This window comes from Mesorhizobium sp. RCAM 06353 (assembly GCF_059683585.1).
In genome coordinates, this window is sequence record NZ_JCASIY010000002.1 from 288,358 (window position 1) to 519,043 (window position 230,686).

Sequence of the window (230,686 nt, forward strand, 5' to 3'; positions counted from 1 at the left end):
ATCCGCGCACTGAATATCGATACGACCGGTCCGATCCTCGGCAAGGTAGGCGTCCGCCGTGCTCTAAGCCTCGCCCTCGATCGCAAGGCTATCGTCCAGGCCCTCTGGCAGGACAGGCTGCCCATTCCCAATGGCTACCAACTCCCCAGCTTCGGCGAAGCCTATATCGAGGACTTCCGAGCCTTGGTGTACGACCCCGACCTGGCGCGGAAGCTCCTCGCAAGAAGCGGCTACAATGGCGAGACAATCACCTACCGACTGCTCAACAACTATTATCCCAACCAAGTTGCCGGCGCGCAGATAATGGTCGAAATGTGGCGAGCAGTCGGCATTAATGTCGAAATCCAGATGATGGAGAACTTCGCCCAGATCGAGAGCAAGCCGATCAACGCAATCTTCGACGATTCAAACACCGCTACCTTCCCGGACCCGCTCGGCCACGCTTGGCGCGTCTTCGGATCATCTGGGGGGAACGTCAAAGAGGGTATCTGGAGCAACGAAGAATATTTCGGACTTGGCGAAAAGCTGAAGGAAACCGCCGATACACAGGCGCGCCGGTCGATCATCCGCCGGATGCTCGAGATCGTCGACCGGGAAGATCCGCCTTGCGTGATCCTCCACCGTTCCGGTCAGTTCTATGGCAAGCGCAAAGATATCGCCTGGGTTCCGGGTCAGACACTCGACCTGAACTTCGGTCCTTTCAACGCCGCCTATACGCAGAACTGATGACCACGCCAGCAGGGACGGCGATGGCAAATCTCGTCGGCACCGCACCAGCATCCGCGTTCCTGGCGACGTCGTCGTCGCAACCATTGCTCATGGTCGAAGGCCTGACCGTCGACTTCAGCGGCGTTCGGGTAATTCGGGGGATCGACCTCACGATCACACGGGGCGAGTCACTCGGTATTGTAGGCGAGTCAGGTAGCGGCAAGTCCGTCACCTGGCTTGCCGCCCTCGGGCTGCTGCCGTGCACGGCCACCGTGTTGGGAAGCGTCCGTCTGGACGGGGAAGAATTGCTGGGCGCAGCAGCCTCGCGGCTCGACCAGATCAGGGGCGGGCGAGTGGCGATGATCTTTCAGGATCCGTCCAGCGCGCTCAATCCTGTCATCCGGATTGGGAGACAGGTTGGCGAAGTTCTCGCGCGACATCAGGGGGTGTCGGGATCGAGCATTCGGGCGGAAACGAAACGTCTTTTGGACCTCGTGGGCCTGCCGGACGCGGGGCGTCGGCTCGACGCCTATCCGCACGAATTGTCCGGCGGGCAAAATCAACGAGTCATGATCGCCATGGCGCTCGCCGGAAAACCGGACGTCCTGGTTGCCGACGAGCCGACAACCGCACTCGACGCCACGATCCAGGCCCAGATACTAGACCTCCTGACCACCATTCGGCGCGAGACGGGCATGGCCCTTGTTCTCATCAGCCACGATCTCGGTGTCGTTTCCGAGACCTGCGAACGCATCATGGTCATGTATGGCGGCCGCGTCGTCGAGACGGCGCCGTCAGGCCTAATCTTTGCAAACCCGCTGCATCCCTATACGCAAGGTCTCCTTGCGGCTGTACCGCCTTTCGACGGCGCGTTGCATCGGCTCATTCCAATCGAAGGACAGGTGCCGGAGCCGGCAAACATGCCTCCGGGATGCCCGTTTGCGCCCCGTTGTGCGCAACGTATGGCGGTTTGTGAAGAAACCATCCCGCCACTCGCGCAAACCGAAGCCGGCCATTTCTCCGCCTGCGTTGCAGGGGCCGCCACAGAGGCCCAGCAATCCCTGAACGTCATCAAAAGCGTGCTGGCATGACTGAAAACATTCTTGAACTGCACGGCATTTCCCGAAGCTATTCGACGCGGCAGGGTCTCCTCGCAAGAAAGGTGCCTATCCATGCTGTCGATGAAGTGTCGCTGTCGCTGCAACAGGGGCAAACACTGGCGCTCGTTGGCGAATCCGGTTCGGGGAAATCAACCACAGGACGGATCGCGCTCGGCCTTGAACGGCCGAACAGCGGACATGTGCTCTTCCATGGGGCGGAACTGCCGGTTGTCGACACACCAGCGTGGCGCCGCATGCGCACGCAAATGCAAATGATCTACCAGGATCCCCTCGCCGCGCTGGACCGCCGGCTGTCCATCCTCGATCAGGTCCGCGAACCTCTCGACATTCACGACATCGGATCTGCATCCGAGCGGAAAGACAAGGCGCTGGCGATGCTCGACGTGGTTGGCATGAATGCCAGTCATGCCTCAAGCCTGCCGCATCAGCTGTCGGGTGGGCAGCGTCAGCGGGCTGTTCTTGCCCGGGCGCTGATCATGCAGCCGGCGTTGCTGGTCTGCGACGAGCCGGTCTCGGCTCTGGACGTATCGATCCAGGCCCAGGTGGTGAACCTTCTGATGGACCTCCAAAAGGACCTGCGTCTCAGTGTTCTCTTCATCAGTCACGATTTGAAAGTGGTTCGCCAGGTCAGTCAGCGTATTGCTGTGATGTATCTCGGCCGTATCGTCGAATATGGCGAGACAAATCTTGTGCTCTCGAACCCTACTCACCCTTACACCAAGGCTCTGGTATCGGCAGTCCCTGTTGCAGGCCGGCGCACGCGTGAGCGCATCATCCTCAAAGGCGAACCACCCAATCCTGCGGCCCGTCCGAGCGGCTGCGCGTTCCACCCTCGCTGTCCCGCTGTGCGGCCGGAGTGCATGAGCCTCTCCCCCACATCCTCAACGCTGCCGGACGGACGCTCCGTCGCCTGTCATGCCGTCGATGTCGCCCAACCGACCAAGGAGGTTGGAATCTGATGCTTCGGTTCGCTGCTATCCGTATCCTCCGTGCCGTTCTGACAATCGCACTGGTGGTCACATTTGCCTTCATCGTGCTCAGGCTTTCCGGAGATCCAGCCCGCAGTATCATGGGCGACGATGCCTCGCCCGAGGCGATGGCCGCCTTTCGGCGGGAGTGGGGTCTCGATCAGCCGCTCTGGATGCAATATCTCCACTACTTCGCAGCGATTTTTCAGGGCGAGTTCGGCCGCTCGATGCGTGGAGGCGGGCCCGCACTCGACCTTGTCCTGGGACGCATCCCGGCAACGCTCATGCTGACGCTGCCTGCGCTGCTCATGAAATTGGCGATCGGCATTCCAGCGGGTATCTATGCCGCTTTGCACCGGGACAGCGCCATCGACCGCGCCGTTATGGTCACGGCGGTCGCCGGCTACACCGTGCCAAGCTTTGTCCTCGGACTCGTCCTGGTTCAAGTCCTGTCAATCGGGTTTGCCTGGCTGCCGACCGGCGGCACGGGCAGTCTACTGCATCTCATCCTGCCGATTATCACTCTCGGCGTTGGCGGCGCCGCCGTACTCGCCCGCTTCGTGCGAAGCGCGATGCTGGAAGTGCTGGGGCAACCCTACATCCGCACTGCCAGTGCCAAGGGAATCCCTTGGGCTGCGGTTGTACGTGGTCACGCGCTACCGAACGCCGCGATTCCCACCGTTACCATTGTCGGCTTCATGGTCGGCAATCTGATCGCTGGTTCGGTTGTGGTCGAGAGCGTGTTCTCTTGGCCGGGGGTCGGTAATCTGCTGGTAGTGTCGGTGACAGCCCGCGATCTGGCGGTCGTGCAATGCATTCTCCTGCTGGTCGCCGCCACAATGGTGCTTTCCAATCTCATCGTGGACTTCCTCTACGGCTTCCTCGATCCGCGCCTGGCCGAAGCCAACTCGACCGGAGGACACTGAGACATGAACATGATGGAAAACGTGACCGAAACAGCATCTGGCACGCGGAAGAACACCAAACACCGTCGGATCCCATTCTCCGTGATCGCCAGCGTACTCTGGATTGTTCTTATCGTCGCCGTAGCGCTGCTCGCCGATGAAATCACCCCTTACCAGTACACTGCACTTGATCTACCCAACCGGCTGGCCTCGCCATTCCACCCGCAGCATCTGCTCGGAACGGACGAACTGGGACGCGATATTCTGTCGCGATTGATCGTGTCCGTTCGTATCTCGGTTCTGGTCGCGCTGGGGGCGACGCTGATTTCGGCTTGCTTTGGCACGACAATGGGTTTTGCTGCGGCCCACTTTCGTGGTCGCGTCGAGCAATTCATCCTGATGCTAGCCGACTTCCAGGCGGCCATGCCTTTCCTCATTCTTTCGCTCTCGGTGCTTGCGTTTTTCGGGAACGCTTTGCCGTTGTTCATTGGACTGATGGGGCTTTACGGCTGGGAGCGCTATGCCCGTATCTCTCGCGGGCTTGCGATCGCCGCCAGTGCGCAAGGCTACGCTGGCGCCGTCCGTCAATTGGGTGCGAGCCCGATGCAGGTATATCTGCGGCACATCCTCCCGAATATCTCATCGACGCTCATTGTTTCCATGACGCTGACCTTCCCGGAGGTCATCCTCATGGAAAGCAGCCTGTCCTTTCTGGGCCTTGGCGTTCAGCCCCCGATGACGAGCCTCGGAAACATGCTCGGCTATGGCCGGGAGTATATGACACGTGCGCCATGGATCATGTTTGCGCCAGCTGCGCTGATCGTTACGACGACGCTCTCCATCAGCCTGTTGGGCGACTGGCTGCGCGACCGGTTGGACAAGAGACTGCAGTAACGTGGGAAGGCAGCGAAGGCTGCGGCCCGCCAGGGGCAAGAGGATCCAACAGATTGCAGGGTTTCACGAATGAAAACGATTGTTATTGGAGCGGGGGCGATCGGTTGCTCCGTTGCTTATCACTTGGCCAAAGAGGACGACCGCATATGAGTTGCCCTGATATGTCCGCGGTCTCGGAGCGTTCATGCTAATCGGCGCCGACGCTTCCGACCCATGCTGGTCTTTGTCGCGTGACCTCGCGATATGCGACTGCTAGCGAAATGGCGTCTTTGTCAAACGTGAACTGTGAGATACACGGTATGCGCTTCCTCATCGTCAGCTTCGACGGCCTGCGTCCTGACCTGGTCGAACCCGACCTGACACCGAACCTCTGCCGTCTACAGGCCCATGGCATCACCCTGTCGAACCATCGCACGGTCTATCCAAGCGAAACCCGTTCGGCCTTTCCTAGCTTCGTGACCGGTTCGACCACGAGCCGGCACGGCATGGTTGGGAACCAATATGTCGACCGTTCAGTCACTCCGTCCCGCTACATCGACACTGCAGACGCGGTTCTCCTGCGCAAGCTTGACCTGGAAAGCGGTGGGCGGCTGATGTCCACACAGACACTAGGGGAAGTCCTCGCTTCGGCCGGTCGGAGTCTTGCCGTCTTGGCCACCAACTCGCCCGGCACGACGCGCTTTTTCCACCACAAGGCGGAGGATTTCGGGCAGGTTCGGCTCTCGGGGCATTTCCGCGAGGCCTGCACGCCGGACGATCTGCTGGCTGAAGCCGAAGAGCTTGTCGGGCCGTTGCCGCCGAAACCGACCAGCACTGAGCCTGACAAGGCCGGCCAAGACTGGATCACTTCAGCATTTCTCGATGTCATCTGGCCGAAATACCGGCCGGACGTCACGGTCCTCTCCTACGGCGAGCCAGACATCACCTCGCACTTGCATGGCACAGCCGCTGAGGCGACTCGCGCCATCATCGCGCATTGCGACCGGCAGTTTGGCCGGGTGCTCGACTGGTGGGAAGCGGAGGGACGTGCTGAAGGCGTACAGATCATCGCGATCTCCGACCACGGACACATTACGGGTCATACCCAGGTTTCGGTCGTCGAGTGCCTGCGTGATGCGGGCTACCGACCGGGTACCGCACCCACACCGGATGTCGATGTCGTGGTGGTGCCCGGGCAAGTCGGCGCGCTCTACCTCGCTGAGCCAAGCGACGAACGGATCGCCCGGATCGTGGCAACGATCACCGGCGAGCCGTGGTGCGGGCCGGTCTTTACCCGCGCTAAGAATGATATCGAGGGCATCGCCCTCGGCAGTCTCGGCAGCCACCTTGTTTTCATCGATCATGTCCGCGCTCCAGACGTGTCCTTTTCGTTCCGCGCGAATGACAGTGTCGATCCATTCGGCCTTGTCGGCGGAACGTTCTACGAAAACAACCGCTGTCTAAGCGTCCATGGTGGCTTGCATCCGAAGGAGTTGACTGCTCTCGGAATTGTCGCCGGTTCAGCTTTCCCGGCCCAACGTTCCGTCTCCACAATCCCTTCCGGTATCTGCGATTTTGCACCGACCATTCTGCATCTACTTGGAATAGTGCAGCCGGAAAGGATGACCGGCCGCGTTCTGACCGAAGTTGTGGGGCCAGGACAGAAGGCCGCCCCCGAAAGTCGCAGTGAAGCTTTTGATGCGGGGCTTGGCCGTTTCAAGCAGGTTCTTCGGCGTGTCCGGGTCAGAGCCTCGACCTACATCGAGAGCGGAACTGCAGAAGGGTAGGGCCGCATGTCGGCGCAGAGGCAACCTTCGACGAAGGAAAAGGCGACCATGAACGTGATGCGCCGATGCTTGTTGCGCCTTCCCGACGCGTTGGCACGCACGACTTCACTCTCAAGTCACGCTGCGGTCTGAACAGGATCCCAGAGAGGTTATCAAACTACATGTCTAACCTGCTTAACAAGTTCGCTTGAATCCGCCATTCGAAGCTGACAGTTGGAATTCGATCGCAAGTAACGGTGGGTGCACCCTCCCCAGCCATCTTAACTGCTCGCGGTGCAAGTTTTAATTTTGATGCTGCTCCCGCAAGCAAATGCGTCAGATGCCACCCATGTAGAGGTATTTCAGTCCCTCGGGAAGATCAAGGAACAAACATGGCGTGTTTGAAGTCGAGGTCGACGCTTGCAGGAGTTGCAGAAAGATTGGGAGAGGCATCCATGGCTGGTTCCCCGGGGGCGTCGGCGGCGAAGTCGATTCTCGAAGCTGCGTGCTCAGGTCGCCCGGCGCCATCGCGATCTCGATCCGGATGCTCGGGTTCGTTTAAGAATAGAAGAGTCAATTCTGACCTCCTCCACCACAAATTTGATCGATTGCCTATTCGACAGGCCGCGACGCGACGGCCAGACCTCCACTCGCATGCCATGTTCCAGTTCGTCCTGGACGCATGCGCGCTGAGGCAATAGGCAGGTTCCGGACCAATCCACTCCACCCAGATAACGTCGAAAACAGGCTTCTCTTTGAGGTCGCTAAGACAGATTGAGATGGAAAGGAGATTCTGCTTGCCAGTCCCTTGTTCCTGCAACAATCGATCCAGCTCAAGAAGTGTCAATTTCTTTCTCGGTCACCGTCGTGAACGCCGGCGGTCGCGACCGACCATGTGAGCGGCCAAAAGCCGATCCCGAGCTTCTCCCCGGGGCCACACCTGGGACACGCTGGATTTTCCATTGGTTTGCCATTTTTCTTTCTCCGTTTCGTACCGACACTATGTTTCGGCGACCTCCTGAAGGCGCTCTACAAGAAACCTGTTTTCGTCGAACGTCCGCGCAGCAATGCGCAGGTACCGAGTTCCCTTGCTGAGCGTTTTGGCCCCACTGTGGCGAATCAGGACTCGATGGTGCGCAAGGAGCTTTTCCGCGAGCGCGGCGCCATCTGGCCAATCATCCGGAAGGCGGCAGAAGACGAAGTTTGCATCGGGCCGAAGTACATGCATATCAGGGATCTTCGCGAGTTCTGAATAGAGCTGGTCGCGATCCCGGCGCACCTGAGTCCAGCTTTCCTCTGCTTCGCGCTGGTAGCTCGGCAGAGCGTGGAGGAAAAACTCTCCTAAAGTATTTACATTCCAAGCCGGCAAATTTCTTCGCACGGACGATGTCAGCTTGTGATCGCTTGCGAGCATGTAGCCGAGACGTAGCCCGCAAACGCCGAATATCTTCCCAAGACTTTTGAATATCACCAGGTTTGGATATTCGTGGATTGTGCCCTCGATACTTCCGGAAGCACCCTCGGGGGTGAATTCGACGAACGATTCATCGACGATTAGTCGAATATTTCGCGCCAAGAGTATTTTTGTGAGGTGGAGAAGCTCCTGCCGTAACACTCCCCTAGAGGTTGGATTGTTCGGCGAAATGACCACGACCGCATCGGCGTTATGCGCTATCGCATGCCAGGCGAACTTCTCGACATCGAGCTCGAAATCCGGAGCAGGTAAAGGAAACCGCGCCAGCCGTTCGGGCAACACCACCTGCTCGTATGGATTGAAGGACGGTGTCGGAACGGCTAAGCGCCAGTTTAGCGCTTGGATGCTCGCATGGATCAGTTCCGCAACGCCATTGCCAACAGCGAGGTTCTGCGGATTTTGGGAAATCAAGCTGCCCAACTGCTCAGCAAGATGTGCCTGCGGTGACGGATAGCAACTGATGAGCTCGGGAAGCCGCTCGCCAAGCGCGGTATAGAAACTGTGGGGTGGAAAGTATAGATTTACCAGCAGAACATGATCGGTGACACCATAGCGCCAATATCCGCCGGGAAATCATGAACGAGTGAACGACTAAGCGGCTCGCTAGGCAACGGTGTAGGTTTCATGATCTAGGCCCCCATATCTATCAACGTTTGGTTCGGTTCAGATTGACCGAACCGTCCATGCATGAGTGTAATAGAGTGTGATGACCTCCACATGTCCAAGTAGGTGGCTGCCATCATCGCCTCGGAATGCGGCATGGCAATCGAAAAGCACTCGCCGAATCCGCCCGGTTCAGTGAGCACCATCTCGATTTGGCCAAACAATTTGTAGATGTTGTTTTGAACCCGTTGGAGGCCCGGGGGGCGCCTCTCAATCTCCGCTTCGATTTTTTTCATCAAGAAGTCGTCATTGGGGTCGTTGAGATCCCAGATCGCCGTGAAGTAGCCGCCGGGACGGAGTGTACGCTTAAACTCCTTGAGGGCGCGATGATGGTCTGTTCAATGGAATGCGGTTCCCATGCAGACCCAGTCAACAGATGCGTCCGGGAGTCCGGTTTCCTCCGCTGAACCCACCGTCCATTCGAACCGTTCGACGGCCGGTCCGAACGCGGGTCGAGCGCCGTTGCGGTAAGACACCGCCTGTTCCGATTTGCATGAGTACCGCAGCCGGAATGACGGCGCCGGACAGGAGGTCAGAAAATCCATCCAGACTCTTCCCCATATTGGCCGTCTCTGCCGACCGGTTTTTCGTTCGCTTCGCCACTACTCCGTCGAAATGGTCTGCTAAGATCGCGCAGATCCCTGCCCCGATGGCAAGCTCCGGTTTGCCCGATTGCGCAAAATAGAGCGCGGTTCCTGATGCCAGGAGGCCAAGCATCGTGATCTGGTTTGCGCGGTCTGAGAGATAGATGATCATTGGAAGCCCTCCGATCCTATCTCGACGCGATTTGATGCCGGGAAAGGGTATCCGCATAAGGTGAGAATATGTTCTCTGCAGTTCTTAGATCGGCCTCGCTGTCTATCTCGTACCATCGCAGCTCATCGCAGCGGGCAGCCGCAAGCCGGAGGCCGCGGCTTTCGATGAGATGAGCAAGAAGCTCCTCCATGTAAGCCTCGATCGCACCGGAACCGATGAGATCATCAAGGGCAGGCACGATTATCGTGCGGAGCGTGGCGTCGGAGAAGCGAATGAGATTCATTGTCTTGAAGAGAGCCGGGCCGCCGGAAAGTAGGTCCGCAGCTGTTTGTTTGAGCCGAACCTCGGAAATAAATCCGCCTTCGGACAAGATTACTGCAGAGCCCTCCATCGACGGATTGAAAGGCGCTACTGCGGCTGAATTCGCCGCGTCATCTATCGTCAAGCGCCGAAGCGCGTCCCCCTCAAAGAAGACGTCGCCTTCGAGCAGATAGGTGTCCCCGGCCAAAAGCGCATCGCGCGCCAGCCATAGCGAGTAGGCGCTGCCCGTCCGGTCGAAGACCGTCGACTCGACATAATTGATATTGAGCCCACCGAAGCGTCGGCCGCAGGAATATTGGATCGCGTCTTTGAGATAGCCGACGACGATCGTCACCTCCCGCACGCCGACTGCCTCGAGGTTCTGCAAGGCGTTGTGAAGGATCGGCGTGCCATTGACTTCGACCAGCGGCTTCGGCCGCAGATCGGTGAGCGGACGCAGGCGCGAGCCAAACCCGGCGGCAAGAATCACCGCCTTTCTCGGAGCAATTGCCCTCATGGGTTTAAGCCCCCCTATTTTGGTTGTTGCGACGGTTCCTTCGGTTCCAGGCGTTAAGGACGCCGACCACACGCTCTAGGCCCGCCTCGAGTTGCCCCTGCGGAATGCCATAGGAGAGCCTGAGCCCCATGGGATCGCCGAAGGCAGTGCCTGACACGCCGGCCACGCCGGCCTGCGCGAGCAGCGCGGCCACGATGTCGTCGGCTGTCCTGGCGTCATCATTGGCGAGCGTCGGCCGCAACAGGCCGGACAGATCGAGATAGAAATAGAACCCGCCCTGTGCTTCAGGCATCGGCACGCGCTGCAGCCCGGATAGGGCGGAAAGCCCAACCTGCCGCGCCGCCGTCAATTGACCCTTGAGCCGGGCTTCAAAGGCGCCATCTCCCTGATGGAGGTGGTGCAGCACGGCGTGCTGGGCAACGACATTCGGGTTCGATGTCGTGTGCGACTGCAGCGCCTTGGCAGCCGAGATCAGTTCCTTCGGCGCAGCGAGATACCCGATGCGCCAGCCGGTGAGGGCCAGGCTTTTGGAGAAGGCATTGACGATCACCGTCCGGGCCCGGACCTCCGGGACGAGCGACACGACCGGATGATGCCGATGGCCATCATGGGTGAAGGGGTAGTAACATTCATCGAAGATGATCCAGAGGTCCCGATCCATCGCCAACTGGGCGATGCCTGCAAGGGTCTCCGCGTCGTAGACGGCGCCGCTGGGGTTGGCGGGCGTGTTGACGACGATGGCCCGGGTCAGCGGCGTGATGACGCGTTGGATGTCGTCGATCCGTGGAACGTAGCCGTTTCCTCGCGTGTCGATATGGACTGGGGTGCCGCCGGCGATCTGGACCTGCGCTGGGAATGTCGTCCAGTAGGGTGCGGGAATGATGACCTGGTCGCCGGGACTGATCAGCGTCATCGCCACGTTGAAAAGAGCCTGCTTGGCGCCGTTCGTCACGGCGATCTCGTCGGCCCGCCAGAGCTGCCCCGTCTCGACCGATACCTTCCGTGCCAGCGCCTCGCGCAACTCCGTCAAGCCGATCGTGTCAGTGTAGCGGTTCAGGCCTTGTCGGATCGCCTCGATCGCTCCGTCCCGGATCGTTGGTGCCAGATCGCTCCAGATCTCGCCGGCCGTGAGATCAACAATCTCCATCCCAGCATCGGCGGCAGCCTTCGCCGCGGCGCGGGCGGCCGCGGTCCCCGACGATTTGAACAAGTTTGTCCGTGACGCCAACATGCGCGTTTCCATCTTTTTCGGCAAAGCCGCTTACCGCGCCTGTCCCTGGCCGTCCGCTGCCCGCGGAAGGTATTTCTCTTCTGCCGCTGAGAGCTCGCCGTAGTTCATCAATTCGAACAGCTCGTCGAGCGTCGCCACCTCATCTTCGATACCGGCAATGCTTTCTTCCTGAATGATGCGGTCGCACACGTGACGCATTGCCGAGATTGCGGCGCGCATGTTGTGGTTGGCCCAGATCACGGTTGAAATGCCTGCGGCGCGATATTCGGCGACCGGTGTGCAGTAGTATTTCGTTGGCACGATCACGACGGGGAGGCGGTTCCGCCAGAGTCGAGCAAATGCCAAGATCTCGCTGGGATCGGATTTGCGCGAATGGATGAGAATCGCATCGGCGCCGGCTTCCGCATAGGCGTGCGCTCGTGCAAGCGCCTCGTGCTGACCGTATCCGGCGATCAGCGCCTCGATTCGAGCGACGAGAACGAATTCCGGATCCGGAACCTGGTCCTTGACGGCCTTCAGGCGACCGCAGAACTCGCCGACCTCCACCAGCGGATGGCGGTCGCCGACGAAGGAGTTCATCTTCGGGAACGCGGTGTCTTCGAGGCAAATGCCGCTTGCGCCGTGCTGCCGCAGCTTGCGAGCGACCAGACGGGCATTGTTGAAATTGCCGAATCCGCTGTCTCCGTCGACGAGGATTGGAATTTCCGCTGCGTCCGCCATCCGTTCCACGACCTCGACAACCTGGGTCCAAGAGGCCTCGTTCGCATCGCGGTAGCCGAGGCTGGAGGAGATCGAGAGGCCGGACGCCCAAAGCGCCTTGAAACCGGCCCGCTGCGCGATCGCCGCGGAGAGCGCGTCATGGGCTTCCATAAGGAATGACGGTCGGTCACGGATGCAAATGAGGTCACGAAGCGTAGATATACCTTCGCTTGCGCCCGGATTCCGCAGGCGGCGTTTTTCCGATAGTATACGCCCCCGGCGCGGATCTGACATGCTGCTTTCCTTCCTTCGTTCCATAATCCCGATAACCACGACATGAAATCGGTCAGCAGCGCCTGCCGCCTTACTAGGAGGAAGCCTCAAAAGTCATGCCAACTGCGCAGGAAAAGCCTCAGAAAAGTGTTCTCGATATTTATCAATGACTTGAATGATGGGTGCGAGCAGGACAAGCCGAACATCCGTGTCGCTCACTCGACAAACCCGGCAATAGTGTCGGTTGCCCACCGTCTTCCCAGGAATGGCGGACAGAATTCCCCCGCAGGAAGCGGAATTCACGCGTCATTTGACTGCTATCCGCGCCGTCCGATGGCCGACGATGTCGTGGCTTCTTCTAAATTCGCTGTGATCAGTCAGGTTGCAGAGACTGCATCCGCATCGGCTGTTCTCGGGCGCCGGTTACGTTCTGATATTACCCGCGTCGGATTCGCTTCTGCTCGGAAGGAGTCTGGCGTTGCGCGACCGCATGCATATAGAGGGCGTAGCGTTGGTTTGTTGAGTTTACCGCTAAACGCTAAACGAAGGGGTGGAGGCTCCCGCTCCCCGCGGTGCAAAGTCGGCACCGTTTGGATGGACACACATTCGGGGGTATGGGGATCCAAGAGCAGCCATGGCCTGGGGCTACGTTGGTTTCTCTGCCCGAGGCAAGGCATGCGTCTTCCTACTGTCGATCTTGGGTACGGTCTTGTGGATCGTCGTCGCGTTTGCCGTTGACAGCTACTCGTTTCCAATGGGAACCTGGCGGCTGACCGCAACTTCGGTCAACAACCTGAGCATCCCGCTCATTCTCGCTCCGCCGATCATCTATTACCTGACCAGAAAACTTAGGGAACGGGCAATCGCCCGCTACGAGCGACGTCAGGGTGTCGGTCGAGGAAACGACGAGCAGCATGTCTGAACAGGCGGGCCTTCACGGCCCTGGTCCACCGCTACCTTGACCGGATTGAAAGCCAGAAAACAGGACAGAGGGAGCGTTGCCAATCTTCGATGTCGATCACTTAAAGGCGATCAACGACGAAGCCCTCAAACTGATCGCGGCCTGCCTATTCCTTAAGCCAGACGTGATGGCTCGGACGTTCACACACACATTCGTGGCTTAAGGAGGCGATCGTCCGCCGTCTGGTTCAAGTCGTCTATCGCCGGCAGCCAAGTTGGCATTTCCCTCGCATCCTGGATCATACTTTCGCGTTCCGGCGTTTGGCTCTTCATGACGGGACATACGGCGGGCCATCTGGCACGCTGCGTGGCGCACCTGGCCGATCAGTTTGCAAAATGCAACGTCGAAAACGCTGCCGCCATGATCAGGGAGATCCGTGCGCACGAAGCGGAGCGCCGTGCCGACGCCTATCTACGCTACGCCGAGGCGGTGGCGGAGATGGCCCCAAGGAGCATGCAAACGAAAGCCCGCTGAATGGGCCAATCAGAGCGTCACGCGCATCCACCTCCGGGACGAACATTCTCTGGCAGCCCACGCCCCGCGGCACACCGACACGTAGGCGCGGTCTACTCGGCGTAATGCCGCCCGCTTTCCATGAAACTGATGTTCCGAACGCTGCACGAGGACTGGAATTCTGTCCGCGTGGCGGGAAAGGTGCTCGTCGAGAAGTTCAAGTGCGATCCGAACCTCCATGTTGATCAGGGCATGGACAAGCGCGAATACGTTGGGCCCGTCCAAAAGGAGGAATTCGCGGTTTCTTGCTTGCGGACCGGACATCCCGCGTGCGGTCGATAAAGCGACGCACGGCGTGGATCATTCGGGCATTTTGCGTCAGCCCGGCCACACGATCGTAGATACGCTCCATGTACATGGTGAACGCGCCGTCGAACTCTTCATCGCCGATCTTGACCTTCGTTCCGTTGCTGAAGCTGAAAGCGAACGGCGCGGGCAGCCCCACGAGACTGAACCCTTACGCGTTCGTTACTACCCCGTGCTTCATGATTACAAAGGCCAGTTCGAAATCGTCGAGCAACTATCACGCTTTGTCATAGCTCGATCAATCGTCCTGCATCCAGGCTTGAGGGTCCTGCGCCAGGATTTGCAGATCGATCCCCCGGAAAAGCTCCGGCAGGCGTTCGATTTTGCGCTCCAGGACTGCACGCGCGACGCTAGTGGCAGATTTCTCGTTGCCAACATTGAGCGCCCACATCAGCTCGCTCACCTGCGGTCGACATCCCCGAGATAGAGATGTCTAGCAAATCGTGTACCACGTAGCGGATCTGTTCGAGAAAATAGCGCGTGATGAGCACCGCGGTTTCGTTGGCGTTCAACGCAATGCGCTTCGAAGAGGGATCGGGCGTCCGCGATCTGGATGTGTTGCAACTTTTAATTACAAGCGTTGTAGCAAGGCACCTTCGATCATTTTCGGAGGGTTGCGATGTTCAACGGCCGTCAGTTCGACCAATCAGTGATCCTGCTGTGCGTCCGCTGGAACCTGGCCTACCATCTGAGCCTGCGCGATCTTGAGGAGATGATGGCCGAGCGGGGCGTTGCGGTCGATCACACGACCATCAACCGCTGGACCGTTCGTTTCTCGCCCTTGTTGCTGGAGCGCTTCAACCGGCGCAAGCGCGCCGTCACCGGCAGGTGGCATGTCGGCGACACCTACATCAAGGTCCGCGGCCAGCGGATATATCTCTATCGCGCTATCGACAGTGTCGGCGACACCGTCGAATTCTATTTCAGCGAACGGCGTGACTTGCCGGCGGCCGAGCGCTTCTTCAGAAAATCGCTGGACCGTCATGGCCGGTCCGCTCGCGTCGTTATCGACAGGAAGCGATCGCCTTCCGGTTGGTCTGGCTTAGGTCACAGCATCCGACTATGTCGGACATGCGACGCAGCTGCGTTCGAGCTATCGTATTGTTGCGAAATGATTTCTCCTTTGGCACGGCATATGCTTGGTCATTCGCAGATGAGAGCGGTGACTTCTCCTTGTCCACTCCAAACAGAAGACGCCGGACGAAGTCGAGAGCTTCGTGCGCGCCTGGAGCGGAAATGTGCCGATCATGATCGTGCCCACGACCTATCCGGAGATGAACGAGGAACGCGATTGCCAGGAGGCGCACATGCTCGCGCATAGGACAGCTTTATTCAAAGGGTCGGGAACTGCAGCGACCCGCGCGGCGGCGACAGAAGCAGCCGATGCAGGCATTGAAATCGTCGATCTAACTGCCGGCGAAATCTGGTCCGATCCCGCGCCAACGATCCGTGACGGGGCAATCGACGCCATCAGCAAGGGCGCAAACCGGTATACCGACACAGTTGGCATTGTGGAATTACGTGAGGCGTTGGCCAAAAAGGTTGCAGTTGAGACCGGCCTGGCGTGGTCTGCCAACGAGATCACGGTCACGACCGGTGCCAAACAGGCTCTCTTCAACGCCGCCATGGTGCTGTTCAATCCGGGCGACGAGGTCATCATCCCGGCGCCCTACTGGACAACATTTCCCGCCCAAGTGCGGATCGCTGGCGGTACTCCTGTTCACGTCGATACTCGGTCCAATGGCTACGCGCTGCGCATCGAGGACATTGAATCAGCGCTCACCGCGCACAGCCGTGCGATTGTGATCAATACGCCAAATAATCCTACCGGCACCGTTTACAACGCCAATATTCTGCGCGGGATCGGGCAGCTTGCGATAGAACATGACCTCTGGATCATTTTCGATGAATGCTACGCAGATTTCGTCCATGCCGACGTGCACCATCATCCGATCGTCTCGGTGCTTCCGGAAGTGCGATCCCGGACGCTGATCGTCAACGCTTTCAGCAAGTCGCTTGCTCTGACGGGTTGGAGGATCGGTTACCTTGCGGGTCCGGAATACGTTATCAGTGCCGTGAAAGCGCTCCAGTCGCATACGACATCGAACCCGAACGTGATCGCCCAGCACGCCGCGCTTTTCCATCTCCAAAACACCGACGGCAGCTATGAACACCAGCTTCGGTCACAGCTCACCTCTTCCCGGCAGGTGGGGCTGAGAGCACTTTCGAATCTTTCGAGGATTCCAGCGCCGACGGCCATGGGTGGATTCTATTTCTATCTCGACCTCAAAAGCCTTCTGGCTCCGGAACCTTGGAACCTGGTGATTGGCGACCGCGACGCGGACAAGCTGGTTCGGGAACTGATCGCTAGGGCCGGAGTCGCGGCGGTGTCCGGCACGGCGTTCGGCGACCCGTTCGGTATTCGCCTCTCTTACGGCGTTCCGCCGGACAAGCTCGAGATGGGCCTTAGCCGGCTCGTCAAATTCCTCAACGCCTGGGACTACGGGGAGACGCGTCAGCGTCAATAGGAAGAAGGGAAATGCTATGACAACGAATTCTCCGACGAGAGCTTCATATTGGCTGCAGGCTTCGGCTCTCGCCTTCGACCGCTCACCGACCTTTGGCCGAAACGCTGGTCGAGGTAAATGGAACACCTATCCTTCACAACGCTCTGCACAACCTTGAGACCGTTGGCGTCGAGGATGTTACCATCGTCGTCGGCTATCGTAGGGACGCCATCCAGTATTCGTGCGGCAGTCGGTTCGGGAACATCGACATCAACTATGTCGAGTCTCCGGTCTTCGACAAGACCCGCAGCGCATACTCGCTTTAGCTGCTCGCCACGCCTTGTCGGCAAGCGATACCTATCTGCTCGAAGGCGATTGTTCTTTGAGCTCGACGCCCTTCGCAACCTGACGCTGTGCGTGCGGGGAATGTCGCCGCGGATGCTCCATTTGAACGATCGATGGAAGGTTCTGGGGTCGTTCTTAATGACAATGGCTACATTGCCGTGGTCCGGATGAAGCAGACCGCGGCAGATCTCAACGACGCGTCGCAACCGCTCTTCAAGATGATGAATCTCATCCGTTTCTCCGGCGAAGACCTGCGACAGACCATCGTTCCGTATCTCGACGGTCTCATCGGCTGCGAAGGCGTAGCCTCCTATACCGAAGAGCTGCTGTCGCAGCTTATCGAGCGCAAGGGCCTCCAGATCGCCGCCGCCAGACGCGATGAAGTCAGGTGGTATGAGATCGACACCAAGGCCGACCTGCGCATCGCAGAGGCGATGTTCATCACCGCCCGCGAAATTTGCTAGCCGTTCGAGCCTGGAGACCGATTATGCTTCGCTACCTCGTCGACCCTGCCAATGCGATAACCACAGTCAGTTTGCTGTGCTCATCGGTCTCCTTGTACCTCGCGCTCAATGGCCAGATTGAGATAGCGGTCGCGGTCGCTTTGTGGGCCGTTCTTGCGGATCATTTGGATGGGGTGGTGGCCAGACGCACATTGAATCGCCATCCGGATGTGGCGAAAATGGGTAAGAGTCTCGACGGGTTCGGCGATATAATTTATGGCGCGATCCTTCCTGCCGTGCTGATCCTGCAGTTGAACGAGGTCTCGCTGCTCTCTCTATTTATCGCGTCTGCACTTATTCTGGCTGGTGCGATCCGGTTAAGCTACTTCGCAAACTTCGGAAAATCCGAGGACGGCTGCTTTGCAGGGGTACCGCTGTCTTATGACATTCCCTTGCTGGCGGCACTCGTCCTAGTTCAGCCTTTCATGGCTCTGGAAATATTCGTTCCCGTCATGAATGTCGTTTTCGTCCTTCTTAGCATTGCCCACGTTGCTTCAATTCGTGTGCCTTCACCCAACCGGGCGATGTATCTGGCGATCACGGTCTTCGCGATCTGCGCTTCGGCGGTCCTGCTTCAGCGGGGAGTATCGTAATGCGGTCGCACCCTCACCATCGGGCTATGCATCGACCTTCGGCTTCCACGCCGACCACACGGCAGGGAACATCTACCGATCTCTTGGAGTAGAGCCACTCATCAACTGTGCGGGCGTGCGTACGAATTACGGGGCAAGCAATCCAGCTCCAGCGGTAATCTCGGCGATGAATGCCGCTGTGCTGGCATTCGTCGACCTTGATGCATTATCCGAGGCTATCGGAAAAAGGCTTGGTGAATTGACCGGCGCGGAATGGGGGGCTGGTCACAGTTGGGACCGCGGCGAGCACTCGCCACTGCGGCCTGTGTCGCGGGGAACAACCCAGAGAGACTGGTAATTTCGCTGGGTCAGGCGGCGCGTAGGAGTGGCGGTTTGGGGTTGAACAGGGGAGGCACGTTCGGTTCTGGCTGTCGGAACGGTGCCCGCAATCGACCGCGAAGCTCACCGTTCAGATCTGCCGTCCAGACCTGCATGAGCATGTGAGCGCCGTGAAGCGACCAGCGCATCTGCTGTTTCCTGACCATCCGCTTGCCGACCAGTAAATTCACTGCCGACTCGGCGAGGCTGCTGGCGACCCGAAGCCGGGCTCGGTAGCGCTCTCCGTAATGGGGCGGCAAGGCGGCAGGTGATGCCGGAAGTCGAGCACTGGTCGCGCAAAGGATTGAACAACCCCGCTGAGAATTCCCATGTGCCGTTGCGAAAACGGGAGCGAACGATGCAGGGCTTCCGATCAGCGGAAACCCTTCAGCGCTTCGTCTCGATCTTCTCCGCCCTGCGCTACCTCTTCGTTCCACCTAGCTCAAGACATTCCGCGTTTCAGATCCATCTTCACCGTCTGAACGCAATGGCGGAGTGGAAGGCCGTGACTGCGCTCTGCTGACAGCAGCGCACACCGCTTCAGCGCGTTCATACGCAGACAACGTGACAGCGTCAGCCGGTGTCCGGCTACTCCCCCCGATTATCCCCGATTTAAATCAAATCCGTCTGTGGATATTGACGATTGCGCGACCCTCACCTCGTAGACGGCTAATGCGGGCGGCTACTGAGAGGGTCATATATGACAAGCGATTTTTCCGCCGCCCGAGTGCATTTAGATCGAGCGTATCACTACCTTCGTGGCGATGACCCGATGAGCCAGAGGGGACGCGAAGCCTTGGACCTGTTAATTGAGGCGGTTGCCGCCGAAGAGTTCAAGCTGCCACGCCAAAACGCGGAGGTGCTAATGTTTCCGACTGGGCGCCGCCTCTGAGGCGAGCTCCATGGCCTCCACTCTGAACCATGGTGAGCAAATCCTCCCAGAACGCAAAGAAGCCCGCCCCGGCAGGGAGTCCCAAGCGCGCGTCCACGAAACAGCGCCGGCAGGTGAAATTCAGCAGAATGTCCATCCTGGCGCAACGTCATGTTCCCCGAACTGAGAAATTGACCGATGCCGTAAAAAAACTCGATTGCGATCCCTGTCTGCCTGTCTGGAGGCGTAACGGCGGTCGGTTGAATGGCGCGTGTATCTTGGCTCATTGACGAGAATTCTACGGATTGGCCTCCATCATGTTGGTGCCGGCACCGTTGGCGTGGTCAGCCGCACCAGGCGTCGCAGGCGTGATGGCGGCCATAAGGAACTCGTCACAAGCTCCGCTCAGGCCGCGTAATGTCCTGCGTTCGAAGCGGAGCGCGGTCTTCAGGTGTAAGAAGAGCATCTCGACTTTTTGCGTTCGTTGCGCGACCGTCCGAACATGGGCGTATCCGCTTTGACGGGCGTCTCGCGTGCCTCCTCGTGGACGCAGCGCAGCACATCGCGCACCGGCGTCTTTGGATAGCACCGGCGCTTGAGTTCACACCTCTGGCAGCCTCGTTTGCTGGCCCGGGATCCGGTTTCCAACGCTGACACTGCGTGTGCGCGGGACCGCGAAGTTGCGACGATACTGCCTTGCCGGCGGGAAAGATGAACTTGTTCTGGACCGCATCGAAGATGAAGTCCGCGCGGCTGAAGGTTACGTCATCACGCTGGCTCTTGTCCCACACCGGAATGTGCGGCGCGATGTTCTGACCGACGAGCCATCCGAGGAACTTGCCGGTGCCCTATCCGCGCGCTCTTCGCCGAAAAAGCACACTGGGCGAACTGCCGTTCTGGCCCTTCCCCGCCGGCCACACCAGGCAGGCGCCGCAGGCGGAGATGTTTGAGCCGGTGGGGACGAGCGACTGGCAAGAAAGATGCAGAAAGAGTTTTCTCCTCCGTAAAGGGGGGCCGCGCTTCCGCGCCGGTTCCAAAATCTTTTGCTCTTCGATCCGTCCCCTCTTCCGTCTTGACTAGTGCCATCCGACTGCCTATCTGACCGCCATGTTAGCACTCGCCTCTGGTGAGTGCTAACACTCTCTCCGGCAACGGAGCACCGTTCAACATCCGAACCAGGGACTCCAAAAATGGCAAAGTCGAATTTCCGCCCGCTTCATGACCGCGTGGTCGTTCGCCGGGTCGAATCCGAAGCGAAGACCGCCGGCGGGATCATCATCCCGGATACCGCCAAGGAAAAGCCGCAGGAAGGCGAGATCATCGCCGTTGGTTCCGGCGCCCGCGACGAAGCCGGCAAGCTGGTCCCGCTGGACGTCAAGGCGGGCGACCGTATCCTGTTCGGCAAGTGGTCGGGCACCGAAGTCAAGCTCAATGGCGAAGACCTTCTGATCATGAAGGAATCCGACATCATGGGCATCATCGGCTGACACGCCGCCGCCTTTCATCCGCACCATCCAATCTGAATTCGGGCGAAATGCCCAGGAGTAAAAATGGCCAAAGACGTAAAATTCTCCCGTGATGCCCGCGAGCGCATGCTTCACGGCATCAACATCCTCGCCGACGCGGTGAAGGTCACGCTCGGTCCCAAGGGCCGTAACGTCGTTATCGACAAGTCGTTCGGCGCCCCGCGCATCACCAAGGACGGCGTCACCGTCGCCAAGGAAATCGAGCTTGAAGACAAGTTCGAAAACATGGGCGCGCAGATGGTCCGCGAAGTTGCTTCGAAGACCAACGACATCGCCGGCGACGGCACCACGACCGCGACCGTTCTGGCGCAGTCGATCGTCCAGGAAGGCCACAAGGCGGTTGCCGCCGGCATGAACCCGATGGACCTGAAGCGCGGCATCGATCTGGCCGTGACCGAAGTCGTCGCTCACCTCGTCAAGAACGCCAAGAAGATCAAGACCTCGGAAGAAGTTGCCCAGGTCGGCACGATCGCCGGCAATGGCGACGCTTCGGTCGGCTCGATGATCGCGGAAGCGATGCAGAAGGTCGGCAATGAAGGCGTCATCACCGTCGAGGAAGCCAAGACCGCCGAGACCGAACTCGAAGTCGTCGAAGGCATGCAGTTCGACCGCGGCTATCTCTCGCCCTACTTCGTCACCAACGCCGACAAGATGGTTGCGGATCTGGAAGACGCTTACATTCTCCTCCACGAGAAGAAGCTCTCCAACCTGCAGGCCATGCTGCCGATCCTCGAGGCTGTCGTGCAGACCTCGAAGCCGCTGGTCATCATCTCGGAAGACGTCGAAGGCGAGGCTCTGGCCACGCTCGTCGTCAACAAGCTGCGTGGCGGCCTGAAGATCGCCGCCGTCAAGGCGCCGGGCTTCGGTGATCGCCGCAAGGCCATGCTGGAAGACATCGCCATCCTCACCGGTGGCCAGGTCATCTCGGAAGACCTCGGCATCAAGCTCGAGAACGTCGGCCTCAACATGCTCGGCCGCGCCAAGAAGGTGTCGATCTCCAAGGAGAACACCACCATCGTCGACGGCGCCGGCAAGAAGGCCGAGATCCAGGGCCGCGTTGCCCAGATCAAGCAGCAGATCGAGGAGACCACCTCGGACTACGACAAGGAGAAGCTGCAGGAACGTCTGGCGAAGCTGGCCGGCGGCGTTGCCGTGATCCGCGTCGGCGGTGCGACCGAGATCGAAGTCAAGGAAAAGAAGGACCGCGTCGATGACGCCCTCAACGCGACCCGTGCGGCCGTCGAAGAAGGCATCGTTCCCGGCGGCGGCGTCGCCCTGCTGCGCGCTTCGCTGAGCATCAAGGCAACCGGCGCTAACTCCGACCAGACCGCCGGCATCAACATCGTGCGTCGTGCTCTGCAGGCTCCGGCCCGCCAGATCGCTGCCAACGCCGGTGCGGAAGCTTCGATCGTTGCCGGCAAGATCCTCGACAACAAGGATGCAACCTTCGGCTACAACGCCCAGACCGGCGAATATGGCGACATGATCGCCATGGGCATCGTCGACCCAATGAAGGTTGTGCGCACCGCTCTCCAGGACGCGGCCTCGGTCGCCGGCCTGCTGGTCACCACCGAAGCCATGATCGCGGAGGCTCCCAAGAAGGAGTCGGCTGGCGGCGGCATGCCGGGTGGTATGCCCGGCGGTGGCATGGGCGGCATGGGCGGTATGGATTTCTAATCCAGCCATTGCCTCGCATTCACGGAAAGGGCGGCAGCAGTGCCGCCCTTTTTCTTTGGGCGAACCTTTTTGCCCACAGGGGCCGGCGTCCTCTAGAATGCGGAGGGGCAGGCCCGATCACGGGCATCATATGGCGGCACTTTCATGGCGGACACCAATGACTGAATTCATTCTGTTCGCCATAGGCGGCTTTCTTGCCCAAGCGGTGGACGGCGCGCTCGGCATGGCCTACGGCGCGGTCTCGTCGACGGTGCGGCTTTCGTTCGGCGTTCCGCCACCACGCTATCACGCCTGATCTGCGAGCATGGCGATCAGCCACAATTACAAGCCCATGCTCGACGAGACGGGATCACTTCTCCCCGATATCTCGTGCTCAATGCGCTCGGGGCGGCGGACGGCATGTCGGTCGGCATCATCGCGTGCATGCTGGCGCTGGAATCGAGCGCGGTGATACCTCTGGTCGGATGGAACAGGCTTGCCAGCTCGGCTCCGCGACGAACGCCAGGTGCAGTTCACCTTTGCGTCGCCGGCCGGGCGCTGCTTACCCAGTGCAACTCGGCTTGGCGACACGCTGATCGAGCTCTCGCGAATGAGCCTTGCTGAGATCAAAGCCTCACCCGGCAGATCCTGGTGTTGCGCGACGCGTGCCGGTCACAACTCCTTTGCGTGCTCTTTTACTGCCAAATCGATCGCCTGGTTCAGAGGCACCGCCTTGGAGAACAGGAAGCCCTGAGCGGTTCTGCAGCCAAGCTTGAGCAGAGTTTGCCGATCCGCCTCTGTTTCGACGCCCTCGGACATGACGTCGATCCCGAGCGTCCTGCCAAGATCGATGACCGTTTTGACAAGCAGCCGGTCCTCTCGGGACTTGGCCAAGCCGCGAATGAAGCCTTGGTCTATTTTCACCTTGCGTATCCGGCTGTCCTTGAGCGATGCCAAGGTGGAAAAGCCGGTGCCGAAGTCATCGAGCGCGATGGAAATGCCGGCATGTGAAAGCCGTCCGAGCTTTTCATCCACCCTGTCCGGGTCCACCGGGGATTCTTCAGTAATCTCGATTTCGAACATCGTTGCAGGGAGATCTTTTGCCGCCAGACCATCCAGAACCATGTCGTCGATATCGCCGGCTTCTAGTTCGCGCGGTGATACATTCATCGCCACACGAAGATCACGACAGTCAGCTTTCACCATGCCGTCGATAAGTGCACAACAGTCAGCGAAGACCGTTTGGGTCAGCAGCTGAAGCATTCCGGTTTGGCGTGCGGCTGTGACGATTTCGGGTGGAGAGATAGAACCATGAATCGGATGGGACCACCTTAGCAAGGCTTCAAAACCGACCACGGCCTCGGTGTCGAGTTTCACGATGGGCTGGAACCAGGGTGCCAAGCTTCTCGTCTTTATCGCTGAATGAAGGTCGCGTTCGATGGACTGGCGGCGTTGCAGTTCCCTGTCGAGGTCGGCATCGAACAGGCAAAACTCGTTCCTGCCACGACGCTTGGCTGTGTAAAGGGCGATATCCGCCCGCAACAACATTTCTGTCAGTCCCGGGCTCTCCGCCAAGTATATTCCTATCGATGCCCCGACCCGGACGGACGCGACCTCAGGATAGGGTCGGGCAATTTTGGCTATGATATTGGAGGCGAGATCACTGGCAGAAAGCGAATCCCCCAGTGAGGGAAAAAACAGCACGAATTCATCGCCGCCGATTCGGGCGAGCGTTGAACCTTCCGGCACTTCCTGCTCTATCCGGCGGGCGATCCTGACAAGCAGATCATCACCGGTCCTGTGACCGTACGTATCGTTGACGGATTTGAACCCGTCTAGATCAATCAGCATTGCAACGAAGGGGCCGTCTGCAGTCTCGAACCGACCGATAGCGTGTTCGAGGCCACGCCTGTTGAGAAGGGCCGTCAGGTGGTCCTGCCTGGAATTGGCCTCCATTTCGGCCGCAAGCCGCTCGGCCTCATGCCTTAGGCGGCTCGCTTCGCGGAAGCGCGCTTGTCCAACAAACGCGGCTCGAACCAGGCCGCCCAGGAAGAGCAGAACGGCGAAAGAAAGAACGTACCCTTCAAAGTTGCCTTTCGCCAGCAAGCACCCCGCTGTGATGAGGAGCGGGGGTGTGATGAAGTTGGTCGCTGCCGCGGCATATGAACTGCCGTATGTAACAGCACCAGCTGAGATGCCTGCCAGAATAATCAGATGCAGCGCTGCGTGAGGTGTCGTGTATCCAACCGTAAGGACGGCTAGGAACGACCAGGCAAACCCTGCCAGAAGAGCAAGGATGCCAAACCAGCGAAGCCGCGGCGAAATCCCTGTCAGATCGTCCTGGCGTCCCGTTTGCTTTAGCTGATAACGGGCGAGTGCAAGGCGGCCGACATTTATCGCATTGATGACCAGGAACCAGATCGCGGCGCCAGAGCCACCGCCAGAAAGGGCCTGCACCGTCAAAATAAGGCTTGAGAGGACGGTGCTGATCGGCATTGACACGAAGAGACCAGCCCTCAGGTCAGCAAGCTGATCCTGACGGATTTTGGCCTCCAGCGTGTCTTCTTTCTTCAGGTCCATGGACGGGCTAGCTAGCTTCCCAGGTTTCTTCGCAGCGCAAGCCTATGCAAGCCCACTGAAGGACGGGTTAACTAATAGCGTGGTAACTGGTGCGGCGGCTCGTATGCCTCATCTTAACATTGCCGGCTGATCATTGAGGTCTTGCCCGCGCCGCGCGTGATCCGCATCATTCCGAGCATTCGCAACGACACATGGACGCAGCATTGCTAACGGCAGGAGTCGAGACTGTCTGTGATTTCATCGCCTAAGCATGGCCGAAATGCCATGGCGGACAAAGGGAAGATTTTGCGCAAGGCGAAGCCCCGCGTGTCTTGCAAGCCGAGCCGCCGGGTGCTCGCCTGAGTAGAGTCCGACGAGGATGTTCGTAGCATGATAGAGCGGTGCCGCCGACCGGCGCAGGCAGCTTTCGTATCTGTGGAGCATGTCGGGATCGGCAATGTCGCGCCGGTCGCGACATGCTGTCAGGATTCTATGGGCGAGTTGCTTCTGGCCACTGAGGGCGATGTTAAAGCCATGCGCGGTCACCGGGTGCATGCCAATGGCGGCGTCGCCGATGAGTGCGGCGCTCGGTGCCCAGAACTTATGCGCCCACGTCGTGACCAGCGGATAGCTATGGCGGGTGCTTGCCAAGGTCATTTCTCCGAGGCGCCCTCGACATCGGTTCGTCAATTCCATCAGGAACAAATCGTCGTCTAGAGCAAGCAGTCTATCGGCCTCGTTTAACGGCAAAGTGAGTAGCAGCGACGACACGCCTTCCATGAGCGGCAACATCGCTATCGTCTGATGGTGATCGAACCATTCGACTGCGATCTGCTGATGGACGCGCTCGTGCCTTACCCGGCAAATCAGCATGGCCTTGCCGAGCCGATTGATATCGGCGCCGATGCCGAGCAGGTCGCGCGTGGCGGAAAAACGCGAGTCCGCTGCAACGAGAAGCCGAGCGGTCAATTGCCTGCCATCGGAGAGCGTTATGACTGCTCCTTTGTGGCTGTTTGTTGCACCGACGACCGAGTGGCCGCATATCAGCCGGGCATGATCCTGCAACCGGATGATCTTGAACAGGGCATCGCGGATGCGACAATTTGGGACCAGAAACCCGAGTGGTTCCCCAGATCCCCTGGGAGGATCGAAACACAGCGCGAAAGGGCTCGATCCGTTGAGCACGCGCGCGCCTTGCAGTGGTGATTTGTGCGAAGCGGGGATGGCATCCCAGGCGCCGACCCCGCGAAGGATTCTAATCGAGGCGTAGGTCAGCGCGATCTCGCGACCGTCGAAAGCTGGACTCGCCAGCCGTTCCAAGGACTGCTGTTCAACAACTGCCACCTTCAGATCGCTCTGCCCCAGCGACGCGGCGAAGGAAAGACCGACCGGCCCGCCTCCGACGATAACGATGTCGAAACTCTCGTCGGAGCCGGCCATCAGGGTGCCGCCATCGCGTCGGCTATCTGCGTGAGATGCCGGTGGAGTTGAGCCGCAAACTGTGGACGGATTGCGCGGGGTTCCAGTGCCCGCCGCGTCGCCTCAAGCCACTGTGCATGAACGTCCGCATAAATCGGCAACGAAGGATGCAGTCCTATCAAACACGGACGCAGCTGATCGCACCAGTCTTTGGGTCCGCCCAGCCAGCGCCATGCCCCCCTGTTGGCAGGGCCGGTCTCAATCCGGTCGTGGCACTCGAAAACCAGGGCACGGATCGCTGGGCCGCGCCCGAGATGAGGGAAAATGCTATCCGAGACGTTTCTTGGCTGCATCTTGTCGGCATTCTTGAGTTGATAAGAGGGCTATCCATGCGGCGACAGCGCCGAATTCAGCTTTCCAGCAGCCACACTTGCATCGAGCCTTTCGCCCGATTGTTCCAAAGAAAGTATGGCAGGGCGATTAGCCTGCAGTCGGAAACGACGGGCGGCGCATTCCTGTACAGGCTGTCTCCCCAGCCTTGGTCTACGACGCGCTTCGCGGGGGCGGTGAGCGTGACCACGCCATCGAAGAGGTCGCCCCGCCCCTCCGTTTCGATCCAGGCGTCTCGCGGCAATTTAAGCTGCTGCACTCGCCCCCCCGGGATTGTCTACGTGTTCGACGCAATAGACCAACGGTCCGCGCTTGAGCGCCACCCGGCCGATGTCCTGACTGACCTTGGGATGAGCATAGATGCGCTCGGGAGGCATCGGCAGCTCGAGGGTGATCGTGTCTCCGGCATTCCATAGCCGCGAGATCGAAAGATAGCCGTTGCTGGTGCATGCCTCCACGTCGATGGGATGTCCCTCGACCGAGGCTTCGGTTTCGTGCGCCCATCCGGGAATGCGAAGCTTCACGGCGAACTCGGCCGGGGCGTCAGGGCTGACCTCGATCCTGATCGAGCCGAACCATGGATAGGCGCTGGTTTCCCGCAGGAACACATTTCCCGTAGCAAGCCGGATGTTCGTCGAAATGCCGCCATAGAGATGGAAGGCGATTGCGTCTTCGCTGGCCGACACGAAATAGCCTCCGACCGAAGCGATGAGACGCGACGAATTCATCGTGCAGCATGGGCATGTGTGCCAGGCCCATCGGCTGTGTCGCCCATCGCTGTCCAGCGGATTGGAGTAAAAATAGTGCTCGCCATCGCGCGACAGGCCGGTCAGCGCGCCGTTGAACAACGCCTGTTCCATTACGTCGGCATAGCGGCCGTCGAGATCGAGATGCAGCATCCGATGCGCCCAGAAGATCAGCGCTACCGAGGCGCAGGTCTCCGCATAGGCCGTATCGTTCGGCAGGTCGTGGTCTTCAGTAAAGCCTTCATTCGCGGCAGCCGAACCCAAGCCGGAGGTGATGTAGATCTTCGAGGTCATGACATCGGCCCAGAGCACCTCGCATGCTTTCTTGAGGCCGTCGTCGTTCAGTTCCGCCGCGAGGTCGGCCATTGCGGAAAACATGTACATCGCCCGAACGGCATGGCCGACCACCTTGGTCTGCTCGCGCACTGGCCTGTGCGATTGGTTGTACTCATACCTCTTCGCCCAGAACTCACTAGGGTTCTCCCCGCGCGCGACCGCTTCCTGATCGAAGTAGTGCGGCTGGCGGCCGCGCTCGTTGATGAAATAGGCCGCGAGTTCGAGATGCTTTCTCGCTCCCGTCAAGCGATAGAGCTTAACGAGGGCAAGCTCGATCTCCTGATGGCCGCAATAGCCGTGCTTCTGGCCGGGGTTCGGACCGAACGTCTTGCGCACATGGTCGACATAGCGCTCAAGGATGTCAAGGAGCCGGCGCCGGCCCGTCGCGAGGAAGTAGGCGATGCCGCCCTCGAGCAGATGTCCCAGATTGTAGAGTTCGTGATAGTCGCGCAGGTTGGTCCAGCGCTTGTCCGGCTCGCGCTGCAGGTGCCAGCAGTTCAGATAACCGTCGGCAGCCTGTGCATTTTCGAGATCGTCGACGATCTTTTCGATCCTGGCCTCGATGTCGGCGTCGGGCCTGTGTGACAGCGCATAGGATGCCGCCTCGATCCACTTGCCGGCGTCGGAATCCCAGAACACCTGCACGAAATTGTGCTGATTGGGCGCGGAGCTCAGCGGCGGCGGGTTCGGCAGTGTCAGGGACTGCAGGATACCGTGCTTGCCAAGCTGGACGTGCTGGGTGGGGACGGTCCGCGTCAGCACAGTCTCAAGCCGCTCGCGCCAGAATTGCCCCTCCAGCGCGACATCGACGAACTGAACCGGCTCGAACTCGTTCATTGGAACGCATCCGTTCCTGCAATGAAGTGCATTGGCGTGCTCACGGCTTCGACGATGCCCGCACGACCAGTGAACACGGCCGACGCCTGACGCACGCGCTCGGCGATCATCTCCAGCACGCTGTCACCAGCGTCGCGTCCGAGCGCGTTCAGGTTCTCATCGAGGCTGGCCAGCCGCGGCCGCGTCGCAAGCACCATCAAGTCCCAGTTGTTAAATCCGACGATGGCCACGTCGACAGGTGCTGCCAGGCCAATCTCGCGCAGCGTGTCGCACGCGCCGCCGGCGATCTGATCGTTGCCGCAGAAGATCGCGTTCGGCGTTTGCGGTCCCGAGAACAATCTGGCCGCCGTGTCGCGCCCCAACGCCTCGGCTGACTTTTGGCTTTGGCCGTTCTTCGTGTCGGTCTTGATCCAGACCGGTCGCCGAGGTGTTGGGCGGCGCGATCCATTGAAGGAACCGACCACTATCATGAAAAGATCCAAAAACCGCCAAAACGCTGATGGTGACGACTAAACTGTCCGTTAGACATGCGTTCTCCCTTGAAAGGCTAGCCGACGAAGCCACGCCGATGAGGAGATAACCTTGATCTGGATCAGCCAGACACGACAAATCCGGGCGACGCAGTCCTTCGAGCGACAGGGCTTTTCACAAATCTACGTCAAGCGCGGCTTAGCTAAGCTAGCTGTGGAGCCTCAGCACTTTGTACCCGAACAAGCCGTCTCGGCTGACGACCGGCATCCGCTCAGTCGTCGGCACAGCGATCTGGGTCAGCGTTCCGGCTTGTCGTCCCGGTCGATGAGGATGCGCTCGGCAGCCCCGTGAAGATCCTCATATTGACCACTCCTCAAGGCCCACAGAAAGCCGGACAGCCCCAGCGCGCCAAGGAACAGAGCTGCTGGTATGAGGTAGACGAGCGTCGTCATGACGGCTGCACCGATGCGCGAATGCCCGAACGCGTTGCCGAGGGAGCCCCCGTCACCTCGGCGAGCACAAAACCCTGCAGGCGCAACGCATTTCCGATGACAAGTAGCGATGAAGCAGACATCGCGATTGCCGCGATCAGCGGCGTGACGTGCCCCAGAATGGCGATTGGCACAGCAATGGTGTTGTAGACGATCGCGATGGCGATGTTCTGACGGATCAGCCGGCCGGCCTTCCGTGAGACGTCCAGGGCAAGGGGTACGGCCAAAAGGCTTTCGCGCAGGAACACGAAGTCCGCGGCGTTGCGGCCAATATCGGCAGCGGTGGCCGGCGCGATCGAGACATGTGCTGCCCCCAGCGCAGGCGTGTCGTTCAGGCCGTCGCCAACCATTAGAACCTTGTGGCCAGCTCTCGCCAGGGTCTCGATGCGTTCGACCTTGCCGGATGGCAGCAGGCACGGAACGAAGTCGCCGACACCCAGCATTTTTGCAACTTCACCGCAGGCGCCTGCGGTATCGCCCGACAGCATCTCCATGGACACCCGGGCATCGTTCAACTGCACGATGGCTGCCCTTGCGTCGGCACGCAGTGCGTCCTCGAAAACGAAGGACGCGACAATGATCCCGTCTTTCGTCAGGACCGTTCCGCCATAGCCATGCTTTCCTTCGCCGCCGGTCCGGGCCTTCCATCCAGCCCATCCGCGTCGGCCCAGCCGCCAGATGCTCCCAGCGACAGTGGCTTCGATCCCGAATCCTGGATGCTCGCTGACAGCATCGAATTTGTCCTGCCCGCCGGAAGCGGCAAAGCCGGCTATGGCCTTTGAAAATGGGTGACGCGAGTGCGCGGCCATGTCTGCCGCCATTGCCAGCATGGCCGGATCGATCGAGGCCGCATTGACGAGACGGGGCTGACCGAGCGTAAGTGTTCCGGTCTTGTCGAACACAGCCGTGTCGATCGTTGCCAGGCGCTCCATGGCCGAGCCGTCCTTGACCATGATGCCGTTCTCGAACAGGCGCCGCGCGGCGACCACCTGCACGATCGGCACGGCGAGGCCGAGCGCACACGGGCATGTGATGATGAGGACGGCGATGGCGATCGTCATCGCCCTGTGCCAGTCGCCAGTCGCCGCCATCCAGCCCGCGAACGTTACGAAGGCGGCAAGGTGAACCACTGGCGCATAAAGCGCTGAAACGCGGTCGGCAATCCGGCGATAATGCGCGCGACCGCCCTCGGCGGCTTCCATCAGCCGAACCATTTCTTCCAGGAAGGAATCTTTTGCGGCGGCTGTCGCCTGGACGGTCAGCGGGCCGGTGAGATTGAGAATGCCGGCCTGTACCGCCTCCCCTGACGCCACGGTTCTGGGAGTGCTCTCACCGGAAACCAGCGAACAGTCGAGATCCGAAGATCCCCGAATGATCTTGCCGTCGACGGGAATCCTTTCGCCGGCAGCGATCAGCAGCTGCATGCCAGGTTCGATCTCGCCAACCGGCAGATAGTCGCGCGCGCCATCGCCGTGCAGCACCATGGCGCCACGCGCCGCCAGCTGCGACAGGCCTTTCACGGCGGTTCGGGCTCGTTCTCGCATCACGTGGTCGAGCGTGCGGCCGATCAACAGGAAGAACAGCAAGGATACCGACGCGTCGAAATAGGCGTGGTCGCCATGGTTGATGGTCTCGTAAAGGCTCATGGCATAGGCGAGCGACACCCCGACCGCGATGGGCACATCCATGTTCATGCGGCCGTGGCGTAGCGCATTCCACCCCGAACGGAAGAAGATGCCGCCGGCGAAGGCAAGTGCGGGAATGGCGATTAGTGCCGAGACCCAGTGGAACAGATCGCGGGTCGCGCCTTCGGCGCCCGACCAGACCGACACCGAAAGCAGCATGATGTTGCCGGCCGCAAAGCCGGCAACCGCGACGGCGCGGATCAGCTCCGACAGCGTCTTGTCCTTGCCGTAAGCCTCGGGTTCGAACAGGCGTGCGTCATAGCCCAGCCGTCCAAGTGTGGCGACGAATGGCGGAACCTCGTCGCCGCGCCACCGGACCGAAACCCGTTTCGTCGACAGGTTGACGCGGGCGCCCTCGACCCGGTCCAGCTTTCCAAGCGCCGTTTCGATCGCCCGGATGCAGGCTGCACAATGAACCGCCGGTACTGAAAGATCGGTCTGATACAGGTCGCCGCCCAGCGAACGGCTCGCCAGTTTGACTTCTTGGCTCGACGGCAAAACGGATGCGGCGCCAGCGACATCCAGCGCCATTTCGGCGCCCGGTGCACAGCAGCTCATTGCAACGCACCTTGGGAAATGATGATACGGTGAACTTCCCGATAGGGCTCCGCGAGACCGGCGTCGGCATCGACTTCGACGATCCAGACGCCGTCCTTGGGCGTGTGGTACGCAGCAAATTCCTGATCCGTTGCGAGAGTTAAAATGATGGACTTGTCCTCGGCCTCATAGGCAGGATGACGGAACAGGACGCTGACGCCGTGCAACGGGACCAGCTTGCCGGCGGCGTCGCTGAGGCTGTAACGGACTTCGCCCGCCGCGATCGTCAGTTTGCCAGTCCAGCCGAGCGCGGCCTGCGCGCGCCCTTCCTCGGCCCTCCTGTTGAATTGCTGGCTGGCCACATAGGTGTTTTCGACGACGAGGCCGGTCCAACTCGTGTTGGCGAGTGTCGCCATGGTCAGATTGACGCCGATGACCACAGCGAAAAAGGCGAGAATGGTGACCAACATATGCCCGCCGGTGAATTCGCGGGATTTCTGCGGATTGGCGCTCATCTGACGATCTCCGGTGCGTTGAAAGTGGCCGTGTATTCGTCCGACTCGAAGCTCGCCTTGTCTTCGACCCGGAATTTGAATGTTTGCGCTTGGCCCTTGATCTGTTCCGCCGGCTGGCGAACGAAAACCTTCAGCATCTTCAGCCGGTCGGGTTCGACCGGAATGGCAAAGGAGCGATCCGCAGGCAGGTCGTCGATCCCGACGACGCTCATCTCGGCCTCCGGCAGGCCCTGCATGGTGACGACGATCGTCCTGGGCTCGGGGATCATGTTGAGCAGCTTGACGGTGTAGCCATTGCGGATCGAACCGTCGGACAACACGACGAACTGCGGATTGCGGTCGTGCAGAACGTTGACCTCGAGCCGGTCGCGCGTCAGAAGCGAATAGAACAGGGTGAGACCGACCGCCGACCACGCACCTATGTAGACGGACGTGCGCGGCCTGAAGATCTTCCGAATGTGGAAATGGGCCAACCTGTCGGCGAAAGCGCCGTCGGCAGTGCGCACCAGCGAAGGCTTCACCGTGCTGGAGCCGCCCCCGGTCGCCACCGCCATGTTGGCGTTGTAGTCGGACAGCGTCGCATAGGAGATCAGCCCGCGCTCCTTGCCGAGCTTGGCCATGACGCTGTCGCAGGCGTCGATACAGAGCGCGCAAGTGATGCATTCGAGCTGCTGGCCGTCGCGAATGTCGATCCCCATCGGGCAGACCGCGACACAGGTGTTGCAATCGACGCAGTCTCCGACCAGCTGCCCAGCGGCCTGAACCTTCTTGGCGTGACGCGAACGAGGTTCGCCGCGCCAATCATTGTAGGTCACCGTGAGAGAATTCTCGTCGAGCATGGCCGCCTGAATGCGCGGCCACGGGCACATATAGGTGCAGACCTGCTCGCGCATCAGTCCACCGAATGTGTAGGTAGTCGCCGTCAGCACGGCGATGGTGATGTAGCCGACGGGTGCGGCGGTGCCGGTGAAGACTTCGCCGATCAGCTTTGGCGCGTCGGCGAAATAGTAGATCCAGGCCCCCCCGGTCGCCGTCCCTATGACCAGCCATATGGCGTGTTTCGATACGCGCAGCACAAGCTTGCGCGCTGTCCAGGGTCCGGCGTCGAGTTTCATGCGCGCGTTGCGATCTCCTTCGATCGCGCGCTCGACGACCAGAAACAGGTCGACCCATACGGTCTGCGGGCAGGTATAGCCGCACCAGGCCCGACCAACTGTGGAGGTGACCAGGAAAAGGCCAATGCCGGCCATGACCAGCAGGCCAGCCACGTAGTAGAATTCCTGCGGCCAGATTTCGATGAAGAAAAAGTAGAAGCGGCGGTTGGCAAGATCGACCAGCACGGCCTGATCAGGCGCGAACGGCCCTCGATCCCACCGCAGCCAGGGCGACAAGTAGTAAATGCCCAGCGTGATTGCCATCACCAACCACTTGAAGCGGCGAAAGCTGCCTGAAGCGCGCTTCGGGAATACCTTCTTGTGCGGGGCATAAAGCGGCTGACGGGCCTTGGCGGAGTTGACCGATTCGGCTTCGAGCCGTTCAATTTGCGTGTTTTCAAGCACGAGAAGCTCCAGTCACCGGCGACGATTTCGCGGCGGAAGCCCGACCGATCGGTTCTGGCTGATGGCCACGTTGAGCACGCTTTGCCGCATGGCGAATTGCACCGCGTTGATGCAAGTCATTCGCCGGATGCCGGAATGGTGTCGAGGCCCGGCGCAAGCCGGCCCCGTCGCTTGGCGGGGAGGGCCGAGAATAGGCTTCCGTTCCTATTCTCCGCCGCCAAGCGAATGGACATAGACTGCGAGTTCTTTGACCTTGGTCTCGCCGAGACGCCCGATCCAGGCCGGCATGACGCCGTGCTTCGGCGCGTGGACCTGCGCAGCAATAGCCGTCTCGCCCGGTCCATAGAGCCAGATCGCGTCGGTCAGGTCGGGCGCGCCGAGTTCCCTGTTGCCCTTTGCTGTGTCGCCATGACAGGCGACGCAATTTTCCGCGAAAACCTTGGCGCCGGGCTCGATCAGACTTGCGTCCCGGACCAGGCCGGACAGGCTGGCAACGTAGGCGCTGACCTGTGCGATCTGGTCCGCCGTGATGATGTCGCCAAAAGCCGGCATTTCCGACAGGCGCGTATCCGGGTCTGACGCGAAGCGGATGCCGTGGGTGATCGTCTGCTGGATCTGCTCAGCGCTGCCGCCCCACAGCCAATCGTCGTCGTTGAGGTTTGGAAAACCTTTGGAGCCTTGCGCGCCGGAGCCATGGCACTGCACGCAATTGACCCTGAATGCCGCACCGCCGGCAGCGACGGCGAACTCGCGCAATGCGTCGTCGGCAGCAATCTCCGAGGCGGTTTTCGATTCCACCGCTGCGACATATTTGGCCTTGGCGGCTTCGGCGGCCGCCAGTTCATTCTTGACGTGGTTGCGGCTCGAATAGCCGAGCACACCTCTGGTCGCGGAAGTAAGCATTGGCCATGCGGGATAGGCGATGGTGTAGCCGATCGCCCAGACAATGGTGATGTAAAATGTCGTGACCCACCAGCGCGGAAGTGGGTTGTTGAGCTCCCGGATGCCATCCCACTCATGGCCGGTCGTTGAGATGCCCGAGACCTCGTCGATGTGCTCGCTGCTCATGGTCAATCGTCCTTGAGAGGAATGCGAGCGGCTTCGTCAGCTTGCCGGCGGCCGCCAGGGCGAAGCGCGAAGGCAACGCATCCGACAAAGAACAGCGCCATGGCGAGCAGGCCCCAGCTGTCGGCGAATTCCCGCATCAAATTGTAGCCCACGATCACACTCCTCAGCGGTAGCCGGCGGCCTCGTCGTAGTTCTTGAAATCCACCAATGTGCCAAGCATCTGCAGATAGGCGACGAGGGCATCCATTTCGGTGACCTGATGCGGATTGCTGTCGAAGTCGCCGACCTTGGCTTTTGGATAGCGCGTCTCGAGGCCCGAACTATCGGCGTTCGGGTCGGCCTGTGCCATCAGATCGGCGTTGGCGTGCGCGATCATGTCGTCGGTGTAGGGGACGCCGACGCGCGCGTTGGCAACCAGATGGGTCGAGAAGTCCTTCACGTCGATCGGCGCGTCTTTGAGGAACGCGTAGCTCGGCATGATCGATTCCGGCACGACCGAGCGCGGATCGGCAAGATGCTGTACGTGCCATTCGTTGGAGTAGCGGTCGCCAACCCGGGCGAGGTCCGGTCCGGTGCGTTTCGATCCCCACTGGAAAGGGTGATCGTACATCGACTCGGCCGCCAGACTGTAGTGCCCATAGCGCTCGACCTCGTCGCGGAACGGTCTGATCATCTGGCTGTGGCAGAGGTAGCAGCCCTCGCGCACATAGATATTTCGTCCAGCAAGTTCGAGCGGCGAATAGGGCCGCATGCCTTCGACCTTCTCGATCGTATTGTCGAGATAGAAGAGCGGCGCGATCTCGACGATGCCGCCGACCGTCACCACCAGAAGGGAGCCAACGAGAAGAAGCGTGGCGTTCTTCTCGATGATGGCGTGTTTGTCCATCAAGCCCATTTTCTGGCTCCTGATCGCGCACGCTGGAGGGCGGGGATGGAGCCCGGCATCGGATCCTCCTCGCGTTGGTAGCCAAAGATGGTCATGGCGATGTTCCAGGCCATGATAAGGGCGCCGGACAGATACATCGCGCCGCCGATGGCACGCATGATGTAGTAGGGATGCATGGCGGCGACGGTTTCGGCGAAGGAGTAGATCAGGAAGCCCTGCTCGTCATATTCGCGCCACATCAGGCCTTGCATGACGCCGGAGACCCACATCACCGCCGCATAAAGGACGATTCCGAGCGTCGCCAGCCAGAAGTGCCAGTTGACCAGCCGCAGTGAATAGAGCCGCTCGCGGTTCCACAGCTTCGGCACCATGAAATAGATCGCGCCGAACGAGATCATGCCAACCCAGCCAAGCGCGCCGGAGTGGACGTGCCCGATCGTCCAGTCGGTATAGTGCGACAGCGAGTTGACCGTCTTGATCGCCATCATCGGGCCTTCGAAGGTCGACATGCCATAGAAGGCGATGGCCATCACCATCATGCGGATGATCGGATCCGTGCGCAGCTTGTCCCAGGCGCCGGACAGCGTCATCAGGCCGTTGATCATGCCGCCCCAGGAGGGCATCCAGAGCATGATCGAAAACACCATGCCAAGCGTCTGCGCCCAGTCGGGCAGAGCGGTGTAATGCAGGTGATGCGGACCAGCCCAGATATAGAGGAAGATCAGCGCCCAGAAGTGGATGATCGACAGGCGGTAGGAATAAACGGGGCGGTTCGCCTGCTTGGGCACGAAATAATACATCATGCCGAGAAAGCCGGCGGTCAGAAAGAAGCCGACGGCATTGTGGCCGTACCACCACTGCGTCAGGGCGTCCTGTACGCCGGAGAAGGCGGAATAGCTTTTTGAGCCAACGAACGAGACGGGCATCGACAGATTGTTGATCACATGCAGCATCGCGATGGTCACGATGAACGACAGATAGAACCAGTTGGCGACGTAGATATGCGGTTCCTTGCGCTTCAGGATCGTGCCGAGGAATAGGATGAGATAGGCGACCCAGACGATGGTCAGCCACAGGTCCACATACCATTCGGGTTCGGCATACTCGCGGCTCTCGGTGATTCCGAGCAGGTAGCCTGTCGCAGCCATGACGATGAAAAGCTGGTAACCCCAGAACACGAACCAGGCGAGATCGCCGCCAAACAGCCGGGCGCGGCAGGTGCGCTGCACGACATACAGGGATGTGCAAAGCAGTGCATTGCCCCCGAAAGCAAAAACGACGCCCGACGTATGCAGCGGCCGCAAGCGACCGAAATTGAACCAGGGTTCGATGTTGAGATCCGGATAGGCGAGCTGCAGCGCGATGACCACACCGACCAGCATGCCAACGACCCCCCAGATCACCGTTGCGACGGCCCCGTAGCGTATCGGCCCATCCATGTAATCGGCGGGGTGGATCGGAACTGCTGGCTTGAACTCCGTGTTGCGCAACAGGATCGCAGTGAAGCCAGCCACGGCGAAGAACAAAACCCACATATGCTGGCGAAAAGGTTCGTCTACGCCGAAGCCGGCAGCCACCAGGGCCGCAAAAGCAAACAGGCTTAGAAGGACGATCTCAGTGCCGAATTTCATCGCAAGTACCGACTCCAATTCCGGCGGACCCAACTCCGCAGTGCATTGATTGCGCAGCCGCCGCCTGCTCGCCCTGATCCATGTCAGATCGCAGGATTTTGCTTCGGGCAGCATCGAGTTCGGTGCGATCAGAAGGTGGCGATTGAACGAGGAAACGCAGCACGGGCCGCCCCGCTCATGGACAAGTCCGGCGTCTGCGGGCCGGCCGGCGTGGAGGCGATTCCGTGTGATGTGATGAAGCGCGCGCACAGGGAAAACTGCAGCTCTGCAATGCTTAGGAAAATATCGCTGATGCGCTGCCCAGCGTCGATCGCCTGAAGTGCCTCGGCACGGCCAACGCAATCCTCCCATTTTTGCGCAAGCGTTCATCAATATGAAGAAACGATCGTCTTTCCCGCCTACGAGGCCGCTGTCGTTGGCGGCGATGCCAGCCTCGCTTCTACCCGGCGGTTGCGCGCCGAACACGTCGAAGACGAGTGCTTTGCTGGTGAGGTGACTGAATTCTGCTAGCGATCGGCCATGGCGAGACGGTGGAGAATGCGGAAGCCGTCGGTTTCATTCTGCGCGGCTTTCTTCGAAGGCTTGCGGCGACACACATCCCTTTCGAACGCGAACAAATCCTGCTGCGGGTCGGAGTAGGCGACGGCCCCGCGCGCTTAGGTCTCATCTAAAGGGCGGTTGCGCCTCGGCCACCGCAGCGCTGCTCCAGCCGGCTGACGCTGTCCACCGTGACATGGCGATTGTTCTCGATCCGGATCACGCCGTCCATTCTCAGTCTGGTCAGCTGGCGGCTCACAGTCTCGTTTGTAAGTCCAAGGAAATCAGAGATGTCGGCACGCGTCAGCGGCAGATCGAAGCACGCCGACCTGGCCGCCGGGCCAACACTGGAATCGATATTCCGGGCGATCATGAGGAGAAAGCTCGCCACCTTCTCCGGTGCGGTCTTGCGCCCCAGAGTCACCATCCATTCGCGTGCCTCGTCGAGTTCGTTCAGCGTCTGCTTGAGCAGGCGATGCTCAAGTTCCGGTGATTCCTTCATCATCCGTTCGATGGCCGCCCTCGGAAACGAGCACAGCGAGACAGCGGTTGCCGCTTCCGCATTGATCGCGCTTTTCACCTTGAAGGGCCGTCCCAGAAAATCCGGTGCGAACTGGAGGCCGACGATTTGCTGGCGGCCGTCCGAAAGGCTCTTCGTCAGCTTCACCACGCCTGAAAGCACGTTTGAATAGCTGTCGACGGCCTCGGCGTCGCCGATCAGTTCGACCCCCGGCTCGATCTTGTGCCGCGACGAAGTCTTGGCGAGCCGCGCCAAATCGTCTGGATCGAGCGCACCGCAGACGCCGCGGTGCCGTACTTCGCAAGGTAGGCAAAGAACGGGAATGCCGGAACTATGAATATCTTGCCGTACTGTCATTCCATCGCTCTACCGATCCCAAGTGCCAGCAGGATAGCAATCGACGGTAGAAAAATCGTTGCGGCAGTTTGTCCGTGCTGGAGGTTGACCGAAATCAGGGCTTTGGCTGTTCGACGCGTCCAGAGTTCCGGCGACTCAAACACGGTGGACCAAGACATGCGACCGGAATTAACTGCCAGATTTGGCGAGAACGTCCCCCGCTACACCAGTTACCCGACCGCGCCGCATTTCCATCCGGGCGTCGATGCGGCGGTCCAGAAAGGCTGGTTGGAGGCCCTCGAAGGCGGTGACGAGATATCGCTTTACCTGCATATTCCCTATTGTGACAGGCTCTGTTGGTTCTGTGCGTGCCATACCAAGCAGACGCGCCACTATGAGCCGGTGACCGCTTATCTGCGCTCGCTACGCGCGGAGATCGCGACGGTTGCCGCCCTTACCAGCGGGAAGGTCTTCGTCCGCGCAATCCACTTCGGCGGCGGCTCGCCGACAATGCTGAAGCCTGAGGATATGGTGGCTCTAGGCGCGTTCATGCGGGACAGCTTTGATTTTGTTCCGAATACGAAAATCAGCATCGAGATCGATCCGAACGATATGGACGAGGCACGCCTTGATGCACTTGCCGAAATCGGCATGACGCGGGCGAGCCTCGGCGTGCAGGATTTCGATCCGAAAGTGCAAAAGGCGATCAACCGCGAACAAAGCTTTTTGCAGACCAAGGCAGTCGTCGACGGAGTTCGTTCCCGCGGCGTCGAGTCCGTCAATCTGGATCTGCTCTACGGCCTGCCGCATCAAACCAGCGAGAGCCTGTGTTCCACCGTCGCGCAAGCGCTCACCCTGGAGCCGGACAGGATGGCGCTGTTCGGCTACGCTCACGTGCCCTGGTTCAAGAAACATCAGACGATGATCGACGAGGCATGGCTCCCCGGTCCCACGGAGCGGTTCGCGCAATCGCAACTCGCCGCGCGGGCGATTTTGGACAAGGGATATGAAGCAATAGGCCTCGACCATTTCGCCAAGCCGGGCGATGCGCTGGCGGTGGCGGCCTGCACAGGGGCCCTGCATCGCAACTTCCAAGGCTACACAGAGGATCGCTGCGAGACGCTGATCGGTGTCGGTCCTTCGTCCATCAGCCGGTTTCGCCAGGGCTACCTGCAGAACAATCCTTCGACCGCTGAGTACGGACGTATGGTCGCCAATGGCGGGCTGGCCGCCGTCCGCGGCATCGCCTTTTCCGACGACGATCGCGTCCGTGGCTGGATCATCGAGCGGCTGATGTGCGATTTCGCCTTCTCGGCGATCCACCTGGTGGAGAGCTTCGGGGAAGCCGGCCAAAAGCTCCTTTTTCAGGCCGGCTCAATCGCTCTTCAGGATCCTGCTCGACTGCTTGAACTCCAAGGCGACAGTTTCGTCGTGCTGGCGGAAAGTCGTCCCTTCGTGAGGAGCATTGCGGCGAAGTTCGACAAATATTTTGAAAGTGGAACGGCCAGGCACTCGGTGGCAGTCTGAGCACCGCAGAGGACCGGTCACGGTTTTCAGTCGATCGTGAACCGATGCGCTACGTTTTGACCATTCATCGGCTACCGTCGCATTGCGGACCAGATACGAAGGTCTTGGGCCATAGGCGTCCGGTCGTGCCTTCCGGCGTCGTCCACCCCACGGCCCGTGCGAGGAGCCGGATCGGGGCATTCTCGGCGCTTCGGTGGATTCCGACGGCTCGCGCTATGGGCTGATCCAGATTCCCGCCGGAGGAAGCAACACACCATTCCACGGCAATCTTGACCTCTACCAAACCCGCTTGACGATCGCCGACGGCCGCGAAGTGTTCGCCAAGGCCGTGGAGATGATGACTGCCTGCTCGCAGGACGCGCTCGCCGCGGCCGGGATGCGGTCGCGGGATATCGATCGGTTCGTTCCGCACCAGGCTAACGCCCGAATTTTCGATGCCGTCGGGAGGAACCTCGGCATTGCCGATCACGCGATCGTCAAGACGATCGCCGAATACGGCAACTCTTCCGCCGCGACGATCCCTCTCTCGCTGTCGCTGGCCCACCAGACGGAGCCGTTTCGGCAGGGCGAGAAAATTCTTCTGGCGGCAGCAGGCGCGGGTCTGAGCGGCGGTGCACTCGTCGTTGGAATCTAGCGGCGGCAACCGGCTGCGTAGAGTTGACCTTGTATGATGGGAAGGGCGCAGGCATTCGAGCGTAGACAGCGAGAATCGCTAAGCTTAGAGAACCCCAGGGTCGGGTGGTCCGAGACATAAGATATGGGAGGCGTCAATGGTCAGCCTAAGCCGGGCTCAGCTCTATGATTTGGTCTGGGCCAAGCCGATGACACAGATCGCCCGTGAACTCGGAGTTCGCGATCAGCATATCGCGCGGGCTTGCGATGCCTACAACATTGCACGGCCGCGAAACGGTCACTGGCAAAAGATCGAGCACGGCAAAGCAGTCCAAACGAAAGGGCTTAGCACCGACAGGTTCGGGGCAGATGAGATTGTCGTCATCGGCCAAGCTCCCGGTGAACACCTGCCGGAGTCAAAGCTGCTGGGGGTACCCCACGCAGATCAACTTGGCGGATCGACAGACGCACGCTCAAGCTGATGTGCCAACTTAAGGCTCAGCTCCAGCCTCTTCGCCGTCAATTGAGGGCAGGCTTATGATGACAGGTAACAAGCGACTGATGAAGGCGAGCGATATCCCCGCCTTCGTTGTGACGCTGATGAAGGCTGGCTGCGATATCTGTGCTGTCGGCGATACTCGCTATGTGCTTGGCGACGTCGAAGAAACGCTGGCGGCGCACGATGAGCTGGAGTGCATAGGCGAAGCGTTTGAAGACCGCGATTCTTTGATACGAGAGATCGTTGCCTGCCTGCTTTCCATCGGTCGGTACCTCGATCCCGGTTCGCCGCCGACGCATTGGTCCGAAAACGAAAAATGGCACAGTAGGGAACACGGGGTTGGGTTCATCCTCGGGACAAAACCGCGCCTGCCCCGCCAACGCGCGGACCGATCGACAACAGCGGTGACGGCGCTTTCCGGCTTGTCCCAACATGGCGAATTGGTCATGCAGCCAGTGAGCCGGCCGTGTTAACTTCGCCGTGTTGCCGGGATCGAGTCAGAGATGCCGGAATGCGGCCGATTACCAGGCAAGTTCCGCTGCGTCTCACGGCGGCGCGGCCCACCGAACGGTTCCCGGGGTCATGTAGACACCGCGCCACGCGTCGCGCCGGTGGCGCGCAGGTATAGTCCTCGGGCTGGCCGGCATGGAGGCGCATATCCGCCCCGGTCGGGTCGATGTCGCTCATCCAGTCGACGACCACCTCAGCCGCGTCGTCCGCAAGCAAAAATGTCAGGTTCATCACGACCGGCCATCTGGGCACGTGGAGGTTTTTCCAAGCAATCAGGCGCTTACTGTGCGCTGAGCGCGCTGGCACGGCTTTTGCACTCTTGATGGTGACTGCACGCAATGGGGCAAGACGAGCAATGCTCTCTCCCCTGAACCCGTGTGCCGTCTCTCTGAGCGGGAACAAGCTCGCGCAGAAAGCAAGCTTTGGAGAGCAACATTGGTGGCATTACAGATCGAGTCCCCGGCTCCTTCGATTAAAGTCGAGAACTGGCTGCGTGGCGAGCCCCTCACGAGCTTTCAGCCCGGCAAAGTGTACATCGTCGAATTTTGGGCAACGTGGTGCGGACCATGTGTGGACGGGATGCCCCATCTGATGCAGCTGCAGGAGAAATACAGGGAGAGCGGAGTTGAGATCGTCGGAGTCGCGGCTTCTGAAGACGCTCCAACGGCCGATGAGGCCCGAAGCAAGTTGGACGCTTGGTTGACTGAAAAGTTCTCGAATCTGAACTATCGGATCGCGTTCGACTCCACGGGCGAAATGGACAAGCTTTGGATGGAGCCCAGCTTTTCTGTCGCGATTCCGACCATGTTCGTGGTCGATCGAGACGGCCACATCGCCTTTATCGGTCATCCGATGGAACTCGATGAGGTCTTGCCGAAGGTGCTTAACGGCAGCTGGCGCGCCAGCGATCAAGCAAAATCGGCCGATACGGACCGGATCGCGGAAGGCGAAACCATAGCGCGCGAACAAGCGCTGAAGAAGCCGATCAATGATAGATTTTGGGCGGCGGTGGAGAAACAGGAGTGGAAGACGGCGCTCTCGGCGATCGAAGAGGGCATCGCCTTGTTGCCGGACAAGCTCGGTTTCCGCCGGTCTCATGTGAATCTGTTGCTTCACAAAATGCGCGACATGCAGGCCGGCTTGCCCGTCATGCGCCAATTCGTTCGCGACGCGATTAACAGAAACTCCGAGAATTGGATGATTGCGGCGCTAGACGAACTCTTCTTTCCGAACTTTGACTATTCGCACTTTCCGTCTGCTGAACGCTTGGCGATGGGAAAACAGCTGTCCGAACACATTCTGGCACTGAATCCCCCAGAAAGCGACCAATGTAAGCTCCTGCCTTATCCGGTGGCGATCGTGTCCCAGGGAGTGGTGTAGCTGACGGCTTGGTCGCCGCGCTCTCCGGCATAGGGCCGGGATGATCAGCGTGCCACGGCTGGCAGGCTGGTGAGAGGATCATCGCTCATTTGGCTGATGGTTTCCAGCGTCATGTAGCGCGCCCGCTGCACGGCCCATTCGTCATTCTGTTCGAGCAGGAGCGCGCCGACGAGGCGGACGATGGCGTCATCGTTGGGGAAGATGCCGACGACCTCGGTGCGCCGCTTGATCTCGCCGTTGAGGCGCTCGATCGGGTTGGTGCTATGCAGCTTGGCGCGGTGCTCTCTGGGGAAGGTCATGTAGGCCAGCACGTCGGGCTCGGCGTCGTCCATGATTGTCGCCAGCTTTGGCACCTTCGGCCGGATCTGGTCGGCGACGGCACGCCATTGCGTGCTTGCGGCTTCTGGCGTCTCCTGGGCAAACGCGGTGGCGATGAAGGCGGAGACGACACGGCGCCCGCTCTTGCCGGCATGGGCCAGCACGTTCCTCATGAAGTGGACGCGGCAGCGTTGCCATGTCGCGCACAGCACCTTGGTGACGGCCGCCCTGATGCCTTCATGGGCATCGGAGACGACGAGCTTGACGCCGCGCAGGCCGCGGCGGGTCAGCTTGCGCAGGAACTCCGTCCAGATCGGCTCGGCCTCAGACGTGCCGACCTCCATGCCCAGCACCTCGCGCCGGCCGTCCGCGTTGACGCCGACGGCGATGATGACGGCGACCGAGACGATGCGGCCGCCGCGGCGCACCTTCAGGTAGGTGGCGTCGATCCACAGGTATGGCCAGTCGCCCTCGATGGGTCTTTCAAGGAACGCTTTGACCTTGCCGTCGATCTCTTCGCACAGCCGGCTGACCTGGCTCTTGGAGATGCCGCTCATGCCCATGGCCTTGACCAGGTCGTCGACCGAGCGGGTCGAGATACCCTGGACGTAGGCCTCCTGGATGACGGCGGTCAGCGCCTTCTCGGCCATGCGCCGCGGTTCGAGGAAACCGGGGAAGTAGGAGCCCTTCCTCAGCTTCGGGATGCGCAGCTCGACGGTGCCGGCGCGCGTCTCCCAGTCGCGATCGCGATAGCCGTTGCGCTGAGCCGTCCGCAGCGGGTTCTTCTCGCCATAGCCGGCGCCGGTGGCGGCGCCCACCTCCAGCTCCATCAGCCGCTCGGCGGCAAAGCCGATCATCTCGCGCAAGATATCGGCGTCGGGGGTCTTCTCCACGAGCGTGCGCAGGTTCATCATGTCGTCGGTCATCGGTGGTTCCTTCGAATCAGGTTGGTGTCAGCAACCCGACCTTACCGGGGAACATCGATGACCGCCGCAAAGCCGCTCGCTCGCTACGGCGCTGTTGAGGGCGCGCTCGCGAGCGGCTTCGCTACCGCCGAGCTACACCACGTCCGGGGACGCGACCCCGGTGGCAGCTCTGTACTATCACGAGAGCGGCAACAAAGATCGGGCGATCGATCTGATCGAGCTGGCACTGAAGTCGCTGGACGGTCCGGAGCTTATCCGGGACGGAGATAAACAGCGCAAAATATCGCATTTGCTGCAGTTCCTGGCCAACTTCAAGGGTGAGAAGGTTTGTTACGGCGCTCTATGTGCGGCTCCAAACAATGGCCGGTTCGACAGGTGGTATACCGTTTGCGGCTGACCGTCAGGTTTATGTGAGGGACAGAATTGGCCGGGCGGACAGCTTTTTGATGCGAACGGTGCAAACCCGCGCCCGGCTTGCGAAATCGCCTGGCCCGATCTTTTGGGCCTATGTCAGAGGGACGGCGGCCCGCTACGATACGCGCCTTCGGCTAGGCAGGCTATGAGCTGAGCTACGTGTTTGTCCGCTTCGAACCGATCGCCAGTCTGGAGCAAGTGCCTCTCGACACCTCCACCACACTGAGGCTTCATGCCGGTAGCGAATGCGATCTTGGCGGCATGGCCATCAACGCACAAGGGATGGCTTGGCTGGCGGCATGCCTTTGGCGATGTGGTGCCGCGCCCACGCATGCCTTCGCCGGCGGTCCAACGGGGAAGGCCTGTCGCACAATCGATACAGGACTTCAATCCCGAACACCGGCGCCATCCTCAACAACTCCATAGATGAGGTGTCGGTCTCACAGCTTGGCAGCTTGGTCCAGGCAATTCCGGCCGCCGTCATCCCAATGAGGTGACCTCGACCAGAGCCTCGGCCTTGAATGGCATGATGGAGGTGTATGGGATGGCGGCAACGTCATTTTCGTCAATCCGAACGGGCTTTCTTGCGACCGCTGCGGCTTTATCAACACGCCAAGGGCCACGCTGTCGACAGGCGGCGCGAGCTTGGCGCCGACGGCGTCCACGTCAACCGATCCTTCTGACAATGGGGACTTGTACGATCACCCAGGGGGCGAAAGCCCATGACGATCATCGTCGCGCCGGCCGCGATCTGAAGCACGCGACCGGCGCGCTCCGTGCCTATCCCTTTGGCGAGGCTTTCGGTGAAAGACGCCGATGGCGGGACGGGAAGACCAAGGCCGGCTGAATAGATCCCGAGATGCGCCATCGCGTTCGGCCAGGTTGAGGAAAGCGCGCTAACTGCGGGACTGCCACGCTACCGATAGAACGGCGTGGTCCGCCGACTACCGCGTTGCCGGCCACGTAACAGATTTGGCCCGGCGCGAGAGGCAGCACGCATGGCCAGAGAACGCGCATTGCACCGGCCGCCACCACTTTCAAAATGCCGAAGTTGGTGATCCGGCAGGGTTATAACGCTTAGTTTTTTCCCGCTCTTTGGCGATTAAGCGTTTCAGCGTGGGAATCTCGGGCACCTTTGCAATCACTTCGTCGCCGAGCACCAACGCCGGCGTGCCGGTGATGTACAGCTTGGTGGCGAGCGCGCGATTGCGCTCGAGGGCGTTTGGGATGGCCGGATCATCCATGTCCCGCTTGAGCTGCTCAACATCGAGGCCCACCTGTCGTGCGATAGTCAGGATGGAGAATTCGCTGAGCCGGCCGCGAGCTGCCATAAGGGCGTGATGGAACGGCTCATATTTTCCCTGTTTGCGGGAGGCGAGCGCCGCCACTGCGGCGAATTTTGAGCCCGTTCCCTTGCCCGGATACTCTTTGTAGACAACCTTCAGATTGGGATCGTCCTTGAGGGCTTGCTGGATGATAAGGTCTGCCGTCCAGCAGTGCGGGCAGTTGTAGTCCAAAAACACCACCAGAGGGACGTCGCCATTCGGGTTGCCAGCAGTTGGCGCAGCGGGGTCGTTGAGGAGTGCGTCGCGCTGCTCCGGAATGAGCTTCCGCCAATCCGCGGCAAGCCGACGATGGTCTTCGAGCTGGCGCAGGTAGTCTGTGGCAACTGGATGATATCGCGCCGCCAGCCCAGAAAGAAGCAGGGCTAGGACTAAAAGAGCGACAAGGCTGGCTCTTAGTTCAGGCATGGCTCAGGCTCCAATCAACAGTGAACGGACGGGCAGCAACGGCTGGCTTTGACGTGAAGGGGCCATCGCTTTATTGTCTTGCCCCGCTGTTCCCGGACTACGGGAGGTTAAGGGTGCTCGTGCTATCCGAAGGGGTGCAAGCTGGCGGTTGCGGTATGACGGCTGCGCCCAATCAGCCGAACCATCCGTGAGCGGGGCTGTGTGCGCGCGAACCGCCCAGCCGTATCGCCGTTCGCCGAGCGGCTTCAGGCGGCCGAGTGCGATGGCTGAGCGTGACTGCAGCACAAACCTGCACGTAAAGCTGCGGATAAGAGGGCTTGCGAGGCGCGGGACTCGCGCTGCGGTTTGCGGGATCACAATATTCAACATACTTGTCTCCTGACCGGATCGAGGTGGGTTCCTTCCCTCCCGGGCATCTCCCGTCGCTGCGCTCCGGTCGAACGTTGCACCACCAGGGTCGTCGCAAACTCCGTGCCAATTGCGACAGCGCCGAGAAACGAGCAGGTTTCCGGAATTGATAAGGGCCTCTCGCGCCGTGCTTGTGCGGATTCCAGCACTCGCTGCTGGCGAATCCGTGCACACGCAACTTAACCTACGGCGGAAGCAGCCGCGTTGCAGGAACGGGGGCGGAATCCCCGCCGCCCTGCCCAGTCCGCTCATTCAGCGGTTGGCGGCGCAAACTGCGACTGGACCTTGGCCCACTGATCGGCCGTGCGGAAGCCGCCGTGATTGGAGTAGCATTCGACCGGGAATTTCATCCAGCGCGGCAGTCAGGTCTCGAGTTTCTGGCGACCGTTCTCGCCCGACAGGAAGTCGCGGACGACGGTCTTCTGCGTCTAGACCTTCTCGGCGAAATTGCTGTCCGCGCGACCGCTCGACTGCAACGTTGGCCAGCATGCGTCGGCAAGTTCCTTGTCGCGCAGGAGATCGAAGAAGGCATCGTCCGGCTGCCACAATGCGCCCATGCCGACATTCAGATGGTTACCGACCGCCTGGACCACGGCGCATCCGGCCTCCAGCGTCTCGCCATGACGATGGTGAGCGCGCGCACCACATCGTCGTCGGAGAGCTCCAAAGGCGGGCGAAGATAGGCGCCGAGTCATAGTCCCGCCATTGCCGCCGACCTCGCGCCCTCCTTATCCGGCGCCCCCGAACAAGGCCAAACCTCGCGCCGTTTTTCGACTCGAGCTCCCGGGTCAAGTTTGAACGTCTCGTTCACGACGATCTGGCGTGCGGCGACTTTAACGGCGTGAGGCCTAGCATCGGATGCGTTAGACGACGTCATGCGGCGTGTCGCACGCGCGCTCATGGTCTTGGCCCTTCGGGACCGTGCCGATGGCCATGCCTTCTGGCGGCGCGAAGCGCGTGATCCCGTGTCCAAAGGCTGACAGCGGCAGACAAAATGTCAGGTTCACTACAACCGACATCTGGGCACTGTGGAGGTTTTCAAGGCAAATGGCGCTTACTGGGCGCTGAGGTGTTGGCACGGCCTTTGCAAATTGAGATTCGGCACCACTGAGTGAAGGCTGACTGCATGCAGACGAACAAGACGAGCGATGCTCTCCTTTCCTTGAACCTTCTGCCCCGTCTCTAAGGGGGAAACAAGCTCGCGCATAAAGCGCGCAACCTTTGGCAATAGCTTTGGAGAGCAACATGGTATTGCGGATGGAGTCCCCGGCTCCTTCGATCAAAGTGGAGGACTGGCTGCGTGGCGAGCCCCTCACGAACTTCCAGCCCGGCAAAGTGTACATTGTCGAATTTTGGGCAACGTGGTGCGGACCATGTGTGGCGGCGATGCCCCATCTGGTGCAGCTGCAGGAGAAATACAAAGACAGCGGACTTGAGGTCGTCGGAGTCGCGGCTTCTGAAGACGCTCCAACGGCCGTTGAGGCCCGAACCAAGTTGGACGCGTGGTTGACCGAAAAGTGCTCGAATCTGAACTATCGGATCGCGTTCGACTCCACGGGCGAAATGGACAAGCTTTGGATGGAGCCCAGCTTTTCTGTCGCGATTCCGACCATGTTCGTGGTCGACCGAGACGGCCACATCGCCTTTATCGGTCATCCGATGGAACTCGATGAGGTCTTGCCGAAGGTGCTTAACGGCAGCTGGCGCGCCAGCGCTTAAGCGAAAGCCGCCGACACGGAGCGGATCGCCAGAAACGAACCCATAACGCGCAAACAAAGCGTTGAAGAAGGCGATCGATGATGAATTTTTGGACGGCGGTGAAGACAGAGGATTGGAAGACGGCGCTCTCGGAAATCAAGAGCGCGTCGCCTTGTTGCCGGACAACGAAGCAAAGCTCCGAAGGTTTGGACCGGAAGGAAATCAAAGCAGAATTGCGCTCTCTCTGCCAGAAAGTAGGAAGAGAATGAGCCCGGAAGCATGCGCTATTGGTTAGGTTGGCGTAGTAATTTGTTGCACGATTTTGTGTCGTCTGTTGATTGATATCTAGACGACAGAAGAAAGAGAAAGAACAAATAAATATGAGCGGGGCAGGTAAAAATAAACGAGGTTTATCTGGCGCTTCAAATGCGCAGAATATTGCATTCCGCTATGGTGGTCGCCCTTCAAATTTGAGCTTGGCGATTGGGCACACAACTCATCCGCGTCTGGGTGGCTCGCTGTTCCTTAACGCTATGATCCTGGGGCGAATGCTGCCAGGATTTAATCCAAGCGAACGTATGTTGAACGCTGCGGACGCTTGTATTGAGGTGTGCCCCGTTCTTGGTGCGCCTTTCCTGTGAAAAAAGCGGAGAAACCGCATCCTTCTGCCGGTCCTTGGTCGCCAGCGTCAGATGGCGCACGCTCTCGGCGTCAATCTCGTCGCGGCGGTAGGCATTGTGGCACAGTGCGGCCTGCCTTGAGCAGCCGGGCTCACAAGCGGGATCCGCTTGGGGTCGCCAGCAGTGACCTCCATGGGCATGCGCGAGGGGGAAATGGTGCAGATTGCCGCTTTCATTGACCTGGTCTGCCGCCAGCTCGATGACACAAATGTTCGTGCCAGAGTGCGCAGAGACGTTGCCGACCTCTGCGCTGCGTTCGAGGTTCCCGGATTTGAGCTCGACGTTGCGCAGCTTCTTGGCGTGCAAGGACGGCCTTGCCCACGCGTAGCCCTCCCCCTTCATCAGCAGATGCCAGACTCACGACGGCGAGCTTGCGCGCGGTCGCGACGGCGGCGACGTGCTGGCCGCGGCGGGCCCGCACCCGCAGGAAGAAGGCACGGAGTGGCCCCGGCGCGCGTGGTGCCGCCCAAGCCGCTTCGACGAGCATGCCGCGGGCCGCTATCAGGTCGTGCGGCAACATGTCCGCATCCCTGCTTGGTAATGCGTCCATGATAGGCAGGCCCGGGTCCTGATTGCCTGACGCTCGGATTCAGCCCGAGATAAGGTTGACGCGGGCACGCTGGCCAGCTTGTACGCGGCCAGCTACCTGCCGGAGATCTGGACACCAGATGCGGCCACCGAGCGAATGCGCAGGCTGGTCGCGCGGCAGGAAAGAAGGCGAAATAGCGGCGGCGCGAGAAACGCGCCGGACCTCACTCCGTGCTTGTGCGGATTTCAGCACGCGCCGCTGGCGCGTGACCTTATCGAGAGAAGGGCTGAGTGTCGGGGATTGGAGGTCACTCTGAGCGTTACACCGCAGTCTGGCAGCGGCCAAACGATTGCCGCTGCGACCCCGTATAGTCCGGCGCGCCACAAATGACGGAAGTCGACCGGCCGCGTTGCGACAATAGTTGCGCTCCTGGCGCGCGAACGCTGGGCTGCCGCCGCACCGCTCGGATCAGCTGCGCCGGATGCGAGCCGTCGACGCCAGCTCTGCGGATTTCGAAAAGAAACAACGGGTCGATCCCTCAAGCGACCGTCGGCTGACTTGAGTCCAAGTGCGGTGCCACGTTAGACCGCGATCTCGAAGGTCAATTGCTTGACCGCGTCAGCCAAGCGGGCGTCCAATATCGTGGATGGAGTTCGCGGCGGATCGTTCGAAAGCGGTTGCGTCTAACCACGCTGCCCCAGTGCCGCGCTCAAGCCTGAACAGGCTGGCATTATGTGTTTCATCTTTCCTCGCCCTTGGCTGATTGGAGTGGGTCAGCTCACGAAGGTCATAAGTTCCGGGTCGGATGGGAAATCGGTCAGGCAAGGCTGAACACGCCCGAAAATACCGGGAGCTTATGACGCTTGATCAGGGCGTGGAAACGAGCGTGAGCGTCAAGCAGTTCGTCCAGATCGAAACAGAAGGAGATAGCCAGTTGCTTTGTCACGAACGGAGTGAACACAGTTGGCGCGGGCACGACGGAAAGCTCGGCAAGAGCTTTTAGTCCAGCGATCGTGCTGTCGGATGGTTCTATTCCGGTCAGGAGGCAACTGCCGGCACGGAAGGGACCGAAAACGTCGACCGCATCAGCGAAAATAGGCAAATAGTCGCTGAAGACATACGTGCCTTTAAAGCCGCGGATGTATTTTCGTCGCACCTCGGCGCCGACTATCTCGACACCAGTATTAAACCGTGTGACGCCTGCTTCCCGAAGTTGAGTAAGATATTCTATCCGTCGTACTCGGTCGTTCCTGACGCTCGGAGGAACCACCTGGGATAAATAAATGTCGTGTGCGTAGCCTGCGTCACGCAGTCGTCGTGCGAGTGCCGCGTGCCGTTCGAGTTCTTGTGCTTCGTCCTTGATGCTCCCTGTGCAGAGCCAGACAATGTCATACAGACTGTTGAAGTTAGGACCGTTACGCTCAATATAGGAGAGGCACTGTTGGAAGTTGGATTGGTAGTCTGTGCTACCCCCGCCGCGTATGGCCATTACCTCCCATTCGTTCTCCTTAAAGCAATAATCACAAGAATAGCAGCAATAAACATGATGATCAAAAACGAAGCTGCGAGCGCCATTTTTGCGTGTTATGCCGAAATTGTACATACCGGTCGGCGCTCTGTCTGGATCAATAAATTGACGGCAGGGTACGTGCTCGGTCACACCATTGATTGTCGCGATCAACGCCTCGCCGTCGAACATGAAGGGCGAATCGGAGTTCACTCTCGCGGTGATTTTCTTTCGGAATACTCCGTTGGACAATTCAATCTCGATGCGGGGGATCACTTGCCCCAAGATCGGTAACCGGATTTCTGTCGTGAGAAGCTGGACTCCATCGCGTAGTACGCCGAGGCGCATAACCTCCTCAATGCGAAGGTTATGCCTGTTTTCCAGCGCAATGCCAAATCGGGTCAATCGCTTGCTTTGAACACTCATGGTCCTCTCCCAATCCATCTTATCGACCAAAGACGCGCGGCACCGCCCTCCCCTGAAAAATGGATCGGCAGATCCCTGAGTTCGATAATCAACGAGGACAAAACAGTTGCTTTGCGGAGCTTTCCCTGGGGTCGGGAACCGGTGCTTCGGTCGATCGGCTAAATCTCGCCCATTCGCGCAGGACGCCGCAAGAACTGTGCCAACTGCAGGAGGCGCCGGGATCGCGATACGAGATACTGTTTAATGGTAGCGTCGCGCCAACCTTTGAGTGGGCGCAGGGGTTGTCGGTCATGGACCTGCATGCGGTGATGGACATGGAGTTCTTGCGCCAGCTTGCCAACGGTCTTGTGATTTGTGCCGTAGCGTTGGCCCGCGTCCTCAGGCCGTCTTGACCATGATGTATTGCTCGATGGATCACCTCTGTCGTCGTGATGCTCCCATGCACAATCTGGCCCATCGCGCATCCCTGAATTCGGACCACAAGGATGCCCCATCAAAGTCGGATCAAACGCGGCTGGCCACGCTCTTGGTGCCGGTACCATAAGTCCGCAAGTACCCCGACAACGCCGTCAATGGGGGCCGACCCTGCTAACCGAAGATCCGCAGACGCAGTTCCAGTGCGAAAGACGCAGGCTAGACGGCCCTCTTGTTGCCCCACAGCAGAACGTGCAGCTGCGGCAGCACGCGGGCGTCGAACCACCTGTCGCCGGTTACCTTTTCAACCAGCCACTCCATGCGTTTCATTATTCCGTCCAGATCGACAGACGCGTCTTCGTTGCCAGGACGGGGCGGCGTGTGATTGCCGGGTTGCAGGTAAACCGGAAGGCGCGGAAATCGCTCGGCGGCGCCTTTCGCGTAGGCGTAGTCGCTCTCGTCGAAAACAACGAGCTTGAGCACGATCTGCGGCTTCTCCTGCGCCGCATCGACGCACGCCTCGAGAGTGGCCCAATCGGTCCTCATTTCGCTTGAAGGCGGCTTAGGGCTGAGGACCAGCACGTCGAGGTCGGCAAACCAGTCCCTGACCACCGAACCTTGGGTCTCGAGCGCAAAACGGTAACCTTCACCATGGCCTCGCTCGATGAGCGTACGAAACGGCTGAATGGCCGGATTTCCGCCTGATAGCGACACCATTACTGGCCGGCCGCCGGAAAGCGTAACGACGGTTTGCCATACCGCGTCGATTGGCATCATCTCCCATTCATGGCGGTATTGATTGTCCACCGCATGGAGACTGTCGCACCAGGAACAGCGATAGTCACACCCGCCTGTTCTGATGAAGACCGTCGGCAAACCGATGAGCACGCCCTCGCCTTGGATCGTCGGCCCGAAAATCTCGCTCACGCGGATTGCGGGATGCGTATCGGTCATGGCCGGTATTCCGCCCAGGTTTTCGGCGTTTCGCTCACCCGCACGGCCGAGGTTTCGGGCAGGAGTGCCTTGCACCATAGATAAAAATGTCTGGCCAGGGATTCCGCGGTGACTCGCTCATGTCCGAGCACGTCGTTGAGATGTCGGTGATCGAAGCTCTCGTCGATATAGCGTTTGAATGGCGCCAAATCGTGATAGTCGCGCACGAAACCGTTGTCGTTCAGTCCATTCGCTGAAAGCTCCACTTCGACGATGTAGTTATGCCCGTGCAGGCGCGCGCATTGGTGATCGGGCGGCAACGAGGTGAGCTGATGCGAGGCCGAGAAGTGGAATTCCTTGGTGATGCGAAACATTATGCGATCCTCCTTCGCAGCGCATCGAGCCAGAAGTCGGAGTCCTCGTAGTCGGTGGGGTCCAGGTGCCCAGAGAGATGAAACGCCTCGCGCCGCTCGACGCAGGTCCCGCACCTCCCGCAGTGACGCTCGGCGCCCTTGTAGCAGGACCAGGTCTGCGCAAATGGCGTGCCGTATGTTGCTCCATCCCTAACGATGTCTGCCTTCGTGAGATTCACATAGGGCGCATAAAGGCGAACCTTCGCGTAGCCGTCGAGCGCGCGGTCTTGCATCATCTGGAAAGCGTCGATGAAGGCCGGACGGCAGTCGGGATAAATGAAATGATCCCCACCGTGCACGGCAGTCGCCACCGCTTCGACCTTGTGCGCGGCGGCGAGACCGAAGGCGGTGGCCAACATGATGGCGTTCCGGTTCGGCACCACGGTGACCTTCATCGTGTCTTCGGCGTAGTGCCCATCCGGCACATCCACACCGTCGGTCAGCGCGGAGCCGGAAAGGCCGCGGCCGATTTGGCGGATGTCGATGCTGCGATGCGGTACGTTCAGTCGTTCAGCGCAAAGGGCGGCGAATCCCAATTCCTTCCGGTGCCGTTGGCCGTAATCGAAAGATAGGAGGCCGGCGAGCTCGTACTCCGCTGCCACCTTGTGAGCAAGAGTAACGGAGTCCAATCCGCCGGAGCAGACGACTAGAGTTTTCATCGTTGGGTCCTTGTTTTAACCGGGTAGGCTGCGACCGGAGATTTCTCTGCGCTCCCAGTACTTCAGGAAATCCATTTTGTGAAGTGAACGGGGGACAAGTTTCATGCGCGGACGTGCCGCTGTGTGCAAGGCGCGCTCAGGCGGTGAGCCTGCAGGGAACACGGAAACGGACGCTTCAGTGGATGTTCAAAGGCGTACCAGAATATGCTCTGAAGGAGGTACGACTCTTCGGAAACAGGGTTCTCGACGCTTCGATCAAGCGCCCGGCGGTGCCGAGCTTCGAGGGACGCCACGCGAGGGTTTCATGTACAAGACGGCCCGAGGATGGGCTTGCCGCAAAGAACGGATTTACCAGGTGGCATTTTCTCGCAGCCGCGCCGAAATGCAGATGTCTGGAATGATCGACATCAATTGTCGCGGTAACTTGGCTGGCCGGCTCTTCGGGTTCCGTAGATCCCGCGCATTCCGCTTCAGGATCGGTTCGAACCGGAGCACGCCCTCGGTCAGTGGCCGACCGGCAAACCCAAACTAAATGATCGGTCGTGAGCCGACATCTGTGAACAAGCCGTGTGCGTCGATTGCAATGACCCCCGTGTTACGTGCAGTTACCTTATGGCAGTGGATGAACTGGATTCGATGGTTTTCCAGATGGCGGTCGAAAGCGTCCGCTCTCTCTCCTTAAGCTTCGCTGAAAAGGCCGCGGAGATAGCCACCAGGAGCCGCGGTATCCTGCTTTTCGACGTGCGCGTCGACGGTGACGCGGAGGTCCAGCGGGTCGCAGCCATCCGATATCAGGGCGACCAAACCGGTGTGCTGGCGTTGGACAGACAGGGCCTTGTTACCCACCATTGCATCGTCAATGGTACTTTCTCACATTTCATTGCGCCATTGGAAAACTGGAACAGCATGCCTTTGTCGATGCAGGCCAAGATCGATGCCAACGGCCATGCCAGTCTCTTCCTAGGCGCCTTGCGAAATGCCGGACATATGCTGGGCAGCTAGCATTTGGCTAGAACCATCTGTGGATTTTTGCATGCGGCATCGTTGCCGGCACTGCCGGCATGATTGTCGTGCTCGAAAACGGCTCCGGCGGCCTATTTTTTTGCAAAGTCGAATGTCCCGATTCCGAAGCCAAGGACGACACCGACCCACAGCGAAGAATAGTAACAACAGGGGCGACGCAAGCTGCCCTGCCCTTTTCAAGCAGGGAGGTGCTTCCGGTGCTCTCACCGACACGAGATCGCAAATGGCACGTGGGTGAGCGTCAGAACTGGCGGCACCCATGGTGATCGGCTCTCCTCGCTGGAGGAAGCGCCTCGGGCGCCAGCCAGAGGCGGAAGCGACGGTCGAACACTGGCTGGCAGCTCGGGATCTGATCGAGGCGTAAGTCGGACAAGGAAACGTTGTGTCCTATGTCGACGTTCCTTAGAAGCGCACCGGCAGCCTGGGCGGGGGGCTTGGGGTTAGACTGCCGGCGCACGCCACTCATGAAGAGCGGCCCCTTTTCGCGGTTCCGACACCCATAGTCAACCCGGCAGTGTCTGGGTGCGAGAGCGGCCCACCAGGTTGGGCAGGATCGGCCGACACGGCCGACATCGCGCCGCTCTGACAAGAGCACAGCGGGCATCGCTCCTTGTGATGTGTAATTTGCGACTGACAGTCGAACGTCAAGAGCGCCCGGGTCCTGGAAACGAAGAACGGGGAGACGCGAATGCCTTCTGGCGTCGGCCAACCTGATGCTCCAGCCAGTATCGCGTTGCCGACCAGCATGAGTTCGCCGTTGGCAAACCTTCGTCACGAGCCGATGCTATCGTGCACATGTCGCAGCACTCCGGGCGGCGATATCGCCTAAGACAGTATGAAGAAGCGTTCCAACTTCATATTCGGCGAACCCTTGTGCAATTCCTGACTCGGACAGTTGGACGAGAATTCTCTTGGCGGTACTGCGCCACTCATTTGCAGATTATCCGACATCACGCGGCGTCCGATATGTCCGACTCTGCCTCAAGAATTCCCACAGGTATGGACAGCGATCTCGCTATCCGATCCCGATAGCCCTTGTTGTACCTCAGACCCGACTCGATGTTTTGGATTTCCTCAGCGGCAAGCCCGCACGCCACTGCGAGGTCCTCGATCGAATATCCAAGGTGCTCACGATAAGCGCGGATGATGTGGGTCCCCTGCGACATAGCCGTCAAGACTGGCTCGGGACTGCGCGAATCCTTCATAGACACCTCCAAGAAGATAAGGAGCGCCTGATAAATCGGGAGATTTCCTCCCGGACCTGGCGCGCACCCAGCAAATCAAAAAAATGGACGTCGATTCGGCCGGACCGGCGTCATCCATAAAATGGGCCACCTGAAATGGACAGCCAGGTCGGAACATGGCGACTCACCTGCTTCTGATCAAGTTTCAAGAACCTGCCTGCCCTGAGATGGCCCGATCAACTGTACCGCATTCGTCCTGCGATCCCACGCGACTCATCCTCGCCGATGGCATTCTTGAACAGCAACTCGAACTCCCCCTGCCTCCGCCTCCAGCACCGTCCACCCAGCCTAGCGGACGCTGATACCTTCGACCAATGTCCGCCGCCGATGCAGCGAAAAACGCGCTATGTTTGAATCACACATCGATTAGCGCTGTTAACCAAATTTTTTAAGCGGCCGATGCTTATTCGCAGACTGAAAGGATGGGGCGGCCGAGGATCCAGCCGAAAGGGCCGCGGGCTTCTGTGCTGACGTCGGCTTGAGCAAGCTCAATCCGGCTGCCCTGCGCAATTGCCCGACCTGCCGAAAAAGGGATGGCGATTGTTGGATTTCATCCGAGCTTCAGTTCTAGACAGGTGTTGGCGCTTTCGGATGGACGAGCATCGCCACCTATAAAAACGTCACAGTCATTCGACGGTGACCGATTTTGCGAGATTGCGCGGCTGGTCGACATCTGTGCCCATGAAGAGCGCCGTGTGGTAGGCAAGAAGCTGTATCGGCAGCGAGAAAATTATCGGCGCGATAATCTCGTCGACGGCAGGCAGCACGATCGTATGCATGGTGTCGAGTTTCGATGCGGCTGCCCCTTTCTCATCGGTGATTAGGATAATCCGGCCGCCACGGGCAGCCACTTCCTGCATGTTGGAGACGGTCTTTTCGAAAAAGCGATCATGTGGCGCGATAACGATAACTGGCATGTTCTCGTCTATCAATGCGATCGGACCGTGCTTCAACTCACCCGCCGCGTAGCCTTCGGCGTGGATGTACGAAATCTCCTTGAGCTTCAGCGCACCTTCCATCGCCAGCGGGAAACTGGTGCCGCGGCCAAGATACAGGACGTCACGACACTTTGACAGTTGACGCGAGAGGAACTCGATCTGTGGCTGGATGCTGTTGAGTACCTGGCCCATGACGCGCGGCACTTCGGCGAGGCTCCTGACGAGCGCCTGCACCTCGTCTTCGGTTACGGTTCCGCGGGCCCTGGCGGCGGCGATGGCGAGTGCGGCAAGAACGGCAAGCTGGCAGGTGAAAGCCTTGGTGGAGGCGACGCCGATCTCCGGTCCGGCAAGGATCGGGAAGACCGCATCGGCCTCCCGAGCGATGGTCGATTCGCGGGCATTGACGATGGCGCCAATTTTCAGCCCAAGCTCCCTGCAGTATCTCAGCGATGCCAGCGTATCAGCGGTTTCGCCAGACTGCGAAATGAAAAGAGCCGCCGACTGCGGCGACAACGGGATTTCGCGGTAACGGAATTCGGACGCAACGTCGATTTCAACCGGCAGGCGCGCATAGCGCTCGAACCAGTATTTTCCGATCAGTCCGGCGAGATAGGCGGTGCCGCAGGCAGAGATCGCCAAGCTCGGGATTCTGGCGAAATCGATGCCAGAAACCATGTCGGCGCGATTCTCTATGATGTTGATATAGTGACCGAGCGCATGCGCGATGACCTCGGGCTGCTCGTAAATTTCCTTCTCCATGAAGTGGCGATGGTTGCCCTTGTTGGCGAGATCGGCCGCGGCCGTGGAGGTCTGTCGCGGACGCTCGACAGGATGGCCGTCGAAATCGAAGATATCGGCGCCAGTCTTGCCGATTACGGCCCAGTCGCCGTCGATGAGATAGGTAATTTCATTGGTGAAGGGAGCAAGCGCGATCGCATCGGAGCCCAGGAACATCTCGCCGTCGCCGTGACCGATCGCCAGCGGCGGTCCATTGCGCGCCGCCATGATGGTCGATGGATCATCCTCGAAGAGAATGGCAAGCGCGTAGGCGCCCCTGACGCGTTTCAACATGGCATGCATCGCCTCACCTCGCCCCATGCCCTCCCGGCGGTGTCTTGCCAAGAGATGCGCGACGACCTCAGTGTCGGTGTCGGTCTGGAACTCGGCTCCCGCCGCCGCCAATTCGTCCTTCAACTCGGCGAAATTCTCGATAATGCCGTTATGGACGACGGCCACACCATCGCTAAAGTGCGGATGCGCGTTGCGTTCAGTCGGTGCCCCATGGGTTGCCCAGCGCGTGTGGCCGATGCCGATGTTGCCGCTCAGCGGCTCTTCCTTCAGTCTCGTCTCGAGATTGACGAGCTTGCCCTCGGCGCGCCGGCGGTGCAAGGCGCCCTCGGTGATCGTCGCAACGCCGGCCGAGTCATAGCCGCGATATTCCAGACGCTTCAACGCGTCGACCAACCGATCCGACACCGGCTGTTGCCCAGCAATGCCAACAATCCCGCACATGTTCGTCTCCGCATTCTTCCCGGCAGCTTCAGCCCACGTGAGACGACACCCACCCGGCCCGCTTTCATTCAGGATCTTGTAGTAGTATTTGGTAATATCGGTACAATTGATTGTAAGGATAGCTACCATCCACTCTATGGATAGACCAAGACGCGGGCATAGACTAAGACGCGGGCCCTGATCTAAACTCCTCGTTGCGCCTGACACTCTCATGACCGAACGCAAGCTCACACCCGCGGCACTAAGCAACAACATCGGTCGGCCGGCCATGCGCGGCCATCCCGGCTACGCACCTCCCCACACAACCGCCGACGTAGTCCTTTCCATGAGGTTTCCAATCCACTCGCGTCGGCAGATCGTTGAGGCGCGACGCGCGCTCTGAAGACCCTTTCCATCCAGCTTGACGACGTGGGACTTGAAGACGACGCGCTGCCGGAAGTCGGCGAAGCGGTCGCGCCAGCAAGCACGCGGCCGACGCCCGCACCGCGCCCGATCCGGTTATCGTTACAGGCGCCCGTACGCCTGCGTTAGCCCCGCGCCGCCGCGCGCGAGATCGGCCGTTGGCAAGACCTGATGCGGATATTTTGGCGCGAGAGGAGCCGGTTGCATGCATCCTTCCGAGCTCGGTTTAAGGTCGTCGTCGCGCATCGACGCCCGGTTTGAGATCGATTCATTCAAGTTTGGCAGCTGAGCCGGTCCGCGGAAATCGGCGCCATCGCACCTCGATTCGAACATGCGCTGGCTGGCGCCATGGCGAGACCCATAGCGCCAGCCACATCCAACGGATGTGCAGACAACCGCTTTTGCGCCGAACAGACTGGAATGGCGCCATAGCCTTATTCTTTTCGTGACTTTTCGAAATCAGCGGATCACAGGCTCGCCATGGAAGCGGCGGCGCGATGGAGGAGAGACGCCGAAGCCGACTTCCATCATCAGCCGTGGCCTGCGGGCCGGCACGGTGCCCATATGGAAGCCGAACGGATCCTCGACGAAACCGAGACCGGCCTCCCCGGTCAGCGTGACCGGGCTCTGCTCCCCGTAGACATCCAGAACCTCTTGCGCGGGATGGCCGACGAGAAGCGTAAGCTGGTGCTTGAGGGCGCGGCGGTTATGACTGCCTCGGACATAGACATGGGGGCCGGTGCCCTCGTCGACGGGCATCAGGTAGAAGAAGAACTTCAGCATCCGCCAGTCGTCGAGGTCGAAGTGGTATTTGCCAAGTGAAGCCAGGTTCTTGTCGGCGTCGGAGGCTTGGCCGGTCGGGAAACTCCACCAGACACGCGTGGTGATCAACTTCGCCTGGCCGCCGAGATAGTGCGCGGCGATATCCATGAGCAGCGGATCGTTCTGGATGGCGAGTGCCGCCTTGCAGCCCAGAATGCGCTCGAAATAGTGGCCGCTGAGCAACGGACGGCCAAACCGGACCTCAGCCTCCGCATGCTCCGTCGGCATGAATTCGAGGCGGCGGTCGAAATTGCCGAAGCAAGGTGTGCACCTGGCGAATGCGGCTACATCTTCAGAGACCATTGTTGGCAAGACGAGACCGGAAAAAAGCCCATCCGACCGCAGAGCGTCGACAACATCGTGGCGATTGACGCCAGCAAACATCGTGTCCTGGGCTTTCTGCGGCACTCGAACAGGCTTTGCACCACGCCAGTGCATTTTCCGTGCCGGCATGGTCCGGGCGAGCATGAACATCGGCAGCCACGCCGGATTCTCTCGAAAATCCGAGAGATAGGTCGGGATGCGCACAGCGATGCGATGGAGCATGCTGCCGTTTCGCGCGATCGCCTCAAGGCTTGCAGCGCCGGCTTTGTTGGGGTGCGTATCGGTCATCAGGGTCCTCGGGGTATGAATGCACTATCAACGAAGCCTTGGTTCTCAGTGCTTCGTCCGTATTACCCAAACCCAATTCCCGCAGTGGAAAGACTAACCGCGCGTCAGGTTTTGTGCAATGCACAATAAGCCCGTCATGGGCGGATGCGGACAGATCCCTGCGTGTTTTGGAATAAGCCAAATACTAGGCTGTCACCACAATTACACCAGGAACTGTCTGTAGCCGCCGCCCATCAGGTAGCGGCCACGTCGGACGGCGCGACGCACCCTGATCGCGAAGATTGCTGCCCGGATGAGACCAATCTTCTTCGACTCGCCGTCTCCCGAACAGGGCAATGGCGATCTCCTAGGATACTCCGGCAGCGAACCATCCAAAGCCTGGAGCAGGATACGCAGATGCCCTCTGCGGGGTTCCGGCGGAAGGCAAGCAGCTGCCAGGCGGCCGCAACCATTGATGTCATTCAGAAACTACGGGCAGCGACATGGAACTTCAGGTGCCGCGGCAGCACGATTGCGTCGACATATAGCCGCAACGGGCGGAGAACGGAGGCACCGGAAACGGCGATCTGCAGACTCCGACAGTCCTCCCTCAGCAGCACGAGCTGCACGCCGGCAGGTGTCAGCAGGATGTCCTTGCCGCATGAGAGCGGAGAAAGATCAAGTGGTTCAAAATCGTGGTCGAGCCCAACCGGCTCCGCGGCCGCTCGTAGAATACGGGCGCAGTCGCGCGGATCCCAAAAGAACCTTGCCGACGTGGCGTCCGATTGTGACGCGTCCGCGAAAAAGGAGGAAGCGATCTCAACGCTAGGACGCGGCCTGTGCGCGGTGTCTTCCTTGAGGATGATGTTCAAGTGAACGAGTTTCACCGCCGTGTGAGAGCTGATCGCAGGCCTTTAAGAGATTGAGGTATCTCGTGCTTTCTTCGCCTAAGGAGCTGATTTTGTTGGAGACCAATGAACTTCCGCGTTTGGCGCAAGTGGTGCTTACTAGACTAAGACTAGGGCTGCGAATCTGGACGTATCTGATCTCCCCGCGCCCCGGCATTGACAACTTTTACGGCAGTTTGTCAGTGCTGGGAAAGTTGGACAACGTATGATGCTCGAAGTGGGCTTGGATAGCTGCCTTTGCCGTTCTCGACTCCGGTCAAGAGGGATTTTTCGCAGGGCGTGCGTTGATCGGCTAGCGACCGTCCGGCGTGCGCAGGCCGATCCACTTGTCCTTGACCGCGTTGTAATGGACTTCAGGCTTGTACTTTGTCACGTTCAGGCCAAGGCGCTCGACCGACAGACGCCCGGTCGCCTGTAGGATGGCATAGCTCGCTACCACCACGTCGTGCTCGGCGCTGGCAAGATCGATCTTGCCGGTGATGAGGTCGTTCTGGGCGTTCAACACGTCGAGCGTAGTGCGCTGGCCGACATTGCGCTCCTCGATGACGCCGTTCAAGGCAAGCTGCGCGGCTGCGATCGCCTGCCGGTTGGCCGCGACGCTCTGCTGAGCGGCGGTATAAGCGGTCCATGCCGCGGTCACGGCTTGGCGCACCTGGTCGCGGCTGACGTCGACCTTGATCCTAGCCTGGCTGAGCGATTCCTTGGACTGGCGCACCAGTGCTGAAGTGCGGCCACCAGAATAAATGGGGACGGTCAGCGTCGCCCCGATGCTGGCCGAATTGGTTGTGCCTTCCGTTCCCGAGGTGATCACACCGGGCACGGTGTTGCGATAAGCGCTCGAGACGCCGGCGCTTGCGGAAAGCTGGGGCAGCAGCGCGCCTTCGGCCGATTTCACTGAAAACGCCGCCGCGTCAACCAGAAGCTGGGTGGCGAGGATGGCCGGATGCTCGGCTGATGTGATCGCGATTGCCGCATCGAGGCTCGACGGCAGCAATTTTGCCACCGGCGCCGCCGGCCTGAGCTTCCCCGGCTCGTCCCCGACGATCTGACGATAGGTTGCCGCACTTGCCAGCGCCCGCGCGCGGACGGCACTCAACTTCGCCACTGCGTTGGCGCGCTGGGCATCGGCCTGCGCGACGTCGGTGCGCGTGCCTTCCCCAACCTCGAAGCTCGAACGCGCAGCACGCGCCTGTTCGGTCAGGAACTGCAGGTTCTGCTCCGTCAGCACGGCAACTTGCCGGTCGCGAATTACGTTCATATAGGCCTGAGCCGCGTTGAAAAGGGTGTCTTGTTCGGCGTTGCGTAAGCTCTCGACCGAAGCGCCGACCTGCGCTTCGGCAGCCGCGACATTGTTCCTGGTCTGAAAACCGTCGAACAGGGTCTGATCGATTTCGACGCCGAAGTTGCCTTGGGTTAGGCGCACGCTCCGGTTCGAGCCGTTAAGGTGGCTGCTGGAATACTCGATGTCCGCGGAGCCGGTGATGGTCGGACGCCAGCCTGACTTGGCGATGGCCACGCCCTCGTCCGTGACGCGTGTGCCGGCGCGGGTCGAATTCAGCGAAGAATTGTTCTGATAGGCCTTAGATAGGGTTCCGAAGATAGTCTCTGCCGACGCCGTTAACGGCAGTAGGATGCTAGCAGAGCAAAAAATAATGGCAAAAATGCTGTTGCGTACAGTCGGCACAAACATATCCCTCATTTTATTTCGTCATGGCAATTGCGCCGCATCGGCGGTCGCGATTAACCAGCCGACACGACGTCTCGGGGCCCTTCAGGCTCTATGCTTGCGCATAGAGAGAGCCACCCGAGCGACCCTTTTCATTCCGGTCATTCTGCGTAAAATCGATTGTTTTGATGGAAACCCATCTACATGATGGATATCAACGGAACCAACCGCAAGGTGGAGGCATGGCGGTACAGCGGATCGGCGATCGCAATAAAGTTCACTATCCGGGAGACCGTCATTCGCCTCCGACGGCGGGACTGGTTCGAGAACCAAGGTCGCCAAAATCGCCGAGCGCATTCGGAGCGTCTTACGGTCGAAAAGGACTGGTCAAGGGTTCGGACGCGCTTGTCGCGCCAAGCATGGCACGCAACTCATCACAGACCTCCCGGAGAAAGCCTCCGAGGTCGTTGCGCGCGGCGATGACCTGGAATTCATCGGATAGAACCCGCTGGATAGCCTTCGATTGAATACACCTCGTCGCCGACCACGAGAACGGTTGAGAGCGCGTTCGTCATCGCATAGTGCTCCTACCGGTCCGAATGGTCGGCGTTCGCGCGGTGGACAGCGAGCGTGACGGGCGTACGGGACTTGGGCGTCTTGCGGATGAAATTGTAGCGCGCCACGTGATAGCTCGGGTCGAAGCCGTAGAAATTGCGCCGCATCCGCCGCAGTTCCTCTTCCCTATAGGCGGCAAGCGGTTTCTCGGCCTCGTCGCCAGCGCGTCGCGCCCGTTTAGCAGCAATGCGCCGGGCAAGATCGGGAGAGGCCGCGAGTTCGGCGGCAGCGCGGAGCAGTTCCCAATCGGCCGATTCTACATTTCCCGGCAAGCGCCGGGTGGCAAGCCCCAGTTCAAGCGTCTCGTCGACCCCCATCGGCAGCCTTGCCTGGGTCACGCGGTGGGCTCGGTCCTCGCCGACCCGAGCCGGCAGCAGATAGGTCCAGTATTCCGAGCCGTAGAGATTGCCCATGTCCTTGTAGTACGGATTGAGGATGACGCCCCCGCGCATCCAGACTTCGTCGGCGGCAAGCGACAGGAAGACGCCGCCAGCCCCGGCATTGCCGAGCACCGCGGCAATAACCAGTCGGTCATCGGTTTCGATGATCTCGCGCACCAAGTCGTTCATCGCGTTTATGCTACACCAGGTTTCGTCGGCGGCGCTGTCGGCGCCCTCGATGATGCCGAGATGGATGCCGTTCGACCAGCGATCCGCGTCGCCCCGCAGCACAAGAACCGGAAGCGTGGGTGCCTTGGCCTCGTGATCGCCTTGCGCAAGGTATCGCAATCTTCCGACGACATCGCGCCGTTGTGGAAGCGGAATTCGAGAAGTCCGACGCCGTTCTCCTCCCGGTAACGGCAGGGTTCGGGACCTTCGATGATGGGCTGATCGCTTGCTTCGGCACCGAGCAGCCGGAGCGCAGGCAGTTTCAGCGAACGGGAATCCGGTCGCCGGAGATGGCCGATCCACAGCGCCCCCTCACGTAAGGCCATGGCGAGGGCGTGCCGCGAACGGCCGATGAGCACGCCGGCAGGCCCCGGAACTCCTTCCGCACGCTCGGCGTCAAACACCAGGAAAGTCTGTCCGGCGATCGTCATCGTAGCGCCGGGATCTCCGTCCGACGCCCGGATGATGCGTAGCGCTTCCTCGGCCGAGTGTCGGGTCGAGGATACGGTCGGACCTCCGGCAGGCGGGTCGCTCGCACCCCGTGCCCCAGTTCGCCGGCAGTGCCGCCCCTTCCCTGCGCTCGATGCGGCCGATCGCTTCGAAGACGCAGGCTACGGCAGCCTGGGTCACTTCATGTCGGTAGAGGCTCGACTTCCGAGCGGGGCGCATCGGAAATTCCGCCCAAGCCCAGACGGCCCCCGCATCCATCTCCTTCTGGGCCTCGATCAGTGTGACGCCCCAGGTCGCTTCGCCGTCGCGGATCGCCCAGTCGAGGGCGCTCGGGGCCGCGATCGCCACGGATGCCCGGATGGACGATCAGGCAGAGCGTTCCGCGCCAGACAACGGCCGGGATCGGCCGCTTGAGGAAGGGCGCAATCACGAGGTCCGGCGAAAAGAGAGCGACCGCCTCGCGAGTGAAGTCGTCATGGATGTCGAGCTCGACCGTCACTTCGTGACCAGCCCGTCTCAGGTCGACATGCAGGCGCTGGGAGAGCGAGTTGAAATTGTGGCAGAGAAGCAGGATGCGCGTCACCCTCTCTTAGCAGATCCGGGGCAGTTGTTCGCCCGACAGCCAGTCGACAATCCGGCCGCCGCCAAACGAGGTCGTCATCTGGACAAAGCAGTTGTCGTCGGCCACGACGTGGCCGACCAGCGCCGCCTCAAGGCCAAGCGGATGGGCGCGCATCGCCGCGAGCACGCCGTCAGCGCCCTCCGGCGCCACGACTGCTACCAGTTTCCCTTCATTGGCGACATTGAGCGGATCGAGGCCGAGGAACTCGCAGGCTGCAGCCACTTCCGGTTTGAGCGGGATCTTGTCTTCGTCGATGCGGAAGCCGACCCGCGATTGGCTGGCGATCTCGTTCAGCGTCGCGGCGATGCCGCCGCGCGTCGGATCGCGCATTAGCCGGATATGCGCCCCGCCAGCCGCGACCATGTCTGCTACCAGTCCGTGCAGGGCCGCGCTGTCGGAGACGATGTCGGTGTCGAATTCCAGGTTCTCGCGTTTCGACATCACGGCGACGCCATGGTCTCCGATCGAGCCGGAAATGATCACCGCATCGCCGGGCCGGGCGGCGTCCGACCGGAGATCGAGCCCGACCGGAACCATACCGACGCCGGCGGTCGAGATGAAGACGCCGTCGGCCTTGCCGCGCTCGACGACCTTGGTGTCGCCGGTGATGATCGGCACGCCGGCCTCGCGCGAGGCGGCGCCCATGCTCTGGGCGATGCGCTCGAGATCGGCGAACGCAAAACCTTCCTCGATGATGAAGCTCGCCGACAGATAGAGCGGTACCGCGCCCGCCATGGCGATGTCGTTGATCGTGCCGTGCACGGCGAGGGTGCCGATATTGCCGCCGGGGAAGAAAAGCGGCGAAACGACGTAGCCGTCCGTGGTCATCACCATCCGCCCGCCAGGCACCGAAAAGGCCGACTGGTCGTTGCCGGCCCTCAGCCAGTCATTGTCGAAAGCCTTGTGGAAAATGCCCTCGATCAACTGGCCCATGGCGCGCCCGCCGGCCCCGTGCGAAAGGTCGACACGGCCGTTCGCGACATCGAGCTTGCGCCTGTAGGCCTTGATCATCATGTTCATGCGGCCGCCCTCCCCCCATCCACCTGCCGCGCCTTCTCGCGGAAGCGGCCATAGGTCCAGTGCGCGGCGCAGGCGCCCTCCGACGACACCATGCAGGAGCCCATCGGTGTATCGGGCGTGCAGTCCGTGCCGAACAGCTTGCAGTCGGCCGGCTTCTTGACGCCGCGCAGGATCGCGCCGCATTCGCAGGCCGCGTTGTCTTTCGCGGCGGGCGTCACCATCGAAAAGCGCTTCTCGGCGTCGTAGGCCACATACTTCGGCCGGAGCCGCAGCGCGCCATAGGGCACTTCGCCGAGACCGCGCCATTCGAAGCTCTCGCGCAGCTCGAAGAAATTCGCCACCTCCGCCTGGGCCTTTTCGTTGCCGAGCGCAGTCACGGCGCGAATATACTGGTTCTCGACCTCGTGCCTGCCGTCATTGACCTGGCGCACCAGCATCAGGATCGCCTGGATGACGTCGAGCGGCTCGAAGCCCGCCACCACCACGGGCTTCTGGAATTCCCCGGCGAAGAATTCGTAAGGTTCGGTGCCGATGACGGTCGAGACATGGGCAGGGCCGACGAAACCGTCGATCTTGATCGTGCCGAGCTTGCGAACGTCAGGGCTTTCCAGGATGTTCTGGATCGCCGGTGGCGTCAGCACGTGATTGCAGAAGATCGAGAAATTGCCGAGCCCCTTGGCTATCGCCGCCTTGAGCGCGAGCGCGGTCGGTGGCGTCGTGGTCTCGAAGCCGATGGCAAAGAACACCACTTCGCGTTCGAGCTCGGCCTCGGCGATCCTGAGCGCATCGAGCGTCGAATAGACCATGCGGATATCGGCGCCTGCCGCCTTGGCCTTCAAGAGGCTCGATCCGTTCGAGCCCGGCACGCGCATCAGGTCGCCATAGGTGCAGAGCGTGATCTCCGGCCGCATGGCGAGCGCGATCGCCGCATCGATACGGCCGATCGGCAGCACGCAGACGGGACAGCCAGGTCCGTGGATCATCCGCACATTGGCCGGCAGCAGGTCCTCGAGACCATAGCGGGAAATAGCATGCGTATGGCCGCCGCAGAACTCCATGAAGTGATAGGAACGCGCCGGATCGGCGAGAGCGGCGATCTGCCGGGCGATATCCTTGGCGAGCCTGCCGTCGCGATATTCGTCGATATATTTCATGCCGCATCTCCCATGGCAGCAGCTTCTCGGATGAGAGCGAGCGTCCTTTCCGCCTCCTCCGGATCGATCTTCGCGAGCGCATAGCCGACATGAAGGAGGAGATAGTCGCCCGGCCGGACATCGTCGATCAGCGCGGTCGAGACGATCTTCGAGACGCCGTCGAGCGTGACCTTCGCCATGTTGTCGAGCAGTACTTCCTTGACCTGGACCGGTATCGCTAGGCACATGCCCGGCTCTCCTGCGCTGATGCATTCTCGTTCATGATGACCTGCCGCGCATGGGCGGCCTGGCCGAGCGCGATGCCGCCGTCATTGGCCGGCGCGAGACGTGGCAAATAAGGCTTGAGACCGCGGTCCCGAAGCGCTTGCGCAAGTCCGGCCCCAAGGACCCGATTCATCAAGCATCCGCCGCCGAGCGCGACCTGCGGGATGCCGAGGGGTGCCGCTTCCCTCGCGGCCCATTCCGCAAGTCCCGCGATCAGCGTACCGTGAAAGACATCGGCCGCGTCAGCGCCGCTCAGTCCTTCCCGCACAAGATGCAGGATGAGGGGCCGGAAATCGAGCACCCCGTCCCGGATTGCATAGCCGTCGCAGAGACAGCGCGGCGCTATGACCATGGCCTCGAGCTCCATCGCCGCCTGCCCTTCGTAGCTCTGGACGAGACGAATGGCTGCTATCGCCGCGGCGGCGTCGAAGAGCCTGCCGAGGCTGGTTGTCCGGGACGGCCGCATACCGCGTTCGAACATCGCCGTGAGCTGCGCAACACCCCGATGACCTGGCCAGAGCCGCGACGCGAAATCAAGGCATCCTGCCTCCTGCAGGGCTGCCACCCCCATGCGCCAAGGCTCACGCGCCGCGCGGTCGCCACCGGGCAGCGGCAGCGATGTAAGCGATCCCGCTCGGCGCCAATGACCCCCATCGGCGATGAGCATTTCGCCCCCCAACTCGTGCCATCGGCGCCGAAACCGTGGCCATCGAGCGCAAGCCCGAGAACCGGGCCGGAAAGCCGATACTCCGCCACCACGGCCGCGACATGGGCAACATGATGCTGGACCGCCACGACCGGCAGGCCCAGGCTCTCTGCCATCCGCACCGAACGGAAATCCGGATGCAGGTCCGAGACCGCGAATTCCGGCTTCACGTCCAGGATCGAACAGAGATGGGTGATCGCCTCGCGCTGGAAACGGATCGCCTCGGCATTGTTGAGGCCGCCTATATGCTGCGAGAGAAAGGCCTCGCGCCCACGTGTGACGCAGATAGTGTTCTTGAGGTCGGCGCCGGTGGCGATCACCGCAGGTCCATCCTCGCCGAGATCGACCGGCTCGGGCACGAAGCCGCGGGCGCGACGGATGAACGTGGGGGCGCCATCGATGACCTGCATGACTGAGTCGTCGGCGCGGACGGTGATGTCGCGATCATGGGTGACGATCAGATCCGCAATCGCGGCAAGGCGGCGCTCGGCGTCGGCGTTGTCGGCCACAAGCGGCTCACCACCGGGATTGGCGCTGGTTGCGACCAGCGCTGCGGGGCGGTGCGGCGAATGGCAGGCGAGTTCGTCGAGCAGCACATGATGCAGTGGAGCATAGGCGAGCATCAGCCCAATCCGCGCGAGGCCGGGCGCGATGAGGTTGGAGAGCGCACCGGCACGTGCGTCGACCACCACGATCGGGCTCGCGGGCGAGGCCAGCAAGGCTTCTTCGGCTTCGCTCAGTCGTGCGAACTGCCGCGCCGCCTCGATGCCGGCGACCATGACGGCAAACGGCTTCTGGTTACGAGCCTTGCGCAGCCGGAGGAGATCGATCGCTGCATCGTTGCGGGCGTCGCAGAGCAGGTGGAAACCGCCTATGCCCTTGAGCGCGACGATGGCGCCGCCTTCGAGCCGCGCCGCAATCTCCGCGATCGAATGGCTGAGACTCGGGCCGCAATCGGGGCAGGCGACCGGCTCGGCATGGAAGCGCCGGTTCTCCGGATCGATATAGTCCGAGGCACAGGCCCGGCACATCGGAAACGATGCCATCGAGGTCTGCGTCCGGTCATAGGGCAGCGCGCGAGTGATGGTGAAGCGCGGGCCGCAATGGGTGCAGTTGACGAAGGGATAACCGAAGAAGCGGCTCGCGGGATCGGTCAGCTCACACCGGCATTCGGCGCAGGTCGCGGCATCCGCGCCAATCCGGGTCGCGCTCTTGCCGCCAAGGCTCTCGAGGATCTCGAACCGCTCGCCACCGGCTGGCGAGAGTTCGAGCACGTGGATCGAGTCGATGCGGGCGAGCGGCGGCGCCTGGGTCCGGATCGCGTCGGGAAAGCGGCCCGCATCCCGACCCTCGATCTCTATCAGCACGCCGGCACTGTCGTTCAGCACGAAGCCAGAAAACCGCATAGTCCGCGCGAGCCTGTAGGCGAAGGGCCGGAACCCGACGCCCTGCACGGCGCCGCGTACCCGGAGCCTGAGCCGCCGGATCGGGTTTTCGATCGGTCGTGCGAGCGCCCTCGCCATGGTTCATGCCACCTTCGGTCACGCGGCCCGGTGGGCGGCGGATGCCTCGAGCCAGGCATAGAAGGCTTCCATGCCCTCTCCCGTGCGGGCGGAGACCGTCAGCGTCTGGAGGCGCGGATTGACGCGCAGGGCGTTGGCGATGCAGAGGCCGACATTGAAATCGAGATGCGGCAGCAGGTCGGCCTTGTTGAGCATCATCAGGTCGGCGGCGGCGAACATGTTGGGATATTTGAGCGGCTTCTCCTCGCCTTCGGTGACTGACAGCACCACAACCTTGTGGGCCTCGCCGAGATCGAAGGCGGCGGGACAGACGAGGTTGCCGACATTCTCGATGAAGAGCGCAGAGCCTGGTTCTAGTGCGAGATTTTCAGCCGCGTGGCCCACCATGTGGGCGTCGAGGTGGCAGCCCTTGCCCGTATTGATCTGGATGGCGCGGGCGCCGGTCTCGCGGATCCGAGCCGCGTCGTTCGAGGTCTGCTGGTCACCTTCGATAACCGAGATCGTGAGGCGGTCCTTTAGGTCATTGATCGTGCGGACCAGCAGGCTGGTCTTGCCCGAGCCGGGGCTGGAGACGAAGTTGAGCGCAAAGATGCCCTGGCGCTCAAAATATCGCCGGTTCTCTTCCGCATAAGCGTCGTTCTTGGAGAGGATGTCTCTCTCCACCTGGATGATCCGCTCCTGGCTCATGCCTGGCACATTGAAGCCGGCGATCCCCTTGCCATAATGGACGCTGCAGTCCGCGGCATGGTGATGCTCATGCCCGCCATCGCCATGGTGATGGTGGTCTTGGCCGTGATGATGGTCATGGCTGTGACGGTGCCCGCCCTCCTCGTGCTTGTGACCCTCAATGGAAGAAGTCTCGCAACCGCATACCGTGCACATCAGCTCACCTCCATATCCCTGATCTTCAATTCGTCGCCTGCCGTCATCTGGACCCGATGCCGTCCGCAGTCCGGGCAGGCGCCGAACCGCTCCTCCAAGGCGACCGTCTTGCAGCAGTCGAGACACCAGCCGTCGCCGGCAATGCGGTTGATCTCGAGCGTCGCCTCGTCCGCAATCGTGCCGTGTCGCACGGCCTCATAACAGAACATCAGCGCGGCCGGCTCGACGTGGCTCAGCACGCCGACATCGAGCCGGACCGACTTGACGCGTGTCGCGCCGTTCTGCCGCGCCGTGTCGCAGACGATCTCGATCACACTCTCCATCAGCGACATTTCATGCATGTGCGGCCTCGCGAACATTAACCTCAAAGGCCACGCAGGGATCGAACAGGACCGCGAGCCGCGACACCGACCTCACGGCGGCCTCATCGGTCCCGACGGGTGACGACAGCAGTGTCTCGACGAAGGGGCCGGCGGGATGAAAATTCCATTCGGTCGGGGCGAGGATGCGATAGGACGAAAGCCTGCCGTCGCCGCCGATCTCGGCCTGATGATAGAGCCGGCCACGTGCGCATTCCACAGCACCGTAGCCACCGGCGCCCGGCGTGGCCCCGCCGCAGGCGAGTGATGCTTCGTCGTGCTTGCCGGTTGCTGCGAGAGCCGTCAGTTGTTTGAGGCAGCGGCGCACGTCGTTGATGCGGGCTAGCAGTCGTTGGACCAGATGGGAGGCATCCACGTCACCGGCGGCGAGCCGGGCATACGCGCCCGTCTCCGCGACGCGGCCTTGGAGATGCGGGAGGCTTGCATAGCCGGGCTCGGCGCAAAGCCGGGCGATGACTTCCGGATCGTCATTGATGGTCAGTGGATCGGGCCGCCGGCCATTGAAGACCTGATCGTTGCCTATATCCTGCAACATCGCGGCGCAGGCTGATTCCGGCAAAGGTGTGTCGCCCCGGCTCGGAATGCCGAGCGCGCTGGCCGCCGCAGACAGCCGCGCAGCGGCGGCCGCCAAATGCGCCCTGTCGATTTGCCCGGCCTTGACCGCGGCGATGATCTCTTGCGAAGCGGCCAGCGCTTCGCGGAGATATCTACCGGCGGTTGCGCCGAGCGATGCCGGCAGGGGGCATGGCCAATGGAGGATGAGCGCCCGCAAGGTTTCGAAAATCCGCTCGGCGAGCAATCCGGCACCGGAGCCGATCCGTTCGTCCACCTTCATCGCCATATCCGCTGCATTCAGGACGGCGAGCCGCGCCGCTGCGGATTGCGCAAAACCGCAGAGCGAAAAGACTTGACCGGCAAGAGGGGGCGCCTCTTCGGGCCTGCGGCCGATGAACATGCGCGTCAGGCCCTGCGGGCGGTTCGCCTTCACCGTGACGGAACAAGCAAGCGCGCGCGACACGGTTACGTCGATCCTTATCGTGCCTGCCCCGAGAAGGAATGTCATTGCGACGCTTCCTCGCGCCTGCGGACATACCCGCGCAACAGGTCACGCCGGTTGACCGCCGCGGGCGGGGCGGGCGGCGGTTCGAGCGTGGCAGGATCAAAGAAGGCCCGGGCTGCTTCGTCTGCTGTTTCGAGGGCAGCCTCCATCGTCGCGAACTCGAAGACCGGCGAAAACAGCGAGCAGGAATCGACACGGTCAATCGCATCGAGTTCACCGGCAATGAACCCGACCTCACCCGCCGGCAGGCCGACACGGAGGGTCGTACCGGTGGCAGCTGGGGCGGAGGAAGGGCCCTGCGGCAGATCCGCTGCCACCAGATTCATGAACCATGGTGTAGTCACGATGCCGAACGCACGACCGCCGTAAGTCCGAAAACCGGTCGAGGCAATGCCAAGCGCGGGATTGCAGATCGGCACATCGGCCATGGCGGTCGCGTAAATGTGCCGGTAGCAGGCCTCGAGCCGACGGCCGAGCGCCTGCGCGGGATCGATCTCGGCCCTCTCTGCGACGTCAGCGTCCATCGCCTAGCCTCATGAACTTCGATTGCAGCGCGTCGCAATTTGGACAGCGCCAGTCTTCCGGCAGGTCCTCAAACGACGTCCCCGGAGCAATCTGCCAGACCGGGTCACCCTCAGCGGGATCGTAGACATGCCAGCAGATACCGCATTCCATCTGGTCGTCGTCCGACACGGTCTCGCGTTTGCCGAAATTCTCGAAGGCGCTCATTTGAAATAGGCCTGCTCGATCTCACGCAGCCTTACCTCGGAGTCGCGGAAATCATCCTCGGCGGCGATCGCGACCGAGGGAATGTCGCAGATCTCCAACGTATCGAGGATGATCGTGTCCATGGCGTTGTAGAACTGAACCGACCAGACATTGCGCGCGCCCGTCACCACGATGCGGCAGGTGCCATAGCCGCGCGAGGTGAGCTGCACCGGCCCGGCCCGCAGCGTTTCCTGCAGGAAGGCCATGTCTTGCGGGCTCATCGGGAAGAGCGAGAAGGTGATGATATGGCCCGGATCACCCTCGCTGTAACGGGCGATGCGATCACCGATCTCGGTCAGCACGGGCATGACGTTCATGGCGCCGGTCGGCGCCGGCCCGTGGCTGATCGAGCCCGGCAGCGCCGAGCACGCCTGTTTGACAGCGGCGGGAATGCTCGCGACCTCGACATAGTCGGCAATGAGCCGGCCCTCACCGTCGGTGAAACGGACGCGCCAGACGCCAGCCATCACCGCCTCCTGCATCCGGGCCGTGATGCCGTTTGCCAATGCCGCAACGCCGGCGACCTCGCCCTCGCCGAGAGTCTGGGCGATCAGTTCCTTGTCGTCGTCGGGGTAAGCGGTGATGTCGAATAGCCGGCCCGGCCGGTCCGCCTTCTGAACGGCGAGCGCGTCAGCGAGTTCCGGCAGGAGCAACGCCGTCCGCCGACATCGGCGGATCATTTCCTCGGCGCTGCTGGTGGCGAGGAAATTGAGCTTGTGGGCACGCAGCGGCGGCTCGGCGCTGATCGGCATCACCGTCATCGCCGCATCCTCGCCCTCGGGACGACCCAGTATCCGGCCTTCATCGCACGATCTCCTTGCCGGCATGGGTGATCTCGACCTTCGGTCCGCCCAAGGGCACCATGACCGGCGCGTCGGACGCGAGCCAGGCGCTGATCTTCTCGACATATTCGGACCAGTCGCGGATCTTGCCCAGCACGCCGACCGGTTGGTCTCGACGAGTGACGGCGAGGCTCGGCATCAAAACGACGTTAAAGCGGGCCTTTAGCTTGTCTTCGGCCGTGCGCAGGACCACGGCGCCTCGCAAGCGGCCTTGGAAGGCCTGGAGGATATGCGGGAGGACGACGGCGACGTCATCGGCTTCCGGCCGCTGCGACGGATCGCCGGTGAAGAACAGCACGGCATTGTCGGGTTCACTCGCCGCCGGAGCGAGGAAGGTATCGATATTCGTCTCGTCGATGAGGGGCAGGCGCGCCCGCTCGCTCAGGGCGCGGACCAGGACAGATGGCATAGTCTCCTCCACAAATCACGCTGCGAAACATTCCAACGAATGAGCAAGCGGCGTGCCAGACTTGGAAAAGTTAGATTCCGTTGATCTGGAAGACAAATTTCCGCCTTCACAAAGTATCGCGGGCATCTGGATGGAAAGTCCTTCCACTTTGGAAATTTTCTTTTCACTCGCTACGCAGATGCGGCGGCAGTTCCGGCTCGCGCGAGGTGAGATCGGCAAAGAGGGCGTCGAAAGCCCTCCCCTCGACAGCTTCAGCAAGACCCGCGAGTGCGTTGTCGATGGCGCTGGCCTCGTCGGCGTCCAGCACCCGGATGGCGGAGCCGAGATGGGTGAGTAGGTAGGTTCCCGGCGGTTGTGGGCCGACCAGCATGAGGGAGATCGAGGATATCCGGCCATGTCGCTCGCAGTGGGCGACGAACTCATTGCCGGCGACGGTCCGCATGGGAATGCCGATGCACATGAGTTTCCTCCTCCGTCGTCCAGATCTTATGAAATCGGGAGCCGCGGTACGCAGGGTGCCCACACGGACTCCCGACCGGCCTCAGCCCTGGGAGAAGTTCAGCCGGCCAGCAGGACTGCACCGGCAAGGGCGCCGGCGGTCCGCGCGGCAACTCGCCGGGCGTTGCCGAACCTCAACCAGGCCAGCGCGAAACCGGTGAGATGCAGGATGACCGTGGCAGCCAAGAAGCCCGCCACATAGCCGCCCGCATGCGCCATCGCCGGAAGTTCCGTGCCATGGGCGTGGCCATGGAAGAGCGCGCATGTTCCAACCACCGTCGCCGCGACCGACGTTGAAACCTTCACTTCGAAAGCAACCAGCAGACCGAGCAGCGCGACGGTCAGCGCGATCCCGGTTTCCACCATTGGAAAAGCGAGGCCGTAAATGCCCAGGGCGCCCCCCGTCGCCATGACAGTCACGAAGGCCAAGGGAACGATCCATCGGGCTTTACCGCCCAGCGTCAAGGCCCAGAAGCCGACCGCGACCATCGCCAGGATATGATCGAGACCGCTGAACGGATGGCTGAAGCCGGCAAGCGCGCGTCGGTGTGAAGGCCGACATGCGCGTGGGCGATGTCTGGTCGCGCCATCGCGTCGAGCGTCGCCGCAACCCTACGGAAATTCATGATATCCTCCTCAATGGCGCAATGCGGCCGATTCGGCTCGGCGCTCGTAACGTTCGAAATCGATGTCGTTTTCAAGTAGTGGCGGAACCGCTGCTCCTTCCGGCCGCGCAGAGACGACGACGCCCCAGTCCCGCAATATTTCTACTGCCGTTTCGATTGCGCGCGGTATGACTGCCTTGACCGGCGTCGTCAGCGGGCCGCCCCAGTCCTCGAGATCCAGCGGCTGGCACCCGATGAGAACCAGTCGATCGGGATAGTGCCCCATGAGGTCAGCGGCGCTCAGCACCTCCTGGAAGCCGGTCTGATGCAGGCTCATCTTCTTGGTGCCAGTAAATTTCGGCACCTCGTCGTCTTCCACGATCTTCATCGTGCCCGGCTCGAGGCCGTAGTCGATGGCGTCGAACACGATCAAACGATCGTGTTCATTGACGAACTGCACGAGATAGAGCCCCTGCGTGCCGCCATCGAGGACGGTGACGTTGTCGGGCACCCGATACGCCTTGTGGAAGGTTTCCACCGCGCGCACGCCGAAGCCTTCATCGGCCCAGAGGATATTGCCTATGCCAAGCACGAGAATCCGCGGGGAAGGCGAACAGGCCAAGGGATTTGGGGCGACCATCTAGTCCTGCCTGTCCTTGAAGAGCCGTTCGCCGGAAATCATTGACGAGATGATGCTCTGTCGGCTCATAATGTCGTCGCGGATCGCCACATAAATGTGCACCATGACGAAGACGAGGATTACCCACATGCCGAGATGGTGGAATGTGTGGACGTCCTGGCTGTTGGGCCAGATCGAGAACACCCAGCCGAAGAGCGCATATTCCCAGCCGTCGCGGCCGGCACCCTCGCTATAGAGCGCAAAGCCGGTGGTCACCATGAAGAAGAGCGGCAGGGTGAACATCAGGAACATGGTGAACTGGGAAAGAGGATTGTGGCCGACATACTTCGGCTGCCGGGCCAAGAACATGTACCACCGCACCTCATGCAGCCATTCCTTCCAGAAGCGGCCGCTCCAGAAGGGCACATAGAAGATCTGGCGGGCATGGATATTGCCGACAAAGGCCCAGTAGACCCTGAGGATAAGGAACACGGCAAGGACCTGCCCCGCCGCGAAGTGGATGAAGCGGATATACCCCATCAGGAAATTGGCGACGGCCTCGCCCGGCACGGAAGGCAGCGGCGAGCCGATGAAATAGCCGGTTAGCGCGAGCGTCAGGATCGAGACGGCGTTGACCCAGTGCCAGATGCGCACCGGGGCTTCGTAAACATAGATGCTCTGGCGCTCTGCCTTTTCACCGTGGTCGGCGGCTGCGGGAGTTTCATGGATAGTCATGACTTATCCTCCTCACCGGACCTGAACCTTGGCCATTTCCTGACCGTCCGGGCTCATCACATGCGTCGAGCATGCTAGGCACGGATCGAAGGAATGGATGGTCCTGAGGATTTCGAGCGGTTGGGTGGGGTCTGACATCGGCGTATCCATCAACGAAGCCTCGAAGGCGCCAATATTTCCTGCCGGATCGCGGGGGCTGCCGTTCCATGTGGTGGGCATGACGCACTGGTAGTTGTCGATCTTGCCGTCCTTGATTTTGATCCAGTGCGCGAGCGCGCCGCGCGGGGCCTCGGTAAAGCCGACGCCCTTGACCTCCTTGGGCCAGGTTTCCGGCTTCCACTTGTCGACATGGGCCGTAGAGAAGTCGCCGGCCTTAATATTGGCAATCAGCTTGTTCCGGAAATAGCGCATCTGGTGGCCGGCCCAGCTCGATTCGAGCGCACGGGCTGCCGTGCGGCCGAGTGTCGAGAAGAGGGCTGGAACCGGAAGGCCGAGATCCTTGAGCACCTTTTCGACCGGGTCCTTGAACTCCGCCTTGTTCTGGGCGTAGCCGACGACCCAGCGGGCGAGCGGCCCGACCTCCATGGCATGGCCACGCCAGCGCGGCGCCTTGATCCAGGAATATTTAGCGGCCTCGTCGAGCTGCTCGATATTGGTCTTCGTCCCCTTGGCGTTGGGGCCGAGTTCGTAGTGTGGCTCGGTAACCCCGTCCCAGGGATGCAGGCCCTTTGTCTCGTCGGGATATTTGTACCAGGAATGGGTGACGAATTCCTGGATCTGCTCGGGATCCTCATGGTCGACCGGCAGCACTTCGGCGAGATTGCCATTGATGATCGCGCCGCGCGGCAGCTTCAGGCTTGCCTCGGAGTAGTCGTTGACGTGCTCGGGTACGTCGCCATAGGCTAGAACGTTCTTGCCCGACAGACCGCCTCCGTAGAGCCAGTCCTTGTAGAAGGAGCCGATGGCCATGATGTCGGGAACGTATACCTTGTCGTTGAACTCGATAATCTGGTCGATGATCGAGGTGACCATGTTAAGCCGTTCCATGTTGATCGCGCCGACCGCACCAGTACCGTCGATATTGATCGGACAGGGTACCCCGCCGACCAGCCAGTTTGGATGCGGGTTCTTGCCGCCGAAGATCGTGTGGATCTTGACGATCTCCTTCTGGAAGTCGAGCGCCTCCAGATAATGCGCCACCGCCATGAGATTGGCCTCCGGCGGCAGCTTGTAGGATGCATTGCCCCAATAGCCGTTCTTGAAGGGTCCGAGCTGGCCTGACTCGACGAATTTCTTAAGCCGGGTCTGGATGTCTTTGAAATAGCCTGGAGAGGAAAGCGGCCAGTCGGACACGGACTGCGCGAGCGCCGAGGTCGCCTTCGGATCGGCCGAGATCGCAGAGATCACGTCCACCCAATCGAGCGCATGAAGATGGTAGAAGTGCACGACATGGTCATGAACCTGCAGCGCCAGCTGCATCAGGTTGCGGATCGAATTGGCATTGTCGGGGATGGTGATGCCGAGCGCATTTTCGACCGCGCGTACAGAGGTCAGCGCATGCGTGCCGGTGCAGACGCCACAGATGCGCTCCGTGAAGGCCCATGCGTCGCGGGGGTCGCGGTTCTTTAGGATGACTTCGATGCCGCGCCACATGGTGCCGGTCGAGACCGCATTCCGGATGATGTTGTTCTCGTCGACATTGACCTCCACCCGCATATGTCCCTCGATGCGGGTGACGGGATCGACGACGATGCGCTTGCCCGAATTGTCCAGTGTGAAGCCGTTGGGTGTTTGAATTGTCACGATGCTGTTCCTCGCCGAGAGTGATTATGATGCGTCGGCTTTTTCGCGCTTGGTGGTCACGCGCTTGAAGGCGGTCACCGCGGCATGGGCGGCGATTGCACCACCCACGATGCCGGCGGCGGTCATGCCGACCTTGTCGGCGTTGGCCTCGACGCCGAACTGGTGGAGGTTCGTCAGCCGGTCATAGAAGCTGCCGTTGTCCCAGAAGCCGTCTTCCGAGCAGCCGATGCAGCCGTGGCCTGACTGGATCGGGAAGGAAACGCCACCGTTCCAGCGCACGGTAGAGCAGGCATTGTAGGTGGTCGGTCCCTTGCAGCCCATCTTGTAGAGACAGTAGCCCTTGCGTGCGCCCTCATCGTCCCACTCCTCGACAAACTGGCCGGCATCGAAATGTGGTCGGCGGTAGCATTTGTCGTGGATGCGCTGCGAATAGAACATCTTGGGCCGGCCCTGCCGGTCGAGGTCCGGCAGCTTGCCGAAGGTCGTGATGAAGGTGACGACCCCGGTCATCACCTCCGCGATCGGGGGACAGCCTGGTACCTTAATGATCGGCTTGTCGAGGATGACCTTGTCGATCGCTGTCGCCCCGGTCGGGTTCGGCTTGGCCGCCTGGACGCAGCCCCAAGAGGCGCAGGCGCCCCAGGCGATAATCGCCATGGCATCCTCGGCCATCCACTTCAGCTTCTCAACGAAGGGTTTGCCGCCGTCGATGCAGAACATGCCGTCCTCGTTGAGCGGCGGATTGCCCTCGACGGCGAGGATGTACTTGCCCTTGTACTTCTCCTTCGTCTCTTTGAGAATCGCCTCCGCTTGATGGCCGGCGGCCGCCATGATCGTTTCGTCGTAGTCGAGCGAGATCATCGACAGCACGACGTCTTTGACGAGCGGATGGGCCGAGCGGATGAAGCTCTCCGAACAGCAGGTGCATTCGAGCCCATGCATCCAGATGACGGGAACGCGTTCCTTGGTCTCGAGTGCTTCAGCCATCGCTGTCGCGGCACCCGGGCCTAAACCGAGGCTCGCGGCCGTCAGGCTGCAGAACTTGGTGAAACTGCGCCGGGTGATCCCCTGGCGACGAATGACGTCATATAGGGTTTGGGCAGCTGCCATGTTGCTCCTCCAGCAATTTCATCCCCCATCGCGTCGCCCGGATAGACCCCGGGCTCTGCCAGAAATGCTTGCTGCAAGAAGCGGACCAATTTAGTAGGGGTCAGAGGGATAATCACCCGGTTCGGGATAATGCTGTTTCCGACCCCACTGCGGACGTTGGAGGGCCCGCTACCGGGTCGCAGCGCCAGCTCGCGTAGTCACGATTCAAACGGAAGCCAATAGGTGCACCCTTGAGGGGTTACCCAAGGCGGCCCTAAGCCCCAGTGGCGAAAGCTCAAGATGAATTAGGGCATACGCCCCGGCTCACGCCTTTGCGAGGAGCCCTGGATGCGAGATAGTTCGAGGAACCTTGGCCAAGCATTGGAAGTCCACAGCAGGCGCGAAGGGCCATGTCTGCACCCGAACCACAGTCACAAGCTCAGATTTCAAGGGCTTGCGAATGCTGGCAGACGCATGCGGAGACCGTTTTGTCTCTGGAGTGGTGCTATAAGACCATGATAAGATTGTCCCATTCGGAGAGCGCCTCCATGCGGCACCGCTTTCGGTACTTTGGGGGTAGAGCAGGTACGGTGCCGGATGGCCGTTGCTGCCGAATGCCGGCATTCTTCGCTCGCAATTGCTAGCCCAACATCAACACAACGCGCTGACTGCCGTTGTATCTCGCCGCGAACCGTCTTGCGTTTGTGGCCCCCTCGCCCTCACGGCCGGTTCAGCGTCGAACGTATCGTGCCGCGATGCATTCAAGGCCGCGACCAGAACGGCACCCGTGCGACTGCGGCAGAAGCCAGGGGTTACGTGCATCACGGCAAGACAATGGCGCCGGCAGGCCCGCCAGCATCGTCGCCAGTGCGGGCCTGGGAACCGCCATTGTCGAGGCGCTGGTCAAGCAGCTGGAGGCCAACATCGAGGTCATCAGCGACAAGAACGGCACCAGCGTGTCGATGACAAGGGCAACGTTCACCTCGCGCGTGTCGCGGGCGGCGTAGCGTGATCCATCCGGTGGCGGGAGCCGTGGGCGCAGGTCCGCCATCCGGTTGGATCGCGCCAAGGCGCGGGATCTAGTCAATATGTCCAGCGTAGTCGCCAAGTCCGAAGAGCAGAAGGACGCCGAAGCCGAAGTCGAGGGCTTTCAGGACGACCTGGGCCGTTCGTCGTTGCCGCCGAGACAACACATGGTTTTCACCGACGCAAAAGAACCCGGCAATCCCATCATTTTTGCCAATGACGCCTCCCTCGGCATGACCGGATACGCCAGGGAAGAGGTCCTCGGTCGGCACTTCAATTTCCTGATGGCGAACGGCACGACGCCGGGGCGCTGAAACGCATCAAGCTCGAGTTCGAAGCCAATGCGGAGGCGGGCACGGAAATCCTTTACAGGCACAAGGATGGCAGCGAGTTCTGGGCGGGTCTTTTCGCCAGTCCTGTCCATGACAAGAGCGGCGCCATCGTCCAGTATTTTACCTCCTTTGTCGATCTGACCAGACACAAGGAGGAGCAGGCGCAATCCAAAATGCTCATCGACGAATTGAACCATCGGGTGAAGAACACGCTGGCAACGGTGCAGTCGATCGTCTGGCAGGCATCGCGAGCCAATTCCGATCTGCGGGCGATCCGCGAAACGGTCAAGTCCCGGCTGGATCGGCCAGAAGGCGATCTGCCTTTCTGGCCGTTAGTCCTCCTCGACCAACCAGGCCCAGCGGACCCATCGGCCGGGATTTTGGCGCTTTGAAAGCGGTGTCTTCCCAGTGGCCTGTCCCGGCTTTGGTGCTTTGTACTTACCAAGCTGCCTGACCGCCCTTGCTTTGGCACTCGGGTTAGTGTAACCTTGATTACCGTAATTAGGATTACACTATTGTTCGTAGGTCGCGCTCAAGAGCTCTCCCGCCTCCGCAAGGAATTCTCCCTCGCTAGGCCCTCTTTGCTCGTGGTATATGGACGGCGCCGGATCGGGAAGTCCGCGCTGCTCAAGGAAGCTGCCAAGGACCATCCCCACGTTCTCTATCAAGCGACGCGTGTCACCCCCACTCTGAATCTGGAGGGCTTCAAAGCGGAAATCGCCCGCTCGCTCGGCGCCGATCCCCTGTTGGACGGCCTCGGCGATTGGCTGAGCGTGCTGACATACCTCGCGCGTAAGGCCGAGGGAACGCTTGGGCTGATCGTCGTCCTGGACGAATTCCCCTACCTTGTCGAGGGCGATCAGGCCCTGCCATCGATCATCCAAAAATTCTGGGACGCGGTCGTCGCCGCCGAGGGCAAGCTGAACTTGGTGCTCTGCGGGTCGATGATTGCCCAGATGGAGGATCTGTTGGCCGAGAGCAACCCACTCTACGGGCGCCAAACCCTACCCCTGGAAGTCAAGGAGCTGCCGCTGCGGGACGCGGCCGGGTTCTTCACGGATTACTCTGCTGTGGATCGTATCCTTGCCTATGCCATCTTCGGTGGTATCCCCTTTTACCTAAGGCTCTGCGATCCGAGCGCAAGTCTCGAGGAGAACGTCACCAATTTGCTGCTCGCCGATACTGGGGCGCTGGTAGACGAGCCGAACGTCCTGCTCCAATCGGAACTTCGGGAGACCCAACGCTACGCCAGCATCCTGGCGGCGATCGCGGACGGCTGCACCAAACTCGGGGAAATCGGCGGCCGTCTCCGGGACATCAAGGATTCCGTTTCGCTGAGCCCCTACATGAAGCGGCTCGAGCGCATGCGGCTGGTTCGGACCGTACATTCCCTCGACGCCAACCCCAAGTCACGGGACACGCGTTACTTCGTGGACGATCCGCTTGTTGCCTTCTGGCATCGGTTCGTTCGGCCGAACATGTCAAGTGTGATGCAGGGCTTCGGTCCCGAGATTTGGCGGCACCAAGTGGTGCCGCGGCTGGACGAGTATATGGGCGGCGCGTTCGAGGAAATCTGCCGAGGGCACGCCCGCCGCCATGCGCAGGAGGCTCTTCCGTCTCCGGCCCAGGAGATCGGTCAAATCTGGGGTGCCGAATATGATATTGACGTAGCCGGACGCTTGCTGGACGGATCGATGCTATACGGCGAGTGCAAGTGGCGCCGCGGAATGATCGGGGCGGATGTCCTCGCGACACTGATCGAGCGCGCCGGAAGAACCGACTATGGTCGTGGCGTAGAAGATCGCCACTTCGTCCTATACGCGCGCACCGGTTTCAAGGCAGGTGTCCAAGAGCGTGCCAAGGAGGACGGGCGAATTGTGATGCTGACGCCCGACACCATGCTCGCCCTCTGAAATACTCAGTCAAATCCGGCGACGGTCGATGCGGTCCTCGGCCCAGTCACCCTCGCGGTTCAGTCCGACGCGTCCGGCTTTCTCGAGGGTGCTAAGGATCGGACACAGGCGCTTGGCGATGATGGTGACGGCGCGCGGATCGTCCCCGGACACCCGTGCCTCGTTGCGAACTCCTGCGCGCATTCGGCGGTCGACATCGGACGCTTGGCGGTCCGCAGAATGTCGAGAGTCATCTTGCGCTTGTTTGTCTCGCCGATGACCTTGTCGAGTTCCCTGACGCTTTCGGCCATGGGCAGCCGGAGGCTGACCCAAGTCGTTCCCATAGCTTGGCGCGTGCATCGACAACCGCAAATCGCGTGATGGGTTCGGCGGTTTGCGATGTGTCGCTACGCGCCCACGATCACGTGGTGCCGGCGGCCGGCGAAACCAAGGCCAGCGGTAAGAATCGGCGTCAAATGGTGCGACACTGCCAAGATGGCGGACCTGCGACGGATGCAAGAATCGACTGACAGCGATGAGCGGCAGCGCCAAAGCGCAGTGACAGGCCGTTAAGCGCCGGGCAGCGTGCCCTTCGCCGACATCTCGAAGACATCGAGCAGGATAGCCAGCCCGACGCCGCACGCGGTCAGGATGAGGCCGGCCATGAAGATGCGGTTGGCGCGTTCGTAGATGGGTCGGCGCAGCGAACTCATGTCGAGCAGCTTGGACAGCGCCCGCATCTGCAACGCGATGCCGATCAGGATCGGCACAACGGCGAATAGGTCGTAGAGCCGCCATGGCACGGGGTTTGCCGCCCAATGCGTGACGAAGCCGAGCGAAAAGGCAAGCAGGATGCCCACGACAGTGATTGTGCCATTGCGGAAAATCGTCTCGATCAGCTCTTCCTTCGGATCGTGCTCGTCCAAGCGTCCCTCGCCTCCCTCAGTCGTAGCAGGCCTTTGCACAGTGTGAGGCTAGGCTCTCGGGAAATCCCTGTACATCGCCGCCAATTAGTCAAGAGAGCTTCTGGCAAAGCGAACAGGTGGTTGTGCGGGGAATTAGCGGAACTGGGCGGTGAAACGCCGTTGAATTTGGCACAGACTGAGACCGGCGATCGGGGGCCATGTGCCCTATCGTCCCATATGGGCGCTCCTTGTTGTAGTATCTGCGACAATCCTCCAACTTTTCGAAGCCCTTTGGTCTGACTCGCGCCAGATACCTAACATGATGCCGTCGCAACGAGCTGGCGACGGAAGCATTGTCTGCAGTTTGGGATCATGCCAGGCATTGCCTTCTCAAAGAGGTCGCGATCCGTCTCGTCCCAGTAATGGTCGCATTCATTCTTGATTGCGACTTTCCGTAGCCAGCCCCGGCCATTTATTTCCCTAAGATCTGCGATGCAGGTCGAGGCGTTGTCGCAGTTTCGGCGGGCAAGATAGGCAAGACGACCTCGGGTACCTTTCCGGTCAGCGAGTTAAGGAAGGCAACGAGCAGGTCGACTTCTTCGGCCTTCAACTCTTCGCCGAGCTGGGTGGTGCCCATAATAGCCACGGCCTGTTTCAGATCCCAAACCTTGCCCGAATGAAAATAGGGCGCGGTGAGTGCCACGTTGCGCAGCGGCGCCACGCGGAAAACAAAGGAATCGTCGGCTGAATTGGTGACGGCAAAGCGGCCCTTGTCGTTTTCCGGCCGTACCTCGGCGCTGGGCTTTTCAATAAGGCCGAATGCGTAATAGGCCTCCCCGCCAACGTTGATGCCGGCATGGCAGGACGAGCAGCCTTTGTCCATGAAAAGCGCCAGCCCCCGTTTCTGTTCGGAAGTCATGGCGGCGTCATCGCCATTGAGGAAAGCATCGAAGGGCGCCGGCGTGACCAGTGTCGCCTCAAAGGCTTCAACTGCCTTGGCTAAGTTGTCGAAGGTGACGCGATCGGCCTCACCGGGGAAAGCTGCATTGAACCAATCGACATATTGCGGCATCGACTTGAGCGTCGCGATGACTTGACCCGGAGTGTTGGCCATTTCGACACCGGCTTGGACCGGTCCCTTGGCCTGAGCCTTCAGGTCTTCGGCGCGACCATCCCAGAACTGCGCGATGTTAAAGACAGCGTTCAGTACCGTCGGCGCGTTGCGCGGTCCCTTCTGCCAACCATGGCCGATCGAGGTTTCAAGATTGTCGTCGCCCCCGGTGGCCAAGTTGTGGCACGAGTTGCACGAGAAGACACTTGACGCCGAGACACGGGGATCGAAGAACAATGCCTTGCCGAGCGCGACCTTTTCCGGTGTGATCGGGTTGTTGGCGACTGCCGGCGTGGTGGATGGCAAAGCCTTGAAAGTGGCCAGTGCCGTTTCTCTGAGGTCGGCGGGGATCGGTTCCGCAGCAAAAGCGATGGCTGCCGACAAGGCGACAGCCATCGTCGTGAATAGCATTTTCATAAATGATCTCCGAGCGTTGTGCACGGACGCCATTGTGGGATATGCGGTTCGTAAACGCCCTGCGCTAGATCAACGGCGGGAGAGGATCGGGCCTGACGGCCAGACTTCGATCGGGCCTGCGATCGAATGGCGGAAGCCGCCACCAGGCTGTGTCGACCGTGGATCCCAACACGTGGCCGGCGCCATCGCAATTTGCTCGCGCTGACGGCCTGGTTGGTTCCTTGGGGCGTGGCGACGATCACCACAACAATGCCTAGGCGGAAAGCATCATTGGAAGACCATGAAGGTCGAAGCCGTGTATTCGATGACGTACGAAACCTTCAGCGGCGCGGAACACCTTCGGCCTTTTTCATTTTGCAAAATTCAAACGGACGGGATCGAGCTTCAAAGCAAACTCCGACCCAGTTACGGGACAGCCAACACCGAGCGGATCAACGTGCATGACGGTGGGATGCGGCGCTATAGACCTCGATGCTGGGATGAGCATCGCAATAATCCTGTCGAGACAATTGTTGCGTTCAGCGGCAACCCCCACTATGAAGCGACGCTTCGCCGACTATGTTTCAAGCCGCCCGGAGATTTTCATGACAGAAGAAGCCGACAAAAACATCGACACCCTCATCGAGCTCACAGCCGATGTGGTCTCAGCCTATGTCTCCAACAATCCGGTTCCGGTAGGGGACCTCCCTGCTCTGATCGGCCAAGTGCATGCGGCTCTGAAAGGCACGGCCGGAAGCGTCTCCGCAGTAGAGCCGGCGGTCCTTAAGCCTGCAGTCCCGATCAAGAAGTCGGTGACACCGGACTACATGATCTCCCTTGAGGACGGGAAGAAATTCAAATCGCTAAAGCGCCATCTGTCGACCCACTACGGGCTGACGCCGGACGATTATCGCGCCAAATGGGGCCTGCCGGCGGATTATCCCATGGTCGCGCCGAATTACGCCGCGGCGCGCTCGGCATTGGCCAAGACGATGGGGCTCGGCCGCAAACCGAAGGAGCCAGAAACGCCGGCGCCGGCGAAGCGGACCCGCAAGAAGGTCACGGCTTAATTTCGGCAACCGAGATTGGTTTTGGATTTTGCTGCTGCCATTGGCATGATCTGCGCGGAATATGAAAAGGCGGGGGAAGCAACCCCGCCTTGTCTTCCCAGACAGCCTGGTTTCAGGAATTCGCGACGGTTTGCAGCAATCTGCTGACCGATTCTCCGGTCAAGCCATGTTCTCGCCTACTCTTGTCGAGTGGGTCAGCCCATCCGGGACGCGCCGCGTGCTTCCGGCTCTTGCGGGACGCAGCCGAAAAATCAGCCAGCTTTGCTGAGGCTGCCAGCGGATGACTTGCCAGTGCGGCGGTCCTGTTCGATCTCATAGTTGATCTTCTGGCCGTCAGTGAGGGTTGAGAGGCCCGCGCGCTCGACAGCGGAAATGTGGACGAAAACATCCTGACCGCCGTTGTCGGGCTGGATAAATCCAAATCCGTTGCTGCTGTTAAACCACTTCACTGTTCCGGTCGCCATATGCGTATTCCTTTGTACAATTGCAACGTGGGCAGGCCGTTAGGCCAGTCCGATACATAGCCGAGACTTTAGGCAAAGCAAAAACGAAAAATTGCGGGGCCCGGCTCGATCTGCTGATGGTGGCTCGCGCCACTGGGTCAACGGCCGGTGGTTCACGTCGCCACCTTGGTGCATAACCCTGGCGAGGCTTGAAGGAGTTCGGAATTGGATTGTTTCAAAAGGATCGAGGCGTTAATCGATGCGGCCAGCGCGGATGCGATCGATAGGGCGCGCGTTTTGCTGGATCAGTTGGACGATAAGTCGCAAACAATCGCCCAAGCGATCGACGACTTCCTGCTTGATCTGATGACCTTGGTGTTTGTTATAGAAAGCACCCAAGAGATGTTCCATTATCCGGCACGGCGGTTGGCACATCTGAAATTGACCAGGGTCAGGCTGTTGTTGGCATCATAGCCTTGAGCTTAGAGCCGGTCCCAGTTAGAAGGCATCGATCTGTTCGTCGGCTCACCAGCGCGCAAAAACTGCCTGCATGGCGTGTGCAAAATTCCGTCGCCCCCTCAGCCAGCGGCGGCTGCAACTCCTCACCTTTCCAGCATCGCCGCCCCGATCGGAAAAGGAAACGTTCAATGCCACACGGACATCAGTGAATAGCGCACCCGGCATGGCGCCCACGCAAAAGGCCCTCTTTGTCGCCCACTTAACCACCCAGCACCGAAGAACCCGATCGGCGGAAATTGTTACGGTTTCTGCTTGTCCCGACGACTGAACGGAGAAGAGATAAATTCTGATCCAAACTGCCCAAACTGCAAAGTGTGTTTTCGGCACTTTCGCAGATGGCGAAGCATTAGATGTTCTGCCTTCCAATCGGGGCTGCGCCGGATCCTGGCTGCGCCAAGCTGTAATGAGCGAAGTCCATTTACGTTGCCGAAAATGGCTATGCAAACACCGTGCGATTTCGGCTCTCGAATGGCAGCATCTATCTCGATGATTGACCCAACGCCTTGAGGTAGGCCGCCACCTAAACTGCGAACAACGACAATACTAACCCCAGCCCTGTTCTTGGAAAAACAGGATAATGCGAAAATTACCCTTTGATACAGTTCTGATCGCCAATAGAGGCGAGATCGCCGTACGAATCATCAAGACGCTGCGCGAGCTGGAGCTGCGCTCTGCAATTGTCTACCACGATCTCGATGCGGGGACGCCAGCCGTCTCAGTGGCCGACGTGGCGGTTCCCATAAGGGTCGCACACCGGTCGCGGCCTATCGCGATACCGCGCAAATCTCGCTGCGGCCCACGAGGTGAACGCCGGGGCGGTTCACCCAGGCTATGGATTTCTGTCGGAGAATGCGGAGTTTGCTCGCAAGGTGTTGGAGGCCGGCATCGAGTTCATTGGACCTACTCCTGGAGAATATCGAATTGATGGGCGACAAGATCCGGGCCTGCAAGTTCGTTCAGCGGAATGGATTTCCCGTCGCGCCTTCGCTGGCCTTTCGCAGACGTTGTGGTCGATGGACGATCTTTGCGAGAAGATGGATGCTGTTGCGCCGAAGCCGGGCAAGCGCGGTCCTTACAAGAAAGTGATCTAAACGCATAACCGCGTCCGATTTGCGCTTTAACCAAACGGGAACCAAAACGCCGCATCATCATTTCGTGTATTGACGTTGTGAGTACAAAAGCGCATATTAACGCCGTTCACGATGCAGCTAAAACGACGACAAACTCGACCAAAGACGCACTCAATCCCATTCAATCATTGTACCAAACGACGACCAACACAGAGCAACACAGAAAACTGTTAAGACCTACCACGAGAGGCCAGATATGGAAGCCCTAGCACATCGCCGGGCGCCTTCGGAGAACAAGACACGCAAAGATGCAACGATCAACGTAAGGGTACCAATTAAGACAAGAGACCTCATCGATAGTGCAGCAACCATAATCGGAAAAACGCGTACCGAGTTCATCCTAGAAAGCGCCAAACAGCACGCTATCGACGTGCTTCTAGACCAGAGGCTTTTTTCATTGGCAGAGGGTCAGTTTGAGGCATTCCTTAATGCGCTCGATAATCCTCCTCCTCCAGTAAAGAAGCTGAAGGATTTGTTCAATGAGAAGGCTCCATGGGAACCGTAACCCCGATGACGTCAAAGGCGCGGCCAGCATTGACGCCGCCCGCGCCTTTGACTTCCGAGCATGACATCGGCCAGTTCGCTTGCGGCAAAGAAGCCCTTGATGACTGGTTGCGCTACCGCGCCATGAAAGCTGAGGCCCGCTCGGCCAGAACCTATGTCACCTGCATAGGTGGCAATGCTATCGTTGGATATTATTGCTTCGCGGCAGGTGGCGTTCGGATAGATGAACTTCCCAAAAATCAGAGGCGTAACATGCCGTCCATCGTCCCGGTGACCATCATCGGGCGGTTGGCGGTTGACGCGCGTTATCAGGGGATCGGAATAGGTAGAGGTCTTTTGAAAGATGCCTTGAGCCGCGCTCTAGCTGCATCCCAGATTATCGGGAGCGCGGCGATCATGGTGCACGCTGTCGATGAGCAAGCGGCGGCCTTTTATGCGGGTTTTGGTTTTCTGCGGTACCCTGAGGGAGGCCGCACATTCTTCATGCCCACTCAAACCATTCTTGCGGCAACAAAATAGCGCGGCGTCAAATTTCAAACTGAGACACTACCCATTGAGCGGCCTCCTTGACGTCGGCCTGCCGAGCTCCCCCTCGCCTCTCCGCCACCTCCACTGCGAATAGCCTGGCGGCCACCTTCCTTCCTAACCGGCCAGGCTCCTGACTCCTCTGCTCGTTCAGCGTCGACCCTGGTCTGCCTGCGTTCTGCGTCGACCACCACATCAACCCTCTCAGTGCCGCGGCCAGTTCGAAGGCGCATTTTATCCCTCATCGCGGCAGCACGCTCAATCGTCTTCCACCCGGGCAAGATATCGTCCCAAGCCGCAAGCGCTTCGCGTTCGGCGCCGTCCGATGTCCGACAATGTCAGATACGCAACATAGCAGAGCCCGATTTATCACATTGCCGAAACGGTTTTCTCATTTGGCACGGCACGTGCGCGGTCATCCGCAAACGCGTCACGGACCAAGGAGAAGCCGTCCCATGATCACCTCACCAAAAAATAACGCCGCACGTCTCCCGGACGCATCCAAAGATGAGGCTCGAGCAAAGCCTGGCAACATGCAGACGACTCGGGTGGATCGGCGCTGCCTACCGGTCCACTTTCTCCCACACGGGGAGACGGGGACGCAGCGCCTTCCAATTAAGGAAATCGCTTTGCCACGAACCTTGCCGATCGTCCGGCCACCACTACCGGAGCCATCCACCAAACTTCCGTCACGGTGGCTGCGCAGGGCATTCATTGAGACCGCCTTGGTTTTCGCGATGACCGCTCCGGTTCTGGCCGCCACCGACAACGGCAAGGTGACGGATTTCCTGCTCGACAACGGCATGGAGGTGGTCGTCGTCCCCGATCACCGCGCGCCGATCGTCACCCATATGGTGTGGTACAAGGTCGGCAGCGCCGACGAGCCGCCGGGCAAATCCGGCATCGCGCATTTCTTCGAGCATTTGATGTTCAAGGCCACAGCCAATCACGTCGCCGGCGAGCTGAACCGCGCGGTGGCCGAGATCGGCGGCTCGCACAATGCCTTCACCTCTTACGACTATACCGCCTTCTACCAGAGAGTGGCGCCCTCGGCGTTGGAGCAGATGATGGGCTTCGAGGCCGACCGTATGCGCAACCTCATCCTCACCGACGATGTCATCAAGACCGAGCGCGACGTGATCTTGGAGGAGCGCCGTTGGCGTATCGAGACCAACCCGCAGGCGGTGCTGGACGAGGAGGTCGACGCCACACTCTGGCAGAATCAGCCCTACCGCATCCCGATCGTCGGCTGGATGCAAGAGATAGAGCAGCTGAACCGCACCGACGCCGTCGCCTTCTACAACAAATATTATAACCCCAACAATGCCGTGCTGGTGGTGGCGGGCGATGTCGAGCCGGAGACGGTGAAGGCGCTGGCCGAGAAGACCTAAGGCAAGCTCCCGCGTGGACCCGAGCTGCTGCCGCGAGTCCGGCCGGTCGAGCCGGAGCAGAACACCAAGCGCACGGTGACGCTCACCGACGCGCGCGTGTCGGTGCCGAACTCTTCGACGCATTGGGTGGTGCCGTCCTATCGGACGGCTGAGCATGGCGAGGCCGAGGCGCTCGACCTGCTTGCCGAGATCCTCGGCGGCGGCAACCGCAGCCGGCTCTACCAGCAGTTGGTGGTGAAACAGGGAATAGCCACCGAGGCCAGCGCCAATTTCCAAGGCACCATGCTGGATGCCACCAACTTCGCCATCTACGCCTCGCCGCGCGGCGATGCCAAGCTCGCCGATCTGGAAGCGGCGGCCAATGCCGAAGTCGCCCGCATCGCCAAGGACGGTGTGACCGATGACGAATTGGACAAGGCCAAGGACCGCTATGTCCGCTCGGTGATCTTCGCCCAAGACGATCAGGACTACCTCGCCAACATGTATGGCTCGACGCTTGCCACCGGCGGCACCGTAAAAGATGTACAGGAATGGCCGGACCGCATCCGCAAGGTCACCGCCGATCAGGTGAAGGCCGTCGCCGCCCGCTATCTCGTGTCCGACCATTCGACCACCGGCTATCTCTTGCCCAAGACGGAGAATTGATGTGACGAGGAACCAACACCGTGCCGCCTTTGCACAAGCCCTGCCTTTTCAGCTTTCAGCGGCACAAGGCAGCGTCGCGCGCCTCGCCACCCCGCTGGCCATCGTCCTTCTCGCCACCCTCTTCCTCATCCTTCCGGCGCTCAGGGCCCATGCGGCGATGAATATCCAGGAGGTGAAATCTGAAAAGGGCATCACCGCCTGGCTGGTCGAGGACCATACGCTGCCGATCATCACCATCCGCTTCGCTTTCGACGGCGGCTCTACCCAGGACCCGGCGGGCAAGGAGGGGCTGGCGAACCTGATGGCCGGCCTGTTCGACGAGGGCGCCGGCGGTCTCGACAGTGATGCATTCCAGGTGAAGCTTGACGACGCCGGCGCCGAGATGAGCTTCGACGCAGGGCGGGACGGCATCTATGGCTCGATACGCCTGCTTTCCGAGCGCCAGGACGCCGCTTTCGATCTGGTCAGGCTCGCGGTGAACAGGCCTCGCTTCGATAAGGAGCCGGTCGACCGCATCCGCGACCAGCTTCTCTCCGGCATCATTGCCAACGAGCGCGAACCTCACGCGATTGCTGAGCTTGCATGGCGGCGCAGACTCTACGGCACGCATCCGTATTCGAGGCCAGACGAGGGCACCAAGCAAAGCCTCGCCCGCATAACGCCCGCCGATCTAAGCGCCTTCCACGAGTCCGCTTTCGGTCGTGACGGGCTGCACGTGGCGGTCGTCGGCGACATTGATGCCAAGGCCCTGAGCGCAAGGCTCGACCAGTTGTTCGGCGATTTGCCTCAGAAGCAGGCGCTCGCCCCGGTACCTGATGTCACCCCACAGCTCGGCCGGCGGATGTTTGTCGCATACGACCTGCCCCAGACTGCGCTCCAGCTGGTTTTTCCCGGCATCGGACGCAGCGACCCACAATTCTATGCCGCGCAGCTGATAAACGATATACTCGGAGGCTCGCCATTTACCTCACGTCTGTTCCAGGAAGTGCGCGAAAAGCGCGGCCTTGCCTACGGTGTCTCCTCTAGCTTGGAAGGCTACCAGCATTCCAACACGCTTGTGGTAACCACGTCGACGCGCTCCGACAGGACGGCCGAGACGCTCGACCTGATAAGCCAAGTAATCAAGGAGCTGGTGAACACAGGGCCAACAGCGGCCGAGCTCGAAGCGAGCAAGAAGTATCTGATCGGCGCCTATGCCATCAACTATCTGGATTCCTCCAGATCGATTGCAGCCACGCTCGTCGGATTGCAGCTCGACAATCTCGGCACCGACTACATCCAGCGCCGCTCCGCCCTCATCGATCAGGTGACGCTCGACCAGGTCAAGGCTGCGGCGAAGAAGCTGCTTTCGGCCGTGCCCGCCTTTATGGGCGTTGGCCCGCGGCTCGCGGGTGCCTGCGACGGTGAATAATCTCGCGCTCTAAAGTAATTTTCTGAACGACTCCGCCACCATCGAGTGGCGATGATCGAGGCTGGCGCCGACATCGACAACAATAGCTGGGGAATCGGCCTCTCTCATTGCTCGTGGTCTTACGCGGTGGCCCGTTCGCAGGTCCAAGAGATCGAGGCGATACGCGGAACGCCGGCGGGCGGCAGCGGCATCGCTGGACCCAGGAACCGACCGCCCGGGCATCGCGCCGGCGTCGATACTTTCGCGGATTGCCCGCTCGGTTGATGCCGCCATGACAAGGTCGACGAAGTGAGGCTGCTCGAATGACCACCATCGCCTACAAGGACGGCGTGATGGCCGCCGACAGTCGCGCCTACGCCGGTCATACCGGATACGCCGGCACCAAGATGAAAATCCGCCGTCTGCCCGATGGACGCCTGATTGGCGCCTCTAGCGACAGGGTTGGAGCGTGCGAGGCGATTCTGGACTGGTATGCAGCCGGCGCAGACGTCAAGAACACACCAGACGGCGTGGGTTCGCGGCGACGTCAATCTCCTGGTTGTTCACCCCGACGGGCGCGCTCAGATCGCCTACGCCAGCTGGACGCTGACCGGCATGCTGTCCAATCCCTATTTCGCGATCGGCTCCGGCGCCCAGCTGGCGCAGGCTGTTCTGGAGTTCGGCGGCACGCCTGAGCAGGCCGTGGAGATCGGCCTGCAAGCTCGATTGGGCTTCCGGGCTACCGGTCGTCTCTCTGAAGCATGGAACGCCCTCCCCTGCCCCGAAGAAGCGCAAGAGGAAGCGCAAATGATCGTCGCTGTTCACCGCGCCCAGCGCTCCAGCTTCTCGAAACTCTGCCCCATCCAAAATCCCGTGATCACGTCGCGTTGCAGATACCGTTTCGCGAACCACGAATTTGAAAGCGGGCTTTGAAAGCGATGCAGCGACCACACCGTCCATGTCCTGTTCGGCCTTGGCTTGTGTGAGGCGTCGCGGTTGCCACACTGGATCACTGCCTCGCGAAAGGTCCCGTCGGCTAGGGGCTCGTTTCCGACGATATCACGGCCATTGTCGCTTCCTGTCTGTCCGTGCCAGGCGACTTCGGTCCATCCTGCGCGAACATGGCAGGCAAAGAAGTGGCTTTCGGCAAAAGCTCTGTGGAGTCACAGAGCAGGTGGAGAATACTGCCGGATTGCGCCTGCGACGCGCCTGATTTCCCCGACTGGCCGAATTTCCGTTACGATCCCGCTGCGTTAGAGCTGCTGGAGAAGGCATTTCTGCTTCGCCCGGGCGAACTGTTCGGTGCATTCCGCCATGTCAGTCCCAATGATCGGGATACGCTGAGAATCGAATTGATTAGCGATGAAGCGCTGAAGACCTCGGAAATCGAAGGCGAGATCCTCAATCGTGACAGCGTGCAATCTTCGCTGCGCCAGCAACTGGGGCTCGATAACAATACAAGCAGCATTCCTCCGCAAGAGCGCGGCATCGCCGAGATGATGGTCAGTCTCTACCGGGCCTATGCCGACACCCTTACGCACGAAACTTTGTTTGGTTGGCACAAGATGGTCATCGCGGGGCACCGCAGCATCCAGGTGATAGGCGGTTACCGCACGCATGCGGAGCCGATGCAGGTCGTATCCGGGCGCATCGACAAGCCGAAGGTGCATTTCGAGGCGCCGCCCTCGGCACGCGCGGGCCCCGAAATGGACGCCTTCATCGCCTGGTTCAACGGGAGCGCGTCGGATCATCGGCGCGCCTTGCCGGCACTGACACGCGCGGGGATCGCGCATCTGTATTTTGAGAGCATCCATCCTTTCGAGGACGGCAACGGGCGTAGCGGCCGAGCGCTTTCGGAGAAGGCATTGGCGCAGAACCTCGGCGAGCCGAGCCTTATCGCGCTGGCGTACACGATCGAGCGGAACCGCAAGGCTTACTACGACACGCTGGAGCGCTCCAACAAGGACAATGAGATCACCGATTGGCTGGTGTATTTCGCGGAAACGATCCTCGAAGCGCAAAGCAATACGTTGAAGCGCATCGACTTCTATATCGATAAGGCGCGCCTTTTTGACCGGCTGCGCGGTAAGCTATCCCCCCGGCAGGAGAAAGCCATCACCCGTATGTTCCGAGAGGGCATCGAGGGCTTCAAAGGCGGCCTTAGCGCCGATAACTATCTTCGGATGACTAAAGCGTCCCGAGCCACTGCTACACGTGACCTCCAAGACCTTGTCGAAAAGGGCGCGCTGATGCGCACCGGCGAGCGTCGACACACGCGATACCATCTAAACCTGAAGCAATAGTCGTCATGCGCTCGGAGTCTCGGTACGCGCATCGGCGCGACATATATGGCGACGATAAACAGCGCCCAGCTGTAGTCTTGCGCATTGCCAGCAGCGTGTTGCAGTTCGCTCGTTATGAACTGCATGAGGCCCTCTGCCTCGTCTTTCAGCGGGGCCCAAGGACGATCCGTCCGTCGAAGCCTATCGGCAAGAGGTCGATCACGAGCGTTCCGCCTTCGCCGTCCGGGTGCGGGAAATAGCAGCCTATGCGGCTCCAGCGGCGTTTCTTGCCTTCGACCTTGGGATCGGTGACGTGGTAGGCGTAGAGCGTGATCTTTCGGTCGGTTCGCCTCTCCGCCACCTCCACTGCTAATAGCCTGGCGGCCACCTTCTTCCTAACCGGCCAGGCTCCAGACTCCTCGGCTCGTTCAGCGTCGGCCCTGGCCTGCCTGTCGACGACAGCGTTCGGCGGCGACCACCATCGTTTTCATCCCAACCCCCTCAGTGCCCCGGCCAATTCGAGAAGCTTCCTATCCCCCCGCCGCGGCAGCACGCTCAATCGTCTTCCGCACGAGCAAGATATCGTCCCAAGCCGCAAGCGCTTCGCGCTCGGCGCTGTCCGATGTCCGACAATGTCGGATACGCAACATAGCAGAGCCCGGTTTATCACATTGCCGAAACGGTTTTCTCATTGGCACGGTACGTGCGTGTTCCTGCGCAAACGTGTCACGGACCAAGGAGAGCCGTCCCATGATCACCTCACCAACAAATATGCCGCCGCGCGCCTCCCGGACCCATCCAAAGATGACGCTCGAGTGCGGCCTGGCAACACGAAGACGCTTGCTCATCCGGCTCGGCGCTGCCCGCCGATCCACCTTCTACCACCAAAAGAAGAGACACGGACGCAGCGCCTTCAAAATGAGGAACAAATCACTTTGCCTCGAACCTTGTCGATCATCCGGCCACCACAACCTGAGCCATCCACCAAACTACCGTCTCGGTGGCTGCGCAGGGGCATTCATTGCGACCGCCTTGGTCTTCGCGACGACCGCTCCGGTTCTGGCCGCCAACGATCATGGCAAGGCGACGGATTTCCTGCTCGACAACGGCATGGAGGTGGTGGTCATCCCCGATCACCGTGCGCCGATCGTCAACCATATGGTGTGGTACAATGTCGGCAGCGCCGACGAGCCGCCGGGCAAATCTGGCATTGCCCATTTCGTCGAGCATCTGATGTTCAAGGCAGCGACTATCAACCATGCCGCCGGCGAGTTCGACCGTGCCGTGGCCGAGATCGGCGGCTCGCACAATGCCTTCACCTCTTACGACTACACCGCCTTCTATGAGACGGTGGCGCCTTCGGCGTTGGAGCAGATGATGAGCTTCGAGGTCGATCGCATGTTCACCCTCATCCCCACCGACGATGATATCAAGACCGAGCGCGACGTGATCATCGAGGAGCGCCGCTCGCGCATCGCCAACAATCCGCAAGCCGTGCTGGACGAGGAAGTCGACGCCACGCTGTGGCAGAGCCAGCCCTACCGTATCCCGGTCATCGGCCGGATACGGGAGATGGAGAAGTTGAATTGGATCGACGCGGTCTCTTTCTACGACCTATATTATAGGCCGAATAACGCCGTGCTCGTGGTGACCGGCGATGTCGAGCCGGAAACGGTGAAGGCGCTGGCCGAAAAGACGTATGGAAAGGTTTCGGCAGGTCCTGGTTTAGCCCGCATCCGCCCGGTCGAGCCGGAGCAGAACACCAAGCGCACGGTGACGCTGACCGACGCGCGCGTTTCGGTGCCCCGCTTTTCCACGCAATGGGTGGTGCCGTCCTATCATACGGCCGAACTTGGCGAGGCCGAGGCGCTCGACCTCCTGGCCGATATCCTCGGCGGCGGCAACCGCTGCCGGCTCTACCAGCAGCTGTTTGTGAAGCAGGGCATTGTCGCCGAGGCCGGCGTCAATTTCCAGGGCACCATGCTGGATGCCACCAACTTCGCCATCTACGCCTCGCCGCGCGGCGATGCCAAGCTCGCCGATCTGGAAGGGGCGGCCAATGCTGAGGTCGCCCGCATCGTCAAGGACGGTGTGACCGATGACGAGCTGGGCAAGGCCAAGGACCGCCGTGTCCGCTCGGTGATCCTCGCCCGCAACAACCCCGCCTGCTTGGCACACATGTATGGCTCAACGCTTGCCACCGGCGGCAGCGTAAAAGATATCGAGGAATGGCCGGACCGCATCCGCAAGGTTACCGCCGATCAGGTCAAAGCGGTTGCCGCCCGCTATCTCGTGCCCGACCATTCGACCACCGGCTATCTCTTGCCCAAGACGGAGAATTGATGTGATGACGAACCAACACCGTGCCGCCTTTGCTTCCCCTTGTGATCTTTTCACGGGGAGTGTAGTTCGGTTCGGTGGGCTAGTGGGGTTTAAGCCCGCCGAGCGGTTTTGGCGGCCCTTGGGAGGCATCTGCCGGTTCAGGCGGCCGACTCGCCTGATTGTGGCATGCTCCTCCTCACGCCAGCATCTCTTCGGGTGGTAGAGGACCCCGATCATGGTCCGCAGATTGAAAAGCGCAGGCCCCCTGCATGCACTGTGTGCGGATGGCGAAGCCGACTTCCGATTTTTTCGCCTAGCGAGAACCGCGAGCATCTATTAGAGAATTCAAAGTATCCTCCTTTCCAGTTTGGGGACGGTGGTCTACCAGCTGTCTGGCCGAGCCCTAATACGTTCCCGCGCTTGCGGAAATACACCGAAACCCTGCCGACATACATCTCCGCTGCGCTGAAGAGGAATCCGGTATTGCCCCTGTGCCTGCCGATGGTCCGTCACTTGAGATCCCCCGACTTGTTTGGACCCATTGATCGCCTGCCGGCACTTGGCATGCCGATTAGCGAGCGGACATTCGAGGTCCTCAACCCGTCGACCGGCGAAGTGCTGGCAGAGCTTCCCGACATGGGTGTCGAGGAAACATGCGCTGCGATCGACAAGGCATATGTCGCCCAGCCTGGATGGGCAGGATTGACCGCACGTGAGCGCAGCGACGTTCTGTGGCGTTGGCATCAGTTGATCATCGACCACGCCGACGATCTCGCCTCTATACTCACAGCGGAGATGGGCAAGCCGCTTGCCGAAGCCAAATCGGAGGTGTCGCATGCTGCGGCGTACCTGCAATGGTACGCCGAGGAGGCCAATCGCATATATGGCGAGACGATCTCCGCACCATCGACGGACCGCCGCATGCTGGTGATCAAGCAACCGATCGGCGTCGTGGGAACGATAACACCATGGAATTTCCCAGCCTCGATGGTCGCGCGCAAGATCTCGCCAGCCTTGGCGGCGGGCTGCACCATCGTGCTCAAGCCCGCTGAGCAGACGCCGCTCGTGGCTGGCGCAATGTTCGCCCTCGCCCACCAGGCCGGCTTTCCCGAAGGCGTCGTCAACCTGATCTATGCGTCCGAAGGTGATGCGATTGGCCGTGAACTTTGCGCCAATCCCAAGGTCCGCAAGATCAGCTTCACCGGATCGACCGAGGTTGGCCGGCTACTGATGCGCCAGTGCTCGGAGCAGATCAAGAAGGTCAGCCTCGAGCTCGGCGGCAATGCACCTTTCATCGTCTTCGACGACGCCGATATCGACGCTGCAGTCGACGGTGCGATCCAGGCGAAGTTCCGCAATGCCGGCCAGACTTGCGTTTCGGCGAACCGCCTTTACGTTCAGTCGAACGTTCACGATGAGTTCGTCGAGAAATTCGTTGAGAAAGTCCGCCGCTTATCGGTCGGCGACGGCTTCGCTCCCGGAGTGGACATCGGTCCGCTCATAGACAAGCATGCTCTGGCCAAGATCGAATCCCATATCGCGGATGCGGTCGAAAAAGGCGGCACAATTCGATGCGGGGGCAATCGCATCGGCAAGGATGGCACGTTTTTCGAACCAACGGTCCTCACCGAGATTTCCAGCGTCATGGCGGTTGCGCAAGAAGAGACATTCGGGCCGCTGGCGCCGATCATTCGCTTCGACGATGCGGATCAGGTCGTGCGTGAGGCCAACGACACGATCTACGGCCTCGCCGCCTATTTCTATGCCTCAAACCTGAAGCGTGTCTGGAGTGTGGCCGACGCCTTGGAATATGGCATGGTCGGTATCAACACGGGACGCATGTCCTCGGAAGCGGCACCTTTCGGCGGGATCAAGCAGTCCGGTATTGGGCGGGAGGGTTCCCGCCATGGCCTCGAGGACTACCTCGAAATGAAATATCTCTGCATGGGCGGCATCTGAGGCAATCGCACGAGCGATCTCCGAATACGGGAACGCGGTATCGTTGCTCGACGCGGAGCCGACGCGCGGCTCCGCACCCGTGCAGAGGCAATTCTGAAGTACTGGCTGGGTGTATCTCTGGACGAGACGAGCGTCTGCATTGTCAAGAAGAGGGCGCGCGTTGACGGAGGACAAGCTTGCGAGCGATCAGGCGATCCTCGCCGAGAAGGCCTCGAGGTTTCAAGTTGCAGCTAGTCTAGGCAAGTGGCCCGAGCGAGGTACCTTGTTTGCAGTGGCGCGCCGCGTGGGCCGGTAGATCAGCGGCTTCATCGATCCGCCCATCGCAGCGAGCCCACTGCTCGATCGACTGAAGCTTCTACGGGCGGCCTGGATCTTGATACGCAGACGCTTGCCGGTAGCCTACGGCATCGCGTGGCTCGCCTGCGTCCAGCAGGGCGAACGGTACTTGACCGATGCTTGCGCGACATCAGCTCAGATCGGCATCGGGCAATCCTTGGGGTCTGCGCGTGGAATAGGAGGCAGCGACCGGGACATTATGGTCGAGAGCGGTCCGGGTCCTTAAGCCAAGCGCCGTCATACTCGAAAAGGATGGTTTCCGTGCCTCGGACGCGATTGCTCCTCGCCATTCCGATCGGGCGTATGCGACCGTCCAGATCGATATGCACCTCGAACTCAGTCATCGCGCGATGATGCGACTGGCCGCCTGAGATGGACGTGCTTAGGCAGATCGGCGCTGGCCAGCGCCTGACCGACGCTGTCGTTTCTGATGTCGGCGACTTGAACTCAGGCCCTCTAGCAGGCCGAGCGCCTGCAGGACGCCGGCATAAATGCCGATGCTGACGTTGTAGCGATGATATCCTTGCACGACAGTGCCAAAGGTTCATCGGCCAGGTATTGCTGTGGACGAACCTCCCGGAGCGGGACACGCAACGTATCTGGGACTGCGGCCTTGGGATCGCAATCCGTTCATCATCCAGCCGTTTCGCTTCGCGCCAGATGTTCCCCACATTCAACCGCGGGTCCGTCAACCTGAGTGAGGGGGCCATCTGTCTCCGTCAGTCGGGAATTCGGTGACGAGGGAGCCCCCTCCGATCCGAGCGGGGTATCTCAGCAGCCACGGACAAATAGCAGCCGAGCGTCGCGTCTGACTGGGCGCAGGAGTTGTCGTCGTGGATCTGTTCATGCGGTGATGGACATGGAGATCTCGCGCCAGCTCACGGACGGCGCCGGCGCGATCATCCCGTCGAACAGACGCCGGCTGCGGTCGCTCATGCCGGCGATGTTTTCGATGCCACCATCGCATCGTCGGCCAAAAGCTCCTCGACGACGAGTTCCTCGCCCCTGGGCGCTGAGTCTATCCGGCCCTTCTTAATGCCGTCGGAAATCCCTCTCGAGACGGTTGGAGATTGCCTTCTCATATTCCATTCGCCGCAATCCTCATCAGCCGAACATTGCCGCCGCCCAACTTCTACTTCTGAACGCCAGGGGCACATACACCCTGAAACCGAATGCCCGGCAGGAGACTGAGCTCGCTGCCGGGCCGGGTACGCCTTGGGAGGTGGCGTAAGTCAGCGGCTTTTCGGGGCCATGAGACGACTTCTCCTCAGTCCGAACGCCTTTTGCCGTAGACCATGCATGTACCATACCAAAGCAAAAAAGCATTTAAGAACAACTGATAGATCAGATTATGCTACGTTGCGTATCCGACATTGTCGGGTATCGGACAACGCTGAACGTGGCTGAATGGCGCATGGATCAGCTTTCCCCGGGGGGATTATGTCCGCTATTCCTTGAGACAGCGCCGGGCAACCGGGACCTGCTGCACGCTAGGCACACCCTGATCGATTGCGACGGCTCTCGCAATCGAGTGCGACGTCTGACGCGATCACGTCGAGAAAGTCTTCGCGAGACAGAGTAATGGCCTGCTGACGCGCAGCGAGCAGTTCACGCTGGAATGCTGGATTGCGGCGTAAGTACTCCCAGCCCACTCGCGCAGCGTCAGACGAGCGGTGTAATCGTACGATCTTTCATCCCGCCAGTCAGCCTGATCAGCGCCAGTCACAAGAACTGTAGGCATGACTGTGCTCCCCTGCCCGCCTGCGAGGACGTCGAAACATCATGCCACTTGGCAAACCACCGGCGCCGAAAGCACCGGAGGTCAATGGCGCCGTTTTGTCGAAGCGATTGCCATTGGCACTGTCGAGGACAGGAGACGCAGTGCAAATAGCGACCAACCGACGAAACCGCGCGGCAACATCCAGCGGGGTGTGAGCGGGTCAAAAGAGTCGATTTCATAGCCGCTATCGACTTCTGCAGCCCGTTCCAGACGTTCCTTGAAGACGCGGTAGCGCGGACGGTGGATTGCACGCCGTTCGTCGGCACAGTTGTCGTAGCGCCGGGCGCAATAGGCTGCGTCATCGAATGCCTCCTCGGGGGAATTCCCCGCCATTGGAGGCGAATCTTCAAGCTACGGCAGCCTGTGCAGTTGCACAGTGAAGCCGACTTGTCAGTGAACCGAAAAACGAACCGGCGAGACGCGCAATCGCCTGTTTGGTGGGGTTCACGCCGAGCTTTCTCTGCGGGCGGTGTCGAGATGGAGCGCGGCCGCGCTCCGCTTGACCCTTGGATACAGCTGATTTCCCAGGCAGACTTGCCAGGCACTGCTCATTTTGCAGACACACCAATCGGCGCAGCGTCATCGACACACCGTACACCATGGCCTCTCGCCGAAATACTCCACCGAGCCGGAGCGCCCGGTCTCCTGGACCCTCGTACCGTTGCATATCGGATGACGAGCCCAATGCAGGCCAAGTTGTCATGGGGACCAGTCGCATGCGTCCGTTCGAACGCAGCTTGCTGGCGCGATGGATGGACTTCGAATACGGCAAGCGGACGGCGACGCCAAGAATCCTGGCGAGGGCTTGCACAACCATCAGGTCGGCCAGCCGGTGGGCTCGTTCCCTTTTTCTCGGGTCCCCGACTCTTTCGCTGGCGGCGTGTAGTTTTAGACACGCAGCCGGTCTTGTCGCTCAGATCGTCCGTCAACTCATGGGTATCTGCCGATCGAAGCCGGGTACGTGAAGCGTCTTGGAGCGAAGATGTTGCGTTCAACTGTGAGCATCACTGCTTGAGTTCTGCAGTGTCCTGCGAGCTCGCACACGAGATCGATCAGGCGCTTACGGATGCAGTCATTGTCGGATTTCCGACGATGTCGGACATGAGACACATCGCCATCAGAGTGATCGCATTGTTCTGAAACGATTTTTCTAGTTGGCACGACACATGCAGTCCTATCCGCAAACGCACTGCCGCGCCGCACCGACTGAGAAGAACCCACCTGATGATTACGCTTTTCGAACATGCGGTCGCCGCCGCGAACACTGAGCGTTCCCGAGCCGACGGAAGCCATTGCGCCTTCATTCCTCTGGTTATCCCGACATGACCGAATTCGATTTCCGCCCCACACTGAACGCTCCCGACGATGATCCCTACCTTTGGCTCGAAGATGTGGAAGGCGAACGGGCCCTTGACTGGACCGCCAGCCAGTCGGCAAGGACGCTGAAGCACTGCGGGGGAACGCGGTTCGAGCGCGACCGCGCGGCTCTGACGATGATTTTCGACCGTCCCGACAAGATTCCCCTGATCACGCGCCGCGGTCAGTACCTCTACAATTTCTGGCAAGATGCCGGAAATCCGCGCGGACTGTGGCGCCGGACCACCCTTGCCGCCTACATGAAGGCGGATCCCCAGTGGGAGCTACTGCTCGATCTGGATGCCCTCGCGGCTAGCGACGGAGAAGACTGGGTCTGGGGCGGCGCGTCGATCGAGCCGCAGAGACGCGAAAAGGCCGTTCTGCGCCTGTCGCGCGGTGGCAGCGACGCGGTCGTACATCGCGAATTCGACCTGATGTCTCTGAGCATTGTCGCTGACGGTTTCAATCTCCCGGAGGCCAAGGGCTCCATTGATTGGCTCGACCCTGACACGCTTCTGCTTTCCAGTGCGCTTGGTGATGGCATGGCCACCCGCTCCGGCTACGCGCGCACCGTGCGGCTGTGGAAGCGTGGCGCGGATCCCCTCACCGCGCCGGTAATCTTCGAGACCGGTTCCGAAACCCTCGGCGTGTCTGGCTATCTGGACCGCACCACCGAGAGCGAGCGCCTTTGGTTCATTGAGAATACTGGCTTCTTCGAGCAGATAGTCCGAACCGGCGACAAGAGCGGGCCGAAGATTGAAATCGACCTTCCTCGGGACGCCTGGTGGGATGGCTTCGGCGACTGGCTGGCGGTAAAGCCGCGCAGAGCATGGACGGTTGCCGGGACGACCTATGACGCCGACGCGCTGATTGGCATCTCGCTTTCCTCCTTTCTGGCCGGCGAGCGCGGATTTAGTACCCTGTTTGAACCAGCCGAAAGGCGTTCCCTGCAGTCATTCTTCTGGAATGAGGGGAAACTCGTCAGCTCCTACTTCAGCAACCTCGTTCCGCGATTCGAGATGTTCACCCCCGGTCCCCAGGAATGGACGCGCCGAACCCTGGACACCGTGCCCGGCGCGAACAATGTCCAACTCTGGTCACTCGACGCAGAAGGTCACGAAACCAATGGAGAGGTCTTGGTCTGGACTCAGGATCCGATTACGCCGCCGCAGCTTTCCCTATTCGATCTCAATGCCGCGCCGCCTCTCAGCGCTTCACTAATCCTGAAGCGCAACCCGGAGAATTTCGACGCATCCGCACTGGTGGTCACGCGCCACGAGGCGGTCTCGATCGATGGTGAGATGATCCCCTATACGCAGGTCGGCCCGGCGAACGGAAACGGGGATGCCCCGGTTCACCTTACCGCCTATGGCGGGTTCGGCATATCGCGCCTGCCCCACTACAACTCCTCGATCGGCAAGCTGTGGCTCGAACGCGGCGGCACGTGCGTGGTGGCGAACATACGGGGCGGCGGCGAGTTCGGCACCCGCTGGCACGAGGCGGGGCGCAGGGAGGGCAAGCGCCTCACCCACGACGATTTCGCCGCCGTTGCCGCCGACCTGGTGCGAAGGGGCATTACGCGGCCGTGGCGGATTGCCGCCGAGGGCGCCTCAAATGGCGGCCTCCTGATCGCCAACATGCTTACCCGCTATCCTGAGCATTTCGGCGCGCTGTTCTGCACAATCCCGCTTATCGACATGCGCCGCTACACCAAGCTTTTGGCGGGCGCGAGCTGGATTGACGAATATGGCGATCCCGACAAGCCGGACGATTGGACTTTCCTGAAAGAAATCTCCGCCTATCACGCGGCGATACCCGGAGAGCCCTATCCGCCTATCCTACTCGCCACCACGAAACGCGACGACCGCGTCCACCCAGGCCACGCCCGCAAGATGGCTGCAAAGCTGCAGGCTCTTGGATATCCCGCTTACTTTTACGAGCCCAGCGCGGGCGGGCACGGCTACGGCAAGGACAATCGCGAGCGGGCCGCATTCATTGCCCTGGGCAACAATTTCCTTCGCAGTGCGATCGGTTGGCAAGCCGATAGCGGTCGATAGGTAGGCGCAACCCAGAGGATGACTACGTTTCAAATAAAGTTAGCACATGTCGATGATTGCGGAAGCGTGCAAATAATGTCGGCATAGTCTCATGCAGAATGAGCATGAGGCTCCATCAATATAAGTTAATCCGAGGAGACTCTTAGTAGTGCAGTTCATCATTTCTGAAGGCAAAGGAAAGAATATCATGGCGAGAAAGCGAATGGGCGTGGCGCGGGGAGTAACAGCGGCCGTCGTTCTGATGATGGTGGGACAGCAGGCCGTCGCGGCGGAGCCTCCGGTAGCCGCAAGCGTCCCGCAGGCAGGGGTCTCGGTCACGGAAGCGCCAAGCCCTTGGCAGATCCGCCTGCGTGGGTTGGGGGTCATCACTGAGGATTCGGGCTACGTCAACGGAGTGCCCGGCTCCGGGCTTTCCTATTCGGACACCGTGATCCCGGAACTCGATATCTCGTATTTCTTCACGGACAACATCGCCGCCGAACTGATCCTCGGCACCACCTATGCCAACATCGACGGCCAAGGAACGCTCGGCGGGCTGGGCAATATCGGCAAGGTTTGGCTGCTGCCGCCCACGCTCACAGTGCAGTATCATTTTACCGATTTCGGCGCCTTCAAGCCCTATGTCGGTGCCGGCGTGAACTACACGATCTTCTATAACCAGCATGCCGGCAGCGCCGATGCTCTCAAGGTTAAGAACACGTTCGGCACCGCGCTGCAGGTCGGGTTCGACTACATGGTGGATCAACACTGGGGCGTCAACTTCGACGTGAAGAAGCTTTTCCTGAAGCCAGACTTCGACGTCACCGTGGCCGGGGCGAAGCTGACGGGCAAGGCCGAGCTCGATCCATGGTTGATAGGCGCAGGTGTCACTTACCGCTTCTGATACGGAAGGCGAAGGTGGCTCTCCGACAGCCGATCTGAAATGAAGGGCGCTTCGTGCGCCCTTTTTGTCGTCCGCTCTGCGCAGGCAAATCGATCCGGATCATTCGAGGAGGCAGCCTTGTTGCCCGGGCGGGGAAGTATCCGAATTGGAGGAAGTTCTCGTCAATTTCCCGATGACGATCCGACGCATAGCAGCCGATTGTGGGCGACACTTAAAGAAGCCGTTGTCGAGAGGACGGCCTCCCAGTTCCACCGGCCAGAAAGAGTACCCCTTTTGCTCAACGCGGCCGCGATTAACGCCTGAAATGGAAGTGCTCAAAAGCACCTTGGAGCAGAATGGCTTTATCCCTGCTGATGGAAATGCTCCGGCCAGCTCCCCTTTCGACATCAGTCGCCCGGATGCCATGTCTGAGCTTATGCGCCTGCTGGATCATTAGGGACTTACTGCAGATGGCTTCGGACTTTCATCCGGTGGCGATTAGATGTTAAAGAACAAGCATGTAGTTCTCCCTGACGCGACACGGCCTTGAGTTCGATGAAGCCAGGTGCCTTAGACAGAGCAGCGCGCGCTCGTGGCCAAAAGCCGCTATGGAAAGGGCCGAGAGACTCAACCGTAATTGAGGCAACGGCCACTGGCCGTTTCGATTTCGCAGATGGAAGACGATGAAAGCATGATCCGTTCAGTTAGAGGGTTGCACCAAGGCGGTCACTCCTCGCTGGCAAGTGTGATCGACGAGCGAGGAAGCACGCGAGCCTATTACGAGACAAATGCGGCCGACTATGCTGCGCGCACCTTGACTCTTTCCGTGACTGAGGCCCTCGGCGCCTTCTTAGCCACACTTTCACAGGGAGCTATGGTCGTGGATCTCGGTTGCGGTGCTGGCCGCGATTTAGAGGTGATCGCGCGCCACGGCCGTCCAGTTGTGGGGCTCGATCTGGCGGAGAGCCTCGCCCGCATTGCCCGCAGCCACTCTGGAGCGCCGGTCGTTGTGGCCGACATGCGACAGATGCCCTTTCCCGACAAAACGTTCGGTGGCGCTTGGGCTGCAGCGTCGCTGCTTCATCTGCCACGTGCCGATATCCCCAGCAGCTTGAGTGAAATCCGTCGAATCCTGACAGCGGGCGGGCGTCTGTTCACGTCTGTAAAGTCAGGGGCGAGTGAACAACAGGACCCTGACGGACGGTGGTTCACCTACTTCGATCCTCAAGAGTGGCATGCTAGCGTTCACGCTGCGGGATTCGATGTGGAGCGGTTGGATGTACAAGAGGGCGGGTCGAGCCGACCGGGCGCGCGAGCCCGGTGGATCAACTGTTGGGCAAGGCGACGGTAGAGGGCCCACCAAGTCCTTGATCTATCAGCTGTCAATCGTTGCTTGTGCGGGCGTCTTTTCTACCGCGCTCTGGGCGGCCGCTGAGCAGCCGGCGCCGGCGCCTAACTTGGCGATCTCACCACCTATCACACCGTCCGAGGCTGCGCCCGGCCAAGCTCCTGCGCTTCCGATTTTGGTTCGTGTGGAATCCCTCCCCCCTGTGGTCCTGCAGTCGAACAGCGCACCGCCATGGTGGTCTCCATCGTTGCCGGCGCTACTCGCATTGGTAGGTGCGCTGCTCGGCGTAATTGCGTCACAGTGGACAACGCGCAGGACCATTGAAGCCGGCAGGCGAAATGTCGAAGACGCCGTTAATCAAAAGGCCAACGAGATGGAGCTCGTGGAGCTGCGAGCGCGCCTTGAGGGGTTCTATGGCCCGTATCAGCAACTATCGGAGGAGAACAGGCTTCTCGCCGAGGAATTTCGCTCGCGGCAGAGCGACAGCAATATCCGCACCTTGTTGAAATTGCTTGATCCGAATTGGTTTCCCCGATTGTCCAAGCCCGATCAGACTATCGTTGAGGAGATCATTCGCAACGGTCTTGTTTTGCGAGATCTGATCCGGGCCAAGTCCGGCCTTGCTGATCCTGCGGCCCTACCCTACCTGGCCAGGGCCGGTACGCACTTCACCATGCTAAATCTCGCCAAGGCAGGGGCGCTCGGCAATGAACCAGAGCGGTTCGCAGTTTATATCTATCCACATCAACTGGATGGAGTTCTTAGGGCGGAAGCCGAACGCCTCAAAGAACGAGTCAATTTGCTGCGGTCTGCCCCTGCGCAAGCACACAGGCCACTTGAGCCGTTGGTCGTACCCGACGCACTCGCGCTGCCGCCGTGGCCCGAATCGCCCCGCGGCTGAGCCATGAATCGTAACGACGCCGTCAACAAGGTATGCAGCCCGGCACAAGTAGCTTTCCTGGCTCGCACTTTCGCGGACACCGCCAGTTCCTATAAATATTTTTGGCTGATCGGCCTGTTGAAGCTTCTGCCGAATGGGGACCGCCTCTCCGTTACAGCTGTCGTGGAGGAGATGGTCGTTGCCGCCTGGTATCCAGTGGTTCTCTATCGTCTTTCGCTGGGATACCACGATCGCCTTCAGAACCTGGTGTTAGATCTTGCCGCTCATAGCGGCCTGCCGGGCCAAGCGCGTGAGCAGGATGTGCGGCAGGCGCTGAAGGGATGGGCTGAGGCGAGAGAACGTCTGGAGAGCCTAGGGCGGTACGTTCCAACAAGGTTCATCTCCCCATGGTTCGTGGACGCCTTGGAGCCGTCGATGCGAGACGATCGTCGGACACGGGCCATCACGGAACTCGCTGCGCGACGGGTGGTTGGAGGGGCGTCGGCTCCTTACTCGCTAAGCGTCGGAGTTCGTGGCGAAGCTGAGCTATCGATGGACTCGGTGTGGCGCTTATGGTTGATGGACGCCTCGCCAATTGTTCGTGGCCTCGCGGAGCAAAACTCTCCTTGTTCTTGCAAGCGAGAAATCCGAACACACCCGGAATCCCCGGTAAGCTTGGGCCGCCGCCCATACGTGATCTAGGCCCTGCGCGGCGTTTCTTTACAACAGCGGCCGAGCACGGCGTGACCTTAGTTGACATCTTCACCGATGCGCCACTGGATGCCACGTTCTCAGTCGATCACTTCCTACCGCGCTGTTTTCTTGCTCACGACTTAATTTGGAATCTTGCCCCTGCCACGCCACAAACAAACCGCGAGAAATCCGACAGCGTTCCAGATCGTCAGTACGTTCCATCCCTAGCACGACTACACTACCGGTTGATTCGTTCGGACTGTGCGACGGCTCGAATTGCTGAGGATTATGTGGCTGCGCTTCGCACAGACTTCTCGACCCTGCGAACAACGAGTGATCAGAACTTCATCGAGCGCTATCTTGACCTCTATCGGCCACTCACTCAGATTGCGGCCAACCAGGGGTTTAGCTGCGGATGGAACCCGCGCCCGCCGTCGATCACGCCCGTTGAACCAGCTCTTCGCCAAGGCTAGTCGGACTGCCCCGCCACGACAAACGGCGGTTCATTTCGGCGCAATTGGGCAACCAACCTGTCTGAACGATAAGGTCGCCCCGGCGTCAAACAGTCCGCCGATCACGCCAAGACGAGAGGTTTCGCCGTCCTCCACACGCCATAGCGGCCGCGCTATAATGAATTGGGCGAAAGACGACCGCTTCGCTGGAGTTCCCAAGTAAAACTCACTAGCCTAAAGGCATGACGAATCGGGACAATCTCAATCTGAACGATCCAGTCGGCGGATATCGGTTCAGTGGTCATCAAACATTTGCGCTCCGGATCGCCTGGTTGCCAAAAGCCGTGGCGGCTATCGAGGACGGCAGGGATGTACTGACCAATCCGCTGGAAGGGGTTGTTGAGCTAGGGCTCGGTAAAAACATGGTAGAGGCATTGCGATGTTGGGTGGAGGCCTACGGAGTCGCGCGCCGAACTTCTGATGGATGGCAGCTTACCGAGGAAGCGGCTGTGATTTTCGCACGCCAAGGTACAGATCCTTACTTGGAGGATCCCCAGACGCTTTGGTGGCTGCATTGGAAGATCTCGAGCCTCCGAAAAGCGCCCTTTTTCGCATGGGACCTTTTGGTAAACCGCTGGAATGATCCGACCTTCACCAGCAGTGCAGCGATTCAGGAATTCGCGCGGCAGGCGGAGCGGGAGGGGCGTAGCCTCTCCGAAATCACGCTGAAGCAGCACATTGATGTCTGGTTGCGCACCTATTCATCTCCTCGCGGCGTCCGGGCGATGGAGGATGGTCTGGACAGCCCCCTCGCGGCCCTTGGCTTTGTGCGCCCAGCTGGAGAGCGTGAAACGGGCGGACGGCGTGAGCCGGTATTCGCTTTCGACCTCGGCCTAAAGCGCAGCATCAGCCTGCCGTTGTTCCGTTATGCTCTACTCGATTGGTGGGGGGCAGAAGCCCGGGACGGCACCGCTGCGTTCCACGAAGTTGCGCATGGCCCCGGCAGCCCCGGCCGGGTTTTCAAACTCCCGGAAGCGGACGTCCGTGATCGCTTAAGAGCGCTATCGGACGATCCGCGGTCAGGCTTTGAGCTACATGAAAGTTTAAACCAATATCAAGTGCGCCGCCGTGGACCTGCGCCCTCATTGTCGACGGCCTTACTGGCCGCCTATCGGCGCGCGCCGATCCGAACAAAGGGGGCAGCCAGTGCGTAGGCCGGTGCATGTTGAAGACGGACTCGAACAAATACCTTTCTTGCGGGTGAACCCCCGCCACCTTCGGTCGATTCAAATCGAGCGCGACTACGCCGATCCAGCGGCTTCGACACATTACGTGGTGACCCCTTTTATCAAGGCGACGTTTGAGCGGCTTGCCCAAAGTCTGACCCCAGGAAGCACAGCGCGTGCCTGGCGAATCACAGGAGACTACGGCGCAGGTAAGTCGAGCTTCGGCCTGGCCTTTGCTCGTTATGCTGAAGGTGCGTTGGAGGGACTGCCGCAAGCTCTGCGACAATCTTCTCCTCTCGTCCGCCTCGCACCTGTACTGGTGGCGGGAGAGCGCGAGGCTGTTGCGCGTAGCCTCACAGCCGCCCTTGGGAAAACTGTGGCGCGGTTGGGAATGCGGCCGTCAAAAAGCGTGGCCAAGATCCTGGCCCATCCCTTAGGTGTCTCGGCGTCCACAATCGTGGAGACCTTGGAGGCGGTGGCGGCGCAGGTTCGCACAATGGGTTTGGCTGACGGTCTACTGGTGGTGCTCGACGAATTAGGCAAGAACCTCGAGTACGCCGCGCGGACCACAGATGACGATGTCCATCTATTGCAACATTTGGCGGAGGTGGCCGCCCGCAGCGGAGAAACTCCTATCGTGGTCATGGCCGTGCTCCACCAAGGAGTGGCGGCCTATACGCAAGATCTAGCTATCGAGCAACGGCGGGAGTGGGAGAAGGTCAGCGGTCGCTTCGAGGAAGTGCTCTTTGCGCCACCACTCGAACAAAGCGCCCTGCTTGTGGCAGCGGCGCTGGACCTCGATCAGGCTCGCCTGCCCGCCGGACTTGCCAAGCATGCTCGCAGCGCCATGCGTCAGGTCTTGGCGGCGGGCTGGTATGGTGTTGGCGCGCCAGTTGAGGATTTGGCGGCACTAGCGCCGCAACTCCTGCCGTTGGACCCTATGGTGCTACCAGTGCTCGTTCGGATTTTGCGGCGCTTCGGACAAAACGAGCGATCCCTGTTCAGCTTCCTATCCTCCGCCGAGCCGCACGGACTGATGGATCACGCGCGTGCCGCCCACGAGCGCCTGCAAGTCTACCGTCTGAACCATCTTTACGACTATCTCACCACCAACCTTTCGAGCGCCCTGGCGGCTGGACCGGCTGCCACGCGCTTTGGTGTGGTGGATTCCGTAATTCGAAGCGCGATGGTGGATAACGCCCTCGAGGTTGCCGCCTTGAAGGCGGTAGGATTGCTCAACCTTCTGGACGACCCCGGCCTATCCCTTACCCGAGAACTTTTGGTGCTTGCTATCGCAGGCGGGGACTCCGATAGGCTCCGGGCAGCGGAGGCGGCAGTAGAGCGGCTGAGTACGACCTCGAAACTACTCTATGACCGGGGCGCGGGTGGCGGCCTATGCCTATGGCCCCATACAAGCGTTGACCTTGAAACGGCTCTTCAGGAAGGACTCAAGGCGTCAGATGTGACGGATGGACTGCTGGACGCCTTGAGACGCGTCCTGCCCAGCGATCCGGTACTGGCCCGACGCCATTATGTGGAAACCGGGGCGCTCCGGCACTTCGAGGTCATTTACGCGGAACCCATCGAGCTTCGTCGAGCGCTAGCCGAGGCTCCGGACCTATCGCGGGTGGACGGCCGCATTGTTGTGGCGCTCAACCGCACCACGGCGGAGCGCCGCGAGGTGCTAGAAATCATTGGCAACCATAAGGCCTGGAACGACGTCCTCCTCGTTGGCGTGCCCGAACCTGTGGGGACACTTGCGCCTCTCCTGCGTGACGTCCGCGCTTGGGCGTGGGTGCGCGAGAATACACCTGCCTTGGCCGGCGATCGCTTGGCCCGCCAAGAAGTGTCCCGCCAGCTTGATCTCGCCGAGGATAGACTTCGCCGGGCCCTAAATGAGCTGCTCGACCTCCGCGGGGACGGAGCCGGTGCAAGCACATGGTTCCACAACGGCGAGAGGTTGTCTGTAGAGTCTGGGCGCGATCTCGCCGCTCGGCTCTCGGAAATCTGCGATACGGCTTACCGGTTCTCCCCCCGCGTGCGAAACGAGCTGATCAACAGACGAGTCCTGTCCTCGGCCGCAGCGCGAGCGAGATCCCTGCTTGTCGAAGCCCTTGCTCTGAAAGCAGACCAGCCACTGCTAGGTCTGGATGGAGCCCATACACCACCCGAAATGGCCATCTACCTTTCTGTCTTACGTCAGGGCGAAGTGCATGTTGAACGCGGCGGGTGCTGGCGCGTGGAGACACCGGCCGCACTGGACCCGTTACGGCTCACCCCCGCTCTTGAGCGCATCGGCGAACTGTTGACGGCGGAAGGTGATCGCCGCGTTCCATATCTGGACATCGTCGAGGCGTTGCGCCTCCCACCATATGGAGTGCGGGACGGCCTTATCCCCCTACTCTTGGCGGTCTATCTGGCGGCGCACTGGCACCATACCGCGGTCTATGAGGACGGCACTTATCTGGACCAAGCCGGCGGTCCCGAGTTCGCACGGATGCTCAAGGAACCGGAGCACTTTGCTATCCAGCACTGCGCCGTGGAGGGCGTGCGCACCGAGGTGTTCACCCGTCTCGCCGCGATCTTGGGCGTGCCCGCACAGGCGGAGGCGCCGGATCTTCTAGATGTCGTCCGACCGCTGCTCCAGTTTGTCGCCCGCCTGCCGGATCACGCTCGACGGACTCGCGCGATTAGCGTCACGACGGCTGCGGTCCGCGCATCTTTGCTACGAGCATCGGATCCGTCTGCGCTGCTCTTTACCGACCTTCCGCTTGCTTGCGGACTCGAGCCCTTCACCGCAACCGGGCCTCTTGAAGAAGAACGACTGGAGGACTTCGTGCGTGTCATGGCCGCGGCGGTCCGAGACATGCGGGACGCCTATCCGGCTTTGCTGGACAGATTGACGGCCGCTGTGGCTGACATCATGGATGCCGCGGGCCCGCTGGAAGCAGTGCAGGCGGTGCTCGCCCGCCGGGCCGCCCCTGCCAAAGGGGCGATCGTGGAAACGGAGCTCAAGGCCTTTGCGCTCAGACTTGCCGACGGCGCTCTTCCGCCCAAGGCCTGGCTCGAGTCGATCGCGAGCTTCTTGGCTCGCAAGCCGCCAGAGCGATGGGCCGAGCCAGACGAGCGTGAATTCCACCATCGGCTCAAATTGCTTGGCCGTCGTTTCAGCCGCGTCCTGGCGACCATCGTCAACGAGAATGGTCGGCTCGACGTCGCGAAAGGAGAAACAGCCTTCCACGTTGTCATCACCTCGGCCGATGGCCAGGAATTCAATGATTTGGTACGCGGGACGGCTGCAGACCCGCAGGTCGACGGAATCCAATCGGAGTTCGCTGAGCTATTGTCTCGACATGGGCGCCAGGGCGTCCTCGCTGCGGCCCGGGCTTTGGTGGCGGTTGCTCGTAGCGCGGCAGATGACCGGGATCCGACCAGGGACTTGGGGAGACCTTCAAATGATCAATGAGACACCGGTCCGACACATTCTCAGCCTTTCGGGAGGCAAGGACAGTACGGCACTGGCCATTTATCTCCGAGACCGGGTGGAGAACATGGAGTACATCTTCCATGACACCGGGAAGGAGCTCCCGGACACACTCGAGTATATCGAGCGGCTCGAAGCCTATCTCGGCACGAAGGTCGTCCGGACTACGACGCGGGAGACCTTCGACGATGTGCTTCGCACCAAAGGCGGCATGCTGCCATCTGGGAAGCGCCGCTGGTGTACCGACCTGCTGAAACTGAAGCCATTCGAGGCCTACATTGGGGTCGAGGCGTGTGTGAACTACGTTGGTATCCGGGCGGACGAGAACCGGGTCGGTTACATCAGCCACAAGCCCAACATCAAGGCGGTCTTCCCGTTTGTGGAGGACGGCATCGACTACGCCGGCGTGGTGCGCATCCTCGATGACGCGGGCCTTGGCCTGCCTCCATACACGGAATGGGGTAGGACCCGCTCGGGCTGCTTCTTCTGTTTCTACCAGCAGAAGATCGAATGGGTCCGCCTAAAGACGCACTATCCGGAGCTCTACGAACAGGCGAAGGCTTATGAAAAGCCCAACCGCATCAACGGCCAGGTGTTCCACTGGACTGACGAGCCGCTGACGGAGATTGAACGGCCAGAGCGGATGGCGGAGATCGAAGAAAGTACGCGCAAAGCCCAGGAGCGGAGACGCGTTCGCACACCGAATCGGCCGCTGGCTGCCGTCTTGGGAGGGCTCGAATTGGAGGAGCCCGCCCGTGACGGCTGCATGATCTGTCAGCTCTAGGCGCACCGCATGTCCGAATCCGACCCGCCGCCGAAGACCGAACCCACCCCCGGCGAACGTTGGGTGGGATTCTTACGCGGCTACGGACCAGCGAACCGCGTTGATGGGATGTTTGCAGAGTCGACTGCGGGCCACGCGGCCGCCCACGGGACGGACCCGCTGCTCTTCACCCATCCCACGACCGCGACACTCGATCAGGCATTGGATCCGCCCGCTGGGCGGCTTACCAATGTGGTGCTCACGGGGACTGCCGGCGATGGCAAGACCACGCTATGCAACGACCTATGGGCGCGCTTCGGCGGCGGAGCGGAACGTCAAACCGGTCGCCACCGTGGTAACTACCTCCCGCTTGAGGTCGAGACACCGACCGGCCGTCGGACCATTCATTTCATCTTCGAGTTCAGTGCCTGGTGTCCTCAGACCCTGCCTTGGCCGGATGACAAACTTGATCTCTTGAACCGCTTCGCACGCTCAATGACCGAAGCGGATCCTGCGGAAATCTTTGTCATCGCCGCCAATGACGGCAAGCTCGTTCAGGCTTGGGATGGGTTGCCGGCGGGTTCGCCCGCAGCGGCGTTCGGCTCCACGCTAGAAGACCTGCTGGCGACGGACCGACAGTCCGCGCCAGGCCAAAATCTCTTGTTCTTGAACTTGAGTCGGATGCCTACCAAGGCAGTTCTGGAGCAGGCGCTCACGTGTCTGCTCGACCGGGCCGAATGGCATTGTTTGGAGGACGAGGCTGACGATCCGGCGTTCGGGCCGGCGTCACCTTTTTTCCGCAATTTCCGATTGCTGTCGGACCCTGCGATCCAGGCGCGGCTCTTAGCGATAGCCGAACTCCTCGATGCCAACGGACTGCACATCCCCATCCGAGAGGTGCTCCTCCTCTTGGTCAACAGCCTGCTGGGCTGGTCGGGCGCGCAGGACGGGCTGGCGACGGTGGAAGAGCTTCGCCAGCTCGCGCGAGAGGACCGCGCGCACGAGGCGACGCTTTACGGCAATCTGTTCGGGGCAAACCTCACAGAGCGTCGGCGGGAGCAGTCTGCGGTTTTCCGTCACCTGGGCGGCTTCCGCATCGGTCGGGAAACCAGCAATGCCCTGGACGGCTTGTTGATCTTCGGAGCCGCCGATCCGACGCTTCAAGCCGACCATGAGCGTTTCCTCGCCTCCGATCCCTACTATGGCTCAAATGCCAGGTTTGATGGGATGCGCATCGCCTACTTGGAGGCCGAGGATGAGCGTGTCGAACAGGCGCAGGCCTTCCTGGCCGCATTAGTCAACGAACGCCGACGGCTCTTTTTCCGCCTGCCAGAATCCTCTGGCCGCCTCGATCCATGGAAGCTCAGCGTCTTCCACGCCGCTGGCAGTTATCGTGCCCAAGTTCTCCAGCGCCTCCGCGCCGGCCAGCCAGTGGACTCAGGCGTGCTGAAGCGGCTGGTCTGCGGTCTCAACCGCATCTGGACAGGGATGCTGGTCGCCGAAATGGACAAGCTTTATCTAAGCACCGGTTTAGATCTGAGCACCGCGCGCGTTAGCGACATCTTCCTGTACGAAGCGGCCATCCAGCGGAGTATCCATGGTGATGAGGTGGGAGTGGCGCTCGGAGAGGACCACATCCCGGTCTTGCGGGTATCTCTAGGCGGGCCACAGCACAGCGCCACGTTCAAGCTGCATCTCACCCGGTACGAATTCCTAATGCGAGTGGCCCAAGGCGCACTGCCGGGAAGCTTCTCGAAGGAATGCAATGAGGATGTCCTGGCCTTCAAGAGCCAAATCCTCTCTCAGTACTACGCACTTATTGGCGATCGGCCCGCGCCCATTGCAATCCTCAGCCTGACGGCGGAAGGGGCGCTGCACTCGCGGCAGCTCAGCGTGACCCTTTGAAACTTCAGGCGCCGGAAAATTTCACCAAGGTTCCGCACAGCTGGGATGTGTTCAGCGACGTCAAGGTCTGGTTGGAGGAGGCCGTGTTCGGCCATCGCCTGTGGCCGCGCCAGAACCCGTGGCTGCTGCTGCTCGAATTCCTGAACGTGGCCGAGGCGCAGCAACGAGAGCCGGGCGGCTTGCTGGCGGCCCAAGAACCCACCCGCCTGCAACCGTACGCCCTCAGCTATCGGATGGGTCTGCGCAACATTCTGTTCAACAATGACGAGCTCGCGGAGGTAGCGGCGCTGCCCTACGAAGACGACACCCTGTGGGCGCTTTGGTTCAAGAGCGTGGAAGGCGCTGAGGCCGCCCCGGCCGAAGGCTTCGACTATCTCAAACGCCGCTTCAGCCGGTTCCACGACTTTGCGGATCTCGTCGCCCTCGTTCGCCAGACGACGCTGGAAGGTGACAACAATCGCCGCTGGTCCTCGCGATTCATCTTCCCCTTCGGCGCCCAGGCACTCTTCAGCGACGCTATTATCACTGGCGGCGATCCGCGTCGCGACTACATCAACTTCGGCCGAACGGGTGAGATCCTCTATCTGATGTTATCCCGAGCCAAGCGGGTGGACGAACTCCGGCCCAAGTTGGCGGCGTTTCTGGCCCCGGACCAACCAAAGAACCGCCTGATCGGCCTGCTGAATGCCGAAAGCGATGGTCGCCCGAGTCTGCAGATGAAGGGCAATTCCTTCCTACCCTACCGGGCTCACCCGGCCTTCGACCGCTTGGCCGAGGACTGGCTCGCGGTCCTGAACCTGGGTTTGCCTGCCCAAGACGCCTTTGGTCACCTTGCGCCGCTAGCGAGCCTGCATGTGATGCTTTATCAGCTGGAGACAGCTGCGGCCTGGGCCGAGAAGGTCCGACCAAGCTTGGTCTGCGAGATTATCGCCCCCCGACGTGAGTTGGTGCGCCAGCGATCCATCGCCAGCTTCAATGAAAACGACGCCCTCGCTCGCCAATCGCTCATATTCTTCGCCGAGACTGTCTTGTCGGAATCCAACTGGCCATCGGAGGGGACCTCCGATCTGTCGGAAGATGAACGGCTTGAGCGGGCCGGTGAACTCCTCAAACAGGAATTCAGTTACTCGGTCGACGGGCGTCCTACCACGGTGGAGGCGCTTCGTTTTCAATTCGAGCAGGCGGCAGAGTCCAAGCTCGACGAAAACGCGGGCCAGATTCACCTGCGGTACGGACGTTATGTTGGATTGGTGTCTTCGCGAGGCACGAACCGTAACCGCTACGCGCCAACCGACGAGCTCCTGAAGACGTTGGTGATCGCCCGGGTCAAGAAGCGCGCCGAATTCAGTAAGTTCCTCGCCGATCTCTACGTCCACTATGGCCTGGTCTTCGGCCCTGAAGAGGCCCGAAGCGCGCTTACGCCCTTCGACTTCAATGAGGGGGCTTTTGGAAAGAACCGCGAGCGACTAGAGGCCAGGCTTGGCAGTATGGGCCTTCTTAAGTGCCTCTCCGACGGCTGCGCTTACGTGCTGAATCCCTTTGCCAAGGACACCTCCCAGTGACGGCGGAACCTAGCCTCATCGGCCGTATGGCCGCCCGTTTGGTCCGCAGGACGTTGGACCGTGAGGCACAGGAAGCCGGTTTCGCACGCTTTCTGCTGCACGGTCTTTCTACAGACGAAGTGGCTGGGATCGTTGCGGTGATCGGCCAGGACGAGGCGCTCGTTTCTCGGCTAGACATCAAGCTCCCGCGCCACGCCTATGACGGGGTCTCAGGAATCCCCCAGGAGTTTCTGACCGACGAGGCCGCCACTAACCTTCGACACGCCGTATGCGACCGGGAAGGTCGTATCATGGCTCTCACCGATGACAGCCAACTACAATCGCTCGCGCAGGTAGAGAAGATAGACGCCGACGCCCTGCTCGACGCGGAACGAGTGGGCGATTGGGTGGACGAAGCCTGTGGGGATCTCGGCCTTCCCGAGGATAGCGCAGCCCACCTGCATGCCGCCCTGCAGGCACTGTTCCGGATCGATCGCGTGGGGCTGCCTCAGGTAGCGGGTTACGTCTCGGCGGTCCGGGCGGACCTCGAGACTGGCACCTTGCCTCAGCGCGCGCTGGGCCGGGCGCTCATACTGGTCGGACTGCCACGCTACGATGCGTTGTTCGACGATATTCCGCCAGGCAAGCTCGGTTGGTCCTCGCAATGGCGGCAGCGCTACGAACGTCATTGGGGTCGGCAGAGCTATCTCGCCAAGCGCGACGCCGCCCAACTCCCGTTTTCCCGGACCAGGCTCCGGGATAAACTCACCGAATTGCGCGAAGAGTTGCGCGATGAGGTAGTTGCTGCGCTGGAAGCCTATGTCGAGGCGCCGGACGGCGTCAGCGACGGTTCCACAAAGCTCTTTCACTACGATTGGTCGGAGTTGGAGCGCTTCTTCGAGGAGGCCCAGAAGAGCGAGGGCCGGTTCATCGGCGAAGAGACCTACACCTTCTACAGCATTCGCACCGAGCTGGTCAGCGAGGCCGAACTCGACTACTTGACCGCCTTCAAGGATCAGCGGCGCCAGAAAAGCCCTCCTAAGCTTCCCGAGGACGAGGAGTTCTACACGGCCCACGCCCATGAGCTGCGCGATGACCAGCGACTGGCGGCGCTTTGGGAACGGTTCATCTTCGGCCAGCGGGTGGATTGCCGTGATTTCCTGGACGGCCTCGCTCAGGCTCTGCAACGGACCCACCATCAACTTTCGGGCGCCGGACGCGTCCTCGTCGTCGAAGGGCAGGAAGACGCCAAGAGCCGGTTTATGTCGTTGAACGACTTGGCAGTCCGGCAGTTCGCAACACGTTATCGCGGCCTCGGGCAAGCCTTGGTTGGAGTCGTCGAGTTCCGACGTACTTCGGCCTTCGATTACCCAGCCTTCGCCAGCGAGATTGCGGTCCACAAGCAACGTACGGCAGACGCCACTAGCCGGCGTGCACGGCAGCTCAACTTCAAGATCTGGGTCGAGCGTCGGGATGGCGGCGCTGTCGAGAAAAGCGCCGAGTTGAAGTTGGTATGGGAATGCGGTCTCGGAGACGTCGGCCTTTCGCTCGCGCAAGACCTTGAACGGCTGCGCACAAATATGACCGGAACGCCCCTAGTCCAGTGCGTCGCAGGGCGACCTAAGGGGGCCGGGCGCACTCGTGAGCGCAGAGTCGATCTCGGCGACCTCAAGACGCTTGAGCCGGCCGCCTCGCGTGAGCGCGGCGCCTTCGTGCCCGCCAGATCCAAGTGTCAGTCTCTGACCAAAGCCTGGAAGGCCGCGCTCGAGGATCTTAGGGCCGATGCGCTGGTTTCGGATGCCGTGGCTAACGATCTCCGCGGCCGCTACGACGCTTTCGAAAGGGCCTACCGCACCGCTTTAGAGGACGTAGCAATCACCGGCTGGGGCGCTGGGAGCGCACAGACCCAGGCGGAGTTCTATGGTCAGCTCCTTGCCGGGATCGTTGATCAGGTCTCCACGCCAGTGGCATTGGATCGGCTCCTGCGGCAGCCCCTCGATGTGGGCGTGGCCCATCCCGGTGAGACCTCCGACATCGCTGGGTTCGCCGTCGTCTGCCCTTGGCAACCACTTCGCCTTGCCGCTCAAGGTGCGCGCTGGCGCATGCTCCGCCGCCAGATGGCGCGGCTTCTGGCGGACGAGCCGGTGGAATTTACCGACGCCGGCGGCCTCTTCTTCAACGAACTGCGCCGCGCTTTGGCCGAACCCCTCCGTCCGGAGATTGTAGGGGGATGGCGTGGTGAGAAATCCATCGTGCTGTCGCTCAACGATGTGGTGAATGACTACAGCTTGCACGAGCCGCCCGTGGCTCAAGCTGGGCGCGGCGGGACAACCAGCGACAATGTCGCGCCGATTGCCAAACAGATCGCCGAACTGGTGCAGCGCTACCTCGCGCTCCAGCCGCACGAGCGGGACAACCTGTCGGTCGTTCTCTACAACTGCGATGCCGCCGCCCTCCCTCAGGCCGTCGTCGACATTATCCGAAACGAAGCGCAGGGCGAGGACGGGGAGGCCATGTGCCAAGTGGTGCTCCGGCACCGCGACGAGGGCCGTTTGCGGGGCCTCTATCAACAGCTGGTGGGCCGCGAGCAGAACGGAGACGGCCTGCATGCCAGCGAAGCAACCCGCGATTTCATGGCTCGCCTGCGGATTACTATCATGGTCAACCAAGCCGCGCCCGATCCTTCGGCCGATGGACCGCCGTATGACATCGTCTTCTGCCACGACGTGATTTCGCGTGCCGCCCGGCAAGGCTGGGTAGAACTGCAGAGAATGACCTATCCGGCCGACCAGATCGACACCGGTCACTGGTCCAGACGCCGGCCGATTCGGCGCGGTGACCGCGACGCCATGGTGTACCTGGCATGCCCAGCGCAGCCGTCGGAGGGCTGGGCCTTCTTGGATGCGCTGGGCGCACTGCACGATGCTCATCAGGCTGGGAAGGCGCGGGCCGCAGGCGCCACCCTGATGCCGGCTCGCCAGACCGACATCCAGGATCCAGGGACGCGGGCCATTCTCAACGAAACCCATCGGCTGGGGGCCTGGGTCGTCAACTTTGACGACCTCCTCGACCGCCGCCAGCTGATGGACAGCAAGATCCGGATCATTCGCTACAAGCATGCAGCCGCCGGAGGACGGAACCTAGTGATCTCCTCCAAAGCCCCAGACGAGCTGCTACAGGCGACCCTGCGGGGTCGCCTGCGCGCGCTCGACCCGACCTTCACGCCGGAGGAGCTTTCGGCTCTAGCACCGCGGCTGATCGACCACGCCAATGCCGTCTCGGGTGACATCGTTCTGCGTGCCGCCAAACGGGGGAGCAATGCCAATGAACTTATCGGAGTGGTAATGAGCCGCTACCTCGTGGAAGCGGAGCTCGGACGGGACCGGCCCAAAGCCTGGATATTCCTCGACGATTACGCGGCTTGGCTCGGGCAGGACGAAAAGCGAATCGCCGATCTCCTGTGTCTGGCACCGGGGGTCGGGCAGGATGGTCGGCCTGTGCTGGATATCGTGGTGACGGAAGCCAAGTATGTCACGGCGGCCTCCGCCACCGCGAAGGCAGGAGACTCAGCACGCCAGCTACGAGACACATTGAAGCGGCTCGAGCGCGCCCTCGACCCGACACAGCCGCCGGCCGATCGCGAGATCTGGCTGGCGCGACTGTCGGACATGCTGCTCGACGGTTTGCGTGACCCAGGCGGGCTCACGGACCAGAGCACAGATTGGCGACGGGTCCTCCGCGATGGTGAATGCCAAATCCGCCTTCGCGCGCATGTCTTTGCTCATGCGGGGCCAGACGCCGTGACGCTCGCTCTGGACAAGTTGGTGGGCGTGGCCGAAACCGATACTGGTGAGCAAGAACAATACGGCCCCGACAGCTTGCGACGGCTGCTGCGCTGCTATGCGAAGGATGAGGATCCTACAGCTTTGCGCCAGGAAGTCCGCGGCGAGAGCCCGCCCGGAAGCCGTGGTTTCGAGAGTCCGCCAAGCACCATGCCGACGTTGCCAGAGCCCGCGCCGATGCCGGCCACTGCGGTCGACGGGCCGAGTGCCGACGCTGTTGAAGCACCGGGCGACGTAATTTCAGAGAAGGCCCCGGTCACACACTTCCAAGCCGCTCTCGCTTTGACCGGGCTGGGCGCGCATGGCGACGCACAAGACGCCGCCTGGCTTGAAGATATCGGGACGCGCTGCCGAAACGCCCTACTGCGGTATGGCATGTCGGCGCGTTTGGAACAGGCGGTGCTGACACCCAACGCGGCGCTACTGAAATTTCGCGGCACCGACGAGCTCACTGTCGCAGCCGTCGAGCGGAAGCTGAGGGAGTTGGAGACAACCCACAGCCTGGAGGTGGTGAACGTGAGGGCCGAGCCCGGACGGGTGGCGATCTCCATCCGGCGGCCGAAGCGCGAGACCCTCACCATCGGCGAAGTCTGGCGCGACTGGAAGGTCGATCGCGACCAACCCAATGCGCGCCTGCTGATCGCGGTCAAAGAGGACGACGGTGGCCCGTTGTTCCTGGAACCAGAGCCGGCGCCGCACACTCTCGTGGCCGGAAGCACAGGAAGCGGCAAGTCTGTGCTCATTCAGAACATCCTTCTTGGCATCGCGGCGACCAACCGCCCGGATCAGGCACATATTCACCTGATCGATCCGAAGGCCGGCGTAGACTACTTCGCGTTCGAACCCCTGCCCCACCTTGTGGACGGAATCGTAGACGTCCCCGAAGACGCCCTCGTTCGCCTCGACGCCTTGGTGGCGGAGATGGAACAGCGTTACGGGTTGTTCAAAGCCGCACGAGCCGCCAATTTGCGCGCCTACAACGCTAAGGCTGCCAAGGCCCTGCCACTTATCTGGCTCGTCCACGATGAGTTTGCGGATTGGATGCAGATCGACACCTATCGAGCGGGGGTTGAATCGGCAGTGAGCCGGCTCGGGGTAAAGGCACGCGCCGCCGGTATATATCTCGTGTTTGCGGCACAGCGTCCCGACGCAACAGTTTTCCCTATGCAGCTGCGCAGCAATCTCGGCAATCGCTTGGTATTAAGAGTGGACAGCGCCGGCACTTCAGACCTCTCCCTAGGTCAGAAAGGAGGCGGAGCCGAGCGCTTACTGGGAAAGGGCCATCTCGCGGCCATTTTGGGTGGTGGGACCGAACCAGTTTTCGCCCAGGTCCCCTTCGTAAGCGACGATGATCTCGTACGGCTCGTAGAGGCTATTTGCCGGGACCTGGATGAAGGATCATGATCCACGCCTATCTGGACAATAACGCCACCACGCAACTGGCGCCTGAAGCGCTTGCTGCGATGCTGCCATTTCTGAAAGAACAGTATTTCAACCCGTCGTCGACCGCCGGTCAGTTGTTAGGCGCATACGACGTGGTGCAGCAGGCAAAGCGAACTTTGGCCCGCCTCTTGGGCGATGTCCAACTCGCCAAGCAATTCACGCTCACTTCTGGCGCGTCAGAGGCCAATAGCTGGGCAGTCGCCGGTGTCATGGCGAGCGCTGGAAGCCGCCGTATTGTCACCACCGCCATCGAACATCCCTCTCTCTTGGAAGCGGTGGCCGCTCAGGCGCGCAAGGGAGCCGAAGTACGCTACGTGCAGCCGGATGAGTCAGGTCGGATCGAGCCAGATGCGTTCGCTGCGAAACTCACACCCGACACTGCCTTCGTTTCTGTCATGGCTGCGAACAACGAGACGGGTGTCGTTCAACCCATTGGAGTTTTGGCCGAGATCGTTCGCCGCCTCGCTCCGGAGGCGATCCTGCACGTGGACGCCACGCAGGTTGTTGGTCGTATACCTGTCGATCTGACAGACGAATTCGTCGAAGTCGATCTGCTCTCCCTATCGGCGCACAAATTCCACGGCCCGAAAGGCGTGGGCGCGCTGTACATTAGGGACGGGCTGCGGCTCGAACCGCTTATTTATGGTGAACAGGAGGACGGGCGACGGGGCGGGACGATGAACACCGCTGCCTCCGCCGGGCTGGCCGTTGCCGCAGAACAGGCGGCTCGGCGGCTGCTTGTAGCCAGTGGCATCGAAGCGCTTCGAAACAACTTTGAACGGGAGTTAGCTATTCGCCTACCGCAAGTACGTTTTAATGGAGTTCAGGCACTACGTCTGCCAAATACGTGCTCTTTGACCATCCCGGGGTGCGACGCTGATGCGATCGTTGAGCACTTAGCGATACGCGGGATCTGTCTCTCCACAGGGTCCGCCTGCCGCGCTGGCTCACCCGCTCCGTCTCATGTGCTTACGGCTATGGGGATCAGTTATGAGGATGCCAAGGCCACACTACGAGTGAGCCTGTCCGCCTTCACATCTAAAGGGGACCTCGATCTGGCGACGACGGAAATTGTGGCTGCTGTGAACGCGGAATTACAGCATACCCACGCTGACGCCTCCTAATCGATGGTTTTGAGTTCACGTAATCATGGCAGACGTGCCGGAAGCTGCACCTCATCGACCGCCTTTCCGAACCAGTCCGCATAGGCGCGCTTCAGACGATCATCACCGGGCGCTGCGCCGAGCATGTACAGCATGAGGCGGGTGGTCAAAGATTCGCCACGCATCATCATGCGGTCGCCAACTGAGTCCCATATGATGCCGACATACGGGGGTTGGGAAAGCGACATGGGCAGACGTCGCAACTGAGCGAAACTCTCGTCCAATGAGAGATTTCGACGCAATGCCGCCAATACTCGCGTCACGATCTTCAATCCGAGGGGTCTAAACAGGAGACGCGGCTCAGGCGGCTTTCTAGCGGCACGGACGATAGCTGGGGTAAATTCTTGGAATACTTCCTTTAGTTTTGGTTCCAGATCGGCCAAACGTCCGTAGTATTCGATGACGAGGTTCCGATAGTAATCTATACGATCCTCCTCCAGCCGGATTCGAGCGGCTGTCCGTAGTTCGGATGCGTGCTCTAACGCCATGACCCGGGCTATTGCATTAGCGTTCGTGTCATAGAAATTTCCGATCGTAGTCCATTCGGGAGCGGCTGCTGGAATGCTGGTGGTGAATCGGTCGGCGGCGACCTGCCCGCGCGAAAACCAAGGATGCTCGTCGAGCAAGTTACGCGTGATGATGGCGGGCAGATCGACCTCGTCGAGGATGATGATGTCCCTGCGCTGCACCGGTACGGCTTTCTTGTTCAAAGAAATGAAGAGGCCACGTGTCCGACGCAGGCCTAGCTGATCAGCTTTGTGGCCGACAAAAAGGACGGAGACCTGCTCGCGTCCCAGCTTCGCATCGGTGGCGAGAGCCTGCTTGATGCCGGCAAGACGATGCTGTCCGTCAAGTGCGAAGAGTTTCTCCTTTCCACTGAGTTCAAGATAGCCGACCAAATCCTGGTCCTGCTCAATGACCTCACCCAGCTTATGTTCGTCGCGACGCGCTGACAGACCGAACGGATGCCAGTTAGGTGACCCGCCCATGACTCCAACGACAAGAGAACCGAAGAATCGGTCAGGCGTCTGAAGCAGATACTCCGCAATGTCTTGGGCTCTTTTGCTGTCGTCCAGGCGGCGCTGGATGACCTCACTCAATTGCGGATTGTTCTGCAGCTCGCGCGCATAGGTGACCCTTTCGCCTAGGTCGCTCAGACGCATCAGCGCCACGTAGTAGAGCCAACTACCGAAGCTCCCCTGCAGAGCTGGGAGAAAAAGCGTCCCGGTCATTGCCAAGCACTCCGTTTGGCTCGCGTTTCGGCTTTGAAACCTAGATCGCTGTAGACCGGCATCAGGGCCTCCATTGCAGCAGTCTCCAACGCCATGATCTCGTCGTGTGTTCCTTGAAAGGCAGCGGCCGCGAAGTGCAGTTCACCTTCGAACACCTTGAGAAATTTTCGCACACGGACACGGCCGGTGTCATGGTCTTCTTCATTAATGTATTCGATGAACCGCTGACGTAAGGTTCGCTCGGTCTTTCCCACGTAAAGCGGATAGCCAACCGGGGGCAAAGAATTCGGCGGCAAACCCACGAAGAAACAATAGATCCCCGGCTGGTCGGGTACCTGGGCTAAATTGGCTTGGGTAAAGGGGATATAATTCCAAACCAGGGGATAATTTTGATCGAATTCCAGCCACCGGGCCGGATGTGGGGCGCACTTTATCGTGCGCATTTCATCTGCGGCGAGATCGAGAAGAAATGGGTCCAAGGGGCGAATCCGGTACGGCTCTAATGTGGCGGCAATCTGCGTTGTGAAGCTCGGCTGTCGCCAGAATGTTGTTGGGCCGGCGGCAATCCTACCGGTATCCACCGACTTCCGTGGGGATCAAATCGCGCCCTCGGCCTGCAGCGCGTGATAAGTCGTATCGACTGATTTCGCGGTCGCATCGACGATGATGTCGATCTCTTTTCGGGTAATGATCAGAGGCGGGGCGTAGCCGAGGATATCGCCGTGCGGCATGGCCCGCCCGATGACACCATTCTCAAACAGAGCAGCGGCGACGCGCGCGCCGACCTGAAGTCCGGGCTCGAATGGTACCCGTTCTTTAGGATCCCGCATCAGCTCTACGGCGGATAGGATGCCTACGCCGCGAACCTCGCCAACAATGGGATGTCCCTCCAGTTCGGCTTTCATGCGGGCATGCCAGTACGGTCCGACATCCCGAACATGTTCCAAGATGTTTCTTTCCTTTATCAATTTAATATTGGCAAGCGCGGCCGCCGCGCAAAGCGTGTGACCGGAATATGTCCAGCCATGGCCGAGTGGGCCGTGCTTCTCCGTTCCTTGTTCCAAGACCGACCAAACGCGGTCCCCAATGATAGAGCCGGAAATGGGCAGGTAGGCTGAACTCAAGCCCTTGGCGATCGTGACGAAATCCGGACGCATGCCATAGAGGTGGGAACCGAATTTCTCACCGGTTCGCGCGAAGCCGCAGACCACTTCATCGGCGATTAGAAGGATATCGTACTTGTCGAGCACCGCTTGAATGGCGGTCCAGTATCCCTTTGGGGGAGGAACAATGCCGCCGGTCCCAAGTACCGGCTCCCCGATAAAGGCTGCAACCGTCTCCGGACCTTCGGCGAGGATAAGGGCTTCAAGTTCATCGGCACAGCGCTTGGAGAATGCTTCCTCGCTTTCGCCGTCACGCGCTTGGCGGTAATGGTGCGGCGTCGTCGTATGGCGCACCAAATCCAGAGGCAGGTCGAAGAAATCGTGAAAGAAGGGCAGGCCTGTCAGGCTACCGGTGACCAGCCCGGACCCGTGATATCCGCGATGCCGCGAGATGATCTTCTTCTTTTCAGGGCGGCCGAGGATGTTGTTGTAGTACCAGACCAGCTTGATGTTGGTTTCGTTGGCGTCGGAACCGGAAAGACCGAAATAGACCCTGCGCATGTTCTGACCGAAATATTCGACGACCGCCTCCGCCAAGAGAGCAACCGGCTCCGTGCCCTGGCTGGCATAGACATGCGCGAACGGCAACTCATGTGCTTGCCTGGCAATGGCGTCGGCTATCTCGGTGCAGCCATACCCCATATTGACGCAATAGAGCCCGCCAAAACCGTCGAGGCTCTTTCGGCCTTCCGTATCCCAGATGTAGACGCCTTCCGCTCCGGCCATGATCCGATTTGGCGTCTCGCCGCGGCTGTGCTTGGCTAAGTGCGTAGACGGATGAAAGACGAAGTTTCGATCTTTCTCCTGGAGTTGCTCGGTTCCAAGATTGCTCAAGCCCATCGTTCCTCTCCTCGCGATCAGTCGGCGGAGGACACTCAGCCAGCCGCCTCTTAGCAATTAGTATACCGGCAAACACCTCTCGGGTTTCGCGGGAATGCACGTCTTTGGCCAACGAATTCGCGGAATCGGCACCAATCACCGTGGAAACCAAGGCTTCGGGGATTTACCGTTGCCTTAGAGCGGACAAGGGGATTGGTGAATTGGATTTCACTGGTTTCGTCACGACAAGGCTGTAGTATTGGTCGATACCCAAGCCTGCCTGCAGCAATCCCTCCATGAAATCCTGATACGCAGCCATGGAAGGAGATGAAACGCGCATCAGATAATCGATCCGCCCTCCGATAGCCCAGCAGTCCAGGATTTCCGGAATCTCTTGGATCGCAGTCTCGAAGTGTCGTTGATCCTCGAGACGATGGCGATCCAGAACCACTTCCACCATGATAGAGATGATGCCTCCGATGAGGGCTGGACTGAGTCGCGCGTAGAACCCCTCAATGATCCCTGCGGCTTGGAGCACGCGGAGCCGCTCCGAACAGGCCGACGCCGAAAGGTGAACACGCTTTGCGAGCTCGCTTTTCGAAATCCGACCATCTGACTGGATCTCTGAGAGTATCCGGACGTCCCAAGCGTCTAGTCGCACAGGATCGGGTTTCGACTTCATGACCTTTTGCTCTCAAGCGGTGGTCGGCAGCGCAATTAGTGCCAACCAATTCTATCATTGATTGAAGTGAGCGAATGTAGTGGACGTCATCCGTCCTCGGCCTACAACGCTTCAGTGCGAGGTTGTCTAAAGTCAGGTGACTGAGAGGGATCCAAGCAGAAAGGCTGTAGAACAGTTGGGCTATTGCCCCTCCCTAACCGGGCGATGACGCATTTGCAGAGGGGTGATCGCCTGTCGGCGGCGACCTCGTCGTAAATAGGTAGCGCATTTTTGGTATCTCCGGTGCTTGACCTGATTGGCCCCCTCGACAGCACCGGAGCATCGATCGTATGGGCGGCAGGTCGATGCGGTGTTTACATCCGAGCATTTGGCATCGAGAGCGACTTGAAGGCCTTTCTTATCTGGCTCGCCGAGGAGCTGAACCACAAAAAATACCGCTTATGTTACCGATGCGGCCCAAATCCGGCGCGGGAGTCTGGCCGGATCGCGCAGCCGGGAAGGTTCAAACGCCGATGCTGCGGGCGATGCTGTCGGCCGCCATGCGCTTACGCCACTCAAGGGGTCCGGAATTGTGAATGGAGTTTCCCTCAACATCGACAGCCATGATAACTGGCATGTCCTGCACCTCGAATTCATAGATCGCTTCCATGCCCAGGTCTTCAAAGGCCACAATCCGCGCCGCCTTGATCGATTTTGAAATCAGGTACGCAGCGCCCCCCACTGCGATGAGATAGGGCGCCTTGTGTCTGACAATCGACTCGATGGTCGCCGGTCCCCTCTCCGCCTTACCGATCATCGCGAAAAGTCCGGTTTCGACGAGGATCCTGTCAGTAAAACCGTCCATCCGGCTGGCGGTTGTCGGGCCAGCCGGCCCGACCACCTCATCCCTCACTGCGCGGACGGGTCCGACGTAGTAGATCACGCGTCCCCGCAGATCGACCGGGAGCGGCTTGCCGGCATCGATCAGGTCGACCATTCGCTGGTGGGCGGCGTCACGACCCGTCAACATCTTTCCGGACAAAAGAAGGGTATCCCCGCAGCGCCATGATGCCGTCTCTTCCTTTGTGAGCGTATTGAGATTGACCCGCCGGACGCCGGTTGTGTGCAAATCCTCATGACCGATCTGGGGCCATTCGGAAAGGTCGGGCGGCTCAAGCCTGATGGGTCCGGAGCCGTCCAAGGTAAACTTCAGGTGCCGGTTGGCGGCGCATTGTGGAATGAGCGCCACGGGTTTGGACGCGGCGTGGGTAGGATAAGTCGCAACCTTGACGTCAACGACTGTCGTCAGGCCGCCTAGGCCCTGAGCGCCGATGCCTAGGGCATTAATTCGTTCATAAAGCTCGACCCGCAGTGCCTCCTCCGCGCAGGACGGCCCCCTGGCGATCAACTCCGACATGTCGATGGGCTCGTTCATGGCCTCCTTAGCCAGCAGCATCGCCTTTTCGGCACTACCACCGATGCCGACCGAGATCAGGCCGGGCGGGCACCATCCGCTGCCGAGCGTCGAAACGGTCTCGACTACCCAGTCGGCAACGGACGCGCTGGGGTTAAGGGTGGTGAAACGCGCCTTGTTTTCCGATCCGCCCCCTTTTGCTGCGATGGTAATCTCAATCTGGTTGCCGGGCACAAGGTCGAGGTGGATGACCGCTGGCGTGTTGTCACGCGTGTTCACCCGCCTGGCAAGCGGATCCGAGACGATCGATGGTCGAAGGGGATTGTGAGGGTCTAGATATGCTTGGCGGACGCCCTCATTCACGAGGTCGGCGAAACTGGCCGTTGATTTGATGCGGACGCCCATGCCGACCTTTGCAAAGACCACCACAAGACCGGTGTCCTGGCAGATCGGGCGCCGTCCGAAGGCCGCCATGCGGGAGTTCAGCAGAATCTGCCCGATGGCGTTCTTAGCCGACGGACTTTGTTCGCGCGCGTATGCCTGCGAAAGATACCGGATGTAGTCGGGGGGATGGTAGTATGAGATGTACTGAAGGGCGTCGGCGACGCTCTTTGTGATATCCTTGCCGGCAATGGTTCGTGTTTTTTTATTCACCGAATCTCATCCGAATGACCCAAGCCCGTTGACCAGTTTCAGGCTTTGGAAGCTCCGCAATCCCTGTTCACCCCCCTCATATCCGTAGCCGCTTTGTTTGACGCCACCATATGGTGCATCTGCGGAAACCCCTTTCAGGTAGTTTACACTGATCGCGCCTGCCGAAAGACCGCCGATCAGCGCCCGTTTCGCATCGGTGGCGCCGGTGAAGAAGTAGGCAGCCAGGCCATACTCAGTGGCGTTGGCTTCTTCGATCGCCTCGTCGATCGTGTCGAACGGCGCCACGGTGAGGATCGGCCCGAACGGCTCGTCATGAAGCACTTTCGCATCCTTTGGCACCCCTGTCAGGATGGTCGGTGGCCAGTAAAAACCCGGCTGGTCGAGGCGGGTGCCGCCGGTTTCGATGCGGGCGCCGCGATCGACAGCATCCTGGATCAGACGCTGCATGGCCTCGATTCGCCGTGCGTTCGCCATTGGACCCATCTCCGTCGCCGGATCGTCCGGTGGGCCGATCTTGATTTTGCGAGCGGCTTCCGTCATCCGGGACAGAAATTCCTCGTAGAGGTTCCGCGCGACGAGGATCCTGCTGGGCGCATTGCAGCTTTGACCCGCGCACTCGAACTTGTATTCCGTGATTGCCGGTATAGCTTTTGCCAGGTCGGCATCCTCGCATACAACGACCGGGGAGTGCCCACCGAGTTCAAGAATGCACCGCTGCAAGTTATTCGCGGCGAGCTTGGCCAGCTGTTTTCCAACCTCGGTAGAACCCGTGAAAGTTAGGACCTTGACGATCGGCGAGTTGAGGAGATGCCGGGATATTTGTACCGGAACGCCAAAGACGAGATTGACGACGCCGTCCGGAATACCCGCTTGTCGCAAGGCTTCGACGAAATGGACAGCCGCGCTTGGTGTCTCTTCAGCCCCTTTGAGGATCACCGGGCAGCCTGCCGCCAAAGCGGGGGCGAGCTTGCGGGCGATGAGAACGGCGGGATAGTTCCAAGGCGTAAAGGCAGCAACGACGCCAAGGGGCTCGGGGACGATCATGCGGTTCGGGCCCATCGGAATAGGGGCCGACAGCTCTTCGGCATGCGTGCCGTTCCAGTCCAGTGTTTCGACAGCGCGCGCGTACTCACCTGTCGCTTCGGCAATCGTCTTTCCCTGTTCGGTCGACAATTCCTTCGCTGCGTCTCCCACCTTCGTAGCAAGGATCCTGGCGGCCGCCACAAGGATATCGCCGCGCTCGTTTGCAGGCCGTGAGGACCAAGCCCGGCGGCTTCGCTCTGCGGAAGCGAGAGCCTCATCCAGATCCGACGCTGAAGCCGCGGCCACCGAGCCAAATACCTTCTCTGTCGCCGGGTTGGTTACCGGCAGAATAATTTCGTCACTACCGGCTCGCCACCTGCCATTGATGAAAAGCTGATAGCTCGTGGCGTTGGACATCGCATGCTCCAGTTGACTGTATTCCTGCCAGTGCAAGACCAGCCGATATCCGGACCATGGGCTCGCTTCTATGCAGTTTCATCGTTATGGTCGGGTCCGGTCAAATATTGAATATCGCCCAAAACCATCTCGAATACAGATTGATATGGCTCAGGCAGTCGCGGAGGAGCGGTAGCACCTGGAACTTGGTTTGAAGGATGTGCCTAATCCCGGTCCGGAGCCGTGGCCGACCAGTGCCTGCTCTCGATCAATGTCCTGACGACCTTTGGGATCAGCTTGCGGACCGCAGAAACGGCTGGAGAGCGCTCATCTTTCGGGTTGACGGCAAGGACCACGGAACGGGTGATCACTGGATCAATGATCTTAACCGTTCGGACTTGGCCTTGAGACGCCTCTTTCTGAATGGCCGACGGTGTAAGGATGGAATACGCCTTTCCTTCCAGGACCATACTGATGATCGTAGAAAGGGAGTCGACTTCGAATCTGACGTCCAGCACACAACCGTGCTGCGCAACGACATCAGCCACCGAACGCCTGACATTGTTGTTGCGCATTGGAACCGCCAGCGGAAACGCGTGCAGGTCAGCGAGCCGTACCGAATCTTCGAAAGGCGGTTCACCCGGCGGCACCACCAGGCAAAACTCTTCGCGGGCCAGCACCGTCATTTGCCCCACACTCTCGGCAGTGCGGTAAAGGACAGCCAGATTGAAACGGCCAGCAGCCATCCATTCCTCCAGTGGTCCCGTCATGCCTTCGATCATCTTAAGCGAGATCCTCGGCAATTCGTTTCTTATCGATTCAATCAGGGGGCCACTAAGGACGCGTGCGGCTCCGGACGGAATGCCAATGGTCACCTCTCCGGAAGGAGCAGCCACCGAGTTGGTCAGTTCGGCCTCAGTGAGCTGAATTTCCTTCAGGATGATCCGCGCGCGCTCAAGCAGCTTATCTCCTGACGCCGTGACGCTGACACCCGTCCGATCGCGAACGAGTAGCTGGGTGCCGAATCCTTCCTCCAGTTGCCGCACATGCAGGCTTAGAGCGCTTTGAGCAACGTTGAGGGTCGCAGCTGCCTTCGTGAAACTGCCGGCTTCAACGACGCCGATAAAGTATCTTAACTGCCTGATGTCCACGATGAACAAATCCAACCGGGCATGATCCCCAGTGCTTTCATATCTATCTCGAAACGAGATGGCACGCAAGCAACAACTGTAGAGCCAGGCTCCGGAACCAGCGCCTGTCCGGCCGCTGATTAAGGCTCAGTTATTGCTAGCGAGAGCCAGGATCTCGTGGGCGCGACGCACCACTGGGGGATCAATCATCTTGCCATTCAATGAGAATGCAGACAGGCCGCGGGCGGCGGCATCGTTTTCCGCCGCGACGACACGATGAGCCCACTCGAGTTCCTGTGCGCTTGGCGAGAAAGCCTCATTGAATATGGCCACCTGCATCGGATGGATCGCCAAAGCTCCGGCAAAGCCAAGCCGCCGCGCATGCACCGCGGTTTCACGAAGTTTATCAGTGTCCGACAACTCGCCGATGCTTCCTATGAAGCCTAGCGGGAGCAAGCCGGCCGCACGGGCGGCAAACAGAACAGAAAGGTTCGGCGCCAACAGTAGGTCGAACTCAGGGGCGCCGCCAACAGCGGCACTGAAATCTTCAGGACCGAGCGCCATTGCGACCATCCTTGGATGCGCCAACGCAATGGCCGCAAGCCTTTGCAAGGCGCCCGGACTCTCGATCTGAGCAAGGAACCGGATGCGTCCCGGCGCAAGATTTCTTTCCCGTTCAAGTTCCGAAACCGCATTCGCGATTTCTACAACCCACTCTGCCGAATCCGTCTTCGGAAGAACCAGTGCGTCAACACCTGCTATCACCGCTGCATCCAGATCGGCCGCCAAGGCGCGCAAACCATGATTCACCCGGACCAAGACAGATGCGCCCTTCCGGCCCACCTTTGCCACGCATTCAGGAAGCTGCCGCCTTGCCTCGCCCTTCTGATCCTGGGGAACGGAGTCCTCCAAGTCGAGAATGACGCCATCTGCCCCGCGCTCATGGGCCGTCTCCACAAAGCGTGGAACATGAGCGGGAACGAAGAGCAGCGATCTCCAGCGGGGTACAGACCTTGCGCTTTCAACGCTCGGAACGTTGTCCTTGATCATGGGGCCGCCTGTGCGGTCGATTTTAGAGGGGGCGGCGGCAATGAGCTTGCTGGGCCGCCGGTGCGCTGAGATGGGCCGAAGTACGCAGGCTCTTTGTAAATCGTGAGCGCACACACTTTACCGAGACGCGCACTCACGCTGAGGCCGCTTTTTCGCGCAAAAGCCCCAGAACCTCCTCGCGGACAGCCTCGGTATGAGCACCAAGAGCCGGAACTGGCCGTAGCGAGGGGCGCTCCGAGTTGAAGATCGCCGCTGGCGCTATCGTCTCGACCGCTCCTTCAGGTGTGACAACCTCAACCCTGCGAACGTGTGGATGCCTTGAAACATCCACCACTTCGTTCAAACGGCCATATGCCAGGCCGGCCGCTTCGAGCTCGTGCATTGCTTCGTGGCAGGAAAGTTCGGAAAAGCGCCGTTCAATGATCTCATCAAGTTGCGCACGGTGACCGAGGCGCTCCATGTTGTCTGCAAAACCAGGTGTGCGTGTAAGTCCCCGCTGCTTCAGGAACTTCTCGCAGAAATTCACCCATTCGCGGTCATTTTGAACCGAAAAGATGACCTCTTTGCCGTCGGCGCAACGATAGGCGCCATATGGCGCCAGCGACGGGTGTTTCACACCCGCGCGTACCGTGTGGTAGCCGCTGTAGTCGTTTTGCAGAACCGGCACATTCATCCAGTCCGCGACGGCATCGAACAGTGACACCTGGATGCCTGTCCCTTCTCCGGTGACCTCGCGATGATACAGCGCCTGAAGAATGGCGCTGTGCGCTGTCATGCCCGCCGAGATATCGCAAACCGAGACCCCTACACGCGCAGGCCCTTGTTGGTTGCCGGTGATGGCGCATAGACCTGTTTCGGCCTGGACGATCAGATCGTAGGCCTTCAAATGGGAATACGGCCCCTTCTCTCCGAAACCAGAAATGTCGCAGGTGATCAGCCGCGGATATCGTCGACGGAGATCAGCAGACCCAAAACCCAGTTTTTCGATGCTGCCCGGCTTCAGATTCTGGATAAAGACGTCCGCACCGGCAACGAGCGTGTCCAGGACGGCCCGATCGGCCTCCAACCTCAGGTCCAGACAGACCGACTCCTTACCCCGGTTGAGCCAGACGAAGTAAGCGCTCTGTCCGCGCACCAGCTTGTCGTAGTTTCGCGCAAAGTCCCCTTCGGGCCTTTCGACCTTGATCACCCGGGCGCCGGCATCCGCAAGACGAGACGACGCGTAGGGCGCTGCGACGGCCTGTTCGACTGCCACAACCGTGATGTCCTTGAGACTGTTCTTCATCAGGAGCGCTTCCTACGCGGCGTTCAGATTCTGTGCCCGACGTCGATCAAGCATGGCGAGCAACCGATTTTGTTCATTGCCGACAATGGAAAGGCCTTCGTCGACGCCCATGCCTGGTTTCGCGAGCATCATGTCCGCCTGCGTGGCCACCGAAATGTGAACCGTCGCCCGCGCCGAGAGATCCGTCTCGCTGCAGCTGCCTCCCACATAGGCGCCTACGTCGTTTTCTTTGCAGAGAAGCACCGCTCGGGCGCTGTCGGCGATCGAGCCCACGTCCGGCGTCTTGATCTGCACGAGATGGGTCGCCTTCGCCTCCGCAAACAGACGCACATCCTCAAGCGTGTTGCAGCGTTCATCGACAACGATGCGCGCACGCGACGCCCGGGCGTCCAGGATGCTGACGATCCGCGCGTAGTTATCGACCTGTGCCGGCGTAGACCCGAAGTCGGCTGGAGATTCGATATTCACCGTGAACTCCGGAACCACATCAGCCACCTTGCTGATGAAGTCGGCGATGCGCTGAACGTCGAGACCGATCTCCATCCCGATCCAGCCGTACACATCGAAATGCAGCACCGGATGGTATCCTGGTTGGCCGATTTGCTTGACGCGTTGCGCCACCCATTTGACGAAATCCAGAAAGGTTTCCCCTCCGACGCCGAATTTGCTGCGCGAATTTATGAGGCCGTGGGGGAGCACATCCGCCCCCTTCAAGATCATTTTATCGACGTTGATTTCGCGCGCATCGCCGCTCTGGGCGTAGATCGGCACCCTTCGGTTGGGGAGCGGCAGGCCAAGTTCGGCACATACGACCTCGGCCATGGTCCTGCGCGCAGCGTGGGCGGCGGCTCTGAGAAGGGCCTGGCTCACCCCGTATTCGATTGAGAGGGGCAGCCGCTCGCCTTTTGCAAAAACGAAAACCTCGCTGCAGGCATCCAGAAACCGCGAAGAATCAACATCGAGCAGCCGGGGAACAACGACTTTTGATGCGATCTCGATGATCGATGCGGTTTCGAACAAAGGGTCGCGTCCGCCGGCGCCGGAGTACTGGACCCCCATCATATCGCCCCAGAAGACCGCATCATCTTCAAGTATCAGGCCAATGCTGACAGAGGCCGCGGGAATGCGGATGGAGCGGAAGCCGGGCAACAGCGGCTCCCCGACGTAGATGAAACCGTCCTGTCGGGCTCCTACCCTTATGGCCGCTTGATCATCGTAGAAAAAGGCACCGTTGCCGGGCGTTAAAAGAACGTCTTTGATTCGCACGTTTTTGCCGCCGAGATTGGCCAGCTCATCAGTGGCTGGCGAGGTCAACGAATTGCGTCACGGAAAGTATGCAACATCTGCAATTGAAGCCGCCAATATAATGGCCCGATCATAGCCATCACTTTTTAAGATGGCCTGGGCGAAATCGTCGACCTGCTGGCTTTGAAGGCCTACACCGCTTCCTTGACGGCTGAAAGAAACTGGCGGGTGCGGTCGCTCTTCGGATCACCAAACAATTCGCTTGGGGGCGCCTGTTCTTCAATTCTACCCCTGTAGAAAAGCAGACCCGGTCTGAAATATCGCGCGCAAATCCCATTTGATGCGTGACCCATCAGCATGTCCTGGAAGCCGAGGGCGATCTTTGGGTGAGCCTGATCGTCAGGGTATGCAAAGGGCAGAACATTGGCGAATCCTATTCTGATTGATTGCCCTGCCTTGACACGATCGGTTTGTGGACCGGCATCGGCCGTCCACGTACCCCGATCGCATGTGCCGCCGCAAGGACGGTAGTATCAGAATAACGCGCACCGACCAATTGTAGCCCAACGGGGAGCCCTTGATCATCCAGCCCCGATGGAATGGACGCAGCCGGTTGCTGTGTCAGGTTGAAGGGATAGGTGAAGGGCGTCCAGTCCACCCACCCTGTGCAACTATTATCTGGTACGTTTTGCCCAACTGGGAACGGGGCGATAGGCATTGTCGGTGTGACCAGGAGATCGTAGTCTTCGTGGAACTTCGCCATGAGAGCGGAAAGCGCGTACCGCATCTCCTCAGCTTCCTGAAATTCGGTAAGCGTAATCGTCAGACCGCGTTCGGCACCTTCCAGAAAGCCGGGCTCCAAAAGTTGTCTTTGCTTTTTGTTCATTCGCGACAGAATACGGGCGGCGCCGGCGAACCAAAATGTCTCAAATATCTTGACCGGATTTGCGAATCCCGGATTGACTTCGACCACCTCCGCTCCAAGAGCCCGAAGTTGGTCGACCGCAATATCGGTGACTCTTTCGATGTCGTGAGCCACCTTCACATACCCAAGGTCTCGACTGTAGCCGATGCGCAGACCCTTGAGGGTTTTTGCTGGATTGACCTCAAGGCCGGGATAGGCGGGTCCAGCGTAGCCGTCGCGAGCATCCTTTCGTGCGATGACATTCATCATCAGGATCGCATCCGCGGCCGTGCGGGTCATCGGCCCCAAATGAGACAGCGTGGTCATAGCGCTAGCGGGCCATTGCGGAACGATGCCGAAGGTCGGCTTGAAGCCGAAGGTTCCTGTGAAGCTCGCTGGTATCCGGATTGATCCCCCACCGTCGCTACCTTGGTGAAGAAAGCCGAGGTTGAGGGCCGCCGCAACTGCTGCGCCGCCAGAGGAGCCGCCTGGCGTCAGTTCAGGATTCCAAGGGTTGCGGGTGATGCCGTAGAGGGGGCTGTCTGTAACACCTTTCCAGCCAAACTCCGGAGTGGTTGTCTTGCCAAGGATAACGGCACCGGCCTCGCGAATGCGCGCTGTAACGGGCGCGTCGTCTGTCCAGGGTCCCTCGGCGCTGCTCGACAGTGATCCACGCCTTATCGGCCAGTCCCGCGTCAAGGTTAGATCTTTGATGGTGACCGGAATGCCATCGAGAACTCCGGCTGGCTCCCCCTTCATCCAGCGCCCCTCCGAAGCCCGGGCAGCAGACCTAGCCCGCTGGTGATCGACGAGGCAAAATGCGTTTAGCATCGGGTTGTTTGCGTCGATCCGGCTGAGACAGTCATCGACGACTTCAACGGGCGAGAGCTGCCGCCTTCGGTATAGCTTCAGGCATTCGCATGCCGTCAGACCCTCAAGAGATGTTGGCACGGATGAACGACTCTTCATTTTACAAAGTCCGCTATATACAGTTCTTCGGGCATAAAGTGCGAGCTATTGTTGATTCTGCGGTCTTCCCGACCTTGTTGTGCTGCATTGACGTCGCCTATTGCGTCTATATTTGACCAAGCGGCAGCTCGCATCAAATTCAGTTTGTGTATCATGGTCATCTCGCAACGATACGGCTGGAAGCCGTGAGTGCTGTGGCCCGCTTCATGGCCACCCTGATACGAATGGCCCGCATTTCCAGTTGGACAGTTCGAAATACCTCGCCTTTTGAACCGGATTTTGATTCACTCGGCGCGTTGATTTGCGCGGAGGCAGTGGATGCGGGGACAGGCTGGTTTCTGGGACATTGACGAGCGATATGTGCGGCTGAGCGAGGCCGGCGATCCGCTGGAAAAGCTAAACTCGGTAGTGCCGTGGGAGGTTTTCCGCAAGCCGCTCGGCAAGGCGCTGAAGCGTTCCGATGGCGCGAAGGGTGGTCGGCCGCCTTACGATCCGGTGATGATGTTCAAGATCATGGTTCTGCAGGCGCTCTACGGCCTGTCTGACGACCAGGCCGAGTTCCAGATCCAGGACCGACTATCCTTCATGCGCTTCCTCGGGCTGGGTCTCGGAGACAGGGTGCCGGACGCCAAGACGATCTGGCTGTTCCGGGAGCATCTCACACAGGCCGGCGCGGTGGATAACCTGTTCGCCCGTTTCGACAAGCACCTCGGCAAGGCCGGCTACCTGGCGATGGGCGGGCAGATCGTCGATGCCACCATCGTGGCGGCGCCCAAGCAGCGCAACACCGACGCCGAGAAGACTGACATCAAGGCGGGCAAGGTTCCGGACGAGTGGAAAGACAAGCCCGCCAAGCTGCGCCAGAAGGACCGGGACGCGCGTTGGACGGTGAAGTTCTCGAAGGCCAAGATGGCCGAGGATGGAAAGGTGCAGCAGCGCGACATCGCCATTCCCGCATTCGGCTACAAGAACCACGCCGCGATCGATCGTCGGCATGGCTTCATCCGCGGCTGGAACGTCACGAGCGCGGCGGCCTATGACGGCGCGCAGCTTCGCAATGTCCTCAACCGCGCCGGTTTGTCCGCCTTGCCGTTCAAAAACCGCGGTAAATCGATCTGTCCAGTTATGTACATCAAGTTCAGCAACTTGGTTGGCGCTAATGCGGCCGCGACCGGTAAAGCAAGAAATTGGAGCAGTTCAGCGATCAAGCATCTTCAAGTATCGCCGTTCTTGCCGCTCTCCTAAAGAGGGATTCGGTCGTTGGGGACTTCTGATTTCTATTTCTGAAGTCCGAGCAACCGAGAAGTATGTGACATCAGCTTGCAGCTCCCGGACGCGTATCGTAGGTCAAGCCGACCTCAGTTCATGGTGCGGCGCGAACAATGCAGAAAGCGTTGAGCCCGATCACGTCACAAGGTTGGCCGGATCCTTTCCGCATGACCTCAAACCTGGGCCTCTGGAAGCACGCGGTGACTCGTTTGCCTCGATCGCCACCACGTGACGTATAGGGCTACCAACCAGAGCACAGGGAGAAGGGTCAATAGCGACGCCACTGCGGCGACCGTCGGGTCGATCTGGTTCCGTATATTTTCCCACATCTTCAGCGGGAGGGTGTACATTGAGAATCCGCCGACAAATGAGGTGACGACGACCTCGTCAAAGGAGTGAATGAAGGCGAACACCGCGCCGCCGATGATGCCCGGCCGTATCAAGGGCAACGTCACCCTCATGAAGGTCTGCAGCGGCGCAGCCCGCATGCTCATTGCTGCCTGCTCTAGCGTACGGTCAAAATTTGCCAGTGTCGCCGACACTATCACGACGACATAGCCTATGGCGCCGATGCTGTGTGCCAGGACGATACCTGTCTTCGAGCCTATCAGTCCGAGATTGGCCAGCCCGAAGTAGGTCGCTACGCCCACAACGATAACTGGAATGGTAATCGGCGTCAGGATCGCCATGGTCAGAGAGCTGCGCAACTGCGGGCGGGCGCGGCTGATGCCGTAGGCCGCGAGCGTGCCGACGACGGTCGAGAGGATGGCGACTGCAACGCCGATCTGAATGCTGGTCCAGGCAGCGCCGTACCAGGACGGATCGTCGAAGAAAGAACGGTACCACCGCAGCGAAAGGCCCGAGGGTGGAAATTCCAGAACCGACCCGGCGCTGAACGACATGATGATCACGACGGCTTCGGGAAACAGCAGGTAGAACATGACCACAACGACGAACACCGGTCCAACGACCTTCGACCATTGGCTGTCGCCCTGGGCTTGATAGAGCTGGACCGTCCATCGCTTCGCACGTGAGGAAACGGGAAGTTCGCGGAGATAGCTTTTCATTATGCCGAATGAGGGCAGCCGGCTTGGCCGAGACTTCCGCACTGCTTGTACCGCGCGCCCCTGGGTACCCGAAAGATCGAGCCCAAGCAGGGAGAGCACGACCACGGCGATCGCCAGGAGAATGAAAGACGAGGCTGCAATGGGTGCCATATCAAAGCCGGTCGAGACCTGCGACGCGATGAAGGTTGACAGCATGGCATCTCGCAAGCCGCCGACGGCAGCCGGCGTGATGTAGAAGCCGAGGCAGATCACAAAGACCAACAGGGAGCCACTGCGCACGCCCGGCAAGCTGAGCGGAAAGAACACGCGCCAGAACGCAGTGAACGGCCCCGCGCCCATGCTGCGCGCTGCGGCCATCAGGGACCTGTCAATACCCATCATGACGCTGACCAGAGGCAGGATCATCATAGGCAGCATAATGTGCACCATGGCGATATAGACGGCCATACGGTTATAGATGAGCGGCAGCGGGCTCGAGATCAGACCGAGTTCGAGCAAAAGATTGTTGATCAGGCCGCCATCGCCAAGAATTATGATCCAGGCATACGTACGCGCCAACCCGCTGGTGAGATAGGGGATAACGACGAGCACGATGAGCGCCATGCGCAAACGCTTGGAGGCTGTCACGATCAGATAGGCCGCGGGATAGCCGATGATGAGGCAAATCGCTGTGGCCACCAAGCTGATCTCGATCGTCTGGTAGAGCACGCGGACATTCGCCGACCGGCCGAAAAATGCACGATAGTTGACCATCGAAAAGTCCGGCGCATTGAGGCTAGTCAGGAAGAGCTGAACGATCGGTATACCGAAAACGACGAGCAGGATGGCGAGTGCCGGCACGGTGAGTGCAATGGGCATTCGGCCGAATTTCTGAAGCATTTGCATTTTCTCCCGGGGGTTCACGCCGCTACGAAGCGAACGTCGGACCGCAGCCAGTCAAGCCGCACTGTGTCGCCGGGTTGGAATATCTGCTGCCCCGAGGCGGCATGTTCGCGCGCGACGAGCACGTTGCTCCCGACGCGCACATGGTATTTCCGCAACGGTCCGGCATAGATCATATCGTCGACAGTGCCGGTAACGGACTGGCACTGGCTCGCATCGGCCCTCTCCGGCGCCGCCGGCGCGGAGGCACGGATACGCTCTGGCCTGATCATGGGCACGGTGCCCGACGGCTGCGCCGCATCGGATTCCACATCACAATCGAGATTTTCGAGAATGTTGGCCTCTCCGAGAAAATTCGCTACAAAGCGGGATGCCGGCCGATCGTAAAGGGCTTCAGGCGAATCGGTCTGTTCAATCCGCCCGGCACGCATGACGACGATGCGATCTGACAGTGTAAGCGCCTCCTCCTGGTCGTGCGTCACGCATATGGTGGTGATGTTGAACTCTTTGTGAAGGTTCTTCATTTCGATCTGCATCTGCTCGCGAAGGTTGCGGTCGAGGGCGCCGAGGGGCTCGTCGAGCAGGAGGAACGGCGGATCAGCGATGAGCGCACGGGCGAGCGCCACGCGCTGCTGTTGACCGCCGCTCAGTTGCGACGGCATGCGACCGCCGAAGTCCTTGAGATGCACACGCTCAAGGATGCGATCGACCCGCTTTGCCCTGTCGGCCGTCTTGACGCCCCGCATTTCGAGCGGAAATTCCAGATTCCGACGTACCGTGAGGTGCGGGAACAGCGCATAGCTTTGGAACACAATGCCTTGGTCGCGCCGATAGGATGGGACTGCGGCCACAGAATTTCCGGCGATCAGAATGTCGCCCTTACTGGCCGCTACGAACCCGGCAAGCAGCATGAGCGCCGTGGTCTTGCCCGAACCGCTCGGACCGAGAATGGTCAAGAACTCGCCGCGACGAACTGTCAGTGACAGGTCCTGTACGGCGGCGACCTGCCCGTACATCTTGGTAACGTTTCGAAATTCAATCTGAGCGGGAATTGAGTTCTGCTCCAATGCGTTATCCTCGATTGATGGGACGGACGCAGCGACATCGCGATGGCAGCTGCCAAGATCGAGATCGACGGATCGTCCGAAATGGGATCCTGAAAAACAAGGACGTCCGACATGGTCGGCTCCTTCAGAATATCATAGGTCGGCAAGGCGGCAAATTAGAGATTACCCCCTCGCCGACCAACTCACAGATCTGGGTCTATCGCAGAACCCACTCGTTCCAGCGCTGCGCGAGCCTTTGCGTATTCGACAGGCCATCCGAGCCGACCTCGGCGTACCACCGACCGTTTATGGGGATGCTTTTCGCTACGTAGTCCGGATGTGTAGGCAGCTTGCGGGCCACATCCTCTGGTATGAACTTAAAGGCATTACGGTTGCTGGGACCTTCGGGGTAGAGTTTGCAGAAGGCCGCCTGGCGTTCACCCCGGGTGGCGAATTCAACGAACTTTTGCGCGTTTTGCGTATTGGGCCCCCCTTTCGGGATTACCCAATAGTCCCACGTTAGCTTGGCCTGACTGCGGTTGATTTCGATCGGCGAACCCTTATCAATCAACGAGATTGCTCGTCCGTCATAAGAATTCATGATATCGCCAGTTCCACCACTCATCAATTGCTGAATCTCGGACCCATTCGTCCACCACTTCCGGATATGCGGCTTTATCTTGTCCAGGCTGGCGAAAATCCGGTCGATATCCATCGGATAAAGTTTATCGAGATCGACACCCTCCGCCATCAACGCCTCTTCCCAGGGCCCTTCGGATCCAAACTGACCCGACACGAGGAAGCGAGTACCGGGAAACTTTGCGACGTCCCAGAACGCGGCCCAGTTGGTCGGTCGCGGCTTGTCAGCAGGGAATTTCTTTGTATTGTAGACCATATTATAAGAATAGACAAGCGAGGCGATGCCGAACGTATCCCTGGCGAACTCGTAGAACCCGTCAAGCTCTTCCTTCTTATAGATCGAGTAGTCGATCTTCTCGAGGTACCCTTTATCACTTGCGGGAAACACCGCGCCTGGATTAAGTGGACTTGCGTCGATCGTGACGTTGTTTGCTTTCATCATCAGCTCAAGCTTCGCGAAATCGAGGTCTTGGGTGATTGGAGTTACGTTGATGCCAGTCTCTGCTGCGAACGGTTTCACATACGCTTCGATTTGTGCCTTTCCGACTTCGCCACCGTTGACCAAGACTCGCAGTTCTCCAGAGGATTGCGCCACAGCTCGGGTAGTGACAGAAGATAGGGCGCCTACAGCGATAGCGGATGACGTCGCCTGGATAAAACGTCTGCGGTTTAAACGATGCTTCATTGCTTCCTCCCAGTTGATCCTTTGGTCACGAGAGCCCCGGATTCTGCGATACGACGAGGTTACTTCCCGACACGTGCCATGAGGCGGAATCGGTCAGCATTAAAGGAAAATTGCGGAGAAACGCCGACCGGACAGCTCTGTAACTTCGTCGAACATCCATCGCTTGGCGCCTTCCGTCAAATGCTGATTGTATATCGGAGGCATCTAGAACCAATATGTCCTTCAACGTCCCTCATACGTCCGGAGCCGCCGTTCGTCAGCCGCGTGCATAGCCAATCAGCGGCGATGTCATAGGGTATCGATGCGGTCTGTTGATTAACCGTGCAGACGACAGAGACGTAGGCGGCGAGGTTAAGGACCTTGCATCGCTGTTGGGTAGCAGTCCGCTTGCGACGCTGCCCCGCACTTATTGATCTTCAGTTGGGACAGCGGCTTGGAACAAAGGCGCGGACACACACTCTTGAGTGTGTGCCGCACGGCCATTGGAAAACCACCACTTTCACCGGCGCACTGCGGCTGACGGGCATGATCGCCCCATTCGTCTACGACGGCGCCATGAACGGCAACGTGTTCCTGGCCTATGTCGAGCAGGTGCTGGTCCCGACCCTGTCGGAGGGCGACATCGTCGTGATGGACAACCTGCCCGCCCACAAGGCGGCCGGCGTTCGGGACGCGATCGAGACCGCCGGCGCAAGGCTCATGTTCCTGCCGCCCTTCTCTATTCGGCGTGTTGAGGTCAAGCACTTTCGAGTATTCTACTCTGCCGGCTTGTGATGTCTCTCGCGGGCTCTTGCTTCTCTCCGGGATCGGCGCGCGTCTCGGCCCTCCCAATATGGGATTAGAAGGACAAGACGGAACAATCTACAGCGCGTCCTGATCGCAATATGCGGTCGGAACCAGGGCGGCAACGAACTCATCTCATCCATCGTCCCGCGAAGGACGTCTTTCCGCCGGCTGGCGGAATGTTATTCTCCTTCCCGAAGACCCGTCAAGCAACTGCCGGCATACTTTCCCTCGTCCAGCGGAATTCGGTCCCGTTGCTCCACATGCGATGCATGATCACTGCCAGTCGCCGCGCCAACGCGACGACGGCCTTCTGACGACCCCGTCGTTTGGCGACATTCATCGCCCAGGCTTTCAACCAAGACCATTTCGTCACACGCGTCAGCAGGCATTGGGCGGCTTCATAGAGGAGCGTGCGCATCATGCCGTCGCCGCATAGTGAGACGCGGCCGACGCGACGACTTTCGCCGGACTGATTGAGTACCGGCGTCAGACCCAACGCTGGACCAACGGCCTTCGAGCTGCTGAAGCGGGCCGGAACATCGATTGTGGAACTGAAGGCCAGAGAGACGACAGGTCCGACGCCGGGGATCGTCATCAAGCGCCTGCAAACCTCGTCACCTCGGACGATCGACAGCAGCTTCCGATGGAGTTTCGCGAACTCTTCGCGCAGTTTCCGCCGGGCGGCCAGCAACGGCTCGATGATGTCGCCGATCTCAGGCTCGTCCTCGACGAGTTCGCGAATTCGCTCTTCAAAATTGACTGCACCGACGGTGCCGACCTTGAGCCCAAAGTTGCGCAACAAACCGCGGATGTCGTTCTCGAAGGCAACTGCCTTCTCCTGCAGCAACTTACGGGCGCTCAAAAGGACACGGCGTTTCTGGCTGGTCAGCGTCTTGACGTGCACCGGCCGGAACAGATTGACCCGCATCATCTGTGCAATGCCGCGGCATCATTGCGATCGCTCTTATTGACCTGCGCCTTTAGAAACGCCTTCGTGTGCCGTGTCTCAATACAGATCGCCGGCAAGCCGGCTGCCGCCAGTCCGCTGAACAGCCATTGCGACAATGGCCCAGCCTCAAGCCCTACGCGCGCCAGTTGCCAGGTTGGGTCCTGCAGAGCCCGGATAAGGTCATCCGGGTGGCTCGGGACCTTCACTTCACGGCAAACCTTGCCTGTTTCGTCGATGATGCATACTGACGTCTCTTTCACCGAAACGTCTAACCCCGCATAATGGTCCATGCCGCGCTTCCTTTCCTGATGCTTGTGGCTGTTCCTGAACAGACCACGTCTATCATCAACTCGAAGCGCAGCGCCTCTCCACACGAAGCCTTGAAGAGAGGGCGCTAAGCCGAATACCCCATCTACAGCCCCGATTTCAATCCGATCGAAAACGCCTTCTCAAAACTCAAGGCTCTTATGCGCGCCAAAGCCGAGAGGACATCACAGCCCTGTGGAACGCCGTCGGATCGCTCGTCGACCTCTTCACCCCAGCCGAATGCCAGAACTACTTCAAGGCCGCAGGCTATGACCCGGATTAAACCAGACGTGCTCTAGCAACACCGCTGCCGCGCCGGTAGGCTCACTCGACCACTCGTCTGTATGGCTGGGCCAGTTTTGAGCGGAGAATGCTATGGGCCCTCCGGCCGCTTCTCATGATCTTAGCCATCACTTGCCTACCCACCGAAACGGCGTCCTGTTCTGCCTGGTAACATCGACACTCAAATCAACTTTCAGCGTTTGAGAGGTCTCGCTATGATAGCCACCTCTTCATTAACGCTGACATGCGCACCCGATTTGATAGTGCAGACAATCGATGTTGAAGGTGCGCAGATATCGATGGACTGGGCCGACACTGAATCCATCGGATGCAACTTGCCGATTATGTCTCCCTGCTCCACTTTTTGCAGCACCGAGCATCGAGGTTCGAAGATGCCCGTGTCTGGTGATGTTACCTTGTCGGACAATAACGTTTCAAGTGTTTGACTAAGCTTCTGCTGACGGTAGGTCGGAATGTCTACTGTTCCCTCGATCAGGCCAAGCGTGATTAAACCGTTGCGTACGCCAGTCTCATAGATTTTCAGATCTTCGAAGCCAACGGTGCCACCACCAAATTCGGTACAAATGAATACCTTCCCCTGGCTATGCACCCAACTATCGAACATTCCAGCAGTCTCATTGTGTTCCCAAAGCAATGTTACCGGTAATTTGAAGGACTCTCCCAGACGGAGTGTCTTGGCCATGAGATCGGCATCAGCAATAGGATGCGTAATGACCGCAGGCGCAGAATCCCACGTTGGTCCCATGCTATGCAGATCAAATATGGTATCGGCCTCTGGCACCAGCATTCGACAAACCGCATCTGCAATACGTTCGCTTACCGAGCCGTCGTCGCGTCCCGGAAACATTCGATTGAGGTTTGAGCCGTCGACCGGTGTGTTTCGGCTCCATGCGCGCACGGCCGGCGGATTTAGCACCGGTACGATGACAATTCTCCCGCAAGTTTGGACTTCGGGCAGCCACTCCATAAGCCGCCGAGCGACTATTGGCCCCTCCAATTCATTGCCGTGATTCCCTCCAGTGATTAGAAGGCGTGGTCCCTCGCCTCTATTGAGGCTGAAGACCGGTATCGAAAGAGCTTCGCAGTCGGCACCTTTGGGAACAACGAGATGCCCCGTGCTCAAGCCAGGCGCGTCGATATTAAACGTTAGGTGCGGTGCTTCGCTCATTGTTCGGCTTTCTTCGAAATCACTTTTGCCAGACTTTTTCGCTGCATCCTGCAATCAGGAGTGGAGCGACCCGGGACTATCTTCCGTCGCGGATACTGAGGTCAAATTCAGTTTGCTGATCGTCGACATCTCGTTTTGATATAGACTCGGAACCGGCATGGCTGCTTCGTCTGCTTTGGGCTGGAAGTATGGCTCCGGAACGACGCGAAGGCCGGCTGAAGCCGAAAGTTCTCGTCACGCCCGCCACCTATCGCACCGCTACCTTGATGAAGAAGCTAAGATTGAGGACCGCTGCTGCTGCAGCACCGCCAGACAGCCGCCAGCCGTCAGGTATTCCATTGACTGCAGAGAGGGCTGTTGTTCGTTTCCAACCAAATTCCGCAGTGGCTATCTTGCCGAGGATAACGGCACCGGCCTCTCGAACGGGCGCTGGCGCGTCGTCTGACTAAGGTCGCCCGGCCCCGTTAAATTCTGTCCCTCATGCGCAAAGCGCCGACCTGGAAGTCTTCGGAGTCGATGGGTGAACAGTTGCGGCCCTACCGAAAGCGACCGAACAACTGCGAACAAACACCTTTGCGGATACGGCCGTCTTGATATCCTTTCCGCAGATTTTGAAATTCATGCAGGCCTTCACGCGCAGTCCATGTGCGCTTTCTAGCCGCCTGCGCTACCGGTCGCTGCGCTCGGGTACTCACTTGCGCGGTGGCGGAATCGCGCGATGACGTCATCCAGTGGTACGGTCATCGCTCGCTCAAGGTTTGTCCAGTAGTACTCGGCACTAGCGATTAGCTCCTCGCTCTGGTCAGGTGCTCGCTCCGCCTTCCAGTACCTGATCAACGCGAGCATGGTGAGCCGCGCGAGAGCCGCAATTGGCAAAAGTGGAAGTTCTGACTCGTTTATCGGCCGGCTTTGCTCGTACCCGGCGACAAAGGTAACGGCATCCTGCCAGGGGTGATCTTGCGTGCGGCCGATCAGGTGCGCGACCGTATTCGCAGGGTCGAAGATCACCGCGCTATGGACAGTGTCACCAAAGTCAAGGATGGCCTTAACGAAGTCATCGCTGTGCGGATCCACCACGACATTGTTCGGAGCGTAGTCACCGTGGATCACTTGCATTTCAAGATTCGGCAGCCTCGGCAGCACGACTTCTTCGAAGAGCTTGAAGACCCGATGAGCCATCAGTCGATGCTGGGGGTATGGCGCGTACTCAACAAGTCCTGCCCAATGGCTAAAGTGCCTAATGTCGTAAACTAAGCTGCGCGCGGCAGCTGGATGCCCAAATAATCGCAGCGCACTGTTTACTCGCCCGAGCATGTCTCCCGCCTTGGTCAACTGCTCAACGTTGGCATCCATATGCTCCCATAAAAGGCCTTCGACAAAGCAGAAAACGCTGAGTGTTCGACAGGTGCCATCGCCTAAGTCGATTGGAACGCCATCCCTCTGACCAAGGGTACGCTTGATCCGCTGAATCGGCAAGGCGTGAGCGGCGTCATCAAGATAACGCATCACCGCAATCTGCAAAGCCGTAACTGGTTCAGGCTCATCAGACGGTGACACCTTTACGAGGTAGTTATTCACATCGGCTTTGAGCCTGAATGTATGGCCCTTTTCACTGCCCAATCGTTCAACCTGTCCGCTGAGCCCATAGTGCATTTCAAGCATGTTGTTCAGCAACAAGGGGTCGATAGATTGACTTGATGAGAGGAGGCTGCTCTCCGCCAAGAGCCGTTGCAGCATTGCGTTGGGTAAGTTGTTCATGTTGCTAGAGCCTTCTAGAGCCGCTGTTTCGCTACGATGGCAAAGGTCTCAAGGAATCGAGACACATCGGCAGCGGTGAAAGCGACTGGAGGACGCACTTTCAACACGTTACCTGCGGGGCCGGTCCGGCTGATCAGAACTCGACGATCGCGAAGGTTCTTGATGATGCTTTCGCAACGAATGGGATCGGGCTCGAGTGTCTCTCTGTCTTTGACGATCTCGACACCAAGGTACAGCCCGCTGCCTCGGATCTCCGCAACATAAGGAGAATCCCGTGTCAGCGTTTCAAGCCCTGCCAGCAAGACCGCTCCATTCACGGCAACGCGTTCACGCACATTCTCCTGCTCGAACACATCGAGCACTGCGGATGCCGCGGCTATTGAAAGTGATCGGCCGCCCAATGTGTTGAAGTAGCTGACCTTCTGTCCGAATTCGTCAGATACCTCCGGGCGGAAGACGACGCCAGAGATGGGGAAACCGTTCCCAATCGCTTTGCCCATCGTGACGATGTCAGGAACCACCCCGTGCCGACTGAACCCCCACATCGAATCTCCGATCTGAGCGAACCCTGATTGGACCTCGTCAGCAATGTGAAGGCCACCAGCGGCATGGACTTCGTCGACCATTGCCTGCATGAAGCCCACAGGGTGAGTAAAAATGCCGTCGGAAGTGAACGCGGAATCGGCAATCAAGGCTGCTAGCCTGTATCCATGCCGTTCGAGATCAATAATTGCGGTACGCACTTGATCCCGCATATAATTCTCAAGGGATTGTTGGGGTCCGCAGAACCTGGGGTCAGGAGCGGCAATAAGTCGGACGTTTGGTCCGAGCGGAGATCCTGACCCCAGCATTGGGGAAAAACTGGCGACCTCACGAGTGCGACCGTGAAACGCCCAGCGCGTAACTATGATACCCTCGCCGCCCGTATGGTACCTCGCGACCCGAATTGCGAGATCATTTGCTTCAGATCCAGTGCAGGGCAAGCTTAGTTTCGACAGTTCAGCTGGGAATGTTGCAAGTAGCCGCTCGGCATAGGCGACCAGCGCTTCCTGGGGGTAGCGTGTATCAGTGTTGACCGTTGAGATCTGGCGGGAGACGGCGTCCGCCACATGCCTGTGCGCGTGCCCAACGCCCTGCACGTTGTTAAACGCGTCGAGATAGTCATTGCCGTCACTGTCTATCAGGTGGGCACCAAAACTCGATACAAACTCCACCGGAATAGTCTCGGAAAACTGGTAGCCCGGTCCAAGCACCATGTTCCGGCGTCGGATGATGTCCTGGAGTCGTTCAGGCAGACCGCTGATACCATTCGCATCGATCCGGGTGGGCTGGCGCGCGCTCATCTTAGCGTGACAACGAACAATCGGTGAAAACCACCAGGGTTTTCGTCGGGTTAGCTGCTATTTGGCCAAAAAGAGCAATGCCTCGCTTAAGATTGACAGATTCAGGCTGGATGCAAGGTACTGCAATCGTTACGTTAACCGCTGCGAAAACGCACAAGTTCATCTGGAGTGTCCTAGAGGCTGCAATTAGGGTCATGTTCTCGCACGGCAGTAGACAGTCCGCGGCTGCGGGCGTCCAATTCAGTTTGCAGATTGGTGTCTTCTAATGACGAGATAAGCATGCGAGGCGGCGGCCGGAGCGACGCGAACTGGCATCAAGCACGGCGCGAGTCGGCCGCGCTGCTCCGGCGCCATTTCGCCAGCGCGCTGCGCATCATATCCGACGGCCGTCTGTCACCCTGCGATGCCCCCACATCTTCTCCCGCCGCCGCGGACGAAGCTGGGGTCGGAACAAGAGCAGTGCGAAATCGTACGCGGTCTTTATCAACCAAAGACCGCAATATCCTTGTGACCTATGGCTTTTCATGCGATTCTTCGGGCTGATCTGCAGGAGATGAGAATGCCTGAAATGCTTGCAGCGCTTTCCAACATTCGGACTGTTGAAGAAATGATCGCGGCCTTCCGGGATGAGCAGCATTGCCGTCGGTTGCTGGAAAGCATGGTGTGGCCCGATGGCCGGATCTGCCCCGCCTGCGGATACAAACGTTCGATTGCGATTGCCGGCCGCGATACCGGAAAGCGTCGCGCCCGACCGGGTCTTTATCAATGTTCCAGCGGCGATTGCCGGTTCCAGTTCACGGTGACGACACACACGCCTCTGCACTCCACGAAGCTTCCCTTGCGTGTTTGGCTGAAGGCAATGTGGCTGTTACTGCAATCCGACAAGGGCTTGTCGTCGGTGCGCCTGGCCGAGGCGCTCGGGGTGAGCCAGCCAACGGCCTGGCGGATGGGACATGCACTGCGTCTCATGGTGGCGCGGGAGAACATGCTCGTCGGCACGGTTGAGATCGACCATTTCCATCTCGGGGGAAGTCCCCGAAAGCGGCCGGATGACCCACCTCCGGGACGGGGCCGGAAAGGCCAGGCGAATACGGACAAAACGCCAGTCATGGCCATGGTGCAGCGGCCGACCGACGTCACGCCCGGCACTCCGGCCGGTGACGCGCGTGCCGCGGTCGTGACCGACCTCTCGGCGCGAGCAAGCGAACGCGTCATTGAAGCGCAGATCGAATCGGGAGCTCATTTGATGACACCACGGGGACATTCACTGTCGCAGCGACGGCAGCTTGGTGGCGGATAAAGTAGCCACAGTTTGCCGTTATCACGACTGCGCCGCGCTCGACCAGGCGCTTGGCTGCGGCAATGCAGGCTGACTCCAGCTCCGGCGCGCCCGGGACCACCATGTCCACCCATGCACCCGCAACGGCCTCGGCGATTACGGGAACACCGTAAGTTGTCGAACTCAGCAAGCAGCCGTGTGGCCGATCGGTCGGCATGGCATCCGAGGCCTCCCCGCGTTCCAGATTGAGAATTCCTAGAGAGCGCTCGGGGTGCGGTGCCATTCAGGACTCCGTTGGCGTTGGTATATTGCAACTTCCGATAGACTATCGCGACGTAACGACCTTTAGGTTGCCTGCGTCGCTCCAATTAAGCATCAGCAGTAGACAGCGGGCGGCCGCGGGCGTCCAATTCAGTTTGCAGATTGGTGTCTTCTAGCGACGAGATGACGGCATGCGAGGCGGCGAAGACGCCAAGCAGGCTTCTTTCCTCCTGGCTGGCTCTTGAAAAAGGGCTCGCGACAGCCCCGGGTTCGTGATTCACTCCGACCACCAAGAGGTGGGAGTTTATCGTGCGCGGTGGAGACGAGCGGTCGGGGAGTTGTTCAGCTATGTGGAGGACCTTGAAGCAGGTGCGACGCGACCATCCGCTACGCCGCATTCGGGTGATCGTGAATGCGGTGCTGGAGCGCGGGTTCGACGGCGCCGTGACGGCCGCCAACGGTTCCCCGCTCTTGCGCTCCATCGGCATCAGAGTCCCAGGCAATAATTCTTCAGCGACTCAGCTCGGTCGGCGTGGCCGATCACCCCTATCAATGCATCGACATGGGCGTCGAATTGGCTTCACTCCCGGCTGTCCAGTCGGGCATGGCGGGGCGTTTCCCTAATTACGAAGCAACATCATCCTAACAAATCCGCGACCAGCGCGAACCCGCAGCCGCGGCTTTCTGACTCAGCAAGACTAGAGATGCGGTCCCTTTGCTCGTCGGCAAAGGGACCGCACACCTCACAACCGGGTAGGCCGGCAGCGATGCTGACCCGGCATGACGCGCTCACCTCCTTCAGGCGACGGATGCCAAGGTCATTCGGCAAAGAGTGGTAATGTCGTAGACAGGCAGACCTGTCATTCGGCGAATCGCCGGCGCCGTCGACGCGTCACGCGCGATAGAGCGTGTGTGGTGTACTGCTGAGTATCTCCGCTCCGCGCTCCGTCACCAAGACGGTCTCGCTGCAGCCAAACAAGTAACGACCTTCCCCGAGGAGAATGACGGGCATATGGACGGTCATGTTGGCCTGAAGGACGTCGGTTGCGCCAGGCTCCAGGCTGATGTTGCCACGTTCGCCCCAGGGGGCACCGGTTTGGTATCCAACCCGGTGATTAAGGGCTTGCGGTCGCACAGATCGCTCGATCACCCTGCGGGCCGCCGCGTCCACCTCTCCCGCCGTTACACCTGGTTTGATCGCGGCGATGGCGGCTTCAAGTGCCTCCTCCGCCAAGGCGTGCAGAGTTTCGGTCTCAGGGTGCCGGCCAAGCACAGCGCCGCGGACCAGCGGCCCGACGTAGCCTTGCTTCATGCCGCCGACTTCCACCATCGCAGGTTCGTTGTTGCCTATTGGATGGCGCGTCAGTTTCGTATGCGGCAGCTTCGTGCGTTCACCGAACCCGATTGAGACCAGCCTGACGTCCTCGCCACCGGCTTTGCTGACCTCACCGTGGATGGCCGCCGCCATTTCAGCCTCAGTGATGCCAGCCCGGAGCGACTGCTGAAATGCGCCCACGGCCATGTCGGTTATGGCCATCGCATCGCGCATTGCCTTGATTTCCAGCTCGTTCTTCACAGCCATTACGGATGAGACCAGGCGAGAGGCATCGGTAACCTTCATTTCCGGGAGGTACGCCTGCAACGCGATTACATCGGCCGGCGCGAGGTTCCAGCAGCCCAGCTCGAAACCTACCCTCTTGCCTGCCAATCCCAACCGGCGAAGAACATCGGCGCATACTTTGGCAAAATCGGGCTGCTCGGTATAACCAACCATCTCATCGATGCAGCCTTCCGCGCGAACGCCAGTGAGCTCGTATTCCCGGACTACATATGTTGGTGCCTTCCCAGGCACCAGGATCAACGGAAACGGCATGAAATACGCACCCATTCCATCGTATCCGCTGAGATACTGGAGATGACCGTGTGCGGTGACCACGAGTGCGTCAAGCTCGGCTCGGGCAATCGCTTCAACCACCTTCTTCTGCCGTCGCTCGTATTCTGACTTCGGGAACGGGGCACCGGTGAAGGGAATTAATTTGACCGCGGTCATAGATAGCTCCTTTTCGAAGTTTCAGTCGATCAATTTGACGGGACGAATACACCCGCCGCGCCTACTCTTGAATCCAAAATACCAGTCCAGTCGTCTCAGGTTTGTTGATGCAGAAGCCCACCCTCGAGGCGATTGACTCGATTAAACGCTGCGCTCTTTGCCAGCTGCGATTGGATGGGCTCGCCAGGCACAACGGCAGAAGTGCGTGTGGAGCGATGCGAGCGTCATGGTCTGAAGAGCACCCCGCCTTGACGTGAGACGTCACTGGGGCCGGTTTTTCGGTAGCCAGCTAGTCTCCAGATTTAAGCGCATCGAGTGCTTGCCGATGCACCAGGTGCGCTCTCCAAAGAACCATCTCGTTCCAATCCGGCTTCTGGGGGTAGAAATGCCGCTTGGTGGCATTCCGAATTTGCCTCCCCAGCTCGGAATCAACCTCGTCTGGTCTATACCTAAACAGCCAGTGTTCATCGCGTATTGAGGACATAATTGTCGAAATAGCGTACGTTCCGTATTCGAGGGCAACATAGGTGTGCCGGCTGCCTAACATGCGCTCCCAAAATGCGTCTTGCGTCCCAGGTATGGCGACCGAGGAAGAATTCCCTATATCCGGCGACGTCACGGACGGGCCAAAGATGCTGACGGCTCGCTCATAGCCGCTGAGTCCGGACGACTGCTCGCATTGCAACTCCCCATAGCCGTAAGGACCGAGCCCGGTGTGGTAGTCGATGATGATGACGTTATCGCGGGCTGCTACGTCAAAGTCGGCCACTATTTTCTCGAGGGTTCGCCTGGCTTCCGTAGGCTCGGTCCCGCCATAAAACAGGCCGCCAGGCTTCGTGTACTGGCCACGCCCCATCGCCGATCGGCAAGCCTCCTCGCCGTGCAGCTTGCGATATTGGGCGAGCGCAGCTTCTGCGCGCCGGGTTCCCTCCTCTGACCTGTCTGCAGGAACGAAATACTCGTCCAACTCTTCATACTCGGGGTTGGGGGGCACCGGTTTTGAAAAGTCGATGCAGTTTCTATTGAGGTCGCATCCCTCGGCAGTCGACCTGCGATCCCAGGCAAACCCGTAGCAGTTCAGTGCGTGGATGAAGAGCACGGCCGTGGAGGGCGGAAGCTCCTCGTGGAACTTTGCTCGCAAAAATAGCAGTTGCGCTGCCGACCCATGGTAACCTTCTGGCCCATGCGTGCCGGAAACGAGGATCAAGAGATTCTTGGCATCCGCGCGACCGAAATAGGCTGTATCGGTGAATAGTGCCTCGCCCGAGGGGCCCTTTGCGCTGCACTGATACGCCCTCGACTCTGGCGCCGCCGTCACGAATTTCTGCCTAGCTTCCAGATAGCTATCAGAAAAATCAACTGCGGCGACCTGCTTTACTATGTCAAAGTTCATTCCGCTTAGCTCCACCCTTGGTTCGTCTCCGGATTTGGGAACGAATAGTCAGTTCTGCGAAGACACTTACCGTCATTGACGGCAAGACTACCATGACATGCTGTAACGCTGCCGCTTTTCCTATTTTCTTAGAGCAGAATTACAGCAATGAAGGGCCTCCTTTCTGAAATTGTGCGCTGGTTCGGCAGGGGTCCCGCCGTTCACGACAACGCGTTCACGCACATCCTGCTCTGACACATCGAGCACCGCGGACGCCGCGGCTACAGAAATCGATCGGCCATCCGGCGTCGGATAATGTCCTGGAGTCGTTCAGGCAGATCGCTGATACCATTCGCATCGATCCGCGTGGGCTGGCGCGCGCTCATCTTAGCGTGACAGCGAACAATCGAAGAAACGCACCGGGGCTTTCGTCGGGTCAGATACTATTTGGCCAAAAAGAGCAATGCCTTGCTTAAGATTGACAGATTCAGGCTGGATGCAAGGTACTGCGTTACGTTGACCGCTGCGAAAACGCACAAGTTCATCTGGAGTGTCCTAGAGGCTGCAATTAGTACCATGTTATCGCTCTACAGTAGACAGTCCGTGGCTGCGGGCGTCCAATTCAGTTTTCAGATTGGTGTCTTCTAATGACGAGATAACGGCATGCGAGGCGGCGGCCGTCGGAGCGCGAGCGGGCTTCAAGCGCGGATCGACCGCGATGCGCCGGTGAGAAAACATCAAGCGCGGCAGCCATAATGAACACCAGAGCGACGGCCGGCTCTAAAGTAATATAAGGCGCCAGCCATCTAAGAACGCGATGGCACTGTCCGGAACACCCAATGCCGGCGACACATACTTGGCGGGTAGCGGATCGAACTGCATCAACGAGGTCCGACAGAAATCAAGTGACTGAAAGTGCAGATCAAAAACGTGCTCCTCGCGTCGGGCAACGGCGCATTCTTCTATCAGGTCCGGCGCAATCCAGGACAGAATCTATGTCGGCGCACCGCTTTGCGCGGCGGCTGCACTTGGCAACATTCAAGTCCTGAAGGAAAGAAACATCCTCGAGCATGTCCAGGATGTCGGGCCCCATTGGCTTTCCGGTATGAAAGCCGAACTGCAGGGACATCCCATTGTCGCGAAGTTCGCGGCGTTGGACTCCTGTCCGCCTTAGAAATGATGCGGGATCCCAAAGCGCGCGTACCTTTTGAGCCCGAACTGCAGGTCGGCGCGCGTGCCGCCGCTGCCCTGCTTGAGAACGGTGTCATCGGCCGAGCCATGCCGCACGGCGATATCCTCGGATTTGCCCCGCCTCTGATCATGACCCGGAACGAAATCGACATCATCGTCGACGCGACCGCGAAAAGCGGTCGATACGACCTATCGCGCTAAAGGCCGAAACTGCGATGTGACCATGGCCGCACATTAATGGGTAGAGGCAAGAACGATGCACATCGATGCAATTGTACGATAGCTTCTCAGCCGCCAGAACGACATTGTAGATAGACTTCGCGCTTTCTTGCGTCTGCCCAAAGCACGAACCCGGCTTTCACAGGAGGGATGCGCGACGCGCAAACGTTTCTGGTGACCTGGCTCAAAAGCATGGGCTTGAGCGATGTCCAGCTTCTCGATGGCGGAGGCCATCCCGCTGTCTATGGTGCTTGGAACAGTGCACCCGGAAAACCTACGTTGCTCATCTATGGACACTATGATGTACAGCCTCCCGACCCGCTTGAAGCTTGGCCCGACTTGAACAGTTGGAGGTGAACGGATGGCGAACGCTGTCAGTTAAGCTATTGAATTCACTTGCCTTGAATTTCCGGCGCGAAAATGTGTGGTAACAACATTTGTGCTGTTATCGTGGTTCTGTATGGATTTGACGGCATTTATTCGCTAACAACGCTGGCATGTTTGTCGTTGAGAGAGTCGCGCGCGGCCACCGCTATCTCTACCTCGTGGAAAGTGTCCGCGACGGCAAAACCGTTCGCCAGCGCACGATAAAGGCGCTGGGCCGCAAGGATGCGCTGGTTGCCAGCGGCGAACTTGACAGATTGGCGGCCTCGATTGCGCGCCATGGCGAACGCAGCCTCATCCTGTCCGACATTGACGCGGGGCGGATTGCCTCTCGCCGCATTGGCGGTCCGCTGTTGTTCGGGCGGCTGTGGCAGCGGCTCGGGATCGGCGATGTGCTGGAAGAGGTGCTGGAGGGGCGCCAGTTCGGCTTTGCGGTGGAACGGGCGGTGTTCATTGGCACGTTGCATCGGCTGTTCGTGTCCGGCTCGGACCGCGACTGCGCGAACTGGATGGCCGATTATGGTATCGAGGGCGCCGAGGGTCTGGCGCTCCATCACTTTTACCGGGCCATGGCGTGGCTGGGCGAGGAACTCGGCGAAAAGGCGCAAGGCGCGCTGGTGGCGCGCTGCGTGAAAGACGTGATCGAGGAAAAGCTCTTCGCGCGCCGGCAGGACCTGTTCACCGACCTCAGCCTTGTGTTCATGGACACAACCTCGTTGTCCTTCCATGGCGCGGGCGGCGAGACGCTGGGCAAGCGCGGGCATTCCAAGGACTTCCGCCCCGATCTGGCGCAAATGATCCTGGCGCTGGTCGTTGATGCCGAGGGCCGGCCGATCTGCACCGAGATGGTGCCCGGCAACACCGCTGACGTGACCGTCCTGTTGCCGGTGGTCGATCGGCTGCGAACGCGCTTCGGCGTCACACGCGCCTGCGTTGTCGCCGATCGCGGCATGATCAGCGCCGATACCATCGCCGCGCTCGAAAAGCTGGGCATGGAATACATTCTGGGGGCCCGCGAACGCTCGAGCAGCGTGATCCACAACGTCGTGCTCAATGACGCGGCACCGATGGTTCCGCTCGTTCTCGAGCGCCAGCGCGGTGAAACTCAGTTGTGGGTCAAAGAGGTCAAGGTCGGTAAAGACCGCTACATTGTCAGCCGCAATGACGCCGAGGCCGAGAAGGACAAGGCCGACCGCCAGGCGATCATCGCCGGCCTCGAGGCACAGCTCAAGAAGGGCGACAAGGCACTGGTCGGCAACTCGGCCTACCGGCGTTACCTCAAGGCCAGCGGCAAGAACTTCAAGATCGATGTCGGCAAGCTTGCCGAGGAAGCCCGGTACGACGGCCTCACCGTGGTGCGGACCAACGCGAAGGTGACCCCGCTCCAGGCCGTGCTGCGGTATCGCGATTTGCTCGAGGTCGAGAGCCTGTTCCGCGCCGCCAAGGCAACCTTCAATACCCGGCCGATCTTCCACCAATCCGATGCCGCCATCCGCGGGCATGTGTTTTGCTCGTTCCTGGCGCTCGTGCTCAGCAAGGAACTGCGCCGCCTCTGCCGGGCCAAAGGCCTGACGCCCGAATGGCAGCCGCTCCTACGCGATCTCGACCGCCTCCAGGAAGCCACCATAGAAAAGGATGGTCGCATCATCACCACCAGAACCCACGTTACGGGCCAAGTGGGCAACGTCTTCAAGGCATCTGGCATCGCTCTGCCACACAACCTCGACGAACAACTCGCCTGAGATCATCCCCAAAATGTAGTGGTAACACGCGCCGGCGCGCGCCTAACGTGCTGATATAATAACATATTCTTACAGGCGGTGTTTAAGTGGGGCTTGGGTAGCTCCATCTTTCGAACCAACGATACGAGACGGACGGCTCTATGCGCGCGGTGCATCTGACGACAAAGGCTCGACTGCAATCGCGCTAGAAACTATCGCTGCTTTCTCATCGTCCGAGGCGCCTGCCCTTATGAATGTGAAGGTCTTTCTGGAGGGGGAAGATGAAATCAACAGTCCGAGTTTTCCGTACGATTGTGTAACTGTACAGAAACTTGCTCCATATCTATCAAAACCATTTGTCTCAGTGTAATATTGAACCAACAATGAAAGTCGGACCAATTAAGATTTGACGGTCCGAGAGCGTCAATCGATGACGAATAGCTGCTGCGGAACGTTGGATAGGCATTCAACCTGTCTCTCGGTTATCAGGATGCTTTCGGTAATCTCGATCCCCCAATCCCCGTACCAAAGGCCTGACATGAAGTGGAAGGTCATGCCTGGCTGCAACTCGGTTTTGTCGCCGGCTCGAAAGCTAGCGGAATGCTCGCCCCAATCCGGCGGATACGCAAGGCCAATCGAATATCCAGACCGGCTCGCTTTAACGAAGCCGTATCGAGCAAGTGCCTGGGCATAGGTATTGGCAATGTCCTCGCAGCGATTTCCGGCCACTGCCTTCTCGAGCCCCGCCCTCATACCGTCGAGAACGGCCTTTTCCGCGTCGAGGATCTTCTGTGTCGGCTTCCCAAGATAATACGTTCGTGAGAGCGGGCAGTGGTAACGCTTGTGCACGCCAGCCAGCTCAAAAAAGATGCTTTCGTCGGCTCTCACCGGTTGATCGCTCCAAGTGAGATGTGGCGCTGAAGCATCTGCGCCGGCCCCGATCATTGGCATGGCTCCGGGGTAATCTCCCCAGAAGCCACCGTTACCACGCGTTCCTGCGTGGAAGATTTCCGCGACCACGTCAGACTGCTTCATACCTGGCCGGAGCACATCGGAGATGCGTTGATACACGCCTTCGATAACCTTGCCAGCTCCCCGCATATACTCAATTTCCCGGGGAGATTTTATGATACGCTGCCAATTGATCAGTCGGTTCGTGTCTTTGAACTTCGCGTTGGGAAGCGAAGCTGAAAGCACTTCGAATGCGGCAGCCGTAAAGAAGTAGTTATCCTTCTCGACCCCAATAATCGCAGAGGCATGCCCTTCACTGAAAATAACGTCTGCAAGGACCGTCATCGGATGAAGAGTATCGGACTGAACGTAATGGTCCTCATACCATCTGATCCGATCTTCGCCGATGTAGGCAGTGCGGCGACAACCATTGGCATCGATCCCCCGGCCAAACCAAAGTGGATCCTTGTCCTTCGAAACGACCACGCATTGATGCACGTAGAATGACCATCCGTCATAACCGGTCAGCCAAGCCATGTTTGCAGGGTCAGTGACCACTAGCAAATCAACACCAGCCTGCTCCATAGCCTGGCGGGCTTTCTCGAGACGGCTCCGATATTCGGATAGCTCAAATCGCAGCATTTTCGTACCCCAAAGAAACAGGTTATCTTAGCAGACCACGCCCGGCGGACGGCAATCGACGATCTTCGTAGTCTATTTTGACGGCAACGCCTCCATAACGGTCAAGCATCGCCGGCGGCAGATGAGCAGCGCCGCGTCAATTGTTCAAATACAATTTCGTTAAGGTCTCGATCTTGGATCGAGATCGTAGCTCGGCGAGGCCAATCCCAACGCTAATCGTTCGCCTGCGACACCGTCATTGACAGTCGACCAATCGGTGTAATCGGACGAACTATCATGCCCGATATCGAGACGTTCCCAATACATAACGAGCGGGGTCACCTAATGGCGTCGGCGCCTCCAAAATCCTGAGCTTGAATACCGGCTGGACAACACGGCCAGCTTCGCGGCCGAAAGTTGGCATCTTTCGGTATCAATCACATCGAAACCGGGATTCCTGAGACCGGGGTTGTCGCACCGAAAAGGCGAGGAGGGGAACGGTCGGACTATCGGTTTGAGGGCCGATATGGACGCCTTGCCAAATTGCAGGAGCATCAAATAGGCCGGTCCGACGTTTATCCATGAAGCGAGCAGTTCGACATTTACCTCATCGTAGTCAGGAGTCGTCTCACCTTGCCTTCAAAATCAAAAACTTCCTTGAGCAAGAAGGCAATGTCGTTGATCGGAGAATTGATTGTTTGCGTGTTCTTGCGTTCTTCCGTGGCTGTCAGTTTCGCAGCGGCTTGCCGGTGGCAAGCATGTGCTTCACCCTCTCGACCGTTGCGGTCGTCTCGAACAGAGCGGTAAATGTCTGCCGTTCCAGGGCGATGATGTCGTCCTCGACCATCGGCTTCAGCGGATCGGCATCCGGGCCTCCGCTCAGCACGTTGATCAGCGCCTCGCCAACGACTATGTCGTGGGCGGTCGCACGGCCGGAGAAGGCTGCGCCTTTCAGAATGTTGCGCAAGTCCGAAGCGCCGGATGGGCCAGACAGCGCAAGCAGTGGTGGCTTGGGGGCAACATAGCCGTCGGAGAGCGAAAGCGCTTTCTGCTTCGCGTCGGCCAGGAGCCGGTCGCGATTTTATGGTGACACCGTCGGTCGGGCGCAGGAAGCCGAGGCTCCTTGCTTCGAAAGCGCTGCTAGAAACCTTGGCTGGAGCGATTAGGTTGAACGCGGCGACCGCTGGCACGCTTAGGCCCGTCGTGGCGCTGGCACGGCCACTCTGGCGGATCAGCATTTCCTTGCAGCCGCCCCAGCCGGGGACAATCCCAATGCGGGTTTCGACCAAGCCGATGGAGAGCTCGGCATGGGCTTGGATTGCATCGCAATGGAGCAGCATTTCGCAGCCGCCACCAAGAGCGAGGCCGGCGGGGGCGCCAACGACCGGGAACGGGGCGTATTTGACCGCCTTGAAGGTTTGGTGCCCCATGTCAATGAACTCGCCCAGGGCGTCGGAGCCGCCTTTTTCGATTCTTTCGAGAAAGACACGCAGGTCGGCACCTGCACTGTGGATAGGAGAATCGGATCCGATGAGCAGTGCTCTGAAGCCTTTACCCACTTCCTCAAGTGCCGCATTGATCGCGTCGAGCAAGGCCTCAGAGAACGTGTTCATCTTAGTGCAAAATTCAAGACAGACGACGCCGCCATCCAGGTCCCACAGTGCGGCGCAGCCATAGTCGACCACTGGCTTGGTTGTGAGCTTCAGATCAGCAATGGTCATCACGCCCTCGCCCTCGCCCAAACTCCGTTCCGGCTACGCCGCTCTGCGCAACGCCGCCGCCCGACCCTGAATTCGGACGTACGTTCACAGACTTCATAACGTGGCGGACATTGGGCGGGCCTACTGCTCCAACCAAAGCACGTCCAACTGCAACCGGTGATCAACAAAAGCCAGGCGGCAAGGTCTCATCCACCGTGCGTTTGATCAGCTGGGTCAATTCGCGTCGCGTTAGCCAAACGAGCCAGTCATCATCTTCGATTCCGTGGTCAGGTAAACGCAAAACAGACCCGTGGGCTTCTCTGTGGAGATAACCATACAGATCGGCGACTCCCTTTTCGATTGACCAGGTGGGGACAAGGCCATAAATGAAATCGGGTGACCATTTCGCCCATGCCAACCCAAATGCAATGCTCGAAAAGGTTCTGGGCAACCCCTGTCCTCTAAAATCCTCTCGAAGCCATATGTCGCCTTGGTAAACTACGGCCCCCGTTATTTTCCGAGCGGTTGATGCACGGCAAACACACGAGGACCCTGAGCCGGCTTGGCTCTTCGGATCTGCGTAGCACGCCTTCAATGACTCCAGGTGTTCAGCCAAGTTGGTTGTCCTTAGATCGTCCACACGAAGTGCCTGTACATGCGCTACCTCGCTCGATTGATCTTCTCCGACAATCCAAAACGCACGGCCAAGCTTAAGCCGTGAACAATCGGGTCGAAAAATTGGAAAGGTTGGCGATTTTCCAACGAGGTTTGTGGTAATATCAAGGTATTCTTCAAAATTTTCTCCCATTTTGAAACGAATTCCCGCTTTTCGCGCTGCTTCATCAAACGAATGAATGTATCGCGATACGTCAAGGGTTGTCACACACTTTTCGGGTGTCACACATTTTTCCTTTCTTTAGTGCCCCACCGTAGGTTGATAGTGCGACCGAAAATAAGAGTGTGTGATTGTAAAAGATACTATCAACCTTTGTAGTTGACGCGTCGACTCGGGCGTTTTGCCGCAACGCGGCAGCTGCTGCGGTCATTTCTGAAGACCAGCTCAATCCGGTGGGATCGTTCGCTAGGAGACCTGTGCGCGGGTGTCTTTACCGACGTGTTAAACTATGATTCCGTCAATCTGAACGATGGGTTGGGGATGCGATGGGACGTCGGTGCATTGGTCAGGAAACGGTCGGTTCTGCGGTTGATCGCGGCTATCGATCTGGTACGATTTGTCCGACGCGTGATCGCGCCTTATGTGACCTTCAAACAGGACGAAACGATTCATCCAATCTCCCAAGAGAAAAGGAGTAAATGCTTCAAACGCCGAGCGTCTGAAGCCCGGCATAAAGCTCCAGAGCTTCGGGATTGGCCAGCGCTTCCTTGTTCTTAACCGGTCGGCCATGAACAACCTCGCGGACGGCGAGCTCGACGATCTTGCCGGACTTGGTGCGCGGGATATCCGCCACCTGGATGACCTGGCCGGCACATGGCGCGGCGAGGCGCCGGTGCGTATCTTGGCCTTGATCCTCTTCTCGAGATCGGCGCCGAGCTTAAGGCCCGGCGCGAGCCGGACGAAGAGGACGACGCGGACATCATTTTCCCACTCCTGGCCGATGCAGATGGCTTCAGTCACCTCTTTGAGCTGTTCTACCTGATTGTAGATCTCGGCCGTGCCGATGCGGACGCCTCCGGGAATGAGGGTCGCATCCGAGCGGCCATGGATGATCAGCACGTCATGTTCGGTCCATTCGGCGAAGTCGCCGTGGCACCAGACATTGTCGAAGCGCTCAAAATAAGCGGCGCGATATTTGGTGCCGTCCGGATCGTTCTAGAATCCAACAGGCATCGAGGGAAAGGCGCGGGTACAGACCAACTCGCCCTTCTCGCCGCGAACCGGCAGGCCCTCGTCGTCCCAGACATCGACGGCTAGGCCCAGGCCCGGCCCCTGGATCTCGCCCTTCCAGACCGGCCTGACCGGATTGCCGAGCACGAAGCAGGAGACAACATCGCTGCCGCCGGAGATCGAGGCGAGTTGGACATCCGGCTTGATGCCCTCGTAGACGAAGGAGAAGCCCTCCGGGCTGGCGGCGAGCCCGCGGAGGTGATCAAGCGCAGCTCTGAGATATCGTGCGTTTTTAGCGGCTCGATCCCCCCTTGCGCACGGCGTCAATATATTTCGCCGAGGTTCCGAAGATGGCGAGCGCTCTTCCGCCGCGTAGTCCCAGAGCACATTGCCTGAGGGTGCGAATGGCGAGCCGTCGAACAGGCAGAGGTGGCGCCGCTCGTCAGCCCGGAGACAAGCCAATTCCACATCATCCAACCGCAGGTGGTGAAGTAGAACAGCCGGTCGCCATCGCCGACACCGCAATGGAAGCGATGCTCCTTGAGATGCTGGAGCAGCGTGCCGCCGGCCGAATGCACGATGCACTTCGGTACCCCAGTAGTGCCCGACGAGAACAGGATGTAGAGCGGATGCACGAACGGCAGCGGCTCGTATTCCACCAGCTTGGCGATGAAGGGACTGGTGACCGCATCCATCGTCCGGCCATCGGCGAGCGAGGCGGCCAGCACTTCGGCGTCTCCGGCGTAACCGACGACCATGACGGGGCAGCCGAGCTTCGGCGCGACACTACGCACCTTGTCCGAGACGTCCTGGAGCTTGCCATTATACCAATAGGCATCGCACGTGACGAATATCTTCGGCTCAATCTGGCCGAAGCGATCGAGCACGCCCTGCTCGCCGAAATCGGGCGAGCAGGACGACCAGACGGCGCCGATCGAGCTTGCTGCCAGCATGCACGCGATGGTTTCCGGCATGTTCGGCATCATCGCCGAGATGCGGTCGCGGAAGGCCTGCTGCAGCTTTGAGACGGTGGAGTGAAGCTGGTCCCAGCTCCAGCGGTAGCTCACCTTGTCCTCGCCGCGGAAGATCAATGCATCCCTCAGGACCGTGCTTGACCAGCAGGTTCTCGGCGAAGTTCAGCCTAGCATCCGGGAAGAATCGGGCGTCGAGCATGACGTCGCCATTGACGAGGTCACGATCGCCTTTCTTGCCGCGTACCTGGCAGAAATCCCATACCACCGACCAAAAGGGGCCGCGACTGTCGATCGACCATTGGTGGAAGGCGTCATGACCAGGCAGCTCCACCGCGTTCTTGACCGCGCAGAAGTCGCGGAACTTCGTTATCGAGCTCGATGCAACCTGGTCCTCCGTTGGAGCCCAAAGCGGCGTATTCTCAGACATATGGGTCTTTCTTCGATGTAAGGCGTGGCCGCAATATGCGGTCGCGGCATTTCCTCTTTGATCGTCTTGTGACGATGTAGGTGAAGTAGCGATCAATGGCAATCTCGCGGTCGAGCAGGTAGTCGACGAAGCGCCGCCGCCGACGGATCAGCAGGATATGACCTCATCGATGGCCCTGATTGCGCGCTCGAAGCGGCCGGAAAGTCCGTGGCGGTGGTTGGAGAGGGTCACTTCCATCAGCACGGTTCTCACCCGTTCCAGTCTGCATCGGCTGGTTCAGCGCCATGACATCAGCCGAGACGTCGCGCCGATCTCGCCCGGGTGAGATCAACCCACTAGGAGTGGTAGGGTGCGGTGCAAATGGAGACACGGTAATACTACCCACCAGCGAACAGGAGACAACAGTATGCAAGCCATAACGATCGAGTTCGAGCCCGCGAGAGCCTGTGGCCGTGATGCCCGATCAAGGATATAGACCGCAGAATTTGGAAGTGCTTGCAAAGCGCCGGGTTGGCGCGCTTCTTCGGAGAAAAATTAGTCCCGATCATCGATTCCCGTGGCGGCTTAGGGCAGGCGGAGATTTGTCGTACAACATCGGAAGAGTGTCACTGATCGAGAATGTTGGACTGTTGTCCGGTCCCCAGAGTGACATTCTGTAAGACGCTCAAGAGCCCCCGACACGCGACAGCAGAATTGTACGTTGGATCGATCGGTTACAATGCCACTAATGCTTTGTTGTCACGGTTGAATAGCTTTGCATCGAAAAAGGAGAATGCCACTATGAGTGAAATGGACTTGATCGATAATTTCATTCCACGTACCGATGTCGTTAAATGCACAGCGCGCATCGGGGCTGAAATCAGGAACATCAAGCTGTCGGCCGATTTGCCGGACCAGGCTATCGCTGCGATAAACGGTCTGGTGCTTGAGCACAAGGTCATCTTCTTCCGCGACCAGAGTCATCTCGACGACGCCGAGCAGGAGCGCTTTGCTCTTCGTTTCGGGAAGCCTTCGCCATATCCGGAGGGAACGATGCCGATCTTCGAGATTGATTCCGGCAGAGATCTCCCGACTGACATTTGGCACATCGATTGGTCCTGCATGGATGCCTATCCCAAGATTTCGGTGCTGCGAGGCGTAGTGATCCCACAAGCCGGCGGTGATACGGTGTGGTCAAACACGGCGACCGCATATCTCGATTTGCCGCTGCCGCTGCAACGGCTTGCCGACGACCTTTGGGCTGTTCACAGCTGGCCTGGAGCTCATTATAGGCGTTATGCCGAGGCCCCTACCGGAACGAGGATCGAGACCGAGCACCCCGTGGTACGCGTCCACCCCGAGACGGGTGAGCGCACACTGGTGCTAGGCTCCTATGTAGCAGGATTTGTTGGCGTCTCGAAATATGACAGCCTGAGGCTATTCGATCTATTTGAGTCTCATATTACCGCGCAGGAGAACACCGTGCGTTGGAAGTGGAAGCAGGGTGATGTCGCTGTCTGGGACAACCGAGCCACGATGCATTGTGCTACCAAAGATTTCGGCGACCAGAGCCGCGTCGTTCGTCGCGCGACCATCGAGGGCGAGGTGCCCGTCAGTGTCGACGGCCGGTACAGCGTTGCGCGTTTCAAGTTCGTCGGGCGAAATCAGAAACTGACTCCTAACGAAGCTTAGAACTGACCCCTCGTGTCAAACGAGGAGTGATCGACGACCCATATCTCAGCGCATCCTGCATCGTCGTCAAAACGATGCAGGCCTGAAGCATCTAAGAGGAGTGGCAATGTTGCGGCTGTACGAGCTTGGCTGAGGGCTGCGGATGACCGTGATGTCGACGCCCGCGAGACAAGATGCAGCGGTGGCATGACGGAAGGTGCGTGCGCAAGCGCACTCCGTGCCGCACTGCGGGTAGCCAAGGAGCGCTCATTCGGATTGAAGGTCATAGGGGTATTGGTCTAATCTAAGAGGCCTCTCTGATTGGGGTCGTTGAGGTCAAGATGCTCCTGCACTTTTTTCTGGACCGTTCCGTGGGTCACTCGCTTCTCTTCGCGGTCGGCGCTCTGGCCGCCGCATGATGGGGTCAGGAGAGCGAGGCGTCTCAATCTGTTTCACGACTTTGCCGAGTTTTGGCCGGCAGGTTCGGGACTCTCAACGAGATCGCCTCGCCCATCGTCCCCACGGAACGATCCGGGCATCGCCCTTTCGGGCGAAGGCTTTGTTCGTGTTGCGTGTTCCTTTGATTGGCCTCGGTTCACGCCGCCACCGCGGCAGGCTCCTTTCCAAAGCGGAATTCGGTTGCCTCGGCCCACATGCGATGCAGGATGACCGCCAGCTTGCGGGCCACCGCCACCCGCGCCCGCGCCATGCCCCGGCGCCCGGCGATGGTCATGCCCCAGGCCCTGAGGCTCGACCACTTCTTCGATCGCACGAGCAGCGAATGCGCTGCCTCGTAGAGGGCGGTGCGGGCGAGTTCATCGCCGCAGCGGCTGACCCTTCCCTGGATGTCGGTCTCGCCGGACTGGTAGCGCGCCGGCGTCAGCCCCAGATGCGCCCCTACCGCCCGCGACGAGCCGAACCGCTCCGGCCGGTCGATCGTGGCGCGGAAGGCAAGCGCGGTGATCGGCCCGACGCCCGGCGCGCTCATCAGCCGCCGGCAGACTTCCTCCTTGCGCACGATATCGAGAACCTGCTTGGTCAGGCGGGCGAACTCTCCCAGCATGACGGCGAGGATCGCAAGCAGCGGCTCGACCATCGCCATCATCTGGGCGTCGGCGCCGGCCAGTTCCCGCACGCGGCCGGCAAAAGCGCTGCGCGACGGCAAGCCCAGTTTGACGCCGGCCTCGCGCAGCATCGCCCGCACCACGTTCTCGATCGAACGCATCTCGTTCAGCACCGTGCGGCGGGCAACCAGCAGCGAGCGCCAAAGCCGGCACTGCCGGCTCTTGACGTGCACCTGCTGATACCAGCCGGTGCGCATGATCTGCGCCAGCGCGCGGGCGTCATTGCGATCGGTCTTGTTGGGCATGGTCTTCATCGCCGCATTGGCCTGCCGCGTCTCGATGCAGATCGCCGGCAAGCCTTCGGCGTGCAATCCATCGTGAAGCCAGGCCGTCAGCGAGCACGCTTCCAGGCCGATCCGCTCAAGCGGCAAGCCGGTCCCCTTCAGCGCTTCACACAACGCCTGCGGATCGCTCAACGCTCTCGCCTCCTTCACGATCCGGCCAGTCTCGTCGACAATGCAAATAGAGGTCTCTTCCAAAGACACGTCCAGTCCGGCAAAGTACTTCATGGCTGCTCCTTCCAAATGTTTGTGGCGACTCACATCGACCACGTTTTCACATTTCGACAGGAGCAGCCGCCATCATCTGGCTCGGCCGAGACCCCAATCACCCCATCTGTTTGGAAAATCGGAAAATTGGGATTTCGGCGGAGGCTGGTTTGTGATTCAAGCTGTGGATGTGGACCGAACAGAGCCGTGGCCGGATGGCCAAGATCGCCAAGAAGACCAAGCGCTACCCGCCCGATCTGACGGCCGTCGAGAGAAGTGCCAACGAGCGGATCGCCAACCTCACGTCGATCCCTGAAGGTGCTGGAGCGCGCGCAATACGGCAAGCGTTCCGAACGGCTGCGCCTGTCAATCAACGACGAGCAGGCTTCCTTTGCCTTCGAAGAGGTCGAGACTGGCCTTTCCGAGATCCAGAGCGAACTCGATCACGCGGTCAAGGACAAGCCGAAGCGTGCCCCGCGTCCGCGCAAGGGCTTTGCCGCTCATCTCGAACGCATCGAGGAAGTTGTCGAGCCGGACATCCCAGCCGACTGCGCAGGGCTGGAAAAGGTTCTGATCGGCGAGGATCGATCCGAACGGCTGGATGTCGTGCCGCCGAAGTTCCGGGTCATCGTGTGGTCCAGGCACTGGCGCCGGCGCACATCATCGAAAGCGGCCTGCCGACATGCACTGGTTCGTAGGGCGCACCATCTCGATCTACTATGCTTTGGTGGATGGCGGCATCGCGGCGGGCAGTTGAGTCTGGGGCACCGTGTCGCAGAACCACTCCCTAATCTTGGCCCTGGAGGGCTCTGCTGGTGCTCTGTTGCTCGTCGCTGTAGCCGGCGTCTTGTTTCCTCTCCCCGAGCGACGCAAGTCTGAGCTCGATCCTTTGGAGGAATTCGACGCCCCGGCAGTCGCGCTTCATCTGAAACAAAGAAGCGGTCCAATCATTGTCAGCCGCGTCGGGGCTCGGCACACTGAAGGAAGGGCAACCTGCAGAAGCCTATGCAATGGACAGAGACATTCCGAACACCGACTTGGACCGCGTGGGACTATGATCTCTTACAATGCGCGTTCCTTGGGTTAAATTTCTAAGAAATCTCTGCAAAACTCTTGTTCCCGATACTGGTTCTTCAAATAGAGGCGGAGCCACTGTACGCTGATGATGTTGCTGAAGTCACCGAAGGAGGTTGCACGCCTTTTATGCCGTAATGGGCCGAGAAATCAAACATTCCAGGCGTATCGTGGTATTCCCACACCAATGCCATAGGGCATTTGATTGCTTCTGCCATTCTGATCGTCTGGCTATGAGATCGGCATCAGCAATGGGATGCGTCGTAGTCGCCGGTGAATATCCAACGTTGGTCCGAAGCTGTGCAGATCGAACCCGGTGTCGGCGCAACAACAGGCGGGAAAGCGCATCTGCTACGCGCTCGGCGACCGATCCATCCGGGCGGTCCGGATTGAAATTCAAGCCGTCGATCGAGTGTTGCGGCTCCATGCCTGCACGGCTGGTGGATTGAGCAATGGCTCGATGATGACCTTCCACAGGTTTGCGCTTTCGGCGGCCACTCAATAAGCCGTCGGGCGACAATTGGCCCTTCCAATTCATTGCCATGACATCCGCCAGTTTTCTCGCTGCCTGACCAGATTTGCTAACCTTCATTCTTTCTGTGCAACAAAACCTTTGATTAAATTACAGAACTTTTGCGTCTGCACAGCGCAGACAATGGTACCTTCACCGCTGACGTCTGGCACGGATAAGGCTGATGCCGATTCGCTAAGCCTCGGCAACGCGCGCAACCTCGGAGGTAACGGCAATGGCAAGAAGAGCGCTCATCCTGGTTGAAGGTCATTCAAGGGGTAATGGTCTGCGATACGTCCAAGCGGCCCGGCGTCTTGGCCTTCATCCAATTACTCTGGCGACTGATCCATCTCAGTACGACTATCTTGAGGCGGAAAGAAGTCAGGCAATCCGTGTCGATTCCGACGATCTCGATGCGCTGCTTCGTGAATGTTCTCGGCTGCGTTCAACCTATGACATTGCTGGCATTACCGGCTTTGCGGGCGTGGATGAGTCGGTCTATGCGACAGTTGGCAAGCTCTGCCAGTACTTCGATCTGCCGGGACCAAACCCCGCATCGATTGAACGATGCTGCGACAAATTCACCCAACGTAAGCTCCTTGCGAAGGCCGGCGTTCCAATGCCTGCTTATCGTTTGGCCGCGAATGCGGCGGAGGTCGAAAGCTCTGCAGCGGATATCGGCCTGCCGGTGGTTCTTAAGCCAGCCCTAGGCAGCGGCAGCAGCGGTGTCCGATTGTGCCGTAATGCCGACGAGTTGGCCGAACATACGACCTATCTATTGGGCGGGAAGCACATATGGCTGTCTTCGCCGAGGATACTGGTCGAAGAATTCGCACAGGGCCCCCATTATGGCGCCTATATAATGGGAAATGAGGTCATTGGGATTGGCGCCGCTGACTTCGGCCCGCCACCGCATTTCGTTTATCGTGAGTTCACCTTTCCGGCCCTACTAACTGATGAAGAGCACGAGCGTATCACCAATGTCTCGCTAAGCTGTTTGCAAGCCCTCGGCCTTGGTTGGGGGCCAACGAATATTGAACTCCGATGGACCAAGCGTGGTCCAGTCGTCATCGAAGTCAATCCGCGTCCTGCTGGCGTGCCCGATCCTCAACTTTATCAGGCGGCTTACGGTGTCGATCTCATCTCCGAGCACATCAAGCTTGTCATCGGCGAGGAGCGGGATTTGCGCAGAAGGCATTCGCACATTGCAGCCGCGCGGATCCTAGTTCCTGACCGCGATGGCATGCTCGATTGGATAGACGGCGGCAGTCGGGCTGCTGCTATTCCAGGTGTCGCCGATGTCAAAGTCTATGTTGAACCCCAGACGCCGATCGTCAAGCATGGCGATCACCGAGACTGGATCGGACACGTCATCGCCGCTTCACCCAGCCGTGCTCAGACCGAGGCGATACTTCAACGCGCCGTCGACTTAATCGGCTGGTCGATCACACCATTTCCGACCCTGGGGGAATAGGATCAATCTGCGCCCGCCCCGCAGGTACCGCCACGTTAGAGCCGATCGTCGCTGAACATTGGTGCAACTGCGAGCAGGAGAGAGACGCGAGTATTTCCTTGGTGCCGTCGGGCATGATGCCAAGCGGGATGTACACAGCCTTGTTGCGCACACCCCTTTTCCCTGATCTTGACCCGGATGGGGTCCCGAAGAAAACAAGCCCATGACAGGGCTCGAGCGGCCGGGTTTGCCACGCCGATCTCATCGATTAGCCGCTCAAGTGCCGGCTATCCGGCGTCGACCACCTGCTCATCGTCGCCGAAGGCGGCTTGCTCATATTTGCAAAGCCTTGCCCGCATGAGATTGTGGGTGAGACCGCGGCACATGTCTGAAGGGTCTCACCGACAGACTGGTCAATTCCATAGCCGATCTGCCCTCTCTTAGGGGGCACTCCAAAGCTTGGCGAAATTGCCGCGACTTTCTTTTTTGAAGCAGGATGGGACCTGGCCAACTGACGTAGGTCTGGGAACGAGCGAATATCGACATGCGCCTCGAAATCGGTAATTTTATATTTTTTTACTGCTCGCGTAATCTTTATCTTAACTTTAAATTAACTTTAATCGCTACCGGTATGTGATACAGCTTTGGCGACGCCGGCCTGCCGAAGACCGCGCGCAGAAGGAGCTTAGAACCGACAGCTTTGTGCACCTGTGACAAAGTGTGCGGAGCAGAGAGAGCTATGGAACCACCGCCGATGACTGCGAATTCTCAACATCGAGTCCTGGCAACCAGAGTGTCCAGCCAGTTGTCTTCGGTCCAGCCGAAGCATGCCCTGACGGGGCCGCGGCCCTGCGGGAGTGGCGCCAGTTCGCCGATCTTCGCCCGGCAATCCAGCGGATCGCGCTGGACACTCCCACGCCGAACGGCGCCGCCGCTTGCCGCGCCGACATGCCCTCGTCCGAAGCCTTCAAGACCCGCGACCGAAGATCCCCGCTCAATGCGCTTCCCATCGTGCACCTCCATCGAGGTGGATGTTGAATCAGCACAAAACGCACCCGTCACACCACAATTGATTCATCGATCACAGGACGTGCTCCAGAAAATGGCGCGAAAATCGTCTATCGAGCGATGGCGCATGGATTGCGATCTTGCTCCCCTAACGATGCAGCACCGTGCTCGGCGTGTCATAGCCGCTGCAACGACACCGTCGAAGCTTCATTTCGCCAGCCAGCACGCGACCATATGTTCCGCCCGGACTTCGATCGCCGGCGACCTCAGCTTCGCAGCGGCCGAATCCCGGCGGACAACTCTTATGAAATCGAGCCCCACAATTGCCGTCGCTTCGAGGGGCAATCCTGGTCAATTCGACCTGTCCAGCCTTACGGGCGCCTGTCAGTATCCGGTTCAATCTGAGCCGGCCCAGACACAGCATACATCCGGTATCCACATCATGCCCGAACCATGTTCCAAGTTACGCCTTGACGAAGAGCTGGCGCGGCATGGTTGAGAACACCTCGCAACCATTTTCGCTCATTCGAAATGTCTCGCTGATGATATAGCTCACTTCGTCAGACCACATTCCACCAATGAGGTGAAAGGTCATGTTCGGCTGGAGGACGGTCAGGTCACCCTGCCTCAGGCTGGCATTGTGCTCAGCCCAGTCGGGAGGCACGTCGATTCCGATGGAATAGCCAAGGCGGGATTCCTTGCTATAGCCGTGCTTACCGATGCTTTTTGCCCATGCTGCATTTACGCTCTCGCAAGTTTCGCCCGGCCTGGCTGCTTCGAGGGCCGCATTGAAACCTTCGTTTGTCACACTTGCCAGGTCAACGAGTTTATGCGGTGGTTTGCCGAGGTAGATCGAGCGTGATAAACCCACGGCGTAATCCTTGTAGACCGCACCCGATTCAACATTGATCGGCGTGTCCGTCTCATAGGGCTGGTCGGTGCAAGAGAGATGCGCGCAGGAAGTCCTCTTGCCGCTGGGCATCGTCGGCCAAATTGGTCGGTCGGCGCCGAATTGCGTGTTCCCCGAAAGCTGCGCTGACACTATCTTTGCACAAACATCACATTCGCGAATTCCAGAGGCCATGGCATCGATTCCGACTTCTAATGAGTGCTGGGCCAACACGCCAGCTCTGCGCATTCTTTCAATTTCGGCAGGCGACTTAATGATGCGAACCCAGGATACAAGGCCTGAGGCATCAACCCACTTTGCATTCGGCAAGCTAGCCTTGAGCCGTTCACAGTCGCGCGGCGCGAAATAATAGGCATCCATTTCGAGGCCAAGTCTTTTTCGGTGCCACCCCTTCGTGTGGATGAAGTCAGTCATAAAGTTCATCTCGTTAGGGGATGATTGTTCCGCCTGGAGATAGTGTTCTGGATAGCCAATTATGTGTTCGGGCTTTATGAACGCGGTAGCAATGACGCTAGACACATCCAACTGGCGCGTCACGATATACGGCTCCTTTTCATCCATCCCGAGAAAACCGAACTGGGGCACGTAAAACGATTGACCGTTGTAGCCTGTTAAGTATATCAAGTTTTTAGGGTCCGAAAGCAACAACACATCAATACCGGCGTCGCGCATACGCTGTTTTACTAAATCGATTCGGCTAAGATATTCGGATCGGTCAATTTCAAACATGTAATCCTCGTGTTATACCGGAAGAAGTTCTCTATGTAGCATGCTCTGTAGGCGCTTCTGCACCTGTTAACGTAGCAGACTTAGTCTAAGATTTACTGGCGTGCCGCCGTCTGTCAAATATTGTGTGTATATGCTAATCATCTGAAAACCAGATGCGCGCGAAGCTTGATTACGCCATAATCTGGTTGGCAATGAGTCCGAACGTGGCTGGCTCTCCACAAGATAATTGCTGCCAATCCTGCTTGGTTCCAAGTGAAGTTTTGTTAAACCTGATACGTGGAATTCCCTGCGGCGCCGGAAAGGTGTGACCCGAGACGAGACCGTTTGATGCCGGAATGCCAATCCTGTCGGACTTGCATTTCCCTGCGTCGCAGGGTCCCGCTGGGAAGCGGTGGACACGCACCAGGATCGAACCTCGTTGTGCACCAGCCAGGTCAACATATACGGCATGAGTTGGCTCAAGTGTAAGCGCGAATTTCTCCGCACCTTTTTCCATTGAGCGTGTTTTGGCATGAAGTGTCCACTTAACGGAGGTGGACACCAAGTGATTGAGGACGATGAACAGAAACGTAACCGCTGTTCTCAGGCCACGGCCTTGAGTGGCGCGGGGGCATAGGCCCAGGGCAGCAGGTCGTCGAGCTGGCTTTGCGGATGGCCTGCGACGATGCGGGTGATGACGTCGGCGAGGTAGGCGTACGGGTCGACGCCGTTGAGTTTCGCGGTTTCTACGAGCGAGGCGATGGTCGCCCAGTGCTCGCCACCGCCGTCGGAACCGGCGAAGAGCGCATTCTTCCGATTGAGGGCGATTGGCCTGATCGAGCGTTCGACGACGTTGGAGTCGATCTCGACGCGGCCGTCGTCGAGGAAGCGACCAAGTCCGGCCCAACGCGAGAGCGGGTAGCGGATTGCTTCAGCGAGCTTGCTCTTCTGGCTGACCAGGGCGAGCTTCTCGCGCAGCCATGGCTGGAGGGTATCGATGATGGGGCGGCTTCTCTCCTGGCGCGCGGTGCGCCGCTCTTCGGGCGAGCGTCCCCGTATCTCGTTCTCGATCTTGTAGAGCTCGGCGATGCGCTGGAGCGCCTCCGTGGCGATCGGCGCGGGCCCGGACTGGGCCAGTTCGTAGAAGCGTCGACGGACATGCGCCCAGCAGAACGCCAGGCTCACGGCATTGCGCTCGGCCAACGCCCGGTATCCGGCGTAGCCGTCGACTTGCAGGATTCCGACGAAGCCCTGAAGGTGCCGCAGTGGCTGTTCGGCCTTGCGGTCGGGTGCATAGAGATAGGCGACGCCAGGTGGAGCGATCCCGCCCCAGGGGCGATCGTCGCGAGCATAAGCGAACAGCTGGCCCGTCTTGGTGCGGCCGCGCCCGGGATCGAGCACCGGCGCCGTGGTCTCGTCGGCGAAGAGCTTCCCGGAGGCCTTCAGCCGCTCGAACAACCGCTCGTGGATGGGGCGGAGCAGGAAAGCCGCCTTGCCGACCCAATCGGCAAGCGTCGAGCGATCCAGGTTCACGCCTTGGCGGGCGTAGATTTGCGCCTGGCGATACAGGGGAAGATGGTCGGCGTACTTGGAGACCAGCACATGGGCGACGGTCGCCTCAGTCGGGATGCCGCCCTCGACAAGCCGTGGCGGAGCCGGTGCCTGCACCACGACCTCCTCGCAGCTCCGGCAGGCGTATTTCGGTCGGCGCGTGACGATGACGCGGAATTGGGCCGGCACGATGTCGAGGCGCTCGGAGCGATCCTCGCCCATGACATGCAGCATTCCCTTGCAGCACGGGCAGATCTTGTCGGGAATGTCGATGATCTGCTCGATACGCGGCAGATGCGCGGGCAGTGATCCACGGTTGGCGCGGCGCTTCCTGGCGCGAGCCTCGCGCTTGGCAGTATCGGCGGTGTCCTCCGCGGCGAAGCCTTCAGCCTCGATCTGCTCGGCCTCTTCCAGGCCCAGCAGCAGCTGGTCGACCGGCAGGCTCTCTGCCCTGCGGCCGAAGCGGTGGCGCTGCAGTTCCTTGATGATCTGGCGCAGCCGCTCGTTCTCGGCGCGCTCCGCCGCGAGCATCGCCTGAAGCGCGATCGGATCGTTGGTCTGAGGCTCGGCCGGGTTGCTCACAAGGCCGATTCAATCATGCATTCCAATGCTTTGCGAGCGCCTCTAGCCTCCCATGGAATCAACTTGCCGCGACCGGCGCGCGCGTCTCGCGGGCGTCATGCACGCGCCGCCAATCCAACCCTTCCAGGAGCGCCTGCAATTGCGCCGCCGACAACCTCACCACGCCATCGGTGATGGCAGGCCAGCAGAACTTCCCGTCCTCCAGACGCTTCGCCAGCAGGCACACGCCGGTGCCGTCGAAGTACACCAGCTTGACCCGGTCGGCGCGCTTGGCCCTGAAGACGTAGACCGCGCCAGAGAACGGATCGGCGCCCATCGTCTCGCGCACCAGCGCCGCCAGGCCTTCGGCCCCCTTGCGGAAGTCCACCGGCTTCGTCGCGACCATCACCTTGACCACACCCGTCGGCCCGATCACGACGGCGCCTTCAGCGCACGGATCACCGCCGCCACCGTCCTGGCGTCGGCGCCACGACCGACCCGCATGGCGACGCCGTCAATCTCCAGCTCTATCACGCCGGTTTCTCGCGCGGCCTTCCGCTGCCGTGTCGATCTCGCGCGCTTCCCCGCCGGTTCGGGCTCCTGTGCCGCGACCACCGCTGGAACAAACAACGGCTCCGGTGCCGGCGCATTCGCCAACGGCACCCGCGCGGACCGGCGCCAGGCGAACAGCTGCTGCGGGGACAATGCATGTCGCCGAGCCACCGCGCTCACCGTCTCGCCAGCATCGTAGCTTTCCGCCACGATCCGCGCTTTCTCCTCCGGCAACCATTCGCGCCGCCGTCCAGAACCCGTGAATATCTCAAGCCGTCGAACCGGCTCCTCGTCCCTGGACTTAAGCGTAAGTTCTGAAATCGTCATGTGTCGAAGCCCTCAAAGGCCCCGAGCATCGTCGCTCACGACAACGCGCGAAAGGTGCCAACGGGACAGCGCTTACACAGAAACTGCTGGTGAGGCGGATTTTGCGCAACGGCCGCAGGCGGTACGACCCGGCGTCGAAAGAGCGGCTAGTTGCGGCCTGCCTTGAGCCTGGCGTGTCGGTATCGCGACTTGCGCTTGAATATGGGATCAATGCCAACCTTCTTCGGAAATGGATAAAGACGACCGAAGACGCCGGTGCTTTGCCGCCACCTGCACCGTCTGCGTTCATTCCAGTTCAAGTCACCGCTGCGGACCACGGCCTGCCTATGCAGAGCAATTCGGTGGACAGGCCTGCTGCGCGTGGTGAAGAGCGGCTGTCGAAGTCGGAAAGCATGGGCTCATCGCCACTCGCAGCCAAGGTGAGCGCGTCTTTGCCGAACGGCGTGAAGCTGGTGCTGGAATGCGGTGATGTAGACGCGTTGACGGCGATCATTGGAGCTCTGGGCCATGTTCAGACTGGGCGCTGATCTCAACGTCTACCTGCGCCGCGAGCCGATCGATTTTAGGGCCGGCATCAACAGCCTTGCGGTCCTGGTTCAGGAGGTGATGGAGCTTGACCCATTTGCGCCTGCGGTCTTTGCATTTTGCAATCGCCGCCGCGACCGGATGAAACTCTTGTTCTTCGACCGGTCCGGCTTCGTGCTGGTTCTGAAGCGGCTGACCGAAGACAGGTTCCGATGGCCACGCCGGGAGACGGCGGTGGTTACGCTGATAACCGAGCAGCTCCATTGGATTCTCGACGGCATCGACATCGATGCAATGGTGCGCCCGGCTCAACGACAAACCGCGCGGCCGACGTCCCGACATCTTTAAGGACCATTGGGAAGAGATGGCACGGTGCCTTGAAGAGCGTCCGGATCAGACCGCACTTGAACTTCTCGTCGAGTTCCAGGTCCGTTATCCCGGACGATACAGCTTGCGCCAGCTTCACACGTTGCAGAAGCGAGTAAGGGCGTGGCGACAACAAGCCGTGCAGCGGCTCTTCGGCGAGGTCAGCAGCCTAGCGCCATACCTCGCTTCAGATTCCACACGTCTGGCGAGCGGGTAACATTCTTGGTGAGGCAGCCGGTAACAAAATTAGGTGAGGCAACACGCTGTCAATACCGGGTGAAATTTCCCCAAAAGTGCCGAAGTAAAATTCCCCAATTATGCCGTCTCGGACGGCATGGAGAAATGGGTATTTTTCAGCGGCCGACCGCGCTGCCGCGATGGTGGAGCGAAGGACGGTGGAGTAATCAGGGCTTTCGAACGGACGTGTTCAGGCATCAATTCGGCATGCTGGCGCAGCCTGTATGCGTATTTCAGTCGATCGTGAGCACGCATTTCACGGGATCGTGAGCAGCGATTTCAGACGATCGTGAGCGGCCTCCTCGAAGGTTGTGGACGCTTCGGCCGACATCTCAACCGGGCTACAGGTTGCCTCGTCAATGCAACGAGGAAGCCTGATGCCAACCCAGAGATTGTCGATGCGCCGGATCAGAGAAGTTTTACGTCTAAGGCATGTCCAGGGCCTGACCGAACGCGTCATCGCGCGCACGCTCGGGGTGAGCAATGGCGTCGTGCATGGTTACCTGCGGCGTGCCCGTCTTGCGGGGCTGAGCTGGCCGCTGCCTGAAGGGATGGATGACGAAGGCCTTGAGCTGCTTCTCTTTCCGGCACCGAAGGCGGCGTCGCAAAGCCCTCGGCGGTCCGTTCCCGACTGGAACTATGTGGAGAAGGAGTTGCGCCGCCGCAGCGTCACGCGGGTGCTGCTGTGGGAAGAGTATCGTGCCGCCAATCCAGACGGCTTTGGCTATACCTGGTTTTGCACGACCTTCGAGGCCTGGAAAGGGCGCGCGCGCCCGACGATGCGCCAGACGCACCTGGGCGGCGAGAAGGTGTTCGTCGATTTCGCTGGCGATACCATCGACATCTTCGACCCCATCACCGGCGAAGCGCGTCCCATGAAGCTGTTCGTCGCAGCGATGGGCGCCTCGAACTATACCTACGCCGAGGCGTGCCCGAGCGAGACCCTGCCCGACTGGATCGGCCTTCACAACAACCTGTTCCGGTTTCTAGATGGCGTGCCGAAGTTCGTGGTCTGCGATAATCTCAGGGCTGCCGTCACCAACCCCGACCGCTACGACCCCGGTCTCAACCGGACCTATGCGGAGATGGCGAGCCATTACGGCACCGCAGTTCTCGCAGCCAGGCCGAGACGCCCGAAGGATAAGGGCTTAGGCTCATACTGCACCTCGTCAGCTATGTGATGAAGAAGTTACGGGATCGACCTGGTAAACAAGTTTGTGAGCAAACTTCGCCGGCAGGTCCTGCTGCGGGATCTCGTAGAGGAAGTCGCCCCGATCGTTGACCGGGTGGGCACGCAGCAGGCCCCGCCGACGCCAGAGATGCACGGTGGAGATCACGACACCGTAGCGGGTCGCGACGTCCTCAGGGGTCAGCAGGCCCTGCGCGAGCAGGCGCGTACGCCGATCGGTAAGCTGATAGATATGGCGAAGCCGCCCTATACGTGCAGCGGTCCACGGGGTCGTCACCACTGTGCGCACCCCGCGCTCGTTGAGGAGGTCGGCGATCTCTTTGTCGGTATAGGTGTCGATGAGTCGATCGATCTCCTGCACCACGGCGGCATCCGTCGTACGCAACACGACGCACGACTTCGGCAGCGGCAGATCGAGCGATCGAGTCGCGCCGCCGACGAAATGGATATCGACATGCACCGTGTCCCCCTTGGTGAGGGTCACGTCATCCATCAACAAGCGCAGCATGCGCTTCTTGTCCTTCATCTTCGTGCGCGGATCCCGCCAGAGGCGTGGGAAGTCGCTGGCAAGGGCCATCAATTCCGCCCGCTCCGTATCGTTGACGACACTGACGTCAGCCGCTGCGGATTTGTCGTATGCTTCCTGCGCGGCGGCAATCGCCCGTAACTTGGCGTTCCAATCCGCTTCCAGCACGTCAGCGACCAGGCGGTTGTCTGGATCGACCTTGAGGAAGCGACGTTGGGCGAGTTCGGCTTCGTACTTGGCCCGCTCCACATGCTGCCGGCGGAGCCGGTCGGCCTCCTCCTGGCGGGTTGCGAGTTCCTGCTGCACGCCCAGCGCCACTTCGATCGAGAGCGGCGTCATCGCCTCGATGAGGATTTCTCCGATCGCCGCATCGAGCGCGCCTCCATGTATCGTTTGGCACAGACCAATCTCGCCTCGGTGCATTGGGCGACGGCCGCACCAGTAGCTCGGTATCTCGGCCTTGCGATGAGAGTGATAGCGCACCGACATCCGTTCTCCGCAGGCACCGCAGATCACGAGCCCCTGCAGCAGGGCCGGCCCCTCCCGGGCGGGACCATGGTGCCGCTCCGAACTCCAGGCGAGCGCGTTGCCCTTCACCCGCTCCAGGTTCGACAGGTAGTCTTCCCAGCTAATGTAGCCCGGATGTGTATCGCGCAATAGGATCCAATCCTCGCTCGGGACCTGCCGGGAGGAGTATTTGCCATTCGGCAAACGCCGGTTCTTGGTGCGGCCGAAGACGAAGGCGCCGGCATAGCGGGGGTTGTGGATGATCTGTCGCGCGCGACAATGCAGGAGTTCCGTCCAGACCAGCTCACCCTTGTGGGCGCCGCTTCTCAGGCGGCGCGGGAAGAGCAGATCCTTCGCGTGGAACTCCTTGACCACAGCCAAACAGGAGCCGGTGCGTCTGAAGGTATCGAAGAACAGTCGCACCGCCGCCTGCACTTGGGCGTCCGGATCCAGGATGACGCAATCGCGGCCGTCATGGACGAAGCCGACCGGGACTGTCCTTGCTGTCGTCACCGGATGCACCACATGGGCGAGGCCATTACCGAGCAGCTTCATATCGAGGTGAAGGCGAAGGTCCTGCAGAATGTGCGCTTCAAGTATGCCTGCCGCCATTGCGACCGCACCGGCATCAATACGCCGGTCGTGATCGCGCCGATGCCCGCGCAGCCCTTGCCGGGCAGCATCGCCACGGCCTCGACACTGGCATTTGCTCTTGTTCACAAGTACGTCGACGGCACGCCGCTCTACCGCTTGAGCCAGGCATTCGAGCGAGCCGGCGTGCCCGTCAGCCGCGGCGCTCTGGGGCATTGGGTGATCGGATCGAGCGAGAAGCATCTCTCCCGCATCTATGACGCAATGAAGCTGCGGCTCAGGTCTCAAGCACTCATCCATGGCGACGAGACCACCGTCCAGGTCCTGAAGGAAAAGGACAGGGAGGCCACCAGCACATCATTTATGTGGGCATACCGGAGCGGCGAAGAGAGTAACGAGCCAATCGTGCTGCTCGATTATCAACCGGGTCGCGGCCAGATTTATCCGCAGGCCTTCCTCGGCGATTACCGCGGCATACTGATGAGCGATGGCTATACCGCATGGCGCACGCTGGCAGGGGCCACCCATGTGGGATGCATGGCCCATTCCAGACGTCGCTTCGTCGATGTGCGTGTTTCAGAAATTCGCGGACACCCATTCCGCTAATTCGCGGACAGCGATTTCAGTAATTACGGGACAGTGATTCCGCTAGTTCCCGGACAGTTTTCGGTGCGGATGTAACGGTCGGTTCTCGGGAGCGCCGTTCTGGCATTTTGCCCTCTCATCATCGGGTTGAGAGGGGCCATGCCAAGACGGAAGCAAGCGAGACGAACGACAGTGAAAGACCTACGATCAATCCTGCGCCTGACGCATGAGCAGGGCCTCTCGGTGCGTGCGGTGTCGGAACGGCTGAAGATCAGCAAGACTTCGGTTTCGACCTATCTGTTGCGGGCCCGTGAGGCTGGCATCTCGGACTGGCCGCTGCCGCCGGGCTATGACAATGACGCATTGCTTGAGCGGCTTCTGTTTCGCCGGGTTGGCCGTCCGCCGCAGGATCTGGACGAGCCCGATTGGGCGATGATCTCGCGCGAGCTGAAGCGCAAGGGCGTGACGCTGACGTTGTTGTGGCAGGAATACCGCGCGGCGCACCCCGATGGTTATGGCTACACATGGTTTTGCGACCGGTTCGGCGCTTTCCAGCGCCGGTCGAGCGCGACGTTCCGCAACCGCCACGAAGCGGGCGCGGTGATGCAGACCGACTATGCGGGCCACACCGTGCCCGTCGTTGATCCCGATACTGGCGTCATCTGCCAGGCTCAGATCTTCGTTGCGGTGCTGGGCGCGTCGTCCTTCACCTTCGCCCATGCCAGCTTCAGCCAGAAGCTGCCGGATTGGATCGAGGGCCAGTGCCGGGCACTCACCTTCTTCGGCGGGGTAACTAAGGCGATCGTCTGCGACAATCTGAAGGCCGGCGTCGCCAAGGCGCTGTGGTTCGAGCCGACGCTCAACCAGACCTTCGCCGCCATGGCCGAACATTACGACACGACGATCCTGCCGACCCGCAGCCGCAAGCCGCGCGACAAGGGCAAGGTGGAGGGCGCGGTGCTGATCGTCGAGCGCTGGGTCCTGGCCCGGCTGCGCAACCGGCGCTTCTTCAGTCTCGGCGATCTCAACGCCGCAATCGTGGTGTTGCTGGAGGATCTGAACAATCGCCCCATGCGCCATGTCGGCAAAAGCCGCCGGGAGCTGTTCGAGGAGATCGAACAACGGCCCTGTCGCCATTGCCGCCGGCGCCGTTCGAATATGCGGAGTGGAAATCGGCGAAGGTGCATCCCGATTACCATGTCGAGATCGACAGGACCTTCTACTCGGTGCCGCACGCGCTGATCGGGCGGCGCGTGGATGTGCGTCTCACCCACCGCGTGGTCGAGCTCTTCCATGATCACAAGCGCGTCGCCAGCCATGTCCGCCGCTCGCAGCGCTGCGGCCATGTCACCGTCAACGAGCACATGCCCAAGGCGCACCAGCGCTATGCCAACACGACGCCGGCGAACCTGATCCGGCAGGCAGCCGGGATCGGCGCCAACACCGCCATCCTGGTCGAGCGGATGATGCGCGACCGGCCCCATCCCGAGCAGGGATACCGCTCCGCGTTTGGCATCCTCTCGCTGGCCCGTCGCTACGAGCGGGATCGGCTCGAGGCAGCCTGCGCGCGGGCACTGACCATCAATGCGATCACCTACTCCTCCGTCAACGCCATCCTCAAATCCGGCCTCGACCGCGTGCCGCCCGCGGCCGAGCCGGTCAAGCCCACGCCATCGCACACCAACATCCGCGGCGGCTCCTATTATCAATGAAGGAAAGGAAACCAACCATGCTGACACATCCAACCCTCGACCAGATGCAGGCTCTCGGCCTTGGCGGAATGGCCGCCGCCTATCGGGACCTGGCCGACCAGAGCAACGCCGACGATCTCGGTCGCGAAGAGTGGCTTGGCCTGATGCTCGATCGTGAAGCCGCCATGCGTGCCGACAAGCGTCTGACCAACCGTCTCGCCGTTGCCAGACTACGCTTTGTCGACGCCTGCATCGAGAACATCGACTTCGCCGCGCATCGCGGGCTCGACCGGCGCAATACGCTGTCGCTGGCCCACGGCGCCTGGCTGAAGGCGCATGAAAACCTCATCATCACCGGGCAGACCGGCACCGGAAAGACCTGGCTGGCCTGCGCCTTCGGACGTCAGGCCGCCCGGCTCGACCATTCCGTGCTCTACCTGCGCATGCCGCGCCTGTTCGAAGATCTCGCCCTGGCGCGTCTCGACGGCCGCTTTCCCCGTCTCATCGACAAACTGGCTCGGGTGCAACTGCTCATCCTCGACGACTGGGGCACCCACAGCCTGACCGACCAGCAGCGTCTCGATCTGCTGGAAATCTTCGAGGAACGCTATCGCCGGAAATCGACGCTGATCACCGCGCAACTGCCAATCGCCCAGTGGCACGCCATGATCGGCGAGCCGACAATCGCCGACGCCATTCTCGACCGGATCATCCACAACGCCCATCGCGTCACCCTCGAAGGCGACAGCATGAGAAAGCAAAAAACACCGCCGCTCTTGACCGGCGCCGAAAACGGCGAAATCAATCGCAAATGAGCTCAACCAGGCAACCGAGGACCGACCCCATCCTGCTGTCCGCGACTTAGTGAAACTGCTGTCCGCGATTTAGCGGAACGACTGTCCCGTTTTTGCGAAATGCGCAGTCGATGCCCTCAAGGCAAGAAAGAAGGGGGGCGGTCCGCCGGAGCAGGCGCTCAAGTTCTTCGAGCAGCTCTACCGGGTTGAATGCCAAGCGCGGAACGAAAAGCCGGACAAGGGCGAAACACAAGCCGATTGCATTCGCCGCTTTCGCCAGCAACACAGCGTTCCCATCCTCAATGCTCTCAAGACATGGCTCGACGACATCGCGCCGAAGGTCTTGCCCGATAGCAAGATCGGCGACGCCGTGTCCTACACTCTGAACCAGTGGGAGTACCTGACGCGATACACAGAAGACGGCAGGATGCCGATCGACAACAACCTCCTCGAACGCGATATCAGAAAAATCCTGGCTGTTCAGCGATACCGTGGATGGAGCCAGGGCCAGCGCCGTCATATACAGCCTGATGCTGACCTGCCGCGCCTGTGGCGTCGAGCCCTTGGCCTACTTGCGCCACGTCCTCAGCGAATTGCCGCAGCGCGCCACAGACGCCGACATCACCGACCTGCTGCCCTTCAACTTCGCCAAAACCGCCGCTGCATGATCCGATGCAGCCGTCTGACAGCGACCCCGTCAAACGGGCCGCGTCAACGCGCATGGAAATGAGCGCTTACGCTCAAGTTGTGCCCGAGGTGGGTTGGCAAAAGTTCGAACCTCGAATTCGGTATGTGGATCTGTGGATCTGCAGCCACTCGGAATGCGGCCGCGCGGCCTGGAGATCCTCGAGGCCCACAAAAGATCAGTAAGCACCGTGATTGACCCGAGTCACAATATCGAAGAGAGCAGGGCCGCTTTAGTCCTGCTCCAAGGAAAGTCCAATTGCAGAGCGTCTGGACGACCGAGCAAGTCTGAGAACTACGGGCAGGCGTTCATTTTGCCGGCAGCCAACACGCTGAAAGGTGCTGCAGTCCTACTTCGATAACCGGCGGCTCCTCTGATTTGCAGCGGTCAAATGCCACGGGGCAACGCGGATGGAACCGACAGCCCTTCGGCACGCGCGCGGCACTTGGAACCTCGCCTTGCAGGGCCGGCATCTCGGCGCGGCCTGCATTGGCCCCAATCTGCGGGGTAGCGTTGCGCAAGGCGACGGTATAGGGGTGGCGGGGGTTGAATGTGATCTCGTCGGCGCTACCGATCTCGACCAATTTTCCCAGATACAAGACTGCAATCCTGTCGGCGATCAACCAGGCGAGCGGCAGGTCGTGGGTAATGAACAGCAGCGCCATGTTGTGTTTGTCGCGCAAGTCAACCAGGACCTGAAGAATCTGAGCGCGTATCGAGACATCGAGCATCGACACAGGTTCATCTGCAACGATGAGCTCCGGCCGGACGGCAAGCGCTCCGGCAATCACCACCCGCTGGCGCTGCCCGCCGGATAGCTCGTGCGGGAAGCGGGCGAAGAAATCGCCGGGAGGATTGAGCCCAGCGGCCGCAAGCGCTTCGCTCACTCGGTGCGCGAGTTGTTTGCCATCCTCGACCAGCCGCAATGACCGCAGCGGCTCCGCCACGATATCGAACACCGTGTGTCGCGGGTTGAGTGCCTGATAAGCGTCCTGGAAAATCATCTGCACGCGATGTCGGTAAGGACGCAATGCCGAGGAGCCGCGCACTGAGGTCATATCCTCGCCCTCGAACAGCAACCTGCCGCCTGTCGGCTGCGCAAGCTTGGTGATGACGCGGCCCACAGTGGTCTTGCCGCTACCAGACTCCCCGACCAAGGCGACGATCTCACCCCGTCCGATGTTGAGGTCGATCCCGTCCACCGCGCGCACGGCGCCAGCAGGTCGGCCTAGGACACGGTCGAACAGCCCGCCCTGGATAGGAAAATGGACCTGCAGGCTCTCAAGACTCAGGATATCGGCGGTGTCAGGCATGGACTGCGACCTTCTTGCGAGGACCGGTGAAGGTGACAGGCGACGCGTCCGCGCCCGAACTCATCGAGGCTGGGGATTTCGGTCGCGCAAACCCCCATGGCCGACGGGCAACGCCGATGGAAGGCGCAGCCTGACGGCCGGTTCATCAAGTTGGGGGGATCACCAGGGATGGCCCTAATGATCCGTTTCCCACTCGCTGGATTCGGGATCGATTCGATCAGCAGGCGGGTGTAGGGATGTTTGGGCTGGGCGAAGATCTCGGCAACTGTTCCGTCCTCAACGATGCGGCCGGAATACATGATCAACACGCGATCACACGACTCAGCAACCACAGACAGGTCGTGGGTGATCAAAATCAGGGCGAGGCTAAGCTGCGATCGCAACTCCCCTAGCAGCTTGAGAATCTGAGCCTGTGTGATGACGTCGAGCGCCGTGGTGGGCTCATCGCCGATGATGATCGACGGGCGACATGCGAGGGCCATGGCAATCATCACCCTTTGACGCATACCGCCCGACAACTCGTGGGGATAGGCGGAACCGCGATCGGCCGGAATGCCGACAAGTCCGAGCAACTCCTTTGCTCGGGCGATTGCCTCAGCCTTCGGCATCCCGAGCTTCAGCATACACGGCTCGGCGATCTGCTTGATGATGCGATGAACGGGATTAAGCGCATTCATCGCGCCCTGGAATACAACGGACGTTTCGCTCCAGCGATGTGGCCGCATCGCCGCATCATCGTCGATCGGAAGTCGGTTGCCACGATAGCGCACTTGGCCGCCGCTGAGCCGCGCGTTGGGTGATAGCAGGCCCGCGATCGCCATTGCTGTTGTGGTCTTCCCGCTGCCCGATTCTCCGACGAGGCCAACGGCCTCTCCGGCCCGGAGCGCGAAGGTCACATTGTCGATCGCTCGCAATGAAACGCCCTTGAACCCATAGTCGACAGATAGCCCGTTGACTTCCAGAAGCGGAGCCTTCTCCTGGGAGGAGTTTGTCATGGAATAACCCTCCGCCGTGGATTGAATGTGTCGTCGAGGGCATTGCCAATCAGTACGAAGCTAAGCGAAACCGTGAGGACGCACACTCCGGGGGCACCGAGATACCACCAGGCTCCCGCACTGGCCGCACCGGCGCGTTGAGCGAGCGAAAGCAGAGTGCCCCAGGAAGGCTGCAACGGGTCGCCAAGCCCGAGGAACGAAAGCGACGTCTCCACATAAATTGCGCTGGCGACGACCAGGGCACCGTTGGCCGCGATTTGCGGCACGAGATTGGGCAGTATGTGTCGCACCATGATGCTGAGATTGCTGCTGCCCACAACGCGTGCGCGATCAATGAATGTTCGCTCCTTGAGCGACAGTGTCTGACTGCGAACGATACGTGCGACGAAGGCCCAGCTTGTCATGCCGATAACGACAAGGATCACGAAAAGAGAAGGACGGAAGCCGAGGATTTCTCTGCCCCGCCCCATCACCTCGAGAACCACGGGTGTGATGACCAGCGCCAGCACGAAGGACGGCATGACAAAAAAGAAGTCTGTCAAGCGCATCAGCCAGACGTCCACTCTGCCACCGTAGTAGCCAGCCGTCATACCGATCGTAGTCCCGACGACGAGGCTGATCAAAGTCGCCAGCAGCGCGATCGTGAGCGAAATCCGGGCACCATGGATGACCAGATTGAGCACGTCCCGCCCCACCTCGTCCGTCCCCAGCAGATGCTCGCTTGATGGGGGCACGAGGAAATCGCCGGATGCATTGATCGCAGTCTGGAGCGGTCCCACCAGAATATTGGGGACCGCCGCCACAACAAGAAAGAATACCAGACATACGAGGCCCACTTGAGCGCCGCCGTAGCTGAGAAATTGACGCAGAAAGCCTTTTGTCGCGCGCGCCCGCCCTCGGGGGGAATATCGAACTGTACTTTCACTCATTGTCGAACCCTCGGATCAAGAAGGCCGTAGGCAAGATCGGCTATGAGGTTTGCGACAACGATCGACGCACCAAGCAACAGGAATATCCCCTGAAGGACAGGATAGTCCCGTGCGTTGAGCGCGTCGACCGTGAGGCCGCCGATCCCCGGCCAGGCGAAGACGGCTTCGACGGTGATGGCACCTGCCACCACGTAGCCGAGATTGAGGGTGATCAGTGTTACGACCGGTAGCATTGCATTGCGAAATGCATGACGCATCAGCATTTGACCATTGGTCAGCCCTTTGGCCCGTGCGGTTACCATGTAATCCTCGGTGACTACGTCACTCATTGCGGCACGTGCGACCACAACGTATTGGCCGATTAGCCCAAGCGCCACCGCGGTGACCGGAAGCGTGAGATGCCGCAGATAATCAAGCGCCCAGTCAAGGGAACTGATGTTAGCGCCGGGCGAATATGCACCATAACCAGGAAGCCAGCCCAGTGCCGTACTGAAGACCACAACCAGGATCATTCCTAACCAAAACGACGGCGTCGAATAGAGGGCCAGAGAGGCTCCCGTGGCGATATGGTCGACGGCCCCTCCCTTGCGCCACCCCGCATAGATGCCGAGCAGGACCCCACAAAAGATAGCGATCATCTGGGCCAGGCCCACCAGGACAATTGTGGCGGGCAGGCGCTCCACGATCAGATCAGCGACATGCCTACCCCTGAACTTGAAGCTGTAGCCGAAATTGCCCCGGAGAGTTGCCGATAGGTAGTCGACGACTTGATCCGGAAACAGCGGCCGATCAAGACCCCAGTTTTGGCGCTGCGCCTCCATCTGCTCAGCGGTAACGCTCATGCGTGCCCCGCCCAGCAGAAGCGATGCAGGGTCGCCTGGAATGACCCTGAACAGGATGAAGTTCAGGACCGCCACCATCAGGAGGGTTATGATCGCCCTGATGAGGATGCGCCCGATGTGCCGGCTCGTCCCGCTTCCGTTCACGGCGCTGGCACCGGCTTCAGGCGATCAAACGGGAAATAGCCCCACATGGACACTGCATCCTCGGTTCCCCAGCCGTTGAAGCAATTTTTCCGATGGGCCTCGAGAATGAAAGGATAACAGAGCATGATGTAGGGCGCTTCGGTATAAATGAGGCGCGACGCTTGATCGACTAGCTTCTGGCTCTTCTCGATGTCAGGGGTCACGTCGACCTCCGCTAGCAGCGCATCGAACTTCTCATTCTTCCAGTATGAAGCGTTACCCACGCCAATAAGCTTGCTGTTACCAAGACTAAGCAGATCGTGAGGCGTGGGAGACAGCCAGCTCCCTGAAACGAGCAGGTCCCAGCCTCCGCCGCCATTTGCTGGTGCTGCCGTACGGGTGTTGAGTGCCCCGGAGTCAAGCTGAGTCACCGACACTTTAATGCCAATTTGTCCCAGCCAGCCAGCGATAAGCTGCACAGCCGCGATCGGCATTTCGAGTATGCCCGAGACGGTCCCGGTAATCATCTCGAGCTGGAGGCTGTTTCCCTCCTTGTCCTCCCGCAAGCCGTCGCGGTTTGCGTCTCGGTATCCTGCAGCATCGAGACGACGCCCGGCCTCCGCGAGATCGAAGTGGCGCCTGATGTCGTTCATGTCCGAGTAATAATCGGCCGCCAACGGCATTACCACTCCAACGCCAGGGTCGGCGTGTCCGCGCATGGCTCGATCGACGATGGCTTTCTGATCGATCGCGAATCCGATCGCATCCCGAAACGCGGGATCTTGCAGGGCCTTTGTGCTGCCTGCACCCTCCCCGGACGTAGTGTTGAAGGCCAAATAATTCCGCTGCTCGATGCGCGATTGACCGACTGCGATAGAAGGATCATTCGCAAGGTCATCCCACTGGGCAGCTGTCAGGCTTATTCCGTAGTCCAGGTCGCCGCTCTTCAGCCCCTGAGCAATAGGATCGGCGGTATTGAAGAAGCGATGGATCATGCCGGCAGTGGCCGGCCGTCCTGCGCGGAAGTATTCGTTCGGCGTCAGACGGGCAAACTGTCCCGGCTGAAACTCCGAAACGATCATGGGCCCTGTTCCCACGAGCGGCGGCTGGTTCTGAAAAGTACCGCGCGCATCAGCGTAGGATACATCTTTCCAAATGTGCTCGGGGACCATCAATATGAAGTTGTCGACCGGCCAACGAGTGGGGCTCTTGGTAACCATTTGAAGGGTCTCATCATCAAGCGCCGTAATGGACTCAATGTTCTCCAAGCCACCCGTATTGTTGTAGCCGACGTTCAATTCGTCCGGCTTGCCCATGGAGCCGCGCAAATAGTTATAGGTGAACGCCGCGTCGCGGGCAGTCGCAAGCTGACCGTCAGACCACTTCATGCCCGGCCAAATCTTGAACGTCCATGTAAGCTTGTCGTCTGCAACGGCCCATGATTCGGCAAATCCCCGCCTATCGTTGTGGCGCTGGGCGTCCACACCGACCAGGGCGTCATAAGTGAAGTACGTCGGCCAGGACGAGCTCCAAGTGGCAAAAGGATTCATAGTGTCGGGTGCTGAAATTCCGGCGATGCGCACAATGCCATCTGTGCAAGAAGAGCCGGCGAATGCCCGCGAGTTCATAACCCAAGGTAAAGCCGAACCCAAAAGCATTGCTTTCAGGACTGCACGGCGATCGAGTAACCAGCTGTTCATCAAGTAGTTCCTCCACTCTGTTCTCTTTTCGTGGCACGAACGTCAGAATTTAACGGTGCCAATCGGGAAATTTGGATATGTGCCTAGCTAGACTGCGCAATTCGGCGTTCTTCTCCTTTTTGCGCATGTTTCCGGCGGAATGGGCCGCTGGCTTGTGCGGTGTATCGCTGAACGCGGTAGCGGCCATCGATGATTTCTGCGTTCGGCAGGTGAACCCATCCGCATTCGATGGATCGGCGTTCGATTTCGCGGCCCGCCTTGGCAAGCAGCTTGCCTTTCCAGAGTCGTCAGCAACGAGATCAGCGCCTCGTGTATGGCCCGTGCCGGACACTACTCTCGTTCGTTTCTCCTATCGCTCTCGGTCTGCTACCGGCCGCCGGGTACGTCTGAGGTGAAGCTTACCGAATCGGCAGTCCGCCACGGACAAACTCAGTTCCCTTCCGACAAGGCTGAGCTCGTTGCGTGCCCCACTCGGGTGCCGGTGCTTGAGGCACTGCCCCCGGCAAGACTGGAAGGAGAATTTTGGAAGGATATTGCTCTGAATGGTAAACATTGTTGATGGACGGAGCGCCAGCAGGAATGCTGCCGATGTCGCTATGCAAAATGGGGTTGGGGGCACCGATGGTTAACTCGAGGCTATGTCCTTGTCGAACAACGTGAGCTATAGGTCCAAGCAATGACATCCGTATCTCGTAGACGTCCCCGGGCACGAGTTTCTCAAATTTGCGATAGGAATGAACCACTTCGTCGGCATAAGTCCGTGCCTCGTCGATCGCACGCAGCGAAGCGCGCAATAGGCCGGACTGCAAGAAAAGTAGGTCGCCTTCGGGATTGACGTCTTTCAACGTTAATTCCACGTCAGCGTCATCTCCATTGTCGATGCTGAGATAGAGAATTACTTCGGGGTTTCCAAGCAGGGCCATATCCGAAACGGCTGCGGCCGTCCGGTAGTTCAACACGCCTACCGCGGTCGGCTGGATCGCGAATTGCTGATTGTTTCCGTAAAGCTCTGCTCCTACCGGGTAAAGGTAGGTGCGAGCCCCTTCGTTGGGGCTAGCTTCGGGTTTGTGAGGCGAGATCGTGGCATCAGCTGTGAGATAAAATGGGTGTCGCTCGATCGCTGGTTCTGGCCACGTCTTGTGCCTAGTGACCCAGCCCGCAACCGATTTCTTAGGGTCTTGATCGGGCTCCTGGACCTCCCAATAAACGGTTACGGGCGCTTCATGTTCTATTCCATTCTTGACGCCTTTCACCCAACGATCCAAGAATTTCATACGCTCGCCGTCTACCAGGCTATAGCCGTTGGGGCCAGGTCCGGCAATTGCGTGATCGCCGTTCATCAAGACAAGCTTCTTGTGCTCCACTTTCGGCATTAGCTGAGTAAATAGCCGCGCACTCTCCCTGACCGCGCCGCCGCAGGTGTCTTGCCATGAGGCTATAAGCATTGTGGGCACAGTGACCTTGCCGGCGACCTCATCTCGAGCCAAGCAGGTCGAGTCCCAGAACTCATCCTTTAATGGGTGATTTCTGGCCTCGTCGAAGAAACGGTTTTTGACGACTTGTCGATCGCTGCCGCGAATTGCGGCGCACTCGTTATCGCCCGCGCTGATCCGATCCTCCACCCCGCTAACCTGACTGACGAACTCACTTTCGATTGCCCACCGGACCATGGCGAGTTGCAACATCCCGCCTAATTGGCTGCAGTCCTCGTAGCCGTCTTCAACGCCACTCGCTACGATGGCCCTTAGATGAGGAGGTTGTTCTGCTGCGACCCAGAATTGAACGGTACCTGCAGATGAATTGCCGACCATCCCAACATTGCTGTCGCTCCAGGGCTGTCGAGCAATCCATTCGACCACTTCGGCGCCATAAATTCCTTCCTTGGAGTCACACCAACGCTCAAGGATGCCCTCCGAGCAACCTGTGGCGGGAAAGTTGGCCCCCACGAAAGCGTAACCAGCTTCGAGGAACGGCTTCGCAAGGCTGAAGGGGGACGCACTCGCAGCGTACGGGTTGTAAAGGAATACGGTAGGATAACGGCCCGAATTTTTCCGCCATGAAATATAGGCGATGCGCGTTCCGTCCTCCATAGGCACGTAGCCCAGATCACGCACCACGTCAGCTTCGGTAAGGGCGTTGACTAGCTTCATCTTGGACCGTCCATTCCTCCCTGCGCTTAGAAAGTTGTCAGCGCGAAATCTTGTTCGTCGGTAAGCTCTTCGAATTGCGCGCGACTGATGCTCCAAGGCGAACGCTACAACCAGCGCCAAAATGCTCCCGAAAACAAATCTAACCATGAAGGCCTGGGCAAACGTCGTCAAATTCCGTTTCTATATTACTCCGATCTAAGATCAAGATGGACGACAAAGTGCTCTCCACAAACTGCCTACGCGATAGCGGAAGTTGTCGTCACTGGCCGCGAAGCCTAACGACGATCGCGTCCAACACCAGCGCGTCATGAATGATGACGTCGGCTTACGTCGCCTGGGCAATGCGCGTAGCGTCAGAAGGTCTCCGGCGCCGGCACCAGCACCGACCTGTGCGATTTGGCCCGAGGCCGCGGGTTTGACACAATGATCAAGAGGTGTCCTTAGTCCAAACCTGACGAATGGAGGACTTGACGCCAGCACGCCAGCTAATGCCGACTGCGGGGCATTTCATGGTTGTGGGCACGATGGGAAAGGCTCCGGGTAACCGTCGGCACTGCTCTACGGGCAATACGATGTGGAGGCAGGTCGGAAAAGACCGCGTAAGCGCCGGTGAGCAGCGGATTTGCTGCCCACCGGGCACATCCGCCTCGGAGAAGAGGCGCTGCTTAGTTAAATGCCGGCCATGAGCATGAGCTTCAGTTCCGTGTACTCTTCGATGCCGTGGCGGGATCCTTCGCGACCGATGCCCGACTCCTTGACGCCCCCGAAAGGAGCGAGTTCGGTCGAGAGACGCCCGCTGTTGATTGCGACCATGCCGTACTCAAGGGCCTCTGCGACACGCCAGATGCGGCCGATATCGCGTGCATAAAAGTAGGCGGCGAGGCCGAAATCGGTGTCGTTCGCCATCGCGATCACGTCCTTTTCATCGCTGAATCGGAACAACGGGGCAAGCGGTCCGAACGTCTCTTCTCGGGCGACCTTCATCGACTGGGTGACGTCGGAAAGCACCGTCGGCTTGTAGAAGGTGCCACCTAGCCCGAAAAATTCACGGCGGGTTGGCGGATGTGGCGCAAGCCGTTGAAATGACGTAGGATTTGGTTGCTAAGGCCGATCCGAATCATTTCCCGGAGACCACACCCGCCATGAATGATCTTACCCTGCCGCTGAGCGGTTTGTCATCAGTGGGCGGCAAGTCCGTCGTCGCCCGTTTCGACGGCGGCATGTTGTCCTCCAACTGTGGCGTTCTGGTGCTGGCCGAGGTGGAAAAACGACTGCGGGTGGCCGACCGTCTGGCGCGTTGCATCGATGATCCGCGCTGCCCGGACCAGGTGGTCCACAGCCTGGCGGACATGATCGGCTTTCGCATGAAGATGATCGCCGCCGGCTATGAGGATGGCAACGACGCCAACCGGCTGCGCTCCGATCCGGTCTTCAAGATGGCCCAGGATGCGCTGCCGTCGGGTCGGGATCTGGCCTCGCAATCGACGCTGTGCCGGCTGGAGAACCTGCCCGGCGTGCGGGAGCTGGTCGCCATGGGGCGGGCGATGGTCGACCTCTATTGCGCTTCCTTCCGGCAGGTGCCGAAGCGGATTGTGCTCGACATCGACGACACGTTTGACGCCGTACATGGCGGCCAGCAATTGCGCCTGTTCAACGCGCATTACGACGAATACGGCTTCCAGCCGATCGTAGTGTTCGACGGTGCGGGCCGGTTCGTCAGCGCGATCCTGCGACCGGCCAGGCGGCCGCGCGGGGCTGAGATCTGCCCCCACCTGCGCCGCCTCGTGCGGGCGATCCGGAGCAATTGGCCGAACACACGGATCCTGATCCGGGCCGACAGCCACTACTGCGGTCCGCAGGTCATCGACTGGTGCCGCGCCAACGGTGTAGACTTCATCCTCGGCGTAGCGCCGACCACGACGCTGCGCGAGCATGTCGCGGACCTGGAAGCCCGCACGACGGCGCGCTTTGAAGCGTCGGCGAAATCGAACAAGGTCCGCCGCTTCAAGGAGTTCTTTGACGGCGCCGCCAGTTGGAGCCGCGTCGAGCGCATCATCGCCCGCGTCGAGGTCGGCGCCAAAGGAGCCGACACCCGCTTCATCGTCACCAATCTGACCAGTGGCAAGGCCAAGGCGCTCTACGAGGACCTCTACTGCCGGCGCGGCGCAGCCGAGAACCACATCAAGTCCTGGAAGACGCATCTTGCCGCCGACCGCACATCCTGCACAAGAGCGACGGCCAACCAGTTCCGGCTCTTCCTGCATGCCGGCGCCTACTGGCTAATGTGGGGCCTGCGCGCTGCGATGCCGAAACGCTCGAGCTTTGCCGTCGCCCAATTCGACACGCTGCGATTGCGCCTCATCAAAATCGCCGCGCGGGTGGTCGAGATCAAAACGCAAATCCGCCTGCACCTGCCGACATCCTGCCCCGACCAGCGTATTCTGCGCATCGTCCTCGACCGCATCCCGCGGCTCGCGACATAACCGCAGGGGCGCAGACGCCCCGAAACGAACCCGCCGACCGCAACCTGCAAACCCCGCCTGCCATCACGACGGATCACCGCCGCCGCCCGCCCAGGCTTGTCAAAATGCACCCACATCGCGACCAAATCGTCGCTTCAGGCCGCCGAAAACTCATCGCTGTGCATCAAGGCGGCTAGCTCATGACGAGCGCCCCCTGTAAGTATGCGCGCCCCCTTCGCCACAGCGTCGGCAATATGCTGCTCCACCTTCGCAACCGCGGCCGCGCTTATCAACGGTCCCTGGCCAATGCCTTCGGCCATGCCATCGCCTACCTTGAGCCGCGCAACTTCGGTCGCAAGCTTTTCGGCAAACGCATCGTAGATGGAATCTTGAACATAGATGCGGTTCGCGCACACACAGGTCTGCCCCATGTTGCGGAATTTCGATGCCATGGCCCCCGCGACGGCCGCATCGATGTCGGCGTCATCAAAGACGATGAAGGGAGCGTTGCCACCCAATTCGAGCGCGAGTTTCTTCACGGTGGTCGCGCACTGCGCCATCAGGAGCTTCCCGACCGCCGTGGAACCGGTGAAACTCAGCACGCGGACATCCGGGCTATCGCAGAGTGCCTTACCGATCGCGTGAGCGTTTCCCGTGATGACATTGAGGACGCCGGGCGGCAGACCCGCCTTCTGACCGAGGGCAACAATGGCGAATGCCGTGAGCGGTGTTTCCAGCGCAGGTTTGACGATGGCCGTGCAGCCAGCCGCAAGGGCCGGGCCAACTTTGCGGGTTATCATCGCTGCCGGAAAGTTCCAGGGCGTGATCGCCGCAACGACGCCCGCTGGTTGACGGATCACCACAATGCGGCCGTCCTGGATGTGGCTTGGAATTGTCTCTCCATAGATCCGCTTTGCTTCTTCGGCGTAGAATTCCAAAAAGGAGGCCGCGTAGAGGATCTCAGCCCTGGCTTCCCCTAACGGTTTGCCCTGTTCGCTGGTTAGTATCCGAGCCAACTCGTCGGCATGTTCCACCACGAGATCATGCCATCGGCGCAAAGTCGTCGATCGTTCCTTGGCGAGGAGCCCTGCCCAAGCCGGGAACGCGCGCTTGGCCGCTGCGATGGCCTTGGCAGTCTCTGCGGCGCCGAAATCGGGAACCTTCGCAATTTCTTCGTTGGTGGAGGGATTGAGCACCGACAATTCAGGTTCACCCACCCATTCGCCATCCACGAGGCATTGCGCCGGCCAGCGCTCTCGCATCTCGGACCTCTTGGTTGTCTTGATGCGTTCAGCGATTTCGCCAGCAGCGCGCTTGGCCAGTTCAATGTCAGGCATAATCATGTGATTCCAACCTTGGTCGGGGTGATAGTGACTGGGCTCATGCGGGGAGCGAACTCCCTCCGTTCACGTCGATGATCGCTCCAACGAATGGATCCGCATGAAGAAGTCACGAACGGACGCATGATCCCGGAGGTCGGCGGGGCCGGGCTAGCAGGCGGCGTCCGGACGGCATTTCCTTGCGAACCGCCTGCTCCGCGGCTCGGGTGGGATCCGCGTTCTGGCCGAAAAGCCACGTCCGCACCGGCGACGCGCAGTCGGCGACCCAAGCCAATCCAATTCCCGACGACCCTCCTGAGACAACGGCAACCTTGGTGAAAGGCGCCGTCGTCATACCAGTTCCGATGGTTCGCCAAGGGTGCCCGTAAAAAGGGAGATCGGTGGGTGCGCATCAGGATCGGTGATGACTTCGATGAGCACCGGCGTCTTCGAGGACAGAGCGCGGTCAAGGGCAGACCCAATGTCGCCCGGATTTTTGACTGTGATCCCTTGGCAGCCGCAGGCCTTGGCCAGAGCAGCATGGTCGACGGGGGCGAAGTGACAGGCTGTCGTATAGCCGCCGAATTTTACGGTCTCGGCATCTTTTTGGAAGCCGAGCACGCCGTTGTTGAGCACGATCACCGTGAGGTTGATTTCGGACCGCACGAGCGTTTCGAGTTCTCCCCAGCTATGGGCGAACCCGCCGTCTCCGACGAATACGACAACAGGACTGTCGGGTCTTGCCAGCTTGGCGCCCATGCCGAGTGGCAAGCCCCATCCCAGACCTGCCAGGCCGCGTGGAGCGATGAACCGCTGTCCTGCCCGAAGTGTGCGGAGCTGACCGACGATCCACATTGAAGAATAACTCGCGTCTGCCACGACGATGGTTTCCGGCGTCATACGCGATTGCAGGTCGCGCATGATGCGTTCCGGCCTCAACGGCGTCTGGTTGCTGCCGCTGAAGATGCTGCGATCCTGCTCAAATTGCTCCCAGGCTTCGGCGATGCGACGTTCAAGCAATACCTTCTTGGCCGAGCGATTGGAGAGATCCTCCGATCGAAGCGCTGCAGTCAGGGCTTGAATTGTAGTGGCGACGTCTCCGACGAGGCGGACAGACTGGTAGTTTCTGCCGATCTCGCAAGGATCGATGTCAAGGTGAACGACCGTCGCCGTAGAAGGAATCGAGCGCCAGCTATCGGTTCCGTTCTGGTTGGTCCTGGTGCCGACGAGAAAGACGAGATCTGCCTCATCCATTAAGGCGCGCGTGCGATAGCCGAGAGATCTTGGGCCGTTCAGCCCCCCACTTACGCCGCAAGTCAGGGGCGCGTGCTCATCGACAGCGCCTTTGCCCATATTTGTTGTGAACACGGGCAAATGGGCGGTGCTCTGCAGCTCCGCGAGCGCTTTGCTCGCGGCCGGCGAAACCGCGCCGCCTCCGGCCAGCACCACGGGCGACTCGGCGCGAGCGAGCAACTTGGCCACCGCCGCGAGCGCCTCGTCGCTCGGGCGGATGGGATCAAGGGGCCACGTGCCGTATTTCCCTGTCCGACCGCGTACGCCAGCCGGAACATTCTCGCGGAGCAGGTCGGCCGGAAGAATGAGCACGGCTGGGCCAGGTCGGCCACTGGTGGCCGCGATAAACGCGGAGTCGACATGGTCCTCGATCCGATCGGCCGTTATCACCCGTCGCGTCCATTTGGAACAAGCCGAGAAAAGGGCGATGTGGTCCAGTTCTTGGAATGCGTTCCGGTCGAGCTGGTGGCGCTCGACCTCCTGCACCAAGGCCACCACCGGAATACTCGCCTTAATCGCTTCGGATAGCGGCGGTACGAGCAACGTTGCGGCAGGCCCATTTTGGGCACACACGACGCCGACTTTGCCCGATATGCGGGAGTAACCATCGGCCATGGCCCCACCCATATTTTCCTGGCGGTAGGCGATCTGCCGGATTCCGATCTTTTCGCATGCCAGAACCACCGCCGAGGGCAGGCTCTGGGCAAAAATCATCTCGACGCTGTTGCGTTGCAGTGCTGCTGCAATCCGTTCGGCTACAGTTTCTACGGACATTACTCCGGTTTCTCCATATTGTTGATGTCGGCTGCGTGTTCGTGGAGGAAGAGACGAAACAGGTCGGATATCGTGTCGACCTCGGTCTCTCCCATCGGTGTTGACAGGCACGCGGCAGCCCCATTCGGCAAAATGACACCGTGCCGGGAAAAGAAGCGGGAGAGCGTCCTTAGGACGGCGTTTTGGGCTGGATTGGTTGCCGTGTCCCTGAACTCACGCGGTTTCCGCCGCGTCGGATGAATTCGAAACAGGGAGCCGGCTCCGGTAACTGCAAACGGAGCGTCGCGTTGGCCAATGATCTCGGTGAGGTTGGCACGCAGCCGCTCCCCCAGTCCGTCGAGGCGAGCGAACGCTGCTTTGTCCAAGGCGCGCATTGCGGCGATGCCGGCTACAATCGATAGTGGATTGGCCGAGAACGTTCCGCCCTGTGGCAGGAGGGGGCGCCCGGACTTGGCGCTGAAGACCTGCATAACCTCCTCGCGTCCGCCGATAGCACCGATGGGCAGCCCACCGCCGATTATCTTGCCCATGGTGATCAGGTCGGGCTTCAGCCCGTATCGCGCCGATGCGCCGTGGTAGCCTTGGCGCAGGTTCAACACTTCGTCAGCGATGATGAGCACACCGTGATGGCGGCAGAGCCGATGCAGCGCCTCCAGGAAGCCAGGGTTCGGCGCTATCAGGCCAGCGCGGCTCGGCATCGGATCGATTACGACCGCTGCGATCCAATGCGCATGGGCCTGGAGCTTCTTCTCGAGCAGCTCAGTGTCATTGAAGCGCAGCACAAGCGTCTCTTGGAGAACGCTTTCCGGCATTCCCTTGTACAACGGCACCGAGACCGGATCGTCGGCAAGTCCCCAGTTCTCCGGGCTTGCCGACTGGCTGACTTCAACCCAGTCATAGGCGCCGTGGTAGGCTCCCTCGAACTTGGCGATTCCGGCCTTGCCGGTGAGAGCTCGTGCCGCCTTGATAGCGAACATTACGGCTTCAGTGCCGGTGTTTACAAATCGAACGCGATCGACATTCGGAATCCGCTCGCAAAGGATACTCGCCAGCTCGATTTCCATCTTCGTCGGATTGGCAAAGCAGCTGCCGCTCGCCAGCTGCCGATAGACCGCCTCGACGACAGGTTTGAACGCATGTCCGTGGATGAGGGTCGTAAAATTCCCGTTCAAATCAAGATAGCGGTTTCCGTCGACATCGAAGAGATAAGCGCCTTCGCCTCGCTCCATGTACTTCGGAATTGGATCGCGTTCGATCGTTACCCGGCTCGTACCGTCGGGAAATACCGACATCGCGCGTGCGAACGCTTCCTCCGAGTGGGTCAAGGCCGGCGTTTCGTGCCGAACTTCTGCGTTTGATTGCGTAGTCATTGATATCCCCCTCGCACCTCGTGCCATATCGGCAAGGCCGCCGATGCGAGCGCTGATGCGACTGCGCTTTCCACCGTTTGCTCGGTCACTCCCATTGAGATTGTTTCCAAGTTTCATGAATGGCATCCACGAGGGCGGCGGCTAAATCTTGGACATCGGTCTTGCTCATCGGTGTCGAGAGCGCGCCGGAGCAATTCGGCGTCATCAGAAAACCCCGTTCCAGCATTGCGTGGTGAACCTTTGCCAGCGCAGTCTTCTGCACGGGGCTCGGGAACGAAGTCCGGTAGTTTCGGATAACTTCAGTCTTCAGATGGAGCCGAAAGAGGGAGCTCATGCCCGTAACTTGCGCGGGGAGTTCGCGCCTTCGGAGTTGCTCAGTGATTTCGCTACGAAGCATATCGCCCATCCGGTTAAGACGGGCCACGGCATCCATAGTGTATGATTGCAGCGCCGCCAGCCCAGCTGTCATGCTGAGCGGGTTGGCGCTGAACGTGCCGCCGTGGGAGACGGCTGGCTTGCCCTTGGTGTGATCGAAGACCGCCATGTGTGACGCAGGCCCTGCGACGGCCCCAACAGGCAAGCCTCCGCCGATGATCTTTCCCAAAGCCACCAAATCCGGCTCAAAGCCGAACGTGGCATGGGCGCCATGATAACCGATGCGGTATGAAACGACCTCGTCGATCACAAGCAGGATGCCGTAGCGGTTACAGCAATCCTGGATGACCTCCCGCACATCCGCGTCCATCGGAACCATACCGACGCGGGAGGCGAGCGGATCGACGAGGATCGCGGCGAGACGCTCATGGTGTGCACGGATGAGCTCTCTGCACGTCTCGGGCTCGTTGTAGGGGAGGACCAGAACCTCCGCGGCGGTGGAGACGGGAGTTCCCTTGGCGTAGAGCACACTCTTGGGTGATGAATCGCCCCAGTTCATTGGAGCAGAATCAAGGCTGACTTCCACATAGTCGTAAGCGCCGTGATATGCGCCCTCAAACTTCGCGATCATCGGGCGTCCTGTAATCGCGCGCGCGGCCTTGACGGCGTACATGACAGCCTCGGTGCCGGAGCTCGTGAAGCGGACCTGCTCAAGCCTTGGCGATCGCGCGCTGATCGCTTCCGCAAGGCTGGTCTCGCTCGTAGTCGGAAGCCCGAATGCGGTGCCGTCGTTCAGGACCTTGTGCAGCGCCTCAATCACCGGCGGAAAGGCATGGCCGTGAACGAGCGAGAAGAAGTTGTTTGCGCAGTCGAAGACCTTCCTGCCGTCTGCGTCGGTGATCCAGCAGCCGGCTGCAGACACAGCATAAGGCGGCTGGGGAGCGAAAAAAGGGGCAGCACGCATGCTTCCGCCTGGTGTGATCCTTAGTGCTCGTTGAAACTCGTCGCGAGACTTCGGCCCAACGACCTCTCCCCGGTTATGGCCTAAGCTTGAAATGGGCAGCACGTCCGAACTCCTTGACCACTTTTGTTGAGATGGCGACTGGATCACATGAACCAATTTATGTCAATCAGGATCAAATGCTTCATTTCCATACACGCACTCCTACTCTGCTTCCGAGGTTACGTTCGGGACTAACCCCCGCTGCCCGCAAACTAGAGGGCCGAGCAGCGCGACTTTTTCGAGTTGCGCGGCCGGGCCTTAAGGCGTGGGGCAGCGTACCCCCAAAAGCTCTTGCCTTCGCGCTTCGGTGGCCAAAAGGTCGACTGCAAGCAAATTGGAGCCGAGGACGACGCCGTAGACGTCCCTGGCCATCTCAGGGCTCACAATGTCGTCTACCACGTCGCGCTGAACTGCGAGGGGATCCCGCCTGAGCGGATCTCCGAAGCCGCCACCACCCGGGGAGCTGACGTCCACCCTTGCGGATCCCAATTGCATGATTCCATATTGTGGAACGGCAATCGCTTCGCCGTCGTCCAACAGCGTCACGGCGATTGTGCCTTTCACCCCCGGCTCGCCGCCTACGATGCCATAGCCGGTTGGTTTGCGGCTGCCTTCACTGCGAAACGAGTACTCTGCGGGCTGATATGTCGAGGCGGAGTATTCAAGGCCGGTTCCGCCGCGAAACTCGCCTGCCCCCCCGCTGTCCTTTCGCATCTCGGAGCGATGAATCTTTACGGGATAGATCTGCTCGTAGGTCTCGACATTAGGCAGGTTCATCCCGCCGAGGGTGCAGAGCTGTCCGGCCGCAGGGAAGCCATCGCGCCCCCGGACGGCTCCTGCCCCGGACGACCCGTTCCAGTGATACATCACGTAAGTTCTGCCATCGTCTTTCTGTCCCGACGAAATGCAGTAGCAAGTCTTTCCCCAGCCGGCATAGCCTTCCAAAGGCATGGCGGTCGCAAGGGCGCGCCATACGGCGTGGACGATCTCGCTCGTCGGATGCACGGTGTTCATCGTCATTGGCGCCGGCGGAAGGGCATTTACGACAGTGCCGGGCGGTGCCTCGATCGTCATCTGCCGCATGGCGCCCTGGTTTTGCGGTACGCGCCCGTTGAAGAACGACATCACCGCGAGGAAGACCGCCGAACTCGTATTGGCAATCGAGCTGTTCTTGAAGCCGCGGATTTGCGGCGCGCTGCCAGAGAAGTCGACATGCAGATGCTCATTCTTTACCGTAAGGGTGACGCGAACGGGCACGTCCATCGACTCAAAGCAGTCAGTGTCGGAAACATCCTCGCCATAGTAGACCCCCTCGGGAATTGTGCGGATCATCTCCTTCATCAGTGTCTGTGCATGATCAAGGATCGCGCTGAAAACCCCCTCAGTTTCAGAGAGACCATACTCGCGAGCGAGCGCGACAACCCTGTCGCGCCCGGTGCGCGTCGAGCCAACCATGGCGGCAAGATCACCGTCAAGAAGATCCGAGGTGCGGCTGTTAAGCAGAAGGAGGCGCCAAAGGTCTTCGCGCACACGGCCGCGCTCGAAGAGGCGGAGGACGGGAAGCCGGATGCCTTCATGAAAAATCTCTGTCGCGGCAGCATTGTACGTTCCCGCTGCACCCCCACCGATGTCGGATTGATGCGCCCTATTGCTCGCAAACCCAAGAAACCTGTCATCGACGATGATCGGGCGGATTATCGTCCAGTCCGGAAGATGGTTTCCTCCCGCTTCGTAGGGATCGCTCAGCAGGAAGACGTCGCCATCGTGAAGATCACCGCCATAGTCGCGAAGTACCGCGCGAACGGCAAAATCGCCTCCCCCCGTATGGATCGGAAGACCGTCGGCGACGGATAGCGCATCGCCTCGGGCATTGCTCAGGAAGCAGGAGAAGTCGTGGCTCTCGCTGAAGATCGGGCTCTGCGCGGTCCGCGTCATCGCCCAGCCCATGTAGCGAGAGATGTGATCCAAACGCTTCTGCACCAGCGTCATCATGATCGGGTCGACGGCCATGGTCATCACTCCGAAATAGAAAGTTTAATAGAATAGTTCCCGCCCTCATCGACCTTCAGCATGTCCGCCGCTCCGAGGAGAATGGTCGTCGTCAGTTCCTCGATGACGGCGGGGCCTGTTATCCTCGCCCCGGGACTTAGCGTCGAGGGAGAGAACACGGGCGCATCGACGAAGCCAGTGCGAGTGTCGATCCATATGCTGCGGGTGCTACTTGCCTGCGGGCTTTCAGCCGTCGCGCCGGCGGCTTCCAGCGCAAGCGCGGGGAACCGGCCCTTGCCGATAAGATGAAAGGCTACGATTTGTACCTCGTTGCGTTCCTGCACGTAGCCGTAGATGCTCGAGAACTCTTCCTCGAAGCGATGCCGCAGCGTCTGCTTGCTGTCCGTACCGCCGAAGAACGGCACCCGCACTGTCCATTGTTGGCCGCGATATCGTAGCTCCAAGAAGCAATCGATGACGATTGCCTCGCTGGAGAAGCTTTCAAGAAGCCGGCCGCGTTCTTCGTCCTCACGTTTAGCAACCTGTTCGGAAATCCGCGCAAGCGTCTCATCCGAAAGCTCGACCATGCAGGATTGAATGAGGTCGTGACGAATATTGGAATTGCACATTCCAAACGCGCAGAAGACGCCGGCAAGCCGGGGTACGAACACCGACCGGCATCCTAGAAGCCGAGCGACTGCCACACCGTGGAGCGCTCCGGCGCCTCCGCAAGCAACGAGCGTCAGGGCTTGAGGGTTGACGCCGCGCTCGCTAGACATCCGCTCCATTGCGTGCAGCATGTTCTGTTCGGCGAGGCGGATGATGCCGATCGCTGCCCCTTCAACCGTCAGACCCAGCGGTTGCGCCACGTGCTTGGCGATCGCTTCATGCGCGAATTCCGAGCAAATGTTGACCGATCCGTCCGCGTAGGCGCCGGGCCGGAGTCGCCCCAACACCACGTGGGCATCGGTGACCGTGGCCATCGTTCCCCCAAGCCCGTAGCAGGCCGGGCCCGGGCGCGAGCCGGCACCCTGCGGTCCGACTTGGAGCATGCCGCCAGCATCGACATAGGCGATCGTGCCGCCACCGGTGCCGACCGTATTGATTTCAACGCTCGCCGTGATCGCCGGGTACCCGGCAATGTCAAGCCGGGTAGTCTCACCAACCTTTCCCCGGTCATAAAGCATGACATCGCAACTCGTCCCGCCAATCTCCATAGTGATGAGACCGCCAAGACCATCTTTCCCAGAGAAATAGTCGAGCGCGCCGACACCAGCGGCCGGCCCTGAGAGGAGCAAGGAAACCGGGCGCTGTTCTATATCGTCTATAAAGGCCGCGCCCCCGTTGCTTTGAACGAGAAGAAGCCTATTCGACATCCCGAGTTCACTGAGGCGTTCGTCGAGCTGTCGGAGATAGGGAACCACCCTTGGACCAATATAGGCGTTGACGACAGCCGTCGAGGAACGTTCGTACTCGCCCATGACCGCCGCGAGCTTCGCCGATCCGCAAACAAAGCAATCCGGCATTGCCTCGCGAAGGTAACGAACGCAAAGTTCTTCATTGGCATCATTAAGGTAGCTGTTGATAAAGCAGACTGCGACCGCCTGAACGCCGGCCGCCTCGAAACGTGCGATGGCGTCATCGAGATCTGCCCGATCGACTTCAGCTTCGATGCGTCCGTCCTTCAGCACCCGTTCGGTTACCGGCCTGCGCAGCCAGCGTGGCACTAGCACATCGGGCCAGGGCGTCCGATAGTCCCATACGTTCTCGCGGAAGCCGCGGCGGATCTCGATTGCATCGCGGAAGCCTCGAGTGACAAGCATGCCCGTCCTTGCGCCCTTTCCTTCAAGGAGAGTGTTGGTGGCGATAGTGGTACCATGGACGAAATGGGTGCATGACGACAGGAACTCTCGGATCGTAAGTCCCTGGCTCTCCGCCAGCGCGGAAACGCCGGCAAGCACGCCTAAGGATGGATCGTCTGGTGTAGATGCGGTCTTATGTATGCGAATGCCGGAGCGCGAGCCGACGGCGACGACATCGGTGAAGGTACCGCCAACGTCGATCCCAACCCTCCAGGTTTCCTTCGTCAATTCCGATTCTCCTCTGGGTTCTCTCGACCGGCAGCGCGATACTGTCGTGCCGATGTGCTTTCCACGTTGGCTTGACTGCCCCTTCGGAAGAGGCCGACTCCATGTCATGACTCGGATGAGGCCGTTGATTAGGGTTACGCGTAATGGATCATGTAGTTCACTTTTAGTCAACAAGGATCATTTGCTTCCTAGCGAAATTCATGGCACCGTGTTTTGAAAAATGAGACATAGCTTGGATGAACCCAAAACCGCTCGACATAGATACGAAGCTGCGGCAGCTTATGCCCGAGGCTAGAGGACCTGCGGCTGCCGCGATCCAGTTCCTCATTGCCCATCGCGACGAAATACCATTTCGCTCTATGCGTGAGCTTGCTAAGCGCGCACGAGTTCCTTCGGTAACGCTGGTGCGGTTGGCGCAGAGCCTTGGATACAAGGGTTTCGACGAACTCCGCGAAGTGTATATAGCTGCATTAATGAACGGTCAGCGCAGTAACAGAGGCCGCGCTGCTGAACTCGTATCCCTTGGCCAGAAGGAAGGCGCGCTCGGTTTTGCCGCACAGTTCGCTGAGCGGGAAATCGAGGCTCAAAAAGCGGCGGTTGCCGGCCTGAGCGAGAAGGAACTTAAAGCTGCGACGCAGACGTTAGTGGAAGCTGCGCGAGTTTTTGTGATTGGCCGCCGTCCTTTCTTTGCCGCAGCTTATTCATTTTCGTATTCCTTACGGAAGGCGAAGCCGAACACTCACTTACTGGACGTCGGTGGAGGATCGGCATTGGAGCTCGATGGGCTCACGCCGAACGATGTGATCATCGGCTTCACTTCATATCCTTACAGTCGGGTCACCTTAAGCGTCGCGAAAAGTGCCAAAGCCCAAGGTGCCACGGTTATTGCCATCACTGACAGCGAGAACGCGCCAATTGCGGCTTTTGCCGACCATCTTTTTCTGATGACGGCACGCAGCTACGCCTTTCCGGACTCCATTGCAGGCGCTTATCTCATCGGGAATATTCTTGTTGCGCTCATCGTCTCAAGGCTGGGCGCGGAAGCACTAACACGCATTCAGCGCAACGAACTCGAAATCCGCGGAACGGGAGAGTATCTCGCGGAACCCAGCCGCAAAATCTCAACGCGTTAAAAGTGCGTGTTCCGATGATCGAAGGGCTATTCCAATCTGAAGCCGGGCTTCGATTTGAGCCGGACAGTTGCTGCTCCCCTGGGGCCGTGAGCTTCGCAGGATGGAGATCCAGCTGGCCGTCGAACAAGTCCCGGCACCGCTTCAGGGTGTCGGGGCGATCCTGCTCCAGTGTGTGGGCGGACTTTGTTCGAATGTCCAGCCGTGGCCGCGAAGCCAGGCGCTCAAGGCGCTGCGGCTGATCCGCACCGAATGCGGCGATGAGCCGCTCCACCAACTCGTTCAGCGTGATGTCCTTGCGCTCCCCGATCAGCCGTACCCATCCGGTGAAGACCGCAGACGTGCGTATCCGGCGGCCAAGAGCACCTGATCACCGCGGTGCTGGGGTCAAGCTTTCGATGGGGAGACGCGATGATGTTGTTCGAGGAGGAGTTCGACCTCCTCGATGCCTTCATCGGTGAAGGCTAAGATCCCGTCGTCGTTGGCGCCCTAAACGCAGATGACGCCGTCCTCGGGCTCGAGACCGAGGGCCAGGTCCTGGATGAGCGCTTCTCGGACGCCGAGGTCCCTGGCGACACGTTCGACGGGGTAGACGTGATGCACCTTATTGCGCTGCATGATCAGGCCGCCGCTGGTTGGGTCCGCGGTTTTGCGGATCTCCAATTCCAAGGCAGCACATCATCGGTCCGATGGGCCGGATAGACGGGCAAGTCGGGCGAGGACGTCGGCGAGCCAGGCCTGAGGGTCAATGTCGTTCATCTTGGCGCTGACGATCATGCTGTAGAGAACGGCAGCGCGCTGTCCGCCGCGATCGGAACCGCAGAACAGCCACGACTTTCTGGCGAGAGCGATGCCCGCAGGGCTTGCTCGGCTGCATTGCTCGATAGGCAGATCCGCCCATCGTCGAGGAACCGGGTGAAGGATGACCAGTGGCGCAGCATGTAGAAGGCCTTGGTCAGATCGTATCCGCGCGAGAGCTTGTCGCGCGACTCGATCATCCAGCGCTCGAGTTCGGTGACCAGCGGCACGCTCCGCTCTTTGCGCATGGCGCCGGCGACAAGGCCGTTGATCTCGCGCTCGATATCCAAAGGGCATCGATGCGCTCCACGGCTTCAACCGCCAGCGGATAGACCAGGTTGGGCTCCTCGCTACGCGCCTTCTTGCGCGCCGCCGCTTCGATATCGGCCAGCGCGAACACTTTGCGCCCGCTGTGGGCCGAGCAGCTGGCTTCCAGAACAGGCGCCGGCTGACGGCCCGTCGCATAGAGATGGCCATAACCACCATAGGCATCGGCCTGCAGAATGCCGCTCCTGCCGGCGAGATGCGCCGCGGGATGTACGCCTGGGCGATCGCGGGAATAGTAGAACACTGCCGCCGGCGGAGGCGCCGCCGAATGGTCGGTCATCGCGCACATAGATCCACAATCGGCCGATATCGGTCTTGCCCTTGGCCAGCACCGGCACCGTCGTGTCGTCGCCGTGCAGACGTGAAGCGGCCAGCACATGGGCTTCGAGCCGCTTGAACAGCGGCACCAGCACCGCGGCGCCGGCGCCGTTCCACCCACCCCGCGGGGCTGGGCCGGTCCTGGCCCGCTGGCGATGATCCTGTTCGAGAATTTCGGACAGCATCAGCCGCTCAACCGCCAGTCTGAACGTTATGCCCTCGAAGGCGTGCCGCTCAGCCTGTCGACCTTGGCCGACCAGGTCGGAGCCTGGCGGATCGTCTCGCAGTCGCGGCAGGTGAACTTCTCCCGCACGTGCTGGATCACCTTCCATTGCCGCGGCACCACCTCCAGCGTCTCGGTGATCCTCACCCAGCTTGCCCAGCCGATGACCGCCGCAGCAGTGGCAAGCGGTCGGCGCCGGCTCGACCACGCGTCCGCGCGGCAGATGCTCGGGAAATGGCGGCGGGCCGGTCGTTTGCGCACACAAGGCGCCACCTCCCTGGTCCGGGCCGCGGCCTATTCGGCGGCGATCTCGTCTTCCGTCGCCGTGCTCTCGAGTTCCTCGAAGGTGAGCTCCATCTGGTCGTGCAGGCGGGCTGAGCGCTCAGAACTCTGACCATGCAGCGCGAGCGGCCTCGTCTTCGGCTCTGGCCAGCGCTGCTCTCAGCGCGCCGATATCGTCCGGAACAGCAACCTAGAGCACGTCCTGTTTAATTTGGGTCATATCCGGCGGCCTGGAAGTAGTTGGCGCATTCGGCTGGCGTGAACTGATCAAGGAGTGAGCCGACCGCATCCCACAGAGCGGTGATGGTTCTCTCGGCCTTGGCGCGTAGGAGCGCCTTGAGTTTTGAGAAGGCATTCTCGATCGGATTAAAGTCGGGGCTATAGATGGGGTATTCGGCTTAGCGCCCTCTCTTCAAGGCTTCGTGTGGAGAGGCGCTGCGCTTCGAGTTGATGATAGACGTGGTCTGTTCAGGAACAGCCACAAGCATCAGGAAAGGAAGCGCGGCATGGACCATTATGCGGGGTTAGACGTTTCGGTGAAAGAGACGTCAGTATGCATCATCGACGAAACAGGCAAGGTTTGCCGTGAAGTGAAGGTCCCGAGCCACCCGGATGACCTTATCCGGGCTCTGCAGGACCCAACCTGGCAACTGGCGCGCGTAGGGCTTGAGGCTGGGCCATTGTCGCAATGGCTGTTCAGCGGACTGGCGGCAGCCGGCTTGCCGGCGATCTGTATTGAGACACGGCACACGAAGGCGTTTCTAAAGGCGCAGGTCAATAAGAGCGATCGCAATGATGCCCGCGGCATTGCACAGATGATGCGGGTCAATCTGTTCCGGCCGGTGCACGTCAAGACGCTGACCAGCCAGAAACGCCGTGTCCTTTTGAGCGCCCGTAAGTTGCTGCAGGAGAAGGCAGTTGCCTTCGAGAACGACATCCGCGGTTTGTTGCGCAACTTTGGGCTCAAGGTCGGCACCGTCGGTGCAGTCAATTTTGAAGAGCGAATTCGCGAACTCGTCGAGGACGAGCCTGAGATCGGCGACATCATCGAGCCGTTGCTGGCCGCCCGGCGGAAACTGCGCGAAGAGTTCGCGAAACTCCATCGGAAGCTGCTGTCGATCGTCCGAGGTGACGAGGTTTGCAGGCGCTTGATGACGATCCCCGGCGTCGGACCTGTCGTCTCTCTGGCCTTCAGTTCCACAATCGATGTTCCGGCCCGCTTCAGCAGCTCGAAGGCCGTTGGTCCAGCGTTGGGTCTGACGCCGGTACTCAATCAGTCCGGCGAAAGTCGTCGCGTCGGCCGCGTCTCACTATGCGGCGACGGCATGATGCGCACGCTCCTCTATGAAGCCGCCCAATGCCTGCTGACGCGTGTGACGAAATGGTCTTGGTTGAAAGCCTGGGCGATGAATGTCGCCAAACGACGGGGTCGTCAGAAGGCCGTCGTCGCGTTGGCGCGGCGACTGGCAGTGATCATGCATCGCATGTGGAGCAACGGGACCGAATTCCGCTGGACGAGGGAAAGTATGTCGGCAGTTGCTTGACGGGTCTTCGGGAAGGAGAATAACATTCCGCCAGCCGGCGGAAAGACGTCCTTCGCGGGACGATGGATGAGATGAGTTCGTTGCCGCCCTGGTTCCGACCGCATATTGCGATCAGGACGCGCTGTAGATTGTTCCGTCTTGTCCTTCTAATCCCATATTGGGAGGGCCGAGACGCGCGCCGATCCCGGAGAGAAGCAAGAGCCCGCGAGAGACATCACAAGCCGGCAGAGTAGAATACTCGAAAGTGCTTGACCTCAACACGCCGAATAGAGAAGGGCGGCAGGAACATGAGCCTTGCGCCGGCGGTCTCGATCGCGTCCCGAACGCCGGCCGCCTTGTGGGCGGGCAGGTTGTCCATCACGACGATGTCGCCCTCCGACAGGGTCGGGACCAGCACCTGCTCGACATAGGCCAGGAACACGTTGCCGTTCATGGCGCCGTCGTAGACGAATGGGGCGATCATGCCCGTCAGCCGCAGTGCGCCGGTGAAAGTGGTGGTTTTCCAATGGCCGTGCGGCACGCCTGCCCGGCAGCGCTCACCGCATGGCGCACGGCCCCGCAGCCGGGCCATCTTGGTCGATAATCCAGTTTCATCGATGAACACCAGCTTTGCCGGATCGAGATCGAGTTGGCCGTCGAACCACGCGCGACGACGCTTCAGGATGTCGGGACGATCCTGCTCCAGTGCATGTGCGGACTTTTTTGAACGTCCAGCCGTGCTGGCCAAGCCAGGCGCTTAAGGCACTGCGACTGATCCGAGCCGATCGTTCGACCGCCAGCCGTTCCACCATCTCATTAAGCGTGATGTCCTTGCGTTCATCGATCAGCCCGACGAGGAAGGCTTCATGCGTATCGAGGCTGGACCCGCGTCGGCGGCCTTGTCGCCTCGGCCCCAGTTCGCCGATCTTTGCCCGAGCGATCCAACGGATCGCACTCGATATACCAACCCCGAACCGCGCCGCAGCCCGCCGGGCCGACATGCCGGCGTCCGAGGCCTGCAGAACCCGAGACCGAAGATCTTCGCTCAATGCTCTTCCCATCATCCACCTCATGAAAGTGGATGTTGAATCACACCGCCAACGCCCTCGTCACATCACAATCGATTCATCGATCCCCGGATGTGCTCTAGGCGATTGGCAACCATGCCCTGGAGTGAACCATAAACCGCGTCCGCTGACTCGCGGAGAATGGCGCAAACTCAAAGAAAAACTCAGCCCGCGCGCTGCGGGCGGAACGTGTGGCGCGCCGTTTTGCATACAGCGACATGCCGAGCCCATCATGCCAGATAATCTTGATCAGATTGCCGCTGCGGCCGCGGAAGGGTCGCGTCCCCAGACGTGGTGTAGCTCGGCGGTAGCGAAGCCGCTCGCGAGCGCGCCCTCAACAGCGCCGTAGCGAGCGAGCGGCTTTGCGGCGGTCATCGATGTTCCCCGGTAGGGTCTGGTTGCTAACACCAACCTGATTCGAAGGAACCACCGATGACCGACCACATGATGAACCTGCGCACGCTTGTGGAGAAGACCCCCGACGCCGATATCTTGCGCGAGATGATCGGCTTTGCCGCCGAGCGGCTGATGGAGCTGGAGGTGGGCGCCGCCACCGGCGCCGCCTATGGCGAGAAGAACCCGTTGCGCACGGCTCAGCGCAACGGCTACCGCGACAGAGACTGGGAGACGCGGGACGGCACCGTCGAACTGCGCATCCCGAAGCTCAGGAAGGGCTCCTACTTTCCGGGCTTCCTCGAACCGCGGCGCATGGCGGAGAAGGCGCTGACCGCCGTCATCCAGGAGGCCTACGTCCAGGGTATCTCGACCCGCTCGGTCGACGACCTGGTCAAGGCCATGGGCATGAGCGGCATCTCCAAGAGCCAGGTCAGCCGGCTGTGCGAAGAGATCGACGGCAAGGTCAAAGCGTTCCTTGAAAGACCCATCGAGGGCGACTTGCCATACCTGTGGATCGACGCCACCTACCTGAAGGTGCGCCGCGGCGGACGCATCGTCTCGGTCGCCGTCATCATCGCTGTCGGCGTCAACGCGGACGGCCGGCGCGAGGTGCTGGGCATGGAGGTCGGCACGTCTGAGGCCGAGCCGATCTGGACGGAGTTTTTGCGCAAGCTGACCCGCCGCGGCCTCAGGGGCGTCAAGCTCGTCGTCTCCGACGCGCACGAGGGCATCAAGGCGGCCGTCACCAAGGTGCTGTGCGCGACATGGCAACGCTGCCGCGTCCACTTCATGAGGAACGTGCTGGCCCATGCCGGCAAGAGCGGGCGCCGTGTCGTCTCCGCCTTCATCGCCACCGCGTTTGCCCAGGAGACGCCAGAAGCCGCAAGCACGCAATGGCGTGCCGTCGCCGACCAGATCCGGCCGAAGGTGCCAAAGCTGGCGACAATCATGGACGACGCCGAGCCCGACGTGCTGGCCTACATGACCTTCCCCAGAGAGCACCGCGCCAAGCTGCATAGCACCAACCCGATCGAGCGCCTCAACGGCGAGATCAAGCGGCGCACCGAGGTCGTCGGCATCTTCCCCAACGATGACGCCATCGTCCGCCTCGTCGGCGCGCTCCTGCTCGAACAGAATGACGAATGGGCCGTGCAGCGGGCGCGCTACATGACGCTGGAAACCATCAGCCAAATGAGCGATGATCCTCTCACCAGCCTGCCAGCCGTGGCACGCTGAGCATCCCGGCCCTATGCCGGAGAGCGCGGCGACCAAGCCGTCAGCTACTCCACTCCCTGGGACACGAATCGCGGAAGACATAAGGATCGCCGGCGTGCGGTTAGGTGGCCGCCACCTAACCGCACTTATGCATCGGGTAAGATTTTGTGGCGGAGCCGTCCCGGCGCCAGCCGGGGTCTGCCAAATCTGGAATTCTCCGCCACATAATATTTTAGCTTAGATGCTGTTCAGCAGTTGCAGAACGGCATCGGTGGGTCGGAAGCGCGCCCCGTAATTGCCCTCGATGCCCGCCTTTTCGAGTCCGTTGCGCATCATCTCGACATCCGCGGCGGCATAGCGGTGGGTGGTGGCGACCTGTGCGTGCCCGAGCCAGGCTTGAATCGTCAAAAGATCCACGCCGGACTGGAGAAGCTTCATGGCGAGGGAGTGCCGGCTATGTCGACCAAGACATAGCCGGCACTATCTACCCCGCCCGACTATGTCGGGTAGCTAGAGTTCTGCCCACGATTCCAAGGGTTTATGCGATAACATGTAGAGATAGTTTGTAGCCCTTCCGGCAATTCAGCTTGGAAAGGGAGCAAACAATGAAGTGTTTCATCAATGATGATTTGGCGTTGTCGCGGCCACCAGAGGGCCCGGTGGCGAGTTATATCGTTCAGTTTGCCGAATGGCTCGGTGATCGAGGCTACGGTCTTGTTTCGATGAGGAACCAGGTGCTGCTGGCCGCAGGCTTCAGCAAGTGGCTCGGGCAAAAGGGGATTGAGCTCAGCGACATAAGTGGAGACCATCCTGGGCGTTATTTGCTGGACCGAGCGCAGCGGCCAAAGCTTGGAGATACCGCCGCTCTTCGACATCTACTGGCTTTTCTGCGAAGCCAGAACGCAATCGCCGAAGAGATTGAGGCCGAGTACAACCCATCACCGGTAGAACAACATGTGCTCGCATATGAGCGGTATTTGCATCACGCGCGGGCGCTGTCTGGTCAAACGATCATAAATTACCGACCAGTTGTCCGGGATTTTCTCAACTTCCGCTTCGGCGGGGGTGAGGTCTCGCTCGCACAGTTGCGTGCCGTCGACGTGACCGATTTCGTGCAACGGAAGGTTTCGCGTCTCAACATCGGTCGGGTTTCCTGCCGGCGTCATTCGCGCTAGGTCCCCTCGGCCCGGCAAGTGAGGAACTGTTGATTGTCCTCATTCACTAAGGGTCGGAAATGATGAGACCGACCAATTGATCAAATTGACGGCACGCTGAAGTATAGCCTCGGTCCGGGCATGATTGGGCGAAGCGGCGATGACGTGTCCAATGCGATCTCGGTGATCGCCTTGCCTCACGATTGCGGCCTTGGGGTCCACATAAAACTTCACCTCGGAAACACCTGATATAGCAGCCGCCTGACTGTCGCCATCGATCCAGTCAAGGGTGCCATCGCGATCAGGAATTAGGTACCGGACGGCCGCAGAGTGGGAATGCTTTTTGCGCAAATCCCATTCGCCGCCGATAACAACCTTGATGTGTTCCGTTATGAGATCGACACCGTAAGCCAGCTGAACCAGTTGAGGATCGGTCCCACCCGCAAGACGGGGATTGACTTCAATGACTACTGGGCCACGCTTCGTCCACCGAAATTCAACGTTCGTTGGCCCCCATCCAAGGCCGAGAGCTCGCAAACAGTTCAGCGAAATATCAGCAATACGCTTATGCTCCTCCTGAGTCAGCGGGGCCGGGTGGATGCACTCACGAAAGACGAAATGCGGTGAGAAGCCGAAGTCAGCGGCGGCGATCGCGATGACCTCATTTCCCATAATGTCAGCGCTGTAGAATGGGCCGTCTGCGAATTCTTCGACAAGTATCTTCGGCGAAGACTGCGAGATGGGCATCCCACCCAATAGAATAGTTGTATGTTCGGCCACCTCATCGGCGTCACGGCACAATCGGACGCCGCTGCTGCCGGTGCCTACGGCTGGCTTAAGAATCACCGGGAAGCCGATGTCTGTGGCAGAGCTTGCAACCTCCGTCGCATTCGCTGCCAAGCGATAAGCAGGTATTGGTACGCCGGCCTGCGCGAGGAGTTGACGTTGAGTGAATTTGTCGCAGCATCGTTCAATGGATGCTGGGTTCGGTCCCGGTAGATCGAAATAGTCGCAGAGCTTGCCAACTGTCGCATAGACCTCCTCCTCGGCGGCCGTAATGCCAGCAATGTCATAGGTCGCACGCAGGCGGGAACATTCGTGGATCAGTGCATCGAGACTGTCTGTGTCGACACGGATTGTCTCAATGCTTTCCTCCGCAAGATAGTCGTACCGAGCTGGATCAGTCGACAGGGTAATGGGTTGAAGACCAAGACGCTGGGCCGCTTGGACGAATAGCAGACCAGTACGAGCATGGCCTTCAACCATGATTAGCGCTCTTCTTTTCATTGGCGTTGCACTCCGTTGCATACTGTGCGCACGGCCCGAGCGTAGGCAGCAGCGCTTTTACCCGTGCCTTAGCTCAGACTTCGGGATGAACGTACCATTGTCAGCGATTTGTGGTCGCGAAGATTCTGTGAATTTAGTTGCAGGATGTGTTGCACCGTTTGATCACCGGGTGTGGCGGGGGGGGGCGTCTCGACGAGCTTCGGACGGTTGTGATGTTCCAAGGACGTCAGTTAGCGTGGGCTGTCCCGCATTGCTACCGACTGTAGGGCGACGTGCGATAGTGAAGCATAAGGCGACATCCATATTACGAGCAGGTGTCTTGGCCAAAATGCGGTCCAGTCAGACCGGGCAATTCGCTAACGGGCGAAAATGGTGTAATCGACCAATGGATCAATTCGACGGCGCTTCGAAGTATTGCCTCTGTCTGAGTATGGCTGCGTGAAAAGGCGAGGACATATCCCATGCAGTCTGCGCAATCGCCTTTCCTGTGGATCGGCATCTTGGGTTTAGCCCACAATATGACCTCGGCCACACCAGGTACAGCGGTCGCCCGACTGCCGTCATCGATCCAGTCGAGGTGCCGTCGTGATCGGGAATGAGAGACCGCCAGCCAGCGATTTGTGAATGCCTTCTGCGCAAATCCCATTCGTCGCCGGTGACAAGTTTGATGTGATCGGTGATCAGATCGATACCGCAAGCCAGTTGAATGTGTTTAGGACCGCCACCAAGACGCGGATTGACTTCTATGACGACTGGACCACGCTTCGTCCACCGGAGTTCAATGCACGTTGGCCCCCAGTCAAGGCTCAGAGTTTGCAAACAGCTCAACGAAACATCGACAATACGCTTATGCTCATCATCAGCAAGAAAGATGCCCTCACGAAAGACGAAATGCGGTGGACGATCGAAATCAACTGCTTCGATCCCAATGACGTCATATCCCATCATATGAGTGATATAATGCGGCCTTCTGCGAATTCTTCGACCAGTCGGAATCCACCGTGTAGGGTTGTTATGAAAGCGCGAGCTTATCTCCCGAAGTTAAGCACGGGTTGTTTGTAGCTCTGAATTTTGTGGCAGAGCCGCTCCAGGTCCGCCAAGTCGTGACTTGCGGTCAGACAAATGCGTATACCCGCGCGGCCACGAGCGACCGTCGGAAAGAACGTTACGGACGTGTACAAGCCGTCATCTAGCAGGCGCTCTGCGAAATCGATGGCCACGAACTCGTCGCCCACCTCGATCATGCGAATTGGCAGAGGGGCGCTCCGCTGAGCTGTCTCAATGCGCTGGTCGAAGAAGGCGATTCGTTCCGCCAGCTGACCTTGGCGATCCTTGAGCTCGCTCGTCCGATGAATTTTCGCCGAGGCAAGGGCGGCACCGACGGCTGCGAGGTTGGGCGAAGCAGAGAAGGCATACGGAATGGAATAGCTACGAAATAGCGCTTCTTGATACGCCGTTCCAAGCATGAGCATCCCGCCCGAGGCGCCAAAGCCCTTGCCGAGCGACGCCGCGACGATCGTTCGCTCACCGAGTTCACGGGGCAATTGCGAGCGCGCAAAGCCCTGACCATTTTCGCCAAAGAGGGAAATTCCGTGCGCGTCATCGATGTAAAGAAAAAGGCCATACTTCTCCTGTAACTGGAGAAGTCCTTCGATCGGGGCGAAGCCGCCCATCGAACATACGCCATCGCACACATAGGCGACGATTGGATGCTTGCGGCAAATCTGCTCCAAAACATCTAGGTCATTATGGGGAATTGTCTCGACTTGCGTCTCTTCCGCTACGACTGCCTTATGAAAGGCGAGCGAGGCATGGGCGAGACGGTCGAAGGCCATGACAGGTCTCTGTCCCTTCGTTAGATGTCCGGAGGCTATGATTGGCAGCGCGCCCATGTTGGCTACCATGACCGTTGAATAGGCAATAACGCGCGCGCCAAAGAGTTGGGAAAGTGTAACTTCAAGATCACCAATAAGCCCGAAATTCAGCCGCGTGCGCGCACAAGACCAGTGGAGCGATCCATATTCTTCTATTGCGGTGACCGCACCAGCAACGATAGCCGGATGATTGTCAAGGCCGAGGTAGGAACAGCGTACATAGTCGATGATGGTATTGCCTCGATGCTCACCTCCAGTGAGCGAGACCGCCCTTCCCTTCATGGACCGACCGTAAACCGCCATGAGACCACGATGGTGAGCCGCTTCGAAATGCATTCGTGTCCGATCGATGACCGAGGCGGTGTTGCGGAAACGAGGGGCTCGTGTGGCGCTTGGTGCTTCTACTGCAGACATCGGGACCTCCTTCAATAAAGTAGCGTCTGGAAGAGGCCCAGCTATTGAACCTCGACTCACAGCGGAACTATACATTCCGACGTCTGGCGAAAATACCACCCGATGTGGCATCGATATATTAATCTAAAAACAAGATGTTTAAAGGCATTCCGCAAATGAAGATGTATCGGGTCATAATTGCTTTACAAACGATGTCGGTCGATGGAATCGGCCAAATCAGATCGTAAAACCAGATCATGGATACCAGCCTTGAGAAGATCGAATTGGGCCCCGTACGGGCCAGCGGCATGTGACATGTCAGTACCCGACGAGCCCTTCAAGAGGATTCCTCTTGCACCCAAGGAGCGTCCATACATGATCACGATCTCGCCGAGGCCGAGCGTCGGGAACCATGACCTTCTCTCGACGTAAACATCGTTGCCTACTACCTTCTCTTGCTCTCAATTGCATGATCGGCGACGAACAGCTCTTACCTGGAACCACTTGCTGGTGCGTAGTAATAAGCGCCGCAGATTGTTCCTATTCGCGAAAGCTCGGAAACGGTGTGATCGACCAATCGATCGAGTCGACGGCACGCTGAAGTATTGATTCAGTTTGAGCACGGCCGGGTGAACTAGCGATGACATATCCCAAAGTGTCTCGTTCATCGCCTTTCCTGATGATTGGCATTTTGGGTTTAACATGCAATTTAACCTCTGCGACACCTGGAATAGCAGCCGCCCGCCTGTCGCCATCGATCCAAGTGAGGATGCCATCGCAATCAGGATTTAGGCATCGCCAGGCCGCAGTGTGCAAATGCTTTTTGCGCAAGTCGCATTTGTCGCCGATGACAAGCTTGATGTGTTCGGTGATGAGATCGATCCCATAAGCCAGCTGAACCGATTGACAACCGCCAGCAAGACGTGGATTGACTTCAATGACGACTGGGCCACGCTCCGTCCACCGGAGTTCGATGGCCGCTGGCCCCCAGCCAAGGCCGAGAGCTGGCAAACAGCTCAGCGAAACATCGGCGATACGTTTATACTCGTCATCAGCCAGCGGGGCCGGTAAGACGCCCCCGCGAAAGACAAAATGCGGTGGGCAGTCGAAATCAGCGGCCTCAATCCCAATAACCTCATTTCCCATAATGTCAGCGCTGTAGAATGGGCCTTGTGCGAATTCTTCGACAAGAATCTTCGGCGAAGACTGCGAGATGTGGGTCCCACCCAACAAAGCAGTCGTATGTTCGGCCACCTCATCGGCGTTACGGCACAATCGGACGCCGCTGCTCCCGGTGCCTACGGCTGGCTTAAGTATCACCGGTAGGCCGATGTCAGCGGCAGAGCTTGCAACCTCCATCGCATTCGCTGCCAAGCGATAAGCGGGTATTGGAACACCGGCCTGCTCGAGGAGCTGACGTTGAGCGAACTTGTCGCAGCATCGTTCAACGGAATCAGGGTTCGGTCCCGGTAGAGCGAAATGCAGGCAGAGCCTGCCGACTGTCGCATAGAACGGCTCCGTGGCGGATGTAATGCCAGCAATGTCGTACGTAGCACCCAGTATGGAACATTCGCGGATCAGTGCATCTAAATTATCAGTATCGACACAGATTGTCTCAATGCTTTCCGCCGCAAGATAGTCGTACCGAGCTGGATCAGCCGACAGGGTAATGGGATGAAGGCCAAGACGCTGGGCCGCTTGGACGTATAGCGGACCATTGGTCCTTGTGCCTTCAATCAGGATGAGGGCTCTTCTTGCCATTGGTGTTGACCTCCGTTGCGCGCTGTGCGGCGGTCTGAGGGTAAATGCTTTTTCAGCCCCGCCTCACTTAGACCCTGTGATTTACGTACCACCCTTGAGCGATTTGCGGTTGTGAAGAGTCTGTAACTTTCGTACGCCACGATCAACCAGAAGACAGTCGCCAAATGGCGGGGACATGCGGCTCTCCGTGCTCCATTTCCTCACTACCGATCAGGAAATCTCGTGCCGCATCCGATGCTCGCTCGGCGGTTGGTCGTGCATAGCGATCCAAAGGCGTAAGTCCGGCAAGCAGATCAGCGTCACCGAGGGACGGGAATTCGGCAGTGTGGCGCCACTCGCCGGCAACTGCACTCGCACTGGTGCATCGCCAGACCTGCTCCTGCTTACGTCCGGTTGTGCCGATCCCCGGCGGAACGACGGCAGAACGTCAAAGGGGTCGTCACGGCGGAACATATTCCCCGCCGTTGATGTCGATGATCGCGCCGTTGATGAAGCCAGCCTGGTCGGAGGCAAGGAATGCCACGACAGCGGCAATGTCCTCAGGGCGTCCCAGGCGACCTGACGGAATCCGGGTCAGCGCAGCCTGATTGGCCGGGCTGCCCAACCCGCCCGTCATCTCGGTGAGGATACGCCCAGGTGCCACGGTGTTGATCGTGACGCCGTGGGGTCCATATTCGCTGACCAGCGACCGGGCCAGCCCTGCCAGTGCGGCTTTCGAGGCGACGTAGCTAGTGCCCGCAATTCTTGGCAACGCCCGGCCCGCGATCGAGCCGATGAAGATGATGCGCCCGAATCTCTGAGCGGCCATGGCCGGTGCGGTCAACTGGCAGCACAGCATTGCGCCGGTCAGATTGACCACCACGACGTCATTCCACTCCTCCAGCGAGATGGCATCGAAGGCGAGACGCTGACCGCCGAGCTTTGGCGAAACCCCGGCGTTGCACACAAGCACTACCGGTGAACTCCAGATCCTTCGAACCTTGTCGAAAAAGCCCGCTAAGGAATCGCCCTGACGCAAGTCGATGGTTTCGGCCAGGACGTTGTCGACACCGAATTTGCGCGAGAGGCTCTCGCGGGCCTCGTTTACCCGTGGAGCCTGTTGGCTAAAGACAGCCACGCGGTGTCCCGTGGCGAGAAGATGTTCCGCGCAGGCAAGGCCGATACCCGTCGTACCACCCGACACAACCGCAATTCGCGGATCTGGTCCAGCATTCACGCTCCATCCTCCCGCTTGTCGAACAGCGAGATCGGTGGGAAGGCGGTCGTAGCGGTATCATGTCGATCAGACGTAGCTGCCGACCGAGAAGCCCACGGACAAGCGCAGCTCCAAGCTCGTCTGCCCCCATAGCGCAGACCGCCGGGCAAGCGCAGGCCTGCGCGATCTTCGCGTGGTCGTGTCAGCACCGCCCGGCTCTTTTGGCTCGTTAGCGTATTGACTTGCACGGGCCGGAACAGGTTAACCCACATTCTATGGGCGATGCCGCGGGCATCTTTGCAGTCGGTCTTGTTGTTCTGCGCCTTGAGAAACGCCTTGGTATGACGGGTTTCGATGCAGATCACAGGTAGTCCACTTGCCGTCACACCACTGAACATCCATTGTGATAGGGGGCCGACCTCAAGCCCGATCCGGGTCAGATTCCATGCGGCGTTCTTCGAGGCATCAGACAGATCGCCCGGATGCCTCGCAACCTTCAGCTCTCGGCAAATTCGGCCCCCTTCATCCAAGATGCAATCGGTAGTCTCTTTCACTGAGACATCAAGTCCGGCATAGTGCTTCATGCTGCGTTTCCTTTTCTGATGCTTGTGGCTGCCCACACAGACCACGTTTTATCATCGGCGAAGCGCAGCACCTCAAAGCTACCCATTCAAGGCGTGGAGCAGAGCCGAGTTCCATCAAAGCATCCTATCATTCGCGCTGAATTCTCTTCGCTGTCACGGCGTGAAGTCGAAAGTTTCTGACCCCCTTCGCTCCCGGCGGAAGCCGCTCAGAGGCTGCTACATCCAACTTCAGGTCCACCAGAGAACAAGATCCGGCCGCGCAAACCCGAAAAAGCTGTTCAGCACCAGGCGACGCTTTCCGTTGCTGGATTGACCGGTAACCCCGTGAACGAAACCGCCGTCGATCAGGGCGATATCGCCGGCCCTGAGCTGGAAGTCGCGACAAGGAATGCCCTCGAGATAGGCTGCCGAATAGGGATAGCCCGTGGTCTCCACACCCTGCGATTTTCGGTCGGTGACCGTCGGCTTATGGCTCCAGAGACGCAGATTGCCACCTTCCTCGGCCATGCTGGGGTAGAAGTTGAGCGCTGCGACGGTGTTCTGCGCCACCGCTGAAAGCTCGTAATCGTTCCCAGCACGGACCTGGGCGACATCGTCGTGGGGGTCCAAGGAAAACGTGCCGCTGCCTGACCAGCTGAGAGCGCGACAAACATTGGCCTGACCGTTTTCTGAACGGGCCAGCCTCAATTCAATGCCTTGGTTGTGAAGCTCTCGCTTCAAAGCGCCGAATATTGCTCGGACCGGATCAACCAAATTGCCAAAAAGGGCGTCAACGTACGGTCGCGCATTTTCCGCCTCCGCGAAATAGGTGGCTGCATCCTTCCTGTAGTGGGATGCTCCGACATATTGTCCGGGGACGCCATCCTTTCGTTCCTTGAGAGCGGGACTGGCTAAAAAATTCGCGGTGATCTGCTCGGCTACTTCAATGCTGAAAGCTCGTTTCATGTGCAGAGCGGTCGTCTCGCCTTTCAGGACTGAGATGATATCAGCAGTGCTGATCGAGCCGGTCCGTTCTCTGGTCGAAACAGGAGAGATGGCCGGCGCTTGCGATATCTGATTAGTCATTGTCTTGCCCCTTTAGTGCGTGATCAAGGATGGCGATGCCATGATCGAGTTCGGCATCAGTGATGGTTATCGGCGGGAGGACTTTGATAACGTCGCGATCTGGCCCTGAGGATTCGATAAGCAGACCGTTTTCGAACGCGACATCGTGCACGCGGCCAACAACGGCCGGTGAACGGCACTTGAGGCCAGCCATCAGACCGCGGCCGCGCTTTTGTTCGATGTATCTGGGAAATTTCGCGACGAGGCGGTCAAGGTGCCCCTGCAGTTTGGCCGCTGTCTGCTCCACGCCTGCAGTAAACTGCCTGTCGGACCACATTTTGCACATGGCCGCTGCCGTCACGAAGGCGAAATTATTGCCTCTGAAGGTCCCGCTATGTTCTCCGGGCATCCATATGTCCAAGTCAGGTCGAATCAAAACGACGGATAACGGACTACCCGAGCCGCTTAGGGACTTAGAAAGGCACACGATATCCGGTTCGATTTTTGCGCACTCGAATGAGAAGAAATCGCCAGTTCGGCCCGCACCCGCCTGGATATCGTCGACGATAAAGACGACGCCATGCTCACGGCAAATGCGCTGAATTTCTCTGAGCCAAGCCGCGGATGCGGCGTTCATGCCGCCTTCTGCCTGGATGGTCTCCAGAATGATTGCGGCTGGCTTTTCTATGCCGCTCCCCAGGTCCCCCAAAAGGCAGTCGATGTAGCTCGCCGAATCGAAGGCTTGGCTCGGATAGGCGTCATAAGGAATACGGATCACATCGTGGCGCGCAACGCCTCCCAGCTCTCTGGTAGACGCCGACCCCGACACCGCCAGGGAGCCGAGTGACATACCGTGGAACGCATTCGTGAATGCCATGACGCTCGAGCGGCCGGTATACTTTCGCGCCAGGGCCAGCGCCGCTTCGTTGGCGTTCGTGCCGGTCGGCCCAGGAAACTGTATCTTGTACGAAAGACCTCTGGGCTTCAGGATCGAATCGACAAACGCTTCAATGAAGTCACGCTTTGCCGCCGTATACATATCGAGGGACAGAAGAATGTTCTCACCGACAAGATATTCAATTGCTGGTGCCATAATATTCGGGTTGTTGTGTCCGTAGTTGAGTGCGCCGGAACCCACAAGGAAATCGATGTGAGGCTTGCCGGTCTCGTCCCAGATCGTCGCCCCGAGGGCCTTCGTAAAGACTGTGGGAAAGGCCCGGCAATATCGGCGAACATTGGATTCATGAGCCGTGAAAGCGTCGGTGTTCATTTTAGGTCCTCTGCAAGTAAAGATCATTCAACAAGGAGAGCGATAAAGCGCTTGTGGGTCGCGGTAGATGTTCTTCATGTCACATCGACAGCAGAATGGCCGGACGAAACTTTTTTGGGTCGGTAATTTCGCAGGAATTCTACTGGTGTGTGCCGACGTCCTCTTCAAAATGTCGCCAATTGTTGCGTTGCTCTCCAAGCCGATACCTGGGCGAATGCGATGAGCAAACTCGGTTTAGAATTTCCGGCCAAGCACCGATACTACGGCATCGGGTAGTTGACGGATCAGCTCCATCGCCCATGCGAGCATTCCGGCCGACCAATCACAGGCGTCGTGCGATCCGCTGGAGCGCGTCACCACAGGAATGTGTAGCGCGGCGGACGAAGCCGCTCGCGAGCGCGCCTTCAACAGCGCGGCAGCGAGCGAGCGGCTTTGCGGCGGTCATCGATGTTCCCCGGCAAAGCTCGGTTGCGGATATCAACCTGATTTTAAAGGAACCATCGATGACCGATGACATGACGAGCCTGCGCGCGCGCTCTTGGAGAGGACTGTGATCCGGTCTCTTGCGGGACATGATGGGCTTTCCCGCCAGAGAATGACGGAACCGGAGGTTGGGGCGCCATCGGCGCCGCGTCGCGCCGGCACCGTCGAACTGCTGACGCCGAGCCCGATGTGCTGCCGATATTACTTTCTCCAAGAGAGCACCACCCCAAGCTCCACGCCACCAATCCACTCAAGCGCCTCAACGGCGAAATTAGGCCGCGCACCGAGCTCGTCGAATCTTCTTTCTTACGGTTCGATAATCCCAAGTTTCAAAGCTTTTACAGCAGCTGCCGTTCTGCTGGTCGCATCCAACTTCCGCATTACGTTTTTCACATGGAAATCTACGGTGTTTCGGGATCGTCCTAATATCGTCCCTATTTCCCCTGACGTTTTTCCTCTCGATATCCAAAAAATGCACTCTATTTCTTTAGGAGAGAGCTTATAAACGTGCTCCGATGCCATCGGAGTTCCAAGCTTCGCAACCCTCAGATGAAACTGTACCGCGGCAATTTGCAGGTAGGTGATTGCTCTATTTTGCAATTCGCTGTCCGAGGATTGAGCAAAACTCATACACTTGAAGCTGTCAGCGGGGCCATGTAATGGAACGGTAACGCCTGACCTCAAGCCGAACGTCGCCGCCTCATCTAGGACGCGGCGTTCATTTTCAGATGTGCTTTCGTCGGCATAAATCTCACTCCATCGGAAGGCCCCTACCCCCTTTCGACCTTTCTTGATGAGCGGGTCTATTTTGGCATAACCCATTTTCAAGTAGCGCTCCTGCCATTCATCAGGGTAATTCCACATCACCGCAGAGTCCGGTTGGGCCGGCTTCAAAACCGTTTGTTCTGATGCAAGCGGGCCATAGGCGATCCACGGGCAATCGAAATTCAGCGCAAACGCAGACAACAATTCGAACAACTGTTCGCATTCAGCGATATCATCAGTGGTGTCGAGGAATAGGCTTAACTCGACCGCAATCCGCGGGAGTTCCATGATCTCTCCTTCAGTTGCGTTCTCATTGGTCCGAGCTTGCTCCAGCCCAGCATCCCAACTGCGTAGTCAATGGCAATCTGAGTCGTAGCTCCTTCCGCCACCTCTAGCCGGACGTTCAAGACCTGTGCCAACTTGAGCGCAAAGCTTTTCTTCAGATTGTCAATGGGCTGGATTAAGATACCCGGACATGAACTGAACAGCACTGTGTCGCGGAGTGCACAATCCGACAGTGGAGCATTCGATTGCCGATATAGTTTGGAAGTATCTTTTTGAAATCAGCACCTACGTCCGGGTCACGTGAGCGTCCACATGACCAGTGGGACAAAGCCGTCGATGCAGATGGCTATGTCTCAACGCGCCTAGCACCTAGAATTATCGCGATGGCCGTCAAAGCGCTCGTTCCTGAGTCCCGGCGGCTTCAAATCGGCTCGGCACTTTGCTGCCTGGATAGGCCTGACACCAAACGCCCATTCGAGCGGCGGCAAGGAGCGCCTGGGGCGCATCGCCAAGATGGGCAATCCGGAGCTGCGATCGCTGCTTGTGACTGGGGCCGCATCCATCCTTCGCCATGTGCGAATTAACGACAAGGCGCGGCCGTGGCTGAAGGGGTTGCTAGGCAGGCGGCCCTTCAAGGTCGTGGCAGTTGCGCTGGCCAACAAAACGGCGCGGATGATCTGGGCCCTGTTGACCAGAGGTGGGGTATACCGCAATCCAATGGAAACAAGGGCGAACGAGATCCCGCTTAAGAATCCCGATCGCCCGTACGAGCTGACCGGCGAGGGCCGGCAGAAGCGAGGTGCATAAGCAGACGATGAACCCACGGGACGAAATCCCGAAACAGGACAGGCCGAAACCCGTGACGCCCACATAGCGCGCCCCCTTGATCCAGCCAACCTGCTTCGCGGACTTCATCGAGGCCAGCGGTCATGTGCCGCGCTGAAAGGCCGGACATATGACCGCACCGTCCTCATGTGGTGAAATCGATTGAAAAGCATCCTTGCACCGCGGGCCGTTCCACATACGTCGGGTTTGGCGAGTCGGTTACAATTGTGTTCGGCTGACTCGAGGCCGACCCCACTATCAGGTTGAGCAACATGAAGACGCTTTTCTGAGGCTGGTTCCGCTCGTTCGGCACGACTTTTGAAGCTCACCGTCGCGAGGCGGCAGGAGCTGCCCACCGAAATTCATCCTGTTGTGGCTGATGTCGGCAAGCCGAGTTTTCTCATTCACTTCTCTGCGACCGAGCGTGTCGATGCGCTCCGCTGTGAAACCATGAATCGTTTCCCCGTCCATGCGTGCGGCGCAATTCTCGCGACGGTCATCCGACATTGAGTAAGAAACCTTACACCGGCAGCAGGTTTTGTACGTCGTCGTTCTTCTGCGGGTGCTGGCCCGCAAAACGGCTCTTACCACCTTTCTTTGGGGTCGCGCCCCCAGACGTGGTGTAGCTCGGCGGTAGCGAAGCCGCTCGCGAGCGCGCCCTCAACAGCGCCGTAGCGAGCGAGCGGCTTTGCGGCGGTCATCGATGTTCCCCGGTAAGGTCGGGTTGCTGACACCAACCTGATTCGAAGGAACCACCGATGACCGACGACATGATGAACCTGCGCACGCTCGTGGAGAAGAGAGAGCTGGCTCGGTTTGTTTGAACAGGATTTCCCGATTTATAAGTGGAATCCTACCTGTATTTAAGCCGCTTCGGGAAGCGTCATTGGGGTAGGCCTCATCGGGCGTTCTGTCGTCAAGGTGTCAATCGGCCCGCAATTGGGACCCTGGATCGGCTCGCAAAAGGGACCCCTTTTTTGAGGCACAATGGTCAGCGCTCGCCGGGTGGAGCTGGTCTGGGTTGCGCAGCCCGGCGAGTGCGGATCGGCGTGATGGGGTGATCAGGCGCGGTTCTTGAAGCGCCAGGATTCGTTTCCGGTCTCGATGATCTCGCAGTGATGGGTGAGACGGTCGAGCAGCCGGTGCTGGATCTCGGACGCGACGCCGCCGACTGGTGGGATGCGGCGTTGGTGCATGGGGCCCTCGTGCCGCGTTCCAGGCACGGATGAGCTGCGTCCCCCATTCCGCGGTATCATCTTCGCGACCCCCTCGGTGGCCTGTCATGCAAGCGGGCCCGAGCGAATTGCCATTGAGATAGACCCGATTAAGGCATTCCAAATGAACCCGGTTACCTTCGCGTTGGGCGGCAGTTCACAGCCGGTCCCCGGTTTACCGGGCAGGCCCCCCGAACGAACTTGGAGCGCATCGCTGGCACGGCAGGGCGGAGCAATCGCAATCTGTCGAGCGTCAGCCATTGCGAAAGGTGTAGCCATAACCGTTGATCGCCGGCGCGCCGCCGAGATGCGCGTAAAGGACCCTCGCCCCCTCCGGAAAGAAGCCTTTCTGGACGAGGTCGATCATCCCTTGCATCGATTTGCCCTCGTAGACGGGATCGGTAATCATACCCTCGAGCCGCGCGCACAGACGGATGGCCTCCTTGGTTTCCTCGGATGGAATGCCATAGTGCGGGTACGCGTAGTCCTCGAGCAACACCACGTCATCCTCGACGATTTCGGTTCCGAGTTCGACGAGGGTCGCTGTATGTTGGGCAATGCTTAGCACCTGCGCCTCGGTTCTCGCGGGGGTGGCGGAGGCATCGATACCGATCACATTGCGCTGTCGACCGTCCTTGGCAAATCCGACGAGCATGCCGGCATGTGTTGAACCTGTCACTGTGCAAACGATGATGTAGTCGAAGGCAAACCCAAGCTGTTTCTCCTGGGCGCGCACCTCCTCCGCGAACCCTACATAGCCGAGGCCGCCATTCTGGTGAACAGACGCCCCGGCTGGTATCGCATAAGGTCTGCCGCCCCTTGCCTTGACCTCGTAAAGAGCCTTTTCCCAACTGCGGCGGATACCGATGTCAAAGCCCTCGTCGACCAGGCGCACCTCTGCTCCCATGATCCGGCTCAAGAGAATGTTGCCGACCCGGTCGTAGACGGCATCCTCATGTGGTACCCAGCTCTCCTGAACTAGGACACAATTCATGCCGATCTTGGCGGCGACTGCGGCGACCATGCGCGTGTGGTTGGACTGCACGCCCCCGATGGTGACGAGCGTATCGGCATCTGACGCGATCGCGTCGGGAATGATGTATTCGAGCTTGCGCAGCTTGTTTCCGCCAAACGCAAGACCGGAATTGCAGTCCTCGCGTTTGGCGTAGATTTCCACCTTTCCCCCCAGATGCTTGCCGAGGCGGTCGAGCTTCTCGATGGGCGTGGGTCCAAAGGTGAGCGGATAGCGTTCGAACTTTTCCAGCATGTTTTCTCCAGCAACACGTGATTGAGCTGAACCAGCTCCGCCCTCGCTCACGGGCTTTTTGATTTGGAGCCAGCTGCGTCGTCGGACGTTGCAGATGGCTCCCCTTTTTCTTTCCAGCGCCGCAGCTGCATCTCCCGCCGTTCGACGGCCCAGGATGCGGTCACCCAGCTCATTTCAAGCGCACTTATTCTTGGACGGTCAGCTCGATGTCCCTGGTTGATCCAAAGTGGCGTGAATCTGAGTTCTGATCTTGTCACCGCGCCTCAACGGAGCAGCGATATGCCGCCCATCGGAACGAGTTGAGGCACATCTGAAGATTCATTCCTAACCTCATCATGGTCTGGCGGCTGGTATCCAACTTTCTTGCCCCTACCGAAATGCCCTTTGGCCGGCTCTGCTAGCGCAGCCAGACCGCCAGATCAGAAAGAGCACGCCACCGAAATAGGCTATCTGGAGGAGCAGCGAACAAGCCAGCGTCGTGACGACCACTAGACGGATGGAATGCGAGGCGAAGTAGACAGCCACAGCGTTGCCGCACAGGACCAGCACAAACACGCCACAAAAGATTCTAAAGGGCAACGCCGTTCTCCTGGTTTGTCCCATCAAGTCATGCTGCGAGCTGGTCGGCCGCAACATGGGTCTGGCAGTTCTTCGGGCAAACGCGGCCGCAGGCTCCGCAGCCAATGCAGCGGCCGGCATTATCGACAACCATGATCATGCGATTGAGCTCGCCATCGAAGTCGTCGTCTTCGCCGTCGCAGACGCCGAGGATTTCACCCGCGTCATCGACGCCGTGAAGGTGCATGACCTCGCGCGAGCAGACCTTGAAACAGCGCCCGCAGCCGATACAAGTCCTGCCATCTATAGCGGTCAGATATTCCGGCAGCCATATGGAGCCGTCGCGGGTGGTGAATGTGCTCCTCATCGTAAATTCTTCATTGCAGCGAGCTCTCTCTTGGCATCATCCAACTCGGCAAAAACGGCGTACGCTTTCTCGGCAACCTCCTCTATCTCAGTCCATTGGACCGGGAGATCCTCTGCAAGGTCGCGCAATTTCATCTTCGCAACTGCCGCGCGCAGCTGAAGCTTTCGGACTTTCTTCCCCATCTCATCCAGGTTTGACATGTATCCTTCCTCGAAATCGGTTTCTTCACGCCCGCGCCACGTCGGGATAGGCAATAGCTGCAGTCGCATCGTCGACCAGTTTCGTACCGGCCTCCGCGAGTTTCCGGAACGTCTCGAAGCCGAACCGGTGGACGTCTCGACAGAACGAC

General features: G+C 59.8%; 176 protein-coding genes and 49 pseudogenes (2 of these 225 running past the window's edge). 87 read left to right on the forward strand and 138 right to left on the reverse strand.

The window, feature by feature from the left end:
- From AC56QX_RS37625 to AC56QX_RS37650, 6 genes are all read left to right on the forward strand, one after another.
- Positions 1–726: the 3' portion of an ABC transporter substrate-binding protein gene (locus tag AC56QX_RS37625; RefSeq protein ID WP_497118822.1), read on the forward strand. 720 nt of this gene lie to the left of the window's left edge; only the last 726 of its 1,446 coding nucleotides appear in the window; the start codon falls outside the window, past its left edge; it ends in the stop codon at positions 724–726.
- 23 nt (positions 727–749) lie between these two features.
- Positions 750–1,799: an ABC transporter ATP-binding protein gene (locus AC56QX_RS37630; protein ID WP_497118873.1), complete on the forward strand. Its 1,050-nt coding sequence runs from the start codon at positions 750–752 to the stop codon at positions 1,797–1,799.
- Complete coding sequence (locus tag AC56QX_RS37635) at positions 1,796–2,788, forward strand: ABC transporter ATP-binding protein (RefSeq protein ID WP_497118823.1); 993 nt, start codon at positions 1,796–1,798, stop codon at positions 2,786–2,788. Before AC56QX_RS37630 ends, AC56QX_RS37635 begins: the two co-directional genes overlap by 4 nt.
- Positions 2,788–3,723, forward strand: a complete 936-nt coding sequence (locus AC56QX_RS37640; protein WP_497118824.1) for an ABC transporter permease — start codon at positions 2,788–2,790, stop codon at positions 3,721–3,723. The genes AC56QX_RS37635 and AC56QX_RS37640 overlap by 1 nt, the downstream gene beginning before the upstream one ends.
- A gap of 12 nt (positions 3,724–3,735) precedes the next feature.
- On the forward strand, positions 3,736–4,596 hold the full coding sequence (locus tag AC56QX_RS37645; protein ID WP_497118874.1) for an ABC transporter permease: 861 nt from the start codon (positions 3,736–3,738) through the stop codon (positions 4,594–4,596).
- Between the two features lie 299 nt (positions 4,597–4,895).
- Positions 4,896–6,362, forward strand: coding sequence for an alkaline phosphatase family protein (locus tag AC56QX_RS37650; RefSeq protein WP_497118825.1), 1,467 nt, complete (start codon positions 4,896–4,898; stop codon positions 6,360–6,362).
- 979 nt (positions 6,363–7,341) lie between these two features.
- Here AC56QX_RS37650 and AC56QX_RS37655 read toward each other — a convergent pair.
- From AC56QX_RS37655 to aepX, 6 genes are all read right to left on the reverse strand, one after another.
- Complete coding sequence (locus tag AC56QX_RS37655; RefSeq protein WP_497118826.1) at positions 7,342–8,235, reverse strand: pyridoxal phosphate-dependent aminotransferase; 894 nt, start codon at positions 8,233–8,235, stop codon at positions 7,342–7,344.
- A gap of 209 nt (positions 8,236–8,444) precedes the next feature.
- Positions 8,445–8,714: a hypothetical protein gene (locus AC56QX_RS37660; protein WP_497118827.1), complete on the reverse strand. Its 270-nt coding sequence runs from the start codon at positions 8,712–8,714 to the stop codon at positions 8,445–8,447.
- 133 nt (positions 8,715–8,847) lie between these two features.
- Positions 8,848–9,234 carry a CDP-alcohol phosphatidyltransferase family protein gene (locus AC56QX_RS37665; protein ID WP_497118828.1) on the reverse strand — a complete coding sequence of 129 codons (387 nt, stop codon included), beginning with the start codon at positions 9,232–9,234 and terminating at the stop codon, positions 8,848–8,850.
- 16 nt (positions 9,235–9,250) lie between these two features.
- A complete protein-coding gene (locus tag AC56QX_RS37670; RefSeq protein ID WP_497118829.1) occupies positions 9,251–10,051 on the reverse strand; it encodes a phosphocholine cytidylyltransferase family protein in 801 nt (266 codons plus the stop codon).
- 4 nt (positions 10,052–10,055) lie between these two features.
- The gene (locus AC56QX_RS37675) at positions 10,056–11,282 is read right to left on the reverse strand and encodes an aminotransferase class I/II-fold pyridoxal phosphate-dependent enzyme (protein ID WP_497118875.1); all 1,227 of its coding nucleotides are present in this window, start codon (positions 11,280–11,282) and stop codon (positions 10,056–10,058) included.
- A gap of 30 nt (positions 11,283–11,312) precedes the next feature.
- On the reverse strand, positions 11,313–12,152 hold the full coding sequence (gene aepX / locus AC56QX_RS37680) for a phosphoenolpyruvate mutase (RefSeq protein WP_497118830.1): 840 nt from the start codon (positions 12,150–12,152) through the stop codon (positions 11,313–11,315).
- A 736-nt stretch (positions 12,153–12,888) separates the two neighbouring features.
- Between aepX and AC56QX_RS37685 the strand changes: the two genes are divergently transcribed.
- Together AC56QX_RS37685 and AC56QX_RS37690 are read left to right on the forward strand one after the other, a co-directional pair.
- Positions 12,889–13,176 carry a hypothetical protein gene (locus AC56QX_RS37685; RefSeq protein ID WP_497118831.1) on the forward strand — a complete coding sequence of 96 codons (288 nt, stop codon included), beginning with the start codon at positions 12,889–12,891 and terminating at the stop codon, positions 13,174–13,176.
- Between the two features lie 345 nt (positions 13,177–13,521).
- On the forward strand, positions 13,522–13,689 hold the full coding sequence (locus tag AC56QX_RS37690; protein WP_497118833.1) for a hypothetical protein: 168 nt from the start codon (positions 13,522–13,524) through the stop codon (positions 13,687–13,689).
- Between the two features lie 196 nt (positions 13,690–13,885).
- Here the strand turns inward: AC56QX_RS37690 and AC56QX_RS37695 are convergent, their stop codons facing one another.
- Both AC56QX_RS37695 and AC56QX_RS37700 read right to left on the reverse strand, forming a co-directional pair.
- Positions 13,886–14,173, reverse strand: a complete 288-nt coding sequence (locus tag AC56QX_RS37695; protein ID WP_497118834.1) for a hypothetical protein — start codon at positions 14,171–14,173, stop codon at positions 13,886–13,888.
- Between the two features lie 99 nt (positions 14,174–14,272).
- Positions 14,273–14,437 carry a hypothetical protein gene (locus AC56QX_RS37700; protein WP_497118835.1) on the reverse strand — a complete coding sequence of 55 codons (165 nt, stop codon included), beginning with the start codon at positions 14,435–14,437 and terminating at the stop codon, positions 14,273–14,275.
- Between the two features lie 216 nt (positions 14,438–14,653).
- Here AC56QX_RS37700 and AC56QX_RS37705 point away from each other — a divergent pair.
- The 4 genes and pseudogenes from AC56QX_RS37705 to AC56QX_RS37720 form a co-directional block, all read left to right on the forward strand.
- A pseudogene (locus AC56QX_RS37705) lies at positions 14,654–15,046 on the forward strand (IS6 family transposase); the annotation flags it as partial.
- A gap of 295 nt (positions 15,047–15,341) precedes the next feature.
- Positions 15,342–16,562, forward strand: a complete 1,221-nt coding sequence (locus AC56QX_RS37710; protein ID WP_497118876.1) for an aminotransferase class I/II-fold pyridoxal phosphate-dependent enzyme — start codon at positions 15,342–15,344, stop codon at positions 16,560–16,562.
- Positions 16,563–16,954: 392 nt separating this feature from the next.
- Positions 16,955–17,350: a glycosyltransferase family protein gene (locus tag AC56QX_RS37715; RefSeq protein WP_497118836.1), complete on the forward strand. Its 396-nt coding sequence runs from the start codon at positions 16,955–16,957 to the stop codon at positions 17,348–17,350.
- Positions 17,351–17,373: 23 nt separating this feature from the next.
- Complete coding sequence (locus AC56QX_RS37720; protein WP_497118837.1) at positions 17,374–17,982, forward strand: CDP-alcohol phosphatidyltransferase family protein; 609 nt, start codon at positions 17,374–17,376, stop codon at positions 17,980–17,982.
- A 347-nt stretch (positions 17,983–18,329) separates the two neighbouring features.
- On the opposite strand, the pseudogene AC56QX_RS37725 reads toward AC56QX_RS37720, so the two are convergent.
- Positions 18,330–18,587: pseudogene (locus tag AC56QX_RS37725) on the reverse strand (ISKra4-like element ISCot1 family transposase); the annotation flags it as partial.
- A 2-nt stretch (positions 18,588–18,589) separates the two neighbouring features.
- On the opposite strand from AC56QX_RS37725, the pseudogene AC56QX_RS37730 reads away from it, so the two are divergent.
- Positions 18,590–18,862: pseudogene (locus AC56QX_RS37730) on the forward strand (DDE-type integrase/transposase/recombinase); the annotation flags it as partial.
- Positions 18,863–19,039: 177 nt separating this feature from the next.
- Positions 19,040–19,231, forward strand: a complete 192-nt coding sequence (locus AC56QX_RS37735; protein ID WP_497118838.1) for a hypothetical protein — start codon at positions 19,040–19,042, stop codon at positions 19,229–19,231.
- A gap of 277 nt (positions 19,232–19,508) precedes the next feature.
- On the opposite strand, the gene AC56QX_RS37740 is transcribed toward AC56QX_RS37735, so the two are convergent.
- Entirely contained in the window at positions 19,509–19,676 is a 168-nt protein-coding gene (locus AC56QX_RS37740) for a hypothetical protein (RefSeq protein WP_497118839.1), read from the reverse strand.
- Between the two features lie 724 nt (positions 19,677–20,400).
- Between AC56QX_RS37740 and groES the strand changes: the two genes are divergently transcribed.
- The 3 genes and pseudogenes from groES to AC56QX_RS37755 form a co-directional block, all read left to right on the forward strand.
- Positions 20,401–20,697 carry a co-chaperone GroES gene (groES, locus tag AC56QX_RS37745; RefSeq protein ID WP_023802596.1) on the forward strand — a complete coding sequence of 99 codons (297 nt, stop codon included), beginning with the start codon at positions 20,401–20,403 and terminating at the stop codon, positions 20,695–20,697.
- A 63-nt stretch (positions 20,698–20,760) separates the two neighbouring features.
- Complete coding sequence (gene groL, locus AC56QX_RS37750) at positions 20,761–22,413, forward strand: chaperonin GroEL (protein WP_497118791.1); 1,653 nt, start codon at positions 20,761–20,763, stop codon at positions 22,411–22,413.
- Positions 22,414–22,570: 157 nt separating this feature from the next.
- A pseudogene (locus AC56QX_RS37755) lies at positions 22,571–22,705 on the forward strand (sulfite exporter TauE/SafE family protein); the annotation flags it as partial.
- Between the two features lie 359 nt (positions 22,706–23,064).
- Here the strand turns inward: AC56QX_RS37755 and AC56QX_RS37760 are convergent.
- From AC56QX_RS37760 to AC56QX_RS37820, 13 genes and pseudogenes are all read right to left on the reverse strand, one after another.
- Positions 23,065–24,972, reverse strand: coding sequence for a putative bifunctional diguanylate cyclase/phosphodiesterase (locus AC56QX_RS37760; RefSeq protein WP_497118840.1), 1,908 nt, complete (start codon positions 24,970–24,972; stop codon positions 23,065–23,067).
- Between the two features lie 237 nt (positions 24,973–25,209).
- Positions 25,210–26,391 carry a 5-demethoxyubiquinol-8 5-hydroxylase UbiM gene (gene ubiM, locus AC56QX_RS37765; RefSeq protein WP_497118841.1) on the reverse strand — a complete coding sequence of 394 codons (1,182 nt, stop codon included), beginning with the start codon at positions 26,389–26,391 and terminating at the stop codon, positions 25,210–25,212.
- Positions 26,392–26,779: 388 nt separating this feature from the next.
- Positions 26,780–28,679 (reverse strand): annotated as a pseudogene (locus AC56QX_RS37770) (glycoside hydrolase family 127 protein).
- Positions 28,676–29,149 (reverse strand): substrate-binding domain-containing protein, encoded by a 474-nt coding sequence (locus AC56QX_RS37775; protein WP_497118842.1) that lies wholly within the window; start codon positions 29,147–29,149, stop codon positions 28,676–28,678. The pseudogene AC56QX_RS37770 and the gene AC56QX_RS37775 overlap by 4 nt, the downstream one beginning before the upstream one ends.
- A gap of 297 nt (positions 29,150–29,446) precedes the next feature.
- A complete protein-coding gene (ccoS, locus tag AC56QX_RS37780; RefSeq protein ID WP_095496053.1) occupies positions 29,447–29,602 on the reverse strand; it encodes a cbb3-type cytochrome oxidase assembly protein CcoS in 156 nt (51 codons plus the stop codon).
- Positions 29,599–31,884, reverse strand: coding sequence for a heavy metal translocating P-type ATPase (locus AC56QX_RS37785; RefSeq protein WP_497118843.1), 2,286 nt, complete (start codon positions 31,882–31,884; stop codon positions 29,599–29,601). Before AC56QX_RS37785 ends, ccoS begins: the two co-directional genes overlap by 4 nt.
- Complete coding sequence (locus AC56QX_RS37790) at positions 31,881–32,378, reverse strand: FixH family protein (protein ID WP_497118844.1); 498 nt, start codon at positions 32,376–32,378, stop codon at positions 31,881–31,883. Before AC56QX_RS37790 ends, AC56QX_RS37785 begins: the two co-directional genes overlap by 4 nt.
- Positions 32,375–33,937 carry a cytochrome c oxidase accessory protein CcoG gene (ccoG, locus tag AC56QX_RS37795; protein ID WP_497118845.1) on the reverse strand — a complete coding sequence of 521 codons (1,563 nt, stop codon included), beginning with the start codon at positions 33,935–33,937 and terminating at the stop codon, positions 32,375–32,377. The genes AC56QX_RS37790 and ccoG overlap by 4 nt, the downstream gene beginning before the upstream one ends.
- A 204-nt stretch (positions 33,938–34,141) precedes the next feature.
- Entirely contained in the window at positions 34,142–35,005 is an 864-nt protein-coding gene (ccoP, locus tag AC56QX_RS37800; RefSeq protein ID WP_497118847.1) for a cytochrome-c oxidase, cbb3-type subunit III, read from the reverse strand.
- A gap of 2 nt (positions 35,006–35,007) precedes the next feature.
- Positions 35,008–35,157 (reverse strand): cbb3-type cytochrome c oxidase subunit 3, encoded by a 150-nt coding sequence (locus AC56QX_RS37805; RefSeq protein WP_497118848.1) that lies wholly within the window; start codon positions 35,155–35,157, stop codon positions 35,008–35,010.
- An 11-nt stretch (positions 35,158–35,168) separates the two neighbouring features.
- Positions 35,169–35,900, reverse strand: a complete 732-nt coding sequence (gene ccoO, locus AC56QX_RS37810; RefSeq protein ID WP_497118849.1) for a cytochrome-c oxidase, cbb3-type subunit II — start codon at positions 35,898–35,900, stop codon at positions 35,169–35,171.
- Positions 35,891–37,522, reverse strand: a complete 1,632-nt coding sequence (ccoN, locus tag AC56QX_RS37815) for a cytochrome-c oxidase, cbb3-type subunit I (protein ID WP_497118850.1) — start codon at positions 37,520–37,522, stop codon at positions 35,891–35,893. The genes ccoO and ccoN overlap by 10 nt, the downstream gene beginning before the upstream one ends.
- Positions 37,523–38,189: 667 nt before the next feature.
- A complete protein-coding gene (locus tag AC56QX_RS37820) occupies positions 38,190–38,936 on the reverse strand; it encodes a Crp/Fnr family transcriptional regulator (protein WP_497118851.1) in 747 nt (248 codons plus the stop codon).
- A gap of 156 nt (positions 38,937–39,092) precedes the next feature.
- Between AC56QX_RS37820 and hemN the strand changes: the two genes are divergently transcribed.
- The 5 genes and pseudogenes from hemN to AC56QX_RS37845 all read left to right on the forward strand — a co-directional run.
- A complete protein-coding gene (gene hemN, locus AC56QX_RS37825) occupies positions 39,093–40,442 on the forward strand; it encodes an oxygen-independent coproporphyrinogen III oxidase (protein ID WP_497118852.1) in 1,350 nt (449 codons plus the stop codon).
- A 151-nt stretch (positions 40,443–40,593) separates the two neighbouring features.
- Positions 40,594–41,076 (forward strand): annotated as a pseudogene (bioZ, locus tag AC56QX_RS37830) (3-oxopimeloyl-[acyl-carrier-protein] synthase BioZ); the annotation flags it as partial.
- A gap of 136 nt (positions 41,077–41,212) precedes the next feature.
- Entirely contained in the window at positions 41,213–41,536 is a 324-nt protein-coding gene (locus AC56QX_RS37835) for a hypothetical protein (RefSeq protein ID WP_497118853.1), read from the forward strand.
- Positions 41,537–41,591: 55 nt separating this feature from the next.
- Positions 41,592–42,026 carry a Y4lK-related protein gene (locus AC56QX_RS37840; RefSeq protein ID WP_497118854.1) on the forward strand — a complete coding sequence of 145 codons (435 nt, stop codon included), beginning with the start codon at positions 41,592–41,594 and terminating at the stop codon, positions 42,024–42,026.
- A 475-nt stretch (positions 42,027–42,501) separates the two neighbouring features.
- A pseudogene (locus tag AC56QX_RS37845) lies at positions 42,502–43,389 on the forward strand (TlpA disulfide reductase family protein); the annotation flags it as partial.
- Between the two features lie 98 nt (positions 43,390–43,487).
- Here AC56QX_RS37845 and AC56QX_RS37850 read toward each other — a convergent pair.
- On the reverse strand, positions 43,488–44,687 hold the full coding sequence (locus tag AC56QX_RS37850) for an IS256 family transposase (RefSeq protein WP_497112602.1): 1,200 nt from the start codon (positions 44,685–44,687) through the stop codon (positions 43,488–43,490).
- Between the two features lie 160 nt (positions 44,688–44,847).
- On the opposite strand from AC56QX_RS37850, the gene AC56QX_RS37855 reads away from it, so the two are divergent.
- Positions 44,848–45,084 carry a hypothetical protein gene (locus AC56QX_RS37855; protein WP_497118855.1) on the forward strand — a complete coding sequence of 79 codons (237 nt, stop codon included), beginning with the start codon at positions 44,848–44,850 and terminating at the stop codon, positions 45,082–45,084.
- A 1,054-nt stretch (positions 45,085–46,138) separates the two neighbouring features.
- Here the strand turns inward: AC56QX_RS37855 and AC56QX_RS37860 are convergent.
- Positions 46,139–46,852 (reverse strand): DsbA family protein, encoded by a 714-nt coding sequence (locus AC56QX_RS37860; RefSeq protein WP_497118856.1) that lies wholly within the window; start codon positions 46,850–46,852, stop codon positions 46,139–46,141.
- A gap of 836 nt (positions 46,853–47,688) precedes the next feature.
- The gene (locus AC56QX_RS37865) at positions 47,689–47,853 is read right to left on the reverse strand and encodes a hypothetical protein (protein ID WP_497118857.1); all 165 of its coding nucleotides are present in this window, start codon (positions 47,851–47,853) and stop codon (positions 47,689–47,691) included.
- Between the two features lie 652 nt (positions 47,854–48,505).
- Here AC56QX_RS37865 and AC56QX_RS37870 point away from each other — a divergent pair.
- From AC56QX_RS37870 to glyA, 3 genes and pseudogenes are all read left to right on the forward strand, one after another.
- A pseudogene (locus AC56QX_RS37870) lies at positions 48,506–48,976 on the forward strand (TlpA disulfide reductase family protein); the annotation flags it as partial.
- Positions 48,977–49,040: 64 nt separating this feature from the next.
- Complete coding sequence (locus AC56QX_RS37875; RefSeq protein ID WP_497118858.1) at positions 49,041–49,253, forward strand: hypothetical protein; 213 nt, start codon at positions 49,041–49,043, stop codon at positions 49,251–49,253.
- A 475-nt stretch (positions 49,254–49,728) separates the two neighbouring features.
- Positions 49,729–49,908, forward strand: a pseudogene (glyA, locus tag AC56QX_RS37880) (serine hydroxymethyltransferase); the annotation flags it as partial.
- On the opposite strand, the pseudogene AC56QX_RS37885 reads toward glyA, so the two are convergent.
- A pseudogene (locus AC56QX_RS37885) lies at positions 49,846–50,240 on the reverse strand (IS110 family RNA-guided transposase); the annotation flags it as partial. The pseudogenes glyA and AC56QX_RS37885 sit on opposite strands and share 63 nt — an antisense overlap.
- Positions 50,241–50,984: 744 nt before the next feature.
- Positions 50,985–52,100: a hypothetical protein gene (locus AC56QX_RS37890; RefSeq protein ID WP_497118859.1), complete on the reverse strand. Its 1,116-nt coding sequence runs from the start codon at positions 52,098–52,100 to the stop codon at positions 50,985–50,987.
- 59 nt (positions 52,101–52,159) lie between these two features.
- Between AC56QX_RS37890 and AC56QX_RS37895 the strand changes: the two genes are divergently transcribed.
- A complete protein-coding gene (locus tag AC56QX_RS37895) occupies positions 52,160–52,492 on the forward strand; it encodes a hypothetical protein (protein ID WP_497118860.1) in 333 nt (110 codons plus the stop codon).
- A 241-nt stretch (positions 52,493–52,733) separates the two neighbouring features.
- Here AC56QX_RS37895 and queE read toward each other — a convergent pair whose 3' ends face one another.
- The 3 genes from queE to queC are packed head-to-tail and all read right to left on the reverse strand — an operon-like array spanning position 52,734 to position 54,519.
- Positions 52,734–53,468 (reverse strand): 7-carboxy-7-deazaguanine synthase QueE, encoded by a 735-nt coding sequence (gene queE / locus AC56QX_RS37900; RefSeq protein ID WP_497118861.1) that lies wholly within the window; start codon positions 53,466–53,468, stop codon positions 52,734–52,736.
- A complete protein-coding gene (queD, locus tag AC56QX_RS37905) occupies positions 53,465–53,821 on the reverse strand; it encodes a 6-carboxytetrahydropterin synthase QueD (protein ID WP_258580774.1) in 357 nt (118 codons plus the stop codon). Before queD ends, queE begins: the two co-directional genes overlap by 4 nt.
- Positions 53,821–54,519, reverse strand: a complete 699-nt coding sequence (gene queC / locus AC56QX_RS37910; protein ID WP_497118862.1) for a 7-cyano-7-deazaguanine synthase QueC — start codon at positions 54,517–54,519, stop codon at positions 53,821–53,823. The genes queD and queC overlap by 1 nt, the downstream gene beginning before the upstream one ends.
- A gap of 612 nt (positions 54,520–55,131) precedes the next feature.
- On the opposite strand from queC, the gene AC56QX_RS37915 reads away from it, so the two are divergent.
- A complete protein-coding gene (locus AC56QX_RS37915) occupies positions 55,132–55,521 on the forward strand; it encodes a hypothetical protein (RefSeq protein WP_497118863.1) in 390 nt (129 codons plus the stop codon).
- A 971-nt stretch (positions 55,522–56,492) separates the two neighbouring features.
- Here AC56QX_RS37915 and AC56QX_RS37920 read toward each other — a convergent pair.
- The 26 genes and pseudogenes from AC56QX_RS37920 to AC56QX_RS38045 form a co-directional block, all read right to left on the reverse strand.
- Positions 56,493–56,747, reverse strand: a complete 255-nt coding sequence (locus tag AC56QX_RS37920; RefSeq protein WP_183465667.1) for a helix-turn-helix domain-containing protein — start codon at positions 56,745–56,747, stop codon at positions 56,493–56,495.
- Between the two features lie 665 nt (positions 56,748–57,412).
- Positions 57,413–59,236: a glutamine--fructose-6-phosphate transaminase (isomerizing) gene (glmS, locus tag AC56QX_RS37925; RefSeq protein WP_258580842.1), complete on the reverse strand. Its 1,824-nt coding sequence runs from the start codon at positions 59,234–59,236 to the stop codon at positions 57,413–57,415.
- Positions 59,237–60,097: 861 nt separating this feature from the next.
- The gene (locus AC56QX_RS37930; RefSeq protein ID WP_497118449.1) at positions 60,098–61,072 is read right to left on the reverse strand and encodes a hypothetical protein; all 975 of its coding nucleotides are present in this window, start codon (positions 61,070–61,072) and stop codon (positions 60,098–60,100) included.
- A 201-nt stretch (positions 61,073–61,273) separates the two neighbouring features.
- Entirely contained in the window at positions 61,274–61,408 is a 135-nt protein-coding gene (locus tag AC56QX_RS37935) for a hypothetical protein (RefSeq protein WP_497118451.1), read from the reverse strand.
- 125 nt (positions 61,409–61,533) lie between these two features.
- A complete protein-coding gene (locus AC56QX_RS37940) occupies positions 61,534–61,923 on the reverse strand; it encodes a hypothetical protein (protein ID WP_497118453.1) in 390 nt (129 codons plus the stop codon).
- A 328-nt stretch (positions 61,924–62,251) separates the two neighbouring features.
- On the reverse strand, positions 62,252–63,643 hold the full coding sequence (locus AC56QX_RS37945; protein WP_497118877.1) for a TolC family outer membrane protein: 1,392 nt from the start codon (positions 63,641–63,643) through the stop codon (positions 62,252–62,254).
- Positions 63,644–64,212: 569 nt separating this feature from the next.
- Positions 64,213–64,968, reverse strand: coding sequence for an enoyl-CoA hydratase/isomerase family protein (locus tag AC56QX_RS37950; RefSeq protein WP_497118454.1), 756 nt, complete (start codon positions 64,966–64,968; stop codon positions 64,213–64,215).
- Between the two features lie 200 nt (positions 64,969–65,168).
- Positions 65,169–65,279: pseudogene (locus AC56QX_RS37955) on the reverse strand (hypothetical protein); the annotation flags it as partial.
- 200 nt (positions 65,280–65,479) lie between these two features.
- Positions 65,480–65,881: a formyl transferase gene (locus tag AC56QX_RS37960; RefSeq protein WP_497118456.1), complete on the reverse strand. Its 402-nt coding sequence runs from the start codon at positions 65,879–65,881 to the stop codon at positions 65,480–65,482.
- A 6-nt stretch (positions 65,882–65,887) separates the two neighbouring features.
- Positions 65,888–66,940 carry a hydrogenase expression/formation protein HypE gene (gene hypE / locus AC56QX_RS37965; RefSeq protein WP_497118457.1) on the reverse strand — a complete coding sequence of 351 codons (1,053 nt, stop codon included), beginning with the start codon at positions 66,938–66,940 and terminating at the stop codon, positions 65,888–65,890.
- Positions 66,937–68,094, reverse strand: coding sequence for a hydrogenase formation protein HypD (hypD, locus tag AC56QX_RS37970; RefSeq protein ID WP_497118459.1), 1,158 nt, complete (start codon positions 68,092–68,094; stop codon positions 66,937–66,939). Before hypD ends, hypE begins: the two co-directional genes overlap by 4 nt.
- Positions 68,091–68,321, reverse strand: coding sequence for a HypC/HybG/HupF family hydrogenase formation chaperone (locus AC56QX_RS37975; protein WP_183455171.1), 231 nt, complete (start codon positions 68,319–68,321; stop codon positions 68,091–68,093). Before AC56QX_RS37975 ends, hypD begins: the two co-directional genes overlap by 4 nt.
- Positions 68,312–70,587: pseudogene (gene hypF, locus AC56QX_RS37980) on the reverse strand (carbamoyltransferase HypF). The gene AC56QX_RS37975 and the pseudogene hypF overlap by 10 nt, the downstream one beginning before the upstream one ends.
- Before the next feature lie 18 nt (positions 70,588–70,605).
- On the reverse strand, positions 70,606–71,469 hold the full coding sequence (gene hypB / locus AC56QX_RS37985) for a hydrogenase nickel incorporation protein HypB (protein WP_497118461.1): 864 nt from the start codon (positions 71,467–71,469) through the stop codon (positions 70,606–70,608).
- Positions 71,469–71,810 (reverse strand): hydrogenase maturation nickel metallochaperone HypA, encoded by a 342-nt coding sequence (hypA, locus tag AC56QX_RS37990; RefSeq protein WP_497118462.1) that lies wholly within the window; start codon positions 71,808–71,810, stop codon positions 71,469–71,471. The genes hypB and hypA overlap by 1 nt, the downstream gene beginning before the upstream one ends.
- Positions 71,803–72,867 carry a nickel-dependent hydrogenase large subunit gene (locus AC56QX_RS37995; RefSeq protein WP_497118463.1) on the reverse strand — a complete coding sequence of 355 codons (1,065 nt, stop codon included), beginning with the start codon at positions 72,865–72,867 and terminating at the stop codon, positions 71,803–71,805. The genes hypA and AC56QX_RS37995 overlap by 8 nt, the downstream gene beginning before the upstream one ends.
- A 41-nt stretch (positions 72,868–72,908) precedes the next feature.
- Positions 72,909–73,433: a [NiFe]-hydrogenase assembly chaperone HybE gene (hybE, locus tag AC56QX_RS38000; protein ID WP_497118464.1), complete on the reverse strand. Its 525-nt coding sequence runs from the start codon at positions 73,431–73,433 to the stop codon at positions 72,909–72,911.
- Positions 73,423–73,638, reverse strand: a complete 216-nt coding sequence (locus AC56QX_RS38005; protein WP_497118465.1) for a rubredoxin — start codon at positions 73,636–73,638, stop codon at positions 73,423–73,425. The genes hybE and AC56QX_RS38005 overlap by 11 nt, the downstream gene beginning before the upstream one ends.
- A pseudogene (locus AC56QX_RS38010) lies at positions 73,635–74,482 on the reverse strand (hydrogenase expression/formation protein). Before AC56QX_RS38010 ends, AC56QX_RS38005 begins: the two are co-directional and overlap by 4 nt.
- The gene (locus AC56QX_RS38015) at positions 74,479–74,928 is read right to left on the reverse strand and encodes a hydrogenase accessory protein (RefSeq protein WP_497118466.1); all 450 of its coding nucleotides are present in this window, start codon (positions 74,926–74,928) and stop codon (positions 74,479–74,481) included. The pseudogene AC56QX_RS38010 and the gene AC56QX_RS38015 overlap by 4 nt, the downstream one beginning before the upstream one ends.
- A 163-nt stretch (positions 74,929–75,091) precedes the next feature.
- On the reverse strand, positions 75,092–75,388 hold the full coding sequence (locus AC56QX_RS38020) for a HypC/HybG/HupF family hydrogenase formation chaperone (RefSeq protein WP_497118467.1): 297 nt from the start codon (positions 75,386–75,388) through the stop codon (positions 75,092–75,094).
- 98 nt (positions 75,389–75,486) lie between these two features.
- Positions 75,487–75,915, reverse strand: a complete 429-nt coding sequence (locus tag AC56QX_RS38025; protein WP_497118468.1) for a HupE/UreJ family protein — start codon at positions 75,913–75,915, stop codon at positions 75,487–75,489.
- 147 nt (positions 75,916–76,062) lie between these two features.
- Positions 76,063–76,671, reverse strand: coding sequence for a HyaD/HybD family hydrogenase maturation endopeptidase (locus tag AC56QX_RS38030; protein ID WP_497118469.1), 609 nt, complete (start codon positions 76,669–76,671; stop codon positions 76,063–76,065).
- Complete coding sequence (cybH, locus tag AC56QX_RS38035; RefSeq protein ID WP_497118470.1) at positions 76,672–77,385, reverse strand: Ni/Fe-hydrogenase, b-type cytochrome subunit; 714 nt, start codon at positions 77,383–77,385, stop codon at positions 76,672–76,674. It lies immediately after the preceding gene.
- 12 nt (positions 77,386–77,397) lie between these two features.
- On the reverse strand, positions 77,398–79,188 hold the full coding sequence (locus tag AC56QX_RS38040; protein WP_497118471.1) for a nickel-dependent hydrogenase large subunit: 1,791 nt from the start codon (positions 79,186–79,188) through the stop codon (positions 77,398–77,400).
- Positions 79,189–79,212: 24 nt separating this feature from the next.
- Positions 79,213–80,298: a hydrogenase small subunit gene (locus AC56QX_RS38045; RefSeq protein ID WP_497118472.1), complete on the reverse strand. Its 1,086-nt coding sequence runs from the start codon at positions 80,296–80,298 to the stop codon at positions 79,213–79,215.
- A 406-nt stretch (positions 80,299–80,704) separates the two neighbouring features.
- Between AC56QX_RS38045 and AC56QX_RS38050 the strand changes: the two are divergent.
- From AC56QX_RS38050 to AC56QX_RS38075, 6 genes and pseudogenes are all read left to right on the forward strand, one after another.
- Positions 80,705–80,857 (forward strand): annotated as a pseudogene (locus tag AC56QX_RS38050) (ATP-binding protein); the annotation flags it as partial.
- Positions 80,858–81,032: 175 nt separating this feature from the next.
- Positions 81,033–81,284 carry a hypothetical protein gene (locus AC56QX_RS38055; RefSeq protein ID WP_497118474.1) on the forward strand — a complete coding sequence of 84 codons (252 nt, stop codon included), beginning with the start codon at positions 81,033–81,035 and terminating at the stop codon, positions 81,282–81,284.
- Positions 81,285–81,332: 48 nt separating this feature from the next.
- Positions 81,333–81,617: a PAS domain-containing protein gene (locus tag AC56QX_RS38060; RefSeq protein ID WP_497118475.1), complete on the forward strand. Its 285-nt coding sequence runs from the start codon at positions 81,333–81,335 to the stop codon at positions 81,615–81,617.
- Positions 81,618–81,622: 5 nt separating this feature from the next.
- Positions 81,623–81,739, forward strand: a pseudogene (locus AC56QX_RS38065) (HWE histidine kinase domain-containing protein); the annotation flags it as partial.
- Between the two features lie 69 nt (positions 81,740–81,808).
- Positions 81,809–82,027 carry an HWE histidine kinase domain-containing protein gene (locus AC56QX_RS38070; RefSeq protein WP_497118476.1) on the forward strand — a complete coding sequence of 73 codons (219 nt, stop codon included), beginning with the start codon at positions 81,809–81,811 and terminating at the stop codon, positions 82,025–82,027.
- 123 nt (positions 82,028–82,150) lie between these two features.
- Positions 82,151–83,548: an ATP-binding protein gene (locus AC56QX_RS38075; protein ID WP_497118477.1), complete on the forward strand. Its 1,398-nt coding sequence runs from the start codon at positions 82,151–82,153 to the stop codon at positions 83,546–83,548.
- A gap of 9 nt (positions 83,549–83,557) precedes the next feature.
- On the opposite strand, the gene AC56QX_RS38080 is transcribed toward AC56QX_RS38075, so the two are convergent.
- The 3 genes from AC56QX_RS38080 to AC56QX_RS38090 all read right to left on the reverse strand — a co-directional run bounded on the left by AC56QX_RS38080 (position 83,558) and on the right by AC56QX_RS38090 (position 85,954).
- Positions 83,558–83,701 (reverse strand): hypothetical protein, encoded by a 144-nt coding sequence (locus AC56QX_RS38080; protein WP_497118478.1) that lies wholly within the window; start codon positions 83,699–83,701, stop codon positions 83,558–83,560.
- A 395-nt stretch (positions 83,702–84,096) separates the two neighbouring features.
- Positions 84,097–84,453, reverse strand: coding sequence for a hypothetical protein (locus tag AC56QX_RS38085; protein ID WP_496628402.1), 357 nt, complete (start codon positions 84,451–84,453; stop codon positions 84,097–84,099).
- A 451-nt stretch (positions 84,454–84,904) separates the two neighbouring features.
- Entirely contained in the window at positions 84,905–85,954 is a 1,050-nt protein-coding gene (locus AC56QX_RS38090) for a cytochrome-c peroxidase (protein ID WP_497118878.1), read from the reverse strand.
- 590 nt (positions 85,955–86,544) lie between these two features.
- On the opposite strand from AC56QX_RS38090, the gene AC56QX_RS38095 reads away from it, so the two are divergent.
- Positions 86,545–87,009, forward strand: coding sequence for a Ros/MucR family transcriptional regulator (locus AC56QX_RS38095; protein WP_497118479.1), 465 nt, complete (start codon positions 86,545–86,547; stop codon positions 87,007–87,009).
- 251 nt (positions 87,010–87,260) lie between these two features.
- Here AC56QX_RS38095 and AC56QX_RS38100 read toward each other — a convergent pair whose 3' ends face one another.
- Positions 87,261–87,473, reverse strand: a complete 213-nt coding sequence (locus AC56QX_RS38100; RefSeq protein WP_497118480.1) for a cold-shock protein — start codon at positions 87,471–87,473, stop codon at positions 87,261–87,263.
- Between the two features lie 204 nt (positions 87,474–87,677).
- Here AC56QX_RS38100 and AC56QX_RS38105 point away from each other — a divergent pair, with 204 nt between their 5' ends.
- From AC56QX_RS38105 to AC56QX_RS38145, 9 genes and pseudogenes are all read left to right on the forward strand, one after another.
- Positions 87,678–87,926: a hypothetical protein gene (locus AC56QX_RS38105; RefSeq protein ID WP_183455186.1), complete on the forward strand. Its 249-nt coding sequence runs from the start codon at positions 87,678–87,680 to the stop codon at positions 87,924–87,926.
- Positions 87,927–88,548: 622 nt separating this feature from the next.
- Positions 88,549–88,665, forward strand: a pseudogene (locus AC56QX_RS38110) (biotin carboxylase N-terminal domain-containing protein); the annotation flags it as partial.
- 109 nt (positions 88,666–88,774) lie between these two features.
- Entirely contained in the window at positions 88,775–89,062 is a 288-nt protein-coding gene (locus AC56QX_RS38115; protein WP_497118481.1) for a biotin carboxylase N-terminal domain-containing protein, read from the forward strand.
- Positions 89,063–89,297: 235 nt separating this feature from the next.
- Positions 89,298–89,606: a type II toxin-antitoxin system TacA family antitoxin gene (locus tag AC56QX_RS38120; RefSeq protein WP_497118482.1), complete on the forward strand. Its 309-nt coding sequence runs from the start codon at positions 89,298–89,300 to the stop codon at positions 89,604–89,606.
- Positions 89,594–90,124, forward strand: a complete 531-nt coding sequence (locus tag AC56QX_RS38125; protein WP_497118483.1) for a GNAT family N-acetyltransferase — start codon at positions 89,594–89,596, stop codon at positions 90,122–90,124. The genes AC56QX_RS38120 and AC56QX_RS38125 overlap by 13 nt, the downstream gene beginning before the upstream one ends.
- Before the next feature lie 743 nt (positions 90,125–90,867).
- Positions 90,868–92,166 (forward strand): annotated as a pseudogene (locus tag AC56QX_RS38130) (M16 family metallopeptidase).
- Between the two features lies 1 nt (position 92,167).
- Positions 92,168–93,577 (forward strand): M16 family metallopeptidase, encoded by a 1,410-nt coding sequence (locus tag AC56QX_RS38135; RefSeq protein ID WP_497118484.1) that lies wholly within the window; start codon positions 92,168–92,170, stop codon positions 93,575–93,577.
- A 471-nt stretch (positions 93,578–94,048) separates the two neighbouring features.
- Positions 94,049–94,489: a hypothetical protein gene (locus tag AC56QX_RS38140; protein ID WP_497118485.1), complete on the forward strand. Its 441-nt coding sequence runs from the start codon at positions 94,049–94,051 to the stop codon at positions 94,487–94,489.
- A 188-nt stretch (positions 94,490–94,677) separates the two neighbouring features.
- The gene (locus AC56QX_RS38145) at positions 94,678–95,859 is read left to right on the forward strand and encodes a Fic family protein (RefSeq protein ID WP_497118486.1); all 1,182 of its coding nucleotides are present in this window, start codon (positions 94,678–94,680) and stop codon (positions 95,857–95,859) included.
- Positions 95,860–96,004: 145 nt separating this feature from the next.
- On the opposite strand, the gene AC56QX_RS38150 is transcribed toward AC56QX_RS38145, so the two are convergent.
- On the reverse strand, positions 96,005–96,199 hold the full coding sequence (locus AC56QX_RS38150) for a hypothetical protein (RefSeq protein WP_497118487.1): 195 nt from the start codon (positions 96,197–96,199) through the stop codon (positions 96,005–96,007).
- 671 nt (positions 96,200–96,870) lie between these two features.
- Between AC56QX_RS38150 and AC56QX_RS38155 the strand changes: the two genes are divergently transcribed.
- Positions 96,871–98,181: a M16 family metallopeptidase gene (locus tag AC56QX_RS38155; protein ID WP_497118488.1), complete on the forward strand. Its 1,311-nt coding sequence runs from the start codon at positions 96,871–96,873 to the stop codon at positions 98,179–98,181.
- A 480-nt stretch (positions 98,182–98,661) separates the two neighbouring features.
- Positions 98,662–100,119, forward strand: a complete 1,458-nt coding sequence (locus AC56QX_RS38160) for an NAD-dependent succinate-semialdehyde dehydrogenase (RefSeq protein ID WP_497118879.1) — start codon at positions 98,662–98,664, stop codon at positions 100,117–100,119.
- Between the two features lie 545 nt (positions 100,120–100,664).
- Here the strand turns inward: AC56QX_RS38160 and AC56QX_RS38165 are convergent.
- The 4 genes and pseudogenes from AC56QX_RS38165 to AC56QX_RS38180 all read right to left on the reverse strand — a co-directional run.
- Positions 100,665–100,799, reverse strand: a pseudogene (locus AC56QX_RS38165) (type II toxin-antitoxin system HipA family toxin); the annotation flags it as partial.
- Positions 100,792–100,963 (reverse strand): annotated as a pseudogene (locus tag AC56QX_RS38170) (XRE family transcriptional regulator); the annotation flags it as partial. The pseudogenes AC56QX_RS38170 and AC56QX_RS38165, both read right to left, overlap by 8 nt.
- A 982-nt stretch (positions 100,964–101,945) precedes the next feature.
- Complete coding sequence (locus AC56QX_RS38175) at positions 101,946–102,107, reverse strand: hypothetical protein (protein ID WP_497118489.1); 162 nt, start codon at positions 102,105–102,107, stop codon at positions 101,946–101,948.
- Positions 102,108–102,277: 170 nt separating this feature from the next.
- Positions 102,278–102,568, reverse strand: a complete 291-nt coding sequence (locus AC56QX_RS38180; RefSeq protein WP_497118491.1) for an acyl-homoserine-lactone synthase — start codon at positions 102,566–102,568, stop codon at positions 102,278–102,280.
- A gap of 989 nt (positions 102,569–103,557) precedes the next feature.
- Between AC56QX_RS38180 and AC56QX_RS38185 the strand changes: the two genes are divergently transcribed.
- The 12 genes from AC56QX_RS38185 (at position 103,558) to AC56QX_RS38240 (ending at position 125,211) form a co-directional block, all read left to right on the forward strand.
- Complete coding sequence (locus tag AC56QX_RS38185; protein WP_497118492.1) at positions 103,558–105,648, forward strand: prolyl oligopeptidase family serine peptidase; 2,091 nt, start codon at positions 103,558–103,560, stop codon at positions 105,646–105,648.
- Between the two features lie 187 nt (positions 105,649–105,835).
- Positions 105,836–106,531: an OmpW/AlkL family protein gene (locus tag AC56QX_RS38190; RefSeq protein ID WP_258600536.1), complete on the forward strand. Its 696-nt coding sequence runs from the start codon at positions 105,836–105,838 to the stop codon at positions 106,529–106,531.
- A gap of 652 nt (positions 106,532–107,183) precedes the next feature.
- Entirely contained in the window at positions 107,184–107,861 is a 678-nt protein-coding gene (locus AC56QX_RS38195) for a methyltransferase domain-containing protein (protein WP_496628405.1), read from the forward strand.
- Positions 107,862–108,105: 244 nt separating this feature from the next.
- Complete coding sequence (locus AC56QX_RS38200; RefSeq protein ID WP_497118493.1) at positions 108,106–108,759, forward strand: hypothetical protein; 654 nt, start codon at positions 108,106–108,108, stop codon at positions 108,757–108,759.
- Between the two features lie 722 nt (positions 108,760–109,481).
- Entirely contained in the window at positions 109,482–109,904 is a 423-nt protein-coding gene (locus AC56QX_RS38205) for an HNH endonuclease domain-containing protein (protein ID WP_497118494.1), read from the forward strand.
- Positions 109,905–110,125: 221 nt separating this feature from the next.
- Entirely contained in the window at positions 110,126–111,097 is a 972-nt protein-coding gene (locus tag AC56QX_RS38210) for a DUF4007 family protein (protein ID WP_497118495.1), read from the forward strand.
- Positions 111,098–111,101: 4 nt separating this feature from the next.
- Positions 111,102–114,575: a hypothetical protein gene (locus AC56QX_RS38215; RefSeq protein ID WP_497118496.1), complete on the forward strand. Its 3,474-nt coding sequence runs from the start codon at positions 111,102–111,104 to the stop codon at positions 114,573–114,575.
- Positions 114,565–115,377, forward strand: coding sequence for a phosphoadenosine phosphosulfate reductase family protein (locus AC56QX_RS38220; RefSeq protein ID WP_497118497.1), 813 nt, complete (start codon positions 114,565–114,567; stop codon positions 115,375–115,377). Before AC56QX_RS38215 ends, AC56QX_RS38220 begins: the two co-directional genes overlap by 11 nt.
- Before the next feature lie 9 nt (positions 115,378–115,386).
- Positions 115,387–117,261 carry a hypothetical protein gene (locus tag AC56QX_RS38225; protein ID WP_497118498.1) on the forward strand — a complete coding sequence of 625 codons (1,875 nt, stop codon included), beginning with the start codon at positions 115,387–115,389 and terminating at the stop codon, positions 117,259–117,261.
- Positions 117,258–118,823 carry a hypothetical protein gene (locus tag AC56QX_RS38230; protein WP_497118499.1) on the forward strand — a complete coding sequence of 522 codons (1,566 nt, stop codon included), beginning with the start codon at positions 117,258–117,260 and terminating at the stop codon, positions 118,821–118,823. The genes AC56QX_RS38225 and AC56QX_RS38230 overlap by 4 nt, the downstream gene beginning before the upstream one ends.
- Positions 118,820–124,048: an FtsK/SpoIIIE domain-containing protein gene (locus AC56QX_RS38235; RefSeq protein WP_497118500.1), complete on the forward strand. Its 5,229-nt coding sequence runs from the start codon at positions 118,820–118,822 to the stop codon at positions 124,046–124,048. Before AC56QX_RS38230 ends, AC56QX_RS38235 begins: the two co-directional genes overlap by 4 nt.
- On the forward strand, positions 124,045–125,211 hold the full coding sequence (locus tag AC56QX_RS38240; protein ID WP_497118501.1) for a cysteine desulfurase family protein: 1,167 nt from the start codon (positions 124,045–124,047) through the stop codon (positions 125,209–125,211). Before AC56QX_RS38235 ends, AC56QX_RS38240 begins: the two co-directional genes overlap by 4 nt.
- A 23-nt stretch (positions 125,212–125,234) precedes the next feature.
- Here the strand turns inward: AC56QX_RS38240 and AC56QX_RS38245 are convergent, their stop codons facing one another.
- The 12 genes and pseudogenes from AC56QX_RS38245 to AC56QX_RS38300 all read right to left on the reverse strand — a co-directional run bounded on the left by AC56QX_RS38245 (position 125,235) and on the right by AC56QX_RS38300 (position 139,195).
- A complete protein-coding gene (locus AC56QX_RS38245) occupies positions 125,235–126,482 on the reverse strand; it encodes a DGQHR domain-containing protein (RefSeq protein ID WP_497118502.1) in 1,248 nt (415 codons plus the stop codon).
- The gene (locus AC56QX_RS38250) at positions 126,479–126,961 is read right to left on the reverse strand and encodes a GIY-YIG nuclease family protein (protein WP_497118503.1); all 483 of its coding nucleotides are present in this window, start codon (positions 126,959–126,961) and stop codon (positions 126,479–126,481) included. The genes AC56QX_RS38245 and AC56QX_RS38250 overlap by 4 nt, the downstream gene beginning before the upstream one ends.
- Positions 126,962–127,078: 117 nt before the next feature.
- On the reverse strand, positions 127,079–128,485 hold the full coding sequence (locus AC56QX_RS38255) for an aminotransferase (RefSeq protein WP_497118504.1): 1,407 nt from the start codon (positions 128,483–128,485) through the stop codon (positions 127,079–127,081).
- Between the two features lie 163 nt (positions 128,486–128,648).
- A complete protein-coding gene (locus tag AC56QX_RS38260) occupies positions 128,649–129,146 on the reverse strand; it encodes an Lrp/AsnC ligand binding domain-containing protein (protein WP_496628060.1) in 498 nt (165 codons plus the stop codon).
- A 502-nt stretch (positions 129,147–129,648) separates the two neighbouring features.
- Positions 129,649–131,193 (reverse strand): fumarate hydratase, encoded by a 1,545-nt coding sequence (locus tag AC56QX_RS38265; RefSeq protein ID WP_497118505.1) that lies wholly within the window; start codon positions 131,191–131,193, stop codon positions 129,649–129,651.
- 6 nt (positions 131,194–131,199) lie between these two features.
- Positions 131,200–132,633: an NAD-dependent succinate-semialdehyde dehydrogenase gene (locus AC56QX_RS38270; protein WP_497118506.1), complete on the reverse strand. Its 1,434-nt coding sequence runs from the start codon at positions 132,631–132,633 to the stop codon at positions 131,200–131,202.
- A gap of 203 nt (positions 132,634–132,836) precedes the next feature.
- Positions 132,837–133,763, reverse strand: coding sequence for a LysR family transcriptional regulator (locus AC56QX_RS38275; RefSeq protein WP_497118880.1), 927 nt, complete (start codon positions 133,761–133,763; stop codon positions 132,837–132,839).
- A 126-nt stretch (positions 133,764–133,889) separates the two neighbouring features.
- Positions 133,890–134,792, reverse strand: a complete 903-nt coding sequence (locus AC56QX_RS38280) for an HpcH/HpaI aldolase/citrate lyase family protein (RefSeq protein ID WP_497118507.1) — start codon at positions 134,790–134,792, stop codon at positions 133,890–133,892.
- Between the two features lie 133 nt (positions 134,793–134,925).
- Entirely contained in the window at positions 134,926–136,077 is a 1,152-nt protein-coding gene (locus AC56QX_RS38285) for a CaiB/BaiF CoA transferase family protein (RefSeq protein WP_497118508.1), read from the reverse strand.
- A gap of 12 nt (positions 136,078–136,089) precedes the next feature.
- Positions 136,090–137,343 carry a methylaspartate ammonia-lyase gene (locus AC56QX_RS38290; RefSeq protein ID WP_497118881.1) on the reverse strand — a complete coding sequence of 418 codons (1,254 nt, stop codon included), beginning with the start codon at positions 137,341–137,343 and terminating at the stop codon, positions 136,090–136,092.
- Between the two features lie 170 nt (positions 137,344–137,513).
- A pseudogene (locus AC56QX_RS38295) lies at positions 137,514–137,671 on the reverse strand (ectoine/hydroxyectoine ABC transporter ATP-binding protein EhuA); the annotation flags it as partial.
- 84 nt (positions 137,672–137,755) lie between these two features.
- A complete protein-coding gene (locus AC56QX_RS38300) occupies positions 137,756–139,195 on the reverse strand; it encodes an amidase (RefSeq protein ID WP_497118509.1) in 1,440 nt (479 codons plus the stop codon).
- 318 nt (positions 139,196–139,513) lie between these two features.
- Here AC56QX_RS38300 and AC56QX_RS38305 point away from each other — a divergent pair.
- Positions 139,514–140,269 (forward strand): annotated as a pseudogene (locus tag AC56QX_RS38305) (IS5 family transposase); the annotation flags it as partial.
- A gap of 368 nt (positions 140,270–140,637) precedes the next feature.
- Here the strand turns inward: AC56QX_RS38305 and AC56QX_RS38310 are convergent.
- The 3 genes from AC56QX_RS38310 to AC56QX_RS38320 form a co-directional block, all read right to left on the reverse strand.
- Positions 140,638–142,410, reverse strand: coding sequence for an ABC transporter permease subunit (locus tag AC56QX_RS38310; RefSeq protein WP_497118510.1), 1,773 nt, complete (start codon positions 142,408–142,410; stop codon positions 140,638–140,640).
- Between the two features lie 20 nt (positions 142,411–142,430).
- Positions 142,431–143,480, reverse strand: coding sequence for an ABC transporter ATP-binding protein (locus AC56QX_RS38315; protein WP_497118511.1), 1,050 nt, complete (start codon positions 143,478–143,480; stop codon positions 142,431–142,433).
- Between the two features lie 196 nt (positions 143,481–143,676).
- A complete protein-coding gene (locus AC56QX_RS38320; RefSeq protein WP_497118512.1) occupies positions 143,677–144,783 on the reverse strand; it encodes an ABC transporter substrate-binding protein in 1,107 nt (368 codons plus the stop codon).
- Between the two features lie 468 nt (positions 144,784–145,251).
- Between AC56QX_RS38320 and AC56QX_RS38325 the strand changes: the two are divergent.
- Positions 145,252–145,503: pseudogene (locus AC56QX_RS38325) on the forward strand (transposase); the annotation flags it as partial.
- A gap of 268 nt (positions 145,504–145,771) precedes the next feature.
- On the opposite strand, the pseudogene AC56QX_RS38330 reads toward AC56QX_RS38325, so the two are convergent.
- Positions 145,772–146,808 (reverse strand): annotated as a pseudogene (locus AC56QX_RS38330) (IS110 family RNA-guided transposase).
- Positions 146,809–146,925: 117 nt separating this feature from the next.
- Here AC56QX_RS38330 and AC56QX_RS38335 point away from each other — a divergent pair.
- Positions 146,926–147,107, forward strand: a pseudogene (locus tag AC56QX_RS38335) (IS630 family transposase); the annotation flags it as partial.
- Between the two features lie 192 nt (positions 147,108–147,299).
- On the opposite strand, the gene AC56QX_RS38340 reads toward AC56QX_RS38335, so the two are convergent.
- The 3 genes from AC56QX_RS38340 to AC56QX_RS38350 form a co-directional block, all read right to left on the reverse strand.
- Entirely contained in the window at positions 147,300–148,295 is a 996-nt protein-coding gene (locus AC56QX_RS38340; RefSeq protein WP_497118513.1) for a succinylglutamate desuccinylase/aspartoacylase family protein, read from the reverse strand.
- A gap of 654 nt (positions 148,296–148,949) precedes the next feature.
- Positions 148,950–150,053 (reverse strand): phosphotransferase, encoded by a 1,104-nt coding sequence (locus AC56QX_RS38345; protein ID WP_497118514.1) that lies wholly within the window; start codon positions 150,051–150,053, stop codon positions 148,950–148,952.
- Positions 150,054–150,067: 14 nt separating this feature from the next.
- A complete protein-coding gene (locus AC56QX_RS38350) occupies positions 150,068–151,396 on the reverse strand; it encodes an aspartate aminotransferase family protein (protein WP_497118515.1) in 1,329 nt (442 codons plus the stop codon).
- A 559-nt stretch (positions 151,397–151,955) separates the two neighbouring features.
- On the opposite strand from AC56QX_RS38350, the pseudogene AC56QX_RS38355 reads away from it, so the two are divergent.
- Positions 151,956–152,648 (forward strand): annotated as a pseudogene (locus tag AC56QX_RS38355) (IS1595 family transposase); the annotation flags it as partial.
- A 1,180-nt stretch (positions 152,649–153,828) separates the two neighbouring features.
- On the opposite strand, the gene AC56QX_RS38360 reads toward AC56QX_RS38355, so the two are convergent.
- Positions 153,829–154,986, reverse strand: a complete 1,158-nt coding sequence (locus tag AC56QX_RS38360) for a M24 family metallopeptidase (RefSeq protein ID WP_497118516.1) — start codon at positions 154,984–154,986, stop codon at positions 153,829–153,831.
- A 289-nt stretch (positions 154,987–155,275) separates the two neighbouring features.
- Positions 155,276–156,379: a DUF2817 domain-containing protein gene (locus AC56QX_RS38365; protein WP_497118517.1), complete on the reverse strand. Its 1,104-nt coding sequence runs from the start codon at positions 156,377–156,379 to the stop codon at positions 155,276–155,278.
- A 973-nt stretch (positions 156,380–157,352) separates the two neighbouring features.
- Between AC56QX_RS38365 and AC56QX_RS38370 the strand changes: the two are divergent.
- The 3 genes and pseudogenes from AC56QX_RS38370 to AC56QX_RS38380 form a co-directional block, all read left to right on the forward strand.
- Positions 157,353–157,787 (forward strand): annotated as a pseudogene (locus AC56QX_RS38370) (aminotransferase class III-fold pyridoxal phosphate-dependent enzyme); the annotation flags it as partial.
- Positions 157,788–158,265: 478 nt separating this feature from the next.
- Positions 158,266–159,894: an IS1634 family transposase gene (locus AC56QX_RS38375; protein WP_497112866.1), complete on the forward strand. Its 1,629-nt coding sequence runs from the start codon at positions 158,266–158,268 to the stop codon at positions 159,892–159,894.
- Positions 159,895–160,015: 121 nt separating this feature from the next.
- Entirely contained in the window at positions 160,016–160,243 is a 228-nt protein-coding gene (locus AC56QX_RS38380) for a M20/M25/M40 family metallo-hydrolase (protein WP_497118882.1), read from the forward strand.
- Between the two features lie 53 nt (positions 160,244–160,296).
- Here AC56QX_RS38380 and AC56QX_RS38385 read toward each other — a convergent pair whose 3' ends face one another.
- The gene (locus AC56QX_RS38385; protein WP_497118518.1) at positions 160,297–161,466 is read right to left on the reverse strand and encodes a M24 family metallopeptidase; all 1,170 of its coding nucleotides are present in this window, start codon (positions 161,464–161,466) and stop codon (positions 160,297–160,299) included.
- Between the two features lie 364 nt (positions 161,467–161,830).
- On the opposite strand from AC56QX_RS38385, the pseudogene AC56QX_RS38390 reads away from it, so the two are divergent.
- Positions 161,831–161,986, forward strand: a pseudogene (locus AC56QX_RS38390) (amidohydrolase); the annotation flags it as partial.
- Between the two features lie 186 nt (positions 161,987–162,172).
- Here the strand turns inward: AC56QX_RS38390 and AC56QX_RS38395 are convergent.
- The 4 genes and pseudogenes from AC56QX_RS38395 to AC56QX_RS38410 form a co-directional block, all read right to left on the reverse strand.
- Positions 162,173–162,412 (reverse strand): hypothetical protein, encoded by a 240-nt coding sequence (locus AC56QX_RS38395; protein WP_497118894.1) that lies wholly within the window; start codon positions 162,410–162,412, stop codon positions 162,173–162,175.
- A gap of 283 nt (positions 162,413–162,695) precedes the next feature.
- Positions 162,696–163,166, reverse strand: a pseudogene (locus AC56QX_RS38400) (enoyl-CoA hydratase/isomerase family protein); the annotation flags it as partial.
- A 160-nt stretch (positions 163,167–163,326) separates the two neighbouring features.
- Positions 163,327–164,046 carry a hypothetical protein gene (locus AC56QX_RS38405; protein WP_497118519.1) on the reverse strand — a complete coding sequence of 240 codons (720 nt, stop codon included), beginning with the start codon at positions 164,044–164,046 and terminating at the stop codon, positions 163,327–163,329.
- 418 nt (positions 164,047–164,464) lie between these two features.
- Positions 164,465–166,058, reverse strand: a pseudogene (locus AC56QX_RS38410) (acetoacetate--CoA ligase).
- 1,114 nt (positions 166,059–167,172) lie between these two features.
- On the opposite strand from AC56QX_RS38410, the gene AC56QX_RS38415 reads away from it, so the two are divergent.
- Entirely contained in the window at positions 167,173–168,063 is an 891-nt protein-coding gene (locus AC56QX_RS38415; protein ID WP_497118520.1) for a TauD/TfdA dioxygenase family protein, read from the forward strand.
- Positions 168,064–168,637: 574 nt separating this feature from the next.
- Here AC56QX_RS38415 and AC56QX_RS38420 read toward each other — a convergent pair.
- The gene (locus AC56QX_RS38420) at positions 168,638–169,675 is read right to left on the reverse strand and encodes an IS110 family RNA-guided transposase (RefSeq protein ID WP_497116346.1); all 1,038 of its coding nucleotides are present in this window, start codon (positions 169,673–169,675) and stop codon (positions 168,638–168,640) included.
- A gap of 236 nt (positions 169,676–169,911) precedes the next feature.
- Here AC56QX_RS38420 and AC56QX_RS38425 point away from each other — a divergent pair.
- Positions 169,912–170,337: pseudogene (locus tag AC56QX_RS38425) on the forward strand (transposase domain-containing protein); the annotation flags it as partial.
- An 86-nt stretch (positions 170,338–170,423) separates the two neighbouring features.
- On the forward strand, positions 170,424–170,741 hold the full coding sequence (locus AC56QX_RS38430) for an MFS transporter (RefSeq protein ID WP_497118521.1): 318 nt from the start codon (positions 170,424–170,426) through the stop codon (positions 170,739–170,741).
- Positions 170,742–170,855: 114 nt separating this feature from the next.
- Here AC56QX_RS38430 and AC56QX_RS38435 read toward each other — a convergent pair whose 3' ends face one another.
- Positions 170,856–171,320, reverse strand: coding sequence for a hypothetical protein (locus AC56QX_RS38435; RefSeq protein WP_497118523.1), 465 nt, complete (start codon positions 171,318–171,320; stop codon positions 170,856–170,858).
- Positions 171,321–171,474: 154 nt separating this feature from the next.
- Here AC56QX_RS38435 and AC56QX_RS38440 point away from each other — a divergent pair, with 154 nt between their 5' ends.
- Complete coding sequence (locus tag AC56QX_RS38440) at positions 171,475–172,713, forward strand: ATP-grasp domain-containing protein (protein WP_497118524.1); 1,239 nt, start codon at positions 171,475–171,477, stop codon at positions 172,711–172,713.
- Here AC56QX_RS38440 and AC56QX_RS38445 read toward each other — a convergent pair.
- From AC56QX_RS38445 to tnpA (AC56QX_RS38470), 6 genes and pseudogenes are all read right to left on the reverse strand, one after another.
- Positions 172,685–172,957, reverse strand: a complete 273-nt coding sequence (locus tag AC56QX_RS38445; protein WP_497118525.1) for a transposase — start codon at positions 172,955–172,957, stop codon at positions 172,685–172,687. The two genes, AC56QX_RS38440 and AC56QX_RS38445, sit on opposite strands and share 29 nt — an antisense overlap.
- Before the next feature lie 581 nt (positions 172,958–173,538).
- Positions 173,539–173,702, reverse strand: a pseudogene (locus tag AC56QX_RS38450) (IS630 family transposase); the annotation flags it as partial.
- Between the two features lie 461 nt (positions 173,703–174,163).
- Positions 174,164–175,339 (reverse strand): M24 family metallopeptidase, encoded by a 1,176-nt coding sequence (locus tag AC56QX_RS38455; RefSeq protein ID WP_497118526.1) that lies wholly within the window; start codon positions 175,337–175,339, stop codon positions 174,164–174,166.
- Between the two features lie 582 nt (positions 175,340–175,921).
- Positions 175,922–177,400: an IS66 family transposase gene (gene tnpC / locus AC56QX_RS38460; RefSeq protein ID WP_095205361.1), complete on the reverse strand. Its 1,479-nt coding sequence runs from the start codon at positions 177,398–177,400 to the stop codon at positions 175,922–175,924.
- Between the two features lie 109 nt (positions 177,401–177,509).
- Entirely contained in the window at positions 177,510–177,836 is a 327-nt protein-coding gene (gene tnpB, locus AC56QX_RS38465; protein ID WP_224690299.1) for an IS66 family insertion sequence element accessory protein TnpB, read from the reverse strand.
- A gap of 26 nt (positions 177,837–177,862) precedes the next feature.
- The gene (gene tnpA / locus AC56QX_RS38470; RefSeq protein ID WP_095205360.1) at positions 177,863–178,309 is read right to left on the reverse strand and encodes an IS66-like element accessory protein TnpA; all 447 of its coding nucleotides are present in this window, start codon (positions 178,307–178,309) and stop codon (positions 177,863–177,865) included.
- A gap of 83 nt (positions 178,310–178,392) precedes the next feature.
- On the opposite strand from tnpA (AC56QX_RS38470), the gene tnpA (AC56QX_RS38475) reads away from it, so the two are divergent.
- Genes tnpA (AC56QX_RS38475) through AC56QX_RS38485 form a run of 3 tightly spaced genes read left to right on the forward strand, consistent with a single transcriptional unit; the run spans position 178,393 to position 179,417 of the window.
- Complete coding sequence (tnpA, locus tag AC56QX_RS38475; RefSeq protein ID WP_497118883.1) at positions 178,393–178,836, forward strand: IS66-like element accessory protein TnpA; 444 nt, start codon at positions 178,393–178,395, stop codon at positions 178,834–178,836.
- Positions 178,802–179,182 (forward strand): IS66 family insertion sequence element accessory protein TnpB, encoded by a 381-nt coding sequence (gene tnpB, locus AC56QX_RS38480; RefSeq protein WP_497118527.1) that lies wholly within the window; start codon positions 178,802–178,804, stop codon positions 179,180–179,182. The genes tnpA (AC56QX_RS38475) and tnpB (AC56QX_RS38480) overlap by 35 nt, the downstream gene beginning before the upstream one ends.
- Before the next feature lie 16 nt (positions 179,183–179,198).
- On the forward strand, positions 179,199–179,417 hold the full coding sequence (locus tag AC56QX_RS38485) for a hypothetical protein (protein WP_497118528.1): 219 nt from the start codon (positions 179,199–179,201) through the stop codon (positions 179,415–179,417).
- A gap of 98 nt (positions 179,418–179,515) precedes the next feature.
- Here AC56QX_RS38485 and AC56QX_RS38490 read toward each other — a convergent pair.
- Positions 179,516–179,665: pseudogene (locus AC56QX_RS38490) on the reverse strand (AAA family ATPase); the annotation flags it as partial.
- Between the two features lie 149 nt (positions 179,666–179,814).
- Between AC56QX_RS38490 and istA (AC56QX_RS38495) the strand changes: the two are divergent.
- A pseudogene (istA, locus tag AC56QX_RS38495) lies at positions 179,815–180,582 on the forward strand (IS21 family transposase); the annotation flags it as partial.
- Positions 180,583–180,606: 24 nt separating this feature from the next.
- Here the strand turns inward: istA (AC56QX_RS38495) and AC56QX_RS38500 are convergent.
- Positions 180,607–182,271 (reverse strand): recombinase family protein, encoded by a 1,665-nt coding sequence (locus AC56QX_RS38500; protein ID WP_497118529.1) that lies wholly within the window; start codon positions 182,269–182,271, stop codon positions 180,607–180,609.
- Between AC56QX_RS38500 and tnpC (AC56QX_RS38505) the strand changes: the two are divergent.
- The 4 genes and pseudogenes from tnpC (AC56QX_RS38505) to AC56QX_RS38520 form a co-directional block, all read left to right on the forward strand.
- Positions 182,152–182,841: pseudogene (gene tnpC, locus AC56QX_RS38505) on the forward strand (IS66 family transposase); the annotation flags it as partial. The gene AC56QX_RS38500 and the pseudogene tnpC (AC56QX_RS38505) sit on opposite strands and share 120 nt — an antisense overlap.
- A 153-nt stretch (positions 182,842–182,994) precedes the next feature.
- Positions 182,995–184,547 (forward strand): annotated as a pseudogene (gene istA / locus AC56QX_RS38510) (IS21 family transposase).
- A 17-nt stretch (positions 184,548–184,564) separates the two neighbouring features.
- On the forward strand, positions 184,565–185,341 hold the full coding sequence (istB, locus tag AC56QX_RS38515; protein WP_497118202.1) for an IS21-like element helper ATPase IstB: 777 nt from the start codon (positions 184,565–184,567) through the stop codon (positions 185,339–185,341).
- 106 nt (positions 185,342–185,447) lie between these two features.
- Positions 185,448–185,988: pseudogene (locus AC56QX_RS38520) on the forward strand (IS66 family transposase); the annotation flags it as partial.
- A 325-nt stretch (positions 185,989–186,313) separates the two neighbouring features.
- On the opposite strand, the gene AC56QX_RS38525 reads toward AC56QX_RS38520, so the two are convergent.
- From AC56QX_RS38525 to AC56QX_RS38555, 7 genes and pseudogenes are all read right to left on the reverse strand, one after another.
- Positions 186,314–187,318, reverse strand: a complete 1,005-nt coding sequence (locus AC56QX_RS38525) for an ABC transporter ATP-binding protein (protein ID WP_497118530.1) — start codon at positions 187,316–187,318, stop codon at positions 186,314–186,316.
- Complete coding sequence (locus tag AC56QX_RS38530) at positions 187,294–188,313, reverse strand: ABC transporter ATP-binding protein (RefSeq protein WP_497118531.1); 1,020 nt, start codon at positions 188,311–188,313, stop codon at positions 187,294–187,296. The genes AC56QX_RS38525 and AC56QX_RS38530 overlap by 25 nt, the downstream gene beginning before the upstream one ends.
- Positions 188,310–189,242 (reverse strand): ABC transporter permease, encoded by a 933-nt coding sequence (locus AC56QX_RS38535; protein WP_497118532.1) that lies wholly within the window; start codon positions 189,240–189,242, stop codon positions 188,310–188,312. The genes AC56QX_RS38530 and AC56QX_RS38535 overlap by 4 nt, the downstream gene beginning before the upstream one ends.
- The gene (locus AC56QX_RS38540) at positions 189,239–190,228 is read right to left on the reverse strand and encodes an ABC transporter permease (protein WP_497118533.1); all 990 of its coding nucleotides are present in this window, start codon (positions 190,226–190,228) and stop codon (positions 189,239–189,241) included. Before AC56QX_RS38540 ends, AC56QX_RS38535 begins: the two co-directional genes overlap by 4 nt.
- A complete protein-coding gene (locus tag AC56QX_RS38545) occupies positions 190,225–191,907 on the reverse strand; it encodes an ABC transporter substrate-binding protein (RefSeq protein ID WP_497118534.1) in 1,683 nt (560 codons plus the stop codon). Before AC56QX_RS38545 ends, AC56QX_RS38540 begins: the two co-directional genes overlap by 4 nt.
- Before the next feature lie 398 nt (positions 191,908–192,305).
- Positions 192,306–194,057 (reverse strand): CocE/NonD family hydrolase, encoded by a 1,752-nt coding sequence (locus AC56QX_RS38550; protein WP_497118535.1) that lies wholly within the window; start codon positions 194,055–194,057, stop codon positions 192,306–192,308.
- A 669-nt stretch (positions 194,058–194,726) separates the two neighbouring features.
- Positions 194,727–195,092: pseudogene (locus tag AC56QX_RS38555) on the reverse strand (aldehyde dehydrogenase family protein); the annotation flags it as partial.
- A 107-nt stretch (positions 195,093–195,199) separates the two neighbouring features.
- On the opposite strand from AC56QX_RS38555, the gene AC56QX_RS38560 reads away from it, so the two are divergent.
- Complete coding sequence (locus AC56QX_RS38560; RefSeq protein ID WP_497112851.1) at positions 195,200–196,540, forward strand: IS1380 family transposase; 1,341 nt, start codon at positions 195,200–195,202, stop codon at positions 196,538–196,540.
- Between the two features lie 173 nt (positions 196,541–196,713).
- On the opposite strand, the pseudogene AC56QX_RS38565 reads toward AC56QX_RS38560, so the two are convergent.
- The 6 genes and pseudogenes from AC56QX_RS38565 to AC56QX_RS38590 all read right to left on the reverse strand — a co-directional run.
- Positions 196,714–197,781: pseudogene (locus AC56QX_RS38565) on the reverse strand (aldehyde dehydrogenase family protein); the annotation flags it as partial.
- 408 nt (positions 197,782–198,189) lie between these two features.
- Complete coding sequence (locus AC56QX_RS38570) at positions 198,190–199,905, reverse strand: acetolactate synthase catalytic subunit (protein WP_497118536.1); 1,716 nt, start codon at positions 199,903–199,905, stop codon at positions 198,190–198,192.
- Positions 199,905–201,275 (reverse strand): aspartate aminotransferase family protein, encoded by a 1,371-nt coding sequence (locus AC56QX_RS38575; protein ID WP_497118537.1) that lies wholly within the window; start codon positions 201,273–201,275, stop codon positions 199,905–199,907. Before AC56QX_RS38575 ends, AC56QX_RS38570 begins: the two co-directional genes overlap by 1 nt.
- Before the next feature lie 85 nt (positions 201,276–201,360).
- On the reverse strand, positions 201,361–202,614 hold the full coding sequence (locus AC56QX_RS38580; RefSeq protein ID WP_497118538.1) for an aspartate aminotransferase family protein: 1,254 nt from the start codon (positions 202,612–202,614) through the stop codon (positions 201,361–201,363).
- Positions 202,615–202,911: 297 nt separating this feature from the next.
- The gene (locus AC56QX_RS38585; RefSeq protein ID WP_497118539.1) at positions 202,912–204,663 is read right to left on the reverse strand and encodes a hydantoinase B/oxoprolinase family protein; all 1,752 of its coding nucleotides are present in this window, start codon (positions 204,661–204,663) and stop codon (positions 202,912–202,914) included.
- Positions 204,664–204,668: 5 nt separating this feature from the next.
- On the reverse strand, positions 204,669–206,732 hold the full coding sequence (locus AC56QX_RS38590) for a hydantoinase/oxoprolinase family protein (protein ID WP_497118540.1): 2,064 nt from the start codon (positions 206,730–206,732) through the stop codon (positions 204,669–204,671).
- A gap of 236 nt (positions 206,733–206,968) precedes the next feature.
- On the opposite strand from AC56QX_RS38590, the gene AC56QX_RS38595 reads away from it, so the two are divergent.
- Positions 206,969–207,865, forward strand: coding sequence for a MurR/RpiR family transcriptional regulator (locus AC56QX_RS38595; RefSeq protein ID WP_497118541.1), 897 nt, complete (start codon positions 206,969–206,971; stop codon positions 207,863–207,865).
- A 61-nt stretch (positions 207,866–207,926) separates the two neighbouring features.
- Here the strand turns inward: AC56QX_RS38595 and AC56QX_RS38600 are convergent.
- The 4 genes and pseudogenes from AC56QX_RS38600 to AC56QX_RS38615 form a co-directional block, all read right to left on the reverse strand.
- A pseudogene (locus AC56QX_RS38600) lies at positions 207,927–208,181 on the reverse strand (IS630 family transposase); the annotation flags it as partial.
- Positions 208,182–208,351: 170 nt separating this feature from the next.
- A complete protein-coding gene (locus tag AC56QX_RS38605; protein WP_497118542.1) occupies positions 208,352–208,480 on the reverse strand; it encodes a hypothetical protein in 129 nt (42 codons plus the stop codon).
- A gap of 2 nt (positions 208,481–208,482) precedes the next feature.
- Positions 208,483–208,941, reverse strand: a pseudogene (locus AC56QX_RS38610) (IS66 family transposase); the annotation flags it as partial.
- A pseudogene (locus AC56QX_RS38615) lies at positions 208,857–209,400 on the reverse strand (IS66 family transposase). The pseudogenes AC56QX_RS38610 and AC56QX_RS38615, both read right to left, overlap by 85 nt.
- Before the next feature lie 4 nt (positions 209,401–209,404).
- On the opposite strand from AC56QX_RS38615, the pseudogene AC56QX_RS38620 reads away from it, so the two are divergent.
- Positions 209,405–209,574 (forward strand): annotated as a pseudogene (locus tag AC56QX_RS38620) (IS66 family transposase); the annotation flags it as partial.
- Between the two features lie 248 nt (positions 209,575–209,822).
- On the opposite strand, the gene AC56QX_RS38625 reads toward AC56QX_RS38620, so the two are convergent.
- Together AC56QX_RS38625 and AC56QX_RS38630 are read right to left on the reverse strand one after the other, a co-directional pair.
- Entirely contained in the window at positions 209,823–209,885 is a 63-nt protein-coding gene (locus AC56QX_RS38625; protein ID WP_497118884.1) for a hypothetical protein, read from the reverse strand.
- Between the two features lie 131 nt (positions 209,886–210,016).
- A pseudogene (locus AC56QX_RS38630) lies at positions 210,017–210,199 on the reverse strand (IS630 family transposase); the annotation flags it as partial.
- Positions 210,200–210,316: 117 nt separating this feature from the next.
- Here AC56QX_RS38630 and AC56QX_RS38635 point away from each other — a divergent pair.
- Positions 210,317–211,354, forward strand: a complete 1,038-nt coding sequence (locus tag AC56QX_RS38635; protein ID WP_497118543.1) for an IS110 family RNA-guided transposase — start codon at positions 210,317–210,319, stop codon at positions 211,352–211,354.
- Between the two features lie 268 nt (positions 211,355–211,622).
- On the opposite strand, the pseudogene AC56QX_RS38640 reads toward AC56QX_RS38635, so the two are convergent.
- Positions 211,623–212,394, reverse strand: a pseudogene (locus AC56QX_RS38640) (IS630 family transposase); the annotation flags it as partial.
- 438 nt (positions 212,395–212,832) lie between these two features.
- Here AC56QX_RS38640 and AC56QX_RS38645 point away from each other — a divergent pair.
- Positions 212,833–214,032, forward strand: a complete 1,200-nt coding sequence (locus AC56QX_RS38645) for an IS256 family transposase (RefSeq protein ID WP_497118544.1) — start codon at positions 212,833–212,835, stop codon at positions 214,030–214,032.
- A gap of 216 nt (positions 214,033–214,248) precedes the next feature.
- Here the strand turns inward: AC56QX_RS38645 and AC56QX_RS38650 are convergent, their stop codons facing one another.
- Positions 214,249–214,449, reverse strand: a complete 201-nt coding sequence (locus tag AC56QX_RS38650; protein ID WP_287346826.1) for a site-specific integrase — start codon at positions 214,447–214,449, stop codon at positions 214,249–214,251.
- A gap of 167 nt (positions 214,450–214,616) precedes the next feature.
- On the opposite strand from AC56QX_RS38650, the gene AC56QX_RS38655 reads away from it, so the two are divergent.
- On the forward strand, positions 214,617–215,186 hold the full coding sequence (locus tag AC56QX_RS38655; RefSeq protein WP_497118545.1) for a site-specific integrase: 570 nt from the start codon (positions 214,617–214,619) through the stop codon (positions 215,184–215,186).
- Positions 215,187–215,225: 39 nt separating this feature from the next.
- Here AC56QX_RS38655 and AC56QX_RS38660 read toward each other — a convergent pair whose 3' ends face one another.
- The 8 genes and pseudogenes from AC56QX_RS38660 to ectB form a co-directional block, all read right to left on the reverse strand.
- Entirely contained in the window at positions 215,226–216,452 is a 1,227-nt protein-coding gene (locus AC56QX_RS38660) for an ATP-grasp domain-containing protein (RefSeq protein WP_497118546.1), read from the reverse strand.
- 304 nt (positions 216,453–216,756) lie between these two features.
- Positions 216,757–217,441 (reverse strand): annotated as a pseudogene (locus AC56QX_RS38665) (ATP-grasp domain-containing protein); the annotation flags it as partial.
- 39 nt (positions 217,442–217,480) lie between these two features.
- Positions 217,481–218,740 carry an aminotransferase class I/II-fold pyridoxal phosphate-dependent enzyme gene (locus AC56QX_RS38670; RefSeq protein ID WP_497118547.1) on the reverse strand — a complete coding sequence of 420 codons (1,260 nt, stop codon included), beginning with the start codon at positions 218,738–218,740 and terminating at the stop codon, positions 217,481–217,483.
- Between the two features lie 519 nt (positions 218,741–219,259).
- Positions 219,260–220,480, reverse strand: coding sequence for an ATP-grasp domain-containing protein (locus AC56QX_RS38675; protein WP_497118548.1), 1,221 nt, complete (start codon positions 220,478–220,480; stop codon positions 219,260–219,262).
- Between the two features lie 439 nt (positions 220,481–220,919).
- Positions 220,920–221,696: a 3-oxoacyl-ACP reductase FabG gene (gene fabG, locus AC56QX_RS38680; protein WP_497118549.1), complete on the reverse strand. Its 777-nt coding sequence runs from the start codon at positions 221,694–221,696 to the stop codon at positions 220,920–220,922.
- A gap of 179 nt (positions 221,697–221,875) precedes the next feature.
- A pseudogene (locus AC56QX_RS38685) lies at positions 221,876–222,259 on the reverse strand (IS110 family transposase); the annotation flags it as partial.
- Between the two features lie 228 nt (positions 222,260–222,487).
- Positions 222,488–223,324: a 2OG-Fe(II)-dependent halogenase WelO5 family protein gene (locus tag AC56QX_RS38690; protein ID WP_497118550.1), complete on the reverse strand. Its 837-nt coding sequence runs from the start codon at positions 223,322–223,324 to the stop codon at positions 222,488–222,490.
- Positions 223,317–224,573 (reverse strand): diaminobutyrate--2-oxoglutarate transaminase, encoded by a 1,257-nt coding sequence (gene ectB, locus AC56QX_RS38695; RefSeq protein WP_497118551.1) that lies wholly within the window; start codon positions 224,571–224,573, stop codon positions 223,317–223,319. Before ectB ends, AC56QX_RS38690 begins: the two co-directional genes overlap by 8 nt.
- Positions 224,574–225,230: 657 nt before the next feature.
- Here ectB and AC56QX_RS38700 point away from each other — a divergent pair.
- A pseudogene (locus AC56QX_RS38700) lies at positions 225,231–225,350 on the forward strand (IS256 family transposase); the annotation flags it as partial.
- Between the two features lie 12 nt (positions 225,351–225,362).
- Here AC56QX_RS38700 and AC56QX_RS38705 read toward each other — a convergent pair.
- Positions 225,363–226,109, reverse strand: a complete 747-nt coding sequence (locus AC56QX_RS38705; RefSeq protein WP_497118552.1) for a LuxR family transcriptional regulator — start codon at positions 226,107–226,109, stop codon at positions 225,363–225,365.
- A 371-nt stretch (positions 226,110–226,480) separates the two neighbouring features.
- Between AC56QX_RS38705 and AC56QX_RS38710 the strand changes: the two are divergent.
- Both AC56QX_RS38710 and AC56QX_RS38715 read left to right on the forward strand, forming a co-directional pair.
- Positions 226,481–226,823 (forward strand): annotated as a pseudogene (locus tag AC56QX_RS38710) (transposase); the annotation flags it as partial.
- A gap of 426 nt (positions 226,824–227,249) precedes the next feature.
- Positions 227,250–227,441, forward strand: coding sequence for a hypothetical protein (locus tag AC56QX_RS38715; protein WP_497118553.1), 192 nt, complete (start codon positions 227,250–227,252; stop codon positions 227,439–227,441).
- Positions 227,442–227,992: 551 nt separating this feature from the next.
- Here the strand turns inward: AC56QX_RS38715 and AC56QX_RS38720 are convergent.
- The 6 genes and pseudogenes from AC56QX_RS38720 to AC56QX_RS38745 all read right to left on the reverse strand — a co-directional run.
- Positions 227,993–228,070: pseudogene (locus tag AC56QX_RS38720) on the reverse strand (ATP-binding protein); the annotation flags it as partial.
- A gap of 328 nt (positions 228,071–228,398) precedes the next feature.
- The gene (locus AC56QX_RS38725; RefSeq protein WP_497118554.1) at positions 228,399–229,412 is read right to left on the reverse strand and encodes a 1-aminocyclopropane-1-carboxylate deaminase; all 1,014 of its coding nucleotides are present in this window, start codon (positions 229,410–229,412) and stop codon (positions 228,399–228,401) included.
- 369 nt (positions 229,413–229,781) lie between these two features.
- Entirely contained in the window at positions 229,782–230,111 is a 330-nt protein-coding gene (locus AC56QX_RS38730; protein ID WP_497118555.1) for an exopolysaccharide production repressor protein, read from the reverse strand.
- The gene (fdxB, locus tag AC56QX_RS38735) at positions 230,020–230,337 is read right to left on the reverse strand and encodes a ferredoxin III, nif-specific (RefSeq protein ID WP_497118556.1); all 318 of its coding nucleotides are present in this window, start codon (positions 230,335–230,337) and stop codon (positions 230,020–230,022) included. The genes AC56QX_RS38730 and fdxB overlap by 92 nt, the downstream gene beginning before the upstream one ends.
- Positions 230,334–230,537 (reverse strand): CCE_0567 family metalloprotein, encoded by a 204-nt coding sequence (locus AC56QX_RS38740; protein WP_183455195.1) that lies wholly within the window; start codon positions 230,535–230,537, stop codon positions 230,334–230,336. The genes fdxB and AC56QX_RS38740 overlap by 4 nt, the downstream gene beginning before the upstream one ends.
- Positions 230,538–230,562: 25 nt before the next feature.
- A protein-coding gene (locus AC56QX_RS38745) for a NifX-associated nitrogen fixation protein (protein ID WP_497118557.1) crosses the window boundary here: on the reverse strand, positions 230,563–230,686 show its 3' portion. Its footprint extends 344 nt past the window's final position; the window shows 124 of its 468 coding nt (coding positions 345–468); its start codon lies beyond the right edge, outside the window; it ends in the stop codon at positions 230,563–230,565.

What these genes read in the sequence shown, in the direction of transcription:
- AC56QX_RS38725 (WP_497118554.1), bottom strand. Translation starts at nt 229,412, where the DNA reads ATGCTGGAAAAGTTCGAACGCTATCCGCTCACCTTTGGACCCACGCCC.
- AC56QX_RS38650 (WP_287346826.1), bottom strand. Translation starts at nt 214,449, where the DNA reads ATGAAGCTTCTCCAGTCCGGCGTGGATCTTTTGACGATTCAAGCCTGG.
- AC56QX_RS37645 (WP_497118874.1), top strand. Translation starts at nt 3,736, where the DNA reads ATGGAAAACGTGACCGAAACAGCATCTGGCACGCGGAAGAACACCAAA.
- AC56QX_RS38140 (WP_497118485.1), top strand. Translation starts at nt 94,049, where the DNA reads ATGCAGCCGGCGCAGACGTCAAGAACACACCAGACGGCGTGGGTTCGC.
- queE (WP_497118861.1), bottom strand. Translation starts at nt 53,468, where the DNA reads ATGACCGATACGCATCCCGCAATCCGCGTGAGCGAGATTTTCGGGCCG.
- AC56QX_RS37740 (WP_497118839.1), bottom strand. Translation starts at nt 19,676, where the DNA reads ATGCTCTTCTTACACCTGAAGACCGCGCTCCGCTTCGAACGCAGGACA.
- fdxB (WP_497118556.1), bottom strand. Translation starts at nt 230,337, where the DNA reads ATGAGGAGCACATTCACCACCCGCGACGGCTCCATATGGCTGCCGGAA.
- AC56QX_RS38435 (WP_497118523.1), bottom strand. Translation starts at nt 171,320, where the DNA reads ATGAAGGTTAGCAAATCTGGTCAGGCAGCGAGAAAACTGGCGGATGTC.
- AC56QX_RS38525 (WP_497118530.1), bottom strand. Translation starts at nt 187,318, where the DNA reads ATGCCTGACACCGCCGATATCCTGAGTCTTGAGAGCCTGCAGGTCCAT.
- AC56QX_RS38030 (WP_497118469.1), bottom strand. Translation starts at nt 76,671, where the DNA reads ATGGTCGCCCCAAATCCCTTGGCCTGTTCGCCTTCCCCGCGGATTCTC.
- AC56QX_RS38190 (WP_258600536.1), top strand. Translation starts at nt 105,836, where the DNA reads ATGGCGAGAAAGCGAATGGGCGTGGCGCGGGGAGTAACAGCGGCCGTC.
- AC56QX_RS38270 (WP_497118506.1), bottom strand. Translation starts at nt 132,633, where the DNA reads ATGTCCAACGCCACGAGCTATCAGCTTTTCATCAATGGCAGGTGGCGA.
- ubiM (WP_497118841.1), bottom strand. Translation starts at nt 26,391, where the DNA reads ATGGCCGGCTCCGACGAGAGTTTCGACATCGTTATCGTCGGAGGCGGG.
- hypD (WP_497118459.1), bottom strand. Translation starts at nt 68,094, where the DNA reads ATGAAATATATCGACGAATATCGCGACGGCAGGCTCGCCAAGGATATC.
- AC56QX_RS38740 (WP_183455195.1), bottom strand. Translation starts at nt 230,537, where the DNA reads ATGTCAAACCTGGATGAGATGGGGAAGAAAGTCCGAAAGCTTCAGCTG.
- AC56QX_RS37670 (WP_497118829.1), bottom strand. Translation starts at nt 10,051, where the DNA reads ATGAGGGCAATTGCTCCGAGAAAGGCGGTGATTCTTGCCGCCGGGTTT.
- AC56QX_RS38045 (WP_497118472.1), bottom strand. Translation starts at nt 80,298, where the DNA reads ATGGCAGCTGCCCAAACCCTATATGACGTCATTCGTCGCCAGGGGATC.
- AC56QX_RS38530 (WP_497118531.1), bottom strand. Translation starts at nt 188,313, where the DNA reads ATGACAAACTCCTCCCAGGAGAAGGCTCCGCTTCTGGAAGTCAACGGG.
- ccoS (WP_095496053.1), bottom strand. Translation starts at nt 29,602, where the DNA reads ATGACGACGCTCGTCTACCTCATACCAGCAGCTCTGTTCCTTGGCGCG.
- AC56QX_RS38605 (WP_497118542.1), bottom strand. Translation starts at nt 208,480, where the DNA reads ATGCAGCGCAATAAGGTGCATCACGTCTACCCCGTCGAACGTGTCGCC.
- queD (WP_258580774.1), bottom strand. Translation starts at nt 53,821, where the DNA reads ATGTTTCGCATCACCAAGGAATTCCACTTCTCGGCCTCGCATCAGCTC.
- groL (WP_497118791.1), top strand. Translation starts at nt 20,761, where the DNA reads ATGGCCAAAGACGTAAAATTCTCCCGTGATGCCCGCGAGCGCATGCTT.
- AC56QX_RS38595 (WP_497118541.1), top strand. Translation starts at nt 206,969, where the DNA reads ATGAACCCAAAACCGCTCGACATAGATACGAAGCTGCGGCAGCTTATG.
- AC56QX_RS38705 (WP_497118552.1), bottom strand. Translation starts at nt 226,109, where the DNA reads ATGGAACTCCCGCGGATTGCGGTCGAGTTAAGCCTATTCCTCGACACC.
- AC56QX_RS38415 (WP_497118520.1), top strand. Translation starts at nt 167,173, where the DNA reads ATGAGTGAAATGGACTTGATCGATAATTTCATTCCACGTACCGATGTC.
- AC56QX_RS37630 (WP_497118873.1), top strand. Translation starts at nt 750, where the DNA reads ATGGCAAATCTCGTCGGCACCGCACCAGCATCCGCGTTCCTGGCGACG.
- AC56QX_RS38690 (WP_497118550.1), bottom strand. Translation starts at nt 223,324, where the DNA reads ATGACTAATCAGATATCGCAAGCGCCGGCCATCTCTCCTGTTTCGACC.
- AC56QX_RS38160 (WP_497118879.1), top strand. Translation starts at nt 98,662, where the DNA reads ATGGTCCGTCACTTGAGATCCCCCGACTTGTTTGGACCCATTGATCGC.
- AC56QX_RS37850 (WP_497112602.1), bottom strand. Translation starts at nt 44,687, where the DNA reads ATGACCGACGACATGATGAACCTGCGCACGCTCGTGGAGAAGACCCCC.
- AC56QX_RS38180 (WP_497118491.1), bottom strand. Translation starts at nt 102,568, where the DNA reads ATGGCGGGGAATTCCCCCGAGGAGGCATTCGATGACGCAGCCTATTGC.
- AC56QX_RS37840 (WP_497118854.1), top strand. Translation starts at nt 41,592, where the DNA reads ATGATGACAGGTAACAAGCGACTGATGAAGGCGAGCGATATCCCCGCC.
- AC56QX_RS38575 (WP_497118537.1), bottom strand. Translation starts at nt 201,275, where the DNA reads ATGACTACGCAATCAAACGCAGAAGTTCGGCACGAAACGCCGGCCTTG.
- AC56QX_RS38025 (WP_497118468.1), bottom strand. Translation starts at nt 75,915, where the DNA reads ATGGTCGCGGTCGGCTTCTGGGCCTTGACGCTGGGCGGTAAAGCCCGA.
- ccoP (WP_497118847.1), bottom strand. Translation starts at nt 35,005, where the DNA reads ATGAGCAGCGAGCACATCGACGAGGTCTCGGGCATCTCAACGACCGGC.
- AC56QX_RS38550 (WP_497118535.1), bottom strand. Translation starts at nt 194,057, where the DNA reads ATGAAGCTAGTCAACGCCCTTACCGAAGCTGACGTGGTGCGTGATCTG.
- AC56QX_RS38095 (WP_497118479.1), top strand. Translation starts at nt 86,545, where the DNA reads ATGACAGAAGAAGCCGACAAAAACATCGACACCCTCATCGAGCTCACA.
- AC56QX_RS38455 (WP_497118526.1), bottom strand. Translation starts at nt 175,339, where the DNA reads ATGTTTGAAATTGACCGATCCGAATATCTTAGCCGAATCGATTTAGTA.
- AC56QX_RS37665 (WP_497118828.1), bottom strand. Translation starts at nt 9,234, where the DNA reads ATGATCATCTATCTCTCAGACCGCGCAAACCAGATCACGATGCTTGGC.
- AC56QX_RS38310 (WP_497118510.1), bottom strand. Translation starts at nt 142,410, where the DNA reads ATGCTTCAGAAATTCGGCCGAATGCCCATTGCACTCACCGTGCCGGCA.
- hemN (WP_497118852.1), top strand. Translation starts at nt 39,093, where the DNA reads ATGCGACCGGAATTAACTGCCAGATTTGGCGAGAACGTCCCCCGCTAC.
- AC56QX_RS38015 (WP_497118466.1), bottom strand. Translation starts at nt 74,928, where the DNA reads ATGCCATCTGTCCTGGTCCGCGCCCTGAGCGAGCGGGCGCGCCTGCCC.
- AC56QX_RS38560 (WP_497112851.1), top strand. Translation starts at nt 195,200, where the DNA reads ATGAATGATCTTACCCTGCCGCTGAGCGGTTTGTCATCAGTGGGCGGC.
- AC56QX_RS37790 (WP_497118844.1), bottom strand. Translation starts at nt 32,378, where the DNA reads ATGAGCGCCAATCCGCAGAAATCCCGCGAATTCACCGGCGGGCATATG.
- AC56QX_RS38545 (WP_497118534.1), bottom strand. Translation starts at nt 191,907, where the DNA reads ATGAACAGCTGGTTACTCGATCGCCGTGCAGTCCTGAAAGCAATGCTT.
- AC56QX_RS38360 (WP_497118516.1), bottom strand. Translation starts at nt 154,986, where the DNA reads ATGACCGCGGTCAAATTAATTCCCTTCACCGGTGCCCCGTTCCCGAAG.
- tnpA (WP_095205360.1), bottom strand. Translation starts at nt 178,309, where the DNA reads ATGACGATTTCAGAACTTACGCTTAAGTCCAGGGACGAGGAGCCGGTT.
- AC56QX_RS38280 (WP_497118507.1), bottom strand. Translation starts at nt 134,792, where the DNA reads ATGATCAAGGACAACGTTCCGAGCGTTGAAAGCGCAAGGTCTGTACCC.
- AC56QX_RS38345 (WP_497118514.1), bottom strand. Translation starts at nt 150,053, where the DNA reads ATGAACAACTTACCCAACGCAATGCTGCAACGGCTCTTGGCGGAGAGC.
- hybE (WP_497118464.1), bottom strand. Translation starts at nt 73,433, where the DNA reads ATGGACGCTGACGTCGCAGAGAGGGCCGAGATCGATCCCGCGCAGGCG.
- AC56QX_RS37675 (WP_497118875.1), bottom strand. Translation starts at nt 11,282, where the DNA reads ATGTTGGCGTCACGGACAAACTTGTTCAAATCGTCGGGGACCGCGGCC.
- AC56QX_RS37860 (WP_497118856.1), bottom strand. Translation starts at nt 46,852, where the DNA reads ATGCCTGAACTAAGAGCCAGCCTTGTCGCTCTTTTAGTCCTAGCCCTG.
- AC56QX_RS38090 (WP_497118878.1), bottom strand. Translation starts at nt 85,954, where the DNA reads ATGCTATTCACGACGATGGCTGTCGCCTTGTCGGCAGCCATCGCTTTT.
- tnpB (WP_224690299.1), bottom strand. Translation starts at nt 177,836, where the DNA reads ATGGTCGCGACGAAGCCGGTGGACTTCCGCAAGGGGGCCGAAGGCCTG.
- AC56QX_RS38445 (WP_497118525.1), bottom strand. Translation starts at nt 172,957, where the DNA reads ATGAGATCGGCGTGGCAAACCCGGCCGCTCGAGCCCTGTCATGGGCTT.
- AC56QX_RS38020 (WP_497118467.1), bottom strand. Translation starts at nt 75,388, where the DNA reads ATGTGCATCGGCATTCCCATGCGGACCGTCGCCGGCAATGAGTTCGTC.
- AC56QX_RS37820 (WP_497118851.1), bottom strand. Translation starts at nt 38,936, where the DNA reads ATGACAGTACGGCAAGATATTCATAGTTCCGGCATTCCCGTTCTTTGC.
- tnpC (WP_095205361.1), bottom strand. Translation starts at nt 177,400, where the DNA reads ATGCTCGCGGCGGAGCGCGCCGAGAACGAGCGGCTGCGCCAGATCATC.
- AC56QX_RS37660 (WP_497118827.1), bottom strand. Translation starts at nt 8,714, where the DNA reads ATGAAAAAAATCGAAGCGGAGATTGAGAGGCGCCCCCCGGGCCTCCAA.
- AC56QX_RS38100 (WP_497118480.1), bottom strand. Translation starts at nt 87,473, where the DNA reads ATGGCGACCGGAACAGTGAAGTGGTTTAACAGCAGCAACGGATTTGGA.
- groES (WP_023802596.1), top strand. Translation starts at nt 20,401, where the DNA reads ATGGCAAAGTCGAATTTCCGCCCGCTTCATGACCGCGTGGTCGTTCGC.
- AC56QX_RS38225 (WP_497118498.1), top strand. Translation starts at nt 115,387, where the DNA reads ATGTCCGAATCCGACCCGCCGCCGAAGACCGAACCCACCCCCGGCGAA.
- AC56QX_RS38055 (WP_497118474.1), top strand. Translation starts at nt 81,033, where the DNA reads ATGCATTCAAGGCCGCGACCAGAACGGCACCCGTGCGACTGCGGCAGA.
- glmS (WP_258580842.1), bottom strand. Translation starts at nt 59,236, where the DNA reads ATGTGCGGGATTGTTGGCATTGCTGGGCAACAGCCGGTGTCGGATCGG.
- queC (WP_497118862.1), bottom strand. Translation starts at nt 54,519, where the DNA reads ATGAAAACTCTAGTCGTCTGCTCCGGCGGATTGGACTCCGTTACTCTT.
- AC56QX_RS37915 (WP_497118863.1), top strand. Translation starts at nt 55,132, where the DNA reads ATGGCAGTGGATGAACTGGATTCGATGGTTTTCCAGATGGCGGTCGAA.
- AC56QX_RS37635 (WP_497118823.1), top strand. Translation starts at nt 1,796, where the DNA reads ATGACTGAAAACATTCTTGAACTGCACGGCATTTCCCGAAGCTATTCG.
- AC56QX_RS37775 (WP_497118842.1), bottom strand. Translation starts at nt 29,149, where the DNA reads ATGATAGTGGTCGGTTCCTTCAATGGATCGCGCCGCCCAACACCTCGG.
- ccoO (WP_497118849.1), bottom strand. Translation starts at nt 35,900, where the DNA reads ATGGGCTTGATGGACAAACACGCCATCATCGAGAAGAACGCCACGCTT.
- AC56QX_RS37735 (WP_497118838.1), top strand. Translation starts at nt 19,040, where the DNA reads ATGACAAGCGATTTTTCCGCCGCCCGAGTGCATTTAGATCGAGCGTAT.
- AC56QX_RS37975 (WP_183455171.1), bottom strand. Translation starts at nt 68,321, where the DNA reads ATGTGCCTAGCGATACCGGTCCAGGTCAAGGAAGTACTGCTCGACAAC.
- AC56QX_RS38070 (WP_497118476.1), top strand. Translation starts at nt 81,809, where the DNA reads ATGCTCATCGACGAATTGAACCATCGGGTGAAGAACACGCTGGCAACG.
- AC56QX_RS38210 (WP_497118495.1), top strand. Translation starts at nt 110,126, where the DNA reads ATGACGAATCGGGACAATCTCAATCTGAACGATCCAGTCGGCGGATAT.
- AC56QX_RS38675 (WP_497118548.1), bottom strand. Translation starts at nt 220,480, where the DNA reads ATGGCAAGAAGAGCCCTCATCCTGATTGAAGGCACAAGGACCAATGGT.
- cybH (WP_497118470.1), bottom strand. Translation starts at nt 77,385, where the DNA reads ATGACTATCCATGAAACTCCCGCAGCCGCCGACCACGGTGAAAAGGCA.
- AC56QX_RS38420 (WP_497116346.1), bottom strand. Translation starts at nt 169,675, where the DNA reads ATGAAGTACTTTGCCGGACTGGACGTGTCTTTGGAAGAGACCTCTATT.
- AC56QX_RS38185 (WP_497118492.1), top strand. Translation starts at nt 103,558, where the DNA reads ATGACCGAATTCGATTTCCGCCCCACACTGAACGCTCCCGACGATGAT.
- AC56QX_RS37640 (WP_497118824.1), top strand. Translation starts at nt 2,788, where the DNA reads ATGCTTCGGTTCGCTGCTATCCGTATCCTCCGTGCCGTTCTGACAATC.
- hypB (WP_497118461.1), bottom strand. Translation starts at nt 71,469, where the DNA reads ATGTGCACGGTATGCGGTTGCGAGACTTCTTCCATTGAGGGTCACAAG.
- AC56QX_RS37895 (WP_497118860.1), top strand. Translation starts at nt 52,160, where the DNA reads ATGGATCGGCAGATCCCTGAGTTCGATAATCAACGAGGACAAAACAGT.
- AC56QX_RS38365 (WP_497118517.1), bottom strand. Translation starts at nt 156,379, where the DNA reads ATGAACTTTGACATAGTAAAGCAGGTCGCCGCAGTTGATTTTTCTGAT.
- AC56QX_RS37710 (WP_497118876.1), top strand. Translation starts at nt 15,342, where the DNA reads ATGCTCGCGCATAGGACAGCTTTATTCAAAGGGTCGGGAACTGCAGCG.
- AC56QX_RS38635 (WP_497118543.1), top strand. Translation starts at nt 210,317, where the DNA reads ATGGACCATTATGCGGGGTTAGACGTTTCGGTGAAAGAGACGTCAGTA.
- AC56QX_RS37720 (WP_497118837.1), top strand. Translation starts at nt 17,374, where the DNA reads ATGCTTCGCTACCTCGTCGACCCTGCCAATGCGATAACCACAGTCAGT.
- istB (WP_497118202.1), top strand. Translation starts at nt 184,565, where the DNA reads ATGCTGACACATCCAACCCTCGACCAGATGCAGGCTCTCGGCCTTGGC.
- AC56QX_RS38120 (WP_497118482.1), top strand. Translation starts at nt 89,298, where the DNA reads ATGGAAGCCCTAGCACATCGCCGGGCGCCTTCGGAGAACAAGACACGC.
- AC56QX_RS38245 (WP_497118502.1), bottom strand. Translation starts at nt 126,482, where the DNA reads ATGACCGGGACGCTTTTTCTCCCAGCTCTGCAGGGGAGCTTCGGTAGT.
- AC56QX_RS38585 (WP_497118539.1), bottom strand. Translation starts at nt 204,663, where the DNA reads ATGGCCGTCGACCCGATCATGATGACGCTGGTGCAGAAGCGTTTGGAT.
- AC56QX_RS38145 (WP_497118486.1), top strand. Translation starts at nt 94,678, where the DNA reads ATGGCAGGCAAAGAAGTGGCTTTCGGCAAAAGCTCTGTGGAGTCACAG.
- AC56QX_RS38220 (WP_497118497.1), top strand. Translation starts at nt 114,565, where the DNA reads ATGATCAATGAGACACCGGTCCGACACATTCTCAGCCTTTCGGGAGGC.
- AC56QX_RS38320 (WP_497118512.1), bottom strand. Translation starts at nt 144,783, where the DNA reads ATGAAGCATCGTTTAAACCGCAGACGTTTTATCCAGGCGACGTCATCC.
- AC56QX_RS38580 (WP_497118538.1), bottom strand. Translation starts at nt 202,614, where the DNA reads ATGCGTGCTGCCCCTTTTTTCGCTCCCCAGCCGCCTTATGCTGTGTCT.
- AC56QX_RS38255 (WP_497118504.1), bottom strand. Translation starts at nt 128,485, where the DNA reads ATGGGCTTGAGCAATCTTGGAACCGAGCAACTCCAGGAGAAAGATCGA.
- AC56QX_RS37650 (WP_497118825.1), top strand. Translation starts at nt 4,896, where the DNA reads ATGCGCTTCCTCATCGTCAGCTTCGACGGCCTGCGTCCTGACCTGGTC.
- AC56QX_RS38500 (WP_497118529.1), bottom strand. Translation starts at nt 182,271, where the DNA reads ATGGCGGCAGGCATACTTGAAGCGCACATTCTGCAGGACCTTCGCCTT.
- AC56QX_RS37835 (WP_497118853.1), top strand. Translation starts at nt 41,213, where the DNA reads ATGGTCAGCCTAAGCCGGGCTCAGCTCTATGATTTGGTCTGGGCCAAG.
- AC56QX_RS38535 (WP_497118532.1), bottom strand. Translation starts at nt 189,242, where the DNA reads ATGAGTGAAAGTACAGTTCGATATTCCCCCCGAGGGCGGGCGCGCGCG.
- AC56QX_RS38570 (WP_497118536.1), bottom strand. Translation starts at nt 199,905, where the DNA reads ATGTCCGTAGAAACTGTAGCCGAACGGATTGCAGCAGCACTGCAACGC.
- AC56QX_RS37920 (WP_183465667.1), bottom strand. Translation starts at nt 56,747, where the DNA reads ATGAAGGATTCGCGCAGTCCCGAGCCAGTCTTGACGGCTATGTCGCAG.
- hypA (WP_497118462.1), bottom strand. Translation starts at nt 71,810, where the DNA reads ATGCATGAAATGTCGCTGATGGAGAGTGTGATCGAGATCGTCTGCGAC.
- AC56QX_RS38195 (WP_496628405.1), top strand. Translation starts at nt 107,184, where the DNA reads ATGGAAGACGATGAAAGCATGATCCGTTCAGTTAGAGGGTTGCACCAA.
- AC56QX_RS38375 (WP_497112866.1), top strand. Translation starts at nt 158,266, where the DNA reads ATGTTTGTCGTTGAGAGAGTCGCGCGCGGCCACCGCTATCTCTACCTC.
- AC56QX_RS38240 (WP_497118501.1), top strand. Translation starts at nt 124,045, where the DNA reads ATGATCCACGCCTATCTGGACAATAACGCCACCACGCAACTGGCGCCT.
- AC56QX_RS38260 (WP_496628060.1), bottom strand. Translation starts at nt 129,146, where the DNA reads ATGAAGTCGAAACCCGATCCTGTGCGACTAGACGCTTGGGACGTCCGG.
- AC56QX_RS37930 (WP_497118449.1), bottom strand. Translation starts at nt 61,072, where the DNA reads ATGACCGATACGCACCCCAACAAAGCCGGCGCTGCAAGCCTTGAGGCG.
- AC56QX_RS38645 (WP_497118544.1), top strand. Translation starts at nt 212,833, where the DNA reads ATGACCGACCACATGATGAACCTGCGCACGCTTGTGGAGAAGACCCCC.
- AC56QX_RS38440 (WP_497118524.1), top strand. Translation starts at nt 171,475, where the DNA reads ATGGCAAGAAGAGCGCTCATCCTGGTTGAAGGTCATTCAAGGGGTAAT.
- AC56QX_RS37890 (WP_497118859.1), bottom strand. Translation starts at nt 52,100, where the DNA reads ATGAGTGTTCAAAGCAAGCGATTGACCCGATTTGGCATTGCGCTGGAA.
- AC56QX_RS38655 (WP_497118545.1), top strand. Translation starts at nt 214,617, where the DNA reads ATGAAGTGTTTCATCAATGATGATTTGGCGTTGTCGCGGCCACCAGAG.
- ectB (WP_497118551.1), bottom strand. Translation starts at nt 224,573, where the DNA reads ATGAACACCGACGCTTTCACGGCTCATGAATCCAATGTTCGCCGATAT.
- AC56QX_RS38300 (WP_497118509.1), bottom strand. Translation starts at nt 139,195, where the DNA reads ATGAAGAGTCGTTCATCCGTGCCAACATCTCTTGAGGGTCTGACGGCA.
- AC56QX_RS38350 (WP_497118515.1), bottom strand. Translation starts at nt 151,396, where the DNA reads ATGAGCGCGCGCCAGCCCACCCGGATCGATGCGAATGGTATCAGCGGT.
- AC56QX_RS38485 (WP_497118528.1), top strand. Translation starts at nt 179,199, where the DNA reads ATGGCACGGTGCCTTGAAGAGCGTCCGGATCAGACCGCACTTGAACTT.
- AC56QX_RS38660 (WP_497118546.1), bottom strand. Translation starts at nt 216,452, where the DNA reads ATGAAAAGAAGAGCGCTAATCATGGTTGAAGGCCATGCTCGTACTGGT.
- AC56QX_RS38670 (WP_497118547.1), bottom strand. Translation starts at nt 218,740, where the DNA reads ATGTCTGCAGTAGAAGCACCAAGCGCCACACGAGCCCCTCGTTTCCGC.
- AC56QX_RS38340 (WP_497118513.1), bottom strand. Translation starts at nt 148,295, where the DNA reads ATGAGCGAAGCACCGCACCTAACGTTTAATATCGACGCGCCTGGCTTG.
- hypE (WP_497118457.1), bottom strand. Translation starts at nt 66,940, where the DNA reads ATGAACATGATGATCAAGGCCTACAGGCGCAAGCTCGATGTCGCGAAC.
- AC56QX_RS38285 (WP_497118508.1), bottom strand. Translation starts at nt 136,077, where the DNA reads ATGAAGAACAGTCTCAAGGACATCACGGTTGTGGCAGTCGAACAGGCC.
- AC56QX_RS37760 (WP_497118840.1), bottom strand. Translation starts at nt 24,972, where the DNA reads ATGGACCTGAAGAAAGAAGACACGCTGGAGGCCAAAATCCGTCAGGAT.
- AC56QX_RS37685 (WP_497118831.1), top strand. Translation starts at nt 12,889, where the DNA reads ATGGCCTGGGGCTACGTTGGTTTCTCTGCCCGAGGCAAGGCATGCGTC.
- AC56QX_RS38125 (WP_497118483.1), top strand. Translation starts at nt 89,594, where the DNA reads ATGGGAACCGTAACCCCGATGACGTCAAAGGCGCGGCCAGCATTGACG.
- AC56QX_RS37785 (WP_497118843.1), bottom strand. Translation starts at nt 31,884, where the DNA reads ATGAGCTGCTGTGCACCGGGCGCCGAAATGGCGCTGGATGTCGCTGGC.
- AC56QX_RS38005 (WP_497118465.1), bottom strand. Translation starts at nt 73,638, where the DNA reads ATGAGCGCCTTCGAGAATTTCGGCAAACGCGAGACCGTGTCGGACGAC.
- AC56QX_RS38385 (WP_497118518.1), bottom strand. Translation starts at nt 161,466, where the DNA reads ATGCTGCGATTTGAGCTATCCGAATATCGGAGCCGTCTCGAGAAAGCC.
- ccoN (WP_497118850.1), bottom strand. Translation starts at nt 37,522, where the DNA reads ATGAAATTCGGCACTGAGATCGTCCTTCTAAGCCTGTTTGCTTTTGCG.
- aepX (WP_497118830.1), bottom strand. Translation starts at nt 12,152, where the DNA reads ATGGAAGCCCATGACGCGCTCTCCGCGGCGATCGCGCAGCGGGCCGGT.
- AC56QX_RS38730 (WP_497118555.1), bottom strand. Translation starts at nt 230,111, where the DNA reads ATGCCGGCCGCTGCATTGGCTGCGGAGCCTGCGGCCGCGTTTGCCCGA.